204 protein-coding genes and 8 pseudogenes (2 of these 212 only partly in view) are annotated in these 226,958 nt (G+C 73.2%); 115 read left to right on the top strand and 97 right to left on the bottom strand.

Annotated elements, in window-relative coordinates; genetic code table 11:
* On the top strand, positions 1–988 hold the 3' portion of the coding sequence (locus AC07FJ_RS22805; RefSeq protein WP_479051252.1) for an MFS transporter. It extends 224 nt beyond the left edge of the window; the window shows 988 of its 1,212 coding nt (coding positions 225–1,212); its start codon lies off the left edge, out of view; the stop codon is at positions 986–988.
* Here the strand turns inward: AC07FJ_RS22805 and glgX are convergent.
* Positions 985–3,153: a glycogen debranching protein GlgX gene (glgX, locus tag AC07FJ_RS22800; protein WP_479051169.1), complete on the bottom strand. Its 2,169-nt coding sequence runs from the start codon at positions 3,151–3,153 to the stop codon at positions 985–987. The two genes, AC07FJ_RS22805 and glgX, sit on opposite strands and share 4 nt — an antisense overlap.
* A gap of 414 nt (positions 3,154–3,567) precedes the next feature.
* On the opposite strand from glgX, the gene AC07FJ_RS22795 reads away from it, so the two are divergent.
* A complete protein-coding gene (locus AC07FJ_RS22795; RefSeq protein ID WP_468287868.1) occupies positions 3,568–4,809 on the top strand; it encodes an SAV2148 family HEPN domain-containing protein in 1,242 nt (413 codons plus the stop codon).
* A 119-nt stretch (positions 4,810–4,928) separates the two neighbouring features.
* Positions 4,929–5,663: an exonuclease domain-containing protein gene (locus AC07FJ_RS22790; RefSeq protein WP_479051168.1), complete on the top strand. Its 735-nt coding sequence runs from the start codon at positions 4,929–4,931 to the stop codon at positions 5,661–5,663.
* 7 nt (positions 5,664–5,670) lie between these two features.
* Here the strand turns inward: AC07FJ_RS22790 and AC07FJ_RS22785 are convergent, their stop codons facing one another.
* Both AC07FJ_RS22785 and AC07FJ_RS22780 read right to left on the bottom strand, forming a co-directional pair.
* Positions 5,671–6,519, bottom strand: coding sequence for an alpha/beta fold hydrolase (locus AC07FJ_RS22785; protein ID WP_479051167.1), 849 nt, complete (start codon positions 6,517–6,519; stop codon positions 5,671–5,673).
* Positions 6,520–6,560: 41 nt separating this feature from the next.
* On the bottom strand, positions 6,561–7,412 hold the full coding sequence (locus tag AC07FJ_RS22780; protein ID WP_479051166.1) for a phosphotransferase enzyme family protein: 852 nt from the start codon (positions 7,410–7,412) through the stop codon (positions 6,561–6,563).
* Between the two features lie 174 nt (positions 7,413–7,586).
* Between AC07FJ_RS22780 and AC07FJ_RS22775 the strand changes: the two genes are divergently transcribed.
* From AC07FJ_RS22775 to mgt, 4 genes and pseudogenes are all read left to right on the top strand, one after another.
* Positions 7,587–8,543 carry a carbohydrate ABC transporter permease gene (locus tag AC07FJ_RS22775; RefSeq protein WP_479051165.1) on the top strand — a complete coding sequence of 319 codons (957 nt, stop codon included), beginning with the start codon at positions 7,587–7,589 and terminating at the stop codon, positions 8,541–8,543.
* 212 nt (positions 8,544–8,755) lie between these two features.
* Positions 8,756–9,586, top strand: a pseudogene (locus tag AC07FJ_RS22770) (carbohydrate ABC transporter permease); the annotation flags it as partial.
* A complete protein-coding gene (locus tag AC07FJ_RS22765) occupies positions 9,586–10,884 on the top strand; it encodes an ABC transporter substrate-binding protein (protein ID WP_479051164.1) in 1,299 nt (432 codons plus the stop codon). The pseudogene AC07FJ_RS22770 and the gene AC07FJ_RS22765, both read left to right, overlap by 1 nt.
* Positions 10,885–10,940: 56 nt before the next feature.
* Positions 10,941–12,140 carry a macrolide-inactivating glycosyltransferase gene (gene mgt, locus AC07FJ_RS22760; RefSeq protein ID WP_479051163.1) on the top strand — a complete coding sequence of 400 codons (1,200 nt, stop codon included), beginning with the start codon at positions 10,941–10,943 and terminating at the stop codon, positions 12,138–12,140.
* Between the two features lie 126 nt (positions 12,141–12,266).
* Here the strand turns inward: mgt and AC07FJ_RS22755 are convergent, their stop codons facing one another.
* Entirely contained in the window at positions 12,267–12,695 is a 429-nt protein-coding gene (locus AC07FJ_RS22755; RefSeq protein WP_479051162.1) for a VOC family protein, read from the bottom strand.
* Between the two features lie 395 nt (positions 12,696–13,090).
* Between AC07FJ_RS22755 and AC07FJ_RS22750 the strand changes: the two genes are divergently transcribed.
* From AC07FJ_RS22750 to AC07FJ_RS22730, 5 genes are all read left to right on the top strand, one after another.
* Complete coding sequence (locus AC07FJ_RS22750) at positions 13,091–13,528, top strand: hypothetical protein (protein ID WP_479051161.1); 438 nt, start codon at positions 13,091–13,093, stop codon at positions 13,526–13,528.
* Between the two features lie 141 nt (positions 13,529–13,669).
* The gene (locus AC07FJ_RS22745) at positions 13,670–14,101 is read left to right on the top strand and encodes a DUF7878 domain-containing protein (protein WP_479051160.1); all 432 of its coding nucleotides are present in this window, start codon (positions 13,670–13,672) and stop codon (positions 14,099–14,101) included.
* 323 nt (positions 14,102–14,424) lie between these two features.
* Positions 14,425–15,627, top strand: coding sequence for a S8 family peptidase (locus AC07FJ_RS22740; protein WP_479051159.1), 1,203 nt, complete (start codon positions 14,425–14,427; stop codon positions 15,625–15,627).
* Positions 15,628–15,705: 78 nt separating this feature from the next.
* A complete protein-coding gene (locus AC07FJ_RS22735; protein WP_479051158.1) occupies positions 15,706–16,275 on the top strand; it encodes a DUF1697 domain-containing protein in 570 nt (189 codons plus the stop codon).
* Positions 16,268–16,390 (top strand): hypothetical protein, encoded by a 123-nt coding sequence (locus AC07FJ_RS22730; RefSeq protein ID WP_479051157.1) that lies wholly within the window; start codon positions 16,268–16,270, stop codon positions 16,388–16,390. Before AC07FJ_RS22735 ends, AC07FJ_RS22730 begins: the two co-directional genes overlap by 8 nt.
* Here the strand turns inward: AC07FJ_RS22730 and AC07FJ_RS22725 are convergent.
* The 16 genes from AC07FJ_RS22725 to AC07FJ_RS22650 all read right to left on the bottom strand — a co-directional run bounded on the left by AC07FJ_RS22725 (position 16,383) and on the right by AC07FJ_RS22650 (position 34,638).
* On the bottom strand, positions 16,383–17,243 hold the full coding sequence (locus AC07FJ_RS22725) for an aldo/keto reductase (protein ID WP_479051156.1): 861 nt from the start codon (positions 17,241–17,243) through the stop codon (positions 16,383–16,385). The genes AC07FJ_RS22730 and AC07FJ_RS22725 overlap by 8 nt on opposite strands.
* A gap of 43 nt (positions 17,244–17,286) precedes the next feature.
* Positions 17,287–18,021 carry a sirohydrochlorin chelatase gene (locus AC07FJ_RS22720; protein ID WP_479051155.1) on the bottom strand — a complete coding sequence of 245 codons (735 nt, stop codon included), beginning with the start codon at positions 18,019–18,021 and terminating at the stop codon, positions 17,287–17,289.
* Positions 18,022–18,026: 5 nt separating this feature from the next.
* Positions 18,027–18,926, bottom strand: coding sequence for an ABC transporter permease (locus AC07FJ_RS22715; RefSeq protein ID WP_361424790.1), 900 nt, complete (start codon positions 18,924–18,926; stop codon positions 18,027–18,029).
* Positions 18,913–19,704, bottom strand: a complete 792-nt coding sequence (locus AC07FJ_RS22710; protein ID WP_479051154.1) for an ABC transporter ATP-binding protein — start codon at positions 19,702–19,704, stop codon at positions 18,913–18,915. The genes AC07FJ_RS22715 and AC07FJ_RS22710 overlap by 14 nt, the downstream gene beginning before the upstream one ends.
* A gap of 64 nt (positions 19,705–19,768) precedes the next feature.
* On the bottom strand, positions 19,769–20,884 hold the full coding sequence (locus tag AC07FJ_RS22705) for an aliphatic sulfonate ABC transporter substrate-binding protein (RefSeq protein WP_479051153.1): 1,116 nt from the start codon (positions 20,882–20,884) through the stop codon (positions 19,769–19,771).
* A 229-nt stretch (positions 20,885–21,113) separates the two neighbouring features.
* On the bottom strand, positions 21,114–22,448 hold the full coding sequence (locus tag AC07FJ_RS22700; RefSeq protein ID WP_479051152.1) for a sulfate adenylyltransferase subunit 1: 1,335 nt from the start codon (positions 22,446–22,448) through the stop codon (positions 21,114–21,116).
* Positions 22,449–22,450: 2 nt separating this feature from the next.
* The gene (gene cysD, locus AC07FJ_RS22695; protein ID WP_361424802.1) at positions 22,451–23,392 is read right to left on the bottom strand and encodes a sulfate adenylyltransferase subunit CysD; all 942 of its coding nucleotides are present in this window, start codon (positions 23,390–23,392) and stop codon (positions 22,451–22,453) included.
* A complete protein-coding gene (gene cysC, locus AC07FJ_RS22690; protein WP_479051151.1) occupies positions 23,389–23,946 on the bottom strand; it encodes an adenylyl-sulfate kinase in 558 nt (185 codons plus the stop codon). Before cysC ends, cysD begins: the two co-directional genes overlap by 4 nt.
* Complete coding sequence (locus AC07FJ_RS22685) at positions 23,946–24,647, bottom strand: phosphoadenylyl-sulfate reductase (RefSeq protein ID WP_361424808.1); 702 nt, start codon at positions 24,645–24,647, stop codon at positions 23,946–23,948. Before AC07FJ_RS22685 ends, cysC begins: the two co-directional genes overlap by 1 nt.
* Positions 24,644–24,823: a hypothetical protein gene (locus AC07FJ_RS22680; protein WP_355361148.1), complete on the bottom strand. Its 180-nt coding sequence runs from the start codon at positions 24,821–24,823 to the stop codon at positions 24,644–24,646. The genes AC07FJ_RS22685 and AC07FJ_RS22680 overlap by 4 nt, the downstream gene beginning before the upstream one ends.
* On the bottom strand, positions 24,820–26,517 hold the full coding sequence (locus AC07FJ_RS22675) for a nitrite/sulfite reductase (protein WP_468287932.1): 1,698 nt from the start codon (positions 26,515–26,517) through the stop codon (positions 24,820–24,822). Before AC07FJ_RS22675 ends, AC07FJ_RS22680 begins: the two co-directional genes overlap by 4 nt.
* A 125-nt stretch (positions 26,518–26,642) precedes the next feature.
* Positions 26,643–26,726 (bottom strand): putative leader peptide, encoded by an 84-nt coding sequence (locus AC07FJ_RS22670; protein WP_312846103.1) that lies wholly within the window; start codon positions 26,724–26,726, stop codon positions 26,643–26,645.
* A 130-nt stretch (positions 26,727–26,856) separates the two neighbouring features.
* On the bottom strand, positions 26,857–27,435 hold the full coding sequence (locus AC07FJ_RS22665; RefSeq protein ID WP_479051150.1) for a GNAT family N-acetyltransferase: 579 nt from the start codon (positions 27,433–27,435) through the stop codon (positions 26,857–26,859).
* Between the two features lie 43 nt (positions 27,436–27,478).
* Positions 27,479–31,210: an HD domain-containing protein gene (locus AC07FJ_RS22660; protein ID WP_479051149.1), complete on the bottom strand. Its 3,732-nt coding sequence runs from the start codon at positions 31,208–31,210 to the stop codon at positions 27,479–27,481.
* 190 nt (positions 31,211–31,400) lie between these two features.
* Positions 31,401–32,717, bottom strand: a complete 1,317-nt coding sequence (locus tag AC07FJ_RS22655; protein WP_479051148.1) for a helix-turn-helix domain-containing protein — start codon at positions 32,715–32,717, stop codon at positions 31,401–31,403.
* Between the two features lie 283 nt (positions 32,718–33,000).
* On the bottom strand, positions 33,001–34,638 hold the full coding sequence (locus tag AC07FJ_RS22650; protein ID WP_479051147.1) for an acyl-CoA dehydrogenase family protein: 1,638 nt from the start codon (positions 34,636–34,638) through the stop codon (positions 33,001–33,003).
* A gap of 17 nt (positions 34,639–34,655) precedes the next feature.
* Here AC07FJ_RS22650 and AC07FJ_RS22645 point away from each other — a divergent pair, with 17 nt between their 5' ends.
* Positions 34,656–35,855, top strand: a complete 1,200-nt coding sequence (locus tag AC07FJ_RS22645) for a YihY/virulence factor BrkB family protein (protein WP_479051146.1) — start codon at positions 34,656–34,658, stop codon at positions 35,853–35,855.
* A gap of 10 nt (positions 35,856–35,865) precedes the next feature.
* Positions 35,866–36,600, top strand: coding sequence for a DUF6597 domain-containing transcriptional factor (locus AC07FJ_RS22640; RefSeq protein WP_479051145.1), 735 nt, complete (start codon positions 35,866–35,868; stop codon positions 36,598–36,600).
* On the opposite strand, the gene AC07FJ_RS22635 is transcribed toward AC07FJ_RS22640, so the two are convergent.
* A complete protein-coding gene (locus AC07FJ_RS22635) occupies positions 36,534–36,959 on the bottom strand; it encodes a VOC family protein (protein WP_479051144.1) in 426 nt (141 codons plus the stop codon). The two genes, AC07FJ_RS22640 and AC07FJ_RS22635, sit on opposite strands and share 67 nt — an antisense overlap.
* Positions 36,960–37,070: 111 nt before the next feature.
* On the opposite strand from AC07FJ_RS22635, the gene AC07FJ_RS22630 reads away from it, so the two are divergent.
* The 6 genes from AC07FJ_RS22630 (at position 37,071) to rsgA (ending at position 42,809) form a co-directional block, all read left to right on the top strand.
* Positions 37,071–37,763 carry a response regulator transcription factor gene (locus tag AC07FJ_RS22630; RefSeq protein ID WP_361428939.1) on the top strand — a complete coding sequence of 231 codons (693 nt, stop codon included), beginning with the start codon at positions 37,071–37,073 and terminating at the stop codon, positions 37,761–37,763.
* Positions 37,756–38,871 carry a sensor histidine kinase gene (locus AC07FJ_RS22625; RefSeq protein WP_479051143.1) on the top strand — a complete coding sequence of 372 codons (1,116 nt, stop codon included), beginning with the start codon at positions 37,756–37,758 and terminating at the stop codon, positions 38,869–38,871. The genes AC07FJ_RS22630 and AC07FJ_RS22625 overlap by 8 nt, the downstream gene beginning before the upstream one ends.
* Positions 38,872–39,005: 134 nt before the next feature.
* Positions 39,006–39,578, top strand: a complete 573-nt coding sequence (locus AC07FJ_RS22620; RefSeq protein ID WP_479051142.1) for a DM13 domain-containing protein — start codon at positions 39,006–39,008, stop codon at positions 39,576–39,578.
* Between the two features lie 70 nt (positions 39,579–39,648).
* Positions 39,649–40,119 (top strand): cation:proton antiporter regulatory subunit, encoded by a 471-nt coding sequence (locus AC07FJ_RS22615; protein ID WP_479051141.1) that lies wholly within the window; start codon positions 39,649–39,651, stop codon positions 40,117–40,119.
* Between the two features lies 1 nt (position 40,120).
* Positions 40,121–41,398 carry a cation:proton antiporter gene (locus AC07FJ_RS22610; protein WP_479051140.1) on the top strand — a complete coding sequence of 426 codons (1,278 nt, stop codon included), beginning with the start codon at positions 40,121–40,123 and terminating at the stop codon, positions 41,396–41,398.
* A 274-nt stretch (positions 41,399–41,672) separates the two neighbouring features.
* Positions 41,673–42,809, top strand: coding sequence for a ribosome small subunit-dependent GTPase A (rsgA, locus tag AC07FJ_RS22605; protein ID WP_479051139.1), 1,137 nt, complete (start codon positions 41,673–41,675; stop codon positions 42,807–42,809).
* 132 nt (positions 42,810–42,941) lie between these two features.
* Here rsgA and AC07FJ_RS22600 read toward each other — a convergent pair whose 3' ends face one another.
* Entirely contained in the window at positions 42,942–43,880 is a 939-nt protein-coding gene (locus AC07FJ_RS22600) for a hypothetical protein (RefSeq protein WP_479051138.1), read from the bottom strand.
* 192 nt (positions 43,881–44,072) lie between these two features.
* Here AC07FJ_RS22600 and AC07FJ_RS22595 point away from each other — a divergent pair, with 192 nt between their 5' ends.
* Together AC07FJ_RS22595 and AC07FJ_RS22590 are read left to right on the top strand one after the other, a co-directional pair.
* The gene (locus tag AC07FJ_RS22595; RefSeq protein WP_479051137.1) at positions 44,073–47,426 is read left to right on the top strand and encodes a tetratricopeptide repeat protein; all 3,354 of its coding nucleotides are present in this window, start codon (positions 44,073–44,075) and stop codon (positions 47,424–47,426) included.
* A 187-nt stretch (positions 47,427–47,613) separates the two neighbouring features.
* Complete coding sequence (locus tag AC07FJ_RS22590) at positions 47,614–48,900, top strand: DNA-3-methyladenine glycosylase 2 family protein (RefSeq protein WP_479051251.1); 1,287 nt, start codon at positions 47,614–47,616, stop codon at positions 48,898–48,900.
* Positions 48,901–48,902: 2 nt separating this feature from the next.
* On the opposite strand, the gene AC07FJ_RS22585 is transcribed toward AC07FJ_RS22590, so the two are convergent.
* Both AC07FJ_RS22585 and AC07FJ_RS22580 read right to left on the bottom strand, forming a co-directional pair.
* Positions 48,903–49,385, bottom strand: coding sequence for a DUF456 domain-containing protein (locus AC07FJ_RS22585; RefSeq protein ID WP_479051136.1), 483 nt, complete (start codon positions 49,383–49,385; stop codon positions 48,903–48,905).
* A gap of 42 nt (positions 49,386–49,427) precedes the next feature.
* Positions 49,428–50,483, bottom strand: a complete 1,056-nt coding sequence (locus AC07FJ_RS22580) for a helix-turn-helix domain-containing protein (protein WP_479051135.1) — start codon at positions 50,481–50,483, stop codon at positions 49,428–49,430.
* A gap of 156 nt (positions 50,484–50,639) precedes the next feature.
* Between AC07FJ_RS22580 and AC07FJ_RS22575 the strand changes: the two genes are divergently transcribed.
* The 3 genes from AC07FJ_RS22575 to AC07FJ_RS22565 all read left to right on the top strand — a co-directional run bounded on the left by AC07FJ_RS22575 (position 50,640) and on the right by AC07FJ_RS22565 (position 54,301).
* Entirely contained in the window at positions 50,640–51,935 is a 1,296-nt protein-coding gene (locus AC07FJ_RS22575; RefSeq protein WP_479051134.1) for a protein phosphatase 2C domain-containing protein, read from the top strand.
* A 37-nt stretch (positions 51,936–51,972) separates the two neighbouring features.
* Positions 51,973–53,718, top strand: a complete 1,746-nt coding sequence (locus tag AC07FJ_RS22570; RefSeq protein ID WP_479051133.1) for a pyruvate dehydrogenase — start codon at positions 51,973–51,975, stop codon at positions 53,716–53,718.
* Between the two features lie 163 nt (positions 53,719–53,881).
* Positions 53,882–54,301: an ATP-binding protein gene (locus tag AC07FJ_RS22565; RefSeq protein WP_479051132.1), complete on the top strand. Its 420-nt coding sequence runs from the start codon at positions 53,882–53,884 to the stop codon at positions 54,299–54,301.
* Between the two features lie 112 nt (positions 54,302–54,413).
* Here the strand turns inward: AC07FJ_RS22565 and AC07FJ_RS22560 are convergent, their stop codons facing one another.
* Together AC07FJ_RS22560 and AC07FJ_RS22555 are read right to left on the bottom strand one after the other, a co-directional pair.
* Complete coding sequence (locus AC07FJ_RS22560; protein WP_479051131.1) at positions 54,414–55,526, bottom strand: DUF2637 domain-containing protein; 1,113 nt, start codon at positions 55,524–55,526, stop codon at positions 54,414–54,416.
* A gap of 201 nt (positions 55,527–55,727) precedes the next feature.
* Positions 55,728–56,744, bottom strand: a complete 1,017-nt coding sequence (locus tag AC07FJ_RS22555; RefSeq protein ID WP_479051130.1) for a (2Fe-2S)-binding protein — start codon at positions 56,742–56,744, stop codon at positions 55,728–55,730.
* 149 nt (positions 56,745–56,893) lie between these two features.
* Between AC07FJ_RS22555 and AC07FJ_RS22550 the strand changes: the two genes are divergently transcribed.
* From AC07FJ_RS22550 to AC07FJ_RS22530, 5 genes are all read left to right on the top strand, one after another.
* The gene (locus AC07FJ_RS22550) at positions 56,894–57,745 is read left to right on the top strand and encodes a GntR family transcriptional regulator (protein WP_479051129.1); all 852 of its coding nucleotides are present in this window, start codon (positions 56,894–56,896) and stop codon (positions 57,743–57,745) included.
* Positions 57,742–58,896, top strand: coding sequence for a WD40 repeat domain-containing protein (locus AC07FJ_RS22545; protein WP_479051128.1), 1,155 nt, complete (start codon positions 57,742–57,744; stop codon positions 58,894–58,896). Before AC07FJ_RS22550 ends, AC07FJ_RS22545 begins: the two co-directional genes overlap by 4 nt.
* An 89-nt stretch (positions 58,897–58,985) precedes the next feature.
* Complete coding sequence (locus tag AC07FJ_RS22540) at positions 58,986–60,206, top strand: SGNH/GDSL hydrolase family protein (RefSeq protein ID WP_479051127.1); 1,221 nt, start codon at positions 58,986–58,988, stop codon at positions 60,204–60,206.
* A gap of 243 nt (positions 60,207–60,449) precedes the next feature.
* The gene (locus AC07FJ_RS22535; protein WP_479051126.1) at positions 60,450–61,409 is read left to right on the top strand and encodes a helix-turn-helix domain-containing protein; all 960 of its coding nucleotides are present in this window, start codon (positions 60,450–60,452) and stop codon (positions 61,407–61,409) included.
* 665 nt (positions 61,410–62,074) lie between these two features.
* Positions 62,075–62,923 (top strand): arylamine N-acetyltransferase family protein, encoded by an 849-nt coding sequence (locus tag AC07FJ_RS22530; protein ID WP_479051125.1) that lies wholly within the window; start codon positions 62,075–62,077, stop codon positions 62,921–62,923.
* Here the strand turns inward: AC07FJ_RS22530 and AC07FJ_RS22525 are convergent.
* Both AC07FJ_RS22525 and AC07FJ_RS22520 read right to left on the bottom strand, forming a co-directional pair.
* On the bottom strand, positions 62,910–63,101 hold the full coding sequence (locus AC07FJ_RS22525; protein WP_479051124.1) for a DUF397 domain-containing protein: 192 nt from the start codon (positions 63,099–63,101) through the stop codon (positions 62,910–62,912). The two genes, AC07FJ_RS22530 and AC07FJ_RS22525, sit on opposite strands and share 14 nt — an antisense overlap.
* Positions 63,098–63,922 (bottom strand): helix-turn-helix domain-containing protein, encoded by an 825-nt coding sequence (locus AC07FJ_RS22520; RefSeq protein ID WP_479051123.1) that lies wholly within the window; start codon positions 63,920–63,922, stop codon positions 63,098–63,100. The genes AC07FJ_RS22525 and AC07FJ_RS22520 overlap by 4 nt, the downstream gene beginning before the upstream one ends.
* A 130-nt stretch (positions 63,923–64,052) precedes the next feature.
* On the opposite strand from AC07FJ_RS22520, the gene AC07FJ_RS22515 reads away from it, so the two are divergent.
* The 4 genes from AC07FJ_RS22515 (at position 64,053) to AC07FJ_RS22500 (ending at position 66,001) form a co-directional block, all read left to right on the top strand.
* Positions 64,053–64,493 carry an ATP-binding protein gene (locus AC07FJ_RS22515; protein ID WP_479051122.1) on the top strand — a complete coding sequence of 147 codons (441 nt, stop codon included), beginning with the start codon at positions 64,053–64,055 and terminating at the stop codon, positions 64,491–64,493.
* 22 nt (positions 64,494–64,515) lie between these two features.
* Entirely contained in the window at positions 64,516–64,737 is a 222-nt protein-coding gene (locus AC07FJ_RS22510) for a hypothetical protein (protein WP_361428990.1), read from the top strand.
* Positions 64,738–64,923: 186 nt separating this feature from the next.
* Positions 64,924–65,334 carry a RidA family protein gene (locus tag AC07FJ_RS22505; protein ID WP_479051121.1) on the top strand — a complete coding sequence of 137 codons (411 nt, stop codon included), beginning with the start codon at positions 64,924–64,926 and terminating at the stop codon, positions 65,332–65,334.
* Positions 65,335–65,422: 88 nt separating this feature from the next.
* Positions 65,423–66,001: a TetR/AcrR family transcriptional regulator gene (locus tag AC07FJ_RS22500; protein WP_479051120.1), complete on the top strand. Its 579-nt coding sequence runs from the start codon at positions 65,423–65,425 to the stop codon at positions 65,999–66,001.
* A gap of 14 nt (positions 66,002–66,015) precedes the next feature.
* On the opposite strand, the gene AC07FJ_RS22495 is transcribed toward AC07FJ_RS22500, so the two are convergent.
* From AC07FJ_RS22495 to AC07FJ_RS22485, 3 genes are all read right to left on the bottom strand, one after another.
* On the bottom strand, positions 66,016–67,440 hold the full coding sequence (locus AC07FJ_RS22495; protein WP_479051119.1) for a hypothetical protein: 1,425 nt from the start codon (positions 67,438–67,440) through the stop codon (positions 66,016–66,018).
* A 69-nt stretch (positions 67,441–67,509) separates the two neighbouring features.
* Positions 67,510–68,271: a hypothetical protein gene (locus AC07FJ_RS22490; RefSeq protein ID WP_468288041.1), complete on the bottom strand. Its 762-nt coding sequence runs from the start codon at positions 68,269–68,271 to the stop codon at positions 67,510–67,512.
* A 177-nt stretch (positions 68,272–68,448) separates the two neighbouring features.
* Positions 68,449–69,672, bottom strand: a complete 1,224-nt coding sequence (locus AC07FJ_RS22485; RefSeq protein ID WP_479051118.1) for a hypothetical protein — start codon at positions 69,670–69,672, stop codon at positions 68,449–68,451.
* A 147-nt stretch (positions 69,673–69,819) separates the two neighbouring features.
* Here AC07FJ_RS22485 and AC07FJ_RS22480 point away from each other — a divergent pair, with 147 nt between their 5' ends.
* The 18 genes and pseudogenes from AC07FJ_RS22480 (at position 69,820) to AC07FJ_RS22395 (ending at position 90,531) form a co-directional block, all read left to right on the top strand.
* Positions 69,820–70,812 carry an ABC transporter substrate-binding protein gene (locus tag AC07FJ_RS22480; protein WP_479051117.1) on the top strand — a complete coding sequence of 331 codons (993 nt, stop codon included), beginning with the start codon at positions 69,820–69,822 and terminating at the stop codon, positions 70,810–70,812.
* A 56-nt stretch (positions 70,813–70,868) separates the two neighbouring features.
* Positions 70,869–71,804, top strand: a complete 936-nt coding sequence (locus tag AC07FJ_RS22475) for a FecCD family ABC transporter permease (RefSeq protein ID WP_479051250.1) — start codon at positions 70,869–70,871, stop codon at positions 71,802–71,804.
* A complete protein-coding gene (locus AC07FJ_RS22470) occupies positions 71,801–72,814 on the top strand; it encodes a FecCD family ABC transporter permease (protein ID WP_479051116.1) in 1,014 nt (337 codons plus the stop codon). The genes AC07FJ_RS22475 and AC07FJ_RS22470 overlap by 4 nt, the downstream gene beginning before the upstream one ends.
* 4 nt (positions 72,815–72,818) lie before the next feature.
* Complete coding sequence (locus AC07FJ_RS22465) at positions 72,819–73,673, top strand: ABC transporter ATP-binding protein (protein ID WP_479051115.1); 855 nt, start codon at positions 72,819–72,821, stop codon at positions 73,671–73,673.
* Between the two features lie 61 nt (positions 73,674–73,734).
* Positions 73,735–73,872: a streptamidine family RiPP gene (gene amiA / locus AC07FJ_RS22460; RefSeq protein WP_361429006.1), complete on the top strand. Its 138-nt coding sequence runs from the start codon at positions 73,735–73,737 to the stop codon at positions 73,870–73,872.
* Positions 73,873–74,055: 183 nt separating this feature from the next.
* Positions 74,056–74,865, top strand: coding sequence for a hypothetical protein (locus tag AC07FJ_RS22455; RefSeq protein WP_479051114.1), 810 nt, complete (start codon positions 74,056–74,058; stop codon positions 74,863–74,865).
* Complete coding sequence (locus tag AC07FJ_RS22450; protein ID WP_479051113.1) at positions 74,862–76,244, top strand: CocE/NonD family hydrolase; 1,383 nt, start codon at positions 74,862–74,864, stop codon at positions 76,242–76,244. Before AC07FJ_RS22455 ends, AC07FJ_RS22450 begins: the two co-directional genes overlap by 4 nt.
* Positions 76,241–77,590 carry a YcaO-like family protein gene (locus AC07FJ_RS22445; protein ID WP_479051112.1) on the top strand — a complete coding sequence of 450 codons (1,350 nt, stop codon included), beginning with the start codon at positions 76,241–76,243 and terminating at the stop codon, positions 77,588–77,590. The genes AC07FJ_RS22450 and AC07FJ_RS22445 overlap by 4 nt, the downstream gene beginning before the upstream one ends.
* A complete protein-coding gene (locus tag AC07FJ_RS22440; protein WP_479051111.1) occupies positions 77,590–78,717 on the top strand; it encodes a nitroreductase family protein in 1,128 nt (375 codons plus the stop codon). The genes AC07FJ_RS22445 and AC07FJ_RS22440 overlap by 1 nt, the downstream gene beginning before the upstream one ends.
* On the top strand, positions 78,714–80,447 hold the full coding sequence (locus tag AC07FJ_RS22435) for an ABC transporter ATP-binding protein/permease (protein ID WP_479051110.1): 1,734 nt from the start codon (positions 78,714–78,716) through the stop codon (positions 80,445–80,447). Before AC07FJ_RS22440 ends, AC07FJ_RS22435 begins: the two co-directional genes overlap by 4 nt.
* Positions 80,444–82,201 carry an ABC transporter ATP-binding protein gene (locus AC07FJ_RS22430; RefSeq protein WP_479051109.1) on the top strand — a complete coding sequence of 586 codons (1,758 nt, stop codon included), beginning with the start codon at positions 80,444–80,446 and terminating at the stop codon, positions 82,199–82,201. Before AC07FJ_RS22435 ends, AC07FJ_RS22430 begins: the two co-directional genes overlap by 4 nt.
* A gap of 343 nt (positions 82,202–82,544) precedes the next feature.
* Positions 82,545–82,655 (top strand): keywimysin-related RiPP, encoded by a 111-nt coding sequence (locus tag AC07FJ_RS22425; protein WP_355361249.1) that lies wholly within the window; start codon positions 82,545–82,547, stop codon positions 82,653–82,655.
* Between the two features lie 28 nt (positions 82,656–82,683).
* A pseudogene (locus AC07FJ_RS22420) lies at positions 82,684–84,552 on the top strand (asparagine synthase-related protein); the annotation flags it as partial.
* Positions 84,553–84,575: 23 nt separating this feature from the next.
* Positions 84,576–84,830, top strand: coding sequence for a lasso peptide biosynthesis PqqD family chaperone (locus AC07FJ_RS22415; protein WP_361429019.1), 255 nt, complete (start codon positions 84,576–84,578; stop codon positions 84,828–84,830).
* Positions 84,827–85,243, top strand: a pseudogene (locus tag AC07FJ_RS22410) (lasso peptide biosynthesis B2 protein); the annotation flags it as partial. The gene AC07FJ_RS22415 and the pseudogene AC07FJ_RS22410, both read left to right, overlap by 4 nt.
* Positions 85,244–85,434: 191 nt before the next feature.
* A complete protein-coding gene (locus AC07FJ_RS22405; RefSeq protein WP_479051108.1) occupies positions 85,435–87,267 on the top strand; it encodes an ABC transporter ATP-binding protein in 1,833 nt (610 codons plus the stop codon).
* A gap of 26 nt (positions 87,268–87,293) precedes the next feature.
* Positions 87,294–87,953 (top strand): TetR/AcrR family transcriptional regulator, encoded by a 660-nt coding sequence (locus AC07FJ_RS22400; RefSeq protein WP_479051107.1) that lies wholly within the window; start codon positions 87,294–87,296, stop codon positions 87,951–87,953.
* Positions 87,954–88,395: 442 nt separating this feature from the next.
* A complete protein-coding gene (locus AC07FJ_RS22395; RefSeq protein WP_479051106.1) occupies positions 88,396–90,531 on the top strand; it encodes a transglycosylase domain-containing protein in 2,136 nt (711 codons plus the stop codon).
* Between the two features lie 123 nt (positions 90,532–90,654).
* Here the strand turns inward: AC07FJ_RS22395 and AC07FJ_RS22390 are convergent, their stop codons facing one another.
* From AC07FJ_RS22390 to AC07FJ_RS22380, 3 genes are all read right to left on the bottom strand, one after another.
* The gene (locus AC07FJ_RS22390; RefSeq protein ID WP_479051105.1) at positions 90,655–91,974 is read right to left on the bottom strand and encodes a polysaccharide deacetylase family protein; all 1,320 of its coding nucleotides are present in this window, start codon (positions 91,972–91,974) and stop codon (positions 90,655–90,657) included.
* 155 nt (positions 91,975–92,129) lie between these two features.
* Positions 92,130–92,999 (bottom strand): pentapeptide repeat-containing protein, encoded by an 870-nt coding sequence (locus tag AC07FJ_RS22385; RefSeq protein WP_479051104.1) that lies wholly within the window; start codon positions 92,997–92,999, stop codon positions 92,130–92,132.
* A gap of 65 nt (positions 93,000–93,064) precedes the next feature.
* Entirely contained in the window at positions 93,065–94,843 is a 1,779-nt protein-coding gene (locus AC07FJ_RS22380; protein WP_479051103.1) for a PucR family transcriptional regulator ligand-binding domain-containing protein, read from the bottom strand.
* Positions 94,844–95,184: 341 nt separating this feature from the next.
* Here AC07FJ_RS22380 and AC07FJ_RS22375 point away from each other — a divergent pair, with 341 nt between their 5' ends.
* From AC07FJ_RS22375 to AC07FJ_RS22355, 5 genes are all read left to right on the top strand, one after another.
* Positions 95,185–96,075 carry an FAD binding domain-containing protein gene (locus AC07FJ_RS22375; RefSeq protein WP_468288097.1) on the top strand — a complete coding sequence of 297 codons (891 nt, stop codon included), beginning with the start codon at positions 95,185–95,187 and terminating at the stop codon, positions 96,073–96,075.
* A gap of 2 nt (positions 96,076–96,077) precedes the next feature.
* Positions 96,078–96,692, top strand: a complete 615-nt coding sequence (locus AC07FJ_RS22370) for a (2Fe-2S)-binding protein (RefSeq protein ID WP_361429631.1) — start codon at positions 96,078–96,080, stop codon at positions 96,690–96,692.
* Positions 96,692–99,100, top strand: a complete 2,409-nt coding sequence (gene pucD / locus AC07FJ_RS22365) for a xanthine dehydrogenase subunit D (RefSeq protein WP_479051102.1) — start codon at positions 96,692–96,694, stop codon at positions 99,098–99,100. Before AC07FJ_RS22370 ends, pucD begins: the two co-directional genes overlap by 1 nt.
* A 298-nt stretch (positions 99,101–99,398) precedes the next feature.
* A complete protein-coding gene (locus AC07FJ_RS22360) occupies positions 99,399–100,841 on the top strand; it encodes an NCS2 family permease (RefSeq protein WP_479051101.1) in 1,443 nt (480 codons plus the stop codon).
* A gap of 47 nt (positions 100,842–100,888) precedes the next feature.
* Complete coding sequence (locus AC07FJ_RS22355; protein ID WP_361429625.1) at positions 100,889–102,025, top strand: XdhC family protein; 1,137 nt, start codon at positions 100,889–100,891, stop codon at positions 102,023–102,025.
* Positions 102,026–102,046: 21 nt separating this feature from the next.
* Here the strand turns inward: AC07FJ_RS22355 and eccCb are convergent.
* From eccCb to AC07FJ_RS22340, 3 genes and pseudogenes are all read right to left on the bottom strand, one after another.
* Positions 102,047–103,723 (bottom strand): annotated as a pseudogene (gene eccCb, locus AC07FJ_RS22350) (type VII secretion protein EccCb); the annotation flags it as partial.
* 336 nt (positions 103,724–104,059) lie between these two features.
* Positions 104,060–106,321 (bottom strand): annotated as a pseudogene (locus tag AC07FJ_RS22345) (caspase, EACC1-associated type); the annotation flags it as partial.
* A complete protein-coding gene (locus AC07FJ_RS22340; RefSeq protein WP_479051100.1) occupies positions 106,284–106,799 on the bottom strand; it encodes a hypothetical protein in 516 nt (171 codons plus the stop codon). The gene AC07FJ_RS22340 and the pseudogene AC07FJ_RS22345, both read right to left, overlap by 38 nt.
* A gap of 289 nt (positions 106,800–107,088) precedes the next feature.
* On the opposite strand from AC07FJ_RS22340, the gene AC07FJ_RS22335 reads away from it, so the two are divergent.
* The 8 genes from AC07FJ_RS22335 (at position 107,089) to AC07FJ_RS22300 (ending at position 114,305) form a co-directional block, all read left to right on the top strand.
* Positions 107,089–108,192 (top strand): glutamate--cysteine ligase 2, encoded by a 1,104-nt coding sequence (locus AC07FJ_RS22335; protein WP_479051099.1) that lies wholly within the window; start codon positions 107,089–107,091, stop codon positions 108,190–108,192.
* Between the two features lie 128 nt (positions 108,193–108,320).
* The gene (locus AC07FJ_RS22330) at positions 108,321–108,503 is read left to right on the top strand and encodes a hypothetical protein (protein WP_479051098.1); all 183 of its coding nucleotides are present in this window, start codon (positions 108,321–108,323) and stop codon (positions 108,501–108,503) included.
* 77 nt (positions 108,504–108,580) lie between these two features.
* Positions 108,581–108,754: a CsbD family protein gene (locus AC07FJ_RS22325; RefSeq protein ID WP_479051097.1), complete on the top strand. Its 174-nt coding sequence runs from the start codon at positions 108,581–108,583 to the stop codon at positions 108,752–108,754.
* Between the two features lie 255 nt (positions 108,755–109,009).
* A complete protein-coding gene (locus tag AC07FJ_RS22320) occupies positions 109,010–109,495 on the top strand; it encodes a DUF5709 domain-containing protein (RefSeq protein ID WP_361429613.1) in 486 nt (161 codons plus the stop codon).
* A gap of 8 nt (positions 109,496–109,503) precedes the next feature.
* On the top strand, positions 109,504–110,052 hold the full coding sequence (locus AC07FJ_RS22315; protein WP_479051096.1) for a (2Fe-2S)-binding protein: 549 nt from the start codon (positions 109,504–109,506) through the stop codon (positions 110,050–110,052).
* A gap of 15 nt (positions 110,053–110,067) precedes the next feature.
* On the top strand, positions 110,068–111,072 hold the full coding sequence (locus AC07FJ_RS22310) for an FAD binding domain-containing protein (RefSeq protein ID WP_479051095.1): 1,005 nt from the start codon (positions 110,068–110,070) through the stop codon (positions 111,070–111,072).
* A 121-nt stretch (positions 111,073–111,193) separates the two neighbouring features.
* Positions 111,194–113,362, top strand: coding sequence for a xanthine dehydrogenase family protein molybdopterin-binding subunit (locus tag AC07FJ_RS22305; RefSeq protein WP_479051094.1), 2,169 nt, complete (start codon positions 111,194–111,196; stop codon positions 113,360–113,362).
* 10 nt (positions 113,363–113,372) lie between these two features.
* Positions 113,373–114,305 (top strand): glutaminase, encoded by a 933-nt coding sequence (locus tag AC07FJ_RS22300; protein ID WP_479051093.1) that lies wholly within the window; start codon positions 113,373–113,375, stop codon positions 114,303–114,305.
* A gap of 12 nt (positions 114,306–114,317) precedes the next feature.
* On the opposite strand, the gene AC07FJ_RS22295 is transcribed toward AC07FJ_RS22300, so the two are convergent.
* Entirely contained in the window at positions 114,318–115,973 is a 1,656-nt protein-coding gene (locus AC07FJ_RS22295) for an IclR family transcriptional regulator domain-containing protein (RefSeq protein ID WP_479051092.1), read from the bottom strand.
* A gap of 116 nt (positions 115,974–116,089) precedes the next feature.
* Here AC07FJ_RS22295 and AC07FJ_RS22290 point away from each other — a divergent pair, with 116 nt between their 5' ends.
* Positions 116,090–117,271, top strand: coding sequence for a 4-hydroxybenzoate 3-monooxygenase (locus tag AC07FJ_RS22290; RefSeq protein ID WP_479051091.1), 1,182 nt, complete (start codon positions 116,090–116,092; stop codon positions 117,269–117,271).
* Here the strand turns inward: AC07FJ_RS22290 and AC07FJ_RS22285 are convergent.
* Complete coding sequence (locus tag AC07FJ_RS22285; RefSeq protein WP_479051090.1) at positions 117,247–118,587, bottom strand: MFS transporter; 1,341 nt, start codon at positions 118,585–118,587, stop codon at positions 117,247–117,249. The two genes, AC07FJ_RS22290 and AC07FJ_RS22285, sit on opposite strands and share 25 nt — an antisense overlap.
* Before the next feature lie 196 nt (positions 118,588–118,783).
* Between AC07FJ_RS22285 and AC07FJ_RS22280 the strand changes: the two genes are divergently transcribed.
* From AC07FJ_RS22280 to AC07FJ_RS22270, 3 genes are all read left to right on the top strand, one after another.
* The gene (locus AC07FJ_RS22280; protein WP_479051256.1) at positions 118,784–118,936 is read left to right on the top strand and encodes a hypothetical protein; all 153 of its coding nucleotides are present in this window, start codon (positions 118,784–118,786) and stop codon (positions 118,934–118,936) included.
* 120 nt (positions 118,937–119,056) lie between these two features.
* Positions 119,057–120,769 carry an aa3-type cytochrome oxidase subunit I gene (gene ctaD / locus AC07FJ_RS22275; RefSeq protein ID WP_479051089.1) on the top strand — a complete coding sequence of 571 codons (1,713 nt, stop codon included), beginning with the start codon at positions 119,057–119,059 and terminating at the stop codon, positions 120,767–120,769.
* A 111-nt stretch (positions 120,770–120,880) separates the two neighbouring features.
* Entirely contained in the window at positions 120,881–121,588 is a 708-nt protein-coding gene (locus AC07FJ_RS22270) for a helix-turn-helix domain-containing protein (protein WP_479051088.1), read from the top strand.
* Between the two features lie 42 nt (positions 121,589–121,630).
* On the opposite strand, the gene AC07FJ_RS22265 is transcribed toward AC07FJ_RS22270, so the two are convergent.
* The 6 genes from AC07FJ_RS22265 to AC07FJ_RS22240 form a co-directional block, all read right to left on the bottom strand.
* Positions 121,631–124,027: a glycoside hydrolase family 65 protein gene (locus tag AC07FJ_RS22265; protein WP_479051087.1), complete on the bottom strand. Its 2,397-nt coding sequence runs from the start codon at positions 124,025–124,027 to the stop codon at positions 121,631–121,633.
* On the bottom strand, positions 124,024–124,797 hold the full coding sequence (locus AC07FJ_RS22260) for an HAD family hydrolase (protein ID WP_479051086.1): 774 nt from the start codon (positions 124,795–124,797) through the stop codon (positions 124,024–124,026). Before AC07FJ_RS22260 ends, AC07FJ_RS22265 begins: the two co-directional genes overlap by 4 nt.
* 106 nt (positions 124,798–124,903) lie before the next feature.
* Positions 124,904–126,127 carry an acyl-CoA dehydrogenase family protein gene (locus AC07FJ_RS22255; RefSeq protein ID WP_479051085.1) on the bottom strand — a complete coding sequence of 408 codons (1,224 nt, stop codon included), beginning with the start codon at positions 126,125–126,127 and terminating at the stop codon, positions 124,904–124,906.
* 142 nt (positions 126,128–126,269) lie between these two features.
* Positions 126,270–126,728: an RrF2 family transcriptional regulator gene (locus AC07FJ_RS22250; RefSeq protein ID WP_361429583.1), complete on the bottom strand. Its 459-nt coding sequence runs from the start codon at positions 126,726–126,728 to the stop codon at positions 126,270–126,272.
* Between the two features lie 69 nt (positions 126,729–126,797).
* The gene (locus AC07FJ_RS22245; RefSeq protein WP_479051084.1) at positions 126,798–128,183 is read right to left on the bottom strand and encodes a carbohydrate-binding protein; all 1,386 of its coding nucleotides are present in this window, start codon (positions 128,181–128,183) and stop codon (positions 126,798–126,800) included.
* Positions 128,184–128,258: 75 nt separating this feature from the next.
* Positions 128,259–129,257 (bottom strand): LysR family transcriptional regulator, encoded by a 999-nt coding sequence (locus AC07FJ_RS22240; protein ID WP_479051083.1) that lies wholly within the window; start codon positions 129,255–129,257, stop codon positions 128,259–128,261.
* 253 nt (positions 129,258–129,510) lie between these two features.
* Between AC07FJ_RS22240 and AC07FJ_RS22235 the strand changes: the two genes are divergently transcribed.
* Positions 129,511–130,911, top strand: a complete 1,401-nt coding sequence (locus tag AC07FJ_RS22235) for a cytochrome P450 (protein ID WP_479051082.1) — start codon at positions 129,511–129,513, stop codon at positions 130,909–130,911.
* A gap of 60 nt (positions 130,912–130,971) precedes the next feature.
* A complete protein-coding gene (locus AC07FJ_RS22230) occupies positions 130,972–131,424 on the top strand; it encodes a YbhB/YbcL family Raf kinase inhibitor-like protein (RefSeq protein WP_361429579.1) in 453 nt (150 codons plus the stop codon).
* Here AC07FJ_RS22230 and AC07FJ_RS22225 read toward each other — a convergent pair.
* Positions 131,415–132,536 (bottom strand): baeRF2 domain-containing protein, encoded by a 1,122-nt coding sequence (locus tag AC07FJ_RS22225; RefSeq protein ID WP_479051081.1) that lies wholly within the window; start codon positions 132,534–132,536, stop codon positions 131,415–131,417. The genes AC07FJ_RS22230 and AC07FJ_RS22225 overlap by 10 nt on opposite strands.
* 15 nt (positions 132,537–132,551) lie before the next feature.
* Complete coding sequence (locus tag AC07FJ_RS22220) at positions 132,552–133,034, bottom strand: Lrp/AsnC family transcriptional regulator (RefSeq protein ID WP_479051080.1); 483 nt, start codon at positions 133,032–133,034, stop codon at positions 132,552–132,554.
* 149 nt (positions 133,035–133,183) lie between these two features.
* Between AC07FJ_RS22220 and AC07FJ_RS22215 the strand changes: the two genes are divergently transcribed.
* Together AC07FJ_RS22215 and AC07FJ_RS22210 are read left to right on the top strand one after the other, a co-directional pair.
* Positions 133,184–134,623 (top strand): DMT family transporter, encoded by a 1,440-nt coding sequence (locus AC07FJ_RS22215; protein ID WP_479051079.1) that lies wholly within the window; start codon positions 133,184–133,186, stop codon positions 134,621–134,623.
* Entirely contained in the window at positions 134,616–135,803 is a 1,188-nt protein-coding gene (locus AC07FJ_RS22210; RefSeq protein WP_479051078.1) for an amino acid aminotransferase, read from the top strand. Before AC07FJ_RS22215 ends, AC07FJ_RS22210 begins: the two co-directional genes overlap by 8 nt.
* Before the next feature lie 7 nt (positions 135,804–135,810).
* On the opposite strand, the gene AC07FJ_RS22205 is transcribed toward AC07FJ_RS22210, so the two are convergent.
* Positions 135,811–136,269: a MarR family winged helix-turn-helix transcriptional regulator gene (locus tag AC07FJ_RS22205; RefSeq protein ID WP_479051077.1), complete on the bottom strand. Its 459-nt coding sequence runs from the start codon at positions 136,267–136,269 to the stop codon at positions 135,811–135,813.
* Positions 136,270–136,416: 147 nt separating this feature from the next.
* On the opposite strand from AC07FJ_RS22205, the gene AC07FJ_RS22200 reads away from it, so the two are divergent.
* Both AC07FJ_RS22200 and AC07FJ_RS22195 read left to right on the top strand, forming a co-directional pair.
* Positions 136,417–136,935: a quercetin 2,3-dioxygenase gene (locus AC07FJ_RS22200; protein ID WP_479051249.1), complete on the top strand. Its 519-nt coding sequence runs from the start codon at positions 136,417–136,419 to the stop codon at positions 136,933–136,935.
* 6 nt (positions 136,936–136,941) lie between these two features.
* The gene (locus tag AC07FJ_RS22195; protein ID WP_479051076.1) at positions 136,942–137,514 is read left to right on the top strand and encodes a low temperature requirement protein A; all 573 of its coding nucleotides are present in this window, start codon (positions 136,942–136,944) and stop codon (positions 137,512–137,514) included.
* A 20-nt stretch (positions 137,515–137,534) separates the two neighbouring features.
* Here AC07FJ_RS22195 and AC07FJ_RS22190 read toward each other — a convergent pair whose 3' ends face one another.
* The 5 genes from AC07FJ_RS22190 to AC07FJ_RS22170 all read right to left on the bottom strand — a co-directional run bounded on the left by AC07FJ_RS22190 (position 137,535) and on the right by AC07FJ_RS22170 (position 143,041).
* Positions 137,535–138,818, bottom strand: a complete 1,284-nt coding sequence (locus tag AC07FJ_RS22190) for a PucR family transcriptional regulator (RefSeq protein ID WP_479051075.1) — start codon at positions 138,816–138,818, stop codon at positions 137,535–137,537.
* Between the two features lie 171 nt (positions 138,819–138,989).
* Positions 138,990–140,603, bottom strand: a complete 1,614-nt coding sequence (gene mhpA, locus AC07FJ_RS22185; protein WP_479051074.1) for a bifunctional 3-(3-hydroxy-phenyl)propionate/3-hydroxycinnamic acid hydroxylase MhpA — start codon at positions 140,601–140,603, stop codon at positions 138,990–138,992.
* A 47-nt stretch (positions 140,604–140,650) separates the two neighbouring features.
* On the bottom strand, positions 140,651–141,571 hold the full coding sequence (locus tag AC07FJ_RS22180) for a VOC family protein (protein ID WP_479051073.1): 921 nt from the start codon (positions 141,569–141,571) through the stop codon (positions 140,651–140,653).
* 87 nt (positions 141,572–141,658) lie between these two features.
* Positions 141,659–142,537: a fumarylacetoacetate hydrolase family protein gene (locus tag AC07FJ_RS22175; protein WP_479051072.1), complete on the bottom strand. Its 879-nt coding sequence runs from the start codon at positions 142,535–142,537 to the stop codon at positions 141,659–141,661.
* 93 nt (positions 142,538–142,630) lie between these two features.
* Positions 142,631–143,041, bottom strand: coding sequence for a lipocalin-like domain-containing protein (locus AC07FJ_RS22170; protein WP_479051071.1), 411 nt, complete (start codon positions 143,039–143,041; stop codon positions 142,631–142,633).
* Positions 143,042–143,473: 432 nt separating this feature from the next.
* On the opposite strand from AC07FJ_RS22170, the gene AC07FJ_RS22165 reads away from it, so the two are divergent.
* Both AC07FJ_RS22165 and AC07FJ_RS22160 read left to right on the top strand, forming a co-directional pair.
* Complete coding sequence (locus AC07FJ_RS22165; RefSeq protein WP_479051070.1) at positions 143,474–143,950, top strand: MarR family winged helix-turn-helix transcriptional regulator; 477 nt, start codon at positions 143,474–143,476, stop codon at positions 143,948–143,950.
* Between the two features lie 620 nt (positions 143,951–144,570).
* Positions 144,571–146,166, top strand: a complete 1,596-nt coding sequence (locus tag AC07FJ_RS22160) for an MFS transporter (protein ID WP_479051069.1) — start codon at positions 144,571–144,573, stop codon at positions 146,164–146,166.
* 75 nt (positions 146,167–146,241) lie between these two features.
* Here the strand turns inward: AC07FJ_RS22160 and AC07FJ_RS22155 are convergent, their stop codons facing one another.
* The 3 genes from AC07FJ_RS22155 to AC07FJ_RS22145 all read right to left on the bottom strand — a co-directional run bounded on the left by AC07FJ_RS22155 (position 146,242) and on the right by AC07FJ_RS22145 (position 148,098).
* Positions 146,242–146,742, bottom strand: a complete 501-nt coding sequence (locus tag AC07FJ_RS22155) for a DUF1360 domain-containing protein (protein WP_479051068.1) — start codon at positions 146,740–146,742, stop codon at positions 146,242–146,244.
* Between the two features lie 102 nt (positions 146,743–146,844).
* Entirely contained in the window at positions 146,845–147,552 is a 708-nt protein-coding gene (locus AC07FJ_RS22150; RefSeq protein ID WP_479051067.1) for a phosphodiesterase, read from the bottom strand.
* 12 nt (positions 147,553–147,564) lie between these two features.
* Entirely contained in the window at positions 147,565–148,098 is a 534-nt protein-coding gene (locus AC07FJ_RS22145; protein ID WP_479051066.1) for a hypothetical protein, read from the bottom strand.
* A gap of 165 nt (positions 148,099–148,263) precedes the next feature.
* Between AC07FJ_RS22145 and AC07FJ_RS22140 the strand changes: the two genes are divergently transcribed.
* Positions 148,264–148,731 (top strand): DUF2243 domain-containing protein, encoded by a 468-nt coding sequence (locus tag AC07FJ_RS22140; RefSeq protein WP_479051065.1) that lies wholly within the window; start codon positions 148,264–148,266, stop codon positions 148,729–148,731.
* A pseudogene (locus AC07FJ_RS22135) lies at positions 148,635–149,417 on the top strand (cytochrome c oxidase assembly protein); the annotation flags it as partial. The gene AC07FJ_RS22140 and the pseudogene AC07FJ_RS22135, both read left to right, overlap by 97 nt.
* A gap of 116 nt (positions 149,418–149,533) precedes the next feature.
* On the opposite strand, the gene AC07FJ_RS22130 reads toward AC07FJ_RS22135, so the two are convergent.
* The 3 genes from AC07FJ_RS22130 to AC07FJ_RS22120 form a co-directional block, all read right to left on the bottom strand.
* Positions 149,534–150,307, bottom strand: coding sequence for a class I SAM-dependent methyltransferase (locus AC07FJ_RS22130; protein WP_479051064.1), 774 nt, complete (start codon positions 150,305–150,307; stop codon positions 149,534–149,536).
* Entirely contained in the window at positions 150,304–151,263 is a 960-nt protein-coding gene (gene bla, locus AC07FJ_RS22125) for a class A beta-lactamase (protein WP_479051063.1), read from the bottom strand. Before bla ends, AC07FJ_RS22130 begins: the two co-directional genes overlap by 4 nt.
* A 105-nt stretch (positions 151,264–151,368) precedes the next feature.
* On the bottom strand, positions 151,369–153,012 hold the full coding sequence (locus AC07FJ_RS22120; RefSeq protein ID WP_479051062.1) for a sigma-70 family RNA polymerase sigma factor: 1,644 nt from the start codon (positions 153,010–153,012) through the stop codon (positions 151,369–151,371).
* Between the two features lie 125 nt (positions 153,013–153,137).
* On the opposite strand from AC07FJ_RS22120, the gene AC07FJ_RS22115 reads away from it, so the two are divergent.
* Complete coding sequence (locus AC07FJ_RS22115; RefSeq protein ID WP_479051061.1) at positions 153,138–154,079, top strand: NAD-dependent epimerase/dehydratase family protein; 942 nt, start codon at positions 153,138–153,140, stop codon at positions 154,077–154,079.
* 281 nt (positions 154,080–154,360) lie between these two features.
* Here the strand turns inward: AC07FJ_RS22115 and AC07FJ_RS22110 are convergent, their stop codons facing one another.
* Positions 154,361–154,996 carry a TetR/AcrR family transcriptional regulator C-terminal domain-containing protein gene (locus AC07FJ_RS22110; protein WP_479051060.1) on the bottom strand — a complete coding sequence of 212 codons (636 nt, stop codon included), beginning with the start codon at positions 154,994–154,996 and terminating at the stop codon, positions 154,361–154,363.
* A 94-nt stretch (positions 154,997–155,090) separates the two neighbouring features.
* Here AC07FJ_RS22110 and AC07FJ_RS22105 point away from each other — a divergent pair, with 94 nt between their 5' ends.
* The 9 genes from AC07FJ_RS22105 to AC07FJ_RS22065 all read left to right on the top strand — a co-directional run bounded on the left by AC07FJ_RS22105 (position 155,091) and on the right by AC07FJ_RS22065 (position 163,336).
* Positions 155,091–156,950, top strand: coding sequence for an ABC transporter ATP-binding protein (locus AC07FJ_RS22105; protein ID WP_479051059.1), 1,860 nt, complete (start codon positions 155,091–155,093; stop codon positions 156,948–156,950).
* The gene (locus AC07FJ_RS22100; RefSeq protein WP_479051058.1) at positions 156,947–158,662 is read left to right on the top strand and encodes an ABC transporter ATP-binding protein; all 1,716 of its coding nucleotides are present in this window, start codon (positions 156,947–156,949) and stop codon (positions 158,660–158,662) included. The genes AC07FJ_RS22105 and AC07FJ_RS22100 overlap by 4 nt, the downstream gene beginning before the upstream one ends.
* 272 nt (positions 158,663–158,934) lie before the next feature.
* Entirely contained in the window at positions 158,935–159,849 is a 915-nt protein-coding gene (locus AC07FJ_RS22095) for an RNA polymerase sigma-70 factor (RefSeq protein WP_479051057.1), read from the top strand.
* Positions 159,850–159,886: 37 nt separating this feature from the next.
* The gene (locus tag AC07FJ_RS22090; protein WP_479051056.1) at positions 159,887–160,294 is read left to right on the top strand and encodes a hypothetical protein; all 408 of its coding nucleotides are present in this window, start codon (positions 159,887–159,889) and stop codon (positions 160,292–160,294) included.
* Positions 160,295–160,330: 36 nt separating this feature from the next.
* Complete coding sequence (locus AC07FJ_RS22085) at positions 160,331–160,549, top strand: hypothetical protein (protein ID WP_479051055.1); 219 nt, start codon at positions 160,331–160,333, stop codon at positions 160,547–160,549.
* A 28-nt stretch (positions 160,550–160,577) separates the two neighbouring features.
* A complete protein-coding gene (locus AC07FJ_RS22080; protein ID WP_479051054.1) occupies positions 160,578–161,156 on the top strand; it encodes an SUKH-4 family immunity protein in 579 nt (192 codons plus the stop codon).
* 83 nt (positions 161,157–161,239) lie between these two features.
* Positions 161,240–161,584, top strand: a complete 345-nt coding sequence (locus AC07FJ_RS22075) for a hypothetical protein (RefSeq protein WP_479051053.1) — start codon at positions 161,240–161,242, stop codon at positions 161,582–161,584.
* 167 nt (positions 161,585–161,751) lie between these two features.
* Positions 161,752–162,972 carry a phospholipase D-like domain-containing protein gene (locus AC07FJ_RS22070; protein WP_479051052.1) on the top strand — a complete coding sequence of 407 codons (1,221 nt, stop codon included), beginning with the start codon at positions 161,752–161,754 and terminating at the stop codon, positions 162,970–162,972.
* Between the two features lie 121 nt (positions 162,973–163,093).
* Positions 163,094–163,336: a DUF6411 family protein gene (locus AC07FJ_RS22065; protein ID WP_479051051.1), complete on the top strand. Its 243-nt coding sequence runs from the start codon at positions 163,094–163,096 to the stop codon at positions 163,334–163,336.
* Positions 163,337–163,591: 255 nt separating this feature from the next.
* Here AC07FJ_RS22065 and AC07FJ_RS22060 read toward each other — a convergent pair whose 3' ends face one another.
* Positions 163,592–164,557 (bottom strand): MerR family transcriptional regulator, encoded by a 966-nt coding sequence (locus tag AC07FJ_RS22060; protein WP_479051050.1) that lies wholly within the window; start codon positions 164,555–164,557, stop codon positions 163,592–163,594.
* A gap of 269 nt (positions 164,558–164,826) precedes the next feature.
* On the opposite strand from AC07FJ_RS22060, the gene AC07FJ_RS22055 reads away from it, so the two are divergent.
* Positions 164,827–165,102 (top strand): hypothetical protein, encoded by a 276-nt coding sequence (locus AC07FJ_RS22055; protein WP_479051049.1) that lies wholly within the window; start codon positions 164,827–164,829, stop codon positions 165,100–165,102.
* A 112-nt stretch (positions 165,103–165,214) separates the two neighbouring features.
* On the opposite strand, the gene AC07FJ_RS22050 is transcribed toward AC07FJ_RS22055, so the two are convergent.
* The 5 genes from AC07FJ_RS22050 to AC07FJ_RS22030 form a co-directional block, all read right to left on the bottom strand.
* The gene (locus AC07FJ_RS22050; RefSeq protein ID WP_479051048.1) at positions 165,215–165,790 is read right to left on the bottom strand and encodes a phosphatase PAP2 family protein; all 576 of its coding nucleotides are present in this window, start codon (positions 165,788–165,790) and stop codon (positions 165,215–165,217) included.
* A 152-nt stretch (positions 165,791–165,942) separates the two neighbouring features.
* Positions 165,943–166,539, bottom strand: a complete 597-nt coding sequence (locus tag AC07FJ_RS22045; protein ID WP_479051047.1) for a hypothetical protein — start codon at positions 166,537–166,539, stop codon at positions 165,943–165,945.
* Positions 166,540–166,737: 198 nt separating this feature from the next.
* Positions 166,738–167,115, bottom strand: coding sequence for a peptidase inhibitor family I36 protein (locus AC07FJ_RS22040; RefSeq protein WP_479051046.1), 378 nt, complete (start codon positions 167,113–167,115; stop codon positions 166,738–166,740).
* Positions 167,112–167,762: a hypothetical protein gene (locus AC07FJ_RS22035; protein WP_479051045.1), complete on the bottom strand. Its 651-nt coding sequence runs from the start codon at positions 167,760–167,762 to the stop codon at positions 167,112–167,114. The genes AC07FJ_RS22040 and AC07FJ_RS22035 overlap by 4 nt, the downstream gene beginning before the upstream one ends.
* A 266-nt stretch (positions 167,763–168,028) precedes the next feature.
* Positions 168,029–168,385 (bottom strand): peptidase inhibitor family I36 protein, encoded by a 357-nt coding sequence (locus AC07FJ_RS22030; RefSeq protein ID WP_479051044.1) that lies wholly within the window; start codon positions 168,383–168,385, stop codon positions 168,029–168,031.
* 389 nt (positions 168,386–168,774) lie between these two features.
* Here AC07FJ_RS22030 and AC07FJ_RS22025 point away from each other — a divergent pair, with 389 nt between their 5' ends.
* Positions 168,775–169,419: a LysE family translocator gene (locus AC07FJ_RS22025; RefSeq protein WP_479051043.1), complete on the top strand. Its 645-nt coding sequence runs from the start codon at positions 168,775–168,777 to the stop codon at positions 169,417–169,419.
* 155 nt (positions 169,420–169,574) lie between these two features.
* Here AC07FJ_RS22025 and AC07FJ_RS22020 read toward each other — a convergent pair.
* Positions 169,575–169,691: pseudogene (locus tag AC07FJ_RS22020) on the bottom strand (aromatic-ring hydroxylase C-terminal domain-containing protein); the annotation flags it as partial.
* Between the two features lie 137 nt (positions 169,692–169,828).
* On the bottom strand, positions 169,829–171,184 hold the full coding sequence (locus AC07FJ_RS22015) for an outer membrane protein assembly factor BamB family protein (RefSeq protein WP_479051042.1): 1,356 nt from the start codon (positions 171,182–171,184) through the stop codon (positions 169,829–169,831).
* A gap of 335 nt (positions 171,185–171,519) precedes the next feature.
* On the opposite strand from AC07FJ_RS22015, the gene AC07FJ_RS22010 reads away from it, so the two are divergent.
* Positions 171,520–172,089 (top strand): YrhB domain-containing protein, encoded by a 570-nt coding sequence (locus tag AC07FJ_RS22010; protein WP_479051041.1) that lies wholly within the window; start codon positions 171,520–171,522, stop codon positions 172,087–172,089.
* A 47-nt stretch (positions 172,090–172,136) separates the two neighbouring features.
* Here AC07FJ_RS22010 and AC07FJ_RS22005 read toward each other — a convergent pair.
* The 3 genes and pseudogenes from AC07FJ_RS22005 to AC07FJ_RS21995 form a co-directional block, all read right to left on the bottom strand.
* Positions 172,137–172,358: pseudogene (locus AC07FJ_RS22005) on the bottom strand (ISL3 family transposase); the annotation flags it as partial.
* Positions 172,359–172,719: 361 nt separating this feature from the next.
* The gene (locus AC07FJ_RS22000) at positions 172,720–173,118 is read right to left on the bottom strand and encodes a hypothetical protein (protein WP_479051040.1); all 399 of its coding nucleotides are present in this window, start codon (positions 173,116–173,118) and stop codon (positions 172,720–172,722) included.
* Between the two features lie 494 nt (positions 173,119–173,612).
* Positions 173,613–174,728 (bottom strand): magnesium and cobalt transport protein CorA, encoded by a 1,116-nt coding sequence (locus AC07FJ_RS21995; RefSeq protein ID WP_479051039.1) that lies wholly within the window; start codon positions 174,726–174,728, stop codon positions 173,613–173,615.
* A 76-nt stretch (positions 174,729–174,804) separates the two neighbouring features.
* Here AC07FJ_RS21995 and AC07FJ_RS21990 point away from each other — a divergent pair, with 76 nt between their 5' ends.
* Genes AC07FJ_RS21990 through AC07FJ_RS21980 form a run of 3 tightly spaced genes read left to right on the top strand, consistent with a single transcriptional unit; the run spans position 174,805 to position 179,267 of the window.
* Positions 174,805–175,929, top strand: coding sequence for a winged helix DNA-binding domain-containing protein (locus tag AC07FJ_RS21990; RefSeq protein WP_479051038.1), 1,125 nt, complete (start codon positions 174,805–174,807; stop codon positions 175,927–175,929).
* 48 nt (positions 175,930–175,977) lie between these two features.
* Positions 175,978–177,669: an AMP-binding protein gene (locus tag AC07FJ_RS21985; RefSeq protein WP_479051037.1), complete on the top strand. Its 1,692-nt coding sequence runs from the start codon at positions 175,978–175,980 to the stop codon at positions 177,667–177,669.
* Positions 177,666–179,267: an AMP-binding protein gene (locus tag AC07FJ_RS21980; RefSeq protein ID WP_479051036.1), complete on the top strand. Its 1,602-nt coding sequence runs from the start codon at positions 177,666–177,668 to the stop codon at positions 179,265–179,267. The genes AC07FJ_RS21985 and AC07FJ_RS21980 overlap by 4 nt, the downstream gene beginning before the upstream one ends.
* A gap of 206 nt (positions 179,268–179,473) precedes the next feature.
* Here the strand turns inward: AC07FJ_RS21980 and AC07FJ_RS21975 are convergent, their stop codons facing one another.
* Positions 179,474–180,304 carry a hypothetical protein gene (locus AC07FJ_RS21975; protein ID WP_479051248.1) on the bottom strand — a complete coding sequence of 277 codons (831 nt, stop codon included), beginning with the start codon at positions 180,302–180,304 and terminating at the stop codon, positions 179,474–179,476.
* Positions 180,305–180,592: 288 nt separating this feature from the next.
* Here AC07FJ_RS21975 and gcl point away from each other — a divergent pair, with 288 nt between their 5' ends.
* The gene (gcl, locus tag AC07FJ_RS21970; protein WP_479051035.1) at positions 180,593–182,377 is read left to right on the top strand and encodes a glyoxylate carboligase; all 1,785 of its coding nucleotides are present in this window, start codon (positions 180,593–180,595) and stop codon (positions 182,375–182,377) included.
* A gap of 103 nt (positions 182,378–182,480) precedes the next feature.
* Here the strand turns inward: gcl and AC07FJ_RS21965 are convergent, their stop codons facing one another.
* Positions 182,481–183,329: a peptidoglycan recognition protein family protein gene (locus AC07FJ_RS21965; protein WP_479051034.1), complete on the bottom strand. Its 849-nt coding sequence runs from the start codon at positions 183,327–183,329 to the stop codon at positions 182,481–182,483.
* A gap of 119 nt (positions 183,330–183,448) precedes the next feature.
* On the opposite strand from AC07FJ_RS21965, the gene AC07FJ_RS21960 reads away from it, so the two are divergent.
* Positions 183,449–184,156, top strand: a complete 708-nt coding sequence (locus AC07FJ_RS21960; RefSeq protein ID WP_479051033.1) for an endonuclease VII domain-containing protein — start codon at positions 183,449–183,451, stop codon at positions 184,154–184,156.
* Positions 184,157–184,526: 370 nt separating this feature from the next.
* Positions 184,527–184,691 carry a hypothetical protein gene (locus AC07FJ_RS21955; RefSeq protein ID WP_361416313.1) on the top strand — a complete coding sequence of 55 codons (165 nt, stop codon included), beginning with the start codon at positions 184,527–184,529 and terminating at the stop codon, positions 184,689–184,691.
* 137 nt (positions 184,692–184,828) lie between these two features.
* Here AC07FJ_RS21955 and AC07FJ_RS21950 read toward each other — a convergent pair whose 3' ends face one another.
* The gene (locus AC07FJ_RS21950; protein WP_479051032.1) at positions 184,829–185,176 is read right to left on the bottom strand and encodes a hypothetical protein; all 348 of its coding nucleotides are present in this window, start codon (positions 185,174–185,176) and stop codon (positions 184,829–184,831) included.
* 493 nt (positions 185,177–185,669) lie between these two features.
* Here AC07FJ_RS21950 and AC07FJ_RS21945 point away from each other — a divergent pair, with 493 nt between their 5' ends.
* A complete protein-coding gene (locus AC07FJ_RS21945) occupies positions 185,670–186,269 on the top strand; it encodes a hypothetical protein (RefSeq protein ID WP_479051031.1) in 600 nt (199 codons plus the stop codon).
* 541 nt (positions 186,270–186,810) lie between these two features.
* On the opposite strand, the gene AC07FJ_RS21940 is transcribed toward AC07FJ_RS21945, so the two are convergent.
* The 16 genes from AC07FJ_RS21940 to AC07FJ_RS21865 all read right to left on the bottom strand — a co-directional run bounded on the left by AC07FJ_RS21940 (position 186,811) and on the right by AC07FJ_RS21865 (position 203,636).
* A complete protein-coding gene (locus AC07FJ_RS21940; RefSeq protein ID WP_361416297.1) occupies positions 186,811–188,268 on the bottom strand; it encodes a catalase in 1,458 nt (485 codons plus the stop codon).
* Positions 188,269–188,486: 218 nt separating this feature from the next.
* On the bottom strand, positions 188,487–189,377 hold the full coding sequence (locus AC07FJ_RS21935; RefSeq protein WP_361416295.1) for a 2-hydroxy-3-oxopropionate reductase: 891 nt from the start codon (positions 189,375–189,377) through the stop codon (positions 188,487–188,489).
* A gap of 36 nt (positions 189,378–189,413) precedes the next feature.
* The gene (locus AC07FJ_RS21930; RefSeq protein WP_361416293.1) at positions 189,414–190,253 is read right to left on the bottom strand and encodes a TIM barrel protein; all 840 of its coding nucleotides are present in this window, start codon (positions 190,251–190,253) and stop codon (positions 189,414–189,416) included.
* A 211-nt stretch (positions 190,254–190,464) separates the two neighbouring features.
* Positions 190,465–191,196 (bottom strand): hypothetical protein, encoded by a 732-nt coding sequence (locus AC07FJ_RS21925; protein WP_479051030.1) that lies wholly within the window; start codon positions 191,194–191,196, stop codon positions 190,465–190,467.
* A gap of 25 nt (positions 191,197–191,221) precedes the next feature.
* Positions 191,222–191,785, bottom strand: a complete 564-nt coding sequence (locus AC07FJ_RS21920) for a hypothetical protein (protein ID WP_479051029.1) — start codon at positions 191,783–191,785, stop codon at positions 191,222–191,224.
* A gap of 8 nt (positions 191,786–191,793) precedes the next feature.
* Entirely contained in the window at positions 191,794–193,146 is a 1,353-nt protein-coding gene (locus AC07FJ_RS21915) for an MCE family protein (RefSeq protein ID WP_479051028.1), read from the bottom strand.
* Complete coding sequence (locus AC07FJ_RS21910; protein WP_479051247.1) at positions 193,143–194,438, bottom strand: MCE family protein; 1,296 nt, start codon at positions 194,436–194,438, stop codon at positions 193,143–193,145. Before AC07FJ_RS21910 ends, AC07FJ_RS21915 begins: the two co-directional genes overlap by 4 nt.
* Positions 194,439–194,449: 11 nt before the next feature.
* Positions 194,450–195,574 (bottom strand): MCE family protein, encoded by a 1,125-nt coding sequence (locus tag AC07FJ_RS21905; RefSeq protein WP_479051027.1) that lies wholly within the window; start codon positions 195,572–195,574, stop codon positions 194,450–194,452.
* Entirely contained in the window at positions 195,571–196,551 is a 981-nt protein-coding gene (locus tag AC07FJ_RS21900; protein ID WP_479051246.1) for an MCE family protein, read from the bottom strand. The genes AC07FJ_RS21905 and AC07FJ_RS21900 overlap by 4 nt, the downstream gene beginning before the upstream one ends.
* Positions 196,552–196,595: 44 nt before the next feature.
* A complete protein-coding gene (locus tag AC07FJ_RS21895) occupies positions 196,596–197,636 on the bottom strand; it encodes an MCE family protein (RefSeq protein ID WP_479051026.1) in 1,041 nt (346 codons plus the stop codon).
* A complete protein-coding gene (locus tag AC07FJ_RS21890) occupies positions 197,633–198,892 on the bottom strand; it encodes an MCE family protein (protein WP_479051025.1) in 1,260 nt (419 codons plus the stop codon). The genes AC07FJ_RS21895 and AC07FJ_RS21890 overlap by 4 nt, the downstream gene beginning before the upstream one ends.
* 6 nt (positions 198,893–198,898) lie before the next feature.
* Positions 198,899–199,705, bottom strand: coding sequence for an MlaE family ABC transporter permease (locus AC07FJ_RS21885; RefSeq protein WP_361416279.1), 807 nt, complete (start codon positions 199,703–199,705; stop codon positions 198,899–198,901).
* A gap of 4 nt (positions 199,706–199,709) precedes the next feature.
* Positions 199,710–200,480 carry an MlaE family ABC transporter permease gene (locus AC07FJ_RS21880; RefSeq protein ID WP_479051024.1) on the bottom strand — a complete coding sequence of 257 codons (771 nt, stop codon included), beginning with the start codon at positions 200,478–200,480 and terminating at the stop codon, positions 199,710–199,712.
* Entirely contained in the window at positions 200,477–201,439 is a 963-nt protein-coding gene (locus tag AC07FJ_RS21875; RefSeq protein ID WP_479051023.1) for an ABC transporter ATP-binding protein, read from the bottom strand. Before AC07FJ_RS21875 ends, AC07FJ_RS21880 begins: the two co-directional genes overlap by 4 nt.
* Before the next feature lie 104 nt (positions 201,440–201,543).
* Positions 201,544–202,548: an RNA polymerase sigma factor gene (locus AC07FJ_RS21870; protein ID WP_479051022.1), complete on the bottom strand. Its 1,005-nt coding sequence runs from the start codon at positions 202,546–202,548 to the stop codon at positions 201,544–201,546.
* A 50-nt stretch (positions 202,549–202,598) separates the two neighbouring features.
* Positions 202,599–203,636, bottom strand: a complete 1,038-nt coding sequence (locus AC07FJ_RS21865; protein ID WP_479051245.1) for a lytic transglycosylase domain-containing protein — start codon at positions 203,634–203,636, stop codon at positions 202,599–202,601.
* Between the two features lie 193 nt (positions 203,637–203,829).
* On the opposite strand from AC07FJ_RS21865, the gene AC07FJ_RS21860 reads away from it, so the two are divergent.
* From AC07FJ_RS21860 to AC07FJ_RS21825, 8 genes are all read left to right on the top strand, one after another.
* Positions 203,830–204,093: a YkoF family thiamine-binding protein gene (locus AC07FJ_RS21860; protein ID WP_361416271.1), complete on the top strand. Its 264-nt coding sequence runs from the start codon at positions 203,830–203,832 to the stop codon at positions 204,091–204,093.
* Positions 204,090–204,467, top strand: coding sequence for a helix-turn-helix domain-containing protein (locus AC07FJ_RS21855; RefSeq protein WP_361416269.1), 378 nt, complete (start codon positions 204,090–204,092; stop codon positions 204,465–204,467). The genes AC07FJ_RS21860 and AC07FJ_RS21855 overlap by 4 nt, the downstream gene beginning before the upstream one ends.
* Positions 204,468–204,621: 154 nt before the next feature.
* Positions 204,622–205,167, top strand: a complete 546-nt coding sequence (gene uraD, locus AC07FJ_RS21850) for a 2-oxo-4-hydroxy-4-carboxy-5-ureidoimidazoline decarboxylase (protein ID WP_479051021.1) — start codon at positions 204,622–204,624, stop codon at positions 205,165–205,167.
* On the top strand, positions 205,164–205,553 hold the full coding sequence (gene uraH, locus AC07FJ_RS21845; protein ID WP_361416265.1) for a hydroxyisourate hydrolase: 390 nt from the start codon (positions 205,164–205,166) through the stop codon (positions 205,551–205,553). The genes uraD and uraH overlap by 4 nt, the downstream gene beginning before the upstream one ends.
* Before the next feature lie 7 nt (positions 205,554–205,560).
* Positions 205,561–206,484, top strand: coding sequence for a factor-independent urate hydroxylase (pucL, locus tag AC07FJ_RS21840; RefSeq protein ID WP_361416263.1), 924 nt, complete (start codon positions 205,561–205,563; stop codon positions 206,482–206,484).
* A gap of 71 nt (positions 206,485–206,555) precedes the next feature.
* Positions 206,556–208,037 carry a nucleobase:cation symporter-2 family protein gene (locus AC07FJ_RS21835; RefSeq protein ID WP_479051020.1) on the top strand — a complete coding sequence of 494 codons (1,482 nt, stop codon included), beginning with the start codon at positions 206,556–206,558 and terminating at the stop codon, positions 208,035–208,037.
* 51 nt (positions 208,038–208,088) lie between these two features.
* A complete protein-coding gene (locus AC07FJ_RS21830) occupies positions 208,089–209,489 on the top strand; it encodes an 8-oxoguanine deaminase (RefSeq protein ID WP_361416259.1) in 1,401 nt (466 codons plus the stop codon).
* 321 nt (positions 209,490–209,810) lie between these two features.
* Positions 209,811–211,280, top strand: a complete 1,470-nt coding sequence (locus AC07FJ_RS21825; RefSeq protein ID WP_479051019.1) for a nucleobase:cation symporter-2 family protein — start codon at positions 209,811–209,813, stop codon at positions 211,278–211,280.
* A 210-nt stretch (positions 211,281–211,490) separates the two neighbouring features.
* Here the strand turns inward: AC07FJ_RS21825 and AC07FJ_RS21820 are convergent, their stop codons facing one another.
* On the bottom strand, positions 211,491–212,090 hold the full coding sequence (locus tag AC07FJ_RS21820) for a hypothetical protein (protein ID WP_479051018.1): 600 nt from the start codon (positions 212,088–212,090) through the stop codon (positions 211,491–211,493).
* A 138-nt stretch (positions 212,091–212,228) separates the two neighbouring features.
* On the opposite strand from AC07FJ_RS21820, the gene AC07FJ_RS21815 reads away from it, so the two are divergent.
* Positions 212,229–214,358, top strand: coding sequence for a hypothetical protein (locus tag AC07FJ_RS21815; protein WP_479051017.1), 2,130 nt, complete (start codon positions 212,229–212,231; stop codon positions 214,356–214,358).
* Here AC07FJ_RS21815 and AC07FJ_RS21810 read toward each other — a convergent pair.
* Together AC07FJ_RS21810 and AC07FJ_RS21805 are read right to left on the bottom strand one after the other, a co-directional pair.
* Complete coding sequence (locus AC07FJ_RS21810; protein WP_479051016.1) at positions 214,339–215,295, bottom strand: hypothetical protein; 957 nt, start codon at positions 215,293–215,295, stop codon at positions 214,339–214,341. The genes AC07FJ_RS21815 and AC07FJ_RS21810 overlap by 20 nt on opposite strands.
* Positions 215,208–216,599 carry a flavin-dependent oxidoreductase gene (locus tag AC07FJ_RS21805; RefSeq protein WP_479051015.1) on the bottom strand — a complete coding sequence of 464 codons (1,392 nt, stop codon included), beginning with the start codon at positions 216,597–216,599 and terminating at the stop codon, positions 215,208–215,210. The genes AC07FJ_RS21810 and AC07FJ_RS21805 overlap by 88 nt, the downstream gene beginning before the upstream one ends.
* 457 nt (positions 216,600–217,056) lie before the next feature.
* On the opposite strand from AC07FJ_RS21805, the gene AC07FJ_RS21800 reads away from it, so the two are divergent.
* Positions 217,057–217,689, top strand: coding sequence for a hypothetical protein (locus tag AC07FJ_RS21800; RefSeq protein WP_479051014.1), 633 nt, complete (start codon positions 217,057–217,059; stop codon positions 217,687–217,689).
* A gap of 87 nt (positions 217,690–217,776) precedes the next feature.
* Positions 217,777–218,769, top strand: a complete 993-nt coding sequence (locus tag AC07FJ_RS21795; RefSeq protein ID WP_479051013.1) for a fibronectin type III domain-containing protein — start codon at positions 217,777–217,779, stop codon at positions 218,767–218,769.
* A 21-nt stretch (positions 218,770–218,790) separates the two neighbouring features.
* Here the strand turns inward: AC07FJ_RS21795 and AC07FJ_RS21790 are convergent, their stop codons facing one another.
* The gene (locus tag AC07FJ_RS21790; protein ID WP_479051012.1) at positions 218,791–219,387 is read right to left on the bottom strand and encodes a TetR/AcrR family transcriptional regulator; all 597 of its coding nucleotides are present in this window, start codon (positions 219,385–219,387) and stop codon (positions 218,791–218,793) included.
* A gap of 63 nt (positions 219,388–219,450) precedes the next feature.
* Here AC07FJ_RS21790 and AC07FJ_RS21785 point away from each other — a divergent pair, with 63 nt between their 5' ends.
* Positions 219,451–219,849, top strand: a complete 399-nt coding sequence (locus AC07FJ_RS21785) for a DUF6463 family protein (protein WP_479051011.1) — start codon at positions 219,451–219,453, stop codon at positions 219,847–219,849.
* Between the two features lie 69 nt (positions 219,850–219,918).
* On the opposite strand, the gene aceB is transcribed toward AC07FJ_RS21785, so the two are convergent.
* Both aceB and AC07FJ_RS21775 read right to left on the bottom strand, forming a co-directional pair.
* Positions 219,919–221,541: a malate synthase A gene (gene aceB / locus AC07FJ_RS21780; protein WP_479051010.1), complete on the bottom strand. Its 1,623-nt coding sequence runs from the start codon at positions 221,539–221,541 to the stop codon at positions 219,919–219,921.
* A gap of 240 nt (positions 221,542–221,781) precedes the next feature.
* Positions 221,782–222,432, bottom strand: coding sequence for a nucleotidyltransferase family protein (locus AC07FJ_RS21775; protein ID WP_479051009.1), 651 nt, complete (start codon positions 222,430–222,432; stop codon positions 221,782–221,784).
* Positions 222,433–222,538: 106 nt separating this feature from the next.
* On the opposite strand from AC07FJ_RS21775, the gene AC07FJ_RS21770 reads away from it, so the two are divergent.
* Both AC07FJ_RS21770 and AC07FJ_RS21765 read left to right on the top strand, forming a co-directional pair.
* Entirely contained in the window at positions 222,539–224,224 is a 1,686-nt protein-coding gene (locus AC07FJ_RS21770; protein ID WP_479051008.1) for a serine/threonine-protein kinase, read from the top strand.
* Between the two features lie 85 nt (positions 224,225–224,309).
* Positions 224,310–224,672 (top strand): DUF5955 family protein, encoded by a 363-nt coding sequence (locus AC07FJ_RS21765; RefSeq protein WP_479051007.1) that lies wholly within the window; start codon positions 224,310–224,312, stop codon positions 224,670–224,672.
* A gap of 62 nt (positions 224,673–224,734) precedes the next feature.
* Here the strand turns inward: AC07FJ_RS21765 and AC07FJ_RS21760 are convergent, their stop codons facing one another.
* A complete protein-coding gene (locus tag AC07FJ_RS21760) occupies positions 224,735–225,319 on the bottom strand; it encodes a helix-turn-helix domain-containing protein (RefSeq protein WP_479051006.1) in 585 nt (194 codons plus the stop codon).
* 145 nt (positions 225,320–225,464) lie between these two features.
* On the opposite strand from AC07FJ_RS21760, the gene AC07FJ_RS21755 reads away from it, so the two are divergent.
* Together AC07FJ_RS21755 and AC07FJ_RS21750 are read left to right on the top strand one after the other, a co-directional pair.
* The gene (locus AC07FJ_RS21755) at positions 225,465–226,301 is read left to right on the top strand and encodes an EamA family transporter (RefSeq protein ID WP_479051005.1); all 837 of its coding nucleotides are present in this window, start codon (positions 225,465–225,467) and stop codon (positions 226,299–226,301) included.
* Positions 226,302–226,398: 97 nt separating this feature from the next.
* Positions 226,399–226,958, top strand: partial view of an FMN-binding negative transcriptional regulator gene (locus AC07FJ_RS21750; protein WP_479051004.1) — the 5' portion only. 88 nt of this gene lie beyond the right edge of the window; 560 of the gene's 648 nt are visible here — the first part of the coding sequence; its start codon is at positions 226,399–226,401; the stop codon falls past the right edge of the window.

The following is a 226,958-nucleotide window of genomic DNA, read 5'->3' as shown; positions in this document are numbered from 1 at the left end:
GGTGCTCGTCGCCTCCCTCGCCAACGCCGCGGCCGTCGCCGCGCTGGTGGCCGCCGCCCTGGCGCAGGCCGCGACGGGCTGGCTGGTGGTGCTCGGGGCGCTCGCCGGGGCGACGGTGCCGCAGGTGGGCCCGCTGGCCAGGACCCGCTCGGTGGCGCTGGCCCGGCGGGCCGGGGCCGACGACCGGACGGTGGGCGCGGTGCTGTCCTTCGAGGGCACGGTGGACGAGGTGTCGTTCGTGCTGGGCCCCGCCCTGGTGGGCCTCGCCGCCGCCCTGGCGCACCCGGCGGCCGCGCTGCTCGTCGCCTCGGGGCTGCTCGCGGTGTGCGGCACCGCCTTCGCGCTGCACCCGACGGCGACGAAGGTCGGGGCCGCCACCGCCCGCGCGGACCGGGACCGTACGAAGCTGCCGGGCGCCACACACGCGCTGCGCGTGACGATGGTCCTCCAGGGCGCCATGTTCGGCGCCTCCCAGGCGGGGATCACGGCCCTCACCGAGAGGCTCGGGCAGCCCGCCCAGGCGGGGCTCGTCTACGCCGCGATGGGCGTCATGAGCGCGGCGGCCGGGCTCGCGATGGCCGCCGTCCCCTCCCGCATCGGCCTGACCATACGCTGGCGGGCGGCCACCGTCGCCCTGGTGGCGCTCTCCGTCCCGCTGCTCTTCGTGGACGCGCTCTGGTCGCTGTACGCCGCGGTGGTCGTGCTCGGCGTCGCGTACGCCCCACACCTGATCACCGTCTTCGGCCTCACGGAGCGGATCGTCCCGCCCGGCCGCCTCGCCGAGTGCATGGCCTTCCTGACGAGCGGCATCGTCGGCGGCCAGGCGCTGGCGCTGGCCCTGTCCGGACGCCTCGCGGACACCTACGGCCCGGCCGCCGCCTTCGCGGTGGCGGCGGCCGGGGCGGTGGCCTGTGCGGTGCTGTCCTGGACGGTCCGCACCCGGCCCCGTACCCCTGCCGCCGCCCCCGTCGTCACGGGAACCGTCTAGGCCGGCCGGCGCAGGACCGTCAGGCTGCGGCCGATCAGTGTGAGCCGGTCGCCCGCGGCCAGCTTGGCGCCCTGGCCCGGTTCGATGCCCTCCGGGACGGCGGTGTCCACGATCACCTGCCACTGGCGCCCGTGGTTCACCGGAACGGCGAACTCCAGCTCCTCGGCGCTCGCGTTGAACATCAGCAGGAAGGAGTCGTCCGCGATCCGCTCCCCGCGCGGGCCCGGCTCGGAGATGGCGCTGCCGTTCAGGAACACCGACAGGGCCTTCGCGTGCGCCGCCTGCCAGTCGCGTACCCCCATCTCCTCACCCTCGGGGGTGAACCAGGCGATGTCCGACAGCTCGTCGTGCGTGCCCTCCACCGGCCGCCCGTGGAAGAACCGGCGGCGCCGGAAGACCGGGTGGTCGCGCCGCAGCCACACCATCGAACGGGTGAACTCCAGCAGCGACCTGGCCTCCTCCGCGTCCGGCGCGGCCTCCTCGTCGGAACCCGGTTCGGACCCCGCTTCAGGTCCCGGCTCGGGCCAGTGCACCCAGGCGATCTCGTTGTCCTGGCAGTAGGCGTTGTTGTTGCCGCCCTGCGTACGCCCGAACTCGTCGCCGTGGCTCAGCATCGGCACGCCCTGGGACAGCATCAGGGTGGCGATGAAGTTGCGCATCTGGCGCATGCGCAGCTCGCGCACGCCCTCGTCGTCGGTCCCGCCCTCCACACCGCAGTTCCAGGAGCGGTTGTAGCTCTCGCCGTCGCGGTTGCCCTCGCCGTTCGCCTCGTTGTGCTTGTCGTTGTACGAGACGAGGTCGCGCAGCGTGAAGCCGTCGTGGCAGGTCACGAAGTTGACCGAGGCCAGCGGGCGCCGGCCGTCGTCCTGGTACAGGTCCGACGACCCGGTGAGCCGCGAGGCGAACTCCGCGAGCGTGCGCGGCTCGCCCCGCCACAGGTCCCGTACGGTGTCCCGGTACTTGCCGTTCCACTCGGTCCACAGGGGCGGGAAGTTGCCCACCTGGTAGCCGCCCTCGCCGACGTCCCACGGCTCGGCGATCAGCTTCACCTGGCTGACCACGGGGTCCTGCTGCACCAGGTCGAAGAACGACGACAACCGGTCCACCTCGTGGAACTGGCGCGCCAGCGTCGCCGCCAGGTCGAAGCGGAACCCGTCGACGTGCATCTCCGTCACCCAGTACCGCAGCGAGTCCATGATCAGCTGCAGTACGTGCGGCGAGCGCATCAGCAGCGAGTTCCCGGTGCCCGTGGTGTCCATGTAGTACCGGGGATTGTCGGCGAGGCGGTAGTACGAGGCGTTGTCCAGGCCCCGGAAGGAGAGCGTCGGGCCCAGGTGGTTGCCCTCGGCCGTGTGGTTGTACACCACGTCCAGGATGACCTCGATGCCCGCCTGGTGCAGCGCGCGCACCGCCGACTTGAACTCCAGCACCTGCTGGCCCCGGTCGCCCCAGGAGGCGTAGGCGTTGTGCGGCGCGAAGAAGCCGATGGTGTTGTAGCCCCAGTAGTTCGCGAGCCCGGAGTCCACCAGCCGGTGGTCGTTGACGAACTGGTGGACCGGCATCAATTCGAGCGCCGTCACCCCCAGTTCGGTCAGGTGCTCGATCACGGCGGGGTGCGCGAGCCCCGCGTACGTCCCGCGCAGCTCCTCCGGCAGGGCCGGATGGAGCATCGTCAGGCCCTTCACATGGGCCTCGTAGATCACCGTGCGGTGGTAGTCGGTACGCGGCGGACGGTCGTCGCCCCAGTCGAAGTAGGGGTTGACCACGACCGACGCCATCATGTGCGGCGCCGAGTCGAGGTCGTTGCGGGAGTCCGGCCTGCCGAAGTGGTAGCCGTACACCGCCTCACCCCAGTCGATGGCGCCGGCGACCGCCCGCGCGTACGGGTCGAGGAGCAGTTTCGCGGAGTTGCAGCGCTGCCCGCGCTCCGGCGCGTACGGTCCGTGGACCCGGAACCCGTACCTCTGGCCCGGCATCACGCCGGGCAGGTACGCGTGCCGTACGAACGCGTCGGTTTCGCGCAGCTCCACCGCGGTTTCTGAGCCGTCGTCGTGCAGTAGGCACAGCTCGACTCGGTCGGCGGCCTCGGAGAAGACCGCGAAGTTGGTTCCGGCGCCGTCGTACGTGGCGCCGAGGGGATACGCCTGTCCCGGCCAGACCTGCATAGATAAGACTCTTCCACTTCTGATCCGGGTTCTGGGGATGGTTCGAGCCAGATCCTCCACGAAAGTGGAGCGAGCGCATAGGACTGCGGTGGCCGTGTCCGGTGGGCCCGGGGCCGGTGTGGCGGGAGGTGCGCGGTTGCCCGGGTCAACCTCGCGTTCCGGCGTGTCGCCCGGAGCGCTGAGGGGAGTGCGGCCGGTGCGCGGGGGGCGCCCGGGCGGCCGGGCGGCGGCCCGGCATGGACGCGACCATTATGAATCCGCTCACTCCGTCCGGGCGGTGGCCCCGGAACGGCCGGTTCCGAAGCGGACGTTGGGAAAAGAGCCTGTGCATCCGGCTGCACCGGCTCCCGCTCCCGGAGTACCCTTCCTTGATCGTTGGAGACGGGTGTCCGGAGAGCTGAAGGCGGTGCGCGGGTGAGCTCGGGAGGGTTGGAGCTGCCCCCAGGTGACGCAGGTCATGAGGGGGACTCCACTGACCCCGCTGATGTCCCGCCCGGCGCGGTCTCACTCGCCCGGCCGATGGAGATCGGTGCGGAGCTGGACTGGGGTGCGGAGGCCTGGAACGAGGTGCGTACCCGCGCCCAGCGGGCGGGACGCGCGTACATCTGGCTGAATCTCGTCGAACAGCGGCTGCGCGCGGTGGTGGCCGCCGTGCTGCGGCCCATCTACGAGCCGGTCCACGGCGAGGACTGGGTGGTGGCCGCGGCCGGGCCCGCCGGGCAGGAGTGGGTGCAGCGCGCCGTCGCCGTGCGCGAGGTCTCCCGCCGCAAGGGGTACCTCCTGGACCCCGCCGACGACAACGTCCTCAGCTTCCTCACGCTGCCGCAGCTGCGCGAGCTGATGGTCCAGCACTGGCCCTGCTTCGAGCCGTACTTCGACGACCGCCGCGAGGTGGAGCTCGCCCTCGACGAACTGGAGGTCACGCGCAACGTGGTCTCCCGCAACCGGGCGCTGTCGCGCACCGTGCTCGACCAGTCCGAGCGGGCGTCCGCCCGGCTGCTGGAGATCCTGGGCGGCAGCGCGGGCGTGCCGTCCGCGCACCGGCTGCCCGTCGACGCGGTGGAGGACCTCGTCGGCGACCGGTACGCGGACGTGGTCTCGGTCCACCCGGACCGGGTGCGGCTCCAGCGGCAGCTGCCGGCCGAAGACCTCTTCGGCGGGGCGCGGCGCCTCGACGCCATCGGCATAGGCCTCAACCTGCTGGTGCAGAACTTCTCCGGGCGGCGGCTGGTGCGGCTCGCCGAGTCGGGCTGCCGGATACGGCTGCTCTTCCTCAACCCGGCCAGCAGCGCCGTCAAACGGCGCGAAAGGGAATTGGGGATCAAAAAGGGCGAATTGAGCCGCTCGGTGGAGATGAACATCCTCCACATGCGGCGCGTCCGGTCCCGGCTGCGCGACCCCGGCGCCTTCGAGATCCAGGTCTTCGACGAGACGCCCCGCTTCACCGCGTACCTGGTCGACGGGGACGGCCCGGACGGCGTCGGCGTCGTCCAGACGTACCTGCGCCGGGCCCGGGGCATGGAGGCGCCGGTCCTGGTGCTGCGCGGCGGCCGGCGGCCGGTCGTCACCTCGGGAACCGAGCCGGACCACGGGCTGTTCGAGACCTACCGCGAGGAGTTCGAGTCGGTGTGGGCCGACTCGCGCCCGGTCTCCTGACCCGCGGTCCCGGTTCGTCCCGGCTGATTGTCAGTGGTGCGTGCGAAGGTGAAGACCAAGACGCGACGGGGGGAGTGCACCGCACGGGGGCGCACCACCGCACCACAAGGAGGTTCAGCATGGGCTGGCACGGGGAGACGCTGGTCGGCTTCGACCTGGAGACGACGGGCACGGAGCCGCTCGAAGCACGCATCGTGACGGCCGCGATCGTGGAGGTACGGGGTGGGGAGACGGTGGTGCGCCGCGAGTGGCTGGCCGATCCGGGCATCCTCATCCCCGCCCAGGCCTCGGCGATCCACGGCATCAGCAGCGAGCGCGCCGCGGCCGAGGGCCGCCCCGCCCGCGAGGTGGCCGACGAGCTCGCCGACACCCTCGTCGGCTACTGGTCGCGCGGCGTGCCGGTCGTGGCGTACAACGCCGCCTTCGACCTGACGCTCCTGACGGCCGAGTTGCGGCGGCACGGGCTGCCGGGCCTGGCCGAACGGCTGGGCGGCGCGCCGATCGGCCCGGTGGTCGACCCGTACACCATCGACCGTGCCGTCGACCGCTACCGCCGCGGCAAGCGGAACCTGGAGGCGGTCTGCGGGGAGTACGGCGTCGCGCTGGACGGCGCCCACGAGGCGGCCGCGGACGCGCTGGCGGCCGTGCTGGTGGCCTGCGCGATAGCGGAGCGGCACGCCCCGGTCGGGGCGCTGACGGCGGCGGAGCTGCACGAGCGGCAGATCCGCTGGCACGCGGAGTGGGCCGCCGACTTCCAGAGCTTCCTGCGCCGCAAGGGCACGCCGGACGCCGTCATAGACCCGGCGTGGCCGCTGCGCGACCTGGCGCCGGCGGCCGCGCCCGCCGCGGGCTGAGCGCGCGTCAGCGCTCCGGGGAGCCGTGCTCGGCCAGGAAGTCGAGCAGCAGTGCGTTGACCTGCTCCGGGGCGTCCAACGGGAGCCAGTGACCGGCGCCCTCGACCCGCTCGTACCGCCAGGAGCCGGCCACGTACTTCTCCGTGCCGGTCATCGACTGCTCGGTGAGGAACCGGTCGCCCGTGCTCCACAGGCCCAGGACCGGGCCGGGGAGCGGCGGCAGCGGAAGCGGCGGGCCGAACGCCACCTCGGGAGGCAGGCCCTTGCGGTACAGCGCCAGTGCGGCCGTCAGCGCACCCGGCGCGCGCAGCGCGTCGACCCGCTCGTCCCGGTCCGGGTGCTCGGCGAGCATCTCGCGGAGGTTCGCGAAGTCGTCGCGGGACAGCCATTCCTCGGCGAGCCCCTCCATCCGGAACAGCAGCATGTACCAGGACCTCGCCCGCTGCTCCCAGCCGGCCGACAACAGCCCGCCGAGGTGACCCACCGACAGCAGGGAGAGACTCGCCACCCGGTCCGGGGCCGCCCCGGCCAGCCCCTGCACGATGCCGGAGCCCCAGTCGTGCCCGACGAGGTGGGCGCGCTCGACCTCCAGCCGGTCGAGCAGCCCCAGCAGATCGGCCACGAAGCGGCCGGGGGCGTACGCCTCGATGCCCTCAGGCCGGTCGGAGCCGCCGAAGCCGCGCAGATCGGGGGCGATGGTGCGGTAGCCGGCGGCGTTCAGCGCGGCCACCTGGTGGCGCCAGAGGTCATGGCTGTCCGGGAAGCCGTGTACGAGCAGGACGGGGGCGCGGCCGTCCGCCGTCGTCACCCCGCTGTCCTGTACCTCCAGCGCCACGTCGCCGAGTTCCACCCGCATCGCAAGCCTCCGGTCGGGGAAGGGAGTTGATCACCATCATGTCAGAACGGGTACCAGCGCACCCCGGGGTCGCCCTCCCGCAGCGACGCCACCCGGCGGCGGAACTCCGCGAGCGCCTTCGGGTTGGTGGGGGCGTGCTGGGCGACCCAGGCGCAGCTCGCCGTCTCCCGCGCGCCGCGCAGCACGGCACACCCCTCCCACTCGCGTACGTCCCAGCCGTACGCCGCGGTGAAGGCGTCGTACGCCGCCGGGTCGAGCCCGTACCGGTCCCGGGAGAGGGCGAGCACCACCAGATCGTGCTCCCGCAGGTCCGAGGAGAAGGTCTCCAGGTCGACCAGGACCGGGCCGTCCGGGCCGACGTGGACGTTGCGGGTGAGCGCGTCACCGTGGACGGGGCCCGGCGCCAGACGCGGGGTCAGCGCGGCCGCCGCCGACGCGAAACCGTCGCGCCGCTCCCGCAGGTACTCCGCGTCGGCCGGGTCGATCGCGTCACCCGCCAGGCGCAGCCAGCGCTCGACCCCGCCGAGCAGGTCACGGCGCGGCAGCCCGAACGCCGGTTCGGGCAGCGCGTGGACGCGGCGCAGCAGCGGCGCGAGGTCCCTGGGCTCGGCCGGGCGCACGGCGTCCGGCAGCCGGTGCCAGACGGTCACCGGGTGGCCTTCCACCAGCCGGGGCTTCGGCTCGGCGGCCCGTACGGCCGGGACACCGGACTGCTCCAGCCAGGAGGCGACGGCCACCTCCCGCGCGGCCCGCTCCAGCAACTCGGCCCCGCGGCCCACCTTGACCACCAGGTCACCCGCGGCGAAGACCGCGTTCTCACCCAGCGCCAGCAGTGCCGCCCCCGGCTCCACTCCGGCGGCGTCCAGGACCTCGCGCGCCCGCGCCTCGTCCATGGCGTCCCTCCTGTACACGGCTGTACACGGCCGGACCCGCCGGTGCCGTTCGCATCCGTTCCGCATCCGTTCCGAACGGCACAGTCTCGCATTCGCGCAGGCCCGCTTGACGAACCGACCGCCCCTCAGGACGATGACGCAAGGCCGGCTCACCTTTACAAAGGGGGCGATTCCGTGACATTGGCCACCGCGACGGAACGGTCCGGTGGGAAAGCGGGCGGACCCCCACGTCGGTCGGAGCGCCGACCGGTGCGGCGCCGACCCCTGGACCACGGAGCCTGGTTCCTGGTCCTGCCCGCCCTGATCCCCATCCTGGTGCTCAGCGTCGGCCCCCTCCTCTACGGCATCGCTCTGGCCTTCACGGACGCCCAGTCGGGGCGCACCCAGGCCACGCGCTGGGTCGGCACGCTCAATTTCCAGGACCTGCTGCACGACACGCTCTTCTGGGAGTCGTTCCGCATCGGGCTGTTCTGGGCGCTGGGCGTCACCGTTCCGCAGTTCTTCCTCGCCCTGGGCCTCGCCCTGCTGCTGAACCAGAATCTCCGCTTCCGCTGGCTGGCGCGGGCGCTCGCGATCATCCCCTGGGCCATGCCCGAGGTGGTCGTCGGCATCATGTGGCGGCTGGTCTACCACCCGGACGCCGGGGTCCTCAACGAGACCCTGCGCGACCTGGGCCTCGGTGACGGCCGGGCCTGGCTCACCGGGCTCGCCACCGCGCTGCCCGCGGTGATCCTCGTCGGCATCTGGGCGGGCATGCCGCAGACGACGGTCGCGCTGCTCGCCGGGCTCCAGAACACCCCGCGCGAACTCCACGAGGCGGCGGCCCTCGACGGGGCGGGCGCGTGGCGCCGGTTCCGTACCGTCACCTGGCCCGCGCTGAGGCCCGTCGCCCTCGCCATCACCGCGCTCAACTTCATCTGGAACTTCAACTCCTTCGCGCTGGTGTACGTCCTGACCAGCGGCGGCCCCGGCGGCCGTACCCGGCTGCCCATGCTCTTCGCCTACGAGGAGGCCTTCCGCTACGGGCAGTTCGGCTACGCGGCGGCGATGGGCTGCGTGATGGTCGCCGTCATCTCCGTACTCCTGGCGCTGTATCTCGTGGGGCGGCTGAGGGGAGGCGAGGAGCGGTGAGGGATCCACGCACGGATTTCGGCGCCCCCGGCGCGGGTGCGCGGCCCGGAGGGGCCCGGGAGGCGGGTGGTCGGCTCGGGCGGGTCCGGGGCGCGGCCGCCCGGCTCGGGCGTGCGCACCGTGCGGGCACCCCGGTCGGCCATGTCGGCCATGTCAGCCCTGTCAGCCATGCCGGCCGGTTCCGGCGTACCGCCCCGGCCGGCCATGTCCGGCGGTCCCGGCGGGTCGGCCGGGCCGGGCAGTACGCCGCCCTCCTCGCGTACCTCGTCTTCCTCGCCTTCCCCTTCCTCTGGCTGGTCTCCACCGCCTTCAAGCCCGCCCGCGAGCTCGGCTCCCTGCACCCCACCTGGATCCCGGAGGACCCCACCCTCGCCAACTTCCGGCAGGCCTTCGGCGAACAGCCCCTGCTCCAGGCCGCCGCCAACAGCCTGACGGCGGCGCTCGGCGCCGCCCTGATCACCGTCGCTCTCGCCACGCCCATGGCCTACGTCATGGCGCGGCACCGCGGCAGACTCTCGGCCGCCGCGACCGGGTGGGTCGTGGTCAGCCAGGCGTTCCCGTTCGTCCTGGTGATCATCCCGCTCTTCCTGGTGCTGAAGAACCTGCACCTGATCAACACGCTGCCCGGGCTGGTCATGGTGTACGTGGTGTGGTCGCTGCCGTTCGCGCTGTGGATGCTGGCGGGTTACGTACGGGCCGTGCCGGCCGAGCTGGAGGAGGCGGCCGCCGTCGACGGGGCGGGCCGGCTCCGTACGCTCGTCTCGGTCACCGCGCCGCTGCTGGCGCCCGGCATCGTCGCCACCGCGCTCTTCGCCTTCATCACCGCGTGGAACGAGTTCTTCTTCGCGCTCGTCCTGCTCAAGACCCCGGAGAAGCAGACGTTGCCGGTCGTCCTCACCCACTTCCTCGGCGCGGAGGGCGTCGCCGACCTCGGCCCGCTCGCCGCGGCCGCGTTCCTCGCGACGCTGCCGTCGCTGGTCGTCTTCGCCGTCATCCAGAAACGGATCACGGGCGGCATGCTCGCCGGGGCGGTGAAGTCCTGATGGATTCGCGACGGACCGTCATCGCCGTGGTCGCCGCGCTCGGGCTGCTGCTGGCCGGCTGCTCCGGCGGCGGAGACGACCGCACGCCCGGGCGCATCGTGCTGCGCTTCCAGTCCCTCGCCTGGCAGCAGGAGTCGGTCGAGGCCAACAAGCAGCTGGTCGCGGAGTGGAACGCCGCCCACCCCGACGTCCAGGTGCGGTACGTCCAGGGCAGCTGGGACAGCGTCCACGACCAGCTCCTCACCTCCTTCGAGGGCGGCGAGGCGCCCGACATCATCCACGACGCCTCCGACGACCTCGCCGACTTCGCCTACGGCGGCTACCTCGCCGACCTGCGCGGCCTGCTGCCCGACCGCCTGACGGCGGACATACCCGAGCGCAGCTGGCAGACGACGACCTTCGGCGGCGGCGTGTACGGCGTGCCGTTCCTCCAGGAGCCGCGCGTGATCATGGCGAACAAGAAGCTCCTGGAGGCGTCGGGCGTCCGCATCCCCACGCCCGCGAAACCGTGGAGCTGGGAGGAGTTCCGTCAGGTCGCGCGCGACCTCACGGCGACGATGGGGGAGGGCCGGTACGCCGTCGCCTGGCCGCTGAAGGAGCCGGTCTCCGTCTCCCTCAACCTGGGCCTGTCGGCGGGCGGGCGGCTCTTCCACCGCGAGGGCGACGGCAAGGTCCGCATCCGTTTCACCGACGGCGACGCCGTCATGCCCGGCACCGTCCACGACCAGATCACCGCCGACCGCACCGCGCCCCGTTCCACCCTCGGCATGGGCGGCTCGGACACCCTGCCCGGTTTCTTCGGCGGCCGGTACGCGATGGTGCCGCTCGGTTTCTCGTACCGTCAGCAGATCGCGCAGCAGGCACCCGAGGGCTTCGAGTGGATGGTGCTGCCCGCGCCGGCGGGGGAGGGCGGGCTCGCCCAGGGGGTCAGTCCGCAGACCCTGTCGATCGCCGAGGACAGTCCGTACAAGAAGGAGGCCGCGCGCTTCATCGACTTCCTGCTGCAGCCGCGCAACATGGTCCGCCTGGCGCGCGGCGACTGGATGCTGCCGACCGGGACGGAGGCGCTCGGGGACCCGTCGCTGCACACCGCGAAGGACGGCTGGGCGACCGGAGTGGCGCTGGCGGAGCACCTGCGTCCGGCTCCGGCGCAGTCCGTACGCGGGTATCCGGAGTGGAAGGACAAGGTCGCCACCCCCGCGTTCCAGGAGTACTACAGCGGCGCCATCGATGCCGAGGAACTGGAGAAACGCCTGGTGCGGGACGGGAACCGGGTGCTGGCCCGCTACCAGAGATAGGCCGACCCGGAAAGGCGGCGTTGCACGAGACGTCTCGTCTCGTTTAGGGTGGGGGCATGACCTCAGCCGCCCGCGCCCACATCGCCATGTTCTCCATCGCCGCCCACGGCCATGTGAACCCCAGCCTCGACGTCATCCGGGAGCTCGTCGCCCGGGGCCACCGCGTCAGCTACGCGATCCCCGCCTCCTTCGCGGACAAGGTCGCCGCCACCGGCGCCGAGCCGGTCGTCTACACCTCCACCCTGCCGACGGACGACGACCCGGAGGCGTGGGGGACGGAACTGATCGACAACATCGAGCCGTTCCTCGACGACGCCATCCACGTCCTCCCGCAGCTCGCCGCGGCGTTCGACGGTGACGAGCCGGACCTCGTCCTCCACGACATCACCTCCTATCCGGCGCCCGTCCTCGCCCACCGGTGGGGCGTCCCCGCCGTATCCCTGTGGCCGAACCTGGTCCCCTGGGAGGGGTACGAGGAGGAGGTCGCGGAGCCGATGTTCGCGGACCTCAAGGCGTCCGAGCGCGGCAAGGCGTACTACGCCCGCTTCGAGGCATGGCTCGCCGAGAACGGCGTCGACACCCACCCCGACCGGCTGATATCCCGGCCCCGCAAGGCGGTCGTCCTGATTCCCAAGGCGCTCCAGCCCCACGCCGACCGGGTCGACGAGTCCGTGTTCACCTTCGTCGGCGCCTGCCGGGACGACCGGGTAGAGCAGGGCGACTGGCAGCGGCCGGCCGGCGCGGAGAAGGTCCTGCTGGTATCGCTGGGCTCGACGTTCACCAAGCAGCCGGACTTCTACCGGGAGTGCGTCAAGGCCTTCGGCGACCTGCCCGGGTGGCACGTCGTCCTCCAGATCGGCAAGTACGTCGACCCGGCCGAGCTCGGTGACGTACCGGACACCATCGAAGTCCACGACTGGGTGCCCCAGTTGGCGATCCTGCGCCAGGCCGACGCGTTCATCACCCACGCGGGTGCGGGCGGCTGTCAGGAGGGCCTCGCGACGGGCACGCCGATGGTCGCGGTCCCGCAGGCCGTCGACCAGTTCGGCAACGCCGACATGCTGGAGTCCCTCGGCGTCGCCCGCCACCTCCCGATGGCCGACGCCACGGCCGACGCCCTGCGCACGGCCGTGCTCGACCTGGTCGCCGACCCCCGGGTCGCCGAGCGCGCCGAGGCCATCCGCCGGCAGATGGCGACCGAGGGCGGCACGCCGCGCGCCGCGGACCTCATCGAGGCGGAGCTGCCGGTGGCGTGACCCCTGCCGGTACGAGGGGCCCGGGGCCCCTGGGCGCGGGTCCCGAGGTGCGGGGGCCGGGGTGCGGGCCCCAAGGTGCGGGTCCCGAGGTGCCGGGGCCGGGATGCCGGGCCGGGGCGGGGGCGCTCAGTCGAGACAGAACTCGTTGCCCTCGATGTCCAGCATCGGGATGCACGCGTCATTGCCGTCATACAGCGTCTGCACGTGAACCGCGCCGAGCGCGACCAGTCGTGCGCACTCGGCCTCGAGCTTGGCCAGGCGCTCTTCACCCACGAGCCCGGTGGCGACCCGCACGTCGAGATGCACCCGGTTCTTGACGACCTTCCCTTCGGGAACGCGCTGGAAGAACAGGCGCGGGCCCGCCCCCGAGGGGTCGACGCAGGCGAACGCCGCACCCCGCCGCTCAGGAGGCCGAGAGCGGTCGAAAGCCTCCCACGAGGCGAACCCCTTCGGCGGAGGAGCCACGACGTACCCCAGCACCTCGCACCAGAAACGAGCGACGCGCTCGGGTTCCGCGCAGTCGAAGGTGACCTGGAACTCCTTGATCGATGACATCGGCGCACCATAGCAAGGCGCTCCATCGCCCCAACACGCCGCCGTACGGCGGTGTTTGGCCTGATCCCGGACTTTCCCCGGCGCAGCGGCCCGCTTAGGCTCGGACCGTTTCGGTGCGAGGTGATGTGCCGGTCCCGGCACGGTGAGCCGGCTTCCATGCCCGGGTGGATGGATGAGGCGGCGAGGAACGCGCCCTGCAGTGCGAGGTCATGCGAGTGATCGATCTCCGCCTGGGCGGCGTCCCCGCGGCCGGAACACGTCGGTGCCCTCGCCGGGCGACCCGGTGGCCTTTCGGACCGAGACCCGCAACGCGTCGACCAACCGGGCCCGCGGTGTAGACGGTTGGGCAGCGCCACGTGGCGTCGATCGGCCCGTACGGGCAGGAGTGCGAGTAGGTGAGTGAGGAAAGCGCGTGGGACCACGTCCGGTTCACCATGCCCTGCCTCCGTTGTGGAGCCGAGGCCGCGGCCTCCGGCGGCCAGAGCCTGATCTCCGGACGGCTGGAATGGAGCATCGAGACGGCTTGCCCGTCCTGTGGCCCCGTTCTCCTCTGCGGGCGGGACGCCGCGCCTGCCGAACTCCGCGAGCGACTGCTCGCCGGTGGTGAACACAGCCCGGCGCGGCTCGAACTGACTGGAGACGGCGATGTCCGAGCGGCGGTGGCGATGAAGGTGCTCCGGGCGGCGCTGGACCTGAACCCGGCCGCCGCCAAGGCAAAGCTGGGGGAGGTTCGGTCGGGCCGGCACGCGGGCACGATGCCCGAGATCGTGCAGCTCGCGGCCGCACTGCGCGCGGTCGGTGTCGAGGCGCGAGCGGTTGGGCCCAGCCGCTGACGGGCCGCGTCGGCGTCCGCGTCCGCGTCGCCGTCCGATTCGGGGAGGGCTCGGCAGCGCGCCTGGTGCCCGTTGGTACGGTTGTCCGGATTTGGTCGGCCTGGACGTTTAACGGGCCTCAGAGTTCATGGAGGCCGGGCGGTGCGGTTCGTGTGCCGGAACTTCGGACTGTCGGACCTGTCGCGGCGCGGGCTTACCCCGGGGGAGGCGCCCCTGGAGGTGCTGCTCCTCGACATCGAGGCGGAGCTGTCCATCCGGGAGTCAGGGCGTGAGGTGTGGTCCGAGGAGGCGTTCCCCGTGGCCGAGCTGGCGTACCACCTGGCGCTCTGGCTCCGGAGCCCGGATGCCGGCCGTGGGGACTTCGCGCTGGACTCGATGCAGGCGGAACCAGGGCTGATCCGCATCGCGAACTCCGCTGAGGGCTGGCGCATCGGCTCGAATTTCTCGCCGGACTTCTGGACCGCGCCCGTCGCCTGGGGCGTTCTCGTGGCGGAGATCGGACACTTCCACCACTCCGTGCGCGAGGGCGTGGCCGCGATGGGCATCGACCCCGCCTTCATTCCGGAACCGTGAGCATATTCAGGCCTCCGCCCGGCGGACGCCCGGTGTGGTCGGTGAACGGCTCGTCCGTGGTGCGGAGTTGAGGCGAAGAGGCCCGCCTGCCTGCGCGCTTCTCGTGGAGGTCTCGTGAAGTCGATGGGATCGTAAAGGATTCAAGCAGACCGCTTTACTCGACTTGCCCCCATTTCTCATTACGAACACTTGTTGAGTAAGTCACAGGCGTATGAAGCTCTTGATCTAGGCGCGTCAATCGGTCAGGGTTTCGAACCAACCCCCGGAGATCTTCCGTCCGGAGGTCAATCCCCCCACAAATGATGACGAGGAGACCCCTCTTCATGACCACCCACAAGCGCGCCCGCCGGATCAAGCTCGCCACGGCCATCGCCGCCGTCGCCGGAGTGACCGCCCTCAGCGCGCCCCACGCCTCCGCCGGTACCGCGCCCGAGGCCGCGGCCGAGGGCACCGTGTACGGCCTGGGCGCCGAAGGCGCCGTCGCCGGGAGCTACATCGTCCTGCTGGACGAAAAGGCGGACAAGGCCAAGCTCGCGCAGGAGTACGGCGGCAAGCTCCAGCGCGCGTACAGCTCGGCCGTCAACGGCTTCTCCGCCAACGGGCTTTCGGAGACCGAGGCCAAGCGACTGGCGGCCGACCCGGCCGTCGCCAAGGTCGTCCAGAACAAGAAGTTCACCATCGACGCCACGCAGGCCAACCCGCCGTCCTGGGGCCTCGACCGCGTCGACCAGGCCGACACCGCGGGCGACAGCGCGTACACCTACCCCGACGGCGCGGGCGAGGGCGTCACCGCGTACGTCATCGACACCGGCGTCCGCGTCAGCCACAAGGACTTCGAGGGCCGCGCCGTCTCCGGCTTCGACGCCGTCGACAACGACAACGATGCCGACGACGGCAACGGCCACGGCACCCACGTCGCCGGCACCATCGCCGGCGCCGCCCACGGCGTCGCGAAGAAGGCGAAGATCGTCGCCGTACGCGTCCTCGACGACAACGGCTCCGGCACCACCGAGCAGGTCGTCGCGGGCATCGACTGGGTCACCAAGAACCACCAGGGCCCGTCCGTCGCCAACATGAGCCTCGGCGGCGGCGCCGACGAGGCCCTCGACGAGGCCGTCCGCAAGGCCATCGCCGCCGGCGTCACCTTCGGCGTGGCCGCCGGCAACGAGTCCCAGGACGCCGGCCAGGGCTCCCCGTCCCGCGTCCAGGAGGCCATCACCGTGGCCTCGTCCACCAAGGACGACCAGCAGTCGGACTTCTCCAACCACGGTGCGGTCGTGGACCTCTACGCCCCGGGCTCCGACATCACCTCCGCCTGGAACGACAGCGACGAGGGCACCAAGACCATCTCCGGCACCTCCATGGCGACGCCCCACGTCGTCGGCGCCGCCGCCGTCTACCTCGCGGGCCACAAGGACGCCACCCCGGAGCAGGTCGCCAAGGCCCTCGTCGACGGCGCCACGCCCGGCAAGATCTCCAACCCCACCGGCTCCACGCCCAACATGCTGCTGAAGATCGTCGAGTAGCAGCTCCGCGGAGCCCCTGACCGGCGGCCGCCGTGCCCTCCCCCACGGGGCACGGCGGCCGCCTTAGGGTGTGTGCCCATGGCGACGAGGTACGCCGCGCTGCTGCGCGGCATCAATGTCAGCGGGCACCGGAAGGTTCCGATGGCCGAGCTGCGCGCGGTGCTCGCGGGGCTCGGACTCGGTGACGTACAGACGTATCTGCAGAGCGGCAACGCGGTCTTCAGCAGCGGATCCGACGACGGCGAGGGCGTCGAGGGCGGCGAGGAGGCGCTCCGCCTCCGGCTGGAGCGGGCCATCGAGAAGCACTTCGGCTTCCCCGTCGACTGCGTCGTCCGTGAGGGAACGTACCTGCGCGCCATCGCCGACGCCTGCCCTTTCCCCGCCGCCGAGCTGGAGGGCAAGCAGCTCCACGTCACCTTCTTCTCCGAGCGGGTCGGCCCGGAGCGGTTCGCCGCGCTCGACCAAGCCGCCTTCCTGCCCGAGGAGTTCCGGCTCGGCGACCGGGCGCTCTACCTGTACGCCCCCGAGGGCCTGGGCCGCTCCAAACTGGCCGAGGCGCTCGGACGCCCGGCCCTGACCAAGGGCATCATCGGCACCACCCGCAACTGGAACACCGTCGTCAAACTGGTGGAGCTCACCCGTGACTGACCGCGCCCGTGACCACGACCGCGCCCACGGCCACTGGACCCACCGCAGTTCGGTGTGGCGCCGCACCGGCAGGGGCTGGCTGCTCTACTTCCACCAGGGCACGCCGTTCAGCTAGCGGCGGCGAGCCCGTCCAGCCGGGCCAGGTCGTCCGCGTCCAGGCGGACGGACGCGGCGTCGAGGTTCTCGTCGAGGTGGGCGAGTGAGCCGGTGCCCGGGGTGGGCAGCAGGACCGGTGAGCGGTGCAGCAGCCATGCCAGGGCGATCTGGCCACGGGTGGCGCCGTGCCGGGCGGCGACCGCGTCGAGGCCGGCCGCCGGGGAACCGGTCAGGGAACCGTTCGCCAGCGGGAACCACGGCAGGAACGCCAGGCTGTGCGCCTCGCACACCCGCAGGACGTCCTCCGAGGACCGGTCGAGCAGGTTGAAACGGTTCTGCACGGACGCGACCGGGACCACGTCCAGCGCGAGCGCCCGCTCCAGCTGCCCGGCGGACACCGTGTCCAGCCCGACGTACCGGATCTTCCCCTCCCGCCGCAGCTCCGCCAGCGCCCCGAGCTGCTCTTCCAACGGCACCTCGGGGTCGAGCCGGTGCAGCTGGTACAGGTCGATCGTCTCCGTACGCAGCCGCCGCAGGCTCGCCTCGCACATCGCGCGCAGCTGCTCGGGGCGGCCCGCCACGTGCCAGGCGCTGTCGCTGGTGCGCACCACGCCGCCCTTGGTCGCCACGACCAGGCCCGACGGGTACGGGTGCAGCGCCTCGGCCACCAACTCCTCGGCGAGGCCGGGACCGTAGTTGTCGGCCGTGTCGATGAGCGTGACGCCCCGCTCGACCGCCCGGCGCAGCACCGCGACCGCGTCCGCGCGCGTACCGCGCGGCCCCCAGTAGCCGGGACCGGTCAACTGCGCCGTACCGAAGCCGAGCCGCCGTACGGGCAGGTCGCCGCCGAGCCTGAACGTCTCCGAGATCACGACGCCACTGTACGGCGCGACCCGCCTGGGCGCCGCGGGTTCCCTACGCCGCGGCGGCCCGCTCCTCCGCACGCGCCCCGTCGTACCGCTCGACCAGCAGCCGCGCCAACTCCGGTGACGGGCCCAGCACGTCGGCGAGGACGTCCGCCCCGGCCGCGCCCTCGGCGATGCGGTCCGGCAGGCGGCCGGGCGCGATGACGTACGGCGCCACCGCCACGCGGCGCACCCCGTCGGCGCGGAGCGCCCGTACCGCGTCCTCGGTCCGGGGAAGAGATGCGGAGGCGAACGCAGGCCGCACGGCACACCAACCAGTGCGCCGCAGCTCCCGCGCCGTTTCTGCGATCACTGCGATCGCCTCCGGGTCCGTGGAGCCCGCCGAGGCCAGGACGACCCCGGTCGAGCCCTTGTCGGCGGGGGTGAGCCCCGCCTCGTACAACCGCCGCTCCACCGCCGCCAGGAGCAGCGGCGACGGGCCGAGGACCTCCGCCTGCCGCACACGCAGCGACGGAGGGGCCTCGCGCAGTACGGCGGGGATGTCGGCCTTCGCGTGGAAGGCGCGCGTCAGCAGCAGCGGGAGCGCGACCACCTCGCGCACCCCCTCCGCCGCCAGCCGCTCCAGCACGGCCGGCACCGACGGGACGTTGAAGTCCAGGAACGCCGTCTCCGCCCGCAGCCCCGGGCGCAGCGCGCCCGCCGCCCGCACCAGGGCGTGGACGGTCGCGGCGTGCCGCGGGTCGCGGCTGCCGTGGGCGATGACGAGCAGGACGGGATCGTTCATGGGGATCAGCTCTTCACCAGCAGGCCGCGGCTGCGCAGCACGGCCCGCTCCAGGGGGCTGAAGATCAGCAGGTCGATGGCGATGCCGACGACCAGGATCAGGATGATCGCCAGGAAGATCCCCGGCATGTCGATGTTGTTGCGCCCGTGCTCCAGCAACTGGCCGAGACCCAGGCCCAGCTCGGGCGAGGAGGCGATGATCTCGGCGGCCATCAGCGACCGCCACGAGAACGCCCAGCCCTGCTTCAGGCCGGCCAGGTAGCCGGGCAGCGCGGCCGGCATCACGATGTGCCAGGCGCCCCGCAGCCCGGTCGCGCCGAGCGTCCGCCCGGCGCGCAGGAACAGCGGCGGCACCTGGTCGACGCCCGCCACCAGACCGTTGGCGATCGACGGCACGGCGCCCAGCAGGATCACCGTGTACATCATCGAGTCGTTGAGGCCGATCCAGAGCACCGCGGGAGCCACCCACGCCACCGACGGAAGCGACTGGAGCCCCGAGAGCACCGGCCCGATCGCCGCCCGCACGAACTTCACCCGGGCGACCAGCAGGCCCAGCGGCGTACCGATCGCCAGCGCCATCAGGAAGCCCAGCAGCGCCCGCGACACGCTGGTCCACAGCACGTCGAAGAGCGTGCCCTGCAGCCACATGGTGGACAGGCTGTCCCACACGGCGGACGGCGCGGGGAGCTTGTACTCGTCCGTGACCTTCGCCCACACCAGCAACTGCCACACCACCAGCACCAGCGCGATGGCCAGCAGCGGCGGCAGGACCTTCTTCAGCAGGACGTCGCGCACCGGGGTCCGCGCCACCTGCACGGCGTCCAGCGCGTCGAGGCCCGCCTCCAGACCGGCGAGGTCGTCGGACCGGGCGCCCTTCGTGACGGTCGTCGTATCAGTGCTGGCCATGACGGCGGATCTCCCCACGCAGTTCTTCGGTGATCTCGATGGACAGCTCGGCCACCGCGGCGTCCTCGATGCGGCGCGGCTGCGGGATGCCGATCTCCCACTGGCGGGCGATGCGCCCCGGACGGGACGACAGCAGCACCACGCGCTCGGCCAGCCGTACCGCCTCGCGCACGTTGTGCGTGACGAACAGCACCGACAGCCGCGTCTCACTCCAGATCCGGGTCAGCTCGTCGTGCAGCACGTCCCGGGTGATGGCGTCCAGCGCCGCGAACGGCTCGTCCATCAGCAGCAGGTCGCTGTCCTGCGCGAGCGCCCGCGCCAGCGCCACGCGCTGCCGCATGCCGCCGGACAGCTCGTGCACCCGCTTGCCGTACGAGCCCTTCAGCCGGACGAGCTCCAGCAGCCGCTCCGCCTCGTCGCGCCGCTCGTTCTTCGGGACGCCGCGCAGCCGCAGTGCCAGCTCGATGTTCTTGCCCGCCGTCAGCCACGGGAAGAGCGCGTGCTCCTGGAACATCAGCGCCGGCCGCCCGCCCGGGGTGTCGATCGACCCCGCGGACGGCCGGTCGAGCCCCGCGACCAGGTTGAGCAGCGTGGACTTGCCGCAGCCCGAGGCGCCCAGGAGGGTCACGAACTCGCCCGGCGCGACGTCGAGCGAGATGTCGTCGAGGACGAGCTGCCGCCCGGCCGGGGTGGTGAAGGACTTCGAGACGTGCTCGAGACGGGCGGCGTGCGTGGTCACCGCGGTACGGTCCTCGGCCTTGGCGAGCGTGGTGGCCATGGTCGTCACCTCCTGGAAGAGTCGTTCAGAGCGGGTGCGGGTGCGGGGGAGAGGTGGGCCGGGGTCACTTGACGCCGAGACCGGCGTCGGTGACCGCGGGCTTGCCCTCGGCCTTGAGGACCTTGTTGAGCGGCCCCAGGTCGTAGATGCCGTTCAGGTCGGGCTTCTCCAGCAGACCCGCCTGCACCGCGTGGTCGGCCTGCGCCTTGAGGGTGGCGGCCAGCGGGTCGTCGACGAACTGGATCGACGGCCAGGCGGCGTCGATCACGTCCGCGCCCAGCGGCTTGCCCGTGATGGTCTTCAGCTTGGCGTTCGCGGACGCCTTCGCCTTGTCGGGGTTGGCGTTGATCCAGGCGTTCGTCGTCACCACACCGCGCAGCACCGCCTCGACGACGTCCGGGTGCGCCTTGAGGAACTTCTGCGAGACGACGATGTTCGTGATCACGAACTTCTTCCCGGGCCACAGCGCCGACTCGTCGAGCAGCACCTTCGCGCCCTCGCTGACCAGCTTCGAGGCGGTCGGCTCCGGCACCCAGGCGCCGTCGATGGCGCCGGTCTGGTAGGCGTTCGGCGTCACCTTGTTGTCCGTACGGACCACCGAGACGTCGCCCTGGCCGCTCTGCGAGTCGACCTTCCAGCCCTTCGTGGCGGCCCAGTGGAGGAAGGCGACGTCCTGCGTGTTGCCCAGCTGCGGGGTCGCGATCTTCTTGCCCTTGACGTCGTCCAGGGTCTTGATCTTCTTCGGGTTCACGACCAGCTTGACCCCGCCTGAGGCCGCCCCGCCGATGATGCGCAGGTTGCCGCCCTTGGACTTGGTGTAGCCGTTGATCGCGGGGGAGGGGCCGATGAAGCCGATGTCGATCGAGTCGGCGTTGAGCGCCTCGATCGCGGACGGGCCCGCGTTGAAGAGCGACACGTCCAGCCGGGTGCCGCCCAACTCCTTCTGGAGGAAGCCCTCCTGGTCACCCACGAGGGCCGTGCCGTGGGTGAGGTTCGGGAAGTACCCGAGCCGCACCCGGTCGGCCGAGAGCTTCTCGCCCTTGGCCTCCGCCCGGGTCTCCTTCGGGGCCTGCGAGCCGTAGCCGCAGGAGGCGAGCGTGCCGAACAGCAGCGGCAGGGCGATCGCCGCGGCGAAGCGGCGGCGCAGGCGCAGGGCGGTGACGCGGATGGTGGCAGGCACGGGAGGGCGTTCCTCTCGTCGGCCCGGCGCTACGCCCTCCTGATCGTCGTCAGGGGCGCGGCCGGGAAGTCGGCGGTGTCGTCGTTCTTCGGCGGTACGCGTGGTACGGGAGCGGGCGCGGCGTCATCGGGCACATCGCGCGACACCCCCGGTTCCCGCGCCGAGGGAGCCGCTGCCGACCCGGCCGCCCTCCTTGGCGAAGGTCGCGTAGACGTCGGTTGTGGTCACGTCAGAAGTCCCAGCCCTCGTCGTCGGTCTCGACGGCCGCGGCCGCCTTGGCCCCGGCGAAGGACTCGCCCGCCATGCCGGCCGCGAGCGTGGTGCCGTCGGCCGGGTCGATCAGCAGGAAGGAACCGGTACGGCGCGAGTCGGCGTACGCGTCGAGCGCGAGCGGCTCGGCCGTACGGACCCGGACGCGGCCGATGTCGTTGGCGACGAGCTGCCCCGGCGCCGGGTGCTGGGAGAGGTCGTCCAGCGTCAGCTTGGACGGGATGTCCTTGACGATGGCCTTGACCGTGCGGGTGGTGTGCTTGAGCAGCACCCGCTGCCCCACGGTGAGCGGCTGGTCGGCGACGTGGCACACGGTCGCCTCGACGTCCTGCGTGGTGGCGGGCGCGTCCGAGGCGGGCACGATCAGGTCACCGCGCGAGATGTCGATGTCGTCCGCGAGCAGCAGCGTCACCGACTGCGGGGTCCACGCCACGTCCACCGGCTCGCCCAGCAGGTCGATCCCGGTGATCGTCGAGGTCCGCCCGGAGGGCAGCACCTTCACCTGCTCGCCGACCCGGAAGGTACCGGCCGCGATCTGGCCGGCGTACCCGCGGTAGTCGGGGTGCTCGGCGGTCTGCGGGCGGATCACGTACTGCACCGGGAAGCGCGCGTGGCAGCCCGTCAGGTCGTGGCTGACCGGCACCGTCTCCAGGTGCTCCAGGACGGTCGGACCGCCGTACCAGTCCATGTGCGCCGACGGCTCCACGACGTTGTCCCCGGCGAGCGCCGAGATCGGGATCGCGGTGACCTCCGGGACGCCCAGCTCGGTCGCGTACGCCGTGAACTCCTCGGCGATCGCGGCGAAGACGGACTCCTCGTACCCGACCAGGTCCATCTTGTTGACGGCGAGGACGGCGTGCGGGACGCGCAGCAGCGCCGCGAGGGCCGCGTGGCGGCGGGTCTGCTCGACGACGCCGTTGCGGGCGTCGACCAGGATCACGGTCAGCTCGGCGGTGGAGGCGCCGGTGACCATGTTCCGGGTGTACTGCACGTGCCCCGGGGTGTCGGCCAGGATGAACCGGCGCCGCGCCGTGGCGAAGTAGCGGTACGCGACGTCGATGGTGATGCCCTGCTCGCGCTCGGCGCGCAGGCCGTCGGTGAGCAGCGCCAGGTCCGGGGCCTCCTGGCCGCGCTTGATGGACGCGGCCTCGACGGCCTCCAGCTGGTCGGCGAGGACCGACTTGGAGTCGTGCAGGAGCCGGCCGACGAGGGTGGACTTGCCGTCGTCGACGGAGCCCGCGGTCGCGAAGCGCAGCAGCGTGGTGGCGCTGAGCTGCTCGGTGGTGCTGGTCATGGTTAGAAGTACCCTTCGCGCTTGCGGTCTTCCATCGCGGCCTCGGACAGCTTGTCGTCGGCGCGGGTCGCGCCCCGCTCGGTGAGCCGGGAGGCGGCGATCTCGGCGATCACGGCGTCCAGCGTGGTGGCGTCGGAGTCCACCGCGCCGGTGCAGGACATGTCGCCGACGGTGCGGTAGCGGATGAGCCGCTTCTCGACCGTCTCGGTGTCCTTCGGGCCGCCCCACTCGCCGGCGGTCAGCCACATGCCGTTGCGCAGGAACACCTCGCGCTCGTGCGCGAAGTAGATCTCGGGCAGCTCGATGTTCTCGCGGGCGATGTACTGCCACACGTCCAGCTCGGTCCAGTTGGACAGCGGGAAGACGCGCACGTGCTCGCCGGGCGCGTGGCGGCCGTTGTAGAGCTGCCACAGCTCGGGGCGCTGACGGCGCGGGTCCCACTGCGAGAACTCGTCGCGCAGCGAGAACACCCGCTCCTTGGCGCGCGCCTTCTCCTCGTCGCGGCGCCCGCCGCCGAACACGGCGTCGAAGCGGTGCTGCTGGATCGCCTCGGTCAGCGGCACCGTCTGCAGCGGGTTGCGCGTCCCGTCGGGGCGCTCGCGCAGCTTGCCGGCGTCGATGTACTCCTGCACGGAGGCGACGTGCAGCCGCAGCCCGTGCTTCTCGACCGTGCGGTCGCGGTACTCGATGACCTCGGGGAAGTTGTGCCCGGTGTCCACGTGCAGCAGCGAGAAGGGGACCGCCGCGGGGGCGAACGCCTTCAGCGCCAGGTGCAGCATGACGATGGAGTCCTTGCCGCCGGAGAAGAGGATCACCGGCCGCTCGAACTCGCCCGCCACCTCGCGGAAGATGTGCACCGCCTCGGACTCCAGGGCGTCCAGGTGGCTCAGGGCGTACGGGGTGTCGGTCGCCTCGTCGAGGGCGTTGGCAGCGGTGGTGGTCACGCGAGACCCCTTTCGGTGAGCAGCGCATGGACCGCTGCCGCGGACTCCTGCACGGTCTGGTTCTGGGACTCGATACGCAGATCCGGGGACTCCGGCTCCTCGTACGGGTCGTCGACGCCGGTCAGGCCGCTGATCTCGCCCGCCGCCTGCTTGGCGTACAGGCCCTTCACATCGCGCTCCGAGCACACCTCGACGGGCGTGGCCACGTGCACCTCGACGTACCCGGTGCCCTCCCGCTGGTGGCGCTTGCGCACCGCCTCACGGCTGTCCGCGTACGGGGCGATCACCGGCACCAGGACCTTCACGCCGTTCGACGCGAGCAGCTCGGCGACGAAGCCGATCCGCTGCACGTTGGTGTGCCGGTCCTCACGGCTGAAGCCGAGGCCCGCCGAGAGGAACTCGCGGATCTCGTCCCCGTCCAGCACCTCGACGCGGTGGCCCTCGCCGCGCAGCCGGTCCGCCAGCGCGTACGCGATGGTGGTCTTGCCGGCGCTCGGCAGCCCGGTGAGCCAGATGGTGGCCCCAGTCACGTTCTCTTCTCCCACAGTCGTCATCAGCCGTGCAGCCCGCACTCGGTCTTGGCGCGCCCCGCCCAGCGGCCGGCGCGCGCGTCCTCGCCCTCCAGCACCCGGCGCGTGCAGGGCGCGCAGCCGACGGAGGCGTACCCGTCCATCAGCAGCGGGTTCGTCAGGACGCCGTGCTCGGCGACGTACGCGTCCACGTCGTCCTGCGTCCAGCGGGCGATCGGCGACACCTTGACCTTCCGGCGCTTCTCGTCCCAGCCGACGACCGGGGTGTTCGCCCGGGTCGGGGACTCGTCGCGGCGCAGCCCGGTCGCCCAGGCGTCGTACGCGGTCAGGCCCTCTTCGAGCGGCTTGACCTTGCGCAGCGCGCAGCACAGGTCCGGGTCGCGGTCGTGCAGCTTCGGGCCGTACTCGGCGTCCTGCTCGGCCACCGTCTGGCGCGGGGTCAGCGTGATGACGTTGACGTCCATCACGGCGTCCACGGCGTCACGGGTGCCGATGGTCTCCGGGAAGTGGTAGCCGGTGTCGAGGAAGACGACGTCGACGCCCGGGAAGGCGCGGGAGGCGAGGTGGGCGACGACCGCGTCCTCCATGGAGGAGGTGACGCAGAAGCGCTTGCCGAACGTCTCGGCCGCCCACGTCAGGATCTCCAGGGGCGTGGCCTCTTCGAGGTCCCGGCCCGCCTGCTCGGCGAGCGCCTTCAGCTCTTCCTTGCTCTGAACCGCCGTCATGACGTTTCCCCTCCGCCGTCGTTGCGCTGAACTCCCCGGGCCAGCAGCCCGAGGAACTTCAGCTGGAAGGCTCGATTGCACGCCGCGCATTCCCAGGCGCCGTGCCCGGTCTCGCTGGGCCGCAGGTCCTCGTCGCCGCAGTACGGGCAGTAGAACGGCGCCGCGCGCTCGCTCATGAGAGGGCCTCCTCCGACGCGCGCGCCGCCCAGGTGGCGAAGCGCTCGCCGTCCTCGCGCTCCGCCTGGAAGCGCTTGAGGACCCGCTCGACGTAGTCGGGCAGCTCGTCCGAGGTGACCTTCAGACCGCGCACCTTGCGGCCGAAGCCGGGCTCGAGGCCCAGCGCGCCGCCGAGGTGGACCTGGTAGCCCTCGACCTGGTTGCCGTCGTCGTCCAGGACCAGCTGGCCCTTGAGACCGATGTCCGCCACCTGGATACGGGCGCAGGCGTTGGGGCAGCCGTTGATGTTGATGGTGATCGGCTCGTCGAAGTCCGGGATGCGGCGCTCCAGCTCGTCGATGAGCGAGGCGCCGCGCGCCTTGGTCTCGACGATGGCCAGCTTGCAGAACTCGATGCCGGTGCAGGCCATCGTGCCGCGCCGGAACGGCGACGGCGTGACGGTGAGGTCCAGCGCCTCCAGGGCGGAGACCAGCGGCTCGACCTGCGCCTCCTCGACGTCGAGGACGATCATCTTCTGCTCGACGGTGGTGCGCAGCCGGCCGGAGCCGTGCGCCTCCGCGACCTCGGCGATCTTGGTGAGCGTGGCGCCGTCGACACGGCCGACGCGCGGCGCGAAGCCGACGTAGAAGCGGCCGTCCTTCTGCCGGTGCACACCGACGTGGTCGCGCCACTGCTGTACGGGCTGCGCGGGCGCGGGGCCGTCGGACAGCTTGCGCTTCAGGTACTCGTCCTCCAGGACCTGGCGGAACTTCTCCGCACCCCAGTCGGCGACGAGGAACTTCAGGCGGGCGCGGTTGCGCAGCCGGCGGTAGCCGTAGTCGCGGAAGATCGAGATGACGCCCTCGTACACGTCCGGGACCTCGTCGAGCGAGACCCAGGTGCCGAGCCGCACACCGATCTTGGGGTTGGTGGAGAGGCCGCCGCCGACCCAGACGTCGAAGCCCGGGCCGTGCTCGGGATGCTCGACGCCGACGAAGGCGATGTCGTTGATCTCGTGCGCCACGTCGAGCAGCGGGGAGCCGGAGACCGCCGACTTGAACTTGCGGGGCAGGTTGGAGAAGTCCTTGTTGCCCACGATGCGGCGGTGGATCTCGTCGATGGCGGGGGTGCCGTCGATGATCTCGTCCTCGGCGATGCCGGCGACGGGGGAGCCGAGGATGACACGCGGGGTGTCACCGCACGCCTCGGTCGTGGACAGGCCGACCTCTTCGAGGCGGCGCCAGATCTCGGGCACGTCCTCGATGCGGATCCAGTGGTACTGGATGTTCTGCCGGTCGGTGATGTCGGCGGTGCCGCGCGCGAACTCCTGCGAGATCTCGCCGATGACCCGCAGCTGCTGCGTCGTCAGCCGGCCGCCGTCGACGCGGACGCGCAGCATGAAGTACTCGTCGTCCAGCTCCTCCGGCTCCAGGATCGCGGTCTTGCCGCCGTCGATCCCGGGCTTGCGCTGGGTGTACAGGCCCCACCAGCGCATGCGGCCGCGCAGGTCGTTGGGGTCGATCGAGTCGAAGCCGGCCTTGGAGTAGATCGTCTCAATGCGTGTCCGCACGTTGAGACCGTCGTCGTCCTTCTTGAACTGCTCGTTGCCGTTGAGGGGCGTGAAGTGGCCCCTGGCCCACTGACCCTCACCACGGTGCCGCCCGGGCTTGCGGCGGGGCGTGGCGGAGGCGGGCGTTTCCGGGGTGGAGGCCATGACGATACGTCCTTCGGGACTGCAGGAGGGCGGCTCTGACCTGCACACTCGCGCGCGGCACAAGGCGCGGCGCGGCGGTGCGCAGTGGATTGCGGGGTTCGGGGATCGCGGTGGTGCTGCTGGGCTCAGCTCACCGGACAGATGGCGCTGGACATGCGGCCGAGGTCGACGTGCCGCCGACTCACCAAGGCAATTCCAGCTCGAGACATGACGGAAGCGTGGCATGGGACTTTGGACCCAGTCCACCTTTGTCCACGATGCGGACATGGATGTCTCGGAGTGTGGACCAATGTGTCATGCGTCACTCATATCGGACGCTTGCGGGGCTGCCTGCCCGGCTCAGGCGGGGTGGGCGCCAGGCCAGGGTCCCGGAACCGGAGTATCCGGCTCCTCCGTGACCTTGGTGTCGAAGAGGCGGAAGCCCCGCCGCAGATAGTTGTCCATCGCGTGCTCCCCGTCCAGGGAGCACGTGTGCAGCCACACCCGCTTCGTCGGCACCCGCTCCGGCCACCGCTCCGCCAGGTCCCAGGCGCGGGCCGTGCCGTACGACAGCAGATGCCCGCCGATCCGCCGGCCCCGGAACGCCGGGATGAGCCCGAAGTAGACGATCTCCACGACCCCGTCGTCCTGCGGGTCCAGCTCCACGTACCCGGCGGGCGTCCCCTTCTCGTACGCCACCCAGATCTCGGCCCCGGGCCGCTCCACGATCTCCCGCCACTGGTCGTAGGTCAGCCCGAGCCGGTCCACCCAGCGGATGTCGCCGCCCACCGCCGTATAGAGGAACCGGCTGAACTCCGGCGACGGCACCTCGGCCCGCCGGATCTCGACATCGCCGGGCGGCACGGCCGCGGGGCGCAGGTCGGCGGGCGAGGTCTGCTCGAGGGACCAGGTGGTGACGGTGAGGCTGCTGCTGCTCATGGGGGCCAGGGAAACACGGGGTGCGGTGCCGTGGCCAGCGGCGTCAGTCGGCGGGGGCGCGCGAGATGAGGGGGATGCGGGGGAGCGCGGCGCGGATGGCCTCGGCGGGGTCGGTGACGGGGATGCCGAGCTGGGTGAGCCAGTGGTGGACGCGGGCGATGGGCTCGTGGACCTGCCTGGCCTTCTCCATGAGGAGCTGCAGCGTGCCGTCCTTGCGGCTGGTCGTGTCCCCGAAGTCGTCGATCAAGAGGAGGGCCATGTCGTACGAGAGCCCTTCGGGCAGGTCCGGGCGCGAGGGCGTGAACCCGTACTCGGTCAGCCGCCCGGCGATCTCCCGGGGGCGGACGCCCAGCGTTTCCGAGGCGAGCAGGATGCGGGCGAAGGGTACGGGCTGGTCGGCGCGCAGGTCATCCCACAGAAGAGGGCCGTCGTCCGCGAACAGCCGGTCGTCCATGTCCGACGGGGCGACGGAGCGCAGCTGGGGAACCGCGAGTCCGAACGCGCGCAGACGGGCCGCCGCCCCGGCCAGGGAGACACCGCACCGGCGTGCGGCCGCCAGCACGTGGCTGAACTCGACGGGTCTGCCCGGTCGCAGGGGTTCCTCGGTAAGACCATGGCCCTGCGGCGGGGTCAGCAGGGCGAGGTCATGGGGCTCCACCTCCGCGGGGAACCCCTCCGGCGCTGCGAAACCCAGGCCCTCGTACCAGGTGAGAGCCTCCGCCGGAGTCATCCCCCCTGCCTGCGCCGCCTCGAGCACATGCGCCGGGGACACGGGATCACCGGCCGCCAGCCACGGGGAGGTCCCCGTCAGACAGGCGCTGAGGACCGGAGCCAGCTCAGGTGCGGGCCGGGCGGGCAGGCCGGTTCCGTCCGCGCGCAGTCCGCACGCGCGCAGCCGGGCGCAGAGCTCCGGGACGGTGACGGCCAGGGCATTCGCCAGCATCACCAGCCGGCCGGGCTCGACGTCGACGCCGGGCGCGAACCACTGGTTGCCCTCGCGCTCCCGCAGGAAGGGGCCGAGCAGATCGTCCGCGGCGGCTGCCTCGGCGGTTCGGACCATGGCGTCCGGGACGTCGACGCCCGCGTTCCTCCACCGGTCCACGATGGAGCCGAGCGACGCTCGTTCCTGTCGGGCGGTCCGGAGGAGCAGACTCACGCCGGGTTGTGGGCGGGTGCGCCGCCCGGCCGCCCTTCTCGCGCCCGTACCCGCCGGTGGCAGCTCGGAGGGGAACGCCTCGCAGGAACCGTCGAACAACCCCAGCTGGGCGGCGCGCAAGGCGACGGCCCGGGAGGACCGGCCGAGGACATGGGCGAGCTGCCGGACCCCATCGCCCCGCATCCCGCGTGAGAGGCGACGCCGCTGCCGCAGCAGGCGAACGTCGGAAGGCAGGGCGGGTGCCACGGGGCCGACGGCGTCCAGTTCGGGGCAGAGCCCGATCAGCTCACTCAGCACCGGGTGCGGGCGATGCGCCAGCAGCCGCCACAACAGAATGTGGTCGGGCACGGAGAGCCTGGTCGCCGTGCGCCACCTCCGTGCGTCGTACACCCCCTTCAGCTGCGGGAAAAGGAGCGGGAGGTCCTCGATGAGGTAGCCGGTCCGGGCATCGCAGAAGGTCATCCCCGGCACGGCGATCACGCGGTTCTCGGCGATGCAGCGCTCCACCACCAGGTCGGCCAGCACCTCGTTGTCCTCGGCGAGCCGGGTCAGCCACTGGTGGTCGGGCAACGGACTGTCCAGGAGGTGGCCCACGGCGTCGGTCAGCAGCCGCCGCAGCGGCTCACGCAGGTCGTCCAGGATCTGGGACCGGTCCGCCGTGAGGCGTTCGGGTGCGAATGGCCCCGAGAGGTTCACCACGGCGCCCGGCAGGTCGGCGCCTCGGGTCGACACCAGGCCAACGCGTTCCGCAGGGTTGACCACCAGGCCGTCCACCAGCAGTCCTCCGCCTCTCGCGCACCAGAAGACCTGGACCCCGGCCGGGGCGTCCGGCCAGGCGTCGATGGCTCCCGAGACATGCAGACCGAGCTCTTCGTTCTTGGGCGTCTTGCTCTCGTGCAGCCGCCCCGGCTCCCACCTGAGGACATCGACGCCGTGCCGTGCCACCGTCGGGAACTCCGCGACGCCCAGCAGCCGGTCCAGCACGCCGGGGCAGGACCAGTCACTGTCGCCCGCCTCCCGCAGATACAGCCGGACGGTCGTCCCCGGCTCCCCGCCGCGCTCCGCCCGTCTCACGATGCGGAACAGGTGCCCGGGCCCGAAGATCGACGCCTCCAGCACCGGCCCCGGGCGGCCGTCGCGGCCGAGGCGGCAGGTGGTCACGCGGAGCTCGTCGGCCAGCATGAAGTAGCTGAGCACACCGATCCCGAACCGGCTGTTCGGATAGAGCTCGACGGGCGGGTCCAGCCGTGCCCACTCCGCGCGCTCCTCGCCGAACTCCGGCTGCTCGGCGAAGCGGGCGCCCGCCCGCGAGAACACGCCCCGCAGCTCCGCCTCGCCCATGCCGATGCCGTTGTCGCGGCACTCCACGTACGCGCGGCCCTCGTCGTCGACGCTCTGCTCGAAGACGATGGAGCCCTCGTACGCGTACGTCGCCCCCGCGTGCGTCCGGTCCAGGTACTCCGTCCTGGCCCGCCGGTAGCGGCAGGCGTCCAGGGCGTTCTGGTACAGCTCCCGGACCGCCAGGTCCGGGTCCTTGTAGAGCTGGACGCCCATCAGCAGCTCCCGCACCCGCCGCTCGTCGAGGCGGAAGCTCGCCCAGCCGGTGAAGGTGCCGTCGGCCGGGACCACTCCGTCGGCCGAGAGCCGCACCGGCAGGCGCGGCATCGGGTGCGTGATCCGCTCCCGTACCGTACGGGTCACCGCGTGCAGGGTCTCGTCCACGCGGGCGACGGCCGTGCGCAACCCCTCCACGACCGCCTCGTGCGCGCACTCGGCGCGCAGCACCGGCAGGTCCGCCGGGCCGCCCCAGGACGACTCCTCCAGCGTCGTGCGCAGCGCGGCCATGCCGACCGGGTGCGGGATGCCCAGGTGCTCGGCCACGATGTCCGGCAGCGTCGTCACCTCGGCCGTCAGCGCGTACGCCAGCGAGCACAGCAGGGCCAGCCGCTGGTCCCGCACCCGCTGGACGCCCAGCGTCTCCTCCGAGGGGAGGGCGTCCAGGAACTCCGGGTTGCACACGTCGGGGCCGCGCCGCAGCGCGTGCAGCAGCCGGCTCACCCGGCGCGGGGTCACCACCCGGTGCAAGGGGGCTTCCGGTGTGCCGAGCGCGTCCAGCAGCTCCCGCACCGTCTCCTCGTGCGCATGGCTCTCGTGCCGCACCAGCCACCGGTGGTACAGCCACCAGCCGATCGGAGCCTCGGCCTCCGGGCGCAGCAGCGCCCGCTGCACCAGCAGCCGGTGACCGTCGGCGTACGCCTCGAACGACGCCCGCTCCGGCGCCTGCACCGGTACGCCCAGGAGCCACGGCGCGACGTCCAGCCGGGCCGCCGCCATCCGCAGGTCGTGCACCCGCGACAGGAGGGGGACCAGCGCGAACAGCGCCGCCTCCGCCGGATGCAGATCGAGCCCCGGCTCCTCGCCCAGCAGCCACTCCACCCGCTCGGCGAAACGCAGGGCGCCGTGCGGGTCCTGCCACGGATCGTCGGCCAGGCGCGCCTCGGCCGCGTCGCGCAGCCGGGCCAGCGCACCGGCCATCGCCGCGGCCGCCTCGCGGTGCGGCCCGGCGTCCCGGCTGTCCGGCACGTGCTTCCAGACGGCGGAGCCGCGGACCGCCGACACCCACGGATCCTCGGCACCCGACGGAACCAGAGGCACAGGCGCCTGATGGATCGTCAGCTGCCCGATGTTCCGGGCCTGTACGACGGAACCCACCACCGTGCTGTCGCCCACCACGTTCCGGCTGTTCCCGCCGCCCGCGTCCCGCATCCGCCGCGCCTCCCCGCCCCGCCCCACCCCGCCCTTGTGCGGCTCACAGCTTAGAAGCCGCACCACCCCGCGCCGCCACCACAGCCGGGGCCGTCGAATGCGGCAGCAGCTCGGACAGATCGTCCGGATGACGGAGGACCACCTCCACCTCCTCACGGAACCGGTACGGCCGGTGCGCCAACACCCCGCCGAGCGTGCGGCGGACGCGTGACATCTCCGCGCGGACCGTCACCGTGCGCGTACGGTCGCCGAACACGTCCTCCGCCAGCTGCGCCGCGCTGCGCCCCTCCGGATGCCGGGCCAGGACGTACAGCAGCTCTGCGTGGCGCGGACTGAGCTCCTGCGTCCAGCCGCCCGCCCCGCCCGACACCTCCAGGGACCAGCGGCGCGGCCGGCTCACGTCCAGGACCACCCGCCCCGGGCCCCCGGCCACCGCCGCGCCGTCCTCGTCGTCCTCCACCCGCAGCAGCCAGCCGCCCGGCAGCGGCTCCACCGCGCACCGCCCCAGCGACGGCACCAGCACCCGGCCCGCCCCGAAGCCGCGGGGCAGCGTCAGCCGGCCCACCGGCGGCATGCCCGTCACCGCGGCCATCCACCCATGGGCGTCCACCGCCACCGCCCGGCCCCCCACCCGGCACAGCACCGGCGCCGCCACCGAACGCAGCCGCTCCAGCGCCGTGAAGTGCCGGTTGCGCAGCTCCGCCTCGGCGAGTTTCGCCACCGAGCTCACCAGCAGCAGCGTCGCGGGGTGCATCGTCGCCAGCGGCCCGCTCACATCCACCGCGCCGAGCAGCCGCCCGTCCCGCGGATCCGTGATCGGCGCGCCCGCACACGTCCAGGAGTGGTGCGTCGACACGAAGTGCTCCGCCGAGTGCACCTGCACCGGGCGGCGCGTCACCAGCGGCGTACCCAGGCCGTTCGTACCGACGGTCGCCTCCGTCCAGTCCGCGCCCGGCTCGAACCCGTGCCCGTCCGCCTTCCGCAGGACCGCCGGACTGCCCTCCCGCCACAGCACCCGGCCGTCCGCGTCCGCCACGACCATGATGTGCGGCGCCGACCCGGAGGCCGATCCCGGCGCCGCCATCAGCCCCTCCCGCAGCAGCGGCAGCAGCTCCGCCAGCGGCGAGGCGCTGCGGCGGCGCTCCAACTCGACCGACGACAGCAGCCGCGAGCGGTGGTCCCTGTCCGGATCCACGCCCTTGCGCAGCATCCGCTGCCAGGACTCGCGGATGTCGGCGCGCGGCGCCAGCGGCGAGGGGCCGCCTCTCAGCGTGGCGTCCCGCACGCCTTTGAGCAGCAGCGCCGCCTCCCGCGCGTCCATGGCGGCGAGTCGCGCCATGTCGACAGTCGCCCTGCGCACCTGTCCCTCCCCGCTGCCCCGCACACGGTGGCCGGTATACGTCACCCCATCCTCCCCTGACCGCCACGGGCGTGCACCGGCTTTGCCCATGACGCTGCAACCCCCTGCAACTCTCGCGCAGGGGCGTGCGCCCGTACGAAAGTGGCGTCGTACCGGTCGTCCGGCGACGGTCTCCGGTACGAGCACTGGGTTGGTGCCGTGTCGGCGCAGCACCACCCCACTCTCCCTGGGCGCGGGCCGTACGGACACAGCGGCCCGCGCCCGCTTGCCTCTCGGGCCCGTGTCAGACGACCGCCCGCGCCCGCTCCACCACCGCCCCCAGGTCCAGCGTGTGCGGCAGCGTCCCGAACGCCGCGCCCCAGTCGCCGCCCAGGCGCGACGCGCAGAACGCGTCCGCCACCGGCGCCGGGGCCCACCGCACCAGCAGCGAGCCCTGGAGGACCAGCGCCATCCGCTCGACCAGCCGGCGGGCCCGCGCCTCGACGCCCTCCAGGTCGGCGAGTTCGGTCAGCAGGTCCTTGATCGCCGCGTCCAGCCGGTGGTCGGCGCCCCGCGCCTTGCCGACCTCCTCCAGCAGCGCGTTGAGCGCCAGGGGCTCTCTCTGCAGCGCCCGCAGCACGTCCAGCGCCTGGACGTTGCCCGAGCCCTCCCAGATCGAGTTCAGCGGCGACTCGCGCAACAGCCGCGGCATCCCCGACTCCTCGACGTAGCCGTTACCGCCCAGGCACTCCAGCGCCTCCGCCGTCACCGGCGTACACCGCTTGGTCACCCAGTACTTGGCCGCGGGCACCGCGAGGCGCAGGAAGGCCTTCTCCTGCTCGCTGTCGGAGTCGTACGCGGCCGCCAGGCGCATCGCCAGCGCGGTCGCCGCCTCCGACTCGAGCGCCAGATCGGCCAGGACGTTGCGCATGAGCGGCTTGTCGATCAGTACGCCGCCGAACGCGCCGCGGTACGCGGCGTGGTGCACGGCCTGCGCCACCGCCTGCCGCATCAGCGCCGCCGAACCGACCACGCAGTCCAGCCGGGTCGCCGCCACCATCTCGATGATGGTGCGCACCCCGCGGCCCTCCTCGCCGACCCGGCGCGCCCAGGTGCCGTCGAACTCCACCTCGCTCGACGCGTTCGACCGGTTGCCCAGTTTGTCCTTGAGCCGCTGGATCATGAACACGTTGCGGCCGCCGTCGTCGAGGACGCGCGGCACCAGGAAGCAGGTCAGCCCCCCGGGCGCCTGCGCCAGCACCAGGAAGGCGTCCGACATGGGCGCGGAGCAGAACCACTTGTGGCCCGTCAGGACGTACTCGCCCGCCGCGGCCAGCGGCGTGGCCGTCGTCGTGTTGGCCCGTACGTCACTGCCGCCCTGCTTCTCGGTCATGCCCATCCCGAAGAGCACGCCGTTCTTCTCGGCGGGGGACCGCAGCTCCTCGCCCTCGTACACCTGCGAGGTCAGCTTCGGCTCCCACACGGCGGCGAGCTCGGGGTCCGTGCGGAGCGCCGGGACGGCGGCGTGCGTCATCGACAACGGACAGCCGTGCCCCGCCTCGGTTTGCGTCCACACCAGGAACCCGGCGGCGCGGCGGACGTGGCCGCCGGGCCGGCCCCAGGCGTTGGTGAGGCCGTTGGTCACGGCGTGGCCCAGCAGCCGGTGCCAGGCCGGGTGGAAGTCGACGTGGTCGATCCGGTGGCCGTACCGGTCGTGGGTGCGCAGCTTCGGGGGGTTCTCGTTGGCGAGGAACCCCCACTCCTGCGCCTGGACGGACCCGGCCGTGGTGCCGAGCTTCGACAGCTCGCTGCGGGCCTCGTCGAGGAGTTCGAGCGGAAGGTGGCGTTCCACGGCCTCGGTCAGTGCATGATCGGCGGCGAAGACGTCGTACCCGACCAGGGGCGGAGGCTGGTTGGTCACTGTGTGGGTGGTGGCTGCCATGCGGATACGGTAAGGAGGTGCAGGCAGCAAAAGAAACACCCCAGTGGCACCCCAGGTCACCGGGCCGACTCCACCGGGCGCGGGCCCTCTACCGCAACGTCTCCAAGCGGAAAATGGCGTGGCTCCTCCTGAAGGACACCGTCAATTCGTGCATCGAGTACCGGATCCTCGGTCTCGCCGCCGAAGCGGCGTTCTTCACGCTCCTGTCGCTGCCGCCCCTCATGCTGGGCCTGCTCGGGCTGCTCGGCTACATCGACGAGTGGACCGACACCACCACGGTCGCCTCCATCGAGAAGAACATCCTCGCGGCCGTGGGCACGGTCCTGTCCGAGCGGGGCGTCAACGACATCGCCAAACCCCTCCTGGAGGACGTCACCCAGGGCGGCCGCCCCGACGTCATCTCGATCGGTTTCGCCATCGCCCTGTGGTCGGGCTCGCGCGCCGTGAACGTCTTCATCGACACGATCACCGTGATGTACGGCCTCGACGGCCACCGCGGCATCGTGGCGACCCGGCTGCTCGCCTTCCTCCTCTACATCGTGGCCCTGCTGATCGGCGCGGTCGTCCTGCCGCTGGCCGTCGTGGGCCCCGACCGGGTGGTGGAGCTGATCCCCTGGGGCACGGAAGTCGTCTCGGTCCTGTACTGGCCCGTCGTCATCCTCCTGTCGATCGCCTTCCTCACCACGCTGTACCACGTGTCCGTCCCCGTCCGCTCGCCCTGGATCGAGGACGTGCCGGGCGCCCTGGTGGCCCTCGGGATGTGGGTGCTCGGCAGCTTCCTGCTGCGCATCTACCTGACCAGTACGGTCGAGGGGCCGACGATCTACGGCTCGCTCTCCGCGCCCATCGCGGTCCTGCTGTGGATCGGCATCTCCGCCTTCGCGGTCCTGGTCGGCGCCGCGGTGAACGCCGCGATCGACCGGGTCTGGCCGTCCGTCGCCACCGCCGCCGCCCGCGCCGAGAACGAGCGCGCCCGCGCGGCCGAGGCCGCCGCCCTGGTGGCCCGGGCGAAGGCGGCGGTGGAGGACCTGGACGACGAGGACCCGGACATGCCCTCGGAGTTCCCCGAGCGCTGGTCGCGGTTCCTGCCGCCGGACGACGTGGTGGCGCGGCTGCACTCGCCGAAGGAGAAGGACAAGGAAAAGGAGAGGGACAGGGAGCGGGAGCGGGACCGCGACAAGGACCGACGCCGTGACGACACGGATCGGTCGGCCTAGCCTGGCACGCGTGTACGAGGAGCGAACCGCACGCCTCGAGGGCGCTGTCGTCTGGACCCACGGCGGGTCGCCCACGGGGACGGGACGGGTCCTGCCCGACGGGTGCATGGATCTGCTGTGGACCGACGGGCGCCTGCTCGTCGCCGGACCCGACACCCGGGCGTACGTCCCCGAGAACCCCGGCGACGCCTACGCCGGGGTCCGGTTCGCGCCCGGGCACGCGCCGCTGATCCTGGGCGTGCCCGCCCACGAGCTGCGCGACCGGCGCGTGGAGCTGGACGCGCTGTGGCCCGGCCCCCGCGTGCGGCGGCTCGCGGAGCGCGTCTCGGCCGCCCGCGACCGGGCCGCCGCGCTGGAGGAGTTGGCGCTGCGCCTCGCCGCCGACGCGCCGCGCCCCGACCCGCTGGTGCGGGCCGTGGTCGCGGGCTTGGAGGCCGGCCGCCCGGTCGCCGCCACCGCCGCCGCCGTGGGCCTGGGCGCCCGCCAACTGCACCGCCGCTCGCTGGACGCCTTCGGCTACGGCCCCAAGACGCTCGCGCGCGTGCTGCGGCTCCAACGCGCGCTCGCGCGCGTACGGGCGGGCGTGCCGTACGCGCGGGCGGCGGTCGAGGCGGGCTGCGCCGACCAGGCGCACCTGGCGCGGGAGGTGCGGGCCCTGGCCGGTACCACGCTGAGCGCTTACGTCGCGTCGGTGTCGGCGAAGAGGGACACCGCGCAGCCGTCGGGGTCCAGCACCACGGCGTAGCGCTGGCCCCACTCCGCGTCCCAGGGCTTCAGGTGCCCGCGGTGACCGGCGGCCACCAGCGACTCGTACACCGCGTCGACGCCGGCCGGGTCCGCGCAGCGGAACGCCAGGCCGACGCGGTCGCCGCCGCGCGGGCGCGTCCAGTCGGGGTCGAACGAGCGGATGACGTCCTCGGTGTCCCACAGCACCCGCAGCCCGCCGGGCAGCGTGACCTCGACGTGCGGGGCGGCGTCGGCGCCGGCGGGGATGTCCAGGCCGAGGCGGCGGTAGAAGGCGAGGGAGGCGGCCATGTCGGAGACGACGAGGCCGATGGCGTCCAGGTGTGGCGTCGGGGTGGTCGTGGGCTTCGTAGTGGTCATGACCGCACGCTAGGCAGCCTCCGCGGGGCCGGTCTTGTACGAATCGGACGTCACCGAACGGTCGTCACCCGCGCCGCGGGCGTTGTCAGTGCCGTCCGCCAGACTGGCGGCATGCGCAACATCCTCGTCGTGGACGACGACCCCACCGTTTCGGAGGTCGTCACCGGCTACCTCGAACGGGCCGGTTTCTCCGTCGCGCGCGCGGCCGACGGGGCCGAGGCGCTGCGGCTGGCCGCCGTGCGGTGGCCCGAGCTGGTGGTGCTGGACCTGATGCTGCCCGGCATGGACGGCCTGGAGGTGTGCCGCGCGCTGCGCGAGCGCGGGCCGGTGCCGGTCATCATGCTCACGGCGCGCGGTGACGAGGAGGACCGCGTCCTCGGCCTGGAGATAGGCGCCGACGACTACGTGACCAAGCCGTTCAGCCCGCGCGAACTGGTGCTGCGCGTCGAGTCCGTGCTGCGGCGGGGTGCCGCGCCCCCGCCCCCCGCGCCGGCGAGGAGCGCCGGCATCGTGCTCGACCCGGCCGCCCGGCGGGCCACCAAGGACGGCCGCGAGCTGGCGTTGACGCTGCGCGAGTTCGACCTGCTCGGGCACCTCATGCGGCACCCGGGGCAGGCCCACAGCCGGGAGGCGCTGATGCGCGAGGTGTGGGGCTGGGAGTTCGGCGACCTGTCGACCGTCACCGTCCACGTGCGGCGGCTGCGCGGCAAGATCGAGGACGATCCGGCGAGCCCCCGGCTGATCCGGACGGTGTGGGGGGTCGGCTACCGCTTCGACCCCGGGCCGGGAGGCGCCGATGAATGACCTGTTGCTCATCGCGGCCTACGCCTTCGCCGGGGCGGCCGCCGCCGGGATCGTCGGCGCCCTGGTGCTGCGCGCCCTGCGCCACCGCTCGCTCGTCGTCTCGCTGACGGTCGTCGCCGCCGTCACCGTGGCCGCGATGCTGGCGGGCACCCTCACCGTCTGCAAGGCGATGTTCCTGGAGCCGCACGACTTCTCCGTCATGACCACCGTCGTGGCGATGGCCGGGGTCGTCGCCCTCGCCACGGCCCTGCTGCTGGGCCGCTGGGTCGTCGCCCGCAGCCGCGAACTGACCCGGGCGGCCCGCTCCTTCGGCGACGGCGGCAGCTTCGCCGCACCCGGCGGCGCCGCCACCGCCGAGCTGGCCGAGCTCAGCCGCGAACTGGCCGCCACCAGCGCCAAGCTGTCCGCCTCCCGGGCGCGGGAGCACGCCCTGGAGAAGTCCCGGCGCGAGCTCGTCGCCTGGATATCGCACGACCTGCGCACGCCGCTCGCCGGGCTGCGCGCCATGTCCGAGGCGCTCGAGGACGGCGTCGCGCCCGACCCGCAGCGCTACTTCCGGCAGATGCGCACCGAGGTCGACCGGCTCAACGCCATGGTCGGCGACCTCTTCGACCTCTCCCGCATCCACGCGGGCGCGCTCTCCCTGACCCCGGCCCGCGTATCCGTGGACGACCTGGTGGAGGAGGCCCTCGCCGGCGCCGATCCGCTCGCCCGCGAGCTCGGCGTACGGCTCGTCGGCGACCGCGTCGACACGGTGCCGGTCGAGGTGGACAGCCGCGAGATGACCCGGGTGCTGGCCAACCTGCTGGTCAACGCCATCCGCCGCACCCCCGCCGACGGCACCGTCGCGGTCGCCGCCGAGCGCCGCGCCGACCAGGTGGTGCTCTCCGTGACCGACGGCTGCGGCGGCATACCGGAAACCGACCTTCCCCGGGTGTTCGACACCGGCTGGCGGGGCACCGCGGCCCGGACGCCGCCCGCGGGAGCGGGCCTGGGCCTGGCCATCGTGCGCGGCATCGTCGAGGCGCACGCCGGCCGCGCCGACGTGCGCAACGTCCACGGCGGCTGCCGCTTCGAGGTCGTCCTCCCGGCCGCTCCGGGGGCGTAGGCCCGGGGATCGTACGGGTCTTACGTCCCGGTGACGTAAGACTTTCGTCATGGCGTGAGCCGCCTCCGACACCGGTACTCCGCGTTGAATGGGCCGTACATGCGAGCGGACCCCGTGGATACCTGGAGGCAGTGATGAGTCGCGTACGACGTCGGATGACCGGCCCGGTGGTGACGGGCGCCGTGGCGCTCGTGCTGGCGGCGGTCGGCTTCGGGCTGTACTGGTTCCAGCCCTGGAAGCTGTGGGCCGATGCGACGGTCGACGAGTCGGCCCCGTCGGCCGTGGCGCCGCCGCCCACCGCGCAGCCCACGGTGGACCCTTCGGCCGCGGCCACCCCGGCCACCCCGGCCGCGCCCCGCACGGTCGCCACCGGCAGCCTCGTCAGCCACGAGCACCGCACCACGGGCAGCGTCCGGGTGCTGAAGCTCGCCGACGGCTCCCACGTCCTGCGGCTGGAGGGCCTCGACACCAGCAACGGCCCCGACCTGAAGGTCTGGCTCACCGACGCCCCCGTCCGCGAGGGCAAGGCCGGCTGGCACGTCTTCGACGACGGCGCGTACGTCAGTCTCGGCGACCTCAAGGGCAACAAGGGCGACCAGAACTACCCGCTGCCCGCCGGCATCGACCCGGCCGAGTACGCCAGCGTCAGCATCTGGTGCGACCGCTTCGACGTCTCGTTCGGCGCCGCGCCACTGCAGAAAGTGTAATGATAAGGTAAAGAAGATCCTTTTCTCGCCGCCATCGACCGCGCCCACGCGCCACCCCGGGAGGGCGATCATGGGAACCCGTCGGACCCCGCTGCCGGGCGTCGGCACGCAGTACGACGTCACCACCGAAGCGGGCCAGCACATCTCCGTCGTCGTCCACAACGACGGCCGCCGCTTCCTGGGCTTCTACCGCGCCGACGACCCCGACACCTGCGAGGCGTCGGTGCCGCTGACCCCCGACGAGGCCACCGCCCTGGCCCACTTGATCGATCCAGCGCCGCTGGAGGCCATCCGTACCGACGGCCTCGACCTCGTCACCGAACACATCCCCGTCAGCAGCCGCTCCCCCTACGCGGGGCGGCTGCTCGGCGACACCCAGGCCCGTACGCGCACCGGCGCCTCCATCGTCGCCGTCCTGCGCCGCACCAGTGTCCACCCCTCGCCCGGCCCCGACTTCCGGATGGCCGTGGGGGACACCCTCGTCGCCGTGGGCACCCGCGAGGGCGTGGACGCCCTCTCCGTGATCATCGCCGGAGGATGACATGCACGACACCACCGCGCTCCTCATAGAACTGGGAGCGGTCATCCTCGGCCTCGGACTCGTCGGACGGTTCGCCGGGCGCATCGGCCTCTCCCCGATACCCCTCTACCTCCTCGCCGGACTCGCCTTCGGGCACGGCGGGCTCCTCCCGCTCAAGGCCAGCGAGGACTTCGTCGCCGTCGGCGCCGAGATCGGCGTCATCCTCCTCCTGCTCCTCCTCGGCCTGGAGTACAGCGCCACCGAGCTCGTCACCAGCCTCAAGACGCAATCCCGGTCCGGTGCCGTCGACTTCCTCCTCAACGCCACCCCCGGCGCCGTCGCCGCCCTCCTCCTGGGCTGGGGACCCGTCGCCGCCGTCGCCCTCGCCGGCGTCACCTGGATCTCCTCCTCCGGCGTCATCGCCAAGGTCCTCACCGACCTCGGCCGCCTCGGCAACCGCGAAACCCCCGTCGTCCTGGGCGTCCTCGTCATCGAGGACCTGTCGATGGCCGTCTACCTCCCGCTCCTGACCGCCCTGCTCGCGGGAGTCGGCCTCGCCGGCGGCAGCATCACCGTCCTCATCGCCCTCGGCACGGTCGGCCTCGTCCTGTACGTCGCCCTCCGCCACGGCCGCCTCATCAGCCGCGCCGTCTCCTCCGACAACCCGGAGATGCTGCTCCTGGTCGTCCTCGGCCTCACCGTGCTCGTCGCCGGCGTCGCCCAGGAACTCCAGGTCTCCGCGGCGGTCGGCGCGTTCCTCGTCGGCATCGCGCTCTCCGGCGAGGTCGCCGAGGGCGCCCGCAAGCTCCTCACCCCGCTGCGCGACCTGTTCGCCGCCGTCTTCTTCGTCTTCTTCGGTCTTTCTACCGATCCGGCCGCCATCCCACCGGTGCTGGTGCCGGCGCTGCTGCTCGCCCTCGTCACCGCCCTCACCAAGATCGCCACCGGGTGGTACGCGGCCCGCCGCGCCGGCATCGGCAGCCGCGGCCGCCTCCGCGCGGGCGGCGCGCTGGTCGCCCGCGGCGAGTTCTCCATCGTCATCGCGGGCCTCGCGGTCGCCACGGAACCGCGCGTCGGCCCCCTCGCCACGGCGTACGTCCTCATCCTGGTGATCCTCGGCCCCCTCGCCGCCCGCTGGACGGAACCAGCCCTGCGGCGCGTACGCCTGCCCCGCCGCCCCGGGCCCCGCGCGGATCCGCCGCCGTCCGGCCACGAGCGGATGGCGGACGGCGCGAGGGACGGAGCGAGGGACGAAGCAAAGGACGGCGTGACCGTCAGCGGGCCTGCCGAAGGCCGGTGAACCGGGCCGACTGCCGCACGCCGGAAAAAACATTGGCGCGGGTGTGCGGAAGTGGCCTACGGTAAAGCCGTTCGCACGACCACGACGAGAACGTCAGAACTATGGGCGGGAGGTGTTGACCGATGACTGTCATTGCGCTGGGCGCTGCCCGCATCCAGTCCTATGTCACCGCCATTCCCGTGGCCTCCGGTTGACGCAACGCAACCCTGAGACCGCGCGCCCGTCCGGGCTCGCGCCCTCGCCGGAGGTCACCCTTCCCTGAAGGGTCTCCCCCTTGTCTTCGTCGACTTCGTCGTCGTCTTCGTTCTCTTCGTCTTCCTTCTCTACCTCCTCCGCGCCGCGTTCCCTCGCCCCGTACGGCTGGGACGCGGCGTGGGAGGCGGAATTCGCCCCGTACGCCGCCCAGGGGCTGCTCCCCGGCCGGGTGGTACGCGTCGACCGCGGCCAGTGCGACGTCGTCACCGCCGAAGGGCTCGTCCGCGCCGACACCGCGTTCGTGACGCCGCACGACCCGCTGAGGGTCATCTGCGCCGGTGACTGGGCCGCCGTCGAGCGCGACGGCACTCCCCGGTACGTACGCGCGTATCTGCCGCGGCGCACCGCGTTCGTACGCTCCACCTCCTCCAAGCGGTCCGAGGGGCAGATCCTCGCGGCCAACGTCGACCACGCCGTCATCGCGGTCTCCCTCGCCGGTGAGCTGGACCTGGGCCGGATCGAGCGGTTCCTCGCCCTCGCCTGGGAGTCCGGCGCGCAGCCGCTCGTCGTGCTCACCAAGGCGGACCTGGTGCCCGACCCCGTCGGGCTGTCGTACCTCGTACAGGACGTCGAGACCACCGCACCCGGTGTGCAGGTCCTGCCGGTCAGCTCCGCCACCGGCGAGGGCGTCGACGTGCTCGCCGCCGTCGTGGCGGGCGGGACCAGCGTGCTGCTCGGCGTCTCCGGCGCGGGCAAGTCCACCCTCGCCAACGCGCTGCTCGGCGAGGACGCCATGACCGTCCAGGCCATCCGCGACGTCGACGGCAAGGGCCGGCACACCACCACGACCCGGAACCTGCTGCTCCTGCCGGGCGGCGGCGTACTGATCGACACGCCCGGGCTGCGGGGCGTCGGGATGTGGGACGCCGGGACGGGCGTGGGGCACGTCTTCTCCGAGATCGAGGAGCTGGCGGAGGAGTGCCGGTTCCACGACTGCGCCCACCAGGCGGAGCCCGGCTGCGCGGTCCTCGCCGCCGTCGAGGCCGGCACCCTCCCCGAGCGACGCCTGGACAGCTACCGCAAGCTCCTCCGCGAGAACCGGCACATCGTCGCCAAGACGAACGCCCGTCTGCGCGTGGAGATGCGCAAGGAGTGGAAGCGCAGGGGCGCGGAGGGCCGTGCGGCGATGGACGCCAAGCGGGGGCGCACGCGCTGACACCGTACGACCGGTTCGGCTGATACGAGCGGGACGGGGGTGCTCGTGCCTTCCTGGCGCGGGCGCCCCATCCCGGCAGCCTTTGCCCCCCGGCACCCCGTTCCGGGGTCTCGGCCCGGCTCTGACGCTCTGTCAGCTGACGGCGGCCGCCTCCGAGACGCCGTCCCGCAGCGCCTCGGCCAGCGGCAGCACCGTCTCGTCGTGGCCGAGGTACTTGACCGCCGGGTGCGCGTCCAGGCCGGGGTTGGAGACCTTCCTCGTCTCCTCCAGCGCCTCGCACGGCCCCGTCAGCACCTTGCGCAGGTTCATCGACGCCACGATGTAGTCGTCCCGGTCGGCGACGTTCACCCAGCGGGCCACCCGCGGGGGCGCGAACGGCGGCTGCGGGCGGACCCGTTCCCGCACGATGGTGCGCAGCCCCAGCGGCGAGCCGAAGGTCACCAGCAGCGGCAGCGGCGCGTCCAGCCGGTGCAGTGCCTCGTACGCGACGACCGTCCCCAGGGAGTGCGCGTACACCGCCCGCGTCTCCGGCCCGATCTCGGCCAGCACGGCCTGCTGCGCCCGCTCCCGGATGTCCTCGTCCTCCAGGTACGCGGCGACCTGGGCCAGGTTCCGCAGGAGGGTGGTCTTCAGCGCGCCGAAGACCGAGCGCGCGACGATGCCGCAGCGGGCGAGGCTGCCCACCGTGAGCCGGAGCAGCTCCGGAACGCCCTGCTCGGGCCCGAGGTCCTCACGGAACGCCGTGAGTTCCCGCGCCGCCTCCGCGCGGTCGTCGGGGTCGGCGGCGTGCTCCTCGACGTTCTCCAGGAGGTCCTGGCCGACGCGCTGGGCGGTGGCCGCCATCGTCTCGGGCAGCGGCTGGTCCCACTCGTCGCGGGGCGTGTACGGCGTGAAGAGGTCGCGGTAGTACGCCATGGCGCTGCTGACGCGCCCGGTCGTGAGCCGGTCGGCGAGGTCCGCCTCGCCCGCCGCCCGCAGGGTTTCGCCGATCGCCGCGGTCCACTCGCCGTGGAGTTCGTCGACGGTCTGGCCCAAGGGGCCGATGCCATGGACGAGAACGACTTCTGCCACCGTGCGCGGTCCCCCTCCGCCGGCCCGGCGCCGACCGTCACCGGCCCGGGCTTCTCGCTGTCGCCTGACGGCGACCGCATCCGTCGCGTCAGTGCAGCCGTAGCTGCCGCACCAGCATCCCTTCCGGCCGTGCGGGCGGTCAACTCGCCGCCGTACAGCCTCCTTTGCGCACCCCTCCCCGATAATGGCGCGATGTCGAACCGCTTCTCCTTGGTGATCGCCGCGCAGTGGGACGGCTCCGGCCGGCACCTGGACGACCTCGCGCGTCAGGCGGAGGCGCTCAACGCGTATCTGCTCGACGACGACCGCGGCGGCTGCCTGCCCGCCCACGGCGGCGGCCTGCTGCTCGACCCGGACGGCGTCGAGGCCGTCCGGGAGGCGGTCGCCACCGCCTTCGCGCACACCACGGCGTCCGCCCAGGACGGCCCCGCCACCCTCCTGCTCGCCTTCCTCGGCCACGGGCTCGGCGTCCGCCACGACGACTTCCTCTACCCCGTGGCCACCAGCCCGGCCGTGCCCGACGCGCGGACGGCCTACTCCGTCCCGGAGGGCCTGCGCGACGGCCTGACCCGCCACGGGGACGTCCGCGCGCTGGCCGTGCTCATCGACGCCTGCCAGTCCGGCGTCGCCGCGCTCGCCGCCGCCCGGGAGTGGTTCCCAGCCTCCGTGGAACGGGGCCGCGAGATCGCGGTCCTCACCTCCGCCTCCACCGACCAGCCCGCCTACGGCCTGTCGTTCGTACGGGAGGTCAACCGGGTGCTGCGGGACGGCCACGCGCGCCTCGACCGCCTGCTCTACCACGACCAGCTGCGCTGGGCGGCGGGCTCGGCCGCCAGGGGGCAGCAGCCGCAGACGGTGGCGCACGGCGGCTCCTACAGCGGCCCCGACCCCGCGCGGCCGCATTGGATCGCCCGGAACGCCGCCTACGTCAAGGCTTTCAGCGTGCTCGCCGCCAGCCCGCCCGGTGAGGCGCAACTGACCCATCTGCGCCGGTTCCAGACGCCCGAGTCGCTGCCGAAGGTCATCGACGCGGTGACGACGCACCGGGCGGTCGCCGTCGTGGGCCGCAAGGGCTACGGCAAGAGCGTGCTCGCCGCCGCCCTGTGCCGGCCGGAACTCCTCGCGTACGCCGCGGAGTTCCGCGTCACGGCCCTGCACCACCTGGGCCCGACGTCCGCGGACGAGCGGGTCCTCTCGGACATCGCCCGCCAACTCGCCGCCTACCTGCCCGGGTTCGCGGAGGCCCAAGCGGCGTTCCGCCGCGACGTACCGCAGCCCGAGCGCAACGCGATGCCGCCGCAGCGGCGCCTGCTGGCCGAGCCCCTGTCCCGCTGCACGTCCACCGGGCCCGTACGCGTCGTCGTGGACGCCCTCGACCAGATGGAACCGAGCCAGATCCCGCGCCTGACCGAGGCGCTGGACAGCCTCGTGGCGGGCACGCCCCCCTGGTTCGGCATCGTCGTCACCAGCCGCGACGGGCTCCGACTGCCCGACTCGTGGCACCGGCTGCCCATGGAACCCGCCTCCGACGAGCAGATCAAGGGGTACCTGCGCACCGAGGGCGGCGGGGCCGGGCGGCGCGGCGACATCCTCCGGCGGGCCGCCGGCAACTGGCAGACGGTCCGCCTGCTGGTCCAGGCCGGGGCCGCGGCCGGCTCCGAAACCCTCCACGACGCCCTGTACGAGGAGGCCTGGGACCGCGCCCGCAGGAACGCGCCCGGCGGCCGCGCCGCATGGGTGGACGCCGTGCTCAACGTCCTGGGCGCCGTGGGCCAGGGCCCGGTGCTGCCCCGCCCGCTCCTGCTCCGGGCGGCCGCACACCTCCACGGCCCCGGCACCGAACCCGAGCTCGACCAGGTGCTGGAGCTGCTGCCCGGGCTGCTGAGCCGGGTCCCCGAGCCCCGCGTCGGGGAGATGATCGGCGCCGACCACCAGACCATGGTCGACCACATCGCGGAGGCGGCCGAGACCGAGGGGCGGCTGTCGCCGACGGAGGGCCACCGCGCCCTCGCCGAAGCGCTCGGCACAATGGCCCCCATGATCCACCACGATCCGGACGACCCCCTCCACGCGTACGCGCGCGACGCCGAACCCGTACACCTGTGGGAGCTCGGCGACTACCCGGGCGTACTCGCCAGCCTGGAGGCCCGGCCGTCGCCCGACGCGGCCGCCAACCGCGACCGGTGGCTGGCCTGGTGCGAACGGCTGTCCGCCCGGCCCGGCCCGGAGCACATCGCGACCCTGCGGGCCCGCCAGCACGCCGCCTACTGGGCCGGGCGCGCCGGGTCGTACAGCACCTCGCGCCGGATGTACGAGGAGGTGCTGGAGGTCCAGTCGCGCGTGCTGCCGCCCGACGACGAGGACATCCTGGAAAGCAGGCACCGCATCGCCTACGCGACCGGCCAGACGGGCCGCTTCGCCGAGGCCGTGGAGCTCCACCGGGAGCTCCACGCCACCCAGACCCGCGTCCTGGGCCCCGACGACCGGCGGACCCTCGAGACCCGCCACCACATCGCCTACTGGACCGGGCGCGGCGGGGCGATGGCCGAGGGCCTGCGGCTCCACGAGGAGCTCCTGCCGCACCAGATCCGGGTCCTCGGGCCCACGCACCGGGACGTCCTGGAGAGCCGCCACTACATCGCGTACTGGTACGGCCGCCTCGGCCGGCCCGACGAGGCGCTCGCCATGCACGAGCAGCTGCTGCGCGACCGTGTCGAGGTGTTCGGCGAGGACCACGAGCAGGTGGTCTTCAGCCGCATGAACATCTGCAAGTTCACCGCCGAGGGCGGCCGGCCCCGGGAAGGCCTCGCCGCCTACCGGGAACTGCTCCCCCAGGTGGAGCGGGTCAAGAGCCCGCACCACCCCGACGCGCTCCTCGTACGGCTCAACATCGCGCGCTACACCTGGGAACTCGGCGACCCGGTCGAGGGGCTGCGGCTCCACGAGGAACTCCTCGCCGACCAGCGCCGCGTCAACGGGGACCGCCACCCCACCGTGCTGATCACCCGCCACAACATGGCCTGGATCCACGGCGAGACCGGCGACCCGGAGCGCGCGGTGCGGGAGCTCACCGCCCTGCGCGACGAGCGCATCGAGGTGTACGGGTCCGCCGACCACCCCGAGGTCCTGACGACCCGCCTCGGCATCGCGTGGTGGACCGCCGCCGCCGGTGACCCGGAGGCGGGCGTGGCGCAGCTGCGCACGGTCCTCGCGGACCGGTCCCGCGTGCTGGGCGACGGCCACCCCGACGTGCTGGACGCCCGCTCGCGCCTCGGCGAGCTGCTCGGGCGGGCGGCGGGCGCGGGACACGCGGAGGAGGCCGCGGAGCTGCTGTCCGCGACGGCGGCCGAGCAGGCGGAGCGCAACGGCGCCCGGCACCCGCACACCCTCGCCACCCGGGCCCGCCTCGCGGACGTCCTGCTGCGCACGGGTCGCCCATCGGAGGCCAGGGAACTGCTGGCCGGGCTGCTCCCGCACCAGGCCGAGGTGCTGGGGTCCCGGCACCCGGCCACGCTGGCGACCGAGACCGCGCTCGCCCCGGGGTGAGGTCCGGGGTGAGCGCCCCGGTCCGCGCCGCGCCACGAACGCGGTGTCCGAAAACCGCCGGACCGCACCCCGGCGGCCCCGCGACACTGGAGGCGTGACACGGACGTACGGCGAGACGGAGACCCGGCACGGGACGGAGACCCGGCACGGGACGGACACCCGGTACGAGCCGGACACCCGGTATGAGGTGGTGCGCAGCCGCGACGCCCGCTTCGACGGCGTGTTCTTCTTCGCGGTGGCGACCACCGGCATCTACTGCCGGCCCAGCTGCCCGGCCGTCACGCCCAAACGGCAGAACGTCACGTTCTTCCCGACCGCCGCCGCGGCCCAGCGCCACGGCTTCCGGGCCTGCCGCCGCTGCCGCCCCGACGCCGTGCCCGGGTCCGCCGCCTGGAACGTACGCGCGGACGTGGTGGCGCGGGCCATGCGCCTGATCGGTGACGGGGTCGTGGACCGCGAGGGCGTCCCCGGTCTGGCGGAGCGACTCGGGTACAGCGCGCGCCAGGTGCAGCGGCTGCTCAACGCCGAGCTCGGCGCCGGGCCGGTCGCGCTCGCCCGGGCCCAGCGCGCCCACACCGCGCGGACACTCCTGCAGACGACGCCGCTGCCGGTCACGGAGATCGCCTTCGCGTCCGGGCACTCCAGCGTGCGGCAGTTCAACGACACGATCCGGGAGATCTACGCGCGCACGCCGAGCGAGCTGCGCGGCGAGCGGCGCGGCCGGGCGGACACCGGGCCCGGCGGGGTCCCGCTGCGGCTCGCGTACCGGGGCGCGTACGCCGCGCGGGAGGTCTTCGACCTGCTGGCGGACGAGGCCGTCGACGGCGTGGAGGAGGTCGCCGGCCGGCCCGGCGCGCGCACCTACCGGCGTACGCTGCGGCTGCCGTACGGCTCCGGGATCGCCGCCGTCGACGAGCGGTCCTCCGGGCCGTGGCTGGAGGCCCGCATCCACCTGAGCGACCTCCGCGACCTGACGACCGCCGTCCAGCGGCTGCGGCGGCTGTTCGACCTGGACGCCGACCCGTACGCGGTCGCCGAGCGGCTCGGGTCCCTCGCGGCCGCGCGTCCGGGGCTGCGGTCGCCCGGCGCCGCGGAGCCGGAGGAGTTCGCGGTACGGACCTTGGTGGGGCGCGCGGAGGCGCGTCGGCTGGTCGAGGCGCACGGCACGCCGCTCGACACCCCGTGCGGCGGGCTCACGCACCTGTTCCCCGCGCCCGCCGCACTGCTCGGACACCCGCGGGCGGGGGCGCTCGCCGCCGCGCTGGCGGGCGGTGACCTGCGGCTCGACCCGGGCGCCGACCGCGACGAGGCCGAGCGGGCGCTGCGCGCGCTGCCCGGGGTCGGGGCCCGGTCGGCCGCGCTGATCCGGATGCGCGCCCTGGGGGATCCGGACGTGGCGCTCGACGAGCGCGCGGACCGGGAGGAGTGGCGGCCCTGGCGCTCGTACGCCACGCGGTACCTGGGCAGCCGGTAGCCTCAGCCGCCGAGCACCGCGCCGATCCAGCCGCCGACGACCAGCAGGCACGCGAACAGCTCCACCAGCACACTCCCGCCGATCGCCCGCATCACCGTCCGGGTCGAGCTGACGGCCGGCCCGTGGCCGCCCAGCCGGAGCCGCTCCGCGAGGTAGATGCCGCCGATGTAGCCCGGTACGGCTCCGATCACCGGGACCAGTACGAAGCCGAGCACCGCGCCCACCCCCGCGTACACCACCATCCGGACGGTGACGCCCGCGCCGCGCAGCCGCCGCGCGGGCAGCTGCCAGACGATGACCTGGGTCAGCAGGAGGAGGGCCGTCGCCGCGACGAGCAGCCACCAGGCGAGGCCGCTCTTCTCGTGGAGCGCCCACCACGCGGTCGCCGCCCAGACCAGCCAGGTGCCGGGCACGCCGGGCACCAGCACGCCGAAGAGGCCGAGCAGCATCACCGACCCCGCGATGACGAGCTGCCACGCACCCACGCGTCCAGCCTGCCGGACCCGCTTCCTCCGCGCAGGTCGGAGTCAGCTGCGCGCCACCCACCCGCGTTCGTACGCGTGCCAGCCCAGCTGGAGGCGCGTGGTCACGCCCGCCGCCTCCATCAGGGCCTTCACACGGCGCTGGACCGTGCGCAGGCCGAGGTCCAGTTGCTTGGCGACGCTCGCGTCCGTCAGGCCCGCCAGCAGCAGGGAGAGGATCTCCAGGTCCGTGGCGTCCGGACCGGGGACCGTGCCCTCCGTCACGCGCTCTCCGGCGCCCGGCCGCAGCGGCACCGCCTCGCGCCACACCGCCTCGAAGAGGGCCGTCAGCAGGTCCAGCAGCCCGCTCGCGTGCACCACCAGCCCCGCCGGTTCGGCGTCCCGGCCACCCGTCAGCGCCACCATGGCCAGGGTCCCGTCGGCGATCACCAGGTCCGCCGGGAGCCGGTCCGCGACCCGAAGCCGCCCCGCACGGGGCAGCCCGGCCACCCCGTCCGGTCGCGACAGCACCGACCGGGCCACGACCGCGCGGTACGCCACGGGCGCGAGGCCCTCCCGGCCCCCGGTCTCCCGGTCTGCGGCCTCCTGGCCCGCGGTCTCCCGGTCCGCGGCCTCTTGGCCCGCGGTCTCCCGTTCCCCGGCCTCCCGGTCTGCGGTCTCCCGTACCCCGTGCTCGGCCGGCTCCGTCACCAGCGCGCACACCTCCCGCGCCGCCCCCAGCCGGAGCTGCCGGAGCCGGTGCGCCACCGCGCTCGCGCCCGTCACCACCTCCACCAGGTCGTGCGCCTCGGGCCCGGCCGCCTCCGCCCGGTACCCCTCGGCGAGCACCGCCGCCGCCTGCTCCGCCCGCTCCAGCTCGTGCCGCTGGCGCGTCAGCAGGGCCCCGAGCGCCACGGCCGGCGGCGCCGCCACCCAGCGCCCCGCGCCCACCGGGGACCGGGCGGCCAGGCCCCGCGACTCCAGCCGCCGGAGCGTGCGTTCGGTGTCCGGCTCCGGCAGCGCGAGCCGGTGCGCGAGGTCCGCGACCTCCGCCGCGCCCAGCGACACCAGCGCGCGGTACGCCGACTCCTGCCGTTCGTCCAGGCCTATCGCGGACAGCACCCCTGAAGCCCCCTCGTTCCCGCGGCCGTGGCGTGAAACGGCCACGGCGTGAACCCGCCGCGCTCATCATGACCGCCCCACCCGCCCCGCTGCCATGGTGCGGTCATTTTCCGGATGACCGTTTTCCTCCGCACCCGGCGGTGGACAATTAAGGGCATGAGCCCACAGGGGGAGACGCCCACCACCGGCGGGGACGACTGGTGGGAGAAGCTGTACGACGACGGCGCACCGGACACGGCCCCGGCCGCGACGGGCGACACTCTGGACGACCGCTTCGACTCGGCGTCCGACACGGTGGCCGACCCGGTCGCGGGCCCGGTGTCCGCCCCGGCCCCCGCTTCGGCGTCCGACAGCGCGTCCGACACGGCGTCCGGTTCGGCGCCCGACGCGGCCTCCGCCCCGGCCTCCGGCATAGCGGCTGATGCGGCGTCACCCCGGCTCCCCGGCCCGCGCGCCGGCTACGTCGGCGCCGGCCCGCCGACGTACGACGCCGAACCGACGGCCCTGCCCCCCGCCCAGGCCGGGCACCTCGGGCAGCTGGTCGCCGACACCGTGCTCGACGGCGCCCGTTACGGCACGTACACCCTGCGCGCCGCGTCCGTACGCGGCGACTCCGCGCGCTACCGCGGTGAGCCGCGCCGCGACGCGCTGCTGACCGCCCGGTTCGGCGGCGGAGACGCCGCCCTCGTGCTGGTCGCGGTCGCCACCGGCGCGCGCGCCGCCGAGGCCGCGCACCTCGCCGCCGCCGACGCCTGCCGGCGGATCGGCGACGCGGTGGGCCGCAGCCACGCGCGGCTGTCCGAGGACATCAGGGCGGGCCGCCGCCGTGACCTCAAGTCGGGCCTGCACCGGCTGACCGACCGCACCTACGGCAAGCTGCGCGCCCGCGCCGCCGAGCTGGGCGTCGCGCCGGAGGAGTACACCGCCGGGCTGCGCTGCCTGCTGATGACCGCCGATCCGGGCTGCCGTACCCGTGTGTTCTTCGGCGTCGGCGACGGCGGGCTGTTCCGGTTGCGCGGCGGCGTCTGGCAGGACATCGAGCCGCGGCCCCCGGAGCGGAAGGACCTCACGGGCGAGCCCGTCGTCGGCTACGGCTCACCCCCGGACCCGGCAAGGGCCGACGCGACGCCTGCCGAGACCCCGGAGGGCGACCGGCTGACCATGGACCTGGGCGTCCCCACGCCCCCCTCCCCGTACATCGAACCTCCCGTCCCGCCCCCGGCGGAGCCGTTCCGCTTCCGCGCCTCCGTCGCCCGCCCCGGCGACACGCTGCTGCTGGCCGGCCCCGGGCTCGCCGAGCCGCTGCGCGGCGAGGGCGCGCTGGCGAAGGAGCTCGCCGAGCGGTGGGGGAGCGGCGGCCCGCCCGGCCTGGCGCGGTTCCTCGCGGACACCCAGCTGAGGGTGAAGGGCTACGCCGATGACCGTACGGCCGTGGCCCTGTGGGAGGAATGAAGAGGCGGGAACGCGGCGGCCATGAGATGGATGGAGCATGGCCAAACAGAGCGTGGCGGAACAGTTCGTCGAGATCCTCGTGCGCGCCGGCGTCCAGCGGGTGTACGGCGTCGTCGGCGACAGCCTGAACCCCGTCGTCGACGCCATCCGCCGCACCCGCGGCATCGACTGGGTGCAGGTGCGCCACGAGGAGGCCGCCGCCTTCGCGGCCGGCGCCGAGGCCCAGCTCACCGGCCGGCTCGCCGCCTGCGCCGGCTCGTGCGGCCCCGGCAACCTCCACCTCATCAACGGCCTGTACGACGCGCACCGCTCCATGGCCCCGGTCCTCGCCCTCGCCTCGCACATCCCCTCCGGCGAGATCGGCCTCGGCTACTTCCAGGAGACCCACCCCGAGCGGCTGTTCCAGGAGTGCAGCCACTACTGCGAGCTGATCTCCAGTCCGCAGCAGATGCCCCGGGTGCTCCAGACCGCCATCCAGCACGCCATCGGCCGCGGCGGGGTGAGCGTGGTCGCCCTGCCCGGCGACCTGGCCGCCCAGGCGGCCCCGGACAAGCCCGTCGAGCAGGCCCTGGTCACCACCCGCCCCACCGTCCGCCCCGGCGACGCCGAGATCGACGCGCTGGTCCGGCTCATCGACGACGCCGACAAGGTCACGCTCTTCTGCGGCGCCGGCACCCAGGGCGCCCACGCCGAGGTGATGCAGTTCGCGGAGCGCGTCAAGGCACCGGTCGGGCATGCCCTGCGCGGCAAGGAGTGGATCCAGTACGACAATCCGTACGACGTGGGGATGAGCGGGCTGCTCGGCTACGGCGCCGCCTACGAGGCCACCCACGAGTGCGATCTCCTCCTGCTCCTCGGCACGGACTTCCCGTACAACGCCTTCCTGCCGGACGGCGACGTCAAGATCGCCCAGGTCGACGTGCGGCCGGAACACCTCGGCCGCCGCTCCAAGCTGGACCTGGCCGTCTGGGGCGATGTGCGTGAGACCCTGCGCTGCCTCGTGCCCCGTGTGCGCCCCAAGTCCAGCCGCAAGTTCCTCGACAAGATGCTGAAGAAGCACGCCGACGCCCTGGAGGGGGTCGTCACGGCGTACACGAGGAAGGTGGAGAAGCACACGCCGATCCACCCGGAGTACGTCGCCTCCGTACTGGACGAAATGGCCGATGACGCGGCGATTTTCACTGTTGACACAGGAATGTGCAATGTGTGGGCCGCCCGCTATCTGACCCCCAACGGACGGCGCCGCATCATCGGGTCGTTCCGGCACGGCTCGATGGCCAACGCCCTGCCGCAGGCCATCGGCGCCCAGCTCATCGACCGCAAACGGCAGGTCGTCTCCCTGTCGGGCGACGGCGGGTTCTCCATGCTGATGGGCGACTTCCTCACCCTGGTGCAGCACGACCTGCCGGTGAAGGTGGTGCTCTTCAACAACTCCTCCCTGGGGATGGTGGAGCTGGAGATGCTCGTCGCGGGCCTTCCGTCGTACGGGACGGAGAACCACAACCCCGACTTCGCGGCCATCGCCCGGGCGGCCGGCGCGTACGGGGTGCGCGTGGAGAAGCCCAAGCAGCTGGCGGGCGCGCTGAAGGACGCCTTCAAGCACAAGGGCCCGGCGCTCGTCGACGTGGTGACCGACCCCAACGCGCTCTCCATCCCGCCGAAGATCAAGGCCGACATGGTGACGGGCTTCGCGCTCTCCGCCAGCAAGATCGTGCTGGACGGAGGGGTGGGCCGGATGCTCCAGATGGCCCGCTCCAACCTGCGCAACATCCCCCGGCCGTGACGCGCTGCCCGACCGGTGCTCCCCGCACGCTCGCGTACTACCCCGATGCGCCCCCCTGACCGCCCCCCTGGCCTGGGAATCGTAGGCGTGACGGCGTGTGGGCGGGGGCATGCATCCCGTGAACCAGTTCGAGCGAAAGGGCCGAGCCGTGCGGGTGGGGGCTATGAGCAGGCGTCAGACAGCGGCACGACCGACGCGGTGGCGCAAGCACGTGAGCGGCGACGACCTCACGGCCGTAGGGGAGGTGAGGCACGGATTGCGCGAGCTGCTGCGGCACTCGGGCCAACCGGGCTCCGCCGACGCGGCGGAGCTGCTCACCAGCGAACTGGTGACGAACGCCCTGATCCACACCCGGCACGGCGCGGTCGTCACGGCCACGGTCGAGCCGGGAGGCGGATTACGGGTGGAGGTGCGGGACTTCGACGGAGCGCCGCCCCTGCCGCACATATCCGTCGCCGATGACAGCACACACGGCAGAGGCCTCTTCCTGGTGCAGGCGCTCGCCGACGCGTGGGGGGTACGGGGCCACGGGGTGGGCAAGACGGTGTGGTTCGAGGTGTCCGGCGCGGTCGGGCCCGCCTGACGCGCGAGCGCCAGGACGGACCCGCCGGACCTGACGGACCCGCCGGACTCGACGGACCTGACGGACCCGTCGGCCACGCAGCTGGTCCCGGCCCGGGTTCACCCCGGGTGCTTCAGCCGAACTGCTGCTCCAGGTGGGCGAGTTTCTGCTCCAGGGAATCCAGCCGTGGCAGCGTCTGCGTGTCGTCCTCCGCGGTGAGGTCGACCATGCGCGGCTCAGTGTCCTTCACGGCCTGGAGGGAGGGCCGGGATCGGGGCGGCGGCTCCGCCGTCCCGGGTATGGCAGGCTCCGCGATGGGGGATCCCACGGCCGTCGCCGCGGAGCCGGAGCCGGAGGGGCGGTTCGCCACGTTGACGGCCTGCACCTCGACGTGCGTGGAACCCATGGCGGGGCTCATGGCCCGCACGTCGACCTGCCGGCCGCCGCGCCCGAGCCCCCAAGCCCGGTGCTGCCGGTTGAACGCCCGCAGGCGCGCCCGCTCCCGCTTCGCCTCCTCGCGCCGCCGCAGCCGGCTCTGCTGCTTCTGCCGCCGGTCCTCGCGGACCTCGTCGACGGCCTCGTCCAGCGTCCGTACGCCCTCCAGCAGCATCAGCGACCACGCGCCGAACGTCTCGCGGGGCGCCCGCAGCCACCGTACGATCCGGATCTGCGGCAGCGGCCGGGGCACCAGGCCTTGTTCGCGCAGCGCGGCCCGCCGGGTCTGCTTCAGCGCCCGGTCGAACAGCACGGCCGCCGACAGCGACATGCCCGCGAAGAAGTGCGGGGCGCCCGCGTGCCCGGCGCCCCGGGGCGCGTGCACCCAGTTGAACCACGCCGCCGCGCCCGCGAACGTCCACACCAGCAGGCGCGAGCCGAGCGCCGCGTCACCGTGGCTGGCCTCGCGCACCGCGAGGACGGAGCAGAACATCGCGGCGCCGTCGAGGCCGAACGGCACCAGGTACTCCCAGCCGCCGGACAGGCTCAGGTTCTGCCGGCCGAAGCCGACCAGTCCGTGGAAGGAGAGCGCGGCGGCGACCGCGGCGCAGCAGAAGAGGAGCAGGTAGGAGGCGGTGCCGTAGACGGCTTCCTTACGGCGGCGGCGCTCCTCGCCGCGCTCCCAGGAGTCGTCGGCGGCCTTCTCGCCGGCCCGCTTGCCGCGGGTGAGCACCGCCACCGCCGCCACGAGCCCCACCAGCATCAGGCCGCCCGGAAGCAGCCAGTCCAGCGATATGTCGGTCAGTCTCATGCGGTGTCCCTCGCATCGTCGCTCGCGGTAGGGCGGTCGGCCGCCATATTGGCCGAAGGCCGCGGGGCACCACGGGGGTTTCGGAGCAAGAGGACGCCATCGGGGTCGCACGGCATACGAATAGGTGCGATCTGATCGAACTACCGTAGGGGAGGCGCGAGTTGCGTTCGATTCATGCCACCCGGGCGGGTGGCGTGGAGGTCACGCCGATGCGCTCAACTTGCGTACGCGGTCGGCGTCGCAGGTACGCGGACAGGTGACGCAGGTGTCCTCGGGGCGCAGGGTGTAGAAGAGGCAGCAGCTGGCCCGGTCGCGGGTCGGCAGCGTCTCGCCGTTCGGCCCGGTCAGCTCGCGGAACCCGGCGGAGCCGACGTACGGCTTGAGCGCGGCGGCGCGGGCGGCGGCTTCGGCTCTCGCGTCCGGTCCGGCACCGCTGCCGGCCGTGGCCCCCGTACCCGTGTCCCTGCCCGTACCGGTGCCCGTGTCCCTGCCTGTACCGGTGCTCGTGCCCCGGCTCGTGCCCCTGCCCTTGCCCGTGCTCGCGCCCGGCAGCAGCAGCTCCAGCTCCGCCATCGCGCGCGGCTCCTCGCCCAGCAGGTGGCCGATGTACCAGAGCCCCTCGACGATCTCGTCCGTGACCATGCCCCACAGGGCCCGCTTGCCGCGCCGCATGCGCGGCCCGAAGCCCTCCAGGACCGGGGCCAGGTGCTCGGCGACGGCCGCCCGCACCTCCGCGCGCAGCGCCTCCTCGTCCGGGACGACCCGGGCGCCGGGCAGCGCGGCCGCCGGGTCGCCGGGCAGGCAGGCGAACTCCCGCACCCGGACCGTCATCCGGCCCAGCGCCCGCTGGAACGCCACGTCCGCGACCGGCAGGCGGGGCACCCGGCGGTGCAGGAACCACGGCACGGTGACGAGGAGGCAGGCGGGCCACGCGTACCGGTGCAGCGCGAAGCTGGCGACGACGTCGGGGCGGGCCCGCTGCCCGTAATCCCGCACCACCTGCGCGTCGTCCCAGGCGAGGAACGCGTCCAGGGCCTCCCCGCCCGCCGCGAGCTCGTCCGCGCCGACCCAGCCGCCGCCGCGCGGCGCCGACTCGCCGTCCGCCGGCTCACGCACCCGCAGCCCGGGGAACACCTCGGCGAGGCGGGCGTACGCCTCCGCCACGGGCGAGGCCGCGACGGTGGAACGGGGAGTGGAGAGGAGCGCGGGGACGGTCATGCAGGGACCACCGATCACGATCGTTGGCAGGTAAGCCTTACCTTACCCGATCTGATCGACATGGGAACTGCGACTGCGTGGCCTTATCGTGCACACGGGCCCTTTCCACCGCGAGCCGGGCCCTGGCACCAGGCACCAGGAGGACCCGAGTGGAGCAGCAGGGCAGCGCGCGCGAGAGGGCCACGACCCCGCCGCACCCGCCGCACCGGTCACTGCCCGGGCAGCGCCCCGGCGGGCACCCGGCGGCCCGCCTCCCCGAACAGCACGCACGCGGCGAACACACCCACAGCGAGCCCCCGGCCCCCGGCGCCCCTGCCTCGGGTGCCGGCGTCCCGGCCCCAGCCCCCGGCGTCCCCGCCCCGGGTGCCGCCGCCGGGCCGCTCGTGCAGCGGCACTCCGTACGCGGACAGATCCTCGACGCCCTGCGGACCGCCCTGGTCAGCGGAGAGCTCACCCCCGGCGAGGTGTACTCGGCCCCCGCGCTCGGCGCCCGCTTCGGCGTCTCCGCCACCCCCGTCCGCGAGGCGATGCAGCAGCTCGCGCTCGAAGGCGCCGTCGAGGTCGTGCCGAACCGCGGCTTCCGCGTCACCCGCCGCACCCCGCGCGAGCTCGCCGAACTCGCCGAGGTCCGCGCCCTCATCGAGGTGCCCGTCATGCTGCGGCTGGCCCGTACGATCCCCGCCGACCGCTGGACGGAGCTGTGGCCCCTCGCCGAGGCCACCGCCGCGGCCGCCGCCCGGGGCGACATCGCCCACTACGCCGAGTCCGACCGCGCGTTCCACCGCGCCGTCCTCTCCCTGGCCGGCAACGCCCAGCTCGTCGACATCGCCGACGACCTGCACCGCCGCGCCCAGTGGCCGCTCACCGACCAGCCCCGGGCCCGCCGCGCCGACCTCGTCGCGGACGCCGCCGAGCACAGTGCCCTGCTGGAGGCGCTGATCGCCCAGGACCTGTCGGTGGTGCAGTCGCTGGTACGCGAGCACTTCACCAGCGCCAAGTGAGCGGCACCGGCGTGACCCGGCGCGCCGCCGTGTGGACGCTGGCCAACCGGCTGGGTGTGGTCGCCGGGACCCCGGCCGAGCTGCTGTCCGCGCTCCTGGCCGGGCCGCCCCGCACCGTACGGGTGGACCTCGCCCCCGACGACGACCTCGCCCCCGACGACGACCTCGTCCACGCGCTCCGCGCGCTGGGCCACCTCGACGTCGTCGCGACCGGCCCGCCGCCGCCCCCTGCTCCCTACTCCCCGCCGAACCTCGACGACCCGGAGGCCGTCTGCGCCGCCGACCCGCTGTCCGTCACCGAGGCGTACGAGTCCGGCACCGATCCCCACGGGGGCCTGCGCGCCGCGTGGCTGCGCGCCGGGCAGGCGCTGATCCGCGACGGGCAGACCCCGGCGGGCCGCGCCCTGGTCCTGCTCACAGCGCTCGACGACACCGCCGACCGGCGGCTCGCGCCCGCCCTCGCGGAAGTGGCCGCCGGGCAGCCGTGGCGCCTGGCGTGGTCACGCCGTACGCCCGGCACCGCGCTGACGACCACGCCGGACGGGCGCCTGGTCGGGGCGGACGAGCCGCGCGCCACGGCGGTCGCGTGCCTCCCCGACGGGACGCGGCTGGCGCTGGACGAACGGGGTCGGCTGCAGACGCGCGGCGGCCCGCCGACCCGGCTGACCGAGGCCGTGACGGCCACCCTGGCCCGGCACCCCGCGACGGCCCTCGCAACCGCCGGCCCCACGGTGCTGACCGGCGACCGGATGGGCACGGTGCACGCCTTCGGCCTCGACGGGGTGGACCAGGCCGCGCTGCACCCCGGCCGCGTCACCGCGCTGGCGGCCTCGGCGTCGACCGCGTACAGCGGCGGAACGGACGGCACCGTACGCGCCTGGCGCCCCGGCCGTGCGCCCGCGCGCCGTCCGGTGGCCGCACGCCCGCACCCGGTCGTCGCCCTCCACGCCGCCGACCGGTTCCTCGCGGTCGCCTGGGCGGACGGCCTCGCCGAGCTGCACGGTCTGCACGGCCTCGGCGCCCGCCGGGTCCTGCGCTTCCGCCCCGGGCCCCGGATCCGCGCGGTCGCCGTGACGGGCGACGGCTCGCTGGTCGTCGGCCTGGACGACGTACTGCTCTGCCTGGCGCAGGCGGAACGCTCCTGCGGGTGATCGGGCGTCCCACCCCACGCCGTGGGCACTCGTCGTGGTCAGGATCCCCTCGACCCCGCATCTTTCCCGCCCGAAGGGACGCCGCCCTCATGAGCCACTCGCGCCGCCGCCGTCGCCGTACCGCCGCGCTCTGCGCGCTGGTCGCGCTGCCCGCCTCGCTCACGGCCATGGCCCCCGCGCCCGCGCCCGCCCCCGCGCCCTCCACGGACTCCGTCTACGCGGTCGCCCTCGGCGACGGCTTCATCGCCGGCGAGGGGGCCCGCTGGAAGGGCAACGCGGAGGGTGACTGGGCCAAGGGCGGCGTCCCGGCCGAGCTGCGCGCCGCGACGGACCGCACGCAGGCCGAGAACCTGCCGCTCGACTCGGTGTACGCGCCCAGCGCCTCGGACTGCCACCGCTCCGACACGGCCGAGATCCACGGCGCCAAGGGCGTGCCCAGCCCGCACGGCGAGATCGCCCACCCCCTCAACCTCGCCTGCTCCGGCGCGCAGACCCGGCACGTCCTGAGCGAGCCCTACCGCAGCGAGCGGCCCCAGCTGGAGCAGCTGAAGGCGCTCCTCGCCTCGGAGCGCACCAAGGTCGGGTACGTGGTCGTCTCCGTCGGCGGCTCTGCACTCCCGGAGGCCGCCGGCAGGTGCGCCGCGTCCTGGAAGGCGAACGCGTACTGCTCGGTGGACCGGGCGGTGACCGAGCCCGTCCTCAAGAGCGTCAAGGCGGCGGAGCAGGAGGCCGCCGACACGGTCGCCAAGGTCAAGGAGGCCCTCGCGGCCGCCGGTTCGTCGGCCCGGATCGTCCTCCAGTCCTACCCCGCCACGCTCGCCCCGGGAGACCCGGCCACGACGGCCGGCGACGAACACAGCTGGACCCGCTGGGGCACCTACGGCTGCCCCTTCTACAACCGCGACCTCGCCTGGCTGAACACGCAGGTCTACCCCGCCCTGTCCGCCGCCCTGAAGAAGGCCGCCACGGCCCAGCAGGTCTCCTTCCTCGACGTCCGCAGGGTCGCCGAGGGCCACGAGGTCTGCCACACCTCCACCCACCAGGCCGAACTCACCACCCGCGGCCGCGTCTACCTCCCCGCCGCCGCCGACGCCCAGTGGGCCCGCTACTTCGAACGCTCCAAGAACCCCCTCCCCGCCACCGACGAGGCCGAGTCCCTCCACCCCAACTTCTACGGCCAGCAGGCCCTCCGCACCTGCCTCTCCGACGCCCTGCGACAGCTGGCGCAGGCCGACAAGAACCTCGCCCTGCAGTGCACGGGCGCGCCGCGCAAGGCCCCTTCGGCCCTGACGGCGACGGCGGCGGGCTGAGGGTTCGCGGGGCGCGGTCGCCGGTTCCGGCCCCTACCAGGCGACCTTCGGCGTCGCCCGACAGGCCCATCCCCCCCGGTGCGCAGCACTGCTCCGTACGGCGGAGCGGCGATCGGCAAATTACAGGGTCACAATCCGTTTTCGCCGCCGCCGAACCCGACGGCACGGCACGTGATCAACAGCCGGTCCTCCATGGCAACCTGCTGGCGCAGGCAGTGACTTGGAGCTGGAGGTACACCGCCCGTGGCGGCGAACAACCACCCCACCGTCAGGGGGCGACGACTGGGAGCGGAACTGCGCCGGCTCCGTAAGGCCAGCGGTCTGACCGGCACGCAGGTGGCGGCGCGTCTGCTGATTTCCCAGGCCAAGGTCAGTCACATGGAAACCGGTCGCCGTGCCGTCAGTCCCCGCGACGTGCGCGACCTGTGCACCCTCTACGGCGTCACCGACCAGGATGTCGTCGACTGCCTCATGGAGCTGGCCAGGGCATCGAGCCGACAGGGCTGGTGGCACGCCTACGGCGACATCCCCCACGGCGTCTATGTCGGCCTGGAGACGGAAGCCTCCTCCATCCATACCTACGAGTGCATGGTGATCCCCGGCCTGCTGCAGACACCCGCCTACGCGGCCTCGGTCATCGAGGAAACGATCCCCCTGGCCACCGTCGAAGAAGCCGCTGCGCGTCTGAAGGTGCGGCTTCGCCGCCAGCACCGGATCTACGACCCCGCCTGCCGCCTTCGGCTGTGGGTCGTCCTGGACGAGTCGGCCCTGCGGCGCGTCGTAGGCAGCCGGGAAATCATGCGCGAGCAACTGGAGCACCTTCACGCACTGAGCACCGAGCCGCACATCACCGTGCAGGTCCTCCCCCACACGGCCGGCGCTCACCCGGGCCTCTCAGGACGGTTCTCCCTCCTGCGGTTCCCCGACAGCCGCGAAGCAGTGGTGTACCTGGAGCAGTTCACCAGCGGCCTCTGTCTGGAAAGGCCGGCCGAGGTGCAGCAGTACGACATGGTGTACGCGCACCTCCAGGCTCAGGCGCTCAGCCCGGACCACAGCCGGCACTTCATCACCGACACGATCAAGTGCTATACATCGCTGGCTGTCGAGCCGAGCTGCGACGACGACACCCGTCCCCGCCACCCCGAACGAACCGGGGCAACCATCCGCTCACCCGAGACGGGAGCTGCGCGGAACGGCGGGTGAGCAGACCCTCCTCCCGCAGGTCCGTCCACGGTTCCTGGTGCAGGGCCGGCCACGCGTCGAAGGCGCCCTCCCCGAAGGTTTCCACCATGCGCTTGTAGTCGCTCGGCAGCGCGGTGCCCAGGCGCGACTCCACTTCCGCCCAGTCCACGTCCGGTCGCTGCGCGGGCTGTGTCCAGCCGGTGATCCGTATGAGCCGCCGCACCCAGTCGACGTCCTCGCCCGGGGCGGCCGTCACCGGCTCGGGCACCACCCTGCGCGCGACCGCCAGCACCGGCCGCTCGGTCCCCTCCGCGTCCCGCGCCGTTCCCGTGCCGATCCACTGATCCCCGTACGCCCACGCCCGTATCCGCACGGCCCGGCCCTCGAAGAAGGCGAGCAGCGCCGCACCCCTGGACTCGTCGACCGTCGGATCGGTGAAGCCGTCGAGGACGAGGGTGCGCGGAGCACCGAACATGCCGGAGAGCAGGTCGGTCAGGACCTGCGGGTCCATGCCGCTGGGCAGGTACATGAAGCCGCCGGCGGGTCGAGTCGGGCCAGCAGGTCGTTGACGTCGGCATGCGTGAGCTCCATGGAGGGAAGTGAAGCGCACGGCACTGACACGGCACGTGTTCCGCTGTGCGAGCAGGCCCTGGCCGCATCGTCCCGTACGTGCGTACGGTTGGATCATGGCCAGACCTGACGACACCGCGCCCTTCGACCTCGACGCCTACCTGACCCACGTGGGGCTGCGGGGCGACCACAAGCCCGACGCCGACACGCTCCGGGCCCTGAACCGTGCGCACCTCTACGCCGTGCCGTTCGAGAACCTGGACCCGATCCGGGGCGTCGCGCCGTCCCTCGCCCTGCCGGACCTGGTCGCGAAGCTGGTCCACGGCGGGCGCGGCGGCTACTGCTACGAGCACAACACGCTTTTCGCCGCCGCCCTGGAAGCCCTCGGCTTCCGCGTGACCCGGCTCGCCGCCCGCGTCCTCGTCGGCGCCGACGGCGCGATCCGGCCGCGCACGCACATGTGCCTGCTCGTCCACGTACCGGGCGAGGGCGACTTCCTCGCGGACGTCGGCTTCGGCGCGGCGGGCTCGCTCATCGAGGCGGTGCCGCTGGTCGCCGACACCGAGTTCCGCGCGGGTGCGCGCCGCCACCGTCTCGTGCACGCCCCGCACGACGGGCCGCTGGAGATGTGGGTGCTCCAGGCGTACGAGCCTTCCGAGGGCGGCGGCGCCGGGACGTGGGCCGATCAGTACGCGTTCACGGTCGAGCCCTTCGAGGCGCCCGACTTCGAGGTCATCAACTGGCACATCGCCACCAACCCCCGTTCCCCGTTCTCCCGCACCCTCTACGTCCAGCGCGTCACCGACGACACGCACCTGTCCCTCGCGAACGGCCGCCTCACCGAGACCCGCGCGGACGGCACCCGCACCGAGCGCGACGTGCCCGACGAGGAGCTGTCCGGCGTCCTCGCCGACACCTTCGGCATCACGCCGCCCGACGATCTGCCGCCCGTCACCCCAAGCTGACGTGCGGTACGAAGGCGGCCCAAGCGGCGGGCGAGAGCGCGAGCTGCGGGCCCGCCGGGTCCTTGGAGTCGCGCACGTGGACGGTGGAGGCGCAGGTGGCGACCTCGACGCAGCTGTCGTTTGCCGAGCCGCTGTAACTGCTCTTGAACCAGGTCACTTCCTCGAGTGCGTCCTTCACAGAGTTCCTCGCATTCGCTTCAGTAGGCCCAAGGAGTCCGCAGGGGTGAGCGCCTGCGATCGCAGTTTGTCATAGCGCTGTTTGAGGATGCTGACGGGCTTCGGGTCCTGAATCAGATGGCCAGTGTTGTGGCCTTCGATGTAGCCGTGCCACTTGAAGTCCGTTGTCTCCAGGAGTTCCAGCGCACCGTCCATACCAGCGTGCTCCGGTGCCTTGAGCGGCATGATCTGCAGTTGGACGTTCGGCAGGGCCGATTGGGCGATGAGGTGGTCCAGCAGGCCCTGTGTGACATCGTCGCCTCCGGTGCCGCGCTCCAACAGTGCCTGCTCGACGATGAAGCTGAACGCGATCGGCTGATCGCGGGTCAGGAGGCGCTGCCGCTCCAGGCGCGTGGACACTCGTTCCTCCACCCACTCCGGCGAGCTGGGCGGCGGGGTGTTGAGCATGAGCGCCCGGGCGTACTGCTCGGTTTGGAGCAGCCCCGGAATGACGCGGCATTCGTACGTACAGACGCTCAGCGCTGTCTCGTGCAGCTTGGACCACTCGCGAAAGTACTTGGCAAGCCCGCGCTGCCGCGACAAGTGCGCCGCCGCCCCCCGCAGCGCCCCGAACGCGTCCAGCACCTCCTCCGCCAGCTCCACGAACTCCGGCGAGGGCATCCGGCGGCCCTGCTCCACCGAGGCCACGAAGTGCACGGAGTGGTGGACCCTCGCGGCGAACTCCTCCTGCGTCAGGCCCGCCCGGATGCGGAAAGCCTTGAGTACCGCGCCGAACGCCTTGAGACTGTCGGACGACTCGGGTTCCGTGTTGTTGGCTGTCATAAGGCAACACCTCCGCCCCGTATCGTCACGGACCGTGACGCGTACTGTCCACAGCGTGAGCCCGTACGCTGCGGCAGCGTACGAGCGGTTCGGCTGGTCAACCCCCTTGCGCAGCCGCCACGGTGGGCGCATGAGCGGTCATGTGACAGAGCAAAGCCCGGTTACCGTACGTGTGTTCACCCAGCGGTTCAGCTCCACCCGGCGCGGTGCGCGTCTCGCCCGGCACTTGGCCGGGCACCGGCTGGACGTGTGGGGCGTTCCGTACGGGAGCGACGGCGCCGAGGCGGCCGCGCTCGTGGTGGGGGAGCTGGCGGCGAACGCCGTGACGCACGGGCGGGTGCCCGGGCGGGACTTCGAGGTGCGGCTCGCGCTGTCGGGGGACGGCGTCCTGCGGATCGAGGTCAGCGACACCCGGGGCGAGCGCCGACCGGTGGTGGTGGCGCCCGAGCCGTACGGGGACGGCGGGCGCGGGCTGCTCCTGGTGGCGGCGCTCGCCGACGCGTGGGGCGTGGCGGACCGGGCGCCGGTGGGCAAGACCGTGTGGGCCGAGCTGAAGGTGTGGGCCGGGTAACGGCAGAACCTACGATCGGCCCGTGACCGAAACTCCCGCGCACTGGACCGTGCGCCACTTCTCGCTGGCCAACCCCTTCGGCCCCGGCTGCGACAGCGTTCCCGCTCTCTTGCGGCGACTGGCCGACGCCATCGAGGCGTTGGGGCCCGTCGAGATCCAGGACGTCGTCATCGAGGCGGAGATGACCGAGCACGGCGCCTGGCGGTCGGGGACCGTCTACTACCACCTACCGGAGGACGCGTAGGGATCGCCGCCCCGCGTGAGCCTCCGGTCTGGCCCCTGTTTTGAAGCACTCGCTTCATAACGTGCTACGGTCCCTGCCGGGGCGAGGTGCTTTACGTCTCGCGCCGCGTTATGAAGCACTCGATCCAAAACGTGGGGCCCTCCCAGGCACACATCCGACCACCACGTCACGCCAGAAGGAGCAGACATGGCACCGCTTTCCACGCCGCCCCTCACTCGTACCCGCGTCACGGCGGACCCCGACTGGTACGCGCAGGACGGCATCTCGCTCGGCATCCGCGTGGGCGGGCTGGTCTTCACCTCCGGTCAGGCGCCGGTCGACGCGACGGGAGCCACCGTCGGGCGCGGGGACTTCGAGGCGCAGGCGCGGCGGGCCCTGGCCAACGTCGCCACCGTCCTGGCCAACGGGGGCTCGGGTCTCGACCAGGCGGTGAAGGTCACCGTCTTCGTCACGGACCTCTCCCACCAGGACGTCTTCGCGGCCCTCCGCGCGGAGTACTACGTTCCGCCGTTCCCCGCGGAAAGCTTCGTCCAGGTCGCCGCGCTCGCCGACCCGGACTGGATGATCGAGATCGAGGCGGTCGGTGCCGTGGCCTGACGCGCGGACTGTGGGCGGCGCGTACCGCCCGAAGGCCGCCCACAGTCACGTTTTGTCAACCTGTTCCAAAAAACCTAGGGTGGGGGACATGGCCAGGCCCCGACAGTTCGACGAGGACCGCGTCGTCACCGCCGCCATGGAGACCTTCTGGCGTCATGGGTACGAGGGCACGTCGACCCGCGACCTGTGCGACAGCACGGGCCTCGGGCCTTCGAGCCTCTACAACACCTTCGGCGGCAAGCGCCTCCTCTACCTGCGCGCCCTCAACCGCTACTACGAGACCAGCACCGCCGAGCAGATCGCGCTCCTCCGGCGCCCGGGCCCCGTCAAGGACCGGCTGCGCGAGATGATGATCCACGCCATCGACGCCGACCTCGACGAGACCGACCGCCGGGGATGTTTCGCGATCAACGCCGCCATCGAGGCGGCCGGACTCGACGAGGACGTCAGGGAAGCGGTACGACGCAGCTTCGACCGGGTCGAGGACGAGCTGTACGCGGCCCTCACCGCCGGCCGCCACACGGGCGAGATCCGCGCCTCCGGTGATGTCCGCGCCCTGGCGCGCCGGATCCAGAGCACGTACTACGGACTGCGCGTGCTCGGCAGGGTCCGGGACGACAGGCAGGCCCTGCTCGCCACCGTGGACAGCACCCTCGCCGACCTGTGACACCCGAGGCCGGGTCAGGGCTTCCTCGGTATCGCCGCCACCAGGCGGCCGCCCGCCGTGAAGTGGAGGCGGTCCAGCGAGTCCGCGCCGTAAGGCCACCGGTAGGAGCGGTGGAAGCAGAGGTCCGTGGGGATGGGGGAGTCGTGCAGGTCGGCGACGTGGGTGCCCGGCGGGAGGGTGGCGAGCGCGGCGCGGAGCGGGTCGGAGGAGTCGGACCACTCCTCGACGGGCACCGGGCGGGTCCACGGCTCACCGGTGTTCGGCATGAACCAGCAGAGGGCGGAGGAGACGTGGCGCCCGAAGTCCGGGGAGACGGCCGCCTCGCGGGCCGTGCGGGCGACGGTCAGCAGCAGGTGCGGCAGCGACTCGGCCAGCAGCGACAGCTCGGGTTCCTCGCCGAGGTCGCGCGGGCCCGAGGGGATCGAGACGGCGTAGCCCCACTCGCCGGTGTCCGGGTCGATGCGGATCTGGGCGAGCGCGACGCTGAAGCCGTACGTGACCCGGGCGATCGGCCAGTACGTGCCGTCGCCGCCCATCATGCGGTGCACCTCCGGGTCGACGGTGTGCTCCGGCGCGCCGGGCAGCAGGCGCAGGGTGTGCAGGCCCGGCATGCGGACGCCGCCGATCTCGCGGAGGACCGTGCGGATGTCCTCCGGGACCGGGACCGGCCAGCCGTCCATCTCCTCGTCGGTGCAGCCCGGTTCGAGGGTCACCAGGTCGGGGTGGTCGGCGGCGAGGGCGCGCAGCTCGGTGACGGCGCGGCGCGGCGCGTCGGCGGGAACACGGTGGCGGCGCACCGGGCGGTCCAGGAAGTCGCCGCTGGGCACGCTGCGGAGCAGCAACGCCCGGCCCCCACCGATGAGTTCGTACTCGATGTCGCTGCTGCCCGTGTCGGCGGTCTCGTACTCCAGGGAGTGGTACGGCTCCCACGCCACCCGGCACGGGTAGCCGGGGACCGCGCGCAGGTCTACCAGGTCGGTGAGGGAGTCCCCGCCGTCGGCCAGGGCGGCCAGCTCCGCGTCCGGGCCCTCGGCCGCCTCGATCGAGGGGATGGCGGCGAGGGTCGCCTCGGGGGCGGATCGCTCCGCGCCCAGGGTCAGCAGCCAGGAGGTGAACGTCGGCGCCTCGACGACGATCTCCATGTCGTCGTACTCCTCGACGCGGACCATCGGCCCCCAGTCGTCTTCGCCGCCCACGCCCACCAGCAGGTCGCCGGTGCCCCACTGGCCGGTGTCGAGCCCCCGGGGCCCGAAGTCGTAGCGCTCGCGGCCGTACCGGATGCCGCCCACCTCGCGCAGCACCGCGCGGACGGCCGCCGGTATCGCGATCGGCCAGGTGTCGAGTTCGGTGTCCGGGATGCCGTCGAGGAGTTCGAGGCCCTCGCGTGTACGGAGGGCGTCGAGGGCTCTGCGTGCCTGGTCGAGGCTGGTGTCGCTCATGCCACGGATCATGGCAGAGCCCTCTGACAACGCCCTCTGCCAGCGCTCCCTGAGCCGGGAGCGCGCCCCTCAGGCGGCAGGCCGGACCGCCAACTGCGCCGCCAGCCACGTCGGTACGCCCCCCAGCAACCGGAACAGCCGCCGCGCCTCCTCGCGCAGCCGCGCCGCCTCCGGCTCGGGCTCGGCCTCCGCGAGGGCCGCCAGGGCCGGGGCCGTACCGACCAGGTAGCCGAGCTCCTCGCGCAGCCGCAGCGACTCGGCGAAGCCGTGCCGGGCCTCGGCCAGCTCCCCGTCGCGCAGGGCCAGCCCCGCCAGGTGCCGCCAGGTGAAGGACATCAGCAGCCGGTCGTCCTGGGCGGTGGCGCCGGCGTGGGCGCGGCGGTACGCGGCGCGGGCGGCCTGCGGCGAGTCGGCGAGGTTCTGGGCGAGCAGGCCGCGCCGGAAGTCCAGCAGCGGGCGGCCCGGCGCGGTGGGACCGATCAGCGCGGCGGCGCGGCCCAGCGCCGCGCGGGCCTCGTCGGCCCGGTCCCGTACGCCGTGCAGCGTCGACGCGTAGGCGAGGTAGCCGCGTTCGCAGGCGGCCGCGCCGCGCTCGCCGTCGTCGTGGGCGAGCGCCTCCGCCACGCGCAGGGCGTCCTCCGCCTCGGCCCAGCCCTGTTCGGTGTACAGGCACCGCTCGATCAGCAGGGCCGCGCGCTGCAGCGCCGCCGCGGGTTCGTCCGCGCGGGGTGCGAGCAGGGCGGCCGCGTCGCTCCAGCAGCCGCGGGAACGCAGCCGCCATACCGCGGTCTGGAGGGGATCGTCGCTTGCGGTCGTTCCGGAACCAGACATGGCGGTATCCGCCACATTGCCCTCCCCGAGCGCGCCATTGAGCTGTTGAGTGCTGTGAGTGCCGTTGAGCCCGGACGAATCTCAGCACGGAACGGCACGCCCGGCCAAGAGGGTCAGGTGAATTGATTCACAATCAGTGGGCGTCCGGCCACTGCCGGCCGCGCCCGCCGCAGCCCCTCAGCGGCCCACCGGGTCGCCCCAGGCGCCGTCTCCCGGGGCCGTCAGGGCCAGGTGGCCCCCGTCGTCGAGGGGGGTCGGCAGGGTGAAAGTGGCCACCGGCTCGGTTCCGTCGAAAAGGTGAACCTCGCCGTGACCGCCCCGGGTGACGGCGGTGAACCCCGCACCCGGTGACGCGGCGATCGCCCGCCGCTGCACCCCGTCCCAGGGCGTGGCGCCGGGCTTCGGCGCGCCGTCCATGGGCGGCAGCGGCCGGCGGGCCACGACCCTCGGCTCGTCGCGGTCGAGCAGCACGAGCTCGTCGCCGTCCGGGTGCACGCGCGCGTACGCCACGTGCCGCGCGGCGACCGCGAGCCGGAAGACCAGGCCGGGCCCGAGGGGCACGCGCCCGGTGCGCTCGCCGTCGAGGGTGTGGAACCAGGCGTCGTTGGTCCACTCCGGCCAGCGGCCGGGGTCGGCGGGCCCGCCGCGCACGCAGGACCACAGCACCCGGCGTACCGGGTCGAGCCGCAGGTAGTAGCCGCGTCCCGGGCCCGCCCAAGGCAGCGGCTCCTCGGCCACCAGCCGGTCACCCTCGCGCCGGGCGCGGTGCACCCCGGAGCCGGCGGCCGCGAACAGCCGCCCGGTGAGCGGGTCGTGGGCGTCGCCGTGGCCGTCGTGGTCGGGCAGCTCCGTCTCGTACGCGGGCGTCGCGGGCGGGCACGCGGGGGCGGCGGCCAGCAGGTCGTCGTACCGGTAGGCGGCCAGCGCGCCGGGTTCCCGGTGCCGCAGGACGACGAGCGGACCGCCGGGCTCGCCGGGCCCGCCCAGCACCGTGACGCCCGGCTCGCCCACCCGCGCGCGGACCCGGACGGACCTGCCGCCGTCGAGGTCGACCACCGTCAGCAGGTCCGACCACGGCTCCCAGCTGCGGCCCAGGCCCGTGGTGACCGCCGCGTACCGCCCCGACGGGTCGACGGCCAGGTGCTCGGCCGGGATCGCCACCGGCGTGGTCGCCGCGACGAGCGGGCGGCCCGCGTCGGGGCCGTACGGGTCGAGGACGACGAGCTCGCCCGCGAGGTCGTCGACGAACGCCCAGCGGCCGCCGGGCAGGGCCAGGAACCCGGCGTGCTCGGCGAGGTGCCGGCCCTCCACGAGACCGCGGACGCGGCCGTCCGGCAGGTCCAACGCGCGTATGGATCCGGCGACTTGATCGGCTACCAGCAGACGTGGGGCGAGCGGCATGGCGAGGCTCCCGAGGGGTGGTGGAACGGCGACATTGTTGATAATGATTATCATGTGGCACATCTGTGTGGTGGGGGGAGCGGCCCGGGGCGCCCTTGCCGCACGCCCGATCCCGCCCCGGGACCGAGACAGGGAACCGAGAGCCATATGTCACGCAGAATGCTGGGGATCACCGTGCGCCGCTGGGCCGCCACGGCCGTCATGGGGGCGCTGCTCGTCGGCTGCGGCGGGGCCGCCGACACCGCCGGGGGCGGCGCCGAGGAGGGCGCCAAGGCCGGGCCGAAGACCGAGGTGAAGGTCGAGCCCATCGCCGCCGCCCGCTCCGTCACCGACGCCAAGGGCGTCACCGTCACCACCAAGGCCCCGCCGCAGCGCGTCGTCTGCCTCGTCGCGCTCTGCGACGACATGCTCGCCGAGCTCGGCATGACGCCCGCCGCCACCAACTCCAAGCTGCTCGCCCACCCGAAGTTCCTGGGCAAGGAGAAGGCCGCGAAGATCCCGGTCGTCCCGGGCGGGTTCCTCGCCCCCGAGGCCGAGGCGATCCTGTCGTACAAGCCGGACCTGGTCATCGGCCTGGAGGACACGCACGGCAAGCTCGCCCCCGCGCTCAAGGGCGCCACCGTCTTCTGGCCGGTGCAGCCGAACAACTGGGAGGACAGCGTCGGCTACCTGCGCAACCTCGCCGCCCTCACCGGGCGTACGCAGCAGGGCGAGGCGGCCGAGAAGGCGTTCCGCGCCAAGCTCGCCCGGGCCGAGAGCGCCAAGAGCGACAAGACCGCGCTGATCATCTTCGGCAGCGACGAGAACTTCGGCGTCGCCACCCCCGGCAACGACGTCGCCGGCGGGCTCTTCCCGAAGATCGCCCACTACCCGTGGAAGAGCCGCGGCGTCGACGGCACGTACAGCATGGAGGAGATCCTCGCCGCCGACGTCGACGTGATGTTCGTCGAGACGCTCTCCTTCGGCGGACCCTCCGACGGCAAGCTGTCCGACAAGCTCGCCAAGAACCCGCTCTGGTCGCGCATTCCGGCCGTCAAGAACGGCGACGTCCACGAGGTCGACTCCGAGGTGTGGGCCAAGGGCCGCGGCACCCGGTCGCTCGGCATCGTCCTCGACGAGGCCACGGCCGCACTGAAGTGACCGCACGAGTGACCGCACGAGTCTCCGTACGCCATGGGGCCGCGGTGGCCGTCGTGCTGCTGGCGGTCATCGGCTGCGCGCTCTGCCTCGGTACGCCGTACGTGCCCCCCGCCGCGCTCGCCGACGCGCTCGGCGGGGACGGGCTCGCCGGCGTCATCGTGACCGAACTGCGGTTGCCCCGGCTCGTGCTGGCGCTCGTCGCCGGCGCCTGCCTGGGCGCCGCCGGGCTCGTCCTGCAGGAGGCGCTGCGCAACCCGCTCGCCGTCCCCGAGATGCTCGGCGTCTCCAGCGGGGCGGCGCTCGGCGTCGCCGCCCCGCTCGTCCTCGCACTGTCCGTGCCGCTCGCCGTACAGCCGCTCCTCGCCCTCGCGGGCGCGGCCGTCGGCGGCGTACTGACGCTGCTCGCCGCCGGGTTCGGGCGCAGCCCGTCCGCCGTGCTGCTCACCGGCGCGGCGGTCGCCGCGGCGCTCCAGGCCGCGCTGCTGGTGCTGATGGTGCTGGCCGACCAGCTCGACCTCCAGCTCATCTACCGCTACCTCCTCGGCAGCCTCTCCGCCCGCACCTGGGACGACGTGACGGGCCTCGCGCCCTGGCTGGTGGTGGCCGTCCCGGCGCTGGTGCTCTGCGCGCCGGTCCTCGGCGTACTGCGGCTCGGCGACGACGACGCCCAGGCCCTCGGAGTACGGGTGCGGCGCGCGCGGCTCGCCGCGCTCACCATCTCCGTGCTGCTGATCGCGCCGGTGGTCGCCGTGTGCGGGCCGGTCGCCTGGGTCGGCTTCCTCGCGCCGCACCTGGCGCGGAAGCTGCGCCCCGGCTCGGACGCGGTCGGCTGGCTGCCCTGGTCGGCGGTGTGGGGCGCGCTCGTCGTGGCCTGCGCCGACCAGCCGGCGCGGCTCGCCCTCGCACCGATCGAGACCCCGGTCGGCGCCTGGACGGCGCTCGTCGGCGTCCCGGCCGGAGTCGCCCTGCTGAAGGCGAGGTCGCGCCGATGACGTACGCGCGACGCACCACCGCCCTGCTGCTCCTCGCCGTCGCCGTGGCGGCCGCCGGGCTGGTCGCCGGACGGGCCGTGCCGGCCTCCGGCGTCTGGGACGTCCTCGGCGGCGGCGGCGACGCCACCGCCCGGCACGTCGTCCTCCACCTGCGCCTGCCGCGCACCCTGGTGGCCCTGGCCGCGGGCGCCTCGCTCGGGCTCGCCGGCACGGTCCTCCAGTCGGCGCTGCGCAATCCGCTCGCCGGGCCGGAGGTCACCGGCGTCACGCCGGGCGCCGTGCTCGGCGCGGTCGCCGCGTCCGGTCTCGGCCTGGCCGGCTGGGAGTCCCCGGCGGCCGTGGTGACCGCCGCCTGCCTGGGCGGGTTCGCCGGGGCGAGCCTGCTGTGGCTGCTGGCCGGGCACGACAAGGGCGATCCGGCGCAGATGGCCGTGTACGGCGTGCTGGTCTCGGCGGTCCTCGCCGGGCTGACGGCCGTGATGCTGCTGGTCGCGCCCGGCGAACTCGGCAGTGTCGTCCAGTGGCTCGTCGGCTCCACCGAGGGCCGGGTGTGGGCCCACTGGCACCTGCTGTGGCCCTGGGCGACCGTGTGGGCCCTCGCGGCCTACGCCCTGGCCGCGCCCCTGACCCTGCTGCGCTGCGGTGACGAACAGGCCGCGGCGGCCGGGCTGCACACAGGACGGGCCCGGGTCGCCGCGCTCGTGTGCGCGGTGGCGCTCACCGCCGGGGCGGTCTCGACGGTCGGCGCGCTCGGCTTCGTCGGGCTGCTCGTGCCGCACCTCGCGTTCGCGCTCTTCGGGGCCGACCTGCGCGTGGCGCTGCCCGGCGCCGCGCTGCTCGGCGCGGTGGTGGTCGGCGGGGCGGACGCGGGGGCCCAGTGGCTGTCGCAAGTGGCGGCCAAGGCGCTGGACATGGACCGGCTGAGCGTACCCGCCGGGGCGCTGACGACCTGCGTGGGCGCGGCGCTGCTGCTGATCGTGGCGCGCCGCCGCACGGCGAGTGAGGAGTGAGAACGTGAGCGTTCTGTTGGACCCGGTGGCCACGGCCACCGGCTCGGTACGCGTCGAGGGGCTCCGCTTCGGCTACCCGGGCCGCGAGGTGCTCGACGGGGTCGACCTGACCATCGCCCCGGGTGACCTGGTCGCCCTCGTCGGCCTCAACGGCTGCGGCAAGAGCACCCTGTTGCGGCTCTGCGCCGGGCTGCTCAAACCGGCCGCCGGGCGGGTGCTGCTCGACGGCGACGACCTCGCCCGCCTGTCGCGCCGCGCCGCCGCCCGCCGGGTCGCCCTGCTGCACCAGCAGGCCCCCGCCGTCCCGGGCATGACCGTGCGTCAGCTCGTACGCCAGGGGCGGTACGCGGCGCGCGGGCCGCTCGGCATGCTGCGGGACGGGGACGACGCCGTGTGCGGCCGCGCCATGGCGGACGTGGGCGTCACCGCGTGGGCCGACCGGCCCGTGGACGCGCTGTCGGGGGGTGAGCGCCAGCGCGTACGGCTGGCCATGGCGCTCGCCCAGGACACGCGCGTGCTGCTGCTCGACGAGCCGACCACCTACCTCGACCTGCGGCACCAGCTGGAGGTGATGCAGACCGTCGTACGGCTGCGCGAGGAGCGGGGGTTGACGGTGGTGATGGTGCTGCACGACCTCGGGCACGCGGCACGGTTCGCGGACCGGATCGTGGCGCTGCGGGGCGGCACGGTGGCGGCGGACGGGCCGCCGGCGGAGGTGGTGACCCCGGCGCTGCTCGCCGACGTCCTCGGCGTGGCGGGCCGGGTGGGGCGCGATCCGGAGGGTGGCTGGCCCGTGTGTTACCCAGATCACCCTCTTCCCTCCGCTCAGCCCTTGCGAAATGAAAATCATATTCATTAGTGTCTGCAGTGCGTCGCCGGTCCGGCGGCGCGGTCACCCGGAGAAAACGGAGGCTCAACTCATGGAACAGAACAAGGTGTTCACGCCGATCGCCGAGCAGGGTCAGCTCGCCCACCTGTCGGCGACCCACTCCAACGCCCTCGTCGAGAACCCCTTCGACGACGCTGCCGACGCCGTCGAGGCCGACGCGGCCAAGTAAGGCCGTCGCAGGGCCGAGTGAGGCCGGCCAAGGCCGCACAAGGCCAAGGCGAGTAAGGCCGAACAAGGCCGAGTCGGCCGAGCGAGGCCGACACCGCGTCACCCGTGCCTGGGCCCGCCCGGATCGCCTTCCCGGGCGGGCCCGTCCCGTCCCCGTCCCGCCCTTCCCCCTTGGAGGAACCTCGTGGCCACCGTGCGGCTCGCCCCCGGCGTCGCCCTCGTCACCGTCCCTGACCAGGGCCTTGCCGTCCGCACGCCCGATGGAACGTTTCTGCGGGTGAACACCGGAGACGTGGACGAGACGGACCTCCTGGCACACCTGACGACCGGTCACCCGGCGTCCGGCGAGCTGGCAGCCCTCGCCGACGCCTTCGAGGAGGCCGGTTACACCACCCGCACGCGGGCTCCCGCCCCGCTCGACGGACGCACCGTGGTCGTGCTCGGGGACCCCGGGCTGACAGGGCCGCTCACGCGGTACGTCCGCGACGCGGGAGCCCGCGTGCGGGAGGCGGCCCTTCCGGACCTGCACCAGGCCCTCCGGGACCAGGACCCCGCGCGCACGGCGGTCGTCTGGTGCCTGGACGGGCCCGCCCCGGCGGGCGTCTGGGACGAGGCCGACCGACTCCCCGCCCGCGGTACCGCCTTCCTGCGCTGCCACCGCGAAGGCGCACACGCCTGGCTGGAGCCCCTCGCGTGCGCCCCCGGCGACGTCACCTCCGCGCACGTACGGCTCCGGCGCCTCGCCGCCACCCCCGCGCACCGCGAACTCGCCGCCTACTGGGCCGGACACACCACCCCCGACGGCGGCGGCCACACCGAGGCCTCCGCCGCGCTCACCGCCGCCCTGCTCACCGGCGACCTCATCGCCTGGGCGAACGGCGCGCCCCTGCCCGTACGGCGCCGGCTGCGCCGCCTCGACGTGCGCGACCTCACCGTCACCGAACACCCCGTCCTGCCCGTGCCGGACGTCGCCCCGCTGGACGCCCGCCCGTGACCGGCACCGTCCGCATCGACGGGCTGGCGACCGACGTCTGCCTGCCCCCGGCGCCCGGCCCCCACCCCGCCGTGGTCGTCCGCACCCCGTACGACCGCCGCCACCACCGCGCCGAGCTGCGCGGCTGGGCCGCCCGGGGCTTCGCCGCGCTCGCCCAGGACGTCCGCGGCCGGCACGCCTCCGACGGCGACTGGCAGCCGTACGGCGACCACGAACGCGCGGACGGCGAGGCGACCCTGAACTGGGTCCGATCCCAGCCCTGGAGCGACGGCCGGGTCATCGCCGCCGGTGCCTCCTACGCCGCCCACTGCGCCCTCGTCACACCCGGCGCCGACGCCGTGATCGCCGCCGTTCCCGCCCTCGGCCTCGCCGAGACCGCGCGCGAGACGACCGGCCCGGAACGCCTCCAGGCCCGCGCGGGCTGGTGGTCCCAGCACGGCGGCCTCACCGTCACGCCCGCGGCGCTGGACCACCTCCCCGTCACCGGGATCCTCGACTCCCCGGCCTGGCGGGCCCTGTGGCGGGCGCCGCGCCGCGAGACACCCGCCTCCGCCGTGCCGCTGCTCGCCGTCGGAGGCAGCCGCGACCCGTTCGCCGAGGACACCCTCCGGCTGTGGCGGCACTGGCCCGGCCCCGCCCGTCTGCTGCTCGGCCCCTGGGGCCACCGGCTCACCGCCGAACCGGCGCCCGAGTCCCGCCCCGCGCACCGCCTTTCCCTCGGCGCCCTCTACACCGGCTGGGCCCGCGCCGCACTCGCCGGCGCGCTCACCGGCCGGACCGGCGCGCTCGCGCTCGGCGGCAGCGACCACTGGTACCGCCCCCAGCCGCTCGACCCGGCCCCGTACGCCTTCGGCACCGGCCTGCGGCTGCTGCGCGGCGCCGACTTCACCGCCGACCCCGAGCGCCCCGTCCGCTCCGACGGCCTGGACGTCCCCGCCGAGGGGACCCCGGACCGCTGCCTGCTGCTCTCGCCGCCCCTGCCGCGCCCGCTGGACCTGCTCGGCCCCGCCGACGTCTCCCTGGACGCCACCGCCGACGCGCCCAGCGCCGACTGGGCCGTACGGCTCGTCGCCCTCGACCCCGACGGCCGGGCCGACCCGCTCGCCACCGGCGTCGTACGCCGCACCGAGCCCGGGCCCTTCACCGTCCCGCTCGGGCACCTGGCCCGGCGGCTGCGCGCCGGTACGCGGCTGCGCCTGGAGGTCGCGGGCCACCACTTCCCGGCGCACGCCCGCAATCCGCACACCGGCGAGGACCCGGTGACCGCCACCCGCCTGCTGCCCTCCCGCCGCACCGTACGCACCCGGGGCAGCGCCCTGCTCCTCCCCGTCGTCCGGGGCGCCCACCCCGTCGACCCCGTACAGGAGATCCAGACGTGAACATCGAAGCCCTCGTGGACCCGGTCTGCGGGCTGATACGCGGCGTCGAGCCCGTACCGCACCCCACCGGCGCCCCGCCCCGCTACACCGCCATGACCGCCGACGTCTCCGACGCCCGCCGGTTCGGCGCGTGGCCCGCCGACCGCGTCTCGCTCGGCACGACCTTCGGCGACCCGGCGGGCGCCCGCGTCGCGGCCATCGCCGAGGCCGTCGAACGCTACTGCGGCAACCGCGTCCCGCCGCCCGGCCACCCCGACGCGCCGCGGCGCGCCACCGCCGCCGAACTCGCCGCCGAGGGCAAGCGCCTGTACGGCCCCGGCGACCTGCCCGCCTACGCGCCCTGGCAGTACGCCCGGCCCGGGTTCCCGTACCGGCCGTTCACCCCCGACACGCCCGCCCTCTGGGCGCGCGGCACCGAGAACGGCGAGGAGGTGTGGGCCCCGGTCGCCCTCACCCACCTCAACTGGCGCCAGGGAGCCCACCGCTCGCTCCCGCGCACGCACCACCTCAACTACGCGGGCATCGCCACCGGCCAGGGCCTGGACGACGCCGTCGAACGCGCGCTCCTCGAGATCGTCGAGCGCGACGCCCTGGAACTGTGGTGGCACCTCGACGGGCCGGCCCGGGGCATCGACCCGGCCAGTGTGCCCGGCCTCCTCGACGACCTCGCGGGCTGCGCACTCGACGTGTGGATCGTGGAGATGCCCTCCGAGTTCGCGCCCTGCATGGCCGCCCTCGTCCACGACCCCGCCCGCGGCCTCTACGCCGCCGGCTTCGCCTGCCGCTACGACCCGGCCGAAGCCGCCCGCAAGGCCGTCCTCGAAGCCGTGCACACGTGGGTCTTCACCCAGGGCACCACCGACGCCGACGGCTGGGTCTTCCAGGCCATCGAGGCGGGCATGCTCGCCCGGGGCCTCTACCTCGACCACCGCCCCGACCGCCGCTACCTCGACGACTGCGGCGCGGACTTCGCCGCCGTACGCGACCTCGGCGCCCACGTCCAGGTGTGGCTCGACCCGCGCATGGAGCCGTACGCGCGCCGCTTCACGGACCCGGCGCTCGGCACCGTCCCCGTCACCGACGTCAAGCCCGGCACCCGGAGCGAGCTGGAGGCCCGCCTCGCCGGCCACCGGATCCTCACCTTCGACCTGACGACCGAGGACGTCCGGGAGACGCCCCTGCGCGTCGCCCGCGTCCTCGTCTCCGGCCTGATCCCCAACCAGCCCGCGGCCTTCGCCTACCTCGGCTGCCCGCGCTTCGCCGAAGCGGCCCTGGAACGCCACTGGCGCACCCAGGCGCCCGCCACGGCCGCCGACTTCACCCTCGCGCCGCCGCCCCACATGTGATGAACGCCCTGACCCGAGCCCGCTCCCCCCAGCAGCCCGGCCCGGACTTCCCGGCCGGGCACCAGGTCACCCCCTGGCCCGGCGAACCCCGGCCCGTCCCGCCGCCGCTGGACCGGCTCCTGCGGCTGTCCCTCGCGGGCGGCCGCCTGCGCCCGGCCGCGTCCGCCGGCGCCCTGCACCCGGTCAACGCCCACCTCCTGCTGGGCCCGGGCACCGCGCTGCCGCCCGGCCGGTACGCGTACGACCCCGTACGCCACCGCCTGGTCCCGCGCGGTACCGCGCCCGCCGGCGCCCCGCCGGGCGCGGTCGCCGTCCTCACCGTCACCGCGCGGCGCACGGCCTCCCACTACGGCCACCGCGCCTGGCCGCTGCTGCTCCTGGACACCGGCCACGCCGCTGCCGCCCTCGCGCTCGCGGGCGCGCCGGAGTGGTGCCCCGACGCGGACGTCACGCTCCTCGCCCGGGCGGCGGGCCTCCCGCCCGACTGGCACGGCGCCGAACCGGAACACCCGCTCGCCGCCGTCCGCCTGACACCCGGCCCGCCCGACGTACTGGAACGCTGGTCGGCGTACGGGCCCGGGGCCCCACCCCCGCCGACGCGCCATGCGCCGCCCCAGGCCCTGGAGGACACCTGGCAGGCGCTCGACGGGCTGGGCGGCGGGACGGCCTGGCTGCGTACGGAAGCCCCCGCGCTTCCAGAGGCCGCGCTGCGCTCGCGCCGCAGCGCGGAGCCGCCGTTCCCCGCCGTACCCGAACGGCCCGCGCTCGACACGGTCCTGGCGGCGGCCCGCCGCACGACGGCCGTGCGGTGGCACCTCACCACCGAGATCCCCCCAGCCCTCGCCGCCCGCGCCGCGGGCCAGCACTGGCTCGGACACGTCGGCGCCCTGCTCCTCGCGCACGGCTGCCCCGACGACGCGCCCCCCGCCCGGGTCCGCCACACCCACCTGCACGCCGGGTACGCCGTGGGCCTCGCCCAGGCCGTGGCCGTCCGTCTCGGGCTGGCCTCGCGCCCGATCGGCTCCTGGCAGCACGGCCCCGAGGGCCCGCCCGACCTCGTGCACGCCCTCGCGCTGGGGCTCCGCACCGCCGACACCACCCACACAGAAGGGACCGACCGGCCATGATGCTCCACCCGGAGCTGCTGCGCGCCGCCAGGATCGCGCGCCGCCCCCTCCTCGGGGCCACGGCTCTGCTCGGTGCCGTGGCCGTCACGCACCTCGCCCAAGCCGTGCTCCTCGCCCTCGCGCTCGCCCGGATCGCCCGGGGCGAGACCGCCGCCCTGCCCGGCCTCCTGGCCGCCGTCCTCGCCACCGTCGCGGTCCGCGCCGCGCTGACCCGCCGTCAGCGCACGCTCGCCGTCCGCGCCGGGGCGCGCGTACGGACGGGCCTGCGCGACGCGCTCCTTCAGCGGCTCGGCACCCTGGGCCCCGTCGGCCGCGGCACGGACGCCCGCGCCGGAGCCGTACGCGCCACGCTCGTCGACGGCGTCGAGGGCGTCGACGCGTACGTCTCCCGCTACCTGCCGCAGCTCCTGGTCACCTGCGTGCTGCCGCCGCTGCTGCTCGTGGCCGTCGCCGTGGTGGAGTCGGCCGCGCTCCTCGCCCTCGTCCCCGCCCTCGTCCTGGCCCTCTTCGCGCCCCGCTGGTGGGACAAGCTGCTGGCCCGGCGCGGGCAGGAGCACTGGGGGTCGTACGAGGCGCTCTCCGCCGACTACCTGGAGGCGCTGCAGGGCATGCCGGCGCTGCGGGCCGCCGGTGCGGTCGCCCGCGTCCGCGCGCGCCTGGAGGAGCGTTCGGCCGCCCTGCACCGCGCCACCGTCGCCAAGCTGCGCGTGTCGCTGATCGACACCGGCATCACCGACCTCGCCGTGCAGGGCGGCACGGTCGCCGCCGCGCTGGTCGCCTGCGCGTCGGCCGCGTCCGGGCGCACCGCCGCCACGGGCACGTACCTGCTCCTCATGCTGGCCTCGGAGTGCTTCCGCCCGGTCCGCGACCTGTCACGCGAGTGGCACGCGGGCTACCTCGGTGTCTCGGCCGCCGACGGCATCGCCGAACTCCGCCTCGCGCGACCGTCCGTACGGGACGGGGGCACGGAGGGCACCCCCGCGCACCCCCCGGCCATCCGCTTCGACGACGTGCGGTTCACCTACCCCGGCGCCACCGCGCCCGCCCTGCGCGGGGTGTCGTTCACCGCCGAAGCGGGCCGCACGACGGCCGTCGTCGGCCCGTCCGGCGCGGGCAAGTCGACGCTCGTCGCCCTGCTCCTGCGCCAGTGGGACCCGGACGGCGGCCGCGTGACCCTCGACTCCACGGACCACACCGCCTTCGCGCTCGCCGCGCTGCGCCGCGGCATCGCCGTCGTGTCGCAGGAGACGTACCTCTTCCACGCCTCCGTCGCCGACAACCTGCGCCTGGCCCGCCCCGGCGCGACCGACGACGAGCTGTACGCCGCCGCCCGCGCCGCGGGCGTCCACGACGAGATCGCCCGCCTTCCCGACGGCTACGACACCCAGGTGGGGGAGCGCGGCGCGACGCTCTCCGGAGGCCAGCGCCAGCGCCTCGCCCTGGCCCGGGCGCTCCTCGCGGACGCCCCCGTCCTCGTCCTCGACGAGGCGACGAGCGCGGTCGACGAGCGCCGCGAGGCCCTCATCGGGCGCGAGCTGCTCCGCGCCGCGCGCGGCCGTACGTGCCTGGTGGTGGCGCACCGCCTGGCCTCCGTACGGGACGCGGACCGGATCGTCGTGCTGGACGGCGGCCGGGTCGACGCGGTCGGCACGCACACGAGCCTGCTGGCGCGCAGCGCCCTCTACGCGCGGCTCGTCGCCGCCGGACGCACCCACGAGGAGGCGGCGTGAGCGCCGGAACCCCGACCCCGACCCCGACCACGACCCCGACCCCCGAGCGGGGCGCGCTGCGCGCCCTGCTGCCCGTCCTCGCCGCACACAAGGCGATGACGGCACGCACCTTCGCCGCCGCGCTCGTCGACCAGGCGGCGCTCGTCGCCCTGGTGGCGCTCGCCGCGCACACCGTGGGCACCGCCGTCATGGACCGCACCGCCCCCGCCGCCGCCACGGTCGGCGCGCTGATCGCCCTGGTGCTGGTCCGCTCGCTGGCGACCTGGCGCGAGATGGACCTCTCGCACGACCTGGCGTACCGGGTGCTGGCCGAGCTGCGCATCCGGGTCTTCGACGGCCTGGCCCGCAGCGCGCCCGCCCGGATAGCCGGCCGCCGCAGCGGGGACCTGGCGGCGGCCGCGCTGGGCGACGTGGAGGCGCTGGAGTTCTTCTACGCGCACGCCGTCGCGCAACTCCTCGCCTCCGGCGTCGTGTTCGCCGCCGGTACGGCGGTCCTGGCGGTGCTGGACCCCTGGCTGCTGGCCCCGGTCGTCCCCGTGGCGGGGCTGCTGCTCCTCGCGCCGCTGCTGGAGGGACGGGGCAGGGCCGTGCGCGGGGCCCGTACCCGCCGGGCCGCGGCGGAGCTGTCGGCCGAGGTCGTCGAGACGGTCGACGGGATGCGCGAACTGCTGGCGTTCGACGCGCTGGAGCGCCGCCGCGCGGGGCTGCGCGCCCACGGCGAGCGGCTCGGCGAGGCCCAGCGGGCCGAGCACGCGTGGGAGGCGGGCGCGGCGGCGGTGCGCGACCTGCTGGTGGTGGCGGCGGTCGTCGGGGTGGTCGCGGCGGCCGCGCACACGCTCGACGGGGCGTGGGCCCCGGCCGCCATGGCCCTGGCGCTCGGCGTCCTGGCGCCGGTCGCCGACTCGGCGGCGGCCCTCGGCCAGGCGGGCGGGCTGCGGGCCGCGGCGTCGCGCGTCGGCGCGGCGATCCGCGCCCGGGCCGGCGCACCCGCGCCCGACGCGCCGCGCCCGGCGCCGACCGGACCGCTCGGCATCCGGCTGCGCGGCGTCCGCTTCGACTACGGCGGCGCTCCCGTGCTCGACGGCCTCGACCTCACGGTCCGTGCGGGGGAGACCCTCGCCCTGGTGGGCGCGTCCGGCGCCGGCAAGTCGACGTGCGCGGCCCTGCTGGCACGCTTCTGGGACCCGGCGGAGGGCGCGGTCGAACTCGTCGGCGCGTACGGCGAGCCCGTCGACGTACGGGACCTGGCCGACGGGGAACTGCGCCGCACGGTCGCGGTGGTCGGCCAGGACGCGCCGCTGTTCCACGGCACGCTCGCCGACAACCTCCGCCTGGCGGCGCCGGACGCGACGGACGCGCAGCTGCGCGCCGCCGCCCGCCTGTGCGGTGTCGACCGGATCGCCGAGGCGCTGCCCGACGGCTACGACACGCAGGTGGGGGAGCGCGGTACGACGCTCTCCGGCGGTCAGCGTTCGCGCGTGGCGCTGGCCCGCGCGCTGCTGACCAACCCGCGGGTGCTGGTCCTGGACGAGACGACGGCCCACCTGGACACGGCCGGGGACGCCGAGCTGTCGGCGGCGCTGGCGGCCGCCTCGCGGGGCCGTACCACGGTGGTGATCGCCCACCGCCCGGCGACGGTGCGCCGGGCGGACCGGATCGCGGTCCTGGAGGGCGGCCGGATCGCGGCGGCCGGTACGTGGGAGGAGCTGTCGGCGGCGAAGGAGGGGGCGTTCACGCGGGTGCTCGTCCGGTGACTGCGAGCGGGAAAAGGGCGCGCGCGATGTGTTTTCCGCGCCGGGCGGCGACCATATCGGCGGGGTGTGCGCCCCCGGGCGGCCGGAGTGCCGTATTCCGGGAAAACGCAGGTGGCGAAGTGTTGCCACGATGAGCCGGTTCTGGCGCGAAATCAAGCCTCCGTGCCTGCAAGGGACTTACCCGCCCTTCCCCGTCTGCTTTCAGCCCCCAACCATCGGATTAGTACGACAATCTGAGAAGCAGATGGGCCCTTGCGGTACGGCGTTGACCTGGGGCTTGCTTCTGTTACCGGGCCACCCGCCATTGCCGGGCGGGTGGACGACCGAACAGAAGGAGACAACCGTGAAGAAGGCATACGAAGCGCCGATGCTCGTCCGCCTGGGTTCCTTCCGTAAGAAGACCGGACTCCTCCAGAGCTCCGGGAACGACCGTCTGATCCTGAGCAAGAACTGACGGCGGACGGCGCGAGCGAATCGACGCCATGATTGACACGCACGAGAGTGCGGGACCGGGCCCCGGCGACGCGGATTTCGTGGTCCTTCCGGACCACGCGGCCGCGCCCGCCGTGGCCCGGCTCTTCTCCCGCACGGACGCCGCCGGCGCCGCCTCCGACGCCGGCTCCGCGACGCGGCGCACGCTGAGCCACCCCTCCGGACGGCCCTGGCTCGTCGGCCGCTGGCACGACGACGAGATCGTGGCCGCCCGCGCCGGGACCACGCTCCTCGCCGTCATCGGCTGCTGCCCGCTCGACGAGGCCGAACTGCACCGGCACGCCGCCCGTCTGAGGGACCTCGCCCAACTGGACGCCCTCGCCCGCACACTGCCCGGCAGCTTCCACCTGCTGGCCGTCCTCGACGGCCGGCTCCGCGTGCAGGGCACCGCCTCCGGGCTGCGGCTGGTCTTCCACGCCGCGATCGGCGGCGTACGGGTGGCCGCACCGCGCGCCGACGCCCTCGCCGCCGCGCTCGGCCGCGACCCCGACCCCGAGCAGCTCGCCGTCCGGCTGCTGTGGCCCGTGCCGCACCCGCTGGCCGAGGCGCCGATGTGGCGCGGCGTCACCGCCGTACCGCCCGAGGACGCGCTCGTCGTCGCGCCGGACGGACGCGGCGCACGGCACGCGCGCTGGTGGACCCCGCCGGAGCCGACGCGGACCCTCGCCCACGGCGCGCCGCTCGTCCGCGAGGCGCTCACCGAGGCCGTCGACGCGCGCACCCGCGCCGGGGGCACGGTCAGTTGCGACCTGTCGGGCGGTCTGGACTCCACCACCATCTGCTTCCTCGCCGACGCCTCACCCGCCCACGTGGTGGCCAGCACCTGGCCCGGACGCGACCCCGCCGACACCGACCTGCACTGGGCCCGGCAGGCCGCCCGCTTCCTGCCCGACGTGGAGCACGTCGTGTGGGACGCCGACGCCTCCCCGCTCGTCTACACAGACCTCCTCGCCATCGACGACCTGTTGGACGAACCCACCATCGGCGTCATGGACCGCTCCCGGGTCCTGCACCACCTGCCCGCCATGGCCGAGCGGGGCAGCCGCCTCCACCTGACCGGCATCGGGGGCGACCACGTGGCCTGGTGCTCGGAGGCGTACTACCACCGCCTCGCCCGTACCCGACCCCTTTTCGCCGCACGGCAGTTGCGCGGCTTCCGCGCCCTGTGGCAGTGGCCGCTCGGCACCACGCTCCGCGCCCTGGCCGACTCCCGCCCGTACGGCACGTGGCTCGCGGACGCGGCCGGCCGGCTGCGCGACCCGGGGCCCGCCACCGTCACCACCAGCCTCGGCTGGGGCATGCCCCCACGCCTCTTCGACTGGGTGACCCCCGACGCCGAGGCGGCCGCGCGGCGCGCCCTGCGCGAGGCCGCCGCCACCGCCCGGCCGCTCCACCGGGACCGCGGCCTGCACGCCGACCTCGACCAGATCCGCGCCGGCAGCCGCATCATCCGGCAGTGGGACCGGATGGCCGCCCGCGCCGGCGTACCGATGGCCTCGCCGTTCCTCGACGACCGCGTCATCGAGGCCTGCCTCGCCGTCCGGCCCGACGAACGCGTCACGCCCTGGGCGTACAAGCCCCTCCTCACCGCCGCCATGAGCGGGATCGTGCCCGAGGCCTGCCTGCGGCGCACCAACAAGGCCGCCGCCTCCATGGACGCCGCCGACGGGCTGCGCGCACACCGCGCCGACCTGGTCGCGCTCTGGGAGGACTCACGGCTCGCCCGCCTCGGCCTGGTGGACGGCACCGCGCTGCGCCGCCTCGCCGAGCGGCCCTCCACGCCCGGGCTGCGCGACGCCATCCTCTACTCGACGATCGCCTGCGAGGTCTGGCTGCGCGGCCTCACCCCCGCCACGACCCCCCCGACCGAAGGGAACCAGCCATGGCACTGCGCTTCGGCGCCGACGTCTCCACCGCCGACACCGACTACGGCACGGTCCTCCTCGACGAACGCAGCGGACAGTACTGGGAGTTGAACCCCGCCGGCACCGTCGTCGTCCGCACCCTGATGGCGGGCGGCGACGAAGCCGCCGCGGCGGACGCGCTCGTCACCGCGTACGACATCGAGCGGGCGCGGGCCGAGCAGGACGTCGCGGCCCTCGTGGCCGAGCTGCGCTCCTCGGGGCTGGTCTCATGACCACACCGAGCGCGCTGGAGCGGCCCACCGGAGTGCCGTTCGCCCGGCGGCTGGCCGCGCGGCTCGTGCTGCTGCCCGCGTTCGCACTCGCGCTGCTGCCGCCGCGCCGGATGCGCGCCGTGCTCGGCGTCGTACGCCGCGGGGCCCGGCCCGCCACCGCCGCGCAGGCCGCGGCCGCCCGCGACGCCCTGTGCGCGGTGAGCCTGCGCTGCGCCGGTCCGCGCGGCTGCCTGCCGCGCTCGCTGGGCGCGGCGCTGCTGTGCCGGCTGGGCGGGAGCTGGCCCACGTGGTGCACGGGCGTACGGGTCGTGCCGCCCTTCACCGCGCACGCGTGGATCGAGGCGGAGGGGCGGCCGGTGGGCGAGGGCGTGCCGGACGACTACTTCCGGCGGCTGATCGCGGTGGGTCCGGTCCACGGGGCGGATGCGGCGGGCGCGAAGCCCACGGCGGACGAAGCGCCCACGGCGGATGCGGCGGGCGCGAAGCCCACGGCGGACGAAGCGCCCACGGCGGATGCGGCGGGCGCGAAGCCCACGGCGGACGCGGCGGGCGTGGAGCTTACGGCGGACGAAGCGGACCGGGCGGCGAGCGGGCCGTCGACCCCATGACCGGCACTCAGGCGGCCGGCGACCGCGCGGGCGCGGAGGGGGACCGCTCCACCCGGGCCGCGGTCGCCACGCTGTACCGGCTCACCGCGGGGCACCGGTCCTCCGTCGCCGCCGCCACCGTCCTCACCCTGGTCGGCTCCGCGCTCGGCCTGGCGCAGCCGCTGGTGGCCCGGCTCGTCGTGGACGGGAGCGGACGCGCCGGGGACGGCGCCGCGTTCTGGACGCCGCTGGCGCTGCTCGGCGCGCTGTTCGTCGCCGAGGCGGCCACCGGCGCGGTGGGCCGCTTCGTGCTGGAGCGCATGGGCGAGGGCGTCGTACGGCAACTCCGCCACGGGCTCGTGGCCCGGCTGCTGCGGCTGGAGATGCGGGAGTACGACCGCCACCGCGGCGGCGACCTCATCGCCCGGGTCACCTCCGACACCACGCTGCTGCGGGAGGTGGTGTCGCAGGCGCTCGTCGACCTCGTGACGGGTGCGCTGGTCGCGGCCGGGGCGATCGCGCTCATGGCGTGGCTCGACCCCGTCCTGCTGCTCCTCGTCGCCCTGACGGTGGCCGGCGCCGCCGCCGTCGTGGCCTCGCTGCTCCAGGGCATCCGTGCCGCGTCGACGCGCATGCAGAACGCCGTGGGCGCTCTCGCGGCGGACCTGGAGCGCGCGCTCGGCGCGCTGCCGATGGTGCGGGTGCACCGGGCGGAGGAGCGCGAGGCGCGGCGCATCGGGGAGCGCGTGGACGCGGCGTACGACGCGGGCGTACGGACGGCGAAGCTGGCGTCCGTGATGAGCCCGGCCGTCGAACTCGCCGTCCAGGGCTCGTTCCTCATCGTCCTCGTCATCGGCGGCCTGCGGGTGAACGGCAGTTCCGGTTCCCTCGGCGACCTCGTCGCCTTCCTGCTGTACGCGTCGTACCTGGTGCTGCCGCTGTCGTCCGTCTTCCGCGCGGTCGGGCTGATCCAGCGGGGCATGGGCGCCCACCAGCGCATCGCCGAGGCGCTGGCGCTGGAGGCGGAGCCGGACGAGCCCTCCACCGCGAAGTGCCGGGTGACACCTCGTACCCCGCCTCCCGCCGAGGCGGCGCCGCCACCCGTACTCGCCCTGCGCGACGTCCGGTTCGGCTACGACCCGGCGCGCCCGGTGCTGCGCGGCGTCACCCTGACCGTCCCGCCCCGCCGGCAGGTGGCCCTGGTGGGCCGCTCCGGCGCGGGCAAGTCCACCGTCTTCGCGCTCGCGGCACGGTTCTACGAACCGGACTCCGGGACCCTGCTGTTCGACGGGCGGCCCGCCGCCGAGCTGACCCGCGCGCAGTGCCGGGCGCGTATCGCGGTGGTCGACCAGAACACCCACGTCGTCCACGGCACGCTGCGCGACAACATCGCCTACGCGGTGCCCGGCGCCACCGACGAGGAGGTGCGGCGGGTGGTCGGACTCGCCCAGCTGGAGGGTGTCGTGCGGCGCCTTCCCGGCGGGCTTTCCGGCCGGCTCGGGGAGCGCGGCTCGACCCTCTCGGGCGGCGAGCGGCAGCGCGTCGCCCTGGCCCGCGCCCTGCTCGCCCGGCCGTCCCTGCTGCTGCTGGACGAGCCGACGTCCCACCTGGACGCCCTCAACGAGGCGGCGCTCACCGCCGTCATGCGGGACGCGGCCCGGGAGTGCGCGGTGCTGGTGATCGCGCACCGGCTCTCCACGGTCCAGCACGCGGACCGGATCGTGGTGCTGGACGAGGGCCGTGCCGTCGCCTGCGGCGACCATGACGAGCTGCTGGAGACCAGCCCTCTGTACCGTGCGCTGGCCGCCGGCCAGATGCTGCGGCGTACCACACCTTACGACGGGAGTTAATTTACGACCGATGTAAGATGGGTCCTATGACCCAGCAGACGAGCAGCGCGACGGACACCGCGGCCCCCGGCCTGCGGGAGACCAAGAAGCGCGAGACGCGGCAGTTGATCTCCGACCGGGCGACCCGGCTCTTCCTGGAACGCGGCTTCGAGGCCACGACCATCGCCGACATCGCCGACGCCGCGCGCGTCGCGAAGAAGACGGTGACGAACTACTTCCCGCGCAAAGAGGACCTGGCCTTCGACCACCAGGAGGAGTTCGCCGCCGGTCTGGCCCGTACCGTCGCCGAGCGGGCGCCGGGGGAGACCGCCCTCGCGGCGCTCCGCCGCTCCTTCCTGGCCGCCGTCGCCGCCCAGGACCCCGTCGCCGGATTCGCCGGGCCGGAGTTCACCGGCATGATCGCGGACAGCCCCACGCTGACCGCCTGCCTCCGCGGCCTGCACGACCAGCGCGAGGACGCCCTCGCCGCCGCCCTCGCCGAGGCGACCGGCGCTCCGGCCGACGACATCACGGCACGTACGGCCGCGGCCCTGCTGGGCGCGGTGCACCGCGTCCTGTTCCAGCGCATCCAGGAGCTCACGCTCGCCGGCCACGCCAACCCGGAGATCGCGGCGACCTTGGAAAAGGAGGCCGCCCGGGCGTTCGACCTGCTGGAACCCGCCCTCGCGGACTACGCCCGGAAGTGAGCACGGGCGCGTCCACCTGCTGAAACCGCCCCCCGCAGTCGGTGAAACTTCATCTTTCATAGGGTGAATACCGTAAAGAAGGCGTGAGCAGACTCGGGGGGAATGATGTCGATGACGGTGGTCGGCCGTGACGTGGGGCGTGGGGCCGCGGTGATGTGCCATGGGTAAGAGGGGGAAGCCCGCGCCGCGCCGGAGGACCGGACGCCTCGGTTCCGCACGCCCGGAGCACGTCGGCCAGACCGGGCCGGAGCACTCAGCGGATTCGCAGCACCCGGAGCACTCGGGATACCCGGAGCAGCCGGAACACTCGGGATACCGGGAGCGCTCCGAGCACCCGGAGCACCCGGGATACCCGGACCGCTCCGAGCACCAGGGATACCCGGAACCCCCGGGCACCTCTGAGCGCTCCGAGTCCGCCGGACCGGCGGACGTGGAGTCCACCATGGCCCTGCGGACCCTCTCCGCCGGAGTCCCCGCCGCCACGGGCCGCGGGGGAGCCGCCGGTGAGCCGCGCGCGTCAGCCGGCTCCCGCCGGGCCGCCCGGCAGCCCCGACGGAAGCTGCCCTCCTGGGTGCCCGTGGACCGGCTGGCGGTGCTGCTCCCGCTGGCGCGGCGCATGCGACCGCACTACCCCCGCCCCGGCCGCCAGGGCTTCCGCCGGTGGATCCCCTCGTGGCGGCAGCTCATGGGCTCCCTGCTCATCGCCGTGGGGCTCGTCACGACCGGTCTGGCCCTCGTGTACTGGCGTACGGAGATACCCGAGGACCTGAACTCCTTCGCCACGCAGCAGGACAACGTCTACTACTGGGACGACGGCACCGTGATGGCCCGTACCGGCTGGGTGCGGCGCCAGGAGATGCCCCTGGAGGAGGTGCCCGAGGACGTCCGGTGGGCCGTGCTGGCGGCGGAGAACGCCAGCTTCTACGAGGACCCGGGCATCTCGCCCTCCGGCATCATGCGCGCGGTCACCCGGATGCTGGGCGGCGGCGAGACGCAGGGTGGCTCCACCATCACGCAGCAGTACGTCAAGAACGCCTACCTCAACCAGGACCAGACGTTCTCGCGGAAGTTCACCGAGATGATGCTCGCGCTCAAGGTGGACAACAAGTTCAGCAAGGACGAGATCCTGGAGGGCTACCTCAACACCAGCTGGTTCGGGCGCGGCACCTACGGCATCCAGCGCGCCTCGCAGGCGTACTACGGCAAGGAGGTGTCCGAGCTCAACGCGAGCGAGGGCGCCTTCCTGGCGTCCCTCCTGAAGGGCGCCGGGCTGTACGACCCCGCCCTCGGCGGCGGGAACCGCGAGCGGGCCGTGGAGCGCTGGGAGTGGACGCTGGACCGCATGGTCGAGATCGGCAAGCTCTCGCCGGCCGAGCGGGCGAAGTACACCAAGTTCCCCGAGCCCACCGAGGTGACCGGCGGCCGGACCGACCTCAGCGGCCAGCAGGGCTACCTCGTCGAACTCGCCAAGTCGTACGTCACCCGCAGCGGGAAGGTCTCCGACGCGGAGTTCGACCTCGGCGGCTACCAGGTCTACACGACCTTCAACAAGACCCGGACCGAGGCCCTCGACAAGGCCGTCCACACGGCCCGGGCCAAGCTCGACCCGAAGAAGCGGGAAGAGGACACCTTCGTCCGCACGGGCGCGGCCACCGTCGGCGCGGACGGGAAGATCCTGGCCCTGTACGGCGGTCCCGGCTTCCTCAAGCAGGGGTTCAACGAGTCCAACGCGGTGACCGTCCCGGCCGGATCGGCCTTCACCCCGTTCGTCTACGCGGCGGCGCTCAGCGAGGGCGTCATGCGCGAGCGCCAAGGCCCCCGCGTGCCCGTCACCCCCTCCACCCCGTACGACGGCCGCCACAACGCCTCCCTGATGACGCCCGAGGGCCCCTACTGGGACCGCGACGGCAAGGTGGTGAAGGGCCAGAACGACGGCGGCAAGTCCTGGGGCGAGGCCATCACCCTGCGCGAGGCGATGGTGAACTCCGTCAACATGCCCTTCCTCCAGCTCGGCATGGACGTGGGCCTGGACCGGGTGCGCCGCCACGCCGTGAACGCCGGGCTGCTGCCGTCCAGCATGGGCCCCCAGAAACCGGCGTTCTCGCTCGGCACCTCCACGCCCAGCGCCATCCGCATGGCGACGGCGTACGGGACGTTCGCCGCGAAGGGCAAGCACACCGAGCCGTACTCGGTCCTCAGCGTCACCCGCAACGGCCAGAAGGTCCCGCTGCCCGCCGTGCGCTCCACGCAGGCCCTCTCCGCCGATGTGGCGCGGAAGGTGACCGAGGCCCTGGAGGGCGTGATGGAGGAGGGCACCGGCGCGACGGCGCGGGTGCCCGGGGTGCGCGCGGCCGGCAAGACGGGCACGACGCAGGACAACAAGGCGGCGTGGTTCGTGGGGTACACCGAGCAGGAGGCCACGGCCGTGGTGCTGTACCGGATGGACCTGCGCAAGCTGGACCTCATGCCGCTGGACCGGGTGGCCGGCGCCGACGCCGGTACGCTCGGCAGCCGCCTTCCGGCGGACATCTGGCGGGATTACACGGAGGGCAGGACGAAGGGGGCGGCACGCCCCTGAGGGCCGCGGCCGGCGGGGGAGGCACACCCGGTGAACGATGATGGCGGTACGCCCGTGAGGGCCGTACCGCCACCGTGTCCGCCTCGCTGTCACCCGACCACTCCGGTCAGGTGACCACTCCGGCTACTTGACCACCGTCTTCCAGTCGGGCACCTGGCCCGGGTCCAGCCCGCGCAGCTGCTCCAGGACGGCGGGGTCCTGGACGTCCAGCCAGTCGCTCAGCTCGCGGAAGGACACGCACTCCACGTCCTTCCGCGGGCAGACGTCCCGCATCATCTCCTCCACGGCCTGCATATAGATGCCGCCGTTCCACTGCTCGAAGTGGTTGCCGATGAACAGCGGGGCACGGCTGCCGTTGTAGACCCGGTTGAAGCCGTTCATGTACGCGTCCAGCGTCGTCTTCTTCCAGGCCGGGTACATGGCCGGGTCGCCGTCCGTCTTCCCCTTGGACTGGTTGTAGAGGAAGTTGAAGTCCATGGAGAGGACCTGGATCTCCTTGTCCGGGTACGGCAGCAGCTGCAGCGGGAAGTCCCAGATACCTTGCTGCTTGCGCGGCCAGGCCTGGAAGCCGCCGGGCGAGCTGGCGTCATAGCGCCAGTCGTACTGCTTGCTCGCCGTGATGAGGTTCTTCTGGCCCTCCAGGCAGGGTGCCCGGCCTCCGACGAACTCCCGGTCGGGGTCGAACGGCAGCGGCTGGATGTCCGTGAAACCGGTGTTGGTCTTCCACTTCTTCACGAAGTCGTAGGTCTGGTCGATCTCGCTCTTCCACTCCTCGACGCTCCAGTCGCCGCCGCCCTTGGGACCGCAGAAGTGGCCGTTGAAGTGGGAGCCGATCTCGTGGCCGTCCTTCCAGGCGCCGCTCAGCTGGGTGAGCGTCGTCCGGATGTGCTCGTCGGTGGGGTACGGGATGGCGGCGGAGCCCCGTTCGTGCTTCGGGGGGTCGTACAGGTCCGTCTTCGATTTCGGCAGCACGTAGATGCCGGTCAGGAAGAAGGTCATGTGCGCGTCGCTCTCCTTGGCCACCTGGCGGAAGTGGGAGAAGAGGTGGTCCTTGTTCTCCAGCGCGCCGTCCCAGGAGAAGACCACGAACTGCGGCGGCTTCTGGCCCGGCTTCAGCTTCTCGGGCTTCAGCTGGCCCGGCTGCGGCCCGGTGTACGAGGTCGAGCCGTCGCCCAGCACCTCCACCTTGCCGTCCCAGGGCTCGGCGCGCTTGCGGGCGTTGGCCCCGGCGGGCCGCCGCTCACCCTGCGCCTGCGCCGCCTCGCCGTCGTCGCCGGTGCCCTTCGCCGCCGCCGGGGTCTCGGAGCCGCCGGTCACGGTCCTCCCGAGGAACAGCGCGACCGCGACGAGCAACAGCGCGGACACGGTCATCAGGACGGTACGGGCGCGGGAGCTGCGGTTGCCGGCTCGTCTGCGGCCCCGGCTGCGGGCGCTTCGGGTCATCGCTGTGGCTCTCTCGGTGCGAGGAAAAGGCATGCTTCATCCGGCATGACGATCCGAATATAGAACGTCTCATCGGTCCGCTTGGTGTGATGTCGCACATCTGTCCGGTGAGTTGTGCCTCTTGTGCCTGGCCCGGGCCCTCGCCCGCCCCTTGGCTACGCCTCCCAGTGCGCGGGCCGGGCGAGCCCCGCGGGCAGGACCGTCCGGGCGTCGCCCCGCGCCGCGTTGAGCTGCGGCTGGGTGAGGAAGAGCGCCCCGGTGAGGTCGGCGCCGGCGAGCCGCGCGTCGCGGAGGTCCGCGCCGAGCAGGTCCGCCTGGCGCAGGTCGGCGCCCGTGAGGTCGGCCGCGATGAGGTAGGCGCCGCGCAGGCTCGCGCCCCGCAGGTCGGCGCCGGTGAGGCGGGCGCCCATGAGGTCGGCGCCGCGGCGGTTCTTCTTCTTGGACCGCGCGCCCGGGACGCCCGCCCGGACGAGCTCGGCGGCGTGCTGGAGCAGATCGCCGACGACCGCGCGGTGGGCGTTCAGGTCGAGGGCGGCGAGCTCGTCGGGAGAGAGGAGCGTGAGTCGCTCGGTGTCGTCGACGACGCGGCGGATCTCCCCGTGGAGGGCGCGCGCGGGCTTCAGCGCCAGCGCCTCGGTGAGGTACCGGAGCAGCTCGTGCAGCTGCCGTACGACGGGGAAGGCGGCGAACATCGCCTGGGCCGTGTCCGGGTTCCGGCGCCAGTCGCGGCCGCCGAAGGTCACCTGGGAGACCTTCTGGCCGGCGCCGAAGCAGTCGTACACCGTGCAACCGGGGAAGCCCTCGTCGCGCAGGCGGGTGTGGATGCCACAGCGGAAGTCGTCCCGCAGGTTGGCGCACGGGGTGCCGGCGGACTTGCCGACGGCGAAGTCCGCCGACGCGGTGAAGGGCAGGGCGACGCAGCAGAGGCCGAAGCAGTTGGCGCAGTCACCGCGCAGGGCGTCCTGAGGCGAGGCGTCCTGATGCGGGGCGTCCTGGTGATTCAGGGTGACCTTATGTCCGGACATAGTGATTCGTGTACTCGTTATCTGTGAGACTGGTTGATTGAATGTCAGGACATTCTTACGGTCGGTCACGACATGCGCAGCGCCAGGAAGAAGTCCAGCTTGTCCTCGAGCCGCGACAGGTCACGCCCCGTCAACTGCTCGATCCGCCCCACGCGGTACCGCAGCGTGTTCACGTGCAGGTGCAGCCGCGTCGCGCACCGCGTCCACGACCCGTCCGAGTCGAGGAACGCCTCCAGCGTCGGGATCAGCTCGGCCCGGTGCCGCCGGTCGTAGTCCCGCAGCGGGTCCAGCAGCCGCGCCGTGAACGCCCGCCGTACGTCGTCCGGCACGAACGGCAGCAGCAGCACGTGCGACGCCAGCTCGTGGTGCCCGGCCGCGCACACCCGCCCGGGCCGCGCCGCCGCCACCCGCCGTGCGTGCCGCGCCTCCTCCAGCGCGCCGCGCAGCCCCTCGGCCGAGTGCACGGAGGCGCTCACGCCGAGCGTCAGCCGCCCGTCGTCCCCGAGCCCCGCCGACAGCGGCTCCCGTACGGCCGAGAGCAGCGCGTCCGCGTGCAGCCCGGGGCCGCCCGCGTGCACCCCGGCCGCGCCCTCCTCCTCGTCCTCCGGGGAGGCGCCGGAGCCGTCCAGCCCCGGCACCGCGGGCAGCGGCACCAGGGCGATCGCCTCGTCCCCGGTGTGTGCCACCGCGATCCGGTCGGCCGAGTCCGGGCCTGAGGTCGCCGGGTCGACCAGGATCTCCTCCAGCAGCGACTGGGCGACCGGCCCGGACTCGAGGGCCGGAGCGCTCTTCGCCCCGCCCGCGCCGCCCGTGCCCGCGGGCGTGACGGCGGGCGCCGCGCCCTCCTCGCCCCACTCGACGCGCGCCACCACGACCTGCCAGTGCGGCGCGGTCCCGAGACCCGGCAGCAGCACCGGCGCGGCCACCCTGAGGCGCGCCGCGATCTCCGCCGGGGCCGCGCCCGACTGGACCAGTTCCAGGACCTCCTGCGCGAGCCGCCGTCGCACCGTGCGCGCCGCGTCCCGGCGGTCCCGCTCGACGGCGATCAGCTGCGTGACGCCCTGCAGCAGGTCCAGCCGGGCGGCCGGCCAGTCGCTCGCGTCGGCCTCGACGGCCAGCAGCCAATCGGACAGCACGGTCTCGCGCACATCGCGCGCCGCGGGGGCCGCGCCGCGCCCGGTGTTACGGATCGGGAAGAGCGAGTACGTCGTGGGACCGACCTGCGCGCGGTGCGGGCCGCGCCGCCCGGTGCGGGTGGCGGCCAGGTGCTCACCGGCGAGCCGGGCGCCCACCTCGGCGGGCAGCGGTGCCCCGGCGCCCGCGATCCGGCGCCCGGTCGGCGACAGCACCCAGGCGTGCAGGTCCAGGTCGGAGCCGAGGAGGTCCAGGACGACCTCGGGTCCGCCGCCCGCCGGGCCGGACGTCATCAGCCTTCTGTGCCGATCGACGACAGCCGCGAGATCCCCGGCCCGCTCGCCCGACACCTGTCGAACAACATGCTCGGTAATCGTTGCGAATGCAACTGATTCGTTTACTGCGAAGAGGGGAAGGCGGTGGCGCAAACAAGCCTGGACCAAGTCGTCCGGGATGGCGCCCAGTTCCGCCTCGCCGGCCGCCAGGCCCGCGACGCCGGCGGCCGCAAGGATCCGGACGAACGGCTCGGAGTCGTGCTCGTCCCGTCGCCAGGCCAGGCCGGTGAGCACCAGCTCGCCGCCCGACAGGTACCGGCTGGGGTCCCGTAGGTCCGTCGTCATCACGCCGCGCACCGTGCGGTCGAGCTCGTCCTCGCCGCCGAGCAGCCGCAGCCCCAGCGCGTCGGTTTCCAGCAGTGCGCGCAGCCGCATCTCGTCGCCGCCGATCTTTTTCGTGGGTGTCTGGTTGTGGCCGGTGACCCGTGGCCACCGTTTCCGGGGGGAAACGGAGAGGTTACTGGTCCTCGCCTTTCGTTCGAATCTACAAGACGAGGAGGGCGGCCAGCCAACTCCTTCATATGTTCAGCGACTGCACCGGGTGGAGCACCGCTGGGTGTACTTGCTCCACGACGCGTTAACAGCACGTGAACATGAAGACGAGAACGTGGGCCCGGCCGTCCCCCGTGCCCCAGCGAACGACCGATCACGCAGATCACGGCACACGTCGATCACCTGGATCACGTACCACCGGATCACGTAGAAGAGAGCCACTCATGGACTTCCTTCGCCCCGCAAGCTGGGAGGAGGCGCTCGCCGCCAAGGCCGAGCACCCCACGGCCGTGCCCATCGCGGGTGGCACCGATGTCATGGTCGAAATCAACTTCGACCACCGGAGGCCGGAGTACCTGCTCGACCTCAACCGCATCGAACTGCTGAGCGAATACGAGGTCGGCGAGGAGAACGTCCGTCTGGGCGCCTCCGTGCCGTACACGCGGATCATGGAGAACCTCCGTGACGAGCTGCCGGGCCTGGCCCTGGCGTCCCACACCGTCGCCTCGCCGCAGATCCGCAACCGCGGCGGTGTCGGCGGCAACCTGGGTACCGCGTCCCCGGCCGGTGACGCCCACCCGGCGCTGCTGGCGGCGGGTGCCGAGGTGGAGGTGGAGTCCGTGCGCGGCTCCCGCTTCATCCCGATCGACGAGTTCTACACCGGTGTGAAGCGCAACGCGCTGGCCCCGGACGAGCTCATCAAGACGGTGCACATCAAGAAGGCCGACGGCCCGCAGCAGTACTCCAAGGTGGGTACCCGCAACGCCATGGTCATCGCGGTCTGCGCCTTCGGCCTGGCGCTGCACCCGGAGACCCGGACCGTGCGCACGGGCATCGGCTCCGCGGCTCCCACCCCGGTGCGGGCCAAGGCGGCCGAGGAGTTCCTGAACGCCGCGCTCGAAGAGGGCGGTTTCTGGGACAACGGCAAGATCATCACTCCCTCGATCGCCAAGCAGTTCGCGGAGCTCGCCTCCGCCGCCTGCAACCCGATCGACGACGTACGAGGCACGGCCAAGTACCGCCGTCACGCCGTCGGGATCATGGCCCGCCGCACGCTCGGCTGGACCTGGGAGCAGTACCGCGGCACCGGCCGCACCCTTGAAGGAGCTGCATAACCATGCGCGTCAATTTCACGGTCAACGGACGTCCGCAGGAAGCCGACGACGTCTGGGAGGGCGAGTCCCTCCTGTACGTCCTGCGTGAGCGCCTGGGTCTGCCCGGCTCCAAGAACGCCTGCGAGCAGGGCGAGTGCGGCTCCTGTACGGTCCGCCTCGACGGCGTCCCGGTGTGTTCGTGCCTGGTCGCCGCCGGCCAGGTCGAGGGCCGCGAGGTCGTCACCGTCGAGGGCCTCGCCGACTACGCCAAGCAGCGTGCCGAGCACAGCGGCGCGTGCGGCACCGGCGCGTGCGGCTCCGCCTCCGCCGACGGCAAGGAGGGCACCCCCCTCCAGGCCGCCCAGCAGTGGTCCGCCAAGGGCACCGACTCCCAGACCGGCGAGGGCGGCGAGCTCTCCCCGATCCAGCAGGCCTTCATCGACGCGGGCGCCGTCCAGTGCGGCTTCTGCACCCCGGGTCTGCTGGTCGCGGCTGACGAGATGCTGGAGCGCAACCCGTCGCCGTCCGACGAGGACATCCGCGAGGCGCTCTCCGGCAACCTCTGCCGCTGCACCGGTTACGAGAAGATCCTCGACGCGGTCCGCCTGGCGGCCGCTCGTCAGGGAGAGGCAGTCTGATGGCTCAGAACACCCGAGTCGCGTCCGCCCCGGCGGGCACTCCCACCAAGGTCACCCAGGGCGCCCAGACCAAGGGCGGTATCGGCGAGTCGACGCTCCGCCCCGACGGCACCCTCAAGGTCACCGGCGAGTTCGCCTACTCCTCGGACATGTGGCACGAGGACATGCTCTGGGGCCAGATCCTCCGTTCGCCCGTGGCGCACGCCGAGATCGTCTCCATCGACACCTCCGAGGCCCTCGCGCAGGCCGGCGTCTACGCCGTCTTGACCTACGACGACCTGCCCACCGAGGTGAAGAACTACGGCCTGGAGATCGAGGACACCCCCGTCCTCGCCCACGGCCGGGTGCGCCACCACGGTGAGCCGGTGGCCCTCGTGGCCGCCGACCACCCGGAGACGGCCCGCCGCGCCGCCGCGAAGATCAAGGTCGAGTACAAGGAGCTGCCCGTCGTCACCGACGAGGCCTCCGCGCTCGCGCCGGACGCCCCGCTGCTGCACCCGGGCCGGGACGACCACCACGCCGGGCACGTACCGCACCCGAACATCGTGCACCGCCAGCCGATCATCCGCGGCAACGTGGAGGAGGCGCGCAAGCGCGCCGACGTGATCGTCGAGGGCGAGTACACCTTCGGCATGCAGGACCAGGCCTTCCTCGGCCCCGAGTCCGGTCTCGCCGTGCCCGCGGAGGACGGCGGTGTCGACCTGTACGTCGCCACCCAGTGGCTGCACTCGGACCTCCGCCAGATCGCCCCGGTCCTCGGCCTGCCCGAGGAGAAGGTCCGCATGACGCTCTCCGGCGTCGGCGGCGCGTTCGGCGGTCGCGAGGACCTGTCGATGCAGATCCACGCCTGCCTGCTGGCGCTCCGCACGGGCAAGCCGGTGAAGATCGTCTACAACCGGTTCGAGTCGTTCTTCGGCCACGTCCACCGGCACCCGGCGAAGCTCTACTACGAGCACGGCGCCACCAAGGACGGCAAGCTCACGCACATGAAGTGCAAGATCGTGCTGGACGGCGGCGCCTACGCCTCCGCCTCCCCGGCCGTCGTGGGCAACGCCTCCTCGCTCTCCGTCGGCCCGTACGTCATCGACGACGTCGACATCGAGGCCATCGCGCTCTACACGAACAACCCGCCCTGCGGCGCCATGCGCGGCTTCGGCGCGGTCCAGGCGTGCTTCGCGTACGAAGCCCAGATGGACAAGCTCGCGGCGAAGCTGGGCATGGACCCGGTGGAGTTCCGCCAGCTCAACGCCATGGAGCAGGGCACGCTCATGCCGACCGGCCAGCCGGTCGACTCCCCGGCCCCGGTCGCCGAGCTCCTGCGCCGCATCAAGGCCCGTCCGCTGCCGCCGGAGCGCCAGTGGGAGACCACCGCGGGCGCCGACGTCCGCGCGCTGCCCGGCGGTCTGTCGAACACCACGCACGGCGAAGGCGTCGTCCGCGGCGTCGGCTACGCGGTCGGCATCAAGAACGTCGGCTTCTCCGAGGGCTTCGACGACTACTCCACCGCCAAGGTGCGCATGGAGGTCATCAACGGCGAGGCCGTCGCGACCGTCCACACCGCGATGGCGGAGGTCGGCCAGGGCGGCATCACCGTCCACGCCCAGATCGCCCGCACGGAGCTGGGCGTCACCCAGGTGACGATCAACCCGGCCGACACCCAGGTCGGCTCCGCCGGCTCCACCTCCGCCTCCCGCCAGACGTACATGACCGGCGGCGCGGTGAAGAACTCCTGCGAGCTCGTCCGCGAGAAGGTGCTGGAGATCGGCCGCCGCAAGTTCGGCACGTACCACCCCGCGTGGGCCACCGCCGAGCTGGTGCTGGAAGCGGGCAAGGTCGTCACCGACGGCGGCGAGGTCCTCGCCGACCTGGTGGACGTCCTGGAGGACGAGGTCGTCGAGATCGAGGCCGAGTGGCGTCACCGCCCGACCGAGGCCTTCGACCTGCGCACGGGCCAGGGCAACGGCCACGTCCAGTACTCCTTCGCCGCGCACCGCGCGGTCGTGGAGGTGGACACCGAGCTGGGCCTGGTCAAGGTCATCGAGCTGGCCTGCGCCCAGGACGTCGGCAAGGCCCTCAACCCGCTGTCCGTCGTCGGCCAGATCCAGGGTGGTACCACCCAGGGCCTGGGCGTGGCGGTCATGGAGGAGATCATCGTCGACCCGAAGACCGCGAAGGTGAAGAACCCCTCCTTCACGGACTACCTGATCCCCACCATCCTCGACACCCCGACCATCCCCGTCGACGTGCTCGAACTCGCCGACGACCACGCGCCCTACGGTCTGCGCGGTATCGGCGAGGCCCCGACCCTGTCGTCCACCCCGGCCGTCCTCGCGGCGATCCGGAACGCGACGGGCCTGGAGCTGAACAAGACGCCGGTCCGCCCCGAGCACCTCACCGGCACCCTGTAGGCCCTCGGGGCCGCAAGGCCCCGGGGCCCCGCAAGCCCTCCGGGCGGTGTGTGCCTCCCAGGAACGTCACACTTCCCAGCCCGCACCGCCCGGAGTAGCAACCGCACCGCTCGCGGTTCCCCCCACGCTTCACCCCCCACCCATCCCCCGACCCCCCCACCGACGAAGTACCCCCCACGCAGAACCCCGTTCGTCTCGGGCCGTCCCCCGGGTCGTGCAGCCAACGCACCATCCCAAATCCCGCAGCTTTATGCCCCTGTGCATGCGGGTGCCCCTTTGAACCTTGGGAGTAGGCACCATGACCCAGTCGTCAGTGGAGCCGAAGACCGTCGCCGAAGACGCGGGCTCCGGCTCTCGCGTCCCCGCCGGACGGTCTTGGCTCGACCGGTACTTTCACATCACCCACAGAGGATCCACGGTCGCGCGTGAGGTGCGCGGCGGCATCACCACCTTCATGGCGATGGCCTACATCCTCCTGCTCAACCCTCTGCTGCTCGGCGGCGAGGATTCGCTCGGCGACAAGCTGAGCCAGCCCGCGCTGATCACGGCCACCGCCCTCGCAGCAGCGGTCACCACTCTGGCGATGGGTTTCATCGGCAAGGTCCCGCTCGCCCTCGCGGCGGGCCTGAGCGTCGCGGGCGTCATCTCCACCCAGGTCGCCCCCGAAATGACCTGGCCCCAGGCCATGGGCATGTGCGTCGTCTACGGCGCCGTGATCTGTCTGCTGGTGGTCACCGGCGTCCGTGAAGTCATCATGAACGCCATACCGCTGGCGCTGAAGCACGGCATCACGATGGGCATCGGCCTCTTCATCGCGATGATCGGCTTCGTCAACGCCGGCTTCGTCGGCAAGGGCGAGGGCGGCGGTCCCGTCACCCTCGGTGTCGGAGGCTCCCTGACCGGCTGGCCCGTCGCGCTCTTCGCCTTCACGCTCCTGCTGATCTTCGCGCTCCAGGCCCGCAAGATCCCCGGAGCCATCCTGCTCGGCATCGTCGTCGGCACGGTCATCTCCGTCATCGGCACCGCGACCGGCCTCATCGATGAGAAGGCGTGGGGCGGCAAGGCGCCGATCCTGCACGGCAGCCCGGTCTCCATGCCGGACTTCTCGCTCTTCGGCCAGGTCAGCTTCGGCGGCTGGGACAAGCTGGGCTACGCGGCCGTCAGCATGATCGTCTTCACCCTGGTGCTGGCCGGCTTCTTCGACGCCATGGCGACCATCATCGCCGTCGGCCAGGAGGCCAAGCTCGCCGACGCCCAGGGCAAGATGCCGGGCCTCAACAAGGCGCTGTTCATCGACGGCGCGGGCGGCATCATCGGCGGTGGCACCGGTGCCTCCGGCCAGACGGTCTTCATCGAGTCCGCCACCGGCGTCGGTGAGGGCGCCCGTACGGGCCTGTCCGCCTCGGTCACCGGTCTCTTCTTCGCCGCGTGCCTGTTCTTCACCCCGCTCACCCAGCTGGTGCCCGGCCAGGTCGCCTCCGCCGCCCTGGTCGTCATCGGCGCGATGATGCTGCAGAACGCCCGGCACGTGGACTGGACCGACTGGTCCGTCGCCGTCCCGGTCTTCCTCACGGTCGTGCTGATGCCCTTCACCTACACCATCACCACGGGTGTCGGCGCCGGCGTCATCGCGTACTGCGTCATCAAGGCCGCTCAGGGCAAGTGGCGCGAGCCCAGCATCCTGATGTGGGTGCTCTCGGCAGTGTTCATCTTCTACTTCGCCATGGGTACCGGACACTGACAAAAGGCCGGGCCCTCCACACAGAAGCTCTCTCGAAGGAGGCCGACATGCTGGACATCGCCGAGGAACTCACCCGGTGGGTCGAGCAGGGACGCGACTTCGCCGTGGCCACCGTGGTGGCCGTCGGCGGCAGCGCGCCCCGGCAGCCGGGCGCCGCTCTCGCCGTCGACAGCGAGGGCACCGCGATCGGCTCGGTCTCCGGCGGATGTGTGGAGGGCGCGGTCTACGAACTGTGCCGGCAGGCGCTGGCGGACGGCGAGACCGTCCTGGAGCGCTTCGGCTACAGCGACGAGGACGCCTTCGCGGTCGGCCTGACCTGCGGCGGCATCATCGACATCCTCGTCACCCCGGTTCGCGGCGGGGTCTACCCCGCCGCGCTGGCGGCCGCCGCCGGAGGGGAGGCGGCGGCCCTCGCCAGGATCACGGAGGGACCGGCGGAGCTGCTCGGTACGGCTCTGCTGGTCCACCCGGACGGCTCGTACGAGGGCCGCCTCGGCGGCCACCCCGAGCTGGACCGCACGGCCGCGGGCGAGGCCCGCGCCATGCTCGACGCCGGCCGCACCGGCACGCTCGTCATCGGCGAGGACGGCTCCCGCTGCGGGCAGCCGCTCACGCTGCTGGTCGAGTCCAGCGTGCCCGCACCCCGCATGATCGTCTTCGGCGCCATCGACTTCGCGTCGGCGCTGGTACGGGTCGGCAAGTTCCTCGGCTACCACGTCACCGTGTGCGACGCCCGCCCCGTCTTCGCCACCCCCGCCCGCTTCCCGGAGGCGGACGAGGTGGTCGTCGAGTGGCCCCACACGTACCTGGAGTCCACCGAGGTGGACGGCCGCACCGTGCTGTGCGTGCTCACCCACGACGCCAAGTTCGACGTGCCCCTGCTCGAACTGGCCCTGAAGCTTCCCGTCGCGTACGTCGGCGCGATGGGCTCCCGCCGCACCCACGAGGACCGCAACAAGCGGCTGCGCGAGGTCGGCGTCACCGAGCTCGAACTCGCCCGCCTGCGCTCCCCGATCGGCCTGGACCTCGGCGCCCGTACGCCCGAGGAGACGGCCCTGTCGATCGGCGCGGAGATCGTCGCCGCCCGGCGCGGCGGCAGCGGCGTCTCCCTCACCGGCGCCCACACCCCGATCCACCACGACGGCCCCGACGCCCCGGCGGGCCGCATCGGCTCCGTGGCCTGAGAGCCCGTCGCCTGAGCCCCCTCAAGGCCCCCCGGAGGCCCCCGCCCGGCCGGCCGCGTCCCGCGGAGGCACGTACGCCAGCTGCACCCGCCGGGACGCGCCGCGCCGGTCGGTCATCGTGCAGCGGCCCGGGCGGTCGCCGGAGAGCGTGATCTCCTGGGCGCCCTGCTCCCGCACGCCCTGCGTGAGCGGCTCGTACATCGCCCGTGAGGCCCGTACCGAACTGCGGCACAGCACCAGACGCAGTCCGAGGTCCCGGCCGAACGGCAGGAACTCCAGCAGCGGGTGGAGCGGGTTGCCCGAGGCGGTGGCGACCAGCTCGTAGTTGTCCACCAGGACGAAGAGGTCGGGGCCCGTGTACCAGCTGCGGTTGCGCAGCTGCTCCGCCGTGACGTCCACGCCCGGCATCCGCTCCCGGAGGACCGCCGCAAGCTCGGCCACCGCCTCCTTGAGCTGGGCGCCGCTCGCGCAGTAGTGCGTGCGGTCGGCGGGCAGGTCGTGCAGCAGCGAACGCCGGTAGTCGGCGACGACCAGGCCCGCCTGCCGCTCCGCGTACCGCGAGGTGATCTGCTGGGCGATCAGCCGCAGCAGGGAGGACTTGCCGAACTCGCTGTCCCCGACGACGAGGAGGTACGGGTCCGACTCGAAGTCGATGGTCACCGTCGACAGGCTCGCCTCGTCTATGCCGATGGTGATCTCCCGACCGGGGTCGTCCTCCCGCTCCCGCCCCAGCTCCTCCAGCGGCAGCAGCGCCGGCAGCACCCGCACCGGCGGCGCCGGCGGGCCCGCCCAGGCCTCCCCGATCGCGGTGACCAGCTGCGTGGTGGCGGCCTCTGCCGGCGCGTCCGGGCCGTCCGGGCCCCCGCTCAGGCGCGGTACGGCGGCCAGGAAGTGGTACCCGCCGGGACTCAGGCCGCGGCCGGGTACGCCGACCGGGACGGCCTCCGCCTTGCCCCGGTCGATCTCCGACTCCTTGGGATCGGCGAGCCGCAGCTCGACCGCGGGGCCGAGCCGGTCGCGCAGGGCGGGGCGTACGTCGGCGTAGCGCGGGGTCGCGAGCATCAGGTGGACGCCGTGGGCGGGGCCGCGCGCGGCCAGGTCCACGATGGTGTCCTCCAGCTGCTCGTAGTCGCTCTTGAAGCCCGACCAGCCGTCGATGACCAGGAAGACGTCGCCCCACTTGTGCTCGGCCCACTCGCCGGCACCACGGGTCCCGCGGTACTCCTCCATGGAGCCGATCCCGTGGGCGCGGAAGAACTCCTGGCGCTCGGCGAGGACGCCGGCGACCTCGGCGACCGTACGGCGCACGTGCTCCCCGTCGAGCCGGGACGCCCGGCCGCCCAGGTGGGGCAGGCCGTCCAGCAGGCGCAGGGAGCCGCCGCCGAAGTCGAGGACGTAGAACTGCACCTCGCGCGGCGTGTGGACGAGGGCGAGCCCGCAGACCAGTGTGCGCAGCAGCGTCGACTTCCCGGACTGCGGCCCGCCGACCACGAGCGCGTGGCCCGTCCCGCTCGCGAAGTCCGCGTACCGCACCTCGCGGCGCTGCTCCTCCGGCTTGTCGAGCAGCGCCATGGGGACGGAGAGCGCCGGCCCCTGGCGGCCGTCGGCGGTGCGCTGCGGGTGCAGTCCGCGCTCCGCGTCGGTGACCAGGGGCGGCAGCAGGTCGGCCAGGACCGGGGGCGTGTCCAGCGGCGGCAGCCACACCTCGTGCGCGGGCGGTTCCTGGCCGCGCAGCCGCCGTACGGCGACGTCGAGCAGCGAGTCCTTCGACGGGCCGGCCGCGCCGGAGACGTACGCCCCCTTGAAGCGGACGAGCGTGTTCGTGCCGGACCGCAGGTAGCCGAGGCCCGGGTCGCTCGGCAGGTGGTACGCGTCCGCCACGCCGATCGCGGCGCGCGACTCGGCCGCCGAGGAGGCGCGCAGGCCGATGCGGTACGAGAGGAAGGGGTCGAGGCCGCGGAGCCTGGCCTCCTCCAGGCGCTGCGAGGCGAGCAGCAGGTGGATGCCGAGCGACCGGCCGAGCCGGCCGATCCGCACCAGCAGGTCCAGGAAGTCGGGCTTCGTGACCAGGTCACCGAACTCGTCCACCACGAGCACCAGCGACGGCAGCGGGGCGAGGGGGGCGCCGTCGGCGCGTGCCTTCTCGTACGCGGCGAGGTGCGGGAAGTTCCCCGCGTCGCGCAGCAGGTCCTGGCGGCGGTGCAGCTCGCCGGTGAGCGCCTCGCGCAGCCGGTCCACGAGGGCGGGGTCGTCCGCCAGGCCGCTGACGACGGCCGAGACGTGCGGCAGGTCCGCCAGGTCGGCGAACCCCGTGCCGTCCTTGGCGTCCGCGAGGAGGAGGTTGACCGTCTCGGAGGAGTGGGTGACGGCGAGCGCCAGCACCAGGGCCCGCAGCAGCTCCGTCTTGCCGGAGCCGGTCGCCCCGACGCACAGGCCGTGCGGGCCCATGCCGCCCTGGGAGGCGTCCTTGAGGTCGAGGTGGACGGGCCCGCCGTTGTCGTCCAGACCGAGCGGCACCCGCAGCCGCTCCTCCGCCCGGCGCCGGGGGCGGGCGCCGCCCTCCAGGCCCAGCAGTGCGGCGTAGGCGGTGACCGGGTCGGGCCGTGTGGTGGGGTCGCCGCCCCCTTGGGCGCCGCCGAGCCAGCGCTCGCGCATCCGCAGCGTCGTGTCGGCCAGGGCCCGCCGGGCCTCCGCCGTACTGGTCGCCTCCTCCAGCCGGGGCACGGCCACGCGGAAGCGCCGGCGCCGGGCCAGCGCCCAGCCCACGCCGATGCTGGAGGCGAGACCGGCGTCGACGTACGACTCGGAGGGATCCTCCAGGGCGAGCTCGACCCGGGTGCCGAGCAGCCCCAGCAGACCCGAGCCGAAGTCGCTCCACCGGCGGGCGGAGACCAGGAGGTGGACGCCGTAGTTCAGCCCGGTGTTGACCAGGCGGTGGATGGTGGCGGCGAAGGCGGGGTTCTCCCAGTGGAAGTCCAGCCAGCCGTCGATCACCACGAAGATGTCGCTGCCGCTGCCGTCCGGCAGCTCACCGGCGGCGCGCAGCTCGCGGAACTCCTCGACGGAGTCGATGCCCCGGTCCCGGAACAGCGCGCGCCGCGCGGCGACCGCGTCCTGCACGGCCGAGAGGACCTGCTCGACCGCGCTGTGCTCGTGCGGCGCGGCCACCATCCGCACGTGCGGCATGGACCGCAGCACCCCGAGCCGGTTGACGGCCCCCTCCAGGAGGTAGAACTCCACCTCGTGCGGGGTGTGGGTGAGGGCCAGGGACATCGCGATCACGCGCAGCAGGGTCGTCTTGCCACTGCCCAGCCTGCCGACCACCGCGGCGTTGCCCTCCCGCCCGGCCAGGTCCAGGAACATCGGCTCCCCGCCCGAGGTGGCCTCGGTGCGCCCGATGGGCACCAGAAGCCGGGACGCGCCCTCCCAGGAGTCGCAGATGAACCCCCGGTCCGGGGTGTCCACCGGCGGCGGGAGCAGCGCGCCGAGCAGCAGCTCGTCGGCCTTCGCGGTGCGGGCGGCGAAAGGCCCCGCCGCGGCGTCGATGACCGGGGCGTACGCGAGCGGCACGTGCCCCTCGTACTGGCCCGACTTGGTGGGCGTCTGCTCCGGGCCCCCCTGGTTGACCACCGCGTCGTGGACGTACGTGTACAGCTCGTCGGGCGTGATCACGCCGTCGCGGTCCAGGTCGGCCAGGCCCGTGCCGAGCCCTTCGTTGACCGCCGCCGTGAACCGGGAGCCCGGGCGGGCGTTGTCGAGGGTGAGCTGGTCGCCCTCGTACGCGTACTCCAGCGCCGTGGAGGCGGTGATCACGAAGGTGCCGCGGCCCGCCAGGGCCGACTCGACGTCGACGGGGGCGGGCGACATGGGGGTGCCGCGGTGGAAGAGGCCGCTGTAGCAGCAGTCCAGCAGCACGATCTTGGCACGGGCCTCGCACTCGTCGAGGAGGTGGTGGACGAGGTCGGCGCGGACGGCGGTGGTGTGCGGGCGGCCGAGGTCGGTGCCGATGGTGGCGAAGAAGAGCCGGCCCGTGTCGTTGCGGACGCCGTGGCAGGAGAGGTAGAGCAGCACCAGGTCGTCGGGGGCGCGGTGGGCGAGCAGCGCCTCCATCTCGCCCTCGATCTCCTCCTTGGGGCGGTTGGAGAGCGTGCGGACGAAGTCGAAGCGGCCCACCGCCGGGTCCCTGAGCAGCGCCTCGAGCTCGCCGGCGCCGCGCGCGGGGGAGCGCAGCTGGTTCAGACCCGGGTCGACGTACCCGTCAGTCGCGACCAGCAGCGCGATCCTGCGTCCCGCCATCGCCGTCCCCCGTGCCGTTTCCCGTGCGGTCCGCGCCAGTGCGGTCCGTCCCCGTGCCGTCCGTGCCCGCGCCGGCCGCGCTCGTGCCGTCCGTCCCCGTGCCGTCCGTGCCCGCCGCGATCCGGGCCGCCACCACCTCGACGAGCGCCGCCTGGTCCTTGGCGGACAGCGCCTCGAAGGTGCCCTTGTGGCCGTCGAACTCCCACGCGACGGAGCGCGCCTTGGAACGCTGGACGTACGCCACCAGCACATTGCTCACCGCCTTCACGGCGGCGGCCGAGAAGGCCCCGCTGATGACCAGGACCCCGAGCTCGTACCCCGCCGAGGCCATGGACCCGCCCGGGGCCGGGGCCGGCTTGCGCCGGACCTGGAAGTGCCCGAGCGCGCGCAAGTCCTGGTGGAGGGAGGTGACCTGACGGTCAATCTGCTCGGCGGAGGCCGAGGGTCCGGCATCCACCCTCAGTTCCATCTCGTACATTCCGCCTCCCTGGGCCCCGAGGTCACGTCGCTCGGAGTCGATCGTATAGCGGGACGGTGACAGTGCGTCAGTGCTTCGCCACGGATGGGCGCCGACCGGGGCCAGGGCCCGGGCCAGGGCCCGGGGCAGGATCCGGGCAGGACCCGAGCAGGCCCCCGGGTCCGGGTTCAAGCCGGGTTCGACGGGAACTCGCCAGATCCCGGTGGGGGGCGGTGCGCGGCCTGCCCGGACCCGGGATGATGGGCGTCCCGCGTGGTCCCCGCCGGATGCGATGGAAAGGTGGTTTCCGTTGCGCACTGTCGGAGTGGAAGAGGAACTCCTGCTGGTGGATCCGTACAGCGGCGAGCCACGGGCGCTGTCCATGGCCGTGCTGGCCCTCGCCGCGAAGGAGAGCCGGGAGGGCAGGGAGCACGCCTTCCAGAAGGAACTGCAGGGGCAGCAGTTGGAGTTCGCCACGCACCCGTGCTCCGGCATGCGTGAGCTGCACGCCGAGGTGGAGCGCTGGCGCGCCGAGGCGGCCCGCCACGCGGCCAGGGCGGGCGGCGCCGTCGCGGCCCTGGCGACCTCGCCGCTGCCCGCCGGGCCCGCCTTCACCGAGGGCGAGCGCTACCGCTGGATGCAGAAGAACTTCGGTCTCACCGCCCAGGAGCAGCTCACCTGCGGTTGCCACGTCCACGTGTCGGTCGAGTCCGACGAGGAGGGCGTCGCCGTCCTCGACCGCATCAGGCCCTGGCTGCACGTGCTGCTGGCGCTGAGCGCCAACTCGCCCTTCTGGCAGGGCCACGACAGCGGGTACAGCAGCTACCGCAACCGCGTCTGGGGCCGCTGGCCCTCGGCCGGCCCGGTCGAGCTCTTCGGCTCCGCCGACCGCTACCACCAGCAGGTCCGGGACCTCCTCGGCACGGGGGTCCTGCACGACGAAGGCATGATCTACTTCGACGCCCGGCTGTCCCGCGCCTACCCGACCGTCGAGGTCAGGGCCCCGGACGTCTGCCTGGACGCGTCCACCACCGCGCTGATCGCCACCCTCGCCCGCGCTCTGGTCGACACCGCGGCCCACGAGTGGCGCGCGGGCCTGCCCCCGGCCCGCCACACCGTCAGCCTGCTGCGCGCCGCGTCGTGGCGGGCGAGCCGCTCCGGTGTGGACGGCGAGCTGCTCCACCCCGTGACCATGCGGCCCGCACCCGCCGAGCAGGTCGTGCACGCGCTGCTCGCCCACGTCGAGGAGGCGCTGGAGGTCAACGGTGACCTGCCCGACGCCCGCAAGGGCATCGCCGAACTGCTCGCCCACGGCAACGGCGCGCGCGTCCAGCGCGAGCTGCTGCGCCGCACCGGCAGCCTGCGCGACGTCGTCCTCGCGTGCGTACGCCGTACCCAGGAGCACGTGTACTGAGGCCGCGTCCCGCGGAGCGAACGGGGTGGCATGATCCGCGGAACTCCGGGCAGGCGGCGGGGGGCCCGGCCGGGTCACGCCCCGGCCGCCGCACCGCTGCCCTGTCCCCGGTCCCAGGAGAACCGCTCATGAGCACCCATCCCTCCCGCCTCGACTCCCCGATATACGACCAGCTGGTCGAGGAGCACGGAGACGTGATCAAGGAGGCGAGGAGACTGGCCGAGCTCACCCACCGGCAGGCCGATCGGATGCTCAGGTGGGACACGCCGTCGCTGGGCTTCGCGGAGTGGGAGGACGCGGAGCGGACCTGATGCGCCGGGTTTGTCCGAGTTTGCGCCGGGCACAAGTTTTGTCGTCGGGGGACGGCTCGGTAGTGAGGAGTGCGACCGTGACCAGGAACAAGAAGACGCCCGGCAAGATCGAGCAGGTGAAGGGCGCGGTCAGGGAGACCCTCGGCCGCGCGTCCGGCGACGAGCGGACGACCGCGAAGGGGCGTTCGGAGCGGACCAAGGGCGATCTGCGCCAGATGGGCAAGAAGGCCAAGGACATGTTCAAGCGCTGAACAGCGGCGGGCGGGCGGCGCCCGACGACGACGGGCCCGGCGGATCCTTCCACCGGGCCCGCCGCCATGCCGGCCGCCCCCCGGCCCCACCGCCATGCCGGGGCCTCCACCCCGGGCCCCGGCCCGCCGCCGTGCAGCCCGCCGCGCCGCTTCGTCCGGAATGCCGGGAGGTGTGACCTGTTCCAGTCTGGATACGCGATCAGGCGTAGCGCCTGACGTACGGATCAGGCCGGATGAGGACAGGGGAGCCACGCCATGGGAACCGAAGAATCGATGGGGGACGAGGTCTACCAGCCCGTCGCCGAGGACCGGGAGGACACGGGCATCCTCGACCCCGAGGACACCCTGTCGGACCGCGAGGCCGACCCGTACGACGAAGGCTGGTCCCCGCCCGAGCGGCCGCTGGCCGTCGACCACACCGGCACCACGGCCCGCGAGCAGCGCGAGCGCGAGAGCCTGGACCAGCGGCTGGCCGAGGAGGTTCCGGATCCGGCGCTGCAGCCGGAGGACCCCGCCACCGCGTCCAACGGGATAGGGGACCTGCCCGGCGGGGACGGCGAGCCCTACGACGACCAGGTGGGGCGCGAGCGCTCCGGCCGGCTCGTCGCGCCGGACGAAGGCGCCCACCCCGACACCGAGAAGGACGTCGTCGCCCGCGACGTCGGCATCGCCGGTGCCGCGGCCTCCGCCGAGGAAGCCGCCATGCACACCGTCCCCGACGAGGGCGACGAGGTCTACTGATGCCGGCCGTGCCGTCCCCGAAAGCCCCCACCCACTCGCGCGTCACCCTGACGGTGAACGGCGCGCCGCACACCCTCGCCGTCGACCACCGCACGACGCTGCTCGACCTGCTGCGCGAGCGCCTTGGTCTGACCGGCGCGAAGAAGGGCTGCGACCACGGCCAGTGCGGCGCCTGCACCGTGCTCGTCGACGGCCGGCGGGCCAACAGCTGCCTGCTGCTGGCCGTCGCCCAGGACGGCCGCGACGTCACCACCGTGGAGGGCCTGGCCGCCGACGGCGACGGCGAGCCGCACCCGCTGCAGCGCGCCTTCCTCGACCGGGACGCCTTCCAGTGCGGCTACTGCACCCCCGGCCAGCTCTGCTCGGCGGCCGGCGTCCTCGACGAGGCCGCCGCCGGCCACCCCTCGTACGCGACCGACCCCGCCGCCCCGCCGGCGCAGGGCCCGGTCCGCCTCACGGCCGACGAGATCCGCGAGCGGCTGAGCGGCAACCTCTGCCGCTGCGGCGCGTACCCGAACATCGTCGCCGCCGTCGAGGACGTCAGCAGCAGCACGTGAGGACGTGATCCGCGGATGAAGCCCTACGCGTACGTACGCGCCACCAGCGTCGAGGAGGCGACCGCCGCCCACGCCGGGAACCCCGGCGCCCGCTACCTCGCGGGCGGCACCAACCTCGTCGACCTGATGAAGCACGGCGTCGAGCGCCCCGACACCCTCGTCGACGTCAGCCGGCTCCCGCTGGACACCGTCGAGGAGCTCCCGGACGGCGGGCTGCGCGTCGGCGCGACCGTACGCAACAGCGACCTCGCCGCCCACCCCCTGGTGCGCACCCGCTACCCGGCCCTTTCGCAGGCGCTGCTCGCGGGCGCGTCGGGGCAGCTGCGGAACGTCGCCACCACCGGCGGCAACCTCCTGCAGCGCACCCGGTGCCCGTACTTCCAGGACACCTCCAAGCCCTGCAACAAGCGCGAACCGGGCACCGGCTGCGCCGCCCGCGACGGCGTCCACCGCGACCACGCCGTGCTGGGCCACTCGCCGCACTGCATCGCCACGCACCCCTCCGACATGGCCGTCGCGCTCGCCGCGCTCGACGCCACCGTCGAGCTGCGCGGCCCCGACGGCGGGCGGACCGTACCGGCGGCCGAGTTCCACCGCCTGCCCGGCGACCACCCGGAACGGGACACCGTGATCCGCCCGGGCGAGCTGATCACCTCCGTCGCGCTCCCGGCGTCGACGGCCGGACTGCCGTCCGCGTACCACAAGGCCCGCGACCGGGCGTCCTTCGCCTTCGCGCTCGCCTCCGTCGCGGCCGTCCTGGACGTGGACGACAGGGGGCTCGTACGCCATGTGGGGCTCGCCTTCGGCGGCCTCGCGCACCGCCCGTGGCGCGCCCGCCTCGCCGAGGCCGCGCTCCTCGGCCACCCGCCGAACGCCGCGAACATCGGCCACGCGGTCAACGCCGAACTGGCCCTCGCCGAGCCGCTCGGCGACAACGCCTTCAAGGTGCCGCTGGCCCGCAACCTCGCCCGCCGCGCCCTGGCGGAGCTCGCCGAGGCCCGGGAGCTCGCCCACCGCTGACCGCGACCGCCGACCGTCGCCCTTGACCGCCACCGGCCGCGACCGCCGCCACCGACCGCCGACACCGACCACCACCACGGACGGACGAACCCGACCCGCCGACCGGATCCGGAGAGCCGCGATGCGCCCCACCCAGACCACCTCCGGCGCCGCCGCCGCATCGACGACCGCCCCCGCGGGCGGAGGACTCGGCGCCCCCGCCGAGCGCCTCGAAGGCCGGGACAAGGTCACCGGCACCGCGCGGTACGCCACCGAGCTCGCGCACACCCCGCCCGACTGCGCGTACGCCTGGCCCGTCCCCGCCACCATCGCCCGCGGCCGCGTCACCACCGTCGACACCACCGCGGCCCTCGCCACGCCCGGCGCCCTCGCCGTCCTGACGCCGTGGACCGCGCCCCGGGTCGCCGAGCCGGACGACCCGGCCCTCGCCGTGCTGCAGAACGACCGCGTGCCGCACCGCGGCTGGTACGTCGCCCTCGCCGTCGCCGAGTCCCTGGAGGCCGCCCGCGCCACCGCCGAGGCCGTCCGGGTCACGTACGCCGCCGAGCCGCACGACGTCACCCTCCGCCCCGACCACCCGGATGCGTACGAGCCCGACGAGGCCAACGGCGGCAGCGCCGCCCGCCGCGTGCGCGGCGACGCCGAGGGGGCCTGGGCGGCCGCGCCCGTACGCGTCGACGCCACCTACCGGATACCGCCGCTGCACAACCACCCCATGGAGCCCCACGCCGCCTACGCCCGCTGGGACGGCGCCGACGGCTCCGGCCACCTGACGGTGTACGACTCCAGCCAGGGCGCGGGGCCCGTGCGCGCCGTCCTGGCAGGGATGTTCGGCATCCCGGAAGAACGGATCACGGTCGGCTCCGAGCACGTCGGCGGCGGCTTCGGCTCCAAGGGCACGCCCCGCCCGCACGTCGTGCTCGCCGTCATGGCCGCCCGGCACACCGGCCGCCCCGTGAAACTGGCGCTGCCCCGCAAGGACCTGCCGACGACCGTCGGGCACCGCGCGCCCACCGTCCAGCGCGTCCGGCTCGCCGCCGACCGCGACGGCACGCTGATCGCCGTGGCCCACGAGGTCACCACGCAGACCTCGCGCGTCACCGAGTTCGTCGAGCAGGCGGCCGTCCCCGCGCGGGTCATGTACGCCTCGCCGCACAGCCTCACCGGCCACCGGGTCGTGCCCCTCGACGTGCCGTCGCCGTCCTGGATGCGCGCCCCGGGTGAGGCGTCCGGCATGTACGCGCTCGAGTCGGCCATGGACGAGCTGGCCGACGCCCTCGGCCTCGACCCCGTCGAGCTGCGCGTTCGCAACGACCCCGCCACCGAACCCGACAGCGGCCTGCCCTTCTCCAGCCGCAACCTCGTCGCCTGCCTGCGTGAGGGCGCCCGCCGCTTCGGCTGGCACGACCGCGACCCGCGCCCGGCGGCCCGCCGCGGCGGCCCGAAAGGGCGGTGGCTGACCGGCACCGGCGTGGCCGCCGCGACCTACCCCGTGCTGCTCTCGCCGTCCACGGCCACCGCGACCGCCCTGCCCGACGGCACCTACGCCGTCCACGTCAACGCCACCGACATCGGCACCGGAGCCCGGACCGTCCTCGCCCAGATCGCCGCCGACGCCCTCTCCACCGACCTCGGCTCCGTCCGCATCGGCATCGGCAGCACCCGCCTCCCGCGCGCCCCCCTCGCCGGAGGCTCGTCCGGAACCGCCTCCTGGGGCTCGGCCGTGCACCAGGCCTGTACGCGGCTGGCCGAGCGGCTCGCCCGCCACGAGGGCCCGCTGCCCGCGGGCGGCCTGACCTCCACCGCCGACACCACCGAGGAGGCCGAGCGCACGCCGCCGTTCGCCCGGCACGCCTTCGGCGCCCACTTCGCCGAGGTCGCGGTCGACACCGCCACCGGCGAGGTCCGGGTGCGGCGGCTGCTCGGCGTGTACGCCGCCGGGCGGATCCTCAACCCGCGCACGGCCCGCTCCCAGTTCATCGGCGGCATGGTCATGGGGCTCGGCATGGCGCTGACCGAGCACTCCACCGTGGACCCGGCCTTCGGCGACTTCGCCGAGCGCGACCTGGCCGCGTACCACGTACCGAGCCACGCCGACGTGCCGGACGTCGAGGCTCACTGGGTGGACGAGGAGGACCCCCACCTCAACCCGATGGGCAGCAAGGGCATCGGCGAGATCGGCATCGTCGGCACCCCCGCCGCCATCGGCAACGCCGTCCACCACGCCACGGGCGTCCGCTTCCGCGAGCTGCCCCTCACCCCGGACCGGGTGCTCCCGCTCCTGTCCTAGCCCGTACTGTGTGGGCGTGTCACCGCGCTTCGCCTCCGTCCTCGACCGCATCGCCGCCGAGATCGCCGCCCTCCCCGACCGGGACCGCGGCCGCCCCGCCGACTACATCCCCGCGCTCGCCGAGGCCGACCCGGGCCGCTTCGGGATGGCCGTCGCCGAGCTCGACGGCACGGTGTACGGCGTCGGGGACTGGCGCACGCCCTTCTCGGCGCAGTCCATCACCAAGGTCTTCACCCTCGCCCTGGTGCTGTCGGCGGACGGCGAGGCGCTGTGGGAGCGGGTCGGCCGCGAGCCGTCCGGCAACCCGTTCAACTCGCTGGTGCAGCTGGAGTACGAGAACGGCATCCCGCGCAATCCGTTCATCAACGCCGGCGCCCTCGTCACCACCGACCGCCTCCAGGCCCTGACCGGCGGCGACGCCTCCGGCGCGCTGCGGGACCTCCTGCGCGCCGAGAGCGGCAACCCCGGGCTGGACTTCGACGAGAAGGTCGCCGCCTCCGAAGCGGCGCACGGCGACCGCAACGCCGCCCTCGCGCACTTCATGGCCTCGTACGGCAACATCACCAACCCGGTCCCGGATCTCTTGGAGCAGTACTTCCGCCAGTGCTCCGTCGAGGCGTCCTGCGCCGACCTGGCGCTCGCCGCCGGGTTCCTCGCCCGCCACGGCATACGGGCCGACGGCTCGACGCTGCTGACCCGCAGCCAGGCCAAGCAGATCAACGCCGTGATGCTGACCTGCGGCACGTACGACGCCGCCGGGGACTTCGCCCACCGGGTCGGCCTGCCCGGCAAGAGCGGTGTCGGCGGCGGCATCATCGCGGTCGTGCCCGGCCACTGCACCCTGTGCGTCTGGTCCCCGGGCCTGGACCGGCGCGGCAACTCGGTGGCGGGCGTGGCCGCCCTGGACCGGTTCACCACCCTGACCGGCCTGTCCGTCTTCTGAGCCCCCGCGGACTCACTCCCACGGGACGCGCGTGAAGCGCCCCACCACCGCCAGGTCCGCCTCGATCCGGTCCGCCGCCGCCCGCAGCTCGGGCAGCACCTGCGCGACGCACTCCTCGGCGCTGCGCCGCACGCTGTGCATGGCGACGTTCGCCGCCGCGACCACCGTCCCGGCCCGGTCGCGTACGGGGACGGCGATGGACCGCAGACCCTCCTCCAGCTCCTCGTCGACGAGCGCGTAGCCCCGGGCGGCGACCCCGTCCAGGACCGCGGCGAGCTCGGCCGGGTCCGTGACGGTGTACGGGGTCAGGGCGGTGAGCTCCGCCCGGGCGAGCCGCTCCCGGCGCTCGTCGCCCGGCAGCCCCGCCAGCATCACGCGGCCCATCGAGGTCGCGTACGCCGGGAAGCGCGTACCGACGGTGATGTTGACGCTCATGATGCGGCTGGTGGCGACGCGCGCCGTGTACCGGATGTCGTCGCCGTCGAGCACGGCCAGCGACGCCGAGTCGTGCACGCGCGTGGCGAGCGCCGCGAGGTGCGGCGCGGCGATGGCGGGCAGCGTCGTGCGGGACAGCGGGGGATACCCGAGGCCCAGCACGCGCGGTGTCAGCCGGAACGTCCGCTCGTGCGCCGTGACGTAACCGAGGTGCTCCAGCGTGATCAGGGCCCGCCGGGCGGTCGCCCGGGCCAGGCCCGTCGCCTCGGCCACGGCGCTGAGCGTCAGCGCGTCGCGGCCCTCGCCGAAGGCGGTCAGCACGGTCAGGCCCCGGGCGAGGGACTCGATGAAGCCGCGGCCCAGCTCCTGCTTGGAGCCGCCCGTCCAGGCGGCGAGCGCGTCCGGGCGGGGCCCCGGACGCGGCGGCGCCTCACGCAGGGCGCGCTCCATGCCGTCCACCGCCGCGCGCAGCCGGGGGAGCGTGGCGTCGCGCAGCGAGGAGGCGCTGTGCCGGCTGGTGTGGCTCACCGCGCTGAGCGCGCACGCCACGCCGCCGTCGGGGGCCCGCACCGGCACGGTGACCGCGACCAGGCCCGGCTCGATGAGCTGGTCGTCCAGCGCCCACCCCTGCTCGCGGGCCCGCGCCACCCGCTCCTCGAAGTCCACTTCTCGGTGGCGCGGCGGTACGGCGGGAAAGCCCCGGTCCTCCGGGTCGGCGGCGCGGCGCTCGCGCCACCGGGCCCACTCCGCCGCCGTCCACTCGGCGGCGAACAACGGCCCGGGGCCGGTGCGTTCGGCGGGCAGCAGGTCGCCGATGCGGAAGCTCAGGGACATGGCGCGGCGCCGGGTCGCCTGGTGGACGAAGCGGATGCCGTCGCCGTCGCCCACCGCCAGCGAGACCGACTCGTCCAGCGCGTCGGCGAGCGCGTCCGCGTGCGCCCCCAGCAGGTCGGGCAGCCGGATCGCGGCGAGGTAGGCGTTGCCGAGCTCCATCAGGCGCGGGGCGAGCGTCGCGTCGCGGCCGTCGAGGCGTACGTACCCCATGCGCGCCAGCGTGGCCGCGACCCGGTCGACGGTGGCGCGGGCGAGGCCGGTGGCGCGCTCCAGCTCGCTGAGGCTGAGCCTGCCGGAGGCGTCGGTGAGCCCGCGCAGGACGGCGATACCGCGCATCAGGGGGGCGACGGCCTCGGGCGGCGGGCCCGGAGGGGGCTCAGAGGGGCTGGTGGAAGGCATCGGCTCTCCGTCGTACTCAGGGCGGTGACGCGGGCGTTGACAGCGTCGGGCGGCGGGCGCACACTCGGCGCACCCGATTCCGTGAAGTTTACTTCACCACGCGAACAGGAGAGCGCATGCACACCACCGTCGGGATCATCGGCGGCGGCCCGGCCGGGCTGCTGCTCGCCCGGCTGCTCCACCGCGCCGGTGTCGCCAGCGTCGTGCTGGAGCGCCGCGACCGCGCGTACGTCGAGCGCCGCCAGCGCGCCGGGATCCTGGAGCAGGGCACCGTCGACGTGCTGCGCGCCGCCGGCGCCGGGGCGCGCCTCGACCGTGAGGGTCTGGTCCACGACGGTATCGAGCTGCGCTTCGACGGGCGCGCCCACCGCGTCGACCTCCCCGCGCTCACCGGCGGGCGCAGGGTGACGGTGTACGCCCAGACCGAGGTCGTCAAGGACCTCATCGCCCTCCAGCTCGCCGAGGGAGGCCCGCTGCTCTTCGAGGCCGAGGTCCACGCCGTCGACGGCGCCGGCACCGACCGGCCCGCCGTCCGCTACAGCCACGAGGGCCGGGAGCAGGCCCTCACCTGCGACTACGTCGTCGGCTGCGACGGCTTCCACGGCGTCACCCGCGCCGCCGTACCCGAGCACCTGCGCACCACGTACGAGCGGACCTATCCCTACTCCTGGCTCGGCATCCTCGCCGAGGCCCCGCCCGTCTACGACGAGCTGATCTACGCCCACTCCGCGCGCGGCTTCGCCCTCGCGAGCATGCGCACCCCGGCCGTCAGCCGCCTCTACCTCCAGGTCCCGAACGGCACCGACCCCGCCGACTGGCCCGACGAGCGCGTCTGGGACGAGCTGGACGCCCGCTTCGCGCTCGACGCGGAGCCGGACTGGCGGCTGGAGCGCGGTCCGGTGACGCAGAAGGCGGTGCTGCCGATGCGCAGCTGGGTCACCGAACCGATGCGTCACGGGCGGCTCTTCCTCGCCGGGGACGCCGCGCACATCGTGCCGCCGACCGGCGCCAAGGGCCTCAACCTCGCCGTCGCCGACGTGGTGGTGCTCGCCCGCGCCCTCGCCCACCGGGTGGACACGGGCTCGGAGGAGCTCCTGGAGGCGTACTCCGCCACCTGTCTGCGCCGGGTGTGGCGGGCGGAGCACTTCTCGTACGCCATGACGACGACGCTGCACGCCGACCCGGCCCAGTCGCCGTTCGACACGCGCCTCCAGCTCGCGCAGCTCGACCGGATCGCCGCGTCGCCGCACGCCGCCGCCGAACTGGCCGACAACTACACCGGTTTGCCGATGGGCTGAGCGGGCCCGGTCCGCGGGGCGCGCGCGGCGAGCGGGACGCACGCGATGGCGGCGGCGCCCACCAGCCCGGCCACGGCGAACGCGGTGAAGCCCCAGCTGTCGTGGCCGCTCGCCGCCAGCACCCCGCCCAGCCACGGGCCGAACACCGCGCCCGTACGCCCCACGCCCGTCACCCAGCCGAGGCCCGCGGCGCGCTCGCTGTCGCGGTAGAGCGTGTTGACGGCGGCGTACACCATGACCTGCGCGCTGAAGAGGACGACACCGGTGCCCGCGACCACCACGTACGTCCACCCGAGCGGCAGCTGCGACCTCAGCAGGAGCGCCCCGGCCGCCGTGAGCACGAACCAGACCGCCGAGACCCGCACCGGGCCGAACCGGTCGGCGGTGCGGCCCGCGACGAGCAGGCCGACGATGCCGCCCGCGTTGATGACCAGCAGGAAGCTGACGGAGGAGCCGACCCCGTAACCGGAGGCGCGCATCATCTGCGGCAGCCACGTCGACACCCCGTACACCAGCAGCAGTCCGCAGAAGGCCGCCAGCCACAGCAGCGGCGTCGCCCACCGCGACTCCGGCCGGAACAGCGCCCGGACGGCCTCCAGGCGCCCCTTCGCCCCGGCCGCCGGTGCCTCCACGGGGGTCGGCCGCGCGAGCCCGTACCGGTCCGCGACCGCGTCCGCCCGCTCCCGCTCGCCCCGCGCGAGGAGCACCCCGGGCGACTCCGGCAGCAGCCTCAGCAGCAGCGGTACGGCGATGACGGCGGGCACCGCGCCCGCCCAGAACACCCAGCGCCACCCGAAGGCGGGCGCCAGCGTCAGCCCGAGGCCCGTCGCCGCCATGCCGCCCGCGTGGTACGAGGTCATCAGCAGCCCCGTCGTCAGGGCGGCCCGGCGCGGCGGCGCGAACTCCATCACCATCGCCAGGCACAGCGGCATCAGCCCGCCGAGCCCGAGGCCCGACACGAACCGCCCGAAGCCGAAGGAGGCCGGGCTGCCGGCGAGGGCGCAGAGCGCCGAGCCGAACGAGAAGAGCGTGATGCTGGCGACCAGCAGGGGCCTGCGCCCGAGCCAGTCGGTGACGTTCCCGGCGGCGAGCGCGCCGACGAGCATGCCGAAGGTGGTCCAGCTGCCGATGGTGCCCGCGCTCGCCTTCGTGAGGCCGAGGTCCGCGTCGTCGAGCATGTGCGGCATGACTGCGCCGTAGATGTTGACGTCCATCCCGTCGAAGAAGACGGCCAGCCAGCACAGGGCCAGCACCGGGAAGACGGTGCGGAAGGTGCGGGGCGGGCGGAGCCCGGGGGTGGTGCGGGAAGAGGTCATGACCGTCCCTGGGGAGCTCGTTCGCGTGGTGAAATCGCCTTCACTCACGTGGGCGCGAAAAGTCTCGGCGCGCGGCCCACGGCTGTCAACGCTTCGGCCGTCCACCGGGCGGACGTGCAGCACAGAGGGGAAGGTGGAAGGACGCGCACCACCGCCCACGGACGCGCACCACCGCCACGGACCCCCAGGGAGCCCCATGAACCGCCCCGACGGTCCGGCGCTCTGCCTCGTCACCGGCGCCACCGGCTACATCGGCGGCCGGCTCGTCCCCGAGCTGCTGGCCGCCGACCCGATCGCCGGCCTCGCCGACGGCCTCGCCCGGTTCCGGCGGGCGCGGGGCAGGGACTGAGCGACCGCGTACGCGGCCCGCGCGACTCCGCCCCGGCCGCTGCCCAAAACGAGTGACGTGGCCACGGCCGCGCGAGCCCAAACCGTCCGCGCAGCGCTGCACTGCGTAGCGTTGCGGCCCATGGTGACTTCGACCGAGCCCGTCGCCCCGGCACCGGTCTCCTCCTCCGCCTGGCGCCGCCGGGGCCGCGCCCTCGTGGGGTGGCTGACCACGACGGACCACAAGAGGATCGGGCACCTGTACCTGGTCACCTCGTTCGGCTTCTTCCTCTTCGCCGGGGCGCTGGCCCTGGTGATCCGCGCCGAACTGGCCCGCCCCGGCATGCAGCTGGTGACCAACGAGCAGTACAACCAGGCGTTCACGCTCCACGGGACCGTGATGCTGCTGCTCTTCGCCACCCCCACCTTCGCCGGGTTCGCCAACGCCATCATGCCGCTGCAGATCGGCTCGCCCGACGTGGCGTTCCCGCGCCTGAACATGCTGTCGTACTGGCTGTTCCTCTTCGGCGGCCTCATGGTCGTCGGCTCCCTGCTGACCAACAACGGCGCCGCCGACTTCGGCTGGACCGCCTACGCCCCGCTCAACCGGAAGGAGCACACCGCGCAGATCGGCGCCGACCTGTGGATCATGGGCCTGGCGCTCTCCGGGTTCGGCACCATCCTCGGCGCGGTCAACTTCGTCACCACGATCATCGGGATGCGGGCCCCCGGGATGACGATGTTCCGGATGCCGATCTTCACCTGGAACGTCCTGCTGACCTCGGTCCTCGTGCTGCTCGCCTTCCCCGTGCTCGCCGCCGCGCTCCTCGCCCTGGAGTCGGACCGCGCCTTCGGCTCCCACATCTTCGACCCGCGCAACGGCGGCGCGCTGCTGTGGCAGCACCTGTTCTGGTTCTTCGGACACCCCGAGGTGTACATCCTCGCCCTGCCGTTCTTCGGCGTGGTCACCGAAGTCCTGCCGGTCTTCTCGCGCAAGCCCCTCTTCGGCTACATCGGGCTCATCGGCGCCACCATCGCCATCACCGGGCTGTCGGTCGTGGTGTGGGCGCACCACATGTTCGCCACCGGCGCGGTGCTCCTGCCCTTCTTCTCGCTGCTCAGCTTCCTCATCGCGGTGCCGACCGGCGTGAAGTTCTTCAACTGGATCGGCACCACCTGGAAGGGCTCCATCAGCTTCGAGACCCCGATGCTGTGGGCCGTCGGCTTCCTCGTCACCTTCCTCTTCGGGGGGCTCACCGGCGTCGTCCTCGCCTCGCCGCCGATGGACTTCCACGTCACCGACACGTACTTCGTCGTCGGCCACTTCCACTACGTGCTCTTCGGGACGATCGTCTTCGCGATGTTCTCGGGGTTCCACTTCTGGTGGCCCAAGATGACCGGGCGCATGCTCGACGAACGGCTCGGCAAGATCCACTTCTGGACGCTGTTCACGGGCTTCCACCTGACGTTCCTGGTCCAGCACTGGCTGGGCGCCGAGGGCATGCCACGCCGGTACGCCGACTACCTCGCCGCCGACGGCTTCACCGCGCTCAACATGGTGTCGACCATGGGCTCGTTCCTGCTGGGCCTGTCGACGTTCCCGTTCCTCTACAACGTGTGGAAGACCGCCCGCCACGGCGAACGGGTCGACGTCGACGACCCCTGGGGCTACGGCCGCTCCCTGGAGTGGGCCACCTCCTGCCCGCCGCCGCGCCACAACTTCACCACCATGCCCCGCATCCGCTCCGAGTCGCCCGCCTTCGACCTGCACCACCCCGCGATCGTCGAGCGGGAGCGCGAGGAGACCCTCGGCCGCCGCCGCGACGTGGTGGAGCCGGGGCCGGGCGAGCAGTAGGCCGGGCGAGCAGGAGGTCCACGGGCGGGGCCGCCCGCCGGGGCGTGCGGACCCGGGCGCCGGTGGCTACCGTAAGGACAGGGTGCCCTTCGACCGAGGGGACGGTGCCTCATGTCCGAGAAGCATTCCCAGGGCCACGGCCACTGCTGCGGGGACATCGGCCGCCGCGTGGCCGCCCGCCGCCAGGAGCTCGGCCTCAGCCGTGAAGAGGTCGCCCTCCGCGCCGGCTCGGCGCCCGGTTACATCCAGTACCTGGAGGAACAGCCCGCCACCCCCGGCATCGGCTTCCTGCTGCGCCTGGCCGACGCCCTGGAGACCAGCGTCATCGAGCTGGAGGGCGGCACCACCGACCTGCCACCCGGCTCCGGCGTCCCCGCCCAGCGGCCGATCCTCACCGAGCTGAGCTCCGACGAGTGCGGCGTCCTCCTCGGCACGCACGGCGTCGGCCGGGTCGCGGTGACCAGCCGCAGCCACCCCGCGATCATGCCGGTGACCTACGTCGTGGCCGACGGCGAGGTGGCCTTCCGGACACCGCCGGACGCCCTCCCGGCCACCGCGCCCGGCGGCGAGCTCGCCTTCGAGGTCGACCACATCGACGACGTCGTGGGCCGTGGCTGGAGCGTCCTGATCGTCGGCCGGCCCCGCCCCGTCACCGACCCCGAGGCCGTACGCCGTCTCGACCGGCAGGCGTACCGCGCCCCGTGGCCGGACTCCGAGGGCGCGCGGTGGGTCGCCCTCACGCCCACCGAGGTCACCGGCCGCAGGGTCGACGTGTGGGACGCCCACCGGCACGTACGCCGACACCTCGAACAGGCCTGATCGGCCTCGGCTCGATCCGGCTCACCGCGCCACCGGCAACGCTCACCGCGCCACCGGCAGCGGCAGCTCGCACTCCTCGCCCGGCTCCACCAGCACCGCCCGCTCCGGCAGCAGCTCCACGTTGATCGGGTCGCGCCCGGAGCCCGGCACGGCGATGTGCAGGCTCCCCGGCGCCATCCGCAGCGACACGCCCCAGTGGCCCCGGTAGCGCAGGGTGAAGCAGAACTCGGACAGCTCCGGCAGCGGCACCGGGTCCAGCCGCAGCGCCCCGCCCCGCGTCTCCAGGCCGGTCAGACCGCGCTGGACGAGGTCGAGGGTGCCCGCCATCGCGCCCAGGTGGATGCCCTCGCCCGTCGTACCGCCCTGGATGTCGGCGATGTCGCCCTCCAGCGCCTCCTGGCAGAACCGCCACGCCTCCGACCGCCGCACCCGCGCCAGCACCCAGCCGTGGACCAGGCCGCTCAGCGTCGAGCCGTGGCTCGTGCGGTGCAGGTAGTAGTCGACGGTGCGGCGCCACATCTCCTCGTCGAGGACGTAACCCAGCCGGCTGAACAGGGTGCGCAGCTCGGCCGGTGAGAACAGGTAGCCCAGCATCAGCACGTCCGCCTGCTTGGACGCCTTGTAGCGGTTGACGCTGTCGCCCTCCGCCTCCAGGATCCGGTCCAGCCGCCGGATGTCGCCGAACCGGCGCCGGTGTCCCTCCCAGTCGAACTCCGCCAGCTCGCCGAACCCCTCGAACTGGCTGATCACCCCGGAGTGGAACGGCACGTGCAGCATCCGCGACACGTCCTCCCACAGCTCCAGCTCCCCGTGGTGCAGCCCGGTGCGCTCCACCAGCTCCAGCCGGCGCGGCTCGGGCAGCGAGCGCAGCAGGTCCAGCGTGCGGGCCAGCACCCAGGCGGCCGTGACGTTGGTGTACGCGTTGTCGTCGAGCCCCGGCTCGGTCGCGCCCGGGTAGGCGTCGTGGTACTCGTCGGGCCCGACCACCCCGCGGATGCGGTAGCGGCCCAGCGCCGGGTCCAGCTCGGCCCGGCAGGCCCAGAAGCGGGCGATCTGGAGGAGCATCTCCGCGCCCTTGGTGTGCAGGAACTCGCTGTCGCCGCTCGCCTCGCAGTACTGCCACACGTTGTACGCGATCGCCGAACCGACGTGGTGCTGCAGGTGCGAGTGGTCCGGCACCCAGCGCCCCGAGCGCGGATTGAGGTGCAGCCGCTGCGCCTCCTCACGGCCGTCGCTGCCGCTCTGCCACGGGTACATCGCCCCGGTGCACCCCGCGTCCAGGGCGCTGAAGCGGGCCCGCTCCAGACGCCGGTAGCGGTAGGTGAGCAGCGCCCGGGACACCTCGGGGAAGTGCAGGTTCAGGTAGGGCAGCACGAACAGCTCGTCCCAGAAGATGTGGCCCCGGTACGCCTCACCGTGCAGCCCGCGCGCCGGTACGCCCACGTCGAGGTCGGCGGTGTGCGGAGAGAGGGTCTGCAGGACGTGGAAGAGGTGCAGCCGCAGGATCCGGCCCGCCTCGTCGGGCACCTCCAGCTCGGCCCGGCGCCACAGCTGCTGCCACGCGGCGCGGTGCGAGGACAGCAGCTCCTCGAAGGACCCGGCGCGCCGCACCCGGTCGACGGCCGCGTGCAGCGGGTCGCTGATCGCCGGGTCGCGCGAGGTGTGCAGGGCGACCGTCTTGTCCACGACGGCCGGCCGCCCCGGCTCCAGGGCCAGCCGCATCCGCTGCACCGCGCGCCGCTGCGGGTGGTGCGACGCGGCCTCCACGCCCGGCGGCGCGGCGGTGCGGGCCGCCATGCCGACGCGGATGTCGGAGGTGCTGGTGCGGCAGCGCAGCCACACCGTGTCGGCGGCGGCGTCACCGGTGTGCACGTGGATGAGGTGGCGGGTGGTCAGCTGCCGGTAGCGGGCCACGCCCGTGTTCTCGACCGACCCGTCGAGGGCGGCCTCCACCTCCAGCGTGCCGGCCCAGTTCTCGGCGGTGAACACGGTCCGCAGGGCCGCCAGGTGCGGGTCTCCCATGTGCACCAGCCGGTGCTGCCGCACGGTCAGCCGCCGCCCCTGCTCGTCCTCGTACCGCGTCACCCGCTCCAGCGTGCCCTGCCGCAGGTCGAGCGTCTGGCGGTGGTCGAGGAGCCGGCGGCTGTCCGGGGTGAGCCACGGGCCCGGCCGGCCCTCGCCGTTCAGGCGGTAGCGCAGCACCAGCCAGTTGGGCAGGTTGACCAGGTCCTCGTTCTCGACCGTGCGCCCGGCCACCTCGGACGTGAGGCGGTCGTAGCACCCGGCCACGTACGTACCGGGGTAGTGGGTGCCGTCGGCCGCGCACTCGGTGGCGGCACCACGGGTGGCGAAGTAGCCGTTGCCGAGGGTGCACAGGGACTCCCGGAGGCTCTCCCGCTCCGGCAGGTAGCCCTCGTACTCCCACATCCAGTCGGTCACGTCCGTGCTCCCTCTTCCGTGGGCAGGAGCTCGGCGAGGTCGCGTACGACGAGGTCGGCGCCCGCGCGCAGCAGCGCGTCCGCCGTGCCGGGGCCCGCCCGCCGGTCCACGCCCACGACCAGGCCGAAGCCGCCGCGCCGCCCGGCCTCGACGCCCGCGAGCGCGTCCTCGACGAGCGCGCACCGCCCGGGCGGCACCCCCAGCCGTCGGGCCGCCTCCAGGAACAGCGCGGGCTCCGGTTTGCCGGGCAGCCCCAGCCGCCCCGCCTCGGCCCCGTCCACCACCGCGTCGAAGAGGTCGAGGGCGTCCGCGCGCGCCAGCAGCTCGCGGGCGTGCCGGGACGCCGACGCCGCCGCGACCGGCACCCCGGCCGCGCGCAGCGCCCGCAGCAGCCGCACCGTGCCGGGGTAGGCGGCGACGCGCCGCTCCCGCAGCAGCCCGGTGAAGAGCCGTTCCTTCTCGGCCGAGACCTCCGCCACCGCGGCGGCGTCCGCCCGCAGGCCCCGCGACGCCAGGAACGCCGCGGCTCCGTCGGCGCGGGACCTGCCGTCCACGTGGCGCGCGTAGTCCTCGCCGGGGTCGAAGGGACGGCGCTGCTCCGGGTCGGGCGGCGGATGGTCGCGCAGGAAGGCGTCGAAGGCCCCCTGCCAGGCCGCCGCGTGCACCCGGGCGGAGTCGGTGATCACCCCGTCGGTGTCGAGCACCACGCCCCGCACCGCGCCCCGCACCGCGCCCCGCACCGTGCCCAGCGCCGGCACCCCTGCGGTCATGGCACCTCCCTCGGCCGGTGTGCTCCCGGGAGATGCGAGTCCCCAGGAACGCCCGCCGTACCCGTCCCGGCGCGGCCCACCCGCCGCCGGGTGGGTCAGGGCCCCGTCACAGCGGCGCGAGGCGGGGCAGCGTCCCGTTGAGGTAGTGGTCGCCGATGTCGCGCAGGCGCCGGGCCGGCGAGGTGTGCGCGGTCAGCACGCGGGCGTTGCGCCAGAAGCGGTCGAAGCCCGCGCTGTCGGTGAGTTCCAGGACGCGGGTGGTGATGTGCAGGGCGGACCTGCTCGTGACGGCCTCCGCCGCGGCGACGAGTACGGCGATGTCGGCGTGGCCCTCCACGTCGAGCGCCGCGCCCGCCCGCAGTCCGCGCGCCAGGGCGTCCGTCGCGCCCTCGACGACCGCGGCCGCGGTGTGCGCGGCGGTCGCCAGCTCTCCGTAGGCGAGGAGGAGGTACGGGTCCGCGCCGCCCGCCGCGGGCGGCCGGGCGGCCTGTGCGGCCCGGCTGACGTCGCGCGCCTCCGCCAGCGCGCCCTCCGCGACGCCCAGGGCGACGTGGACGCGCAGCAGCCGCAGCGCGAGCGGAGCCAGGGCGGTGAACGGCGCGACGGCGTGGTCGTCGCGCGGGACCGTTCCGAGGACGTCCGCCGCACCGATCGGCACGCCGTCGAAACCGACGGTGCCGCCACCGGACAGGCGCTGTCCGACGCGGTCGGCCGCCGGCTCGACGCCCACCCCGGGGTGCGCCGGGTCGGCCAGGACGACGAGTAAGTCGCCGGTCCCGCCGCACCGGGCGCCGACGACCAGCCGGTCGGCGACGGTCACCCCGGCGCCGAACAGCCGCCGCCCGTTCAGGACGTACGCTCCGCCTCCTCGCGGTACGACGGTGAGGCCGGGCCCGGTGCCGTCCGGGCCGTCGCCCTCCCCTTCGGCCTCGCCTTCCGTTCCCGGCAGGTCGATGCCGCCGCCGAGGAGCCAGCGGCCGCGGGTCACGCGCCGTTCGAAGCGCGCGGCGTCGCCGGAGCCGAGGAAGCGGCCGCTCCAGGCCAGGACGTAGTGGTGCGCGAGGAGTTCGCCGATGGAGCCGTCGGCCGCCGCGATCTCCTTCACCACCGCGCAGGCGGCCCGCCAGTCGGCGCCGCCGGGCCCCTTCGCCGCGGGGGGTGTGAGCAGCGCCGGCAGCCCGGCCTCGCGCAGCCGCGCCGCTTCGTCGGACGGCGGGCCGCCCGCCCGGTCGCGGGCGAGCGCGTCGGCGGCCAGGTCGTCGGCGACCTCCCGGGTGACGCGCGGCCAGTTCACATCGTCCGCTGGAGTCGGCGCTGTCGCGGTCGCCACGGTCACCTCACAGGAGTTCCGGTTTCCCCACTGATTCAGTAGGGATAGTGGCAGAGGTGACTCCCCGCGCCCAAGGGGCAGTTCGAGGCGTGGACATGTCCGGCCCACCAGGTGAGACCGGCAACCGCAGGGAGGGGCAGGATCAGGGATTCGTCCAGGCGGCCGGGTCCTCGGTCAGCGCCGACACCTCGGCCGGCAGCCTGGCCGAAGCGACGTCGGCCAGGCTCACGCCCTCCAGGATCTGCCGCACGTGCGCCCGCAGCGCGACCCACAGCGGCAGCAGCGACTCCGCCGCGCCCGAGTACGACAACTCCGGCGGCCGCACCCCGCGCACCGACACGAGCGGCCCGTCCGCGACCCGTATGACGTCGGCGACGCTGATCGACGCGGCGGGCCGCGCCAGCCAGTAGCCGCCGTTCCCGCCGCGCCGGCTGTGCACGAGCCCCCCGCGGCGCAGGTCGTTGAGGATGGACTCCAGGAACTTGTGGGACACGCCCTGCGACGCGGCGATCGCCTCAGCCTTGACCGGCCCGGTGTCCTGCGCGGCGGCGAGCTGGAGCGCGGCACGCACCGCGTAGTCGGCCCTGGCTGAAATGCGCATGCCCGGCATTATCCCGTACGCGGTCCGGGGCGCGCCCGGCGTGAACCGGCGGCGCCCCGGTGCCGGTGCTCAGACGCGCTGCCAGAGCGCCGGCACGTTCGGCGGCTCCCAGCCCGGCTGCGCCTGGTGCCCCTGGAGGCAGCGGTAGGTGGCGCCGCCGTAGGTCACCTGGGCACCGGCCGCGTAGACCGTGCCGGCCGCCCACGTGCCACCCGGCTCGCCCGGGTCACCGGGGTCGCCGGGGTCCCCCGGGTCGCCGGGGCCCGTCGTCGTCTTCAGCGTCAGCCCGTACGTCTGGAGCAGCGGGTTGATCGGCTGGTGGTACGTCGTGCCGCCGCTGCGGCAGTCGCCCGAGCCACCGGAGGTGACCCCCTGTGCCTGGCTGCCCGAGATGTACGAGCCGCCCGAGTCGCCCGGCTCGGCGCACACGGACGTGCGGGTCACGCCGGTGATGGTGCCCTCGGGGTAGGTGACGCTGGTGTTGTGCTGCTGGATGGTGCCGCAGTGCCAGCCGGTGGTGGAGCCCGACCGGCAGATCGAGGCGCCGACCGGCTGCTGCACGGAGCCGGCCACCTGGACGTTCTGGCCGCCGGCGCCCTTGACGTACGGGGTCGACGTCCAGCTGCCGTTCGCCGCCACCCACGCCATGTCACGGCCCGGGAAGGTGGACCCCTGGAAGGTGCCCTGCGCCACCTGGTTGAAGCCGCTGGTGCTGGTGCCGACCCGGCCGCAGTGGCCGGCGGTCGCGAACCCCTGCTGGGTGCCGCGGGTGATGGCGAAACCGACGGAGCAACGCCCGCCGCCACCCATGTAGTAAGCGTCGCCGCCCCTGATGTCGTAGAGCGGGCGCGGCCGTTCGGCGCTCGCCACGACCCGTACGCGCGTCCGGTCGGCGCCGCTCGCGCGGATCAGCGACTCGGCCGCCGACGCCTCGACGGCGCGTATCACCACGGAGTTGGCGCGGACGTCGACGTACCAGACGGGCGCGTCGGCGGTACTGTTGCGCAGGGCCGCGCGGTCCAGGGCCGCCTTGGTGCGGTCCAGCTCGGCCAGGGTGTGCGGGACGACACGGGCCCGGGCCCCGGCCGCCGTGATCGCGGCGGCGTCGGCGGCCCGCGTGGTGGCCACGGTGAGCGTGCCGGCCTCGGCGCCGTCCACCCACGCCCCGGCGTACGCGCCCGCCAGCCGCTGCTGGAGCCGGGCAGCGGCCGCGCCCGCCTCCGCCTCGTTGACGAGCCGCCGCGCGGCCTGGTCGCGGGTGAGGCCGAGGTCCCGCTGCATGGCGCCCAGCAGCTCGGCCGGGGCGGCGGAGACGGCGAGGGTGTCGGCGGCGGTGCGGGGCCCCGCCGAGAAGGGGATGGCGGGGCCCGCCGTGGCCTGCGGCGTGGCCAGGAGCAGCGCGCCCGCGGCGACCGCCGCGACGGCGGCCACCGCCGCGGCGTTTCTGTGCGACATGGGGGAGTGCCCTTCCGGTCGGTTCGGTGAAGGTTGCCGAAACGGTAGGGAGGGCGAAGAACCGCGCGGGAGATGTCAGTTGACCCTCTCCCTCGCGTTATGGACGACGGCATGGGTACGCCGGGACGCCAGCCAGCGCGTATAGCTGGGGCTGCGCGCCGCCGCGTCCCGGTGCGCGGCGCGCACATGGGCGACCACGTCCGGGGCCCACGCCGCCGCCGGGGCCTCGGGGTGCCAGCCCAGCAGGTGCCGCCAGACCAGCGGCGCACCGGTGAGCGGCCGCGTCACCATCCCCGGCGTGGCCGGGAACGTGGCGCGGCACAGACCCACCGCCCGCCCCACCTCCACCAGGTGCACGCAGGACGCGAGGTCCGTCTCGTACACGCACGCCGGGGTGAAGCCCGCGCGGACGCAGGCGGCCGCGAAGCAGTCGCCGAAGCAGCCGTCGCCCGGCACGTCCGTCCACGCCTCCGCGGCCAGCTCCGCCAGCTCGATCTCCGGGCGCGCGGCGAGCGGATGCCCGGCGGCCAGCATCACGAAGACCGGATCGCGCGCCACCTCCGTCCAGGCGAGCCGCCCCGCCGCGGGCTCGGGCGGGGCGCTCTCGCCGCAGGCGCCGACGAGTGCGTAGTCCAGGCGCCCCTCGGCCACCGCCGCGGCGATCTCACGCTCGGACCAGGAGGTGTGGGTGGTCACCGACGCGCCCGGCTCGGCGGCGGCCAACCGGTCCACCAGGCCGCCCAGCAGCGGCCCGTGGGTCCCGCCGAGCCGGAAGGCGGGCCCCCGCGCCGGCCCCGGCTCACGGTTCCGGGCGAACCGTACGGCCTCCTGCTGGAGCGCGCACACCGCGGGCAGCACGACCCGGGCCCGCTCCAGCACGAGCTCACCGAGCGCCGTGGCCCGCACCCCGCTGCGCCCACGCTCGAACAGCGCGCCCCCCAGGGACCGTTCGATCCTGCGCAGCTGCGCGCTGAGCGCGGGCTGGGCGAGTCCCAGCTCCGTGGCGGCCCTGGTGAGACTGCCCGCGTCGGCGATGGCCCGGATCGTCTTCAGGTGGCGCAACTCCAATTCCATGAGGGCAGCTTGGCCGCCGCCGCCACCCCCGGGCAATAAGCAGGTCCAGACCAAAAGTAGGCCGGAAACGGGCCGCGGCGGTCCGCGTGCACGCCCGCCCGCCCGGGCAGAATCGCGCACGGCGGAGCGCAGCGGCCGCAGGACGGCGGCCACGAGGCGGACGCCCCGAGGACAGCGGTCCCGAGGACGGCGGTCCCGAGGACAGCGGCCGTGACGAGAGCGGTCACGAGGACAGCGGAGAGCGGAGACACGCATGGCGACCACCGAGACGCCCCTTCCCGGCCCGGCGGGCCCCCCTCCCGGCCCGGCGGGCCTGCCGCTCCTCGGGTCCCTGCTGGACCTCAAGAACGACTCACTCGCCACCTTCCTGCGGGCCCACCGCACGTACGGGGACGTCGTCCGCATCACGGCCGGCCCGCCCGGGCTCCGGGCCCAGCTGTACGCGGTCTTCTCGGCGGAGGGCGCCCAGCGGGTGCTCGCGACGGAGGCGGCCAACTTCCGCAAGGACAACACCTTCTACCAGGAGGTCCGCGAGACCTTCGGCAACGGCCTGCTGACCAGCCAGGACGCCGACTACCTGCGGCAGCGGCGGCTCGTCCAGCCGCTCTTCACCCGCCGCCGCGTCGACGGCTACGCATCGGCGCTCACCGACGAGACGTCGGCCATGCTCCGCCGCTGGAACGCCGCGCCCGGCGCCGCGCCCGGTCCCACCGTGGACCTCCTCGACGAGATGACGCGGCTGACGCTGCGCGCCGTCGCCCGCATCCTCTTCGGTGTCGACGTCGACGCGGCCGTCGACGTCGTGGAGCGCTCCTTCCCGGTCATCGGCGAGTACGTCCTGCGGCGCGCCTACTCGCCCCTCACCCTCCCGCGCGACTGGCCGACGCCCGCCAACCGCCGCGCCGCCACCGCGGCGAACGAGCTGTACGCCGTGTGCGACCGCATCATCCGGGAGCGCCGCGCCCAGGGCGCCGAAGCCGACGGCGAGGACCTGCTGACCCTGCTCACGCACGCCGGAAGCGCGGGGGACGACGGCCTCGACGCCGCCGAGATCCGCGACCAGGTGCTGGTCTTCCTGCTCGCGGGCCACGAGACGACCGCGACCTCCCTCGGCTTCGCCCTGCACCTGCTGGCGCTCCACCCCGAGGAGCAGGCGCGGGCCCGCGCCGAGGCCGTGCGCGTACTGGACGGGCGCACGCCCACGGCCGCGGACCTCGACGCGCTGCCGTACACGACCATGGTCCTCAAAGAGGCCATGCGCCTGTACCCGGCGGGCCCTGTCATCGGCCGCAGCGCCGTCGAGGCCATCGAGATCGACGGCCACACCATCCCCGCCGGCGCCGACGTGATCGTCGCCCCCTGGGTGACCCACCGCCACCCACGCTATTGGGAGGACCCGGAGCGCTTCGACCCCGAGCGCTTCACCCCCGAACGCGAGAAGGAGCGGCCGCGCTACGCCTGGTTCCCCTTCGGCGGCGGCCCGCGCGCCTGCATCGGCCAGCACTTCTCCATGCTGGAGTCGGTGCTGGCGCTCGCGATGGTCCTCCAGGAGTACGAGCTCACCGCCGTCGACCGCACGGTGCCGGTCAGCGCGGGCATCACGCTGCGCGCGACCGGCCCGGCGCGCTGCGTCCTGCGTCGCCGCCGCCGCTGATCGGGTACTCGGCGGGCCGGGACCGGTAGCGCGGGGCCGGGAGCGGGTAAAGCCGCGCCCATGACCGGTATTGACCTCAGCAGCGCGGCGTTCGGCGACCACCAGGCGATCCCCCGCCGCTACACGGGTGAGGGGGAGGACATCTCCCCGCCCCTGACGTGGTCGGCCCCGCCGGACGGCACCGCGGAGCTGGTGCTGGCCTGCGAGGACCCCGACGCCCCGAACGGCACGTTCCTGCACTGGCTGGTCACCGGCATCGACCCCGGCAGCACCGGCGTCGAGGAGGGCGAGACCCCCGCGGGCGGCCGGGAGTGGCCCAACGACTTCGGCCGCACCGGCTGGGGCGGACCCCTCCCGCCGCCGGGCCACGGCCGCCACCGCTACTTCTTCCGCCTGTGGGCCGTCTCCGAGCCCCTCCCGCTCGACGACACCCCCTCGGCCGACACCGTGCACCGGGCGCTCGCCGGCCGCGAGCTCGCCAGCGGCGCCCTCATGGGCACCTATCAGCGCTGACGCCCGGCCCCCGGCGTGGCCGCGTCGGTGTACCGCAGCAGCGCGCCCACACCGTCGCGCAGCCGCGGCTGCCCCTCCGGTACGACGACGAGCTCGGCGCCCGTGCCCACCACCGCCCGCACCAGCGCCTCGTCGGCCCGTTCGCGGCGCGGCGACCGGACGCCGAAGGAGAGCAGCTCCTCCTCGGAGAGCGCCAGCTGCGCGGGCCCCGGGCCGATCCACAGCAGGTCCGCCGGCTGCCACGGGCCCGGCGGGTGCAGCAGCAGCGCCGTGACCTGGCCCCGCTGCAGCGCGGCGACCGTGTCGGCGAGGCCCTCGGAAGTCGTGGCTCCGCCGCGCCCCCGCCGGGCCAGGAACGACCCGACCAGAGCCCGGTCGTGCGCGGCCATGCGCCCGCGCAGGACGCTCGCCACCTGCGGCTCCAGCAACGCGCGGGCCGTGTCCGCCGGAGTGGGCCCGCCGACCCGTACCACCCGGTCGCGCAGCTCGCGCGGCAGGCGGCGGATCAGGACGTTGCCCGCCCACTCGTCACCGCCGACCACGACCGCGTCGGCCCCGCCGCGCCCGACCCGGGCGCCGAGCTCGCGGCCCAGCCGCACCGCGGCGGCGTGCCACTCGGCCACCGGTATCCGCCGCCGCAGCCGCTCGCCCGGGGCGACGCGCGAGGCGGGCCACCTCCCGGCCTCGGCGGCCACCGTCACGTTCCCCTGCGCGTCGGCGGTCGGCAGCCCCCGGTAGTGCACCACCACGGCGAGGTACGGGATCTCCGGGACGTGCTGTGTCACCAGCGGCATGGCGTCCGGCAGCAGCCCGTACCGCGCGACGTCGTACGCCGGCGGGCTCGGCAGTTCGTCGTCCAGGACGAGCGAGCCGTGCGCGGTGAAGATCGCCTGCCCGTGCAGCCCGGGCACCTCCGCGTCCGCGCCCACCACCTCCTCCACGGCCTGGAGGGACTCCTGGTCCGCGCCCTGCCGGGCCAGGCGTTCGCGCAACCGCCGCCAGCGCAGCGCGATCGCCCGCTCGGGGTCGTCGACGTCCCGCGAGGTGTCCAGGTACACCGAGGTGAACGGGCCCCGCTCGGCGTAGAGGGGCTCCAGGAACGAAAGCCTCATACCTCCGATGATGCGTCAGCCGCGGGCGGAGGGGGACGGGTGGGACGGGCGCGGATAGACCCGGGACTGCTTGACGCTGCCGAAGGCGAAGCTCGACTCGATCGACGCGATACCGGGGATGGCGTGGATCCGCGTGCGGACGAACACCTCGTACGCCTCCAGGCTCTCGATGACGACGCGCAGCAGGTAGTCGCTGCTGCCCGCCATGAGGTAGCAGTCCTGGATGTGCTCGATGAGCCCGACGTGCTCCTCGAAGGCGTTGACGGCCTCGGCGGTGTGGCGCTCCAGCCGGACCCGGACGAAGACGGTGATCGGCAGCCCGAACGCCACCTGGTCGACCATGGCGGTGTAGCCGCTGATGAGCCCGGAGTCCTCCAGGCGGCGGACGCGCCGCAGACAGGGGGAGGGGGAGAGCCGGACCCGGTCGGCGAGGTCCTGGTTGGACAGCCGCCCGTCCGCTTGGAGCTCCCGGATGATGTGCAGGTCGACGGCGTCCATGATTCCTCGCTGTTCGGGCGTTCTTCCGCGTTCTTTGGCAGATCCTGCCCCCATGGTGGCCGTACGGGGCGGAAGTAGCAATCGGCTGCCCCGGCCCAGGACCTAATGTTGCTCATCGCCGGATCGGAGCAAGCCTGCTGGAGGAACGCGTGACGCCGACGAACACGAGCGGCACGGCCCCCGTCGCGGCGGCCCCGCCCCGCGCGCCGCACGCGGTCGCCGGGCCCGCCCGCGCAGGCACCGCCCCCGTGCCTCCCGCCTCGCGGCCACCGCACGCGGGCGCGCCGGACTCCCCGCCCGGAGGCGCGCGCCAGGAGCCCCACGCGCCGCACGGCCCGGTCGCGCACGCCGCCGCGGCGGGGCCCGCGGCGCCCGCCCTGGCACTGGACGCGGCGGCCTCCGCCGCGGCAACCACGCCCGCCCCGCACGCGGCCCCCGCTCCGGCGATCGTGCCCGGCCTGCACGCGGCCTCCGCTGCGGCAGCAGCACCCGCCCCGCCCGCGGCCTCCGCCGCGGCAACAGCACCCGCCCCGCACGCTGCGGCGACCGCCGCCGGCCCGCACGCGGCCTCCGCTGCGGCAACAGCACCCGCCCCGCACGCTGCGGCAACCACGCCCGGCCCGCGCGGGTGGGCGTCCCGGGTCGCGTCCCCCGACGCGCTCGGCATGCTCGCGCTCCTGCTCACCGTGGGCATCTGGGCCGCCTTCGCGCTCAGCGCCCGCGCTCTGAGCGCCTCGACCCTCCTGCCGGCCGACGCCGCGCTGTTGCGGTTCGGCGTGCCGCTGCTGGTGCTGGCGCCCGCACTGTGGCGGCGGCGGCACGCCCTGCGGGCGGTGCGGCCCGGGCCCGCCGTGAAAATCGTGTGCGGGGCCGGGGTGCCGTTCTTCCTGGCCGCCATGCACGGAGGCTCCCTGACCTCCGCGGCGTTCGTCGGGTCGATCATCCCCGGCATGGTGCCGCTCTTCGTCTCGGCGCTCATGGTCGCGGGCGGCCGGGGCGTGCCGCGCGGTACGCAGGCCGCCGGGCTGGTCCTCATCGCGGTCGGCGTCGTCGCCCTGGTGTGGCGCCACCTCGTCCCGGTCGACACCGGCGTCCTGGCCGGGGCCGGCACGCTGCTGGTCGCCAGCGGGCTGTGGGCGCTGTACACCGTGGGCCTGCGCGAGGTCGACCTCGACCCCATCGGCTCGATCGGCCTGCTGTGCCTGCCGTCCTTCGCCGTGATCGCGCTCCTCGCCCTGACCGGCGTGCTCCCGACCGGCCTCGCCGATGCCGCCGCGGGCGACATCGCGCTGTTCCTGGTGGTGCAGGGCCTCGGCGTCGGGCTGTGCGCGGGCCTGCTGTACGCGTTCGCCATCCGCAGGCTCGGCCCGGAGCGCGCCTCCGTCGTCGGCAGCCTCAGCCCCGTCGCCGTCGTCCTCCTCGCCATCCCGCTGCTCCACGAGACGCCGACGCCGCCCGTGCTCGTCGGCGTACCCCTGATCACCGCGGGCGTCGTCCTCGCCAACCGCCGCCGCACCGGCACCCATACCGGCACCGGCACTCGTACCAGCACCCGCACCACCCGACCCGAGGTCCCCACCGATGCTTGAGCTGCTCCCCGCCCCGCCCGCCGACCCCCTGTGGGACCTGGCCGCCGCGTTCACCGCCGACCCGCGCCCCGAGCGGCTGGACCTCGTCCTCGGCGTCTACCGCGACCACACCGGCGCCACCCCCGTGATGGGCGCCGTCCGCGAGGCCGAGATACGCCTGGCGGAACGGTCCGCCTCCAAGGAGTACCGGGGCCTGTCCGGCAACACGGCCTTCAACCGAGCCATGCTGACCATGGTCCTCGGCGGGGCCGACGGCGCCGACGGGCCGGCCGGCCGGGCCACCGCCGTGCAGACCGTCGCCGGCACGGGCGCGCTGCGCCTGCTGGCCGACCTGATACGCCTCACCCGTCCCGGCACCACCGTGTGGATCAGCGACCCCGCCTACGTCAACCACCGGCCCATCCTGGAGGCCGCCGGCCTGACCGTACGGACGTACGCCTGGCCGGACATGCTGGACGACCTGCGCGCCGTGCGCCGCGACGACGTCGTGCTGCTCCAGGGCTGCTGCCACAACCCCACCGGCGCGGACCCGTCTCCCGAGACCTGGGAGGCGCTGGCCGACCTGGCCTGCCGCAACGGCTGGATGCCCTTCGTCGACCTGGCGTACCACGGCCTCGGGGACGGCCTGGAGGCCGACCTGTGGGCCACGCGGATGCTGGCGGCGCGGGTGCCCGAGATGCTGATCGCCGTCAGCTGCTCCAAGAACTTCGGTCTCTACAGCGACCGCACCGGCTGCGCCGTCGTCCTCGGCCCCTCCCGCACCGCGCTGCGGCACGTCGAGACCGCCCTGCAGAACGCGGCCCGGACGCTGTACTCGATGCCGCCGGAGCACGGCGCCGCCGTCGTCACCACCATCCTGGAGGACGACGGCCTGCGCGCCGCCTGGCGGGCGGAGCTCGACGTCATGCGCGGCCGCATCACCGCCAACCGCGCCGACCTGACCGCCCACCTCGGGGCCCTGGGCCGGGAGGACGAGGCGCGGGCGCTGGCCCGGCAGAAGGGCATGTTCTCGACGCTGCCGCTCGGCCCCGAGCAGATGCGCCGCCTGCGCGACGAGTTCGCCATCTACGGCACCACCTCCGGCCGGATCAACATCGCCGGCATCCCGGCCCACCGCATCCCCTGCCTGGCGCGGGGCGTCGCGGCGGTGCTGGAGCAGCCGTACGCGGTGGCCGGGTAAGCACCCGTCACCCCGGCCGGCCCCCCGGCCGGGGAGGACCCCAGGGGCGTTCCAGGGTGGCGCGCAGCGCGGCCACGGCGGCCCCGCCGAGGCGGTGGGCCAGTTCCTCCTCCAGCCCGGCGATCATGGACTGCGCGAGGAGGTGGACGCGCCGTCCCTCGTCCGTCATCACGATGAGGCGGCTGCGCGCGGACGCCGGGTCCGGGACCTGTGCGAGCAGTCCCATGCCGATCAGTGCGTGCACGGCCTGGTGCGCGCTCTGCCGGGTGACGCCCATGCGGCGGGAGAGGTCCGAGATCGTCGTACCGTCGGGCGCCAGGTGGGCGAAGACGTTCTGCTGCGCCAGGGTGACGGGCCTCTCCCCGGCGTCCTCCATGGCGGCGGACACGGCCGTGTCGAACCAGTACTTCGCCTGGGCGAGCAGCTGCGGCAGGTTGGGCGACTCGGGCGGTCCGTTCTTCTCCATACGGGGTGAGAGTTTAGGTCTCCGGGAGGCCTGCCTCTGCCCTCGGCCGGATCATGTCCTTTAATGTCAGGCGCCCTGACAATAGACGGGCGACCGGAGAAACGCATGACCATCGAGTACGCCACCCCGTAGCGCACCCGCTCCCTCATCCCGCCCGAGCCGGGCAAGCCGTACTTCATCGAGAAGGGCATGGGCGGCCGCGCCCACCTCTTCGGCGACCTGATCACCGTCTACGCGGGCGGCGAGCAGACCGAGAACACCTTCAACTTCTTCACCGTCGAGGGCCCCAAGGGGGACCTCATCCCGTCCCACACCCACCCGGACACGTACGAGGTCTTCTACGTCACCGACGGCGCGGTGCGGCTCTTCGTCGAGGACCTGGAGGGCGAGCAGCACGAACGGCTGCTCACGCCCGGCGACTTCGGCTTCGTGCCGAAGAACTGCGCGCACGCCTACCGCATCGAGCGCCACCACAGCCGGGTCGTCGGCGTGGCGGCCGGCCTCGGCGGCACCTTCGAGCGGTTCTTCGAGAACCTCGGCACGCCGACCGAAGAGCTCACCCTCCCGAAGGAGCCGTTCGTTCCCGAGCCGCACCGGTTCGGCACGGTGCCCGAGCGGTACGACGTGCGCTTCCTGCCCGGCCACGAGTGGCACACCGGGAACTGAACCGCCGTGCCCCTGGCAACCGCCCTCCGCGCGATCCGGTCCGCACCGTCGGGAACCGCGAACCCGCGCGGCGGACGGGTCACGGCCCTGGGTGTCCCCGCCTCGCCGCGTCACTCCATTCGCCCATACGCGCCTTTTGCGTGCTACTCATACCGGCAGCGGTGGGTCTACTTCAGGGTGGACATCGAATGGGCCGAACAGGCGCTGTTCCACGAATGCGCCACCCAGCGAGCCGTCGTCGCGCTCAACGCCTACAACTACGCCCACATCTCTCTGCTGCTGGGCGTGGTCACCTTCGCCGCGGGCGTGAAAAAGGCTGCCACCCACCCCCTGGACCACGCGACGACGGCAGGCGCCCTGTATGTGGCCGCCGGAACCGCTCTGTACCTGTGCGGACGTGCCGTGTTCCGCCGCACCCTCCACCTCGGCGGCCCCTGGCTCCGCCTCGCCACCTCGGCCGCCGTCCTGGCCACCGTGCCCATCGGCGTGTACGGCGCGGCGCTGGCACAACTAGCCGTCGTGCTATTGCTGCTGTACCTCTGCGCCACCCTCGACCTACGAGCCGCGCGCACGGTGTGAAACCCGGTGCCGATGCCGCGTCAGGTGGGGAGGTGCCGGGCGATCTCCAGTGCCAGGCGCAGTTCGAGTGAGTTGCGTGCCGTGGTGGTGGTCGGCAGCAGTTCCTCGGCGCGCTTGACGCGGTAGGTGATGGTGTTGCGGGCGACGTGGAGGCGGTCGGACGCGGTACGCAGGCTGCGTTCCTCGGCGAGGTAGACGCGCAAGGTCTCGCGCAGTTCGCGCACTCGGTCTCCCCCCGAGGCCAGCGGGCCGAGGACGTCCTGGACGAACCAGCGGGCGTGTTCGGGCTCTGCCATCGCAAGTGCCACCAGACGGACTTCCTGGTAGTCACACAGCCACTGTCTCGAGAGGCGCGCGATCCGCTCCGTCTGGAGGGCGCCCAGGTGGCTGCGGCGCATGCCCTGCCGCCCGGCTGCCGGCGGACCGAGGGCCGCTCGCACGTCGCGGGGGCGGTCCAGGCGGCCCCGGAGGCGCTCGACCCGGCCGCGGGTGTCCTCGTCGGCGATGGTGAACCAGGCCCAGGCGCTCGTCTTGTCGACCGGGATGAGCAGCATGCCCGCTGCTTCCATGGTGCGGGTCATCGCCATGGCCATCCGGTGCAGGCGCTCGGCCGCGGGTGGGTCGCCGCCGGTGTCGTCGCACCACAGGATGGCGGCGACGTGGGTGCGGGAGATGTCGTAGTGCAGGCGCCGCGTCGCGTTCCGCGGGTCCACCGGCCGTCCGGCGAGGACGTCGTCGACGATGGCCCGGCGGGCGGCCTCGTCGCTGCCGCGCCAGCGATCGCGTTCGGCGACGTATTCCTCGGCCATGATGCTCGCGTGGCTGTCGGCGTAGCGGAACAGCAGGTCGTTGACCCGGCGCAGTTCCGTCAGGCGCCGGTCGGCCGGGACGTGTTCCTCGATCGCCGCCGCGAGGTCGTGCGCCAGCCGGGCATGGCCGAGCCGTACGCCTCGCAGCACCTGATCCAGGGGGATGCCGCGGCGCGCGAACTCGCGGCAGCCTTCGAGCGCTTCGTCCGTCAGGTCGGAGACACGGCCGGGAGCGTCGGACGCCAGCAGGCGGAGGGCGGCCAGGACGGCCGACTCGGTGGACCGCCGCAGGGTGGCGACCGGACCCTGGCCCCCGCCGTGCCTCGGGACCTGCTCCAGGATCTCCCCCGCGATCTCCTCGGCGGTCTGGACCGCCCACTGGACCGGGCCTGCCCCCAGGGATTCCACCGCACCTGCGACGGCTGACGGCGGCATCGCCGGGTCGACCGCCCGATCCGGGTCCGGCTCGAGTCGCTGGAGCCACTGTCGGGTCATGAGCCGTGCCCTCCGGTAGGGGGATGGTCGGGGTGCGCGCCGGTCGCCGGGCGCGCACCTGCTCCTTGTACTACTACAGCCAGGTGATCACGTCGTCCGCGGTCGGGCGTGGCAGCCGGGCGTGGACGGCATCGATGTGGGGCGGGCCCGACAGACGAGTGTTCCGGACGGTCAGTGGACGGGTGAGGTGGCGGTGAGTCCGTCGCGGAACGCGGCCAGAAGGGCGGGTACGTCGTCCATGCGGGCCGCCGCGCCGAACACGTAGTGATCTGGGCGCAGCAGCAGTGCTTGCCGCCCCGTGCGCGCGAGGTGGGGGTGGTAGGTGCCGTCGAGGTCCATGACGTCGTCCGGGCCGTCGGCCGCTGGGTCGTCGGTGATCCTGAGAAGGCGTATGCCGACCTGCTCGCACCAGGCGATGGCGTCACCGTCGAGCACATGGCGCGGGTCCTCGAGCGCCAGGAGGGTGAGGCCGGTGCCGACCACCTGGTCGAACAGCCCGGTGCGGTCGCGGAGACGTACCCGGCCCTGGCGGCCGAGTTCACCCGCGGGGTCCGCGGGGGTGCCGTCGCTGCCGCGTGCCAGGAGGCCGCTCGTGAGGGTCTGGGGCGGCATGCCCGCGAGCGGGTCGCGGCGGGCCGCCTGGTCGGCGAGCATCCGGACGTCGCGCTCGGCGGCCGCCGCGGGGTCGGGCTCGCAGATGATCCTCCCCAGGTGCACCGAGAGCTCGATGGCGTGCCGGAGGTGCTGGGAGCGTTCGGTGGTGTAGGTGTCCAGCAGGGCCTCGTCGGCGTGGCCGGACAGGACGAGGTCGAGCTTCCAAGTGAGGTTGGCGGCGTCCCGGATGCCCGAGCACATGCCCTGGCCCGCGAACGGGGGCATCTGGTGGGCGGCGTCGCCCGCGAGCAGGAGCCGGCCTTCGCGCCAGGTGTCGGCCCAGCGGGCCTGGAAGGTGTAGCCGGTGTGCCGTTCGAGCGTGGCGTTGCCGGGGTGCAGGTCCCATGGTGCGAGCAGCTTCCACGCCGTTTCGGCCCGGTTCAGCTCGCTGATCGTCTCGCCCGGCAGCCGCATGAACTCCCATCTGCGACGGCCCGGGCCGCCCGACACGACGGTGCTCGGCCGTGCCGGATCGCACAGTTGCAGGTTGCGCGGGGACCACACCCGGTCCTGGTCGTGCGGAATGACGTCGAGGACCAGCCAGTCGTACTGGAAGCCGAGGTCCGTCATGGCCGTGCGCATACGGGAGCGTACGAAGCTGTTCGCGCCGTCGCAGCCGATGACGTACGCGGCCCGCAGCGTGTGGTGCTGCCGTACGCCGTCACGCACCATCGGCCGGTCGCCGGCGCTCTCCGCCACGGTGAGCCGTACGGACGTCGCGTTCTCCGTGAGGTCGACGGCTTCCCAGCCTCGCAGGACGTCGATGCCGGGCAGCGTGCGGGCACGCTTTTCCAGCACCGCTTCGAGTCGGGGCTGGGTGAAGATGTTCATGAACGGCCAGCCGGAGTGGCTGGTGTCGTCGAAGGCGAGCCGCAGCAGTGTCTCGCCCTCGCCGTTGCGCCACTCGTAGTCCTCGGCGGGTTCGCTCAGGGTGGGCAGGGCGTCGGCCAGCCCGAGCGAGGCCAGGATACGGGCGATCTCGTGGTCGAAGACCACCGCGCGCGGCAGCGGGTAGGGCTGCGGCCAGCGCTCGACCACGCCGACCCGTCGGCCACGCATGGCCAGCTGGATGGCGGTGGTCAGCCCCACGGGCCCCGCGCCCACGACCAGGACGTCATACTCGCTCTTCATCCCCGTACCTCATGTCGTTGTTCGTCTTCATGGCTGTCTCGCCCCGGTCAGTTCGCGTCGTGGGCGCCGGTCATCAACGCGGCGAGGTCTTCGGGCTGGAGGAAGGAGGCAGGCACGGGCGGGCCCCAGTTGTAGAGCGCGCGGATGTCCTCCCAGACGCGCGGGGTCCACAGCTGGTCGTCGACGATGCAATCCATGTCGGCGAAGTACTCGGAGAAGTTGCCGGCCGGGTCCTTGAGGTACCAGAAGAAGTTGGAGCCCAGATGGTGGCGGCCCAGCCCCCACACATGCCGTTCCGGGTGGCCCTCCAGCATCCGTGTGGCGCCGCGGCCGACCTCGTCCACGTCGTCGACCTGCCAGGAGGAGTGGTGCAGGAACGGGATGGGAGCCTGCTGGACGAGGACGTTGTGGTGGTCGGTGGAGCAGCGCAGGAAGGCCGCGCCGGGCACCAGGTCGCTGACCTTGAAGCCGAGGCCCTCGGTGAAGAACCGCTGGGACGCCTCCTGGTTCGTCGATCCGAGGACGACGTGTCCCAGCCGGCGGGGCCGGACGGGGCCCTCGCGCAGCACGCCGTGGGCACGTACGTCGGGGCGTTCGGTGAGGCCGGGGGCGTTGTACGGCACGGGCGCGGGCGGGGTCTGGACGATGTGGGGCTGGACCTCGACGGTGACGGTGACCTCGGTGCCGGGGTCGACCGCGCGCAGGGAGTGTGTGTCGCGGACGAAGGGCACGTCCAGCCGGTCCAGGGCCGCGCCGATCCGGCCCAGGTCGTCGATGTCGTCGGCGCCGACGACCAGTTCTTCCAGGCGGCGGCGGCTCGCGTGGACGATCTTCAGCTGTTCGCCGCCGTCGGAGGAGGCGAAACGCCCCCGGCCGAGGTCGGTGAGGCCGAAGTCGGCGTAGTAGGCGGCGGTCGCGTCGACGTCGGGGACGCCCATGGTGATGCGGGCAAGGCGGTGCAGGGCCATGGCAGGCTCCTCGGAACGGTGAGGGGAAGGGAATGTCCGGACGGCTTACGGGTGGTGGCGGCGGACCGTGTGCCATCAGCCGGGCGGTTATGGGCGGCCGTGCGGACCGTCCGGGTAGGCCGGGCCGGCGATCAGCGGGTTGCGGAGTTCACCGATGCCCTCGACCCAGCTGCGCAACTCCTCGCCGGGGGCCAGGAAGCGGCGCGGATCACGGGCACCGCCGACGCCGGCCGGGGTGCCGGTGAAGATCAGGTCACCGGGCAGGAGCGGGCAGATCCGGGAGATCCAGGCGACCTGCTCCGACACCGAGAAGATCATCCGACTGGTACGGGACTCCTGCATTGTCTCGCCGCCCAGCACACAGCCGAGTGCGAGGTCGTCGGCGTCCGGCACCTCGTCCGGGGTGACCATGACCGGTCCGGTCGGGCTGAATCCGGGAAAGGACTTGCCCAGCGCGAACTGCGGGGCCGGGCCCTCCAGCTGGATACGGCGCTCGGACAGGTCCTGCCCGACGGTGAGACCCGCCACGTGACTCCAGGCGTCCGCGGCGCTGACGTGGTGGGCCTCGGCACCGATGACCACGACCAGCTCCACCTCCCAGTCCACCAGCGTGCTGGGCAGTGCGACCGTGTCGTAGGGGCCGGCGAGTGACGTGGGGTACTTGGTGAAGACCGACGGCTGCGCAGGGGTGTCGAACGCCGACTCGCCCACGTGGTCCGAGTAGTTCAGGGCGACGGCGAAGACCTGTCGGGGACGCGGTACGGGGGCTCCCAGGTCCCGCTCGTCGAACGGGGCACGCTCGTGACCGGCCGCTGCCGCCGACCCCGCCCAGGCGCGGAACTCCGGCCAGCGGTCGAAGACAGCCTGAGGGTCGGACGGGAACAGCCCGTCGCCGGCCTTCTCCACGTCCACGACACCGTCGTCGAACACGAGCACCAGACGGCCCTTGAGATTGGCTGTGCGCATGGCGCACCACCTCCATGTCGAAGAGAGATCGGAAATCGGTGACCGGCCCGGGCGGCATCGCGATGTCCGGAGCCGGGCTCGCGGGCGCTGGGGTCAGCGCCCGAATCGCGGGGGTGCCGGCTCCGCTCGGCGCCAGCGCAGGAGCCAGTGGGAACCCCGCGTCGTGACGGCGGTCAGCTCCAGCCTTCCGGGGCGGAAGCGGACACCGCGCTCCAGGGTCGCTCCGACCCACGGTCCGAAGTGGCTGCACTGGACGTGATGGAGCACCGTCCCCTCCGCCGTACGCTCCCAGCGTCCGGCGTAGGCCACGGTTCCGTCAGGCGCGTCTCGCGCGTCGGTGAGGGCCGTACCGCCCCCGGGGCCGGGGGCCAGGAGCGCACTCATCCAGCCGTCGGCGGCGTACAGCAGCAGTCCGCCGGGCCGCTCGCCGAGTGGCTGGGTGGTCACTCCTGCGCGTGTGGCAGAGAAGTCCTCAAGGACCCAGGCGCCGATCAGCTCGTCCACACACACCTCTCACGTTCCTCACGCAGAGCCGGTCCGGCCGCGACGGGCACAGTGAGAGCACGGGGCAGTGCCCGGTAGGCCGGACCGCGTGACCGGCATCCGCCGACCACGCACCCAAGCCAACCCCCGCCCCCTGACCCGGCTCTCGGTCCACAGGCCCAAAGACCGGCCTCTCCTTTGGTGTGACAGCGCAGGGGGGAAGGGTGCGGCGTCCGCCCCGGACACGGTGTACGCCGGAAGCCGCGGTCCAGCAGCCCGGCACAGCGCATGCGCCGGTGAGGTGACCGACCGGTCCGCGCGGTGCAGGGCTTGGTGGGGAAGGCGAGGTGAGGAGTGCTTCACGCGTACGCTCGACTTCTCTCGTGCTCGTACGGCCTGCACCGGCAGTTAGGTATTTTGACATAGCTACGATTCCATAGCTATGGTGGGTGCATGCCCGAGACCAGCGCGCCCGCCGCGCAGACCGACCGCGTGGCCGCCGTGCTCGTGGAGTGCCTGCCCGCGCTGAACCGGGCCCTCGACCGGCGCGTCGCCCGGGACCTCCCATTTCCGAGGCTCCCCGAGGCCCAGCTCGCGCTGTTGAGGCTCGTCGCCGAACGCGAGGGCGCCACGGTACGGGAGTGCGCCGAGGCGCTGCTGATGAAGCCGAACAATGTCAGTGCGCTCGTCTCCGCGCTCACCGACCAGGGGCTCCTGGAACGCCGTCAGGACACCGCCGACAAGCGGATCGCGCACCTCTACCCGACGGACACGGCGAAGAGCCGCCTCGCCGAGGTCCAAAACCTGAAGGCCCGGCACGTCACCGAGGCGCTGGACGCCCTCACCGACGGCGAACTGGACGCATTGGGCTCGGCCCTGGGCGCGCTCGAGTCACTGACCCGCAGACTGCACCCCGCGTCCATGCGCTGAGCGCGGTTCTCGACCGGGACGAGCCTGGTCGCGCGATCGGGCTTCGCCGTTGGCGCCTACGTGCGCGCCGAAGCGGCCGACGCCCGGAGCTCCGCACCTCCGGGCGGGCGGACGCCCGCGTCTGCGGGCCCGTGCCGTCACGCCTTCGGGCCCGTGCCGTCACGCCTTCGGGGACCGCGTGCGCGCGCCCCGGCGCGGTCGCGTTCGGCACTCGGCGCGCGCCTTTGCGCGGGTGCGTCTCGCGGGCCAGGTGTCCGCGGCTTAGCGCAGGTCAATCGCCCGCGTCTCGGGGGCCGTGCGTCCGCGCCTCCGCGTGATCGCGCCGAGGCGTTCGTGGCCCTCCTGCACCTGAGCGCGCGGTCGCGCTCTGCGTCCGTCGCCTCGCGCGCGTGCGCGTCGGCGGAGAGCAGTCGCGTTCGCCGTCCGCGGCTTCGCCGCTTCGCCGGCCCGCGCCACCCGCTCGCGGCTCTGGCGCGTCGCGCGTCGGCGTCACCGCCCCTGTGCGGGGCCCACCCGGCCCCCTGCCGCGCGCCCCTGCGTAAGCGGTCGGCGCGCCGTCCCCGTACCCGTGCACCCCCCTCACCTCTCCCACCGCCCACCTCCTCAAGGACACGAACCCCATGCCCTCCACCCCCGTGGACCACCTCACCATGCCGCCCGCCGCCCACCCCCCGGCGGCGGACACCGCGCCACCGCGCGGGCGCCGCGCCAACCCCTGGCTGACGCTCGTCGCCGTCGCCTTCGGCCTGTTCATGGTCGGCCTCGACGGCTCCGTCGTCGCCATCGCCAACCCGGAGATCGGCCGGGACCTGCACGCCTCCACCGCCGACCTCCAGTGGGTCACCAACTCCTACCTGCTGGCGCTCGCGGCCGCCCTCATCCTCGGCGGCAAGCTGGGCGACCGCTTCGGGCGGCGTACGTACTACCTCGTCGGTGTCGCCGGCTTCACCCTCTCCTCGGTGGCGATCGGCCTCGCCGGCTCCATCGAGGGCGTCATCGTCTTCCGGGCGCTCCAGGGCTTCTTCGGCGCCCTGCTGATGCCCAACACGCTGGGGCTGCTGCGCGCGGTCTTCCCGCCGAAGAAGTTCGGCATGGCGGTGGGAATCTGGGCCATGGTCTCGTCCGTGTCGACCGCGCTCGGGCCCATCGTCGGCGGCCTGCTGGTCCAGCACGTGAACTGGGAGTCCGTCTTCTACATCAACGCCCCCATCGGCGTCGCCGCGCTCGCCTTCAGCGCCTTCGTCCTCCCGCAGAGCCGCAACACCGCCGCGGCGGGCGAGAAGTTCGACCTCCCTGGCGTGGTCCTGCTCGCCGCCGGGCTGCTCGCCGTCGTCTTCGGCGTCGTCAAGGGCGAGACGTGGGGCTGGACGTCCGGCGGCACACTGGCCGCGATCGGCGCCGGACTGCTGCTCCTGCTGCTCTTCGGCTGGTACGAGACGCGGGTCGCGCACCCGCTGCTGCCCATGCGGCTGTTCCGCAACCCGGCCCTGACCACCGGGACCGTCATCACCGCGCTCAACTTCTTCGTGCTGCTGGGCGTGATCTTCTTCGTCATGCTGTACCTGCAGAACGTCCGGGGCTTCACGCCGGTCGAGGCGGGGGTGCGCACCCTGCCGCTGAGCCTCGCCTCCGTGGTCGCCTCGCCGCTGGGCGCCGTACTCACCGAGCGCCTCGGCGCACGGTTCACGATGCCGCTGGGGATGCTGCTGCAGGCCGCGGCGTCGTTCGGGATGCTCACGTGGGGCGTGCACTCCTCGTACGCGGTGATGTGGCCGCCGTTCCTCGCGCTCGGCCTGGGCGTCGGCATGGTGATGGCCGCCTCGTCCGACGCCATCGTCGGCAACGCGCCGGTGAGGGACGGCGGTGTGGCGGGCGGCCTCCAGGCCACCTCCCTGCAGATCGGCGGGGCCCTCGGCACCTCGGTCCTGGTCTCCCTCATCAGCGGCCGCGTCGGCTCCACCCTCACCGGGGAGCTGACCGGCGCCGGAGTGCCGGCCCCCGTGGCGCGGGGGCTCGGCGAGGCCAAGGACGCGGTGGCGATGGGCGTCGCGCCGGTCTCCGACGGCATGGCCGGACAGGTGAGGAGCGCGGTGGTGGAGGGCAGTGGCCAGGCGTTCATGAACGGCGTCCACACGGCCGTCCTGGTCACCGGGGTGCTGACCCTCGCCGGAGCGGTGCTCGCGGCGGTCGGCGTCCGGCGCCGCCGGACGGACTGACCGGGCCGCCGGCGAAAGGGGCGGCGGCGAAAAGGCCGCCGGCGAAAGGGGCGCCGGCGAAAGGGGCGGCGCGGCTCAGCTCTTCGTGGCCTTCTCCGTCAGCAGGGAGTAGGCCAGCTGCAACGCGTCCGCCCCCGCCGTCGCCGCCAGGCCCGCCATCACCGTCCGCGCCCCGCGCGGCCACAGGACCTGGCTCGCGGTGAGGGCGGTCGACACCCAGACGCTCATGCAGAAGGGGCAGGTCAGCAGCTCCGCCGCGGCCTTGTGGCCGCCCTCCCGGGGCGACTCGCTCAGCTCGGCCGGCCCTTGCGGGCCTTCGTACGTCGTGAAGGCCGCCCGCATCGGGCTGGTCACGGAGCTCTTGGTGAGGAGCCGGCTCAGCCGGAACGTCGCCACCGCCGTCAGCGCCACGTCCCAGGGCTCCGGCCGGACCGGCGGCCGCGCGCCGCGCCGGCGGATGGCCGCGGCCCACGCCGACGCGTAGAGCCCGTACCCCGCCATGGCCGCGAGGTAGCCGCCCAGGGGGCGGTCCTCGTCGCCGGAGTAGCGCCGACGAGTACGTCGCAACAGTTCCACTCTGCGTCCCGCTTTCTCAGAGGCCCGCCCGCCACGCGGCGGCGGGCCGTGCCGACTCCACGGCCGCGCGCACCGCGGTGCGGTGGGCGCGGCCATGCCCCTTCACCTTCCCTGCTCGGCGCGTCCCTCACGGGAACCGCCGTACGCCTCCGTGCGCAGCGCGCGCAGCCGGTCGCTCGGCCGCAGGCCCGGGGCACTGCGCCCGTACGGGTCGTACCCCGGCGAGGCGCCCGTCCACGGAAGGCGCGCCGACAGCGTCAACACGGCCACGGGCCGCCACGGCTGCCCCCGCGCGGCGACGCACAGGTCGAAGACCACGTCGCTCCGCCCCAGCTGCCCCCGCACGGCCCCGAGGCCCCCGCGCACCGAGCGGTGCGGCCCGCGCGGCACGACCGCCAGCCAGCAGGTCCGCCGCCCGACCCGGTACGCCGTCAGCGTGCCGTACGGGCCGCGCAACGGATGCCGGCGCGGCAGCGGCACATGGCGCAGCAGCCGCCCCGCGCCGCTGGTGGTGAGCAGCAGATCCCAGGGCCGTCCGGGCCCCGAGGCGTCCTCCACCCGCAGGGCGAGACCGAAGCCGTCCGGGAGCCGCTCGGGCAGCCCGAGGGCCCGCGACCAGCGGGCCGTGACGCGGTACGTCCCCGGCTCGTCCAACAGCGCGACCCCCCAGGCGCGGTGGGCCGAACCGGGCACGGTCAGCACCCCGGAGCAGTTCAGGCCCTCCGGGTGCAGCGCCGGCGCCCGGCGCCGCCGGGCCACGTACCGGCACACCGTCCGGACCAGCCCGGTGTCCACGAGCTTTCGCCGCATGCGTACGCCCTCTCAACGGCCGTAGGAGTGCTTCCGGGGCAGAGGCCCGACACCGGCGTGGCGCCCCGGCCGGACGGCGGCGTGGCGCTGCCCGGGCCCCAGGCCGTCTCGGGCCGCCAGTGCGTCGGCTACGGCACCGGTCGCGAAGGCGTAGACGGCCTTGTGCAGCAGGTCCACCACCAGCTCCTTGCGGGGCCAGGTCTGCGGCGGGGCGCCGACGCCCGTCGCGTTCTCCAGGATTTGGTCGTTGGTGAGCCGGACCACCGCGAACTGCGCCGACGACACCGGCCCGCGCAGCCCCGCGTGCGCCATGACCGACCGCAGGACGCCGAGGGCCGCGGCCTGGCCGAAGTGCATGGCCCAGTTGACGGGCGTCGGCTGTTTCCCGGGCCGCTCCGCCATCCCCGTCAGGCGCTCCAGCACCCGCGCGGGGACGTACGAGTTCGGCCGGCCCGTCAGGCGCTGCTCGACCTTCTCGCCCAGCGTCATCGCGAGACCGCCCGCCGCCCCGGCCAGCAGCCCTTGCCACAGTGCGCGCTCCATCATGGAGCGCCGGGTACCCGGCGAAGCCGCGCGTATCCGCCGCCGGCGCCCCGGCACTCGATCGGCGTACGGCGTACGGCTTCACCGCGACGCGCCGGGTAGACGCATCCCGTGCGCCCCCACCCCCGTGTACCCGGCCCCGACCGCCGACAGGAAGGCAGCAGCCCCATGAGCGAACCGGCCCGCCCGCGGTCCTCGATGGCCGTCTGGGCCCTGATCGGCGCGGCCGTGATGGCCGCCGTCGACGAGATCGTCTTCCACCAGATCCTGGGCTGGCACCACTTCTACGACCGGTCCACCGGCGCCGTGGGCCTGCTCTCCGACGGACTGCTGCACACCGCCGAGCTGCTGGGCCTGGTCGCCGGGCTCTTCCTCCACGCCGACCTGCGCCGCCGCCGCGCCCTGGCCCCCGCCCACGCCCGGGCGGGGTTCTTCCTTGGACTGGGGGCCTTCCAGCTGTTCGACGGCGTCGTCGACCACAAGCTGCTGCGCCTGCACCAGATCAGGTACGGCGTCGACGTGACCCCGTACGACTGGGCGTGGAACGCGGCCGGCGTGCTCCTGCTGCTCACCGGGGCGGCCCTCGCCGTCCTCGCCCGCCGCGCGGCCCGCGGGCCCCGTCGAGCGGCGCCGTGACGCCCCCTGACGGCCCGGGTTCGCTCGCCCAGGTCACCGCCGTCGCCGTGCTGTCGGCCGTGGCCGCGTACTCGCTGGCCGCCGTACGCCTCCGCCGCCGGGGCGACGCCTGGTCCCGGCGGCGTGACCTCTCCTTCACGGCGGGCGGCGCCGCCCTGGCCTGGGCCGTGCTGGGCGCACCGGTGGGCGCACCCCCTGGAGGGGAATTCACCGCGCACATGGCGCGGCACTTGGCGGTCGGCATGGCGGCACCGCTGCTCCTGGCCCTCGCGCGGCCGCTGACCCTGGTCCTGCGGAGCCTGCCGCCGGGCCGTGTCCGCCGGGCCCTGACGGCGCTCGCGCGCTCCGGCCCGGCGGCCTGGCTGCTGTTCCCGCCGGTGGCGGCGCTCCTCGACCTCGGCGGCCTGTGGCTGCTGTACCGCACCCGCCTGTTCGCCGCCACCCACCACGAGCCGCTGCTGCACGCCGCCGTGCACGCGCACGTGCTCGCCGCCGGGCTGCTGTTCACCTTCACCGTCTGCCGGCTCGACCCGGTGGGCCGCCGGTGCGGCCTGCCCGTGCGCGCGGCGACCCTGCTGGCCGCCGGCACCGCCCACGCGGTCCTCGCCAAGACCCTGTACGCGACGCCCCCGCCCGGTACCGCCTTCGCCGCGGCCGACCTGCACAGGGGCGCCCAACTCATGTACTACGGCGGCGACGCCGTCGAGCTGGCCCTCGCGCTGACGCTGGGCGCCCAGTGGTACGCCGCCAGCGGCCGCGCCCGCGCCCGCACCCGCGCCAGGGCCCGTACGCGTACCTGCGGTCAGGCGGCGGACGCGAGCACGGCCACGTCGTACCGCTCCACCACCGGCGCGGGGGAAGCCTCCGCCTCGGCGTGGGCGGCGGCTTCCAGGCGTGCCAGGCCCTCCTGGAACTCCGCGGCGGTGAGCTGGGTGAACTTCGACTGCGGCCGGGCGACCATGCGGGCGTGGTACTCCCCGAGGGTCGCGGTGACCGGCCGGGCGAACGACGTGACGGTCCGGACCGTGAAACCGGCCCCGGCGAAGTCCTCCAGCACCTCGGCCTCCGAGGGGAACCGCCGCTCGTCCAGCTCGCGCAGGCGCGGCCAGTAGTCGTACACCAGGGCGTCCAGCCGCTCCCGGAACGTCGTCCGGATGACCACCGTCCCCTCGGGGCGCAGCACACGGGCCAGTTCGCGGGCCGCCCGGCGCCGGTCGGGCACATGGTGGACGACCCGGGACAGCAGGGCGAGGTCGAACAGCCCGGAGCCGGTGGGTACGGCTTCCGCGGTGCCCGCCAGGTAGTGGACCCTCGGGTGCGCGTTGAAGCGGCGCGCCTGCCGCAGCATGGCCTCGGAGGCGTCGACCCCGACCACGCGCGACGGCCGCAGCCACCGGGCCATCGCCGAGCAGAACATGCCGGTGCCCGCGCCGACCTCGACCACCGAGGGGGCCGGGCGGCCGGCGAAGGAGCCGATCAGTTCCGTCCAGTCGCGGAGGGACTCCTCGGGCATCTCGTTGCCGGACTGGTAGGCGCCCGCCAGCCGCTCGTCGTCGTACACCCGGCCCCCGTTCACACGGCGCCCCCGACGGCGTCGGCCAGCACGGCGGCCGCCTTGGCGACCAGCGGGTTGTCGGAGGGGGCGTCCTTCTCCGGCTTGGTCGTCATGACGACCAGGACGACCGGCGGACGGCCGGGGGGCCAGGCGATCCCGGCGTCGTTGTTGGTGCCGTAGTCGCCGCCACCGGTCTTGTCGGCGAGCGTCCAGTCGGCGGGGAGCCCCTTCCGGAACCGGTCGACGCTGGTGGTGTTGGCGAGCAGCCAGTCGGTGAGCAGGCGGCGGTCACCGGGGGCGAGGGCGTTGCCCAGGACGAGGCGGGCGTACGTGCGCGCGATGGCGCGCGGCGTGGTGGTGTCCGTCTCCCGCCCCGGCTCCGCGGTGTTCAGCTCGGGCTCCCAGCGGTCGAGACGCGTGACGTCGTCGCCGAGGGAGCGGCAGAAGCGGGTGATGGCGGTGGGGCCGCCCAGCTCCCGCAGGAGGAGGTTGGCCGCGGCGTTGTCGCTGTGGGTGATGGAGGCGGCGCACAGCTCGGCGATCGTCATGCCGTTGGCGAGGTTACGGGGGTCCTTGGTGACCGGCGCGTGGACGGCGCGCACGACGTCCTCCGCGGTGTAGTGGATGCGGCGGGCCAGGAACTCGCCGTGGCGGTCCAGGTCCCGCAGGACCGCCGCCGCGCCCACGGTCTTGAAGAGGGAGCACATCGGGAAGAGCTCGTCCGCCCGGTACGCGACCGTGCGACCCGTGGCGGTGTCGTACGCGTACGCGCCGAGCCGCGCGTCGTGCTCCCGCTCCAGGGCGCGCAACCGCCGGTCGGCTCCCCGGGGCGCCGCCGCGAGCGCGGCGGTGGGCAGGGATACGGCGGCCAGGGCGGCGACGGCCCCGGCGGCTCCGGCGGTCAGGACGGTCCGGCGGGTCGCGCGGGCTTCGACGGGTCGCACAGTCGCGTGCCTTTCGTTCGAACGGTGGGACATCTGACAGGACGTCACTACCGCACCAACGGTTGCGCGCCAGTGATCGCGCGCCAGTGATCGCACGCCAATGGTCGCGTGCAGTGGTCGCGTGCCAGTGGTCGCGCCTCAGTTCCGCGCGCCGAAGACCTGCGTCCACCACGGCCCGCCCGGGCCGGAGTGGATGCCCATGCCGATCTCCTTGAAGGCGCAGTTCAGGATGTTGGCGCGGTGGCCGGGGCTGTTCATCCACGAGTCGACCACGCTCGCCGGGCTCTGCTGGCCCCGGGCTATGTTCTCGCCGTAGGTGCTCCACGCGTAGCCCGCCGCGGAGACCCGCTCCCCGGGGCCCGACCCGTCGGGGGAGGTGTGGTCGAAGTAGTCGCGGGCGGCCATGTCCTCCGAGTGGCGCTGGGCCGCCGTCGCGAGCTTGTCGTTCATGGTCACCGGCGCGCAGCCGCTCTTCGCGCGCTCCCGGTTCACCAACTCCGTGACCTGCTGCGCGAAACCGCCGCTCGGCGGACGGTTCGACGGCGAGGACGCGGCCGGCTTCCTGGACGGGGTGGCCCGGGGCGGCGTGGTGCTCGGCCGCGCGGACTCGCGGGGCGCGGCGGGGGAGGAGGACGCGCTCTTCGAGGGGGTCGGCGACGCCGTCGGCGTCGCGCTCGGAGACGGCGTGGCCTTCGGGGTGTTCGGGGCCTTCGTGGCGGTGGGCACGGCCGGTGCGGAGCCCTCCGGCGCCGCCGCCGTCCGTACGGTGCCGCCCTCCTCGGCGTCGCGGGCGCCCGGCCACAGCTGGACGACCCCCAGCGTCCCGCCGACCACGGCGACGCCCAGCACCACCGCGAGCGTGCGGCGCCTGCGCCGGGAACGCTGCCTGAGGTCCCGCCGGGAGACCCGGCCGCCCTGCCCGCGCCCCCGCCCTCGGTGCTGCTCCCGCGGCTTGCCGTACGCCACCGGCGCCGTCGCACCGGCCGGCGTCACATCCGGTACGGCCCCGTTCCGGAGGGCCGCGGCCGCGAGCGGCACCAGGCCGAGACCCACGAGCAGTCCTTCGGCGGGGACCAGCCCCGACGAGTGGCCGGAGCAGGCCACGCACGCACGGGCGTGCCGGGCCACCCGCTTGCGCCACAGCGCGGACGGCACGCCGTCCCAGGCGCGGACGAGGGCGTCGAGCTCCGGGCAGCGCGGCGCGGCCGACAGGGCGCGCACCACCAGCCGGGCCGTCTCCAGTTGGGCCTTCATGCGCTGGACGCGTACGGCGGTGTGCTCGGGCGACAGCTCCATCGCGGCGGCGACCTCGGAGCGGGTGAGTTCCCCCGCCGCCTCCAGCCACCACAGCGACAGCAGCTCGCGGTCGTCGGTCTCCAGCCAGCGGGTGGCCTCGGCGACTTCGCGGCGCTGCCCCGACAGCCCGAGGCGCACGATCGTGAGGTCGACGAAGTCGGCGCCCGGGTCGGCGACGTCGTGCGCGTCGTGCAGCGCGCCGGTGACCGGGGCGGAGTGGTGGTCGCGCCAGCGCCGGCGTATCTGGTTCATGGCGATCGCGACGAGCCACGACCGGAAGTTCGCGGGGTCGCGCAGCCCGCCCAGCCCCTCCAGGGCGCGGATCATGGTCTCCTGCACGACGTCGTCGACGTCGGCGTGGCCGTTCAGGGCCCGGCCGACGATGTTGTACACCAGGGGCATCCAGGCGGCGACGAGCGCGTCCTGAGCGCTCTGGTCCCCGTTGCGTGCGGCCTCGATCAAGGGCGCCATGCTCTGCTGGGTCACGATCCGTGTCCACTCTTTTCCGACGGCGGTGCGCGTTGTGTGCACCGCTTGGGAGACCGCCGAGGGTTGGGCGGATAACAGGAAACGGCAGAGTAGTCGGAAGTTTTTTCGCTTAGTGTTCGAGGGTGAGTCTTCATGTCGTCATAGGTTTCGGGCCCGCTGGGGCCGCCACCGCCCGGCTGCTGGCCGAACAGGGCCATGAGGTACGGGTGGTGACCAGGTCCGGCCGCCCGGCGGAGCCCGGGATCGAACACCTCGCGTGGGACGCGGCGGACGGCGGGCGACTGACCGGGGCGGCGCGGGGCGCGGCCGCGATCCACAACTGCGCGGGGCCGCCCTACCACCGCTGGGCGAGCGAATGGCCGCCGCTCGCCGCCGCGGCCTGTGCGGCGGCCGAGGCCACCGGGGCCGTCCTCGTCATGCTGGGCAACCTCTACGGCTACGGCCCGGTGGACGGCCCCCTGACGGAGGAGCTGCCGCTCGCGGCGACCGGCCCCAAGGGGCGGCTGCGCGCCGCGCTGTGGGAGGAGACGCGGTCCCTGCACGAGCAGGGGCGCATCAGGGCGGTCGAGGTGCGGCCCTCGGACTTCTTCGGCCCCGGCGTCACCGACGGCGGCCACCTGGCCGCCCGCGCCGTGCCGCGGCTGCTGCGCGGCAAGCCGGTCGTCGCCCTCGGCGATCCGGACGCCCCGCACAGCTGGAGCTACGTCCCCGATGTGGCCAGGGCCATGGTGGAGGTCGCGGGCGACGAACGGGCCTGGGGGCGCGCCTGGCACGTCCCGACGCAGCCCGCCCTGTCCGTCCGGCAGATGGTCGACCGCCTCGCCGCCGAGGCGGGCACGGAGCCGGTCGCGGTGCGCAGACTGTCCCCGGCCCTGCTGGCGGTCGCCTCGGTCTTCTCCCCGCTGATCCGCGAAGTGAAGGAGATCCGCTACCAGTTCGACCGCCCGTTCGTGGCCGACGCGAGCGCGTACGAAGCCGCGTTCACGGTGCGGGCCACCCCCCTCGACGAACAGGTCAAGGCGACGGTGGCCTGGTGGCGCGAGCGACTGGCCGCCACGGGGTGACGGACGGGACCACGGTCGGCGCGGCGCACGACGACGGCCGAAGCGGAGGCCGCACCCGCCGAAGCGGGCCGGCCACGCGGCCGTGACCTCGGTGCGCGGCTGCCCCGGCTGCTGCGGGCCGTAACGGACCGCTTGGCCGCGGAGGGGACCAGCGCGCCGACCGGCGCCCCGTCGCACGGCAGGCGGCCGAGAGCGCCTGAACGGCGAACTTCCTCGACGGCACCCTCCTCGACGGCATCCTCCTCCACTGCGAGCCTCCTCCACGGCGGGCGCCGCCCGAGTCAGCCGCGTGCGAGGTCCCTCTCGAAGCCGGACAGCAGCGCCTCCAGCGCGTACGCGAAGCGCGCCTCGCCCGCGTCCGCGCCCGCCTCCCGGGCCGCGTCGACGAGCAGGGGATAGGCCTCCGCGTCCAAGGCGGCCAGGCTGCCGGCCCCGTCGACGCTGCCCGCCCGCGCGGCGGCGTGGCCGACGACGAAATTGGTCAGCGAGTAGAGGATGTCCAGGGTCCTGGCCAGGGGGAAGCCCGCCTCGTGCAGCATCCTCACCACGGCCTCCATCGTCCGCAGGTTGCGGGGCGTCATGGCGGGCCGGGACAGCAGCAACGGCACGGCGTGCGGATGCGCGTCGAGCGCGGCCATCAGCGCCCGGGCGTAAGCCCGCAGGTCCTCCCGCCAGGTGGCGGCGCCGAACGCGGGGGGTACGGCCTCGGCGACGACCTGCTCGATCATCCCGTCCAGGAGAGCGCTCTTGTTCGGCACGTGGTGGTAGAGGGTCATCGCCTCCACCCCCAGCTCCGCCCCGAGCCGGCGCATCGACAGCGCCTTCATCCCCTCCCGGTCGACGAGCCGTACGGCCGCCTCCAGGACGGCCTGTCGCGTGAGCCCCGCGCGCTGCCCCCGGGCCCTGTTGGCCGCCATGGCGCTGCCCTCCTCCGGGTTGACGATTCTTACGCCGTAAGTCTACCGTGCGGCGGATACTTACATCGTAAGAATGGCGAAGGGGGAGAGGGCGATGACCGCCACCGAGCTCGTCCAGGAGAGGAAACCGCCCCCCGAGGGGCAGGGCGTGGCGCGGCTGTTGCGCCCGTACGCGGGCGGCTTCGCCGCCGTGATCGGCCTCCAGGTCGTCGGCGCGGTGGCCGGACTGGCGCCGCTGCTCGCGGTCGTCGAGCTGGGCCGCACCCTGCTCGGACCCGGCCCCGTCGACCACGGCCACGTCCGGTTCACCGTGGTCGCGGGCGCGGCCGGCCTCTTCGTCCGGCTGCTGTGCACCGGAGCGGCGGCGGGCATCGGGCATCTGCTCGACGGACGGGTGCAGTTGGCGTTACGCCGGCAGCTGGCCGCGCGGCTCGGGCGGGTGCCCATCGGCTGGCTCGCCCGCCGCCGCAGCGGTGAGCTCGCCAAGCTGGTGGGCGAGGATGTCGGTGCCGTGCACCCCTTCATCGCCCACACGCCCGGGGAGCTGGTCTCGGCCTTCGTCGTACCGCTGGTGTCGCTGGTCTATCTGGTCACCGTCGACTGGCGGTTGACCCTCATCACCCTGATTCCCGTGGTCACGGCGGTGGCGCTGGTCCCGCTGATGATGACCCCGGCCCGGGTGAGGGAGCAGGCCGACTTCGACGCGGCGATGGCGCGGATCGCGACCTCCGTCGTGGAGTTCGTCCAGGGCATCGCGGTCGTCAAGGCCTTCGGCGGGGGCGAGCGCGCCCATCGCGCGTTCCGCGCCGCCGCCGACGACTTCGTCGCCGTCTTCCGCCGCTGGGTGCACGGCATCTCCCCTATTGCCGCGGGAATGCAGCTGGCGCTGTCGCCCCCGTTCGTCCTGCTGGTTGTGCTGACCGGCGGCGCGGTACTGATCGGCGGCGGGGGCATGGCCCCGGCCGATCTGCTGCCGTTCCTGCTGCTGGGACTCGGCCTGACCGCCCCGGTCGCGGCGCTCGGGCACGGCTTCGACGAGCTGCAGGCCGCCCGCCGAGCGGTCGGCCGGATCCGCGACGTCCTCGCGGTCCCGCCGCTGCCGGAGCCGGCGCACCCCGTCGCGCCGGACGGCCACCGGGTGGAGCTGCGCGGCGTCCGCTTCGCGTACGAACCCGGCCGCGACGTGCTGCGCGGGGTCGACCTGGTGCTGGAGCCGGGGACGGTCACCGCGCTCGTCGGGCCGTCGGGCAGCGGCAAGTCCACGCTGGTCCAGCTGCTGCCGCGGTTCGTCGACCCGACGGCCGGCTCGGTCCGGCTGGGCGGCGTCGACCTGCGGGAGCTCGGCAGCCGGGAGCTGTACCGGACGGTCTCCTTCGTGTTCCAGGACGTCCGCCTGCTGCGCGCCTCCGTCGCCGACAACATCGCGCTGGCGGTCCCCGACGCCGGGTTGGAGGAGGTGATACGCGCCGCCCGGCTGGCGAACATCCATGACCGGATCCTCGAACTGCCCCGCGGATACGACACGGTGATCGGCGAGGACGCCCGGTTGTCGGGCGGCGAGGCCCAACGGGTCGCTCTCGCACGCGCCTTGCTGGCCGACGCCCCCGTCCTGGTGCTCGACGAGGCGACCTCCTTCGCCGACCCGCACACCGAACAGGCCGTGCGCCGCGCCCTGGGCTCCCTGCGCGGTGACCGTACGGTCCTGGTCATCGCCCACCGCCTGGAGACCGTCATCGGCGCAGACACCGTCGCCGTCCTGGAGGACGGGCTGATCGTCGAGCACGGCCGGCCGGCCGAACTGCTCAACGCGGACGGGAGGTTCACCGCGCTGTGGCGGTCCCAGCCCACGGCGGGCCCCCGGGGAGCGCACCCGACCGACGGCATACCGCACGGAGACAAGCCGCTGGGAGACGCACCGCTGGGAGACAAGCCGCTGGGAGACGAACCGCGATGATCCGCACGCTGCTGCGCGTACTGGGCGACGAGTACGGCCGCCCGATGCGCCGTACCCTCGCCCTGATGACGACGACCGCGGTCGCCGAGGGCCTGTCCTACGCCCTGCTGGTGCCCGTGCTGCGGGCGCTGCTCGGGGGCGCGCCCGCCGACGCCCGGACCTGGCTGGGGGCGTTCGGGGCCGCTGTGGCCGCCTACGCGGTGCTGCGCTATCTCAGCGACCTGTCCGGGTTCCGCGTCGGCACGGCGTTGCTGCGCGGGGTGTACCACCGCCTCGGCGACCATCTGGCCCGGTTGCCGCTCGGCTGGTACGGCGCGGCCCGGGTCGGAGAGGTGTCCGTCCTGGCCGGCCAGGGTGTACTGCGCGCGATGAGCGTCATCGCGCACCTGCTGGCGCCGTTCGTCTCCGCCGCCGTGACGCCGCTGACGGTCGTCGCCGTGATCCTCGCCGTCGACTGGCGGCTGGGCCTGGCCGCACTGGCCGCGGTCCCCCTCGTGGCGGGAGTCCAGGCCCTGACCGGGCGTACGACGGCGGCCGAGGACAAGGAGCGCGCCGCGCGCGACCGCGAGGCCACCGGCAGGGTCATCGAGTACCTCCAGGCCCAGCCGGTGCTGCGGGCCGGGGGCCGGACCGCCGAACGCTTCCGGCTCCTGGACGACGCCCTGCGGCAGGTCCAGCGCGCCTCCCGCCGCTCCACCGTCTCCGCGCTGCCGGGCGCGCTGGGGCTGACGCTCACCGTGCAGGCGGTGTTCACCGCCCTCCTGGTCCTCGGGGCACACCTCGCGCTCGGCGGGGGCGTCGGGGCCGCGGAGCTGCTCGCCATCCTGGTACTGGCCGCCCGCTGCGCCGATCCGCTGCTGTCGCTGGCGGAGTTCGGCGGCAAGCTGCGGGCCGCGCGCGGCGAACTGGCCAGGCTCGACGCCGTGCTGCGCACCGAGCCGCTGCCGCAGGCCGCCCGTCCGGCCCAACCGGCCGGCAACGGCCTGGAACTGCGGTCGGTCACCTTCCGGCACGACGGGCGCACAGTGGTCGACGGCCTGTCGCTGTCCGTCCCCGAGGGACGGCGGCTGGCCGCCGTGGGCCCCTCGGGCGCGGGCAAGACGACCCTGCTGCACCTGCTCGCACGGTTCTACGACGTGGACACGGGCGCGGTGTGCGTCGGCGGGGCGGACGTACGCGAGATCGCCGCACCGGACCTCATGGCGCGGTTCGCCATCGTCTTCCAGGACGTCCACCTCTTCGACGGCACCATCGAGGACAACGTCCGCCTCGGCCGCCCCGACGCCACCGAGGCCGAGGTGCGGGCGGCGGCGGCCGCCGCGCGACTCGACGAGGTGGTCGCACGCCTGCCCGACGGGTGGGCGACCCCCGTCGGGGAGGGCGGCGCGCGCCTGTCGGGCGGCGAGCGCCAGCGGGTCTCGATCGCCCGGGCGCTGCTGAAGGACGCACCGATCGTGCTGCTGGACGAGGTCACCTCCGCCCTGGACCCCGTCAACGAGGCGGCCGTGCACGCCGGCATCGAGCGGCTGATGGCGGGCCGGACCGTGGTGATGGTGGCTCACCGGATGCGTACCGTGCACCACGCCGACCACATCGTCTTCCTCGACGCCGGCCGGATCGTCGAGGAGGGCACCCACGACGAACTGCTGCGCCGCGGCGGCCGCTACGCCGAGTTCTGGCACCTCTCGCCGGTTCCGGCGACCGGCGCCTGAGCCACGGGGCCCGGCGCGTCGGGCGGCCCCCGGTTCCGCGGCCACCGGGACGACGCCACGGGTCACGCGTACCGCCTCCTGCGTCGCTCGCCTGTGATGCGCCTCACCTGCTGTCACAGGCGAGGGGCCTGCGGTGTCCTGTGCGCGAACTCCTGGAGAGGGAGGAGACGGAGGAGACACCATGACGCTGATCGACCCGCGCCGCGCCGTGACGGCCGCGGTCGGGCGGGCGGCGTAGCCCGGTGCCCCACGCAGAGGAGAGAGACCGAGACATGAGCGAGCAGCACCCATACGCCGCCCCCGCCACCGACCAAGCGACGGAGGTGTTCGTCGAACACCGCAACCTGCTCTTCACCGTCGCCTACGAGATGCTCGGCTCGGCCGCCGACGCGGAGGACGTCCTCCAGGAGACGTGGCTGCGATGGGTCAGGGCCGACGTCGGGCAGGTGCGGGACAAGCGCGCCTACCTCGTGCGGATCACGACCCGGCAGGCGCTCAACCGGCTGCGGACCGTCAAGCGCCGCCGCGAGGCGTACGTCGGCCAGTGGCTGCCCGAACCGCTGCTCACCACCCCGGACGTGGCCGAGGACGTGGAACTGGCCGAGAGCATGTCGATGGCGATGATGCTGGTCCTGGAGAGCCTCACGCCCACCGAGCGGGCCGTGTTCGTACTGCGGGAGGTCTTCGACGTCGGGTACGACGAGATCGCCGAGGCCGTCGGCAAGACCCCGGCGGCCGTACGGCAGATCGCGCACCGCGCCCGCGGGCACGTCGACGCCCGCCGGCCCCGCCGCACCGCCTCCCCGGGGGAGGCGAGGGCCGCCGTCGAGTCGTTCCGGCGCGCGGTCGAGACCGGCGACCCGCAGGGCCTCCTCGACGTGCTCGCGCCCGATGTCGTCCTGGTCAGCGACGGCGGCGGCCTCAAGCGGGCCGCGCTGCGGCCCGTCGTCGGCGCCGACAAGGTGGTCCGTTTCTACTGCGGGGGCTCGGCGAAGGCCGGCGTCGAGGTCGGCTGCGAACCCGCCGTGATCAACGGCAGTCCCGCCCTCGCCGTGTTCGTGGACGGCGAGTTCGATGGTGTGATGGCGATGCGCGTCGAGGACGCCCGCATCAGCGGCCTCTACTACGTCCGCAACCCCGAGAAGCTGACCCACGTCGTCGCCGAGACGCCGCTCGGCCTCCACTGACCACCCGGGACACCCCCTGCCGAGAGGACCACCCACCATGGCCGGACCGACGCCGACCACCGGCACACGCCGGGGCATCTTCCTCCGTACGGCGATCGCCCTCCAGACCCTCACCCTGTTCTTCCAGGCGGCCACGGCGGGCGCCCTTCTGACGTCGCCCCACGGCTACCTCCTCCACGACGTCGGCTCGAAGGTCATGTACGCCTCCACCCTGCTGTACGTCCTCGCCGCGGTCCTGGCGTGGCGTCCGGGCGGCGGCTCGCCCCGCCCTGTCCTGTACGCCACCGGCTTCCTCGTCCTCGCCTCGGTACAGGTGGCACTGGGGGTCGCCCACGTGCCCTCGTTCCACGTCCCCCTCGGCGTGGTGATGTTCACCCTCAGCACTCTGGCCCTGGCGCGGGTCCTCTCCCCGCGCCTGCCGCAGCACTCGGCCGCCAGACCGTAACCGCCCTCAGACCCGTATCGGAAAGGCAGGAAACCCATGTCCGTCCGCTCCGTCCTCATCATCTCCGCGGCCGTCCTCATCAGTGGTCTCGCGCTCGCCGAACCGGCCGCCGCGTACACCTCGGCCCAGCCGGTCGCCGCAAGCGTGTACACCGTGAGCGCCGGCCGGGTCGGGGCCTCCCTGTCGGCGCTGGTCGGACTCCTCGGCGCGGTCAACGGCGGCCTGGCCCCGAGACGACCTCCTCCGGTCGTGTGAGACGCTCTGCCGGAGGAGGAGGCACGTCATGCTGGCGGATGTCACGCCCGAGCAACTGATCGCCACGTTCGGGATAACGCGTGTCAGGTACTTTCCGCGCTCACGCGCCGGGGAGCTCCACGCCGCTACCGCGGATTTCCTGGCGAACGTCGGTCTGCCGTCCGTCGATGCGGGCAACGCGTTCTCGGCGAGGGACGACCTCGACGGTGCGGCGCGGCTGACCTGCACGCCCAGCCTGCGCGCCGCACTGGACCATCGCGATGGTCTCTGTCCTTCCGAGGCCTGGGGATGGGAAGTTCTGGGCGCGTTCAACTACTCTCTGGTCGCGCTCGACCCCACCGACGGGAAGGTGTACGCCTTTCCAGAGGGTGAGGACTGCACGCTCTTCCACGCGGACGTCTCCTCGCTCGCGCAATCCCTGATCCTCCTGGAAGGGACCAAGAAGGAGTGCAAGGGGCTGCCCACGGACGAAGCCGGCTATCAGGCGCGTATGGATGCCGTCGACCGGCTCAAGAGGTGCATCGCCCACTACGACGAAACCCCTCTGGGTCCCGACAGCCCTTGGTCGGCTCTGCTCGACGAGATGGCTCTCGGCATGTGGGGGTGACCACACCACCAAGGGGAGAAGATGCGTCAAGTGACCCCCTGGGAGTCTTCGGCCGCATCGCCGGCCAGTCGGCCTTCTCCCAGGTGGCGCATGAGCTCGCGGAAGGCGGCGGAGCGATCCCGGAGGACGAGCGCGGGACGATCGGCGCGTACCTGAGGAACGCTCCCGTGATCATCGCCCTCATGGGCTACACGGAGGACGCCCTGGAGGGACGGTTCGCCGTCACCGGAGGCTCCGCCATCCTCAGCGACGGCACCTGGTTCTGGCGGCGCGACGCGGCGGAGTACGTGGAGACGTACGGCACAAACCTCCCGCAGGGCTTCTTCCGGAGCGGCCGCGCGACACGGTGGAACCCGGCCCGTCTGACGAGCGACGAAGTCCTGGACATCGACGACTACTTCATGTGGCTGCGCTCGCGGCGGGTGTGACCGTGTGCCCGGGGCCGGCCCCACAGGAGCGACGGTCGCCGATTGTTCTGCCGCGCTTACCCGGGGCCGCGAGGTGTCAGGCGTCGTAGGTCGGTGTGTACAGTCGGCTCGCCCCGGCGGCAGCCGGACGAGCGGGGCAGCCCCTTTTCCGACCGGGAGGTGAAGCCATGACGAGCGTGAGCAGCGGGCCGGACCTGTCAGACGAGGCCACGGTGCCGTCGGCCTTGTCGGTGTCCGAACGCAAGCAGCGGATGCGGCGGCGCCTGGAGCGGCTGATCGGCATCGCCGCCACCGAGGGAAACGCTCTGGTGCCGCTGCGCAACGGGGACGAGATCTTCACGGCGATGCTGGACGGCATCCGCGGCGCCGAGCACACCGTGGACATGATGACGTTCGTGTACTGGCGCGGGGAGATAGCCCGTGAGTTCGCCCGGGCGCTGGCCGACCGGGCCCGCAACGGGGTACGGGTGCGACTGCTGCTGGACGGCTTCGGCAGCCGCCTCATCGAACAGGACCTGCTGGACCTGATGGAGGACGCCGGGGCCGAAGTGTCCTGGTTCCGCAAGCCCCTGTACCTCTCCCCGCTCAAACAGAACCACCGCTGCCACCGCAAGGTGCTGGTCGTCGACGAGCACACGGCGTTCACCGGCGGGGTGGGCATCGCCGAGGAGTGGTGCGGCGATGCCCGCAACGAGAACGAGTGGCGCGACACCCACGTCCAGGTACGCGGTCCCGCCGTGGACGGCATCGCCGCCGCCTTCGCCCAGAACTGGGCCGAATGCCACGACACCCTCTTCGACGACCGCGACCGCTTCACCAGCCACGCGCCGCACGGCGACGCGGTGGTGCAGGTCGTGCGGGGTTCGGCGAGCTTGGGCTGGCAGGACATGCAGACCCTCATACGGGTCATGCTCGAATCCGCCGAGCAGCGCTTCCGCCTGGCCACCGCCTACTTCGCACCCGACGCCTACTTCGTCGACCTGCTGTGTGCCGCCGCCCGGCGCGGCGTCGAGGTGGAGATCCTGCTCCCCGGGCCACACACCGACAAGCGGGTCTGCCGGCTGGCCGGCCAGCACCACTACGAGGACCTGCTCGACTGCGGAGTGAAGATCTACCAGTACCAGCCGACGATGATGCACGCCAAGATCATCACCGTCGACCAGGTCGCCGCGCTGGTGGGTTCCACCAACTTCAACCGCCGCTCCCTCGACCACGACGAAGAGGTCATGCTCGCCGTCCTCGACGAGGAGTTCACCGCCACCCTGGACCAGCACTTCGACGACGACCTCCTGGCCAGCGAACGCATCGAGAAGGGCCGCTGGACACGCCGCTCCACCGTCCAACGGCTGCGCGAGGCCGCCGTCGCCCCCATCCGCCGGTTCCTGTAGGACGCGGACAGGGCCACCGGTGAGGGGTCCCGGCGCGGCCACGGCGGGACTGGGCGCACCGTACGTACATACGGACGCCGCGTCGGGGCAGACGACTCTCACCCGTCCGAAGGAGCCCCTCATGATCGTGGTCGCCGTCATCGCCGTATGCGTGGTCCTGGCCGTGCTGGCCTTCTTCGTCCCGCGCATCTCCCGCCACCCCGAACGCGGCACCCAGCGTTCCCTCGGTGCCGGCGCTCGCGCCGGAGGAAAGGCGCCCGGCATCCTGGGCCGGCTCCTGAGCAAGCCCTTCCACACCAGTTCGCGCGCCGTGGGCCGCAGCGGCTCAGCCGGCCGCCGGGCCCGCGGCCGCATGCCCTTCTGATCAGGAGCTGGTGCCTTGCGTGCCGCCGGTGCCTTAGCCGAGCGGCAGACCCAGGAACTTCGCCGGAGCCAGCTCGAGGAACTTCGACATCGCGGCGGCGAGCCGTCTCTCCTCGGCCCCCCGGGCTCGCCCGCCACGCTACGGAACACGAAGTCGCCTTTCTTCCGGCGGTGGTTGGCATGTGGCAGGCGCCACCGTAACCCGCGACGGCACCAAGACGATCAAGGATTCCGCCCCCTGCCGAACGGGATGCGGTCATGCGTCCCGATGGGTGCGGAACCACTGCGTCACTTCGTCGGCGTGGGTGTCCGGCGGGAAGACCGGGTAGAAGACGTGCTCGATGGTGGCACCGCGCAGTACGAGCGTCAGACGCCGGTACAACGTCTGGCCGTTGGCCTCGAACGTCGGGAGCTTCAGTGCGTCCGCGAGCGTGAGCCGGGGGTCGGAGAGCATGGGGTAGGGCAGATGCAGGCGGTCCACGAGCGCCTGCTGGTAGTCGGCCCGGTCCGAGGACAGGGCAAGGACGCGATCGACGCCTTCGGTGCGCAGCGCATCCAGGTTGTCGCGGAAGTTGCACGCCTCCTGGCTGCATCCGCGGGCGCCCGGGATGTCGTTCCAGCCCTCCGGGATGTCGGCGGCCGGGTCTCCGGTCAGCGGGTACAGGAACAGCACCCAGCGGCCCTCGGAGACCGCGTCCAGGCGTATGTCGCTGCCGTCCGTGCCGGTGAACGACAGAGCGGGGAGCGTAAGGCCCGGAAGGTGGGCGGCGGCGCCGTCGTCCACCGGGGCCGGCAGACCGGAGGGCAGGGGGTCGGCCTTGGGCAGCATCTTGTCGGGCTCCTTCGATGGCTTGGTGATGGTGGGGAAACCTCGCCGGGCCGCCGCGTCCCGGCGGCGGATCAGCTCTTCCCGGCTGTGGGCCAGCCGGGCGACGAGAAGGTCGAGCGCATCGATCTTCTGCTGGTAGGCGGCCAGGGACTCCGCGCAGTGGTCGCCCTCCTCGTGGCCCGCGCGCAGGCAGGCGAGAAACGGCCTGGTCTCCATGGGAGTGAGTCCGAGCGCCCCAAGGCTGCGGATCTCCTCCGCCAGCCGGACGTCCTCCGCGGTGTAGTCGCGGTAGCCGTTGGCCGCACGGCCGGGGTGAAGCAGACCGCAGTCCTCGTAGTAGCGCAGCGCCTTGATCGTCACGCCGGCGGCCGCGGCCGCCTCACCTGCACGCATGTGCACCTCCTCGTCGGAACAGAACGCTAAACCCGGCCCTTGGGGGACGGGTCAAGTGGCGAGGCGGACGAGCGGCAGGGGAGAGGACGGGGGCAGTGGCCATGCGCCGATGAGGCGTGCCCGCCCGACGTCGACCGCGTACGAGGAGAGCAGGCCGGTCAGTTCCGGGGCGTGCTCCCGGCCCGGTACGCCGCGCGGAACCCGTCCGGCAGCGTGCAGGCATGGGCCCGGGCCCGCGCATATCGCTGGCCACGTGGTTACCGCAGGCCATGGCCAAGCCCGACACACCTGACGGGCCTGACAGGCCTGACAAGAAGACGGAAGCCGAGATACGCGAGGCCGAGGAGGAACGCGCCGAGGCCCAGCCGTTCAGCTACCCCCACCCGGAGCGGCGCTCGAACGTCCGCGCGACCCGGCACATCACCCGTGAAGAGGCCGACGCCGACAGCGTCCCGGGCGTCCCCGGCGGCTACGGCACCAGCGGGGGCGGCCAGCCGAGCCGTACCAGCAGCGGCGCCGACGAGGCCGACCCCGACCAGCACTGACCCGACGAGCAGGGAGAGGAGCCGGGAGCAGGGTTGCGCCAGCCGTCCAGCCGTCCAGTCGTCCAGTCGTCCCGATGGTGGGCAGCGCGTACGCGCTCGGCGGCGCTGTCCGTCATCCGGTCAGACGCCCACGGGCCTTCCGGGCGGCGTGGCGCAGCAGCAGGCGGGGCGATCGACGTACCAGCAAGCCCATCACCAGGCCGATGGCGGCGCCCCCGGCGACATCGCTGGGGTAGTGCGCGCCGGAATGCACCCGCTCCACGGCCACGATGGCGGCCGGTACCGCGCAGACCGCCGCCGCCCCGGGCCAGACGCCCGCAACCGCCACCGTGAAGCCCACGGCCGCCGCGGTGTGCCCGGAGGGGAAGGAGGAACTGTCCGGCCGATCCCGCACCTCATCGCGAGGCACGAGGTTCTCGGGCGGGCGGCGGCGTTCGCACAGCGGCTTGCACACGGCGTTGGAGACCAGCTCCGCCGCCCCCATGCCGATGATCCCCGCTGCCGCGGCCGTCCGGCCCCGGCCGCCGCCGACGGCGGACATGAGCGCTGCCGCGGCCCACCACAGCTTCGTATGCTCGGCCGCGGTTCGCGCTTTCGGCATGACCCGGCGCGCCAAAGGCGACGTCCAGTGCGCTGCACGCCGCGTGAGGCGCCGGTCCACTTCTTCCCACTCCGTCAGGTCGGCCATGATCGCCTGTTTCCCGCTCGGGGCGCGCGCACACCGGACGCGCACGGACATGTGACGGTGACCGCGCTGACGTGGAACTTTCCGCTGCCCGCCGTGTTCCCTCGTATCACTCAGGGCTCCGAAGGGGCCGTGGGACGGTTTCCTCGGCCGTCTCACGGTGGTGAAAGGGGCGGGCTGGAAGGGCGGTTGCCCGTCACCCCCATGCGTCTCGTGGTCAGGCGGGGGCCAGGATTCCGGTTGACCCGCGTGGGGCCACAGGCGGCCCCCCCCCCTTCGCATGCGGGGATCGCGCCTTCCCAGTCGTCGGTGCACCGATCGGCCCACCTCCGGACCACCAAGATCGGCCGGGTCACCACGCCGCCGACGCCCTCCTGTACCCGCACCACCAGGCCAAGCCCGTTTACTCCGGGGTTTCCCCGCGGACCATAGGAAACATCGGCCACCCCACACCTGTCAGCGTGCAAGAGGGACTCCTCCAGGTCGGCTGGAGCGCAAGCCGTCAACTCCCTCCACCACAGCGTCACCTGCGGACCGTGCATCGCGTCGACCGCAACGCAGAACAACCGGCCGTCGGTGAAGTAGGCGTACACGGCGGGCTCTTCACGACCCGTGCCGAACTCCACACCGAGGATCTCCTGCGATGAGGGGTCAGCCTGGAACCGACGCAGTTCGGTCATGCCCGGCAGCACCGAGGCGACCTCGGACATGCCCATGCCGAAGCACAGGGGACCGACGCTTTCGAGGGGCATGAGCTCCCAGCCCAACCGCGCCGGCCGCCCCTTTACGGCACCCCGGCGTTCTCCTGCCGCCATCTCTCCGCCCGTCTCCGTCCGACACCGAGCCGCGACGGACACCGGCCGGTGCTCACCGTCACCCGGCGTTACACCCATCTGAGCGCCCGTGGGTCCGCCGCAGGACGGCGGACCCACGGGCGGTGCGACCGGGTCTCAGCAGCCGTGGGCCCACCGGTGGGAGTCGCCGCGGTCGTTGGCCACGCCGTTCCAGTGGACCTCCTGGCCGGGGGCGAGGCAGATGGACATGCTGCCGCCCTGCCAAGCGTCCTCGTAGACCTGTACGAAGGCCGGTACCCCCGGTCCCACGATGCCGTGGTTGGCCCAGGAGGAGTCGGCGTCGGCGATGTGGCCCTCCCACCAGCCGTCGTCACCGTGCCAGTTCGCCCGCTGGCCCTGGTAGTCGGAGTGTTCCCAGGCGCAGAAGTGGCCGGACGGGCAGTCGGCCGCGCCGGCCGGCGCGGCGGCGGCGAGACTGCCGGTGAGGACGAGGAAGGCCGCGGTGGCGGAGGTGAGCAGCCTGCTGAGGGTCATGAGGGTGCGTTGCCTTTCCGTTGGGGGGTGGGGCGGTCGGCCAGGAGGCCGGCCGCGCGCCGCACTGCACGGTCGCGCAGGCGGTCGTAGGTGGTGGTGTCGTCGCGGTGCGCGGCGCGGACCTGCGCGAGCCGGGCCGGCTCCAGCCGCTCCCGCAGCGACTCGAGGCCGCTGGCGCGGACGCACGAGCTGTCGTGGTCGTCGCAGGCGGCCCGGCGGGCGAGAGCGGCCCGGTAGGCGGGATCCTCGCGGAGTAGCGCCTGTGCCTCGGGGCGCAGGTTGTTGACGGTGACCTGAGCGTGGAACCAGCGTTCCTGGTCGCCGTAAAGGTGGCGGTGCGCTTCGGCCAGGCAGCCGTCGGTATGGGCGCGGACGGTGTAACCGGTGGCCAGCGTGATCGCCAGCTCGGCAGGTCCGGTCCCGAACAGCACCTCTTGCCGCGGCGGCGGCCCGGCGGCGCCGCGAGCCTGCAGGCACTGGTTCACGAGGACCTGCTCGGCGGTCGCGATCAGGTCACTGCGGCCCCGCTCCGAGGCGGGCAGTGCCGGTTCCGGCTGTGCCGTACAGGCCCCGGTGAGCAGCACCGTCAGCGTGGCGGCCACCAAGGTCCGGCCCATGGCCCGCACCGAGGAAGCGTTGATCGTCACACCGCTTCAAACGATCACACGATGCCGAGGGCACGGCAGGCGCCCGCTGGACCACGGACGCGGTCCGGCCAACTCGCCAACTCGCCGGCCTCGCCCCCCGGCCGGGAAGTCCGGAGCAGTGGCTCGGCCACGATGCCCTCCGCACCCACGGCGGACCACTCGCGCTCGGCAGGCGTTGATTCGGGTCACCTGGTGGAGGGCCCTCCTCGACCGTCGCCGACGGCCGCGCGTTCGCCACCGGACGCGTCGCCCCCGGTAGGCCCCCCTCAGCTGGGCTCGCAGCCCTGCGGGTCGGTCGCGACGCCGTCGATCCTCGTGCCCCACGCCCAGTTGGGGTCCCGGTCGCCGGTCCAGATGCGCCGGTGGTAGCAGCGTCCTTGGGAGTGATCGATCGCGTAGACGACCGCGTCCGAGTTGGACTCGAAAGATCGCGCCCTGTCATGCAGGAAACCCGGTACATCCGCATAGCCCGACGGGCGGTAGCACCATGATGCGCCCCGGTACCCGGGCTCCGTGTAGAAGCAGACCTCGCCGGGGGCGGCCTGCGCCGTCGGCGCTGCGACCAGCGGCACGGACAGGGCCAGAGCGGCAGTGAACACTGCTGCGGTGATGGAATGACGCATGAGTGAGCTCCCGAGCTCCCAGGGGGTCGATACAGCCAGACCATGGTCCCAAGAAGTGCTGCTACAAAGGCATAAAGTCACCCTTAGAACGCATATCGCAGCACTCCTTGGCCTCCGGAGCTCTGCCCGGCTCGCGTAGCCCAGGGCGATGGCATCGGTTAGGACCTGTCCGGCCGGTCACGCGGAGATCGCCGACGCGATCGCACTGATCCGGCTGCAGTCGTCAGCTGTCGGCCGGCTGGAGTCAGGGCGCACGGAGACACCGAACGGCAGGGCCGTATTCTCGAACGGACGATGCAGGCGATGCAGATGCATCGGAGCCACCCTACGGAGCCGGACCCGCCCCACTCCGGGTGCCAGGTACCTGGCGAGCGATCAGGAGTTGACGAGTGATCAGTCTGGCCGCAGCGGGGGGAGTGGCCCTGGTCGAACTGGGCATGGCCCTGACTCCGGGACCGAACATGATCCACCTCGCCTCTCGCGCGATCACCCAAGGTCGCAGGGCGGGCCTGGTCAGCCTGAGTGGGACCGCCGTGGGATTCCTGTGCTACCTCTTGGCCGCGGCCGCGGGCCTGTCCGCGTTGTTCGCCGCAGTGCCGCTGGCGTTCACGGTGGTCAAGCTCGCCGGGGCCGCCTACCTGGCCTATATGGCCTGGGACATGCTCAAGCCCGGTGGCCGCTCGCCCTTCGCCCCGGCCCAGGACCTTCCTCCGGTCTCTGACGCCCGCCTGTTCTCGATGGGGCTTCTGACCAATCTGCTCAACCCCAAGATCGCTCTCCTGTACGGCGCTCTTCTGCCCCAGTTCATGGATCCGCAGGCGGGCCCGGCCTGGGCGCAACTGCTCCAGCTCGGCGGTGTGCAGATCGTCGTGGGGATCTCTGTGAACGCTCTGATCATGCTGAGCGCAGCACGGGTGTCGGGGTTTCTGGCCGCTAGGCCCCGCGTGATGACCGCTCAGCGGTTCGCGTCGGGCGGCTTGCTCGGATTCTTCGCGCTGCGCACCGCCCTGTCCCGTACGCCTGTCTCGGCCTGAGCCATGCCTGTGGCTGTTCTCATCTGGGGCGCCCGGGTGGAGGCTGAGCCGTTGTGGGTCCAACTTCCGGGCCCACAAAGGACCGCACTCGGGAACGATCAATAGGAAATGACGTCTTGCTCCCACTGCATCTCTGCGATCCAGGTCAAGCATGCTCAGCCGGCTGCGGTGCCGAACCACTCGGACAAGCGCCCGAGGAGTTCCTGCTGGCCCTCGCCGGCCCATGCCACGTGGCCGTCGGGTCGCAGTAGTACCGCGGGCACGTCGAGTTCGCTTCGTTCGGCGGCGCGCACACACGTACCTCCGCGCCGAGATTCCGCACCTGTGCGGCCAGTCCCGCCAGCGGCGGGAGCCGCGCCGGATTCGAACTCCTGCGGAAGCGCGCTCTCATGCCCTGGTATCCAAGACGTCATCCGACCTTGTATGCCGAGAAGGGCCGAACGCCCCAGCCCCACCGCACGGCGACGACCAGGTCCTTGTGGGTGAGCAGGCCCGCGAGCTCGCCCACCTTGTGGTCGATGTCGGCGCCGGTGTCGCGGCTGTCCTGCTCGTCGCCGGTGGTGGCGTCGAGGACCAGCAGTTGCTCCGTGCCGTCATGCCTGCGGCCGAGGCTGCGGGCAAGGACGGTCACCCGGCCGTCGGCCGCTTCGAGCGCGAGGGCGCGGCGGCCGGCGGCCAGGTCGTGCCGCCACACCTCGGTGCCCTTCGCGAGGTCGAAGGCGACCACCCGGTGCACGTACATCCTGCCCCGCTTGGCGTCGGCGGCGGCGTAGAGCCGTCCGTCCGCGACGGCCACGAGCTCGGGCCGGTGCGACAGGACGGTGCCGTGGTCGCCGACGGATTGGATCCGGCCCAGTGCCGTCCCGTTCTCGCCGAACGCGAGGTAGGTGCCCGGCAGGCCGCCCTGCGCGGTCCCCCCGACCTGCACGACCACCGGATCGGCCGACAGCAGCGTCACCTGCGCGTCCGTACCCGGCGTCGGGCGGCCGCCGAGCGGCGCGGACCACCGCTCCTTCCCGTCGGACCGGTCGAACGCGGCGAGCCGCAGTTCGGTGCGGCCGCAGGTGAGCACGGCGAGGACCTGTCGCTCGCCGGCGGCGACCCGCTCCGGCACACAACCGGCCGGGACCGCGGCCTTCCAGCGCAGGGCGCCGGTCCGCAGGTCGACGGCGCGCAGGGCCTCCGCACCCGGCACGACAGGCCGGATCGTCTCGAGGACCCAGCGGTCGTCGCCGTCCCTCAGCACGGCGAGCCCGCCGCCGGCGGCAACCATGTCAGTGACCGACTCCGTCAGGTCGGCCGGGGCGCGCCGGACGTGCCACAGCTCCCGCCCGGTCGTCAGGTCCAGCGCGGCGACGGTCGCGCAGCCCCGACCGCCCGGGCCCCGATTGCCCCGCGCGAGCAGGACGACAGAACCGGCCGCACGGCGACCGACCGCACACACATGGTCCTGACCGGGCGGTGCGTACTCCCAGCGCCGCTCGCCCGACCCGGCGTCGAAGGCAGTGACGGCGTCGTACCGACTGCGGACGAGCGTGTCGCCGACCAGCCAGGCACCGTTGCCGTAGTCCCGGGCATTGTCGTCGACCGGGGCCTCCCAGGCGACGCGTAGCGAGCCCTCCGGAGCGGAGCAGCCCGAGGCGAAGCCGACAACGAGCAGCGCGGCGACGGCCGCGATCAGCGGCCGGAGCCGCCCGGTTCCCCCACGGTACGGCCGCCACCGCTCCCGCCCGGGTCGCGTGTCGTCGGTCGTGCGCACTGCCATCCGGTCCCCACCCCTGGCTCGAAACGATCGAAGCCCCGTCAGATTAGGGGACTCGTGATCACCTGCGCTGTTCTCGTCCCATAGCCGTGACGGATCATCAGTGCTCCACAGAAGGTGGACCAGAACCCGAGTCTGGGCAGCAGATGTTCACGAGTTTCGGTTCTGGCTCAACTCCGGCGACGAGGGCAGCGTAAGTGATCGTCGGGTACTCCATCGCTCGGAGAATCGGTAGCGTCTGTTGGCGCTGTGCACGTGCGCCCACTGCGGTCTGCCAAGACGTGAAGCGAGCAGGAAACCTGGTGGTAGGCATCCAGGCCGTACGGGAAGCTGGCAAAGTGATCGAGCGTGATGCCGCGGTTCAGATCGTTGAGGAGGAGCTGGAACGCGACTACCAGCGGGAGCTGTCGGTTGGGCTTAACCCGATGCGCATGGCTGTGTCGCATGTAGAGCAGCATGAGCTGGTATGGATTGTTTCCTGGACGTCTGAGGAGTATTTGCGCACCCGAAACCCAGACTTCGCGCTGGCCGGGAATGGGCCGTACCTTGTTGACCGGGTCGACGGAAGCCTGCATCAGATCGGTGTGGTCTCCGCAGTAACGGACGCGTGGGAAGCGGACTACCGAGTCCGCATTCGAAGGCAGGTCACGCGGACCGCAGTGGATGATCTACACGATGAGGTCCGGGCGGTGGCGGACGCTCGTGGGAGGGTTCATGCCATGCACACCCTGCGCCAGAAAGTGCCAGGGCTCTCCCACGCTCAGATCATCGAGTACGTGACCGCCTTGCACCATGGCGATGCTCCGGCGCACCTTGTGGAGGTCCCCTCCAGGGAGCTGGTACCGCCTACCGACCCGGTTTTGTCCGTGGTGACCATCCGCAGAGCCGAGAACCGTCGAGGTGCCTGACAGCAGCGGCTGTCCTCACGAAGCGAGGGAGAACCTGCTTACGCAGGAAGAACAACGCTTCGTCCGGCGCTGGGCACATCAGCGGGAAACCGCAGGTAGGAACCATGAGCCCGGTTCGACCAGAGCTCGCACGCCGGGCAGGCGGCACCGTGCGCCGTGTATGCCACGTCGACCTGCGCTATCGCGATGCTCACGTCCACCGACAGCACCGCAACGTCTTCGATCGATGGGAACAACAGCTCTTGCAACTGGAGCACGAGGGTGCCGATGCTGACGCCGCTGCCGGTGAGCGAGGTGGCGTCGGCGGCGCGCGCGATGCCGAAGTCGATGACCCCGACCGGCACCTGCCCCGCTGGCACAGCGCACGCGATCGTCGGAGGCTTCACCTCACTCGGCGCCTGACGGGCGGTCGCCATCAGCCACCTCACCGCCCAGGGCCGACATCCGCAAGCGCGGCTCCCAGCCGGCGTGCACCTTCGGTCAGTTCGGCGTGATCGGCCGTCGCCGCGAACCCGATATCGTGTACTGCCCGCGGCTTGCGCCGCGGTGCCAGGGCCGCCGTCACAGGTCAGCGGCGCTCCTCGCTGATTTGACCAAGCCTCGGGTACCCACACTCGCGATAGCGGGAGGCTAGGTCGGTGCGTCGGAACCCGGCCGGGCGTGCCGCGTGCGATTCCGTCGGTGAACGATGAGCGGCAGGGCTGACCCGATCAATGCCACAACGGTGGCGGCGACCCAGTGCCGCGTCTGCTGGCCCATGAGCAGGCACGAGACGACGCCGAACCAGGCGCCCGCGGCCGGAACCAGGGCCGCGTGCCGACCGGCGGTCGTATCGGTGAGGGAGGCCACGCTGAAGTAGGCGACGATGAATCCGGCAAACACGCCGAGTGCGTACCACCCGCCACCGCCAGGGAGGTTGTAGCCCCTGAGGTTTCGCTCCAGGCCCAGGTCAACGGCCCCGGCAACTCCCCAGAAGAACGCGCTGGAAGCCACCACGCCCAGAGCGACGCGCCGCGCCGTATTCGTCATGCCGGGATCGTATGAGTGACGAGTGGAGTTCGGCCAGGGCGTTGTTCCGGGCGGCCGTGTACGCAGAGCCGTGACGTCGGCGTCGAGGGTGGTGAGCAGCTGCCGGGGCGATGCGCTCTGCACCTGGAAAGTGTCTCCGCCTGGTACGGCAACCAGAAGCTCGGCAACCGTCAAGCGCGTCGACGAGCGCGTATGCCTCCACGTCCTTCCGCACCTCGGCGAGGTGGCACTGAGGGAGGCTCCGCGACCGTCCTGCGCGGCTACATCGCCACGCTCAAAGGCGAGTGTGCACCCGCTACGCCTGCCAGAGCGTTACGTTGTGTATCCATGCGCCGACGAGGGTGGCTGCGCCGGTGGATGGAGAACCGGGTCGGCGCGGGAGAAGCGACGCGAGCCGCCACGCAGCGCGTTCTCCCCGGATTCTCCCCAGGGGCCAGAAGGCCATTCCGCAGCGTTCGCGAGGCGAATTGAGGGCGGCGTGGCCGGCCCGGCTCCTACAGCCAGTCGCGTTTCTTGAAGATCACGTACAGGCTCGAACACACCACCGCCATCAGCAGGATCGCGAACGGATAGCCGTACACCCAGTGCAGCTCCGGCATGTGGTCGAAGTTCATGCCGTAGATGGTGCCGACCAGCGTCGGCGCGAAGAGGATCGCCGCCCACGACGAGATCTTCTTGATCTCCTCGTTCTGCTCGAAGCCCGCCTCCGCCAGCGCCCGCATCTCCGCGTTCTGCTGCTGCGTGACCAGTGTCGCGTTGACCGTGAGGATTTCGGTCAGGGCCTGGCGGAAGCCGTCCACGCGTTCGCTGGTGTGGGTGACGTGGTCGGCGACGTCGCGCAGGCGGCGCTGGAGTTCCTCGTCCGTGCCGTACTTGGCGAAGCCGGCCATCAGGGAGTTGAGCATGCCGACCAGGGGGCGGGTCGCGCGCTGGAACTCGACCATTTCGCGGGAGAGTTCGTAGATCCGGCGCGACACCTCGGGGTCGCCGCGGAAGACCTCGGTCTCGATCTCGTCGATGTCGTTCTGGACGCCCGCGACCACCGGCACGTACTCGTCGACGACCGCGTCGAGGATCGCGTACAGGACGGCCTCCGGGCCGAGGGCGAGGAGTTCGGGGGTCTCCTCCATGCGGCGGCGTACGGAGGAGAGGTCGGGGGCCGCGCCGTGGCGGACGGTGATCAGGAAGTCCGTGCCGATGAAGATGTGCAGCTCGCCGAAGTCGACCTCCTCCTGGGCGTCGAGGTAGCGCGCGGCGCGCAGGACGACGAAGAGGGTGTCGCCGTACCGCTCCAGCTTCGGGCGCTGATGGGCTTCCATCGCGTCCTCGACGGCGAGCTCGTGAAGGTCGAACTCGGCGGCCAGTGACAGCAGTTCCGCCTCGGACGGGCGGTGCAGGCCGATCCAGGCCATGCCCTCCGGCTCCTCGCGCAGGCGGCGGAACGTCTCGGCGAGGGTGGTGAGGGAGGCGACCTTGCGGCCGTCGCGGTAGACGGAGGCCTGGACGATGCTGCCCTGCTTCCCGGAGGAGGCGGGCACGGGCGTGGTCGCCTCGGGCGCGGCCGGGGGAGGACGGCGGCGCCAGTTGTTCTTCTTCGACGGCAGGGTCATCGGGATCTCACCTCCTTGCCTCGGGGCAGGATATATGCCCCGCTTTGTTCCGGCGCGGCGGCGTACTGTGCCGGTCATGGCCACCACAACCAGCCCGGGACCAGGCCCGGGCCCCGTCCTCTCCGCCCGCGCCCTCAACCGCGCCACCCTCGCGCGGCAGCTCCTGCTCCGGCGTACCCCGATGTCCGCGAAGCACGCCGTCGAGCACCTCGTCGGACTCCAGGCCCAGAACACCAAGCCGCCCTACGTCGCCCTCGCCGCCCGCCTCGACGGCTTCCGGCCCGAGGAGCTCTCCGGGCTCCTGGAGTCCCGCGAGGCCGCCCGGATCGTCACCCTGCGCTCCACCATCCACCTGCACACCGCCGACGACGTGCTGCGCCTGCGCCCCCTGGTCCAGCCGGCGCGGGAGCGGGAGGTGCAGCTGTTCCGCAAGGGCCTCGCCGGCGTCGACCTGGAGCGGCTGGCCGGCCTCGCGCGCACGCTCGTGGAGGAACGGCCCCGGACCCCGAAGGAGCTCCGCGAGGCGCTGCTGGAGCGCTGGCCGGACGCCGACCCGCTCGCCCTGACCGTCGCCGCACGCTGTCTGCTGCCGCTCGTCCAGGTCACCCCGCGGGGCCTGTGGGGCCGCAGCGGCCAGGTCGCCCTCACCACCGCCGAGGCGTGGCTCGGGCGCGCGACGGAGCCCTCCGCCACGGCCGACGCGACCGCGCTGCGCTACCTCGCCGCCTTCGGCCCCGCCTCCGTCAAGGACATGCAGACCTGGTCGGGGCTGACCCGGCTGCGCGAGGCGTTCGAGCGGCTGCGGCCCCGCCTGCTGACCTTCCGCGACGAGTCCGGGACCGAGCGCTTCGACCTGCCCGACGCGCCTCGCCCCGACCCGGACACCCCCGCCCCGCCGCGCCTCCTGCCCGAGTTCGACAACCTGCTGCTCTCGCACGCCGACCGCACCCGCGTCGTACCACGGGAGTACAAGGACCGCACCTGGAAGGGCAACCAGGCGTACCGCACCTTCCTCGTCGACGGCTTCCTCGCCGGGATCTGGCAGCTGGAGGAGGGCAAGGGCGGGGCGGCCACCGTCACCGTGCAGCCGTTCGGGACGCTGACGCGCGAGCAGTGCGCCGCCGTCGCGGAGGAGGCCGAGCGGACCCTCACCACGCTGTCGTACGCCGTGGACGTACGGTTCGGGGAGTTCGCTCCGTAGCCGATCGGGGGTAGTGAGACTCCGGCGACTTACTGCGGAGGAGGACACATGGTGAGGCGGGGCACTGCGACGGGCGCCACGGAGGAGTTCCGGGCTGCCCGGGACTTCCTGCTACGGCACCGGGAGGACTACGAGACGGCGTACAAGGGGTTCGTCTGGCCGCGGCCGGAGCGGTTCAACTGGGCGCTGGACTGGTTCGACGTCATCGCCCGGGGCAACGACGCGACCGCGCTGCACATCGTCGAGGAGGACGGCACCGCGACGCGCCTGTCCTTCGCCGAGATGTCCGAGCGTTCCGACCGGGTCGCCAACTGGCTGCGCGGGCTCGGCGTACGGCCCGGGGACCGGGTCCTCGTCATGCTCGGCAACCAGGTCGAGCTGTGGGAGACCGCCCTCGCCGCGATGAAGCTGCGCGCCGTCGTCATCCCCGCGACACCCCTGCTCGGTCCGGCCGACCTGGCCGACCGCGTGGAGCGCGGGCGGGCGCGGCACGTCATCGTGCGCGCCGAGGACACCGCCAAGTTCCGGGACGTGCCGGGGGACTACACCCCCATCGCCGTCGGTGCGCGCGTCCCGCACTGGATCCCCTACGCGGACGCCTACGGGGCGTGCGTGCCCTTCGTGCCCCACGGCGACACCTCGGCCGACGACCCCCTGATGCTGTACTTCACGTCCGGTACGACGTCGCTGCCGAAACTCGTCGAGCACACCCATCTGTCGTACCCGGTGGGTCACTTGGTGACGATGTACTGGATCGGGCTCAAGCCGGGAGACGTGCACCTGAACATCTCCTCGCCCGGCTGGGCCAAGCACGCCTGGTCCAACCTCTTCGCCCCCTGGAACGCCGAGGCCACCGTCTTCATCCACAACTACACGCGCTTCGACGCCGCCCGCCTGATGGCGGAGATGGACCGCCACGGCGTCACCAGTTTCTGCGCCCCGCCCACCGTGTGGCGCATGCTCATCCAGGCCGACCTGTCCGCCCTGAACACGCCGCCCCGCGAGGTCGTCGCGGCCGGCGAGCCGCTCAACCCCGAGGTCATCGAGACCGTACGGCGCGAGTGGGGCGTGACGATCCGGGACGGCTTCGGGCAGACCGAGACCGCCGTGCAGGTCTCCAACAGCCCCGGTCAGCTGCTGAAGGCGGGCTCCATGGGCCGGCCGAGCCCCGGCTTCCGCGTCGAACTGCTCGATCCGGCGACCGGGGAGCCGGGCGCGGCGGAAGGCGAGATCGCGCTGGACCTGTCGGCCCGGCCGGTGGGCCTGATGACCGGCTACCACGGCGACCCGGAGCGTACGGCCGAGGCCATGGCGGACGGCTTCTACCGCACCGGGGACATCGCCGCGCGTGACGAGGACGGCTACCTCACCTACATCGGCCGGGCCGATGACGTCTTCAAATCCTCCGACTACAAGATCTCCCCTTTCGAGCTCGAAAGCGCGCTGCTGGAGCACGAGGCGGTCGCGGAGGCGGCCGTCGTCCCCGCGCCCGACCCCGTACGGCTCGCCGTGCCGAAGGCGTACGTCGTCCTCGCCGACGGCTGGGAGCCGGGTCCGGAGACGGCGCGGGTGCTGTTCGCGCACGCGCGCGCGGTCCTCGCCCCGTACAAGCGCATCCGCCGCATCGAGTTCGCCGACCTGCCCAAGACCGTCTCCGGCAAGATCCGCCGCATCGAACTGCGCGAGCGCACCGCCGCCGGGTCGGGCGCCGAGTACGACGAGAAGGAGCTGGGACGATGACTCCGTCGTACGCGCACGGGGTGAGCGGCACGGCCTTGCTCGGTGACACCATCGGCGCGAACCTGGCGCGGGCGGTGGAGCGCTTCCCCGACCGCGAGGCGCTCGTGGACGTGCCGTCGGGGCGGCGCTGGACGTACGCCGCGTTCGGCGCGGCGGTGGAGCGGCTGGCGCGCGGGCTGATGGCGGCCGGGGTCGGCAAGGGCGACCGGGTCGGGATCTGGGCGGTGAACTGCCCCGAGTGGGTCCTGGTGCAGTACGCGACGGCACGGATCGGCGCCATCATGGTGAACATCAACCCCGCCTACCGCGCGCACGAGGTGGAGTACGTGCTCCGCCAGGCGGGGATCTCGCTGCTCGTCGCCTCCCTCGCGCACAAGACGAGCGACTACCGGGCCATGGTGGAGCGGGTCCGCGCCGACTGCCCACAGCTGCGGGCCGTGCACTACATCGGCGACGCGTCCTGGGACGAGCTGGTGGCCGGGACGGTACCCGAAGCGGAACTCGCCGCCCGCGAGGCCGGGTTGTCGTGCGACGACCCCGTCAACATCCAGTACACCTCCGGCACCACCGGCTTCCCCAAGGGCGCCACCCTCAGCCACCACAACATCCTCAACAACGGCTACTTCGTGGGCGAGCTGCTCGGCTACACCGAGCGCGACCGCATCTGCATCCCCGTCCCGTACTACCACTGCTTCGGCATGGTGATGGGAAATCTCGCCGCCACCTCCCACGCCGCCACCATGGTGATCCCGGCGCCGTCCTTCGAGCCGGCCGCCACCCTGCGCGCCGTCCAGCAGGAGCGGTGCACCTCGCTGTACGGCGTACCGACGATGTTCATCGCTGAGCTGAACCTGCCCGACTTCGCCTCGTACGACCTCTCCTCGCTGCGCACCGGGATTATGGCGGGTTCGCCGTGCCCGGTGGAGGTGATGAAGCGGGTCGTCGCGGAGATGCACATGGCGGAGGTGTCGATCTGCTACGGCATGACGGAGACCTCGCCGGTGTCCACGCAGACGCGCCGCGACGACGACCTGGAGCGCCGCACCGGCACGGTCGGCCGGGTCATGCCGTACGTCGAGGTCAAGGTGGTCGACCCGGCGACGGGCGTGACCGTGGAGCGCGGCGAGCCGGGCGAGCTGTGCACCCGCGGTTACGGCGTGATGCTCGGCTACTGGGACGAGCCGGAGAAGACGGCCGAGGCGATCGACGCGGGGCGCTGGATGCACACGGGTGACCTGGCGGTGATGGGCGAGGACGGGTACGTCAGGATCGTCGGTCGCATCAAGGACATGATCATCCGGGGCGGTGAGAACGTCTACCCGCGGGAGATCGAGGAGTTCCTGTACGCCCACCCCAAGATCGCCGACGTGCAGGTGGTGGGCGTGCCGGACGAGCGGTACGGCGAGGAGATCCTGGCCTGCGTGATCCCGCGCGACCCGGCGGACCCGCCGACGCTGGAGGAGATCACCGCGTACTGCCGCGAACGGCTGGCCCACTACAAGGTCCCGCGCCGGGTGGAGGTCCTGGACGCCTTCCCGATGACGGTCAGCGGGAAGGTGCGGAAGGTGGAGCTGCGGGAGCGGTACGGGGTGGGGTGAGGCTGGGGGGTGAAGGGGCGCGGGGCGTGCGGGCCCGGGGTGCCGGGCGGCGGGCTCACGGTGCGGGCTCACGGTGCGGGCCCCGCCGGGCCGCGTCGGCCTGGGGCCCCGGGCGCTGACGCGCAGAGGCCCCGCCGGGCCGGGGCCTGCCGGGCGCTGACGCGCAGAGGTCCCGCCGGGACCCGCCGGGCCGGGCGCCGACGGGCCTACGCGCCCCGCGCCAGCAGTTCGTCGGCCGAGCTGTTGACGGGCTGCGGCGTGCCCGTCAGGTCCATCACGAAGAGCGGCAGCCGGAGGTCGTCCGCGCGGGCGCGGGCGGCCTCGTCGTAGCCGGCGAGTGAGAACGAGACGCTCACCGCCTCGGCCGCCAGGCCGTTGAGCCACAGGCACTCGACGGCGCGCAGCGACACGGGCCTGGTCGTCGGGTCGACCTGGGCGACGAGCCCCGGCCCGCGCAGGTCGATGCCGGACGACCCCACCGGGCGCTCGTCCGGCTGGACGACCTCCCGGAAGCCGAGCCAGCGCAGATAGCGGGCCGCCGCGGTGACGGCGTCCCGTGCCGTGCGGATGGTGACCGGACGGAAGGAGGGGCGCGGCACCGCCGCGGTGCGCGGCAGCGGGATGTGCGAGGGAGACGAGGGAGACGAGGGGGACGTCGGTGCGGGGGCCGAGGAGGGCGCCGGGGCCTGCGCCGGCACCCTGGTGACGCCCGTGGTGGTCGCGGTGGGGCCGGCCGCGGGCCCCGCAGCGCGGCACGCCTGCGGCGGTACCGAGGTCACCGGGCGTACGGGGACGCGCAGCACCGTGCCGCACGGGCAGCCGAGCTCGGGCTGCGGCCACTGGTCCTGGCGCCCGCACGCCCCGCAGCGGACGGTGACCCACTCGTCGGTCCAGGTGCGGTGGGTGATGGGCTCGGCGGGGGCTCCCTTGAGGAGGGGAGGGGCGACCGGCGCGCCACAGGCGCAGGGATAGACGGGCGGCGCATACACGTGCGCGCGCCGACAGGCCGGGCAGCGTACCGGCACCTTCTCACCCATGCCCTCGCCCACGGCCTCTCCCACGCCCTTCTCGGCGCGCTCCGCGCCCCGCTCCACGCCCTCGCCCACGACGGCCCCCTTCACTCCGTGACCCATCGTCCACGACGCGTGGCTCCTTGGGGAGGTCTTCGGCCATTGCGGCCCGAGACGAGCGGTCGCCGCTTGACGCCATCGGCGCAACGACCCTAAATTGTTCCACATAACAGAAGTACACTTCCGCATTACGGAATCGACGCTCTCAGGTGGCGCGACAGAGCCCGATCCGCCAGGCCGAAGCAGGAGCACTCCATGCCTCGTATGACCGCTGCCCGAGCGGCAGTTGAGATCCTCAAGCGTGAGGGCATCACCAACGCGTTCGGGGTCCCGGGCGCGGCCATCAACCCCTTCTACAAGGCGCTGAAGGAGGGCGGTGGCATCAGCCACACGCTCGCCCGCCACGTCGAGGGCGCGTCCCACATGGCCGAGGGCTACACCCGGGCCAAGGCCGGCAACATCGGTGTCTGCATCGGCACTTCCGGCCCCGCCGGCACCGACATGATCACCGGCCTGTACTCCGCGATCGCCGACTCGATCCCGATCCTGTGCATCACCGGCCAGGCCCCGGTCTCGAAGCTCCACAAGGAGGACTTCCAGGCCGTCGACATCGCCGCGATCGCCAAGCCCGTCACCAAGGCCGCGACCACGGTCCTCGAGGCCGCGCAGGTCCCGGGCGTCTTCCAGCAGGCCTTCCACCTGATGCGCTCCGGCCGTCCCGGCCCGGTCCTCATCGACCTGCCGATCGACGTCCAGCAGACCGAGATCGACTTCGACCCGGAGACGTACGAGCCGCTCCCGGTCTACAAGCCGCAGGCCACCCGCGCCCAGGCCGAGAAGGCCATCCGGTTCCTGCTGGAGTCGGAGCGCCCGCTGATCGTCGCCGGTGGCGGCATCATCAACGCCGACGCGTCCGACCTGCTGGTCGAGTTCGCCGAGCTGGTGAACGTCCCGGTCATCTCCACCCTGATGGGCTGGGGCACCATTCCGGACGACCACGAGCTGGCCGCCGGCATGGTCGGTGTCCAGACCGCGCACCGCTACGGCAACGCGACGTTCCTGGAGTCGGACTTCGTCCTCGGCATCGGCAACCGCTGGGCCAACCGCCACACCGGCTACAACATGGAGGCCTACACCAAGGGCCGCAAGTTCGTCCACGTCGACGTCGAGCCGACCCAGATCGGCAAGATCTTCGCCCCCGACTACGGCATCGCCTCCGACGCCAAGGTCGCGCTCGAGCTCTTCATCGAGGTGGCGAAGGAGCTCAAGGCCGCGGGCGAGCTCCCGGACTTCAGCGCCTGGGCCGCCTCCGCGCAGGAGCGCAAGGCCACCCTGCAGCGCCGCACGCACTTCGACAACATCCCGATGAAGCCGCAGCGCGTGTACGAGGAGATGAACAAGGCCTTCGGTCCGGAGACGCGCTACGTCACCACCATCGGCCTCTCCCAGATCGCGGCCGCGCAGTTCCTGCACGTCTACCGCCCGCGCCACTGGATCAACTGCGGCCAGGCCGGCCCGCTCGGCTGGACCATCCCGGCCGCCATCGGTGCCGCCGTCGCCGACCCGGAGACGCCGATCGTCGCGCTCTCCGGCGACTACGACTTCCAGTTCATGATCGAGGAACTGGCCGTCGCCGCGCAGCACAAGGTTCCTTACGTCCACGTGCTCGTGAACAACGCCTACCTCGGCCTGATCCGTCAGGCGCAGGTCAACCTGGACATCAACTTCCAGGTCAACCTCGAGTTCGAGAACATCAACACCCCGGAGATCGGCGTCTACGGCGTCGACCACGTCAAGGTCGCCGAGGGCCTGGGTGTCAAGGCCATCCGCGTCACCGACCCGAACGAGCTCGGTGCCGCCCTTGAGGAGGCCAAGAAGCTGGCGCAGGAGTACCAGGTCCCGGTGGTCGTCGAGGCCATCCTGGAGCGCATCACCAACATCGCGATGAGCAAGACGGTCGACATGAGCAATGTCACCGAGTTCGAGGAGCTGGCGACCGAGCCGGGCCACGCCCCGACGGCGATCCGTCCGCTCGTCTGACCGGCGAACCGAACCACACATCCGGGGGGAGAACGGCCCCCGCCCCGAGCACACCGCTCGGGGCGGGGGCCGCGCCGCGTTCCGGGGCCGTTTCCGGATCGGCTCAGCCGGGCCAGCGCAGGGCGCGCAGGACGCGGTGCTCCACGCGGGCGGCGCGGTCCGCCTTGATCTCCACTTTCAGCTGTACGTCGGCGGGCAGGCTGCCGTTGCGCGTGGCGGCCACGTTGAGCACCCCGTCGGGGCCGATCACGCCGCAGTCGATGGGCAGGTCGTGCGACCGGTGCTTGGTGGACAGCGCCAGATTGAGGAACCGCAGGGTGACCCGGGTGCCGGCCTGGCCGCGGACCGTGGCGTACGCGGTGACCGTGTACGCGCACGGGCCCTGGAGCAGCGCGGTGTCCTTGGCCATCTGCAGCAGCAGGTACTGCCCCGCCACGAGGGCCGGGCCGCCGGACACGGACTCGGTGATGACGCTCGGCATGGGGTCCTCCTGGGTGGGGGGCGGTGACTGGCCGCTCGCCCGGGCGACGATCCCGGGGAAGACGACGTCCTTGAACTGGCGCACGCGCGCGTCGCCGGGGCAGGCCGTGCCGGACACGGCCCAGGCGCTGTGCAGCCGGTGGTAGCCGTAACCGGGGTCCGAGGCGCTGCGGCAGACGCGCAACGGGATGCCGTGGCGCTGGTGCAGCCACACGCCCAGCCGGATCAGCTGCTCGACCTGCTTGTCCGTCCACGGGTCGGTGTGCTGGAGGTTCGACGCGGTCTCGATGGACACGGCACCGGTGCCGTCGGGCCGCCGGTTGGCCTGGTAGTTGGCGTCGGCGCGGGTCTCGGTGCCGATGTACTGGGCGAGGTCGCCCTCGTAACCGAGCCCGAAGTGGGACTCGAGCGAGGTGGTCTTCCAGTACTCGTAGATCCGCTGCGCATCCCATGGCGCGGCTAGGCTGTGCAAGATGAACTGCGTGGGCCTGATGGCGGGTTGCTGATCACTCTCAGGCTGCAGCTCCAGCTTTCTCGCGAACGGGCACCAAGCCATCAAGGTGCCTCCTTCTGGCTCGGGAACGTCTTTTCATGGGAGACATGGGAGTGAGTGAGGGAACCTGCACTGTGGAAGGCTGCAGCCGCTTGATCCGAGTGCTTTCTCGGGGGTGGTGCGCCATGCACTACCAGCGGTGGCAGCGCCACGGAGATCCAGGTTCCGGGAGCGCGCACCGGGTGCACAGCGGGTCGGCGACGGAGACCCGGAGGTGCGAGTTCCCCGGCTGCACGCGGAAGTACATCAGCAAGGGGCTGTGCGCGAGCCACAATTGGCAGCGCGGCACGGGACGGGAACTGACCGCGTTGCCGGACCGGCGGCCCGCCAGGCCTCATGACCGAAACCCGCAGGGCGAGAAGCAGTGCCGCACCTGCCTTCTCTGGCTCCACCCGGACCTGTTCAACCGGAATGGCAGCGCCAAGGACGGATTGCAGGGCAACTGTCGAAACTGCGGACGGGACGCTCAGCGCAAGGCGTTGTACCGGCTGCCTGCCGGCCGCTATGCGGAGATGTTGGCGAGTCAGGAAGGCGTATGCGCCATCTGCAAGCAGCTTGACAGCAATGGTTTGGCTCTGAGCGTCGACCACGATCACGGCTGCTGCCCGGATTCCGCAGGCTCCTGCGGGTCATGCGTCCGCGGCTTGGTGTGCGCCGCGTGTAACCACGGGCTTGGAAAGTTCCGTGACAGCCCGGAACTTCTGCGCGCCGCAGCAGCGTACCTGGAAAGGCACGGCTCGCGGTGACCGTCGTGGCGGAGGGCGGGTGCGTCCGGCGTGGGCTGTAACTCCCGGCGGGTGGCGGTGGGACACCACACCATGGGCCCCCTTTCGTACGGGAGCGAAGCGTCTGACAGGTGCACGATAAGTGATGCTGGGTGAGTGATACCCACTCTCTGTAGTGGTACCCATGCCGGGACCTGCCGAAGATGGTCCGCAGGCGGCGCTGGCTGTATACCGGCCGCGCCGTCCCCGCCGGCCGACGCCGCGTGTCAAAGGCGCCTCCATGAGTCACGGCGTGAAGGTGACGCCCACGACGACCGGCTGCCACGGAAGTGGCGTCCGGAATAGTGGCTCCCTGAAGCAAGAAACGCCCATACCGGGGTACCCGGCTCGTATGGCCGATGGGATTGTGGACTCGGACGAACTGCTCCGCCGTATCCGGCTCGCCCGGGACTGGGCGCGGCAGCAGGAGGAGCAGGTGACGGATGAAGGCACTGCGGAGACCTACCGCGTGGTGCGCTCGGTCCTGGACGTGATCGTGGACCCGACCCACCACTGACCCCTCATGGGACGCTTCCCGACCGGCCGCGCACCGCCGCGGCCGAGCGGGGGGTGGAGTGCGGAGTGCCCGGTTCGTGTGCCCGGGCGTTCCCGGTGAAACGGGCCCTCCGCGTTGTCTGTTAGCGACGCCGACGCCTACTTGCCGAAGCCAACCCGGTCATTGTCGAGCAATGCGGTGTGCGTGGCGGAAGCGGCGATCAGCATGACGATCAGAAAGCCGATGAACGGCGACTCCCCTTCCGGGGCGGCAACTGCCGTGCTGCTCCCCAGGATCAGTACCTCGGCCACGACGTAGACGACGGCGAGCCACGGCTTGACAACGCCCTTGACAGCCGCGACGACGAAGGGAATGGCCGCGCCGATGCCGATGCTGACGATGGGCACAAGCGTCCAGATCACCTTGGCGGCACTGGTGTTGAACATCCGTGGCCGACTGAGCACGGGCGCGCTGATGTAGGGGCTGCTCTCGTACGGGTCGCTCATGGGTCGTTCCCTCGCGATAGGCGTCATGGAATGGGGATCGGGAACGGGGAACGTACCGCTCGTGAGGAGGCCGCGTAGGGCGTTCGGGGCACACGCAGCACGATCGTGTGCCGCAGAACCGGTTCACGGAGGCAGGGCTTGCACATCTGTACGGGCCAGTGCTCTGACCAGGGCTTCGGCGGCTGGGGCAGCGTGGCGGCGGGGTCCGCACTGCCACGCTTCGTCACTGATCGCCGTGCCACCTGCCCGTGGTGATCATCCGGCGACGATGTCCAGCAGGTCGTGGAGGCTGTCGACGCCGGATCGTGGATCCGGACCAGCCGGACGCCCCGCGCTGCGGGTCGTGTGGTGAGCCAGCCGCCCTGGAGGTGCTGGCCGCGCCGACAAGCGATAGGCACCACGTGAGCTGGCCACTGACGCGTCTATCGGACCGGAAGCGGCACAGGGTCACCGTCCGGCGGCAGATTGTGCGGACCTCTGCCAGGCTGGCGTTATGAGCCAGCCAGATAACGGGGACCAGGAGTCAACGGGGAAGTCCGGCCGGGTCGCGGCTTTGATTGGCATCGCCGCCGCTGTAGCTGGGATCATCACGCTGGGCTTTTTCCTCTGGGACCGCTTTTTCCCCCCAAAGGTGACCCTTGCGAAGTGGGTCGGAAAGGCCAACAACGTCTGCGACTCGAACGTCGGTCACGTGCACGCCACCTACAACAAGACCGTCGCATCGATCAAGGCCTACCGAGAAGCCCGCGTGAAGATCGGGGCACCGGACGGTCCCACAGAGGAGAGCTTCGCTGCGCTGGTGAACCAGGCAGCCGAGGACCTTGATCTTTACTCCGGAGCGCAGCGCAAGTTCAAGGCTGAGTTGGCTTCCATCGAGCGTCCAGATGACCACGCTGCCCAGGTCGAGAAGGTACTGGGACTTATGGATAAAGTGAGTCAGAAGGATGCGGAGATCAGCTCGTACTTCCGTACCCTCGCGAGCGGCGAGGTCCCCGAGAAGACCCTCCCCGAGCTGGAGAACCAGCGTAACGAGCTAGTCGCACAGACGGATGAAGGACTCAAGTCGCTAGGTGCTAATCGTTGCCTTGTCTAGCCCAGCATGTGGCACCGGTCTTTGAGTGTGCGCCACCGAAGCTGAGCGGCGTGCAGTCCGGAGGCCGATACATCCCACGTGCATCATGCTGCGGCAGCCACCGCTGCGACGTGCATTCAAGTGATCAAACTTCGATGGCGCAGGACACCCCGTTTGGTGGGTGACGGGGCGCACGCAGCCCTCATGCAGAAGAGCGCGGCGTTGGGGACCGTAAACCCAACGCCGCGCTCGGCTCTTCGATTGTTCACACGTGGATACGTGGTGACCGTCCGACGGTGCGAGGCTGGCGCGACAGGACGTTCGCGCCGCCGGACGGAGATCATGGGGGAGGTATCGGGACCGCGGCGGCGGCGACGGGAGGTTCCGTCGTCCCTTCCTTCAGGTCAAGAAGGGGACGGGCTCCCTACCACCGCACTGGCTCGCACGCCGCCACGGTCCTCGATCTGGTCCGTCGCACCGACCACCCCTCATCCGGGCCGGTGTTCCGGACCGCGTACGGCGACAGACCTCCCGTCGGTCGCCGTACGCCGCCTGGTGAGGCTCAGTCCTCGCGCAGGGCGCGGACCGCCTCCTCGACGCGCTTGCCGTAGTCCGGGTCGGCGGCGTGGAAGTGGGCCAGGTTCTTCTCGATGACGTCCTCGCGGGAGACCTGCGACAGGCCGCCGGCGATGTTCGCCACCAGGCGCTGCTTCTCCTCCTCCGACATCAGGCGGTAGAGCTCACCGGCCTGGAAGAAGTCGTCGTCCTTGGTGTGCAGCGGCGCGGCGTGCGTGCCGGTGTAGCCGGCGACGGCCAGCGGGGCGGAGAGCGGCGCGTCGGTCTGTGCGGGACCGGCGTACGAGTTGGGCTCGTAGTTCTTGTCGTGGCGCGACCCGTTGCGGGTGGCCATGAAGCCGTCGCGGCCGTAGTTGTCCGCCACGGTCGCCTTCGGGGCGTTCACCGGCAGCTGGGTGTGGTTGACACCGAGGCGGTAGCGGTGGGCGTCCGCGTAGGCGAAGAGGCGGCCCTGGAGCATCTTGTCCGGGGAGGGGCCGATGCCGGGAACGAAGTTGTTCGGCGAGAAGGCGGCCTGCTCGACCTCGGCGAAGACGTTCTCCGGGTTGCGGTCGAGGACCATCCGGCCGACGCGCTGCAGCGGGTAGTCGGCGTGCGGCCACACCTTGGTGAGGTCGAACGGGTTGAAGCGGTAGTCCGCCGCCTCGTGCGCCGGCATGATCTGCACGTACAGGGTCCACGAGGGGTTCACACCGCGCTCGATGGCCTGGAGCAGGTCGGTCTGGTGCGAGTTCGCGTCCTTGCCGACCACCTCGGCGGCCTGCTCGGACGACAGGCAGCGGATGCCCTGGTTCGTCTTGAAGTGGTACTTGACGAAGAAGGCCTCGCCCTGGGCGTTCGTCCACTGGTAGGTGTGCGAGCCGTAGCCGTTCATGTGACGGTACGAGGCCGGGATGCCGCGGTCACCCATCAGCCAGGTGATCTGGTGCGTCGCCTCGGGGGCGTGCGCCCAGAAGTCCCAGACGTTGTCCGGCTCCTGCTTGCCCGTGAAGGGGTCGCGCTTCTGGGAGTGGATGAAGTCGGGGAACTTGATCGGGTCCTTGATGAAGAACACCGGGGTGTTGTTGCCGACGAGGTCGTAGTTGCCCTCTTCGGTGTAGAACTTCACCGCGAAGCCGCGCGGGTCGCGGACGGCGTCCGCGCCACCCAGCGAGTCGGCGACGGTGGAGAAGCGGATGAAGAGCTCCGTGCGCTTCCCGACCTCGGAGAGGAAGTCCGCCTTGGTGTACGCGGTGACGTCGTCGGTCACCTCGAAGTAGCCGTACGCACCGGAACCACGGGCGTGCACCACGCGCTCCGGGATGCGCTCCCGGTTGAAGCGGGCGAGCTTCTCCAGCAGGTGCTGGTCCTGGAGGAGGAGCGGGCCACCGACGCCGGCGGTGGCGGAGTTCTGGTTGTCGGCGACCGGGGCGCCGGACTCGGTCGTAAGCACGCGCTTCGACATGGTGACCTTCCGTGCAGGAGCTGCTGAGCGGTGTCAGGAGCGTAAATTCGCTCCCGATGAAACGTCAACAGTTTGTTGAAATGAAGGTGGTGAATCCGGGCCGCGGCTGCGCTTGGGCGCGACAGGACAGGTGTCAGCGCAGCCACGGCCCGGATGCCGGGGGGAAGGCCTTCAGGCCCTCGGGCGAGCCGCCGGGCGGAACCGGCGGCTCACCGGGATCAGACCTGCTGGCCGGAGAGGCGCTCGACGGCGCGCAGCAGGGCCGAGTGGTCCAGGCCGCCGTCGCCCTGCGCGCGCAGGGAGGCGACGAGCTGCGCGACCACGGCGCCGACCGGAAGGGCCGCACCCACGTTGCGGGCGGCGTCGGTGACGATGCCCATGTCCTTGTGGTGCAGGTCGATCCGGAAACCGGGCTTGAAGTCGCGGTTGAGGAAGTTGTCCTTCTTGCGGGTCAGGACCGTGGAGCCGGCCAGACCGCCGTTGAGGACGTCCAGGGCCGCGGCGAGGTCCACGCCGGACTTCTCCAGGAAGACGACGGCCTCGGCGCACGCCTGGATGTTGACCGCCACGATGAGCTGGTTGGCGGCCTTCACCGTCTGGCCGGAGCCGTGCGGGCCGCAGAGCACGATGGTCTTGCCGAGGGCCTCGAGGATCGGCTTGGCCTCGTCGAAGTCGGCCTGCTCGCCGCCGACCATGATCGACAGTACGGCCTCGATGGCGCCGGCCTCACCGCCGGAGACGGGGGCGTCCAGGACGCGGATGCCCTTCTCCTTGGCGTTCTTGGCCAGGTCGACGGAGGTCTGCGGGGTGATCGAGGACATGTCGATCAGCAGGGCGCCCGACTTGGCGTTCTCCAGGATGCCCTCGGGGCCGTAGGCGATGGCCTCGACCTGCGGGGAGGCGGGCACCATCGTGATGACCACGTCGGCGTCCTTGACGGCCTCGGCGATCGAGCCGGCGGCCGTGCCGCCCGCCTTGGCCAGGCGGTCCAGCTTGTCCTGCTCCAGGGTGTAGCCGGTGACCTGGTAGCCGGCCTTGATCAGGTTCTCGGACATGGGGGAGCCCATGATGCCGAGGCCGATCCACGCGATCTTGGGGAGATTGCTCATGAGGTGCCTCTCGAAAACTGGTGGTGCGGGAAGAAGTCAGCGGGCCGCGCGGGCCTCGGCCGGGAGCCAGTCGAAGGACTCGGCGCTCGGGCGGTCGCCGGCCTTGTACTCCAGGCCGACCCAGCCGTCGTAACCGGCCTTCTTGAGCTGGTCGAGCAGCTCCTCCAGCGGCAGCGAGCCGGTGCCCGGCGCGCCACGGCCCGGGTTGTCCGCGATCTGGACGTGGCCGGTCTTCGCGGCGTACGCCTCGATGACCTCGCCGACGTTCTCGCCGTTCATCGACAGGTGGTAGATGTCGAGGAGGAACTTGGCGTTGCCGAGGCCGGTCGCCGCGTTCACCTTGTCGATGACCTCGATCGCGGCCGGGGCGCTCACCAGCGGGTAGAGCGGCGACTCCGGCTTGTTGAGGGTCTCGACGAGGAGGATCGCGCCCACCCGGTCGGCGGCGCGGGCCGCGGCGACCAGGTTCTCCAGGGCGAGCTCGTCCTGGACGGCCGGGTCGACGCCCTCGACGCGGTTGCCGTAGAGCGCGTTGAGCGCCTTGCAGCCGACCGAGGCGGCGAAGTCCGCGGCCACGTCGATGTTGGCGCGGAAGCGGTCCGACTCCTCACCCGGGACGGACAGCGCGCCGCGGTCCGGGCCCGGAAGGGCGCCGGCGTAGAAGTTCAGGCCCACCAGCTGGGTGCCGGCGTCGTCCAGCGCCTTCTTCAGGGCGTCGAGTTCGCTCTGGTCGGGCGTGGGCGTCTCGATCCAGGGCCACCACAGCTCGACCGCCGTGAAGCCCGCCGCGGCGGCAGCCGCGGGGCGCTCCAGGAGCGGGAGTTCCGTGAAGAGGATCGACAGGTTCACATCGAAGCGCTGGTCCGTGTATCCCATGAGGGGTTCGGCGCTCCTTCCGTATTGCGGAAGTTCGTTTCTGCTTAACGGAAGATTGCCTGGCGGGGGGGACGGCTGTCAAGACCGGCACCCAAAACGGGCACACAAAAAGGCGCCTTCCGGACGATGGCCCGGAAGGCGCCTGGGGATCCCTGTGCGGTTGTACGGAAAGAAGGGGCCGCGAAGGGGCCGGGGGAGTGCGGCAGAGGGGTCAGAGCGCGTCGACGGCGCTCACCTTCCACCCCTCCGACGTGCGCGTGAGCGTCATGCGCACCCGGTTCAGGTCCACGCGCGGCCCCGACACCTGGGTGCTCGTGGTGACCTGGTTCACGAAGAGCAGCACCACGGCCCGGTCCGGCGAGGCCGACACCACCGACACCGCCGGGGCGCCACCGTCCGGCGGCTCCACCACCGACGCCTTCACCACGCCCCGGTACTTCTTCGCCGTCGGCGCCACCACGCTCGTGGTCGTCCTGCGGTACTCGTCGCGGAACGCGCCCGTCAGACGCGCCCCCGCCGCCGCGAAGTCCTTCTCCAGGCGCCGGTGGTCGTACGAGAGCACCACCGGAGCCGCCTCGCGCGCCGCCTCGGCCGCCTCCGCCCGCGCCCGGTCGGCGCCCCGCCCGTCCGCGTACGCCCGTACGAGCACGGCGAGCGCCACCATCCCCGCCACCAGCAGCACGGCGAGCGCGGCGAGCAGCGTGGGGCGCCGACGTCCCGGAGGCGGCCCTTCCGGTCCATCCCAGTCGGGGGCCTCCCAGTCCGGCTCCGGCGGCGGTGCCTGAGCGCCCGGCTCCTCCCGCGCGCGCAGGGTCCGGCCGGACACCACGGGGGCGCCGGGGGCGGCCCGCTCGGCGCGCTTGGCCGCCGCGCGGGCGGCGGCCGGCAGGGAGCGACGGGCAGGGGAGCCGGCGCCCCGGCCCCGGGTGGTCGTGTTCGCCACGGGGTTTCTCCTTTCGGTCGGCCGGTCAGCCGACGAACTCGACGCCGGACGTCAGCCAGCGCCCGTCCTCGCGTACGAGATCGAGCTGCAGCCGGTACGTACGGGCCTGGCCCTGCGGCGCGGCCGTGTTGGTCACCTTGGAGTCGGCGACCACCAGCACGCGCGCCGACCGCTCGTCGGCGCGGACGATGCCCGCCTCCAGCACCTGGCCCTCCGACACCGACTTGTTGGCGGCCACCAGCTTCGTCAGCTGCGCCGTCTGCGCCGCGAACTGCTCCTTGAACTCGCCCGTGGCGCCCTTCAGGACGTTGCCGCTGTCCCGTCCGTAGTGCCGGTAGTCGAGCGAGGTGAAGTTCAGCGCCGACTGGCGGGCGGCGGCGAGGATGTCCTGGCGGCGCTTCTCCTCGGCCCGCTGCTCGTACACCTGCACGCTCAGCCAGCCCGAGGCGGCCGTCACCGCCACGGTCGCCACCGCCAGCGTCGCGGGCATGGCCCGGCCCCGCCGCGCGGCCGCCCGCAGACGCCGCAGCGCGTGGACGCAGCGCCGCCGCACGGCCCCTGCCATGCCGGCGGTCAAGCCGGCAGTCATGCCGGCGGTCATGCCATCGGTCCGACGAGCAGCCATTGCCAAGAGTCCTTTCCGAACATGCTCTGTTCGCCGCCCGTCGAGCCGATCTCGACGAGCCTGCCGCCCGGACCGGCGGCGGCGCCGGTCGCCGGGTCGTACGGGGTGACGTGCGGCGTGGCCTGCGGGGCGCCGTACGCCGCCGGGCCGGCGCCGCCACCACGGGCGGCCCCCGAGGGGCCCGGCGCGTTCTGCGCGCCGCGCACCGAGGTCTGCGAGCCGCGCGGGGCCGCGCAGTGCGCCCGCGTGTTCGCCGGGCGCTCGCTCGTGTCGGCCGGGTCGCGGCGCTGGGTGCCGTACCCCTGCCGGCACGCGGGCGGGGCGTCGGCGCCGACGACGAGCCCGAAGTGGGTGGTGCCGTCGCCGGGGATCACCGTGTAACTGCCGGAGACCACCACCGGGAAGGTGACCAGCGCCTGCTCCACGCCGGGCAGCCGGGCCACCGTGACCTGGCCGCCGCTGATGAGGTTCCCGAGCAGCACCGGCACATGGGGCCGGGTCGAGGTCAGCAGCGAGTCGAGCTCCTGCGCGGCGGGCGCGCCCGCGCCGATCAGCCGGCGCAGGTCGCCGTCGCTCGACTTCAGCTCGGCGGTCAGGGCCGCCAGGTCCTCCGAGAAGGCCTTGATGGCCGAACCCTTGTCCGCCTGGGTCTTCAGGACCGTCCGCGAGTCCTCGACCAGCGCGATGGTCTGCGGCAGGGAGTCCGACGCCGACTCGACGAGCCGGTTCCCGGACTCCACCAGCCGGCTCAGCTCCGGGCCCGTGCCCGCGAACGCCTTGCCCAGCTCGTCGACCGTGATCCGCAGGTCCTCCTTGCCGACGGAGTTCACCAGCCGGTCCAGGCTCAGCACGAGCTCGGTGGCCGGCAGCGGTACGCGCGTGTCGCGGCGCGGGATCGTGGAGCCGTCGCGCAGGTACGGGCCGCCCGCGCCGCGCGGCTGGAGGTCGACGTACTGCTCGCCGACGGCGGAACGGTTCGCCACGACCGCGACCGTGTCCGCCGGGATCCGCACCCCGTCCTCGATGTCCAGCTCCACCGTGACCCCGTCGCCCACTCGGCCGCCGGTCCCGTCGCCGGACCCCTCGCCGGTCCCGTCACCGCCGGTGAGCCGCAGCTCGCCCACCCGGCCCACCGGCACGCCGCGGTACGTCACCTCCGCGCCCGCGAAGACGCCCCCGGAGTCGGCGAAGTCGGCGTGGACGCGGTAGCCGCGGTCGAGGATCGCGTCGACGATCCCGGTGTACTGGGCGCCGACGTACGACACGCCCACGGCGGTCACGGTGGCGAAGGCGAGGAGCTGGGCCTTGACCGTACGGGTGATCACGGTTGCATCCCCTTCAGCAGCAGTTCCGCGAGCGCGGTGTCGTACGCGCCCGCATGCGAGCCTCCGTACGAGACCTGCGTACCGGTGCACACCGGCGGACAGAGCGCGCCGCCGTCACCACCGCCGCCATCCCCGCCCGGTGGCCGCGGCAGCGGCGGAGTGGGCGCCGGCGCGTCCGGCACCTCCGGTACGCCGGGGGCCTCCGGCAGCGTCGGCACCTCCGGCAGCCCGGGCGCCTCCGGGAGCCCCGGTACGCCCGGCACCTCCGGGAGGCCGGGCGCCGTCGGCGGCTCGTCGTCGAGGTTTCCGTAGATGCTCGCCAGGTCCAGATCGGCGGTGACCCTGAGGTTGACGTAGTCGCCCTTGATCGCGTCCACGGCGTTGCGCGGGAAGGGGTACGTCGTCAGCAGCTCCAGGGCGTTCGGCAGATCGTCGCCCGCCTTGTTCAGCTGCTCCAGGATCGGCCGCAGGCTGCGGAGGTTGGCGACGACGTCGGAGCGCGAGGCGTTGATCACCTCCGTGCCGGTGGTGCTCAGGGCCGACAGGGAGGTGAGCATCGCCGTCAGTTTGGTCCGCTGGTCGGCCAGCACCTTCAGGGCGGGCGGCAGGGTGTCGACGGCCTGCGCGATGGTCTTCTTCTCCGCCGCGAGCCGCTGGGAGAGCCGGTCCAGACCGGCCAGGGCGCGGACGATCTCGGCGCGCTGCGCGTCGAGGCCGCCGATGAAGGTGTCGAGCTCCTTCAGCAGCGACTTCACCCGGTTCTCGCGGCCCTCCAGGGCCTTGTTGAGCTCCGTGGTGATCGTCTTGAGCTGGGCGACCCCGCCGCCGTTGAGCAACGCCGACAGCGCCGACAGCACCTCCTCGATCTCCGGGTTGCGTCCGGAGCGCGACAGCGGGATGCGCGCCCCGTCCTTCAGCCGCCCGGCCGGTGCCGCGTCCACGGGAGCCGACAGCGCCACGTACTTCTCGCCGAGCATGCTCGTCTGGCGCAGCTCGGCGACCGCGTTGGCCGGCAGCTTCACCGAGTCGTCGACGCGCAGCCGCACCCGCGCGTGCCAGCCGTCCAGCTCCACCTTCTCGACCGCGCCCACGGTCACGTGGTTCACCTTCACCGCGGACTGCGGCACGAGGTCCAGGACGTCCCGGAACTCGACCGTGACGCGGTACGCGTTGCCGTCGGCGGCCGCGCCGCCCGGCAGGCCGACGTCGTACAGGCCGTCGAAGCCGCAGCCCGACAGCAGCAGCGAGCCGGCGGCGGTCCACACCACCGCGGTTACGCGCAGCGCCCTCATGCGTCCGTCGCTCATGCGTCCGCCTCCAGGATTCCGCCGAGCGTCCGGTCGACCGGGCCGCTCCCGGCGACCGGCGCCGCGGACGTGAGCGGCTCCGGAAGCGAGTCGAACAGCTTCCTCAGCTCCGCGCAGTCCTCGGCCTTCGCCTCGCCCGTGGTGGAGAGCAGGGAGCACAGCAGCGAGGCCGGGTCCTGGGGGTGGTCGGGGTTGTTGCGCGTGTCGAGCGTCCCGGAGGACGGGTTGTAGGCGTTCTGGAGGTTCGACAGACCGGTCGGCGCCACCTCCAGCAGCTCCGCGAGCGCGGCGCGCTGCGTGACCAGCACCTTGGTCACCTTGGAGAGCCCCTCCACGTTCGTGGTCAGCGCCTTCTTGTTGTCCCGTACGAACGCGGACACGTCGGCGAGCGCCACGCCCAGGTGCCGTAGCGCGGCCGCCAGGTCCTTGCGCTCGGCGGCGAGCTGGTCGGCGACCTGCGCCAGGCTGTCGTTGAACGACCGCACGCTCTTGTCGTCGGCCGCCAGCGCCGCCGTGAAGACCTGGAGGTTGCGGACGGTCGAGAAGAGGTCCTGCCGGCCGTCCGACAGCGTGGTCACCGCCAGGGACAGGTCCTCCACCGTCTGGTGCAGCTTGGCGCCCTGCCCTTCGAGGTTGTCCGCGCTCACCCCCAGCAGCCGGGAGAGGGACCCGTCCTTGTTCGCGCCGCGCGGGCCGAGCGCCTCCGCCGTCGTGTGCAGGCTGTCGAAGACGCGGTCCAGCTCGACGGGCACGGCCGTCCGCTCCTCCGGGATGACGTCGCCGTCGCGCAGCCGCTCGCCGCCCCGGTACACCGGGAGCAGCTGGACGTAGCGGTCGCTGACGACGGAGGAGTTGACGATGGCGGCCCGGGCGCCGGCCGGGACCGCGCGCTCGGCGTCGTACTCCAGGGTGACCCGCACCCGCCGGCCCTGCGGGGTGATCTCCTTGACCTCGCCGATGCGCACGCCCAGCACGCGGACGTCGGAGCCGGGGTAGATGCCGACCGTGCGCGGGAAGTACGCGGTGACGCGCATCGGCTCCGAGCGGGGCCACAGCACCACGGTGGCGGCGGCGACGACCGCGAGGGCGACGATCAGGGTGAGCACGCGTCGCTTCGTCACGAGGCACCTCCCGTGCGCGGGACCACCGGGGCGGCGACCATGTTCTGGATGTAGCTGTCGAACCAGCGGCCGTTGCCGAGGGTGTTGGTGAAGACCCGGACGTACGGCGCCATCAGCTTGATGGAGCGGTCCAGGCTCGCCTGATTGCGTTCGAGCATCGCCACCACCTGGTTCAGGCCCTCCAGGGCCGGGCCGATCTGCGCCTTGTTGTCCCGGACCAGGCCGGAGAGCTGGACGCCGAGGGCGGCGGAGCTCTTGAGCAGCGCGTGGATCGCCGCCCGGCGCCGGGCGATCTCCGTGAAGAGCGCGTCGCCGTCCTCGACGAGCTTCGTGAACTCGCCCGAGCGCGCCGCGAGCACCCCGCTCACGCCGTTGGCGTGGGCCAGCAGCTCGCGCAGCGCCTGGTCGCGGGAGGCCACCGTGCGGGAGATCCGCGACAGGCCCTCGATCGACGCCCGCACCTCGTCCGGGGAGTCCTCGAAGGTGGTGGAGATGGTGTCCAGCGCCGTCGCCAGCCGCTCCGTGTCGACCTGCTCGGTCGTGGTCGTCAGATCGCTGAAGGCCGCGACGACGTCGTACGCCGGGGTCGTACGGTTCAGCGGGATCTCGCTGCCGGGTGCCAACTGCCCGGGCCCCTTCGGCTCCAGGGCGAGGTACTTGGCGCCCAGGATCGTCTTGATGCGGATGGCGGCCCCCGTCCGCGTACCGAACGCGGGGTCGCCCTTGACCCGGAACACCACCTTGACGTGGTCGCCGTCGAGGTCCACCTCGTCGACCTTGCCGACCTTCACCCCGGCGATGCGCACCTCGTCACCGGGCTTGAGACCGCCCGCCTCCGAGAAGGCGGCGCTGTACGTCTCGCCGTCGCCGATCAGCGGCAGGCTGTCGGCGTTGAAGGCGGCGACCGTGAGGAGGGCGAGGGCCGTCAGGCCCGCGGCGCCGATGGTGACGGGGTTCCGGTCCCGGAAGGGGATCATGCGGGGTTTCACGCGGGGTTTCATGCGGGGCCGCTTCAGCCTTTTCATGAGCACCTCGCCCGGGCGACGTGGAGCTCGGGTGTGATGACTTCCTTCGTCTTCGGCAGCACGATCCGGCCGTCGAAGTCGCAGAGGTAGAAGTTGAACCACGAGCCGTACGAGGCGGTCCTCGTCAGCTTGGTGAGCTTGTTCGGCAGCCGCTTCAGCACGCCCTCCACGGTCTTCTCGTTCTCGTTCAGCGTTCCGGTGAGCTCGGTCAGCTCGGCGATGTCGTCCTTGAGCGGCGGCCGGGCCTCCGCGAGCAGGCCGGAGGTGGCCTCGGTCAGGTTGTTGATGTTCACGAGCGACTCGCCGATGGGCTTGCGGTCGGCGGCCAGGCCGGAGATCAGCCGCTGGAGCTGCTGGATCAGCCCGGAGAAGCGGGCGCCCCGCTGGTCGAGCGTCGCCAGGGTGGTGTTGAGGTTGTCGATCACCGAGCCGATCAGCTGGTCCCGGTCCGCGAGCGTGGTGGTGAGCGACGCCGTGTGGGCGAGCAGGCTGTTGACCGTGCCGCCCTCGCCCTGGAACGTCTTGATGATCTCGGTGGCGAGCTGGTTGACGTCCTCGGGGCTGAGCGCCGCGAAGAGCGGCTTGAAGCCGTTCAGCAGCGCGTTGAGGTCCAGCGCGGGCTGCGTGCGGGCGAGCGGGATGGTGCCACCGGGCCGCAGCAGCCGGGTACCGTCGCCGGCCCCCTCCGTCAGCGCGATGTAGCGCTGGCCGACCAGGCTGCGGTAGCGGATGACGGCGCCGGTGCCGGCCGGCAGCGGCCGGTCCTCGGTGACGGTGAAGGTCACCTCCGCGAGCGTGCGGTCCTTGATGGCGATCTCCTCGACCTCACCGACGCGTACGCCCGCCACCCGGATGTCGTCCCCCTCCTCCAGGCTGGTGACATCGCTGAACACCGCCTTGTACGTGTGCTCGGGCGTGAAGGAGATGCTGACGATGGTCGCCGCCAGCAGCGTGGTCGCCAGGACCGTCACCACCGCGAAGAGGCCGAACTTGATCAGCGGCGCCGCGGTGCCGCGCGCGTTCGTCACCCGGCTCATGCGACGCTCACCGCCGTCCCGCGCGCCATCGGGCCGAACAGCAGCGTCGCCACCGCCGGCACCTCGTCCGCCGGTACGCCCATCACGGGCGCGACGAGCGCGCCCACGGCGCGCTGCTCGGCGGCGGTGGCGGACGAGGGGCGGGCGCCCGGCCCGCCGTGGCCGGGGTGCGCGTCCCGCGTACCGTCGTCGAGCTTGGTGTGCCCGGCCGGGACCGCCGGCCCGGGGAGGCCCCGGCAGTTGGGGCCCGACCGCTCGCGGTAGCGGGGCTCCTCGCCGGGCTCGTAACCCGGCCGCTGCCGGACGATTTCCAGGGTGATGCGCATCTCTCCCCCTCTGAAGGTCTCCTCGGCCGCGGCCTCCTGCCTCACCAGCCCCTTGAGGAGGCATGGGTACTCGGGCGCGTAACGGGCGAACAGCGCCAGGGTGGGGCGGGAGACGCGGCCCAGGGTGATGAGCCGGTCGCCGTTCTCGTCGAGGAAGCCCTCGGCGGTGCGGGAGACCGTGGCCGTGGAGGTGAACAGGGCGGCCAGTTGGTCCTGCTTCTCGACGATCGTGCGGCTCGTGGTGAGCGTGTTGCGCAGGATGCGCAGCAGGTCGGGCGCGGCGTCCCCGTACACCTCGGCCACATCGGCGAACCGTGTGATGTCCTCCTTGATGGACGGCATGTGCGGGTTGAGGCGGCGCAGGTAGTCCTCGACGCGGACCAGGTTGTCGCCGATGCGGTCGCCCCGGCCCTCCAGCGCCGTGGCGAACGCGGACAGGGTGGCGTTGAGTTCGGCGGGCTTCACCGTCCGCAGCAGCGGCAGCAGGTCGTTCATCAGCTGCTGCACCTCGATGCCGACCTTGGTGCGGTCCTGGGTGATGACGTCCCCGGCGCGGATGGCCCGGCCCGCCGGCTTGCCCGGGGGCGCCACGAGATCGACGTACTTCTCGCCGAACAGCGTCTTGGGCAGCAGCCGCGCGTGCACGTTCGCCGGGATGCGCGCCGTGTGCTCCGGCTTCAGCGCGATGTCCAGCGTCGCCTTCTCGCCGTCGGCCCGTACGTCCCTGACCTCCCCCACCAGCAGGCCGCGCAGCTTGACGTCGGCGCGCGGCTCCAGCTGGTTGCCGAGAGTGTCCGCCTCCAGCGTGATGCGGACGACGGGGGTGAAGACCTGCTGGTAGACGGCGACGCAGAGGGAGAGGAGGAGGGCGAGGACGGCGAGGAAGACGACGCCGTACAGCCGCAGTTTCAGTTTCACCGGTGTTCGCATCGGCCCCTACCCCGCGATCCGTACGGTCGTGCCGGCGCCCCAGATCGCCAGGCTGAGGAAGAAGTCCAGGACGTTGATCGCCACGATGGACGTGCGCACCGCGCGGCCGACGGCGACGCCGACGCCGGCCGGGCCGCCGCGCGCGTAGTAGCCGTAGTAGCAGTGCACCAGGATGATCACGACGGCGAAGACGATCACCTTGCCGAACGACCACAGCACGTCGACCGGCGGCAGGTACTGCTGGAAGTAGTGGTCGTACGTCCCCGCCGACTGGCCGTAGTAGCCGGTGGTGATGGTGCGGGCGGCGAAGTACGAGGACAGCAGCCCGACGACGTACAGCGGGATGACGGCGACGAACCCGGCGATCATCCGGGTGGTGACGAGGAAGGGCAGCGACGGGACGCCCATGACCTCCAGGGCGTCCGTCTCCTCGCTGATCCGCATCGCGCCGAGCTGCGCCGTGAACCCCGCGCCGACGGTGGCGGAGAGCGCGAGCCCCGCGACCAGCGGGGCGATCTCGCGGGTGTTGAAGTACGCGGAGAGGAACGCCACGAAGTTCGACGTGCCGAGCTGGTTGAGCGCCGCGTACCCCTGGAGCCCCACCTCGGTGCCGGTGAAGAAGGAGAGGAACGCGATGACGCCGACGGTGCCGCCGACGACCGCGAGCGCGCCGCGCCCGAAGCTCACCTCGGCGAGCAGACGCAGGATCTCCTTCTTGTAGCGGCGCAGGGTGCGGCCGGTCCAGGCGAGCGAGCGTCCGTAGAAGGCGAGTTGGGCGCCCAGCTCCTCCAGGCGGTGCAACAGAGCGGCCATGCGATCACCCCTTATGCGGAACGACTTGGAAGTACACGGCGGTCAGCACGAAGTTCGTCACGAAGAGCAACATGAAGGTGATCACCACGGACTGGTTGACCGCGTCGCCGACCCCCTTCGGTCCACCCTTCGCCGTCAGGCCCTTGTACGAGGCGACGATCGCCGAGATCGCGCCGAAGACCAGGGCCTTGACCTCGGCGGCCCACAGATCGGAGATCTGCGCCAGGGAGGTGAAGGAGGCGAGGTACGCGCCCGGTGTGCCGCCCTGGAGGACGACGTTGAAGAAGTAGCCGCCCGCGACGCCGACGACGGAGACCAGGCCGTTGAGGAGGACCGCGACCAGCATGGAGGCGAGGACGCGCGGGACGACGAGCCGGTGGATCGGGTCGATGCCCAGCACCTGCATCGCGTCGATCTCCTCGCGGATCTTGCGCGCCCCGAGGTCCGCGCAGATCGCGGTGCCGCCGGCGCCCGCGATCAGCAGCGCCGTGACGATGGGGGAGGCCTCGCGCAGGACGGCGAGGACGGAGGCGGCGCCGGAGAACGACTGGGCGCCCAGCTGGCGCGTGAGGCTGCCGATCTGAAGGGCGATGACCGCGCCGAAGGGGATCGACACGAGCGCCGTCGGCAGGATGGTGACGCTCGCGATGAACCACGCCTGCTGGATGAACTCCCGTACCTGGAAGGGGCGGCGGGGCAGCGTGCGCAGCACGTCCAGGGCCAGCGCGAAGAGGCTGCCGGAGTGGCGCAGGGCGCCGACGGGGGAGAGGCTCACTCGGCCACCGCCTCCTTCACCGTTTCCTTCACCACTTCCTTCACCGCGCCCTTCACCGCTTCCTCGCGCTCGGCGATGGCCTGCCAGCGCTCCGGCCGGTCGATCCCGGCGCTCGGCAGCAGCCGGGGCGTCAGGGGCGCCGGGGCGTCGCCCGACCGGTCGATCTGGGCCAGCTCCTGCTCGACCTGTGCGGCGTCCTTCTCCTCCGCCATGCCGATCGGGCCCTGCATGCGGCCGTTCAGGAACTGCCGTACGACGGGCTCCTCGCTGGTCAGCAGCCGGTCGCGGGGGCCGAACATCACCAGCTCGCGGCGGAAGAGCAGGCCGATGTTGTCGGGGACCTGGCGGGCCGAGGCGATGTCGTGCGTGACGATCAGGAACGTCGCGTCGATCTGGGCGTTGAGGTCGACGATCAGCTGGTTGAGGTAGGCGACGCGGACCGGGTCGAGGCCGGAGTCCGGTTCGTCGAAGAGGATGATCTCCGGGTCGAGGACCAGCGCTCGGGCCAGCCCGGCGCGCTTGCGCATGCCACCGGAGATCTCACCGGGGAGCTTCTCCTCGGCGCCGATCAGACCGACCATGTCCATCTTCTCGAGGACGACGCGCTTGATCTCGCCCTCGGACTTGCGGGTGTGCTCGCGGAGCGGGAAGGCGATGTTGTCGTACAGGTTCATCGACCCGAACAGCGCGCCGTCCTGGAACAGCACCCCGAAGAGCTTGCGCACCTCGTAGAGGTCGTGCTCGCGGAGCGTGGTGATGTCCCGGCCCGCGATGCGGATCGAGCCCCGGTCGGGCTTGAGCAGCCCGACGAGCGTCTTGAGGAAGACCGACTTGCCCGTGCCCGAGGGGCCGAGCATCACCGAGATCTCCCCGGCGGGCAGTGTCAGCGAGACGTCCTGCCAGATGACCTGGTCGCCGAAGGACTTCGTCAGCCCTTCCACGCAGATCTCGACACCCATCCGGTTCACCCTTCAGCCCGTGAGCAGCTCCGTCGTCTGCTCTACGGGGAGGGGCGGGTTGTCCGTCGCGGGGATCCGGAATTTTTTTCCGGAGGGGCTCTCCGTCAGGGGGCGGGGAGCTCCGACGGGAGCTGCGGGACCGGTACGGGGGCGGGGAGCTCCACCGCAGGGAGGGGCGCCTGCGGAACGCGGAGCCGGGGGAGCCGCGGTACCTCCGCGACGTTCCCGACCTCCGGGACCGCGGGGAGCGGCGGGACCTCCGGGAGCGTCGGCGTGGGCGGCAGCGGCAGGGACGGCAGCGGCGGCAGCGACCGCAGCGGCGGCTGCGCCGGAGCCGTACGGTCCACGGGGGCGGGCTTCGGGGACGGCGTCGCCGCCGGCGCCGGTGCCGGCGTCCGGGAGGGTGACGGCGACGTCGCCACGGCCGGGGGCCGGACGTCCGCCGCCCCCGAGGTCACCGGGGCGGACGCGGGCCGGTCCTGGGCCGGCGGCCGGTCCTGGGCGTGCGGCAGCACGAACCCGGCCACGGCGAGGGTCGCGGCCGTCGAGGCGGCGGCCACCGCCACCTGGGTGGAGCGCGGACGGCCGCGCCCGCAGAGCCACAGCAGCAGCGCCAGCGTGGCGGCCAGCGAGTTGCGCAGGGTGCGGCGGGCGCGGGCCAGCAGCGACTCGACCGTGCGGTAGCTGAGGCCCATCTTGTGGGCGACCTGCCCGACGTCCAGGTCCTCGGACTTCAGCCAGAGGGCCTCCGCCTGGCGCGCGGGCAGCTCCCCGCTGCGTACCGCCAGCCACCTCGCCTCGGCGCGGTCGCACACGAGCTCGTCGACCGGGGCCGGGCCGGGCGGGACCAGCGCGGCGGTCCGGGCGGGGTCCGTGTCGCGGTGGACCTGGCGGTACCGGTCGACGCACAGCCGCATCGTGACCGTGGTCAGCCAGGCGCCGAGGCGCTCGTCGTCCAGGTGCGGCTGCTCGGCGGCGCGCAGCATCGCCTCGTGCACGGCGTCCTCGGCGTCCTCCAGGCTCATGGACCTGCGCCGGGCCACCTTGAGCAGCTGCTCGCGGTGGCTCCACGCCCGCTGCCAGCGGTCATCGGACACGTCCGTCGCCATGAGGGCCCCTTCGCGCTACCCGCCGGTACAGCCTCCGGCGGGTCGCGACATTACCGCCCGGTATCCGGAATTGTGGAGGGGGCTGCGGGCATCGAGTCCTGACCGTTGCCGAGCGGCGGACCGGGGAGGACGGCATCGGCATCCGGAATCGGAAGACGGGATTCCGTAGGCGGTGCTTCCGAGGCCTCTCGTGTACCGGTCGGCCGCGGCCGGGCCGGCTCCGAGGATCCCGACGGTTCCGCCCGCTTCGGCGGGACGGGGGTGGGCGCGGCCTTCGGCGAGGCGCTCGGCCGCCCGGGGGCGGGGGAGCGGGACGGCTCCGGCGCCGGCGTGCGCGACGGCTCCGCGCTCACCGCGGGACCGGCGACCACCACGGGATCCCCGCCGAGGAAGTACGCGTACCAGGCCCTGACCGTCCGCAGGTACGCCGCCGAGTGGTTGTAGCCGAGGATCGCCCGGTCCAGGTCGGCCGCGTCCGTCAGGTCGCGCCCGCCCGCGCAGAGGTAGCGTCCGGCGGCCAGCGCCGCGTCGTGGATGTTCCCCGGGTCGGCGCGGCCGTCGCCGTTGCCGTCGGCGCCCCAGGCGGCCCAGGTCGACGGGATGAACTGCATCGGCCCGACCGCGCGGTCGTACGCCGCGTCCCCGTCGTACGCCCCGCCGTCCGTGTCCCTGATCAGCGCGAAGCCGTTCCCGTCGAGCGGGGGGCCCAGGATGGGCCGCACGGTCGTGCCGTCGGCGGTGAGGCGCCCGCCGCGCGCCTGGCCCGACTCCACCTGGCCGATCGCCGCGAGCAGCTGCCAGCGCAGGCCGCAGCCCGGCGCACTGCTCGCGAGCGCGGTCTCGGCGTGCCGGTACGCGGCCAGGACTGCGGCGGGCAGCGTTCCGCCGAGGCCGCCGGTCCCGGTGGCCTCGGCCGCTGTCGCGGGGGCGGCCGCCGTCCCCTTCCCGGTCCGCAGCGGCGGCAGCTCCGTGCGGTACGGCGAGTCGCCCGTCACGCTCGGACCCGTCGCGACGCGGCCCCGCCCGCCGGACTCCTCCGTGGCCGAGGCCACCGCCCCCGGCGCCTGCGAGGCGGTCAGCGCCATCATCGCCGCCGCCGCGAGCGCCGTGCCCCTGACAGCTCTTTCCTTGTGTGCGCGTTCGGTCACCGCGTACGCCCTCCCTGCCCGTCCGGCCCTGTCACCGGCTCTACGGGGCGGGAGGCCCGGTCCGTCGCGCGGGGCGGGACGATTTTCGGGACCGGCGGCGGAAGGCGGCCTGCCGGGCCTTACCGTGGGGGGCATGCAGCGACTGAGAGTGGAGTTCACGACCGAGCCGTTCGACCTGGACGAGGCCCCCGCGCACGCGCTGGTGGCGCGCGAGGTCATCGAGGCGGCCGACCTGGACGCCGTGGACGTGGGACCCTTCGGCAACACCGCCGAGGGCGGCGCGGACGCGGTGCTCACCGCCGTCGACGCGCTCCTGCGGCGGGCTCTGGGCGCGGGTGCCACCCGGGTGTCGTTGCAGGTCAACGTAATCGGCGACGCCGGAGAGGACGACAAGTGACCGAGCCGGGAGATCACCCCCTGGTCACCGCGGTGAAGCCGCTGGTGGACGCGATGGGCGCCGAGATACTGACCCCCCAGCAGGCCGCGGCCGACGACGTCGTCCTCGCGTGGGAGGGCGTGGAGATCCTGGCCGTACGGCTTCCGCAGCTCGCCGACTCGCTGGAGCGCATCCTGGCGGCGATGGAGCGGCGCCACGGCATGCCGCTGTCCGCGCTGGACCGCAAGACGAAGCAGTCGGTGGTCCGTACCCTGGAGGCGCGCGGAGCCTTCTCGGTGCGGCACGGCGTGGAGACGGTGGCGAACGCCCTCGGCGTCAGTCGTTTCACCGTCTACAACTACCTGAACAGGGAAAACGCCGCGAAGAGTGAGTAGCTGAACACGTTGGGTAGAAAGCCGCCGTCCGCATGTCGGGACGGCGGCTTTTGTGTCACCGAAGTTTCAACAAAGTGTTGACGGGGCGTTGGCGGAGGGCGTTAGCTATCCGCAGCCCGTCAAAGCACAGCGAAAAACAGCCACGGAGGCTCCCGTGACCTCGAGTTCACAGCGCCTTTCGGGGGACGACAGCACCCCCGAGACCCCCGCGGGCCTCACCCGGTTCAACACCTCGGCGGACGGCGACGCGCTCGCCGCCCTGCACGAGGTGTGCGCCAGTTCGGCGTGGGGCGGCAAGCTGCTGGCCCAGCGCCCGTACGCCACCACCGAAGCCCTCCTCCTCGCCAGCGACGCCGCCATGGCCGAGCTCACCGCGGAGGACCTGGCCGAGGCGATGGCGGGGCACCCGCCGATCGGCCGCCCGAAGCCTGGTGACCCCACCTCCTCCCGGGAGCAGAGCGGGATGGCCGGCGCCTCCGAGGCGCTCAAAGCGGAAATGCTCGAGCTGAACCTTGCCTACCAGGACAAGTTCGGGCACGTCTTCCTGATCTGCGCCACCGGCAGGACCGGCGAGCAGATGCGCGACGCGGTCCGCGAGCGGATCGAGAACTCGCCCGAGCAGGAGCGGGAGATCGTCCGCACCGAACTGGGCAAGATCAACCGCATCCGCCTGACCCGTCTCGTAGAGGAAGCAGCATGAGCACGGAAACCACCGCCTCGGTGTCCACGCACATCCTGGACACCAGCATCGGCCGCCCCGCCGAAGGCGTCGCCATCTCCCTCGCGGCCCGCAGCGGCTCCGACGCGGAGTGGGTGGCGCTCGGCGGCTCGCAGACCGATGCGGACGGGCGTTGCAAGGACCTGCCGGCCCTGCCGGAAGGCACCACCCACGTACGTCTCGACTTCGAGACCGAGGCGTACTTCGACAAGAAGCAAGCCGAGGCGCAGCAGGACGCCCCCCGCGTAAGGGACAGCGGCGCGTTCTTCCCGGAGGTGGCGATCACGTTCGCCGTCGTACCGGGCGAGCACTACCACGTACCGCTGCTGCTCAACCCGTTCGGCTACTCCGTTTACCGAGGGAGCTAGCAGACACATGCCCACGATTCTCGGCCAGAACCAGTACGGCAAAGCAGAGAACCGCGTCGTCAAGATCACGCGGGACGGCGACACCCACCACATCAAGGACCTGAACGTCTCGGTCGCCCTCTCCGGCGACATGGACGAGGTGCACTACTCGGGTTCGAACGCCAACGTCCTGCCGACCGACACCACCAAGAACACGGTGTACGCGTTCGCCAAGGAGTACGGCATCGAGTCCGCCGAGCAGTTCGGCATCCACCTCGCCCGTCACTTCGTGACGTCGCAGGAGCCGATCCACCGGGCGCGCATCCGCATCGAGGAGTACGCCTGGGAGCGCATCGAGACCTCGGACGCCAACTCCAAGTTCATCGGCGCCGACGAGGTCAAGCACTCCTTCGTCCGCAAGGGCCAGGAGACCCGCGTCAGCGAGATCACCTATGACGGTGAGAACTGGCAGGTCATCTCCGGTCTGAAGGACCTGGTCGTCATGAACTCCACCAACTCGGAGTTCTGGGGCTACGTCAAGGACAAGTACACGACCCTGCAGGAGGCGTACGACCGCATCCTGGCGACCCAGGTCTCCGGCCGCTGGCGGTTCAACTGGACCGACGACGAGCAGCGGATGCCCAACTGGGAGCGGTCCTACGAGCAGGTCAGGAAGCACATGCTCCAGGCCTTCGCGGAGACCTACTCCCTGTCGCTGCAGCAGACGCTGTACCAGATGGGTTCGCGCATCATCAACAACCGGTCGGAGATCGACGAGGTGCGCTTCTCCCTGCCGAACAAGCACCACTTCCTGGTCGACCTCGAGCCGTTCGGGCTCAAGAACGACAACGAGGTCTACTTCGCGGCCGACCGCCCGTACGGCCTGATCGAGGCCACCATCCTGCGGGACGGCGTCGAGCCCCAGATCCCGGTCGACATGACCAACCTCTGAGCCAGGCCGTTGACCGCCCCGCCCGCCCGACCCCGGTCGGGCGGGGCGGCACCGGACCGGAGGGACCAGCAATGGCACAGCCTGCAGGGCCGGCATCCGAAGGCCCGTGTTCCACCTCGCCGGACGCCACCGCGCCGCCCGGTGCCGCCCCGGAGGTGCTCACCTCCGCGGCCCGCCCCGCACCCCTGAGCGCCGCCGGATCGGACGGCGCCGTCGACTGCCACCCCGTCGACGAGAAACTGCCCTTCTCGCGGCTCGTCCCCGCCGCGCTCCAGCACATCGCCGCCATGTACGCGGGTGTCGTCACCCCTCCGCTCATCATCGGGCAGGCCGTCGGCCTGGACGCGGCCGGCATGACCCGCCTCATCGCCGCGAGCCTGCTCATCGCCGGGCTCGCGACCATCCTCCAGACCATCGGCATCACCAACGTCGCCGGAAACCGGCTCCCGTTCGTGAACGCCGCCTCCTCCGCCGGTATCGCGCCGATGCTCGCCATCGCCGAGACCAGCGCCCCCGGCCACCAACTGCCCGCCATCTACGGCGCGGTGATGGTCGCCGGAGTGTTCTGCCTCGCCGTCGGACCCTTCTTCGGCCGGCTGCTCCGCTTCTTCCCGCCCCTCGTCACCGGCGTCGTCATCACCCTCATCGGGGTGACCCTGATGCCCGTACCGGTCGGCTGGGCGCAGGGCGGGGACAAGACCGCCGCCGACTTCGGCGCCATGAAGTACTTGGCGCTCGCGGCCTTCACGCTCGTCGTGATCCTGCTCTTCCAGCGCTTCGGCAAGGGCTTCGTCAAGCAGATCGCCCTGCTGCTTGGCCTGTTCATCGGCACGCTCGCCGCGATCCCCTTCGGGATGGCCGACTTCACCTCCCTGCGCGAGGCACCGGTCGCCGCGCTGCCCGCGCCCTTCGCCTTCGGCGCGCCCGAGTTCCAGCCCGCCGCGATCCTCTCCCTGTGCATCGTGATGCTGGTGCTGATGACCGAGTCCAGCGCCGGCATGCTCGCCCTCGGCGAGATCTGCGAGCGGCGCACCGACGGGAAGACCATCACCCGCGGCCTGCGCACGGACGGCATCGCCACGCTCGTCGGCCCCGTCTTCGGCGGCTTCCCCACCTCTGCCTTCGCCCAGAACGTCGGCGTCGTCTCCCTCACCCGGGTACGCAGCCGCTACGTCGTCGCGGTCGCGGGCGGAGCGCTCCTCGTCCTCGGCGCCTTCCCGGTCCTCGGTGCGGTCGTCTCCATGGTCCCTATGCCCGTCCTGGGCGGTGCCGGTATCGTGCTCTTCGGTTCGATCGCGGTCAGCGGCATCCGTACGCTCTCCGAGGCCGGACTGGACGACAGCTCCAACATCATCCTGGTGGCCGTCGCACTCGGAGCCGGCATCATCCCGCTCGCCGCGCCCACCTTCTACGCCGGATTCCCCGCATGGGCACAGACCGTGCTCGGTTCCGGGATCAGCGCGGGAGCGCTCGTCGCGGTCCTGCTCAACCTGTTCTTCCACCATCTCGGCACCCGGAGCCGTCACGCGGCCCCGGCACTCAAATCCTCCTAGGGTCCTGCCGTGCCCACACAGCCACTGCCATTGAAAGAAGAAGGAAGCACCATGGCACCTTCGGCAGCCCAGAGCGCTACCCAGCGCATCGTGATCGAGAACTGCGCCATCGCGACCGTCGACGCGAACGACACCGAGTACGCCTCGGGTCACCTCGTCATCGCGGGCAACAGGATCGAGTCGATCGGAGCAGGCAAGGCCCCCGAGGGCCTGGAGAACGTGGTCCGGCGGATCGACGCCACCGGCCATCTGGTCACCCCGGGCCTGGTCAACACGCACCACCACTTCTACCAGTGGATCACCCGTGGCCTGGCCACCGACCACAACCTCTTCAACTGGCTCGTCGCCCTGTACCCGACGTGGGCGCGCATCGACGAGCAGATGGGGTACTCGGCGGCCCAGGGGTCCCTCGCCATGATGGCCCGCGGCGGCGTCACCACCGCCATGGACCACCACTACGTCTACCCGAAGAACTCCGGCGACCTGTCCGGGGCCATCATCAAGGCCGCCTCCGAGATGGGCGTCCGCTTCACCCTGGCCCGCGGCTCCATGGACCGCAGCGAGAAGGACGGCGGCCTGCCGCCGGACTTCGCCGTCGAGACCCTCGAGGGCGCGCTCGCCGCGACCGAGGAGACCGTCAAGAAGCACCACGACGCCTCCTTCGACGCCATGACGCAGGTCGCCGTCGCGCCGTGCTCCCCCTTCTCCGTCTCCACCGAGCTGCTCAAGCAGGGTGCCGAGCTGGCCCGCCGCCTGGGCGTGCGCCTGCACACCCACGGCTCGGAGACCGTGGAGGAGGAGCAGTTCTGCAAGGAACTGTTCGGCATGGGCCCGACGGACTACTTCGAGTCGACCGGCTGGCTCGGCGAGGACGTGTGGATGGCGCACTGCGTCCACATGAACGACTCCGACATCGAGGCCTTCGCCCGGACGAAGACCGGCGTCGCGCACTGCCCGTCGTCCAACGCCCGCCTCGCCGCCGGCATCGCCCGCGTACCGGACATGCTGAAGGCCGGCGTCCCGGTCGGCCTCGGCGTCGACGGCACCGCCTCCAACGAGTCCGGTGAGCTCCACACCGAGCTGCGCAACGCGCTGCTGATCAACCGCCTCAACAGCGTGCACCGCGAGGCCGCCCTCAACGCCCGCCAGGCGCTGCGCCTCGGCACCTACGGCGGCGCCCAGGTCCTCGGCCGTGCCGAGCAGATCGGCTCCCTGGAGGCGGGCAAGCTCGCCGACCTGGTGCTGTGGAAGCTGGACACCCTCGCGCACGCCTCCATCGCCGACCCGGTGACCGCCCTCGTCTTCGGCGCGGCGGCCCCGGTCACCGCGTCCTTCGTCAACGGCGAGCAGATCGTCGAGAACAACCGCCTGCTGACGGTCGACGAGGACGCCATCGCGCGCTCCACCCGGGAAGAGGCCCAGCGCCTCGCCCGCATCGCCGCCCAGGGCTGAGCCCCTGGCACCGCACTCCGGCCGGGTACCTGACACCCGGTCGGACATCGCCACCCGGCCGGTTCCTCCGGCCGGGCGGGGCGATCCACGAAGTCCGGTCGAGGGGGACGGCCCTCGACCGGTCGCCGTGGACCCGAGCGGGGTCCATGGCAGCCGGGCCGGGGGGTGCGTACCACGAGTGGTACCCGCACCCCCCGGAACGGTGAACGCGTGTCCTCCTCCCCCACGTCCGACGACACGCACCGGGCGCACTACCTGCAACACCGCACCACCTCCCTGAAATCCACGTCATCGCGCGTGTAACCGACCGGAGGAACCGCTGTGGCCGCCAAGCCCAGGTTTCGCAACCCCGAAGACACCCCCGACCCCGAGTCCCCGGACGTGGGAGCCGCTGCCGAGGACCGGAAGCATCCGGTCGACGAAAAGCTTCCGCCCGGCAAGATGCTCACCAGCGGCCTCCAGCACGTGGCCGCGATGTACGCGGGCGTGGTGGCCCCGCCCCTGATCGTCGGAGCGGCCGTCGGCCTCTCCGGCACCGAACTCACCTTCCTGACCGGCGCCAGCCTCTTCACCGCCGGCCTCGCCACCTTCCTCCAGACCCTCGGGATCTGGAAGATCGGCGCCCGGCTGCCGTTCGTCAACGGCGTGACCTTCGCCGGTGTGGCGCCGATGATCGCGATCGTCGACACCACCGACGACAAGGCCGACGCACTGCCCCTGATCTTCGGCGCGGTCATCGTCGCCGGTGTGCTGGGCTTCATCGCCGCCCCGTTCTTCAGCAAGCTGGTCCGCTTCTTCCCGCCGGTCGTCACCGGCACGGTCATCACCCTGATCGGCGTCTCGCTGCTGCCCGTCGCCTTCGGCTGGGCCCAAGGACCCAATCCGGCGGCCAAGGACTACGGTTCGACCACCTACCTCACCCTCGCGGCCATCACGCTCGTGCTGGTCCTGGTGCTGCGCCGGTTCACGCGCGGCTTCGTCAAGCAGATCGCCGTCCTCATCGGCCTGGTGCTCGGCACGCTGATCGCCATACCCTTCGGCGTCACCGACTTCAGCCCCGTCACCGAGGCCGACATCGTCGGCTTCCCCACCCCCTTCCACTTCGGTGCCCCGCAGTTCGCGCTCGCCGCGATCATCTCCATGTGCGTGGTGATGCTCGTGTCGATGACCGAGTCGACCGCCGACATGCTGGCGCTGGGCGAGATCGTCGACCGGCCCGCCGACGAGAAGACCATCGCCGCCGGTCTGCGAGCCGACACCCTCGGCTCGGCGATCAGCCCCTTCTTCAACGGCTTCATGTGCAGCGCCTTCGCGCAGAACATCGGCCTGGTCGCCATGACCCGCATCCGCAGCCGCTTCGTGGTCGCGGCGGGCGGCGGCTTCCTGGTCCTGATGGGCCTGTCCCCGGTCGCCGCCTCGCTCATCTCCGTCGTGCCCCGCCCGGTGCTGGGCGGCGCGGGCGTGGTCCTCTTCGGCTCCGTCGCCGCGAGTGGCATCCAGACGCTGGTCAAGGCCGGCCTGGAGAAGGACAACAACGTCCTCATCGTGGCCGTCTCGCTGGCCGTCGGCATCATCCCGATCACGGCGCCGGAGTTCTACCACGCCTTCCCGGAGACCGCGAAGATCATCCTGGACTCCGGCATCTCCACCGGCTGTGTCGCCGCCGTCCTGCTCAACCTGGTCTTCAACCACCTGGGCGGCCGCCGCGACGACGACGACGTGACGGCCCCGATGGAGCCGGGCGAGGAGATCTCCGAGACCCGCACGGCCAAGACCGCACCGGTGCACTGACCCGTGCACTTAGCCCCCACCGTGCACTTAGCCCTGCACGTAGCCCCATCACCACGTCCCACCACCACGCCCGGCCGTCACACCCGCTCGGCTCCGCCGTCCCCGCCTCGGCCCCGTAAGGAGACCTCCTTACGGGGCCGAGCCGCGCCGTCCCCAGCCGGGTCCTTACGCGCCCGGCCGGCCGGGGCGCCGCCCGCGCCCGGCCCGCCCTCACCGGATCCGCCGCCGGCACTCGGCCGCCAGCCGCGGATACGCCCGCGCGATGGCCTCGTACACCCGACGCCGCAGCAACCGCTCGGCCTCCGCCCGCCCGGTCGCCCCGAACAGCCCGTCCAGCAGCGTGTCGTACCGCCCCAGCGCGTGGCGCAGATAGTCCACCTGCCACCGCACCAACGCCCCCGCCGGGCCCGGCCCAGGGCCACCGCCCCCGCCCCCGCCGTCGCCCGGCCGGTCCCCGGCCGTCAGGCGCCGGTGCCGTACCGCCCGCCGCTCCAGCTCCGGACCGGGCAGCACCGGCACCCGGATCGGCTCCGCCCGGATCGCCGCCAGCACCGCCTCGCGGCGCTTGTGCGCCGCCGCCCGCGCGGCCGCCGAGCCCGGCCCGGCCACCGCCGCACACGCCGCGAACTCCGGCGCCCGCTCCACCGCCTCCACCCGCGCCAGCAGGTACAGCCGCACCGGCGCGACCGACCAGCGGCGCGGATCGCGCCCCTGCACATCCGGCTCACCGAGCAGCTCGCGCACCATCGCGTCCGTCCATCCCCGCTGCCGCAGCCCGGCAGCCGTCACATACGTCAGCACCGACCCCATGTCGCCCCCATCCATCGTCACGGAGAGTGATGAACCCAGTGAAGCGCACGCCACTGACAACGGACTCTGATCGCCCATTCGAACCAACACCACGTGAGTACGCCGCTCCCTCCCCCCGGGCGCCCATACGCTCCGGGAGTGACCCGTACCACTGCCCTGAACACCGGACGTGACGACTTCCTCAGCTGGGCGGAGACGGAGCAGGGCGTCACCCTGCCTCTACGCCCGGCCGACGCCGTCCTCACGCTGCTGGCCCTGCGCGGCGCCGACCGGCGCGCGGGCGTGCCCGAGCCGACGCCGCAGCTCCTGCGCCACGTCCTCCACGAGGACCTGCCGGTGCTGCTCCACGCGACCCCGGACGAGCTCGCCGCCGTACCCCGCGTGCTCACCGCCCTCGCCGACCGGGTCCGTGCCGCGCACCGCCTGAACGCCAAGCGCCACGCCCGCCTCCTCGACGCCGTACAGGAGGCGGTACCGGAGTACGAGCGGGCCATGAACGACCCCCTCAACCTGACCTGGCCCCGCTGGTACGCGTCCCTCCTCCGGGCCGACGGCACCGACCCGGACGACCCCGAAGCCGTACGGGCCTGGCTCGCCGCGTACGCGCGCACCCCACGCGCCGAGCGGAGGCAGCTCCCCCCGGAGGTGCCGCGCGCCGACGTGGCCGCCCGCACCTTCGCCGCCCAGGCGCTGCTCACCGAGGCGCTCCTGGACGCGTCCGCCCGCGACACCGGGGGCGCCTCGCCCGCGGGCCGCCTGCTGCCCGGGCCCCTCCTCGACGCCGCGGGCCCCGACGAACTCGAGCGCCTCGCGGCCGAGCTCAGCGACCGCTGGACCGCCGCAGGGCTCGGCGCGGCGCTCGTCGGTCCGTACGCCGACCTCGCGCCCGGCCCCGAGGCCCTGCCGCACATCGCCCTCGCGGACCGCCTGCTCGACGAACACCTCGACTACTACGGCGAATCGGGACTCCCGCTCCCGCCGCCGCCCGCGCTCCCCGCACCCGACGAGGTCCGGGGCCTCCTGCACGCGGCCCCGCTCCCGGCCGCCCTCGCCGCGGGCGCCGACGGCGACCTGAGCGAACTCGCCGAGCGCTGCGGCTTCCCCGAACCGGCCACCGCCGTCTGGAACGAGGGAACCCCGCAGGAGCTCACCGAACTCGCCGCCGACATCCTGGCCGCCACGGTGGAGCGCATCGCCGCCGACGACGAGGCGGGGGAGGACGAGGACGAGTACGCCCTCGACGCGGCGCACGTCCTGTACTCCCTCTACGAACGCGGCGGCACCCCGGAGTCCGTCGCCCGCAAGGCCTCCGACGTCGCAGGCGGGCCACCGCTCCCACCGGAGCTGGAGGACGCCCCGGCCGAGGTCCCCGACACGGCGCCGGCGGCCTATGAGACCCCTTCGCCGGAGGAGCTGTCCGCCCTGCTCCACCGCCCCGGCCTCACGGAGGCCGACCGCGCCGGACTCGACGGCCACGCCCGCTCCCTGGCCGCCGTCGTGGACCGGCTCGCCGAGACCGGCTGCGTCTTCCGCACCGGCGACGCCTACGGCCTCACCCCACTCGGCGACGCCGTCATGCGCCACCTGCTGACCGTGGCCCATGTCGCCGCCCCCGACCGGGACACCGTCCTGAGCTGGACGGCGGACCGGGTCGCCACCGCCGTCGAGTACTGGCCGCCAACCATCGCCGCCGCGACCCTCACCGCCTGGACGGACGGCCGGGGCGGCACCGACGACGCCTGGAGCGAGCTCCTCGCCGCCGTCTCCGCGTCCGCCCACCCCAGCTCCACCCTCTTCGCACACCTCGCGCTCGCCGGCATCCCCGACGCCCCGCTCCGCTCCGCGCTGACCGACCCGGCCGTGGGGGCCTACGCCCACCGCCTCCTCCGCGCCCGCGGCGAGGAGGCCCCGCAGGACCCGGTCCCGCTCACCGCCCGCGCGCTGCTCCTCCTGGACGACCTGCACACGCGCTGGACGGAGGACATGCGCGCCCTCATCGAGGCGGCCGCCGCCGACGAGGAGGCCCACGAGCCGAAGCCGGAGCCGGAGCCCGCCCCGACGGCCCTGCTCGACGCCTTCGACGCGGCGGCCGCGGCCTGGCCCGGCGGCGCGGCGGCCCTCGTCGACGCTCTCGCCGCCGCCCACCCCTCCGCCCTCGTCCTCCTCGACGACCTGCGCGCCCGCCACCCGGACAGCCGCGTCGCGTCCCTGGCCGCCCGCGCGGTGAAGGACGCCCGCCGACGGTCGGCTACCGCGGGAAACCCGTGAGCGTGACGGTGTAGTCGTCGTGACCGGGCCGGTACGCCATGCAGTAGCGCGTCGGGTACCGGCCCGGGACCCGCCAGGAGCGCGGCTGGGGGACCGGGGCGCAGGCACGGTGACCGGGGGCCGTGCGAAGACCCTCCAGGAAGGCTTTCGTGAGCATCGGCTCCATGAAGATGATCTCGCCCGCGTAGGCGCCGTAGATGAAGGTGTGCCCGGACAGGGAGCCGGCGTCCGGGGGGCGGCTGTCCAGGTGTTCGCCCATGGCGCCCTCGGACGTCTCCGGGCTGGAGGGCGGGTAGCCGGGCGGGAGGTGCTCGGCGGGGACGGGCGCGGCGGCCGTGGGGAGCTGGGCGCAGTCGATGAGCAGGGCGCAGCGGCCGAGGCGGATGCGGTCGCGGACCTCGCGCGGGACGAGGTAGAAGTGCACGTCGAAGTGGGGGACGTCGTAGCGCCCGTGGGGCTGGTGGCCCTCGGGGTTCCAGTTGAACAGGACCCACCGGAAGGGCGATCCCGGCCGGCCGCCGGGCGGCAGCGCCAGCTCCAGGCCGTGGCCGCCGACGCACTCGTGCGACGGGTGGACGCGCCCGTCGCCGTCCGCGTCCAGGCAGTGCGCGCCGTCGGTCGGCGCGGTGGGCAGGCCGGCCAGGGCGGAGGCGGTGAGGACGACACCCACGGAGCGCGGCCGGCCCCCTGCGGAGTCGGTGAACACCCTGATCCGGCCGTCGCCGAGCCGCGCCGCCGGGCCGTACCGGGTGCCGTCCCCTTCCACCACCGCGGCCCCGGGTACGGGCTGCCGCGCCGGGACCGTCATCGCCGCCGCAGGGAGCAGCGCGAGCAGCAGGGACGCCGACGTCAGCCCGGGCCCGAGGAAGCCGAAGGGGCGGAGGGAGCGGAGGAAGCCGACGGAGCCGACGGAGCGGCGGGGGTGGACGAAGCGCATGCGGAAGCCGTTCGTGCCGGGACGCTCCAGGAGGAGCGTGCGTTGAGCCCCGCCGCGTCCACGCCGGTGACCTTGCGCGTGCAGGACCTGATGTCCGCCAGCTTGTGATCCGGCAGGACCTCGCGAATGTCGGAGAAGCCGTCCGGGGCAAGCATCTCCACCTGATGGAGCAGCGGGTCCGGCTCCAGCCGCCGGTGCGCGGCCAGCAGCGTGGTGGTCTCCGGGCGGCGCATGGCGTCGTACCGCGACAGGGCCTCGTCCACGTCGTGGTGGGCGAGCAGGTACGCCAGGACGCGCGCGTCGACGATGGCCTGGGACGCTCCGTTGGAGCCCGTCGGGTACAGCGGGTGGGCCGCGTCGCCCAGCAGGACGACCCGGCCGTCGACCCAGCTCGGCAGCGGGTCCCGGTCGATCATCGGGTACCGCAGCACGCGCGGCGCCGCCGCGATCGTGGCGTGGAGGTCCAGGAAGGGGACGCGCCAGCCGGCCAGGTGCGGCAGGACGACGCCGGGGGGCACGGCCGCGTCCCAGTCGGCGGGCGGCACCGTGGCGGGGCCGCCGCCGGGGCGGGTCTCCACGACCCAGTTGAGCGAGGACCGGCCGGACGCGTCCGGCGGCGAGACCGGGTAGACGACGGCCTTCACGCGGGAGTTGCAGCCCACGATGACCATCGTCCGCCCGTCCAGGAAGGGCGGCGCGTGACTCAGGCCGCGCCACATGCACACGCCGTTCCAGATCGGCGGCCCCTCGTGCGGGTACATCGCCGCCCGGACGGCCGAGTTGACGCCGTCCGCGCCGATGAGCAGGTCGCAGCTGTACGGGGCCGGGTCCCCGGCCGCGTACGCTCGCACCCGTCGCCGCGTCCGGTCGGCCGGGTCCTGCTCGTACCCGGTCAGGCGCCTGCCCGTGACCACGGCGTGCGGACCGAGCCGGCGCCGCACCTCCCGCAGCAGCACCTCCTGGAGCCGGGCCCGGTGCACCGAGTACTGCGGCCAGTGGTAGCCGGCGGCCCGGCCGCGCGGCTCCGACCAGATCAGGCCGCCGTAGCGGTGGTGGTACTCCAGCCGGGCCGTGGCCACCGCCCGTGACGCGAGGTCCTCGCCGAGGCCGAGCTCGGTGAGCTCCCGTACGGCGGCGGGCTGGAGGTTGATGCCCGCGCCGACGGCCCGCAGGCGTGGGCACGACTCCACGACCACGACGTCGTCCAGACCCGCCGCATGGAGGCTGAGTGCGGTCGTCAGCCCGCCGATCCCGGCACCCGCGATCAGAATCCGGGGAGAATTCTTTCCGCTGTGTGGCGTCATGTATGGCGTCATTTTCAACAGCCCTCCCGGGACGTCCCCCATCAAAAATGCGGGTGGATCCGAAAAGGCACAAACGCAGACCGGGGCAGCTCGGCGTTCGTGCCCGTCGCCCGGGGGTCCTTCACTCGATCGGTCTAGACCCGTGTGCCGCCTAACGTGTGACGTGCTTTTAATTGATCGTCGGCAACAGAAAGGCTGCGACATGAATCACGTGGCATTCGACGCGTGCGACATCCAGCGCCTCCAGCATGCTGTTGACTACGCACACCATGCGTCCAGGAGCACCGTGGAGACCCTTCTCCCGCCCTGGATGCCCGGCGCGCTGAAACAGGAAATCAAGAACCAGTGCATTGTGTCGCACTGTGCGACACTGTTGTTCCCCGCCTCCGAAGAATCGGCCGTCGAGTACTTCAGAGAAAATGGCTGGCGGGCGGCTGCGGTAATTCCGAGTGTTCTGGTGAAGCGCCGGCTCGTCGAGCGCCACGGGCTGCCGGAAGACGCGCGAATACTCGTCACGCGCCTGAGTGTGACCACCAATCCGGGGCCGCAGGTGGAGATATTCCTCTTTCCGCGGTCCAGTCCGGGATACCGCCCGGAGGTCGCCGAGGAGGAGCGCGCCCACGGCTTCGAGAACCACGTGGGCCTCTTCCTGGACCAGCCCCAGCCCGCGGCGCTCGCCGCCCTGGCGGACCGGCTGGAGGGCGCGGGCTCGATGGTCTACGAGGGCTCCGCGCACAACCCCCACGAGAACACCACCATGCTGTACTTCGCGCCCAGCGCCCGCGTGGCGCGCGTGCGCCGCCGCTTCCCCCGGTGGGAGCTGCAGTGCGCCGGCGATCTGACCGCGGTCGCCGAGGCCCGCCCCGTTCGGGCCGACGCGGTCGAGCGGGCCTACGCCGCGCTGCGCGAGAACTCCGCGACGACGATCTTCACGGCCCCGCTGGCCTCACCGTCGGCCACGTCGGCCACGTCGGCCACGTCGACCCCGACGGCCGCGACGGCCGCGACGGCCGCGACGGCCGCGACGGCCGCGACGGCCGCGCCAGGCTCGTCGGCCGTGTCGACGCCCGTCGCCTCGACCCGCGCCTGAGAATCCGAGGGCCCCCGGGGTCTTGTCGCCCGGCCGCACCTGTGCCATATAGGTCTGGACCAATACTCCGGACCTGGAGGCCCGACCGTGCGACGCCCCTCCTCCCTCGCCGCCACCCCGGTCCGCGTGGCCGCCCTCCTGCTGGGCGCGAGCGTGAGCGTGAGCGCGTGCACCGCCGCCGCGCCCGACCGGGACAAGGACACCGGGCGCCCCTCGGCGCCCACCGGGGTGACGGCACAGGCGGGGAGCGCCACCTCCGTCCATGTCATGTGGCAGCCGGCCTCCGACGACACCGAGGTCACCGGATACGACGTGTACGAGCGGGGCCGCAAGGTCAGGAGCCTGCCGGCCGCCAGGACCATGGTGGACGTCGACCACCTCGCGCCCTCGACCGCGTACAGCTTCACCGTCCGCGCCCGCGACGCCGCCGGGAACGTCTCCGCGCCGAGTGCCCCCGTCCCGGTGACCACGCCCGCGCCCACGCCCGACGACCGCACCGCGCCCTCCCGGCCCTCGGGCCTGCGCGGCACCGCCGACGGCAGCCGCGCGGCGACCCTGACCTGGCGGCCCGCCTCGGACGACCGGGCGGTCACGGCGTACGACGTCTACCAGGAGGACTCCCGTATCCACAGCGTCGCCGGCACCGCCACCACGGCCCGCCTCACCGGCCTGCGCCCCGGGACGGTCTACACCTTCACCGTCCGCGCCCGCGACGCCGCCGAGAACTCCTCGCCCGACAGCGACGCCGTCGACCTCACCACCGCCCCCGCGCCCGGCGCGCGCCCCGTCACCGCCCCCACGGACCTCGCGGCCACCGCGCTCAAGGGTGGCGAGATCCGGCTCACCTGGACGCCGCCGCGCACCGACGGGGGCGCTCCGGTCACGGAGCACCAGCTGTACCTCAACGGCAGGTTCGCCACCACGATCGTCTGGGGCGCGCAGCCGCCGCCCGGCACGGCGACGTACACCTTCACCGTCACCGACCGGCCCGGCACCCGCTACAGCGTCAAGCTCCGCGCCAAGCTGCCGGACGGCACCTGGGGCGACTTCTCCGCCCAGCGCACGGTGGTCGTGGCCTGACCGGCCGGGCTGCCCGGTCGGTCAGACCGTCCCCGACAGCAGGGCGTTCGCCACCGTCTCCGCGACCGTACGGGCGAACCGCGGCGCCTTGTCGCGGTCTCCCATCAGCATCAGCAGCCAGACGAAGACCGGCCCGACCAGCAAGGCCTGCACGGTGGCCGGGTCGGGCAGCCCGGTCAGCTCACCGCGCGCCACGGCCCGCTGGAGCACCTCCGTCACGAGGAGCCGCTCGCGGGTGAGGAAGGTCTCCGAGAACCGTACCGCGAGGGCGGAGTCGCCGTAGATGTCCGCGAGCAGTCCGGCGAGCACGTCCATCGGCGCCGAGCCGAGCTGTGCGGCGATGGTCCCGCAGAGTGCGGCCAGGTCCCCGCGCAGGGAGCCGGTGTCCGGCGGCGCCTGCTCCCGCATGTCGTGCACCACCGCCGAGAAGATCATCTCCTGCTTGGTCGCGTACCGCCGGTAGATCGCGGCCTTGCCCACCCCGGCCCGCTCCGCCACCGCGCCGACGGTGAGGCCGGCGTACCCGCGCTCCACCAGCAGCTCGCGGGTGGCGCGGACGATCGCGTGATCCACCTGGCTGTCCCGGGGGCGCCCGACTCCTTGTTTGGGGGTGATCATGGGCCTACTATACGGAACCGCTAGTATCGAAACTGGTGGTTCCGTAATGTGTGGGGGGTTGGAATGATCAAGTGGGCAGGCCGCATCTTCGTGTTCCTGGGGGTCGCGCACACGCTCGGCGCACTGGTGCCGACGTTCCCGCGCTACGCGGGCGACTGGTTCACCGGGGAGCTGTGGCCGCTCAAGGAGCAGCTCGTCGAGATGGGCCCGGCCATGGGCGCCTTCTGGCTGACCGTCGGCAGCTTCGGCGTCCCGCTCTTCGTCGTCGGCCTGCTGGTGCTCTGGCTGGACCGGCGGGGCATCGTGCCGCCGTTGTTCGTCGCGTGGACGCTGGGGATCTGGTCCGTGTTCGGCGCCGTGATGGTCGAGTTCGCGCCCTGGCCGCTGGTCTGGGTCGCCGTCGGGCTGCTGGTCGCCGGAGCCCGGCGCGCCGGGCGGGCCGCGGTCGCCCCGGCCGCCTGAGCCGGTCGCGGACACGGCTCCGCCCCCGGCGCTGTGCGGCGCCGGGGGCGGAGTGACCGGGTGGTGGCGTCAGCCGACCAGCTGCTCGTACGCGGGCAGCGTGAGGAAGTCCGCGTAGTCCCCGTCCAGCGAGACCTTCAGGAGCAGGTCGTGGGCCTCCTGCCAGCGTCCGGCCGCGAAGGCCTCCTCGCCGATCTCCTCGCGGATCGCGGCGAGCTCCTCGGCGGCGACCTTGCGGGCCAGGTCGGCGGTGGCCTCCTCGCCGTTCTCGAAGACGACACCGGCGTTGATCCACTGCCAGATCTGCGAGCGCGAGATCTCGGCGGTCGCCGCGTCCTCCATCAGGTTGAAGATGGCCACCGCGCCGAGGCCGCGCAGCCACGCCTCGATGTAGCGGATGCCGACCTGGACGGCGTTGCGCAGGCCCTCGTACGTCGGCTTCGCGTCGAGCGAGTCGATGGCGATGAGGTCACCGGGCGCCACGGAGACGTCCTCGCGGAGGCGGTCCTTCTGGTTGGGCTTGTCGCCCAGCACGGCGTCGAAGGAGGCCATCGCGATCGGGACCAGGTCGGGGTGGGCGACCCAGGAGCCGTCGAAGCCGTCGTTCGCCTCGCGGTCCTTGTCCGCCTTGACCTTCTCGAAGGCGACCTTGTTGACCTCGGGGTCCTTGCGGGACGGGATGAACGCCGCCATGCCGCCGATCGCGTGCGCGCCCCGCTTGTGGCAGGTGCGCACCAGCAGTTCGGTGTACGCGCGCATGAACGGCGCCGTCATCGTCACCGCGTTGCGGTCCGGCAGGACGAACTTGGCCCCGCCGTCACGGAAGTTCTTGACGATGGAGAACAGGTAGTCCCAGCGGCCCGCGTTGAGGCCCGAGGCGTGGTCGCGGAGCTCGTAGAGGATCTCCTCCATCTCGTACGCCGCCGTGATCGTCTCGATCAGGACGGTCGCGCGGACGGTGCCCTGCGGGATGCCGACGTAGTCCTGCGCGAAGACGAAGATGTCGTTCCAGAGGCGGGCCTCCAGGTGCGACTCCGTCTTCGGGAGGTAGAAGTACGGCCCCTTGCCCAGGTCGATGAGGCGCTGGGCGTTGTGGAAGAAGTACAGGCCGAAGTCGACCAGCGCGCCGGGGACCGGGCGCCCGTCGAAGCGCAGGTGGCGCTCCTCCAGGTGCCAGCCGCGCGGGCGCATGACGACCGTCGCGAGCTGGTCGGCCGGCTTGAGGGCGTACGACTTGCCGGTGCGGGGGTCGGTGAAGTCGATGCGCCGCTCGTAGGCGTCGATCAGGTTGAGCTGGCCGAGGACGACGTTCTCCCACGTGGGGGCGGAGGCGTCCTCGAAGTCGGCGAGCCAGACCTTGGCGCCCGAGTTGAGGGCGTTGATGGTCATCTTGCGGTCGGTCGGGCCGGTGATCTCGACGCGGCGGTCGTTCAGCGCGGCCGGGGCCGGCGCGACCTTCCAGCTGTCGTCCTCGCGGAGCTGTGCGGTCTCCGGGAGGAAGTCGAGCGTGCTGGTGCGGGCGATCTCGGCGCGGCGCTCCGCGCGGCGGGCGAGGAGCTCGTCACGCCGGGGCGTGAACCGCCGGTGCAGCTCGGCCACGAAGGCCAGGGCCGCGTCGGTCAGGACCTCGTCCTGCCGGGGCAGGGGCTCGGCTTCGACGATGGCCAGCGGAGACGGCGCTGGTGCGGACATGAGCTGTCACTTCCTTCAGCGGGGGCTTTGGCGCGGCGCCATGCCGCGGCCGCCGGGCGTACGCGCGCGGCACTGAGTGCCGTGGGAGCCGAGATACGGTCACGGGCGCCTTCTGACGGTCGGGTGCTTCTGAACAGTGGATACTAGTTTCCTCATAGTGGAAGTTCAATGGTCTGTTGATGTCGAGATTCTCTGGGTCGACACAACGTGGCTCTGGGTGCCACCTCGTACACGCGGTGTTCACTCCAGCCGCGCGAGATCCGCCGCGGTGTCGATGTCGTAGGCCTCAGCGACGTCCCCGCACTCCACAAGAGCGATCGCCGCCTCGTGCTCCCGCAGGTAGGCGCGTGCCCCCCGGTCGCCCTCCGCACTCGCCCTCACCTGCGCCCACCGGTCCGCCCCGAACAGCACCGGATGGCCGCGCTTCCCGTCGTACGCGGCCGCCACCAGCGCGTTCCGCGCGCCGGACGTGCCGTACGCGCCCACCACCCGGGCCACCGCCTCCGCCCCGATCCCCGGCTGGTCCACCAGCGACACCACGACCGCGTCCGCGCCCGAACCGGCCAGCGACTCCAGCCCCGCGCGCAGCGACGAGCCCATGCCCCGCTCCCACTCCGGGTTGTCCACCAGGACGCACCCGGGCAGCGACGCCCGCTCCCGTACGGCGTCGGCGGCGGCCCCCAGCACCACGTGCACCACCGCGCAGCCGCCCTCGCGCAGCACCCGCACCGCGTGCTCCACCAGGGGGCGGCCCCGGTGCTCCAGCAGCGCCTTGGGCCGGCCGCCGAGCCTGCGGCCGCCGCCCGCGGCGAGCAGCAGTCCGGCGACGACGGGTTCGCGCGGTGCTCGTCGTGTCGTCTCTTCCCCGGTCTCTTCCCTGGTCTCATCCATGGGGAGTGCATACCTCATGGCGCGGTCCCGCCCCGGCTTGGATAGGGTGCGGCTTTCGGCATTGGCGTGGGTGCGGTGCCAAGTCCTGGTCAGGAGACATGGGTTGATGAGTGGTGCTCCGCGTGGGGGAAGCGGCGGAACGGTCTTCCAGCCGCTCGAGGAGGACGATCCGCGGTCCGTGGCCGGCTACCGGCTGTCCGCCCGGCTCGGCGCCGGTGGCATGGGTGCCGTGTACCTGTCGTACACCCCGGGCGGCCGCCCGGTCGCCATCAAGGTGATCCGGCCCGACTTCGCCGAGGACGCGGAGTTCCGCCGCCGCTTCGCGCAGGAGGTGCGGGCGGCGCAACGCGTCCAGGGCCTGTACACCGCGCCCGTCATCGACGCCGACACCGACGCGCGCCGCCCCTGGCTCGCCACGGCGTACGTGCCCGGGCCGTCCCTCGCCGACGCCGTACGGGCCCACGGGCCGCTGCCCGTCGACACCGTCCTGCTGCTGGTCGCCGGGATCGCCGAGGCCCTCCAGGTCATCCACGGCGCGGGCATCGTCCACCGCGACCTCAAGCCCGCCAACGTCCTGCTCGCCGCGGACGGTCCGCGCGTCATCGACTTCGGCATCGCGCGCGCCGCCGACGCCACCTCGCTGACCGGCAGCGGCGTCACCATCGGCACCCCGTCCTTCATGGCGCCGGAACAGGCGGCCGGCCGCGAGGTCACCCCCGCCACCGACGTCTTCGCGCTCGGCCAGGTCGCGGCGTACGCGGCGACCGGCAGCCCGGCCTTCGGCGAGGGCACCTCGCACGGGGTGCTGTACCGGATAGTCCACGAGGAGCCGGACCTCACCGGAGTGCCCGACCGGCTGCGGGAGTTGGTGACCCGCTGCCTGGACAAGGACCCGGCCGCCCGGCCGTCCGTCGCCGAGCTGCTCGCCCTGTGCCAGGGGGCCAGCGACCAGACCGCCCTGCGCCGCCCCGAGGAGTGGCTGCCCGGCGCGGTCGCCGCGGACATCACCACCCGCACCGCGGCCCCCGCCCCGGCGGCGGCCACGACGCCGCCGCCCCCGGCGACGCCGCCGACCGTCGTACCGCCGACGGCCCCGGCCGCTCCGGCCGCTCCGGCCGCCCCGGCCGCCGCACCGCACCCCCCGACGGCTCCGGCGGCCCACGCCGCGCCTCCGCAGGGCTTCGGGCCGCCCGTACCGCTGCCGCAGCAACCGCAGCAGCACGTGCACGCGCCCTCGCCCATGCCCATGCCCGGGCCCGCGGTGGCGCCCACGGTGGCGCCCGCACCCGTGCCCGCGTCCGCCCGTAAGGCGTCGTCCTCGCGTACCCTCCTCGTCGCCGCCGTGGCCGCGGTGCTCGCCTTCGCCGTCGCGGGCGGCGTCACCGCCTTCTACCTGCTCAAGGGCGACGACGGTACGAAGCGCACGGAGGCGCGCGAACAGCCGGCCGCCGAGGGCGGCGACGACACTGGGGCGGGCGACGGCGCCGCGGCCGGGCACGAGACCCCGGCGGCGGCCGACCCCGCCGAGCCGTCCGGCGCCGCCACGCCGCCCAAGGCCCCCGAGCCGGTGACGTACAAGGCGATCGACCTGCCGAGCGGGTACGAGGTGTCCCTCGCCGACGACGGGTGCCGGGGACGTGGCCCTCGTCACGGTCCAGGGCTTCCCGCCCGAGTCCGACCCGAGCGACTACATCACCCTGGACCTGACGGTCTGGCGGGGGGCGCTGGACGTCGAACAGGCGAGCTGAGGGACCTCCCCCCGTGTGGCGCGCGCCGGTGCGCAGACCGTTAATCTGTCCGCAACCGTCCGGTATCCGACCATCACCGCGGCGGGCGCGAGACCGCACAGGGGTGTGCGTGTGAGGGGGAAGAGAGCAGTGTTGCGAAGCATGGGGCAGAAGGGTGTGACGGGCGCAGGCACCGGAACCGGCGAGGGCGCGGAGGACCCGCGGGTCACGGAGCTGCGCTCCGCCGTCGCCCGCCTGCGGCGCGAACTGGCCGCGCACCCCGCGGAGTTCCTGGACCGCGGGATCGCCGAGGAGGAACTGGCCGCACTCGCCGCGATGGCCCGCGACGGCGCCCCCGAGGTCCCGCGCCTGCGCCGCTCACTGCTCCTGATCGCCGGTGCGGTCGGCTCGGTGAGCGCCCTGGGCGCCGCCCTCACCGGCGTACGCAACGCCGTGGAGCTCTTCGGCGGACCAGCGGGACCGGCGGGGCCGGCGGGACCGGCGGGGGAGTGACGTAGAACCCGGTCTCATACCGTCGGGCGCCGGTCGTTCCAAGGCCCGCCCGACCGCCCGGATCAGCCCTGCGGCGCGGGCCCCGGTGGCAGGTGGACGGTCATGATCAGGTGGCAGGTCCCGTCGCCCGAGCCGCGGTAGGTGTGGGGGGCGTCGCCGTCGAAGGCGGCGGTCTGGCCGGCCTCCACGGGATGCTCGACGCCGTCCACGACCAGGATCATCCGCCCCGACGTCACGCTGACCGTCTCGACGACTCCCGCCTGGTGGGGGTGGCTGGGGTACTCCTCGCCCGGTTCGAGCCGCCAGCGCCAGACCTCGACCGGGGCGGCGCCCGACGTCGTCAGCATGAGGCGGGCCTCGCTGCCCCGCTCTCCGGTCCACAGCGGCCTCACGGCATCGCCGGACACCACGCGGACGCGGCCTTCGGTCGGCCCCTCCATCAGGGCGGACACCGAGACGCCGAGGGTGTCGGCCAACCGGACCAAGGTGGCGAAGTTCGGGTTGCCCTGGGCCTTCTCCAGGCCGACCAGAGCGCCCTTGCTGACCTTCGCACGCCGGCCGAGCTCGTCCAGGGACAGGCCCGCGCGTGTCCGGGCCGCCCTGACGTTGTGCGCCAGTGCGCGGAGGGCCGCCTCTGTCTCGGTCATCCGATCACCATTCCCATCCTCATCCTCACCCCATCCTCATCCGTGGGTCACTTCAATGCACCGCCCGGTCGTTTGGTTGACAAGGTGCGGTCGGTTCGATGTACGGTCTAGTCGTTCCATTGAAAGAGTAAGGGATGTACGTACCGTGATCGCTCTGCTGCTGGCCCTGGGCAGCTCCCTCGCCTACGGATGCGCCGACTTCCTCGGCGGCCTCGGCGCCCGCAGGGCCCACGTCCTGCGCACCGTGATGATCGCGGCCCCCGCCTCGCTCGCGGTCGAGCTGCTGCTGTGGCCCGTGCTCGGCGCCTCGTTCGGCGCCGGCGCGCTCGCCTGGGGCGCCGCGTCCGGCGTCGCCTCGGCCGCCGCCTTCGCGTTGCTCTACCGGACGCTGGCGATCGGCCCCATGAACGTCCTTTCGCCCGTCACCGCGCTGGTCTCCGCCGTACTTCCCGTCGGCGTGGGCCTTCTGCAGGGCGAGCACCTCGGCCTCGCCGGCCTGCTCGGCCTGCCGCTGGCGCTGGTCGCCGTGGTCCTGGTCAGCGCCGGGCACGGCGCCGGGTCGGCCCGCCCGTCCCGTACGGCACTGCTGCTCGCCTTCGGCGCAGGCGCCGCCATCGCGCTCCAACTGGTCTTCCTGCACCAGGCACCGTCCGACAGCGGCATCGCCCCGCTGATCATCGGCCGGGCCGTCTCCTCGGCCGTCACCCTGGCCGCGGCCGCGCTGCTGTTCCGCAGGCTGGGGACGGAGAGGCCCGCGTACGCGATGTCGGCCGCCGCCGGTGTGCTGGACTCGGTGGCGAATCTGCTGTTCCTCCTCGCCGCCCGCAGCGGGGACCTCGCCGTCGTCGCCGTCATCACCGCCCTCTACCCGGCCGGGACCGTCCTGCTCGCCCGCGCCGTCCTCGACGAACGCGTCCACCGCGGCCAGCTCGTCGGCCTGGGCGCCGCCGCCGTCGCCGTCAGCCTCCTCGCCCTCACCTGACCGGCTCACCTCACCGGCTCACTTGACCGGCTTACCTGGCCGGCCGCCCTCACCGCACCGCGACCGCCCTCACCCGACCGCCCGCAAGGAGCCTCGCATGCTCATCCACCCCTGGGACGCGAGCCTGGACGAAGCCGAATGGCAGACCTGGATCGCCGACGGCCACGACTTCGGCGTCCTCGGCGTCAACGGCCCGCCCGGCCGGCCGCCGGCCGCCGTCCCCACGCACTTCGCGAGCGAGCCCGGCCACCTCCTGGTCCACCTCGCCCGCCCCAACCCCGTCTGGGAGTCGATCGAGCGCGACCCGAACGTCCTGTTCACCGCCTTCGGCGACTACGCGTTCATCCCCGGCCCGTGGCGTGCCGCACCGGACAGCCCGCCCACCGACGGCGTCCCCACCAGTTACTACACCGCCGTCCAGTTCACCTGCCGCGCCACGATCGTCGACGAGCCGGAGGCCAAGGCCGAACTGCTGCGACGCCAGATGGCCCACTTCCAGCCCGACGGCGACCACGGCACCATCGCCGTCGGCCGGCCCCCGTACGGCCGGATGCTGCCCGGCATCCGCGGCCTGCGCCTGGCGGTGACCGACGTACGGGCCAAGTTCAAGTACGACGACCACAAGCCCGTCGAGCACCGCACCGCCGTCGCCGACCA

It is taken from the genome of Streptomyces sp. NPDC045998 (assembly GCF_056430285.1).
This window is presented reverse-complemented; position numbering and strand designations above follow the sequence as displayed.

Bases quoted from the DNA above. Each gene is read 5' to 3' on its own strand.
- AC07FJ_RS21975 (WP_479051248.1), bottom strand. From the start codon at position 180,304: ATGGGTGAGAAGGTGCCGGTACGCTGCCCGGCCTGTCGGCGCGCGCAC.
- AC07FJ_RS22140 (WP_479051065.1), top strand. From the start codon at position 148,264: ATGAGCGAACCGGCCCGCCCGCGGTCCTCGATGGCCGTCTGGGCCCTG.
- glgX (WP_479051169.1), bottom strand. From the start codon at position 3,153: ATGCAGGTCTGGCCGGGACAGGCGTATCCCCTCGGCGCCACGTACGAC.
- AC07FJ_RS21770 (WP_479051008.1), top strand. From the start codon at position 222,539: ATGAGTGGTGCTCCGCGTGGGGGAAGCGGCGGAACGGTCTTCCAGCCG.
- AC07FJ_RS21885 (WP_361416279.1), bottom strand. From the start codon at position 199,705: ATGGCCGCTCTGTTGCACCGCCTGGAGGAGCTGGGCGCCCAACTCGCC.
- ctaD (WP_479051089.1), top strand. From the start codon at position 119,057: ATGGTGACTTCGACCGAGCCCGTCGCCCCGGCACCGGTCTCCTCCTCC.
- AC07FJ_RS22225 (WP_479051081.1), bottom strand. From the start codon at position 132,536: ATGAGGCTTTCGTTCCTGGAGCCCCTCTACGCCGAGCGGGGCCCGTTC.
- AC07FJ_RS22310 (WP_479051095.1), top strand. From the start codon at position 110,068: ATGAAGCCCTACGCGTACGTACGCGCCACCAGCGTCGAGGAGGCGACC.
- AC07FJ_RS22555 (WP_479051130.1), bottom strand. From the start codon at position 56,744: ATGACCGTCCCCGCGCTCCTCTCCACTCCCCGTTCCACCGTCGCGGCC.
- AC07FJ_RS21900 (WP_479051246.1), bottom strand. From the start codon at position 196,551: ATGATCCCCTTCCGGGACCGGAACCCCGTCACCATCGGCGCCGCGGGC.
- AC07FJ_RS22530 (WP_479051125.1), top strand. From the start codon at position 62,075: ATGGCCAGACCTGACGACACCGCGCCCTTCGACCTCGACGCCTACCTG.
- AC07FJ_RS22565 (WP_479051132.1), top strand. From the start codon at position 53,882: ATGAGCAGGCGTCAGACAGCGGCACGACCGACGCGGTGGCGCAAGCAC.
- uraH (WP_361416265.1), top strand. From the start codon at position 205,164: ATGAGCACGGAAACCACCGCCTCGGTGTCCACGCACATCCTGGACACC.
- AC07FJ_RS21860 (WP_361416271.1), top strand. From the start codon at position 203,830: ATGCAGCGACTGAGAGTGGAGTTCACGACCGAGCCGTTCGACCTGGAC.
- AC07FJ_RS22470 (WP_479051116.1), top strand. From the start codon at position 71,801: ATGACGTACGCGCGACGCACCACCGCCCTGCTGCTCCTCGCCGTCGCC.
- AC07FJ_RS22685 (WP_361424808.1), bottom strand. From the start codon at position 24,647: ATGACGGCGGTTCAGAGCAAGGAAGAGCTGAAGGCGCTCGCCGAGCAG.
- AC07FJ_RS22165 (WP_479051070.1), top strand. From the start codon at position 143,474: ATGCCCGAGACCAGCGCGCCCGCCGCGCAGACCGACCGCGTGGCCGCC.
- AC07FJ_RS22230 (WP_361429579.1), top strand. From the start codon at position 130,972: ATGACCGGTATTGACCTCAGCAGCGCGGCGTTCGGCGACCACCAGGCG.
- AC07FJ_RS22340 (WP_479051100.1), bottom strand. From the start codon at position 106,799: ATGTACGAGATGGAACTGAGGGTGGATGCCGGACCCTCGGCCTCCGCC.
- AC07FJ_RS21875 (WP_479051023.1), bottom strand. From the start codon at position 201,439: ATGGGTGTCGAGATCTGCGTGGAAGGGCTGACGAAGTCCTTCGGCGAC.
- AC07FJ_RS22380 (WP_479051103.1), bottom strand. From the start codon at position 94,843: ATGCGGCTGCGCGCACTGCTGGAAACCGACGCGCTGGGGCTGCGGCTG.
- AC07FJ_RS21790 (WP_479051012.1), bottom strand. From the start codon at position 219,387: ATGATCACCCCCAAACAAGGAGTCGGGCGCCCCCGGGACAGCCAGGTG.
- AC07FJ_RS22400 (WP_479051107.1), top strand. From the start codon at position 87,294: ATGACCCAGCAGACGAGCAGCGCGACGGACACCGCGGCCCCCGGCCTG.
- AC07FJ_RS22030 (WP_479051044.1), bottom strand. From the start codon at position 168,385: ATGCGTCATTCCATCACCGCAGCAGTGTTCACTGCCGCTCTGGCCCTG.
- AC07FJ_RS22355 (WP_361429625.1), top strand. From the start codon at position 100,889: ATGCTGGACATCGCCGAGGAACTCACCCGGTGGGTCGAGCAGGGACGC.
- AC07FJ_RS22270 (WP_479051088.1), top strand. From the start codon at position 120,881: ATGTCCGAGAAGCATTCCCAGGGCCACGGCCACTGCTGCGGGGACATC.
- AC07FJ_RS21805 (WP_479051015.1), bottom strand. From the start codon at position 216,599: ATGACGCCACACAGCGGAAAGAATTCTCCCCGGATTCTGATCGCGGGT.
- AC07FJ_RS22360 (WP_479051101.1), top strand. From the start codon at position 99,399: ATGACCCAGTCGTCAGTGGAGCCGAAGACCGTCGCCGAAGACGCGGGC.
- cysC (WP_479051151.1), bottom strand. From the start codon at position 23,946: ATGACGACTGTGGGAGAAGAGAACGTGACTGGGGCCACCATCTGGCTC.
- AC07FJ_RS21760 (WP_479051006.1), bottom strand. From the start codon at position 225,319: ATGACCGAGACAGAGGCGGCCCTCCGCGCACTGGCGCACAACGTCAGG.
- AC07FJ_RS22675 (WP_468287932.1), bottom strand. From the start codon at position 26,517: ATGGCCTCCACCCCGGAAACGCCCGCCTCCGCCACGCCCCGCCGCAAG.
- AC07FJ_RS22370 (WP_361429631.1), top strand. From the start codon at position 96,078: ATGCGCGTCAATTTCACGGTCAACGGACGTCCGCAGGAAGCCGACGAC.
- AC07FJ_RS22490 (WP_468288041.1), bottom strand. From the start codon at position 68,271: ATGTCTGGTTCCGGAACGACCGCAAGCGACGATCCCCTCCAGACCGCG.
- AC07FJ_RS22080 (WP_479051054.1), top strand. From the start codon at position 160,578: ATGCTGGCGGATGTCACGCCCGAGCAACTGATCGCCACGTTCGGGATA.
- gcl (WP_479051035.1), top strand. From the start codon at position 180,593: ATGCCTCGTATGACCGCTGCCCGAGCGGCAGTTGAGATCCTCAAGCGT.
- AC07FJ_RS22620 (WP_479051142.1), top strand. From the start codon at position 39,006: ATGAGTCGCGTACGACGTCGGATGACCGGCCCGGTGGTGACGGGCGCC.
- AC07FJ_RS22055 (WP_479051049.1), top strand. From the start codon at position 164,827: ATGGCCAAGCCCGACACACCTGACGGGCCTGACAGGCCTGACAAGAAG.
- AC07FJ_RS21870 (WP_479051022.1), bottom strand. From the start codon at position 202,548: ATGGCGACGGACGTGTCCGATGACCGCTGGCAGCGGGCGTGGAGCCAC.
- AC07FJ_RS22180 (WP_479051073.1), bottom strand. From the start codon at position 141,571: ATGGCCCTGCACCGCCTTGCCCGCATCACCATGGGCGTCCCCGACGTC.
- AC07FJ_RS21830 (WP_361416259.1), top strand. From the start codon at position 208,089: ATGGCACCTTCGGCAGCCCAGAGCGCTACCCAGCGCATCGTGATCGAG.
- AC07FJ_RS22635 (WP_479051144.1), bottom strand. From the start codon at position 36,959: ATGACCACTACGAAGCCCACGACCACCCCGACGCCACACCTGGACGCC.
- AC07FJ_RS21980 (WP_479051036.1), top strand. From the start codon at position 177,666: ATGACTCCGTCGTACGCGCACGGGGTGAGCGGCACGGCCTTGCTCGGT.
- AC07FJ_RS22610 (WP_479051140.1), top strand. From the start codon at position 40,121: ATGCACGACACCACCGCGCTCCTCATAGAACTGGGAGCGGTCATCCTC.
- AC07FJ_RS22305 (WP_479051094.1), top strand. From the start codon at position 111,194: ATGCGCCCCACCCAGACCACCTCCGGCGCCGCCGCCGCATCGACGACC.
- AC07FJ_RS21930 (WP_361416293.1), bottom strand. From the start codon at position 190,253: ATGGGATACACGGACCAGCGCTTCGATGTGAACCTGTCGATCCTCTTC.
- AC07FJ_RS22205 (WP_479051077.1), bottom strand. From the start codon at position 136,269: ATGGAGAAGAACGGACCGCCCGAGTCGCCCAACCTGCCGCAGCTGCTC.
- AC07FJ_RS22630 (WP_361428939.1), top strand. From the start codon at position 37,071: ATGCGCAACATCCTCGTCGTGGACGACGACCCCACCGTTTCGGAGGTC.
- AC07FJ_RS22670 (WP_312846103.1), bottom strand. From the start codon at position 26,726: ATGTCTCGAGCTGGAATTGCCTTGGTGAGTCGGCGGCACGTCGACCTC.
- AC07FJ_RS22220 (WP_479051080.1), bottom strand. From the start codon at position 133,034: ATGGACGCCGTCGACCTGCACATCATCCGGGAGCTCCAAGCGGACGGG.
- AC07FJ_RS22495 (WP_479051119.1), bottom strand. From the start codon at position 67,440: ATGAGCGACACCAGCCTCGACCAGGCACGCAGAGCCCTCGACGCCCTC.
- AC07FJ_RS22250 (WP_361429583.1), bottom strand. From the start codon at position 126,728: ATGCGCATTTCAGCCAGGGCCGACTACGCGGTGCGTGCCGCGCTCCAG.
- AC07FJ_RS22175 (WP_479051072.1), bottom strand. From the start codon at position 142,537: ATGCGCACAGCCAATCTCAAGGGCCGTCTGGTGCTCGTGTTCGACGAC.
- AC07FJ_RS22145 (WP_479051066.1), bottom strand. From the start codon at position 148,098: ATGATGGAGCGCGCACTGTGGCAAGGGCTGCTGGCCGGGGCGGCGGGC.
- AC07FJ_RS22485 (WP_479051118.1), bottom strand. From the start codon at position 69,672: ATGCCGCTCGCCCCACGTCTGCTGGTAGCCGATCAAGTCGCCGGATCC.
- AC07FJ_RS21940 (WP_361416297.1), bottom strand. From the start codon at position 188,268: ATGTCGAAGCGCGTGCTTACGACCGAGTCCGGCGCCCCGGTCGCCGAC.
- AC07FJ_RS22700 (WP_479051152.1), bottom strand. From the start codon at position 22,448: ATGACCAGCACCACCGAGCAGCTCAGCGCCACCACGCTGCTGCGCTTC.
- AC07FJ_RS21990 (WP_479051038.1), top strand. From the start codon at position 174,805: ATGGCCACCACAACCAGCCCGGGACCAGGCCCGGGCCCCGTCCTCTCC.
- AC07FJ_RS22390 (WP_479051105.1), bottom strand. From the start codon at position 91,974: ATGACCCGAAGCGCCCGCAGCCGGGGCCGCAGACGAGCCGGCAACCGC.
- AC07FJ_RS22105 (WP_479051059.1), top strand. From the start codon at position 155,091: ATGACCGCCACCGAGCTCGTCCAGGAGAGGAAACCGCCCCCCGAGGGG.
- AC07FJ_RS21985 (WP_479051037.1), top strand. From the start codon at position 175,978: ATGGTGAGGCGGGGCACTGCGACGGGCGCCACGGAGGAGTTCCGGGCT.
- AC07FJ_RS21895 (WP_479051026.1), bottom strand. From the start codon at position 197,636: ATGAGCCGGGTGACGAACGCGCGCGGCACCGCGGCGCCGCTGATCAAG.
- AC07FJ_RS22715 (WP_361424790.1), bottom strand. From the start codon at position 18,926: ATGGCCAGCACTGATACGACGACCGTCACGAAGGGCGCCCGGTCCGAC.
- AC07FJ_RS22650 (WP_479051147.1), bottom strand. From the start codon at position 34,638: ATGGCAGCCACCACCCACACAGTGACCAACCAGCCTCCGCCCCTGGTC.
- AC07FJ_RS22395 (WP_479051106.1), top strand. From the start codon at position 88,396: ATGGCCCTGCGGACCCTCTCCGCCGGAGTCCCCGCCGCCACGGGCCGC.
- AC07FJ_RS22150 (WP_479051067.1), bottom strand. From the start codon at position 147,552: ATGCGGCGAAAGCTCGTGGACACCGGGCTGGTCCGGACGGTGTGCCGG.
- AC07FJ_RS22520 (WP_479051123.1), bottom strand. From the start codon at position 63,922: ATGACAGCCAACAACACGGAACCCGAGTCGTCCGACAGTCTCAAGGCG.
- AC07FJ_RS22210 (WP_479051078.1), top strand. From the start codon at position 134,616: ATGCTTGAGCTGCTCCCCGCCCCGCCCGCCGACCCCCTGTGGGACCTG.
- AC07FJ_RS22415 (WP_361429019.1), top strand. From the start codon at position 84,576: ATGGCACTGCGCTTCGGCGCCGACGTCTCCACCGCCGACACCGACTAC.
- pucL (WP_361416263.1), top strand. From the start codon at position 205,561: ATGCCCACGATTCTCGGCCAGAACCAGTACGGCAAAGCAGAGAACCGC.
- AC07FJ_RS22480 (WP_479051117.1), top strand. From the start codon at position 69,820: ATGTCACGCAGAATGCTGGGGATCACCGTGCGCCGCTGGGCCGCCACG.
- mgt (WP_479051163.1), top strand. From the start codon at position 10,941: ATGACCTCAGCCGCCCGCGCCCACATCGCCATGTTCTCCATCGCCGCC.
- AC07FJ_RS22045 (WP_479051047.1), bottom strand. From the start codon at position 166,539: ATGCCCCTCGAAAGCGTCGGTCCCCTGTGCTTCGGCATGGGCATGTCC.
- AC07FJ_RS22375 (WP_468288097.1), top strand. From the start codon at position 95,185: ATGGACTTCCTTCGCCCCGCAAGCTGGGAGGAGGCGCTCGCCGCCAAG.
- AC07FJ_RS22710 (WP_479051154.1), bottom strand. From the start codon at position 19,704: ATGGCCACCACGCTCGCCAAGGCCGAGGACCGTACCGCGGTGACCACG.
- aceB (WP_479051010.1), bottom strand. From the start codon at position 221,541: ATGTCCGCACCAGCGCCGTCTCCGCTGGCCATCGTCGAAGCCGAGCCC.
- AC07FJ_RS22435 (WP_479051110.1), top strand. From the start codon at position 78,714: ATGATGCTCCACCCGGAGCTGCTGCGCGCCGCCAGGATCGCGCGCCGC.
- AC07FJ_RS21890 (WP_479051025.1), bottom strand. From the start codon at position 198,892: ATGCGAACACCGGTGAAACTGAAACTGCGGCTGTACGGCGTCGTCTTC.
- AC07FJ_RS22740 (WP_479051159.1), top strand. From the start codon at position 14,425: ATGACCACCCACAAGCGCGCCCGCCGGATCAAGCTCGCCACGGCCATC.
- AC07FJ_RS21820 (WP_479051018.1), bottom strand. From the start codon at position 212,090: ATGGGGTCGGTGCTGACGTATGTGACGGCTGCCGGGCTGCGGCAGCGG.
- AC07FJ_RS22160 (WP_479051069.1), top strand. From the start codon at position 144,571: ATGCCCTCCACCCCCGTGGACCACCTCACCATGCCGCCCGCCGCCCAC.
- AC07FJ_RS21950 (WP_479051032.1), bottom strand. From the start codon at position 185,176: ATGAGCGACCCGTACGAGAGCAGCCCCTACATCAGCGCGCCCGTGCTC.
- AC07FJ_RS22720 (WP_479051155.1), bottom strand. From the start codon at position 18,021: ATGAACGATCCCGTCCTGCTCGTCATCGCCCACGGCAGCCGCGACCCG.
- AC07FJ_RS22680 (WP_355361148.1), bottom strand. From the start codon at position 24,823: ATGAGCGAGCGCGCGGCGCCGTTCTACTGCCCGTACTGCGGCGACGAG.
- AC07FJ_RS21935 (WP_361416295.1), bottom strand. From the start codon at position 189,377: ATGAGCAATCTCCCCAAGATCGCGTGGATCGGCCTCGGCATCATGGGC.
- AC07FJ_RS22665 (WP_479051150.1), bottom strand. From the start codon at position 27,435: ATGAGCAGCAGCAGCCTCACCGTCACCACCTGGTCCCTCGAGCAGACC.
- pucD (WP_479051102.1), top strand. From the start codon at position 96,692: ATGGCTCAGAACACCCGAGTCGCGTCCGCCCCGGCGGGCACTCCCACC.
- AC07FJ_RS21945 (WP_479051031.1), top strand. From the start codon at position 185,670: ATGAGCCAGCCAGATAACGGGGACCAGGAGTCAACGGGGAAGTCCGGC.
- AC07FJ_RS22040 (WP_479051046.1), bottom strand. From the start codon at position 167,115: ATGACCCTCAGCAGGCTGCTCACCTCCGCCACCGCGGCCTTCCTCGTC.
- AC07FJ_RS22050 (WP_479051048.1), bottom strand. From the start codon at position 165,790: ATGGCCGACCTGACGGAGTGGGAAGAAGTGGACCGGCGCCTCACGCGG.
- AC07FJ_RS21835 (WP_479051020.1), top strand. From the start codon at position 206,556: ATGGCACAGCCTGCAGGGCCGGCATCCGAAGGCCCGTGTTCCACCTCG.
- AC07FJ_RS22570 (WP_479051133.1), top strand. From the start codon at position 51,973: ATGGCCAAACAGAGCGTGGCGGAACAGTTCGTCGAGATCCTCGTGCGC.
- bla (WP_479051063.1), bottom strand. From the start codon at position 151,263: ATGTCCCACCGTTCGAACGAAAGGCACGCGACTGTGCGACCCGTCGAA.
- AC07FJ_RS22295 (WP_479051092.1), bottom strand. From the start codon at position 115,973: ATGCCTTCCACCAGCCCCTCTGAGCCCCCTCCGGGCCCGCCGCCCGAG.
- AC07FJ_RS21920 (WP_479051029.1), bottom strand. From the start codon at position 191,785: ATGACTGCCGGCTTGACCGCCGGCATGGCAGGGGCCGTGCGGCGGCGC.
- AC07FJ_RS22285 (WP_479051090.1), bottom strand. From the start codon at position 118,587: ATGACCTCTTCCCGCACCACCCCCGGGCTCCGCCCGCCCCGCACCTTC.
- AC07FJ_RS22785 (WP_479051167.1), bottom strand. From the start codon at position 6,519: ATGCGGGTGGAACTCGGCGACGTGGCGCTGGAGGTACAGGACAGCGGG.
- AC07FJ_RS22595 (WP_479051137.1), top strand. From the start codon at position 44,073: ATGTCGAACCGCTTCTCCTTGGTGATCGCCGCGCAGTGGGACGGCTCC.
- AC07FJ_RS22280 (WP_479051256.1), top strand. From the start codon at position 118,784: ATGAACCGCCCCGACGGTCCGGCGCTCTGCCTCGTCACCGGCGCCACC.
- AC07FJ_RS22100 (WP_479051058.1), top strand. From the start codon at position 156,947: ATGATCCGCACGCTGCTGCGCGTACTGGGCGACGAGTACGGCCGCCCG.
- AC07FJ_RS22505 (WP_479051121.1), top strand. From the start codon at position 64,924: ATGGCACCGCTTTCCACGCCGCCCCTCACTCGTACCCGCGTCACGGCG.
- AC07FJ_RS22065 (WP_479051051.1), top strand. From the start codon at position 163,094: ATGATCGTGGTCGCCGTCATCGCCGTATGCGTGGTCCTGGCCGTGCTG.
- AC07FJ_RS22790 (WP_479051168.1), top strand. From the start codon at position 4,929: ATGGGCTGGCACGGGGAGACGCTGGTCGGCTTCGACCTGGAGACGACG.
- AC07FJ_RS22245 (WP_479051084.1), bottom strand. From the start codon at position 128,183: ATGTCGCACAGAAACGCCGCGGCGGTGGCCGCCGTCGCGGCGGTCGCC.
- AC07FJ_RS22070 (WP_479051052.1), top strand. From the start codon at position 161,752: ATGACGAGCGTGAGCAGCGGGCCGGACCTGTCAGACGAGGCCACGGTG.
- amiA (WP_361429006.1), top strand. From the start codon at position 73,735: ATGGAACAGAACAAGGTGTTCACGCCGATCGCCGAGCAGGGTCAGCTC.
- AC07FJ_RS21775 (WP_479051009.1), bottom strand. From the start codon at position 222,432: ATGGATGAGACCAGGGAAGAGACCGGGGAAGAGACGACACGACGAGCA.
- AC07FJ_RS22615 (WP_479051141.1), top strand. From the start codon at position 39,649: ATGGGAACCCGTCGGACCCCGCTGCCGGGCGTCGGCACGCAGTACGAC.
- AC07FJ_RS22385 (WP_479051104.1), bottom strand. From the start codon at position 92,999: ATGTCCGGACATAAGGTCACCCTGAATCACCAGGACGCCCCGCATCAG.
- AC07FJ_RS21785 (WP_479051011.1), top strand. From the start codon at position 219,451: ATGATCAAGTGGGCAGGCCGCATCTTCGTGTTCCTGGGGGTCGCGCAC.
- AC07FJ_RS22515 (WP_479051122.1), top strand. From the start codon at position 64,053: ATGAGCGGTCATGTGACAGAGCAAAGCCCGGTTACCGTACGTGTGTTC.
- AC07FJ_RS22095 (WP_479051057.1), top strand. From the start codon at position 158,935: ATGAGCGAGCAGCACCCATACGCCGCCCCCGCCACCGACCAAGCGACG.
- AC07FJ_RS21910 (WP_479051247.1), bottom strand. From the start codon at position 194,438: ATGAGGGCGCTGCGCGTAACCGCGGTGGTGTGGACCGCCGCCGGCTCG.
- AC07FJ_RS22240 (WP_479051083.1), bottom strand. From the start codon at position 129,257: ATGGAATTGGAGTTGCGCCACCTGAAGACGATCCGGGCCATCGCCGAC.
- AC07FJ_RS22575 (WP_479051134.1), top strand. From the start codon at position 50,640: ATGAGCCCACAGGGGGAGACGCCCACCACCGGCGGGGACGACTGGTGG.
- AC07FJ_RS22290 (WP_479051091.1), top strand. From the start codon at position 116,090: ATGCACACCACCGTCGGGATCATCGGCGGCGGCCCGGCCGGGCTGCTG.
- AC07FJ_RS22090 (WP_479051056.1), top strand. From the start codon at position 159,887: ATGGCCGGACCGACGCCGACCACCGGCACACGCCGGGGCATCTTCCTC.
- AC07FJ_RS22085 (WP_479051055.1), top strand. From the start codon at position 160,331: ATGTCCGTCCGCTCCGTCCTCATCATCTCCGCGGCCGTCCTCATCAGT.
- AC07FJ_RS21865 (WP_479051245.1), bottom strand. From the start codon at position 203,636: ATGATGGCGCTGACCGCCTCGCAGGCGCCGGGGGCGGTGGCCTCGGCC.
- AC07FJ_RS22560 (WP_479051131.1), bottom strand. From the start codon at position 55,526: ATGAGACTGACCGACATATCGCTGGACTGGCTGCTTCCGGGCGGCCTG.
- AC07FJ_RS21995 (WP_479051039.1), bottom strand. From the start codon at position 174,728: ATGACCCTGCCGTCGAAGAAGAACAACTGGCGCCGCCGTCCTCCCCCG.
- AC07FJ_RS22755 (WP_479051162.1), bottom strand. From the start codon at position 12,695: ATGTCATCGATCAAGGAGTTCCAGGTCACCTTCGACTGCGCGGAACCC.
- AC07FJ_RS22330 (WP_479051098.1), top strand. From the start codon at position 108,321: ATGAGCACCCATCCCTCCCGCCTCGACTCCCCGATATACGACCAGCTG.
- AC07FJ_RS22235 (WP_479051082.1), top strand. From the start codon at position 129,511: ATGGCGACCACCGAGACGCCCCTTCCCGGCCCGGCGGGCCCCCCTCCC.
- AC07FJ_RS22625 (WP_479051143.1), top strand. From the start codon at position 37,756: ATGAATGACCTGTTGCTCATCGCGGCCTACGCCTTCGCCGGGGCGGCC.
- AC07FJ_RS22780 (WP_479051166.1), bottom strand. From the start codon at position 7,412: ATGGACGAGGCGCGGGCGCGCGAGGTCCTGGACGCCGCCGGAGTGGAG.
- AC07FJ_RS22015 (WP_479051042.1), bottom strand. From the start codon at position 171,184: ATGGCAGTGCGCACGACCGACGACACGCGACCCGGGCGGGAGCGGTGG.
- AC07FJ_RS22540 (WP_479051127.1), top strand. From the start codon at position 58,986: ATGAGCCACTCGCGCCGCCGCCGTCGCCGTACCGCCGCGCTCTGCGCG.
- AC07FJ_RS22440 (WP_479051111.1), top strand. From the start codon at position 77,590: ATGAACGCCCTGACCCGAGCCCGCTCCCCCCAGCAGCCCGGCCCGGAC.
- mhpA (WP_479051074.1), bottom strand. From the start codon at position 140,603: ATGAAGAGCGAGTATGACGTCCTGGTCGTGGGCGCGGGGCCCGTGGGG.
- AC07FJ_RS21955 (WP_361416313.1), top strand. From the start codon at position 184,527: ATGGCCGATGGGATTGTGGACTCGGACGAACTGCTCCGCCGTATCCGG.
- AC07FJ_RS22260 (WP_479051086.1), bottom strand. From the start codon at position 124,797: ATGACCGCAGGGGTGCCGGCGCTGGGCACGGTGCGGGGCGCGGTGCGG.
- AC07FJ_RS22060 (WP_479051050.1), bottom strand. From the start codon at position 164,557: ATGCGTGCAGGTGAGGCGGCCGCGGCCGCCGGCGTGACGATCAAGGCG.
- AC07FJ_RS22000 (WP_479051040.1), bottom strand. From the start codon at position 173,118: ATGACGAATACGGCGCGGCGCGTCGCTCTGGGCGTGGTGGCTTCCAGC.
- AC07FJ_RS22320 (WP_361429613.1), top strand. From the start codon at position 109,010: ATGGGAACCGAAGAATCGATGGGGGACGAGGTCTACCAGCCCGTCGCC.
- AC07FJ_RS22190 (WP_479051075.1), bottom strand. From the start codon at position 138,818: ATGACCCGACAGTGGCTCCAGCGACTCGAGCCGGACCCGGATCGGGCG.
- AC07FJ_RS22110 (WP_479051060.1), bottom strand. From the start codon at position 154,996: ATGGCGGCCAACAGGGCCCGGGGGCAGCGCGCGGGGCTCACGCGACAG.
- AC07FJ_RS22735 (WP_479051158.1), top strand. From the start codon at position 15,706: ATGGCGACGAGGTACGCCGCGCTGCTGCGCGGCATCAATGTCAGCGGG.
- AC07FJ_RS21810 (WP_479051016.1), bottom strand. From the start codon at position 215,295: ATGCGCTTCGTCCACCCCCGCCGCTCCGTCGGCTCCGTCGGCTTCCTC.
- AC07FJ_RS22765 (WP_479051164.1), top strand. From the start codon at position 9,586: ATGGATTCGCGACGGACCGTCATCGCCGTGGTCGCCGCGCTCGGGCTG.
- AC07FJ_RS22405 (WP_479051108.1), top strand. From the start codon at position 85,435: ATGACCGGCACTCAGGCGGCCGGCGACCGCGCGGGCGCGGAGGGGGAC.
- AC07FJ_RS21960 (WP_479051033.1), top strand. From the start codon at position 183,449: ATGGGAGACATGGGAGTGAGTGAGGGAACCTGCACTGTGGAAGGCTGC.
- AC07FJ_RS22500 (WP_479051120.1), top strand. From the start codon at position 65,423: ATGGCCAGGCCCCGACAGTTCGACGAGGACCGCGTCGTCACCGCCGCC.